At 70.4% G+C, this 224,021-nt stretch carries 202 protein-coding genes, 1 tRNA gene, 3 pseudogenes and 1 riboswitch (2 of these 207 running past the window's edge); of the genes and pseudogenes, 83 read left to right on the top strand and 123 right to left on the bottom strand.

Annotated features, from left to right (window positions below; translation table 11 throughout):
• Positions 1 to 734, top strand: the 3' portion of a protein-coding gene (locus NGK70_RS20690; RefSeq protein WP_251970362.1) for an AEC family transporter. 265 nt of this gene lie to the left of the window's left edge; 734 of the gene's 999 nt are visible here — the last part of the coding sequence; its start codon lies off the left edge, out of view; it ends in the stop codon at positions 732 to 734.
• 299 nt (positions 735 to 1,033) lie between these two features.
• On the opposite strand, the gene NGK70_RS20685 is transcribed toward NGK70_RS20690, so the two are convergent.
• From NGK70_RS20685 to petA, 21 genes are all read right to left on the bottom strand, one after another.
• Positions 1,034 to 1,603, bottom strand: coding sequence for a hypothetical protein (locus NGK70_RS20685; RefSeq protein ID WP_251970361.1), 570 nt, complete (start codon positions 1,601 to 1,603; stop codon positions 1,034 to 1,036).
• A gap of 64 nt (positions 1,604 to 1,667) precedes the next feature.
• Positions 1,668 to 2,393: a hypothetical protein gene (locus tag NGK70_RS20680; protein WP_251970360.1), complete on the bottom strand. Its 726-nt coding sequence runs from the start codon at positions 2,391 to 2,393 to the stop codon at positions 1,668 to 1,670.
• A 153-nt stretch (positions 2,394 to 2,546) separates the two neighbouring features.
• Positions 2,547 to 2,831, bottom strand: coding sequence for a hypothetical protein (locus tag NGK70_RS20675; protein WP_251970359.1), 285 nt, complete (start codon positions 2,829 to 2,831; stop codon positions 2,547 to 2,549).
• On the bottom strand, positions 2,828 to 3,100 hold the full coding sequence (locus NGK70_RS20670) for a hypothetical protein (protein ID WP_251970358.1): 273 nt from the start codon (positions 3,098 to 3,100) through the stop codon (positions 2,828 to 2,830). Before NGK70_RS20670 ends, NGK70_RS20675 begins: the two co-directional genes overlap by 4 nt.
• 2 nt (positions 3,101 to 3,102) lie before the next feature.
• Positions 3,103 to 3,501: a hypothetical protein gene (locus NGK70_RS20665; RefSeq protein WP_251970357.1), complete on the bottom strand. Its 399-nt coding sequence runs from the start codon at positions 3,499 to 3,501 to the stop codon at positions 3,103 to 3,105.
• 264 nt (positions 3,502 to 3,765) lie between these two features.
• On the bottom strand, positions 3,766 to 5,634 hold the full coding sequence (locus tag NGK70_RS20660; RefSeq protein ID WP_251970356.1) for a DUF927 domain-containing protein: 1,869 nt from the start codon (positions 5,632 to 5,634) through the stop codon (positions 3,766 to 3,768).
• Positions 5,627 to 6,616, bottom strand: a complete 990-nt coding sequence (locus NGK70_RS20655; protein WP_251970355.1) for a DUF7146 domain-containing protein — start codon at positions 6,614 to 6,616, stop codon at positions 5,627 to 5,629. The genes NGK70_RS20660 and NGK70_RS20655 overlap by 8 nt, the downstream gene beginning before the upstream one ends.
• Positions 6,613 to 6,996, bottom strand: coding sequence for a hypothetical protein (locus NGK70_RS20650; protein WP_251970354.1), 384 nt, complete (start codon positions 6,994 to 6,996; stop codon positions 6,613 to 6,615). Before NGK70_RS20650 ends, NGK70_RS20655 begins: the two co-directional genes overlap by 4 nt.
• Before the next feature lie 2 nt (positions 6,997 to 6,998).
• On the bottom strand, positions 6,999 to 7,325 hold the full coding sequence (locus NGK70_RS20645; RefSeq protein ID WP_251970353.1) for a hypothetical protein: 327 nt from the start codon (positions 7,323 to 7,325) through the stop codon (positions 6,999 to 7,001).
• Entirely contained in the window at positions 7,322 to 7,675 is a 354-nt protein-coding gene (locus NGK70_RS20640) for a hypothetical protein (protein WP_251970352.1), read from the bottom strand. Before NGK70_RS20640 ends, NGK70_RS20645 begins: the two co-directional genes overlap by 4 nt.
• Complete coding sequence (locus tag NGK70_RS20635; RefSeq protein WP_251970351.1) at positions 7,672 to 7,869, bottom strand: hypothetical protein; 198 nt, start codon at positions 7,867 to 7,869, stop codon at positions 7,672 to 7,674. The genes NGK70_RS20640 and NGK70_RS20635 overlap by 4 nt, the downstream gene beginning before the upstream one ends.
• 248 nt (positions 7,870 to 8,117) lie before the next feature.
• The gene (locus tag NGK70_RS20630) at positions 8,118 to 8,495 is read right to left on the bottom strand and encodes a hypothetical protein (protein WP_251970350.1); all 378 of its coding nucleotides are present in this window, start codon (positions 8,493 to 8,495) and stop codon (positions 8,118 to 8,120) included.
• 10 nt (positions 8,496 to 8,505) lie between these two features.
• Positions 8,506 to 8,760 carry a helix-turn-helix transcriptional regulator gene (locus NGK70_RS20625; protein ID WP_251970349.1) on the bottom strand — a complete coding sequence of 85 codons (255 nt, stop codon included), beginning with the start codon at positions 8,758 to 8,760 and terminating at the stop codon, positions 8,506 to 8,508.
• 27 nt (positions 8,761 to 8,787) lie between these two features.
• Positions 8,788 to 9,327 (bottom strand): hypothetical protein, encoded by a 540-nt coding sequence (locus NGK70_RS20620; RefSeq protein ID WP_251970348.1) that lies wholly within the window; start codon positions 9,325 to 9,327, stop codon positions 8,788 to 8,790.
• Between the two features lie 102 nt (positions 9,328 to 9,429).
• On the bottom strand, positions 9,430 to 10,671 hold the full coding sequence (locus NGK70_RS20615) for a tyrosine-type recombinase/integrase (protein ID WP_251970347.1): 1,242 nt from the start codon (positions 10,669 to 10,671) through the stop codon (positions 9,430 to 9,432).
• Between the two features lie 206 nt (positions 10,672 to 10,877).
• Positions 10,878 to 10,953, bottom strand: a tRNA-Thr gene (locus NGK70_RS20610).
• Between the two features lie 112 nt (positions 10,954 to 11,065).
• A complete protein-coding gene (locus NGK70_RS20605) occupies positions 11,066 to 11,599 on the bottom strand; it encodes a ClpXP protease specificity-enhancing factor (protein ID WP_251970346.1) in 534 nt (177 codons plus the stop codon).
• A gap of 45 nt (positions 11,600 to 11,644) precedes the next feature.
• Positions 11,645 to 12,259 (bottom strand): glutathione S-transferase N-terminal domain-containing protein, encoded by a 615-nt coding sequence (locus NGK70_RS20600; RefSeq protein WP_251970345.1) that lies wholly within the window; start codon positions 12,257 to 12,259, stop codon positions 11,645 to 11,647.
• Between the two features lie 121 nt (positions 12,260 to 12,380).
• Entirely contained in the window at positions 12,381 to 13,139 is a 759-nt protein-coding gene (locus tag NGK70_RS20595; RefSeq protein WP_251970344.1) for a cytochrome c1, read from the bottom strand.
• 32 nt (positions 13,140 to 13,171) lie between these two features.
• Positions 13,172 to 14,596: a cytochrome b gene (locus NGK70_RS20590; RefSeq protein ID WP_251970343.1), complete on the bottom strand. Its 1,425-nt coding sequence runs from the start codon at positions 14,594 to 14,596 to the stop codon at positions 13,172 to 13,174.
• 20 nt (positions 14,597 to 14,616) lie between these two features.
• A complete protein-coding gene (petA, locus tag NGK70_RS20585; protein ID WP_251970342.1) occupies positions 14,617 to 15,213 on the bottom strand; it encodes a ubiquinol-cytochrome c reductase iron-sulfur subunit in 597 nt (198 codons plus the stop codon).
• 254 nt (positions 15,214 to 15,467) lie between these two features.
• On the opposite strand from petA, the gene mscL reads away from it, so the two are divergent.
• Positions 15,468 to 15,887, top strand: a complete 420-nt coding sequence (mscL, locus tag NGK70_RS20580) for a large conductance mechanosensitive channel protein MscL (protein WP_310742548.1) — start codon at positions 15,468 to 15,470, stop codon at positions 15,885 to 15,887.
• A 74-nt stretch (positions 15,888 to 15,961) separates the two neighbouring features.
• Here mscL and NGK70_RS20575 read toward each other — a convergent pair whose 3' ends face one another.
• The 6 genes from NGK70_RS20575 to NGK70_RS20550 form a co-directional block, all read right to left on the bottom strand.
• Positions 15,962 to 17,359, bottom strand: coding sequence for an amidase (locus NGK70_RS20575; protein WP_251970341.1), 1,398 nt, complete (start codon positions 17,357 to 17,359; stop codon positions 15,962 to 15,964).
• A 13-nt stretch (positions 17,360 to 17,372) separates the two neighbouring features.
• A complete protein-coding gene (locus NGK70_RS20570; protein WP_428985622.1) occupies positions 17,373 to 18,875 on the bottom strand; it encodes an ABC transporter substrate-binding protein in 1,503 nt (500 codons plus the stop codon).
• Between the two features lie 129 nt (positions 18,876 to 19,004).
• The gene (locus tag NGK70_RS20565) at positions 19,005 to 19,820 is read right to left on the bottom strand and encodes an ATP-binding cassette domain-containing protein (protein WP_251970339.1); all 816 of its coding nucleotides are present in this window, start codon (positions 19,818 to 19,820) and stop codon (positions 19,005 to 19,007) included.
• A complete protein-coding gene (locus NGK70_RS20560; RefSeq protein ID WP_251970338.1) occupies positions 19,813 to 20,895 on the bottom strand; it encodes an ABC transporter ATP-binding protein in 1,083 nt (360 codons plus the stop codon). The genes NGK70_RS20565 and NGK70_RS20560 overlap by 8 nt, the downstream gene beginning before the upstream one ends.
• A complete protein-coding gene (locus NGK70_RS20555; RefSeq protein ID WP_251970337.1) occupies positions 20,892 to 21,764 on the bottom strand; it encodes an ABC transporter permease in 873 nt (290 codons plus the stop codon). The genes NGK70_RS20560 and NGK70_RS20555 overlap by 4 nt, the downstream gene beginning before the upstream one ends.
• Positions 21,761 to 22,726, bottom strand: a complete 966-nt coding sequence (locus NGK70_RS20550; RefSeq protein WP_251973847.1) for an ABC transporter permease — start codon at positions 22,724 to 22,726, stop codon at positions 21,761 to 21,763. Before NGK70_RS20550 ends, NGK70_RS20555 begins: the two co-directional genes overlap by 4 nt.
• A 176-nt stretch (positions 22,727 to 22,902) precedes the next feature.
• Here NGK70_RS20550 and NGK70_RS20545 point away from each other — a divergent pair, with 176 nt between their 5' ends.
• On the top strand, positions 22,903 to 23,649 hold the full coding sequence (locus NGK70_RS20545) for a glucose 1-dehydrogenase (RefSeq protein WP_251970336.1): 747 nt from the start codon (positions 22,903 to 22,905) through the stop codon (positions 23,647 to 23,649).
• A gap of 21 nt (positions 23,650 to 23,670) precedes the next feature.
• Here the strand turns inward: NGK70_RS20545 and NGK70_RS20540 are convergent, their stop codons facing one another.
• Positions 23,671 to 24,558, bottom strand: a complete 888-nt coding sequence (locus NGK70_RS20540) for a LysR family transcriptional regulator (protein ID WP_251970335.1) — start codon at positions 24,556 to 24,558, stop codon at positions 23,671 to 23,673.
• A gap of 216 nt (positions 24,559 to 24,774) precedes the next feature.
• Here NGK70_RS20540 and NGK70_RS20535 point away from each other — a divergent pair, with 216 nt between their 5' ends.
• From NGK70_RS20535 to NGK70_RS20520, 4 genes are all read left to right on the top strand, one after another.
• Entirely contained in the window at positions 24,775 to 25,761 is a 987-nt protein-coding gene (locus tag NGK70_RS20535; RefSeq protein WP_251970334.1) for a tripartite tricarboxylate transporter substrate binding protein, read from the top strand.
• A gap of 13 nt (positions 25,762 to 25,774) precedes the next feature.
• A complete protein-coding gene (locus tag NGK70_RS20530) occupies positions 25,775 to 26,974 on the top strand; it encodes a M20 aminoacylase family protein (RefSeq protein WP_251973846.1) in 1,200 nt (399 codons plus the stop codon).
• 14 nt (positions 26,975 to 26,988) lie between these two features.
• Positions 26,989 to 28,404: an amidase gene (locus NGK70_RS20525; RefSeq protein ID WP_251970333.1), complete on the top strand. Its 1,416-nt coding sequence runs from the start codon at positions 26,989 to 26,991 to the stop codon at positions 28,402 to 28,404.
• A 67-nt stretch (positions 28,405 to 28,471) separates the two neighbouring features.
• Complete coding sequence (locus tag NGK70_RS20520; protein ID WP_251970332.1) at positions 28,472 to 28,897, top strand: Lrp/AsnC family transcriptional regulator; 426 nt, start codon at positions 28,472 to 28,474, stop codon at positions 28,895 to 28,897.
• A 19-nt stretch (positions 28,898 to 28,916) separates the two neighbouring features.
• Here the strand turns inward: NGK70_RS20520 and NGK70_RS20515 are convergent, their stop codons facing one another.
• Both NGK70_RS20515 and NGK70_RS20510 read right to left on the bottom strand, forming a co-directional pair.
• A complete protein-coding gene (locus NGK70_RS20515) occupies positions 28,917 to 30,002 on the bottom strand; it encodes an ornithine cyclodeaminase (protein ID WP_251970331.1) in 1,086 nt (361 codons plus the stop codon).
• Between the two features lie 163 nt (positions 30,003 to 30,165).
• A complete protein-coding gene (locus NGK70_RS20510) occupies positions 30,166 to 31,362 on the bottom strand; it encodes an amino acid aminotransferase (RefSeq protein ID WP_251970330.1) in 1,197 nt (398 codons plus the stop codon).
• A gap of 352 nt (positions 31,363 to 31,714) precedes the next feature.
• On the opposite strand from NGK70_RS20510, the gene NGK70_RS20505 reads away from it, so the two are divergent.
• Positions 31,715 to 32,620, top strand: a complete 906-nt coding sequence (locus tag NGK70_RS20505; RefSeq protein ID WP_251970329.1) for a response regulator — start codon at positions 31,715 to 31,717, stop codon at positions 32,618 to 32,620.
• 34 nt (positions 32,621 to 32,654) lie between these two features.
• Here the strand turns inward: NGK70_RS20505 and NGK70_RS20500 are convergent, their stop codons facing one another.
• Positions 32,655 to 33,596 carry a DMT family transporter gene (locus tag NGK70_RS20500; protein ID WP_251970328.1) on the bottom strand — a complete coding sequence of 314 codons (942 nt, stop codon included), beginning with the start codon at positions 33,594 to 33,596 and terminating at the stop codon, positions 32,655 to 32,657.
• A 2-nt stretch (positions 33,597 to 33,598) separates the two neighbouring features.
• The gene (gene lplT, locus NGK70_RS20495) at positions 33,599 to 34,876 is read right to left on the bottom strand and encodes a lysophospholipid transporter LplT (protein WP_251970327.1); all 1,278 of its coding nucleotides are present in this window, start codon (positions 34,874 to 34,876) and stop codon (positions 33,599 to 33,601) included.
• Between the two features lie 174 nt (positions 34,877 to 35,050).
• Between lplT and alr the strand changes: the two genes are divergently transcribed.
• From alr to ileS, 3 genes are all read left to right on the top strand, one after another.
• Positions 35,051 to 36,220 (top strand): alanine racemase, encoded by a 1,170-nt coding sequence (gene alr / locus NGK70_RS20490; protein ID WP_251970326.1) that lies wholly within the window; start codon positions 35,051 to 35,053, stop codon positions 36,218 to 36,220.
• Positions 36,213 to 37,250 (top strand): chorismate transformation FkbO/Hyg5 family protein, encoded by a 1,038-nt coding sequence (locus NGK70_RS20485; RefSeq protein WP_251970325.1) that lies wholly within the window; start codon positions 36,213 to 36,215, stop codon positions 37,248 to 37,250. Before alr ends, NGK70_RS20485 begins: the two co-directional genes overlap by 8 nt.
• A gap of 282 nt (positions 37,251 to 37,532) precedes the next feature.
• Complete coding sequence (ileS, locus tag NGK70_RS20480) at positions 37,533 to 40,442, top strand: isoleucine--tRNA ligase (RefSeq protein ID WP_251970324.1); 2,910 nt, start codon at positions 37,533 to 37,535, stop codon at positions 40,440 to 40,442.
• 36 nt (positions 40,443 to 40,478) lie between these two features.
• Here the strand turns inward: ileS and NGK70_RS20475 are convergent, their stop codons facing one another.
• Positions 40,479 to 42,212 (bottom strand): BamA/TamA family outer membrane protein, encoded by a 1,734-nt coding sequence (locus NGK70_RS20475; RefSeq protein ID WP_251970323.1) that lies wholly within the window; start codon positions 42,210 to 42,212, stop codon positions 40,479 to 40,481.
• Positions 42,213 to 42,392: 180 nt separating this feature from the next.
• Between NGK70_RS20475 and NGK70_RS20470 the strand changes: the two genes are divergently transcribed.
• Together NGK70_RS20470 and NGK70_RS20465 are read left to right on the top strand one after the other, a co-directional pair.
• Positions 42,393 to 43,022 carry a cytochrome c oxidase subunit 3 gene (locus tag NGK70_RS20470; RefSeq protein ID WP_251970322.1) on the top strand — a complete coding sequence of 210 codons (630 nt, stop codon included), beginning with the start codon at positions 42,393 to 42,395 and terminating at the stop codon, positions 43,020 to 43,022.
• Between the two features lie 18 nt (positions 43,023 to 43,040).
• Positions 43,041 to 43,328, top strand: a complete 288-nt coding sequence (locus NGK70_RS20465) for a cytochrome C oxidase subunit IV family protein (RefSeq protein ID WP_251970321.1) — start codon at positions 43,041 to 43,043, stop codon at positions 43,326 to 43,328.
• A gap of 21 nt (positions 43,329 to 43,349) precedes the next feature.
• On the opposite strand, the gene NGK70_RS20460 is transcribed toward NGK70_RS20465, so the two are convergent.
• From NGK70_RS20460 to ureA, 8 genes are read right to left on the bottom strand one after another with little or no spacing between them, the layout of a single operon-like run.
• Positions 43,350 to 44,186: an urease accessory protein UreD gene (locus tag NGK70_RS20460; RefSeq protein WP_251970320.1), complete on the bottom strand. Its 837-nt coding sequence runs from the start codon at positions 44,184 to 44,186 to the stop codon at positions 43,350 to 43,352.
• A 12-nt stretch (positions 44,187 to 44,198) separates the two neighbouring features.
• Positions 44,199 to 44,864 (bottom strand): urease accessory protein UreG, encoded by a 666-nt coding sequence (ureG, locus tag NGK70_RS20455; RefSeq protein WP_251970319.1) that lies wholly within the window; start codon positions 44,862 to 44,864, stop codon positions 44,199 to 44,201.
• Between the two features lie 10 nt (positions 44,865 to 44,874).
• Positions 44,875 to 45,330, bottom strand: a complete 456-nt coding sequence (locus NGK70_RS20450; RefSeq protein ID WP_251970318.1) for a GNAT family N-acetyltransferase — start codon at positions 45,328 to 45,330, stop codon at positions 44,875 to 44,877.
• Between the two features lie 21 nt (positions 45,331 to 45,351).
• Entirely contained in the window at positions 45,352 to 46,077 is a 726-nt protein-coding gene (locus NGK70_RS20445; protein ID WP_251970317.1) for an urease accessory protein UreF, read from the bottom strand.
• A gap of 6 nt (positions 46,078 to 46,083) precedes the next feature.
• Positions 46,084 to 46,614, bottom strand: coding sequence for an urease accessory protein UreE (gene ureE, locus NGK70_RS20440; RefSeq protein WP_251970316.1), 531 nt, complete (start codon positions 46,612 to 46,614; stop codon positions 46,084 to 46,086).
• Between the two features lie 5 nt (positions 46,615 to 46,619).
• Positions 46,620 to 48,347: an urease subunit alpha gene (gene ureC / locus NGK70_RS20435; RefSeq protein WP_251970315.1), complete on the bottom strand. Its 1,728-nt coding sequence runs from the start codon at positions 48,345 to 48,347 to the stop codon at positions 46,620 to 46,622.
• A 1-nt stretch (position 48,348) separates the two neighbouring features.
• A complete protein-coding gene (locus NGK70_RS20430; protein WP_251970314.1) occupies positions 48,349 to 48,684 on the bottom strand; it encodes an urease subunit beta in 336 nt (111 codons plus the stop codon).
• Positions 48,685 to 48,718: 34 nt separating this feature from the next.
• A complete protein-coding gene (gene ureA, locus NGK70_RS20425; RefSeq protein ID WP_251970313.1) occupies positions 48,719 to 49,021 on the bottom strand; it encodes an urease subunit gamma in 303 nt (100 codons plus the stop codon).
• 149 nt (positions 49,022 to 49,170) lie between these two features.
• On the opposite strand from ureA, the gene NGK70_RS20420 reads away from it, so the two are divergent.
• Both NGK70_RS20420 and NGK70_RS20415 read left to right on the top strand, forming a co-directional pair.
• Positions 49,171 to 52,845 (top strand): hybrid sensor histidine kinase/response regulator, encoded by a 3,675-nt coding sequence (locus tag NGK70_RS20420; protein WP_428985621.1) that lies wholly within the window; start codon positions 49,171 to 49,173, stop codon positions 52,843 to 52,845.
• 64 nt (positions 52,846 to 52,909) lie between these two features.
• Positions 52,910 to 53,893, top strand: coding sequence for a response regulator transcription factor (locus tag NGK70_RS20415; protein WP_251970311.1), 984 nt, complete (start codon positions 52,910 to 52,912; stop codon positions 53,891 to 53,893).
• A gap of 181 nt (positions 53,894 to 54,074) precedes the next feature.
• On the opposite strand, the gene NGK70_RS20410 is transcribed toward NGK70_RS20415, so the two are convergent.
• The 4 genes from NGK70_RS20410 to NGK70_RS20395 form a co-directional block, all read right to left on the bottom strand.
• Positions 54,075 to 57,347, bottom strand: a complete 3,273-nt coding sequence (locus tag NGK70_RS20410) for a type I restriction endonuclease subunit R (protein ID WP_251970310.1) — start codon at positions 57,345 to 57,347, stop codon at positions 54,075 to 54,077.
• Between the two features lie 250 nt (positions 57,348 to 57,597).
• The gene (locus NGK70_RS20405; RefSeq protein WP_251970309.1) at positions 57,598 to 59,007 is read right to left on the bottom strand and encodes an ATP-binding protein; all 1,410 of its coding nucleotides are present in this window, start codon (positions 59,005 to 59,007) and stop codon (positions 57,598 to 57,600) included.
• On the bottom strand, positions 59,004 to 60,182 hold the full coding sequence (locus NGK70_RS20400) for a restriction endonuclease subunit S (protein ID WP_251970308.1): 1,179 nt from the start codon (positions 60,180 to 60,182) through the stop codon (positions 59,004 to 59,006). Before NGK70_RS20400 ends, NGK70_RS20405 begins: the two co-directional genes overlap by 4 nt.
• 178 nt (positions 60,183 to 60,360) lie before the next feature.
• The gene (locus tag NGK70_RS20395; RefSeq protein ID WP_251970307.1) at positions 60,361 to 61,923 is read right to left on the bottom strand and encodes a class I SAM-dependent DNA methyltransferase; all 1,563 of its coding nucleotides are present in this window, start codon (positions 61,921 to 61,923) and stop codon (positions 60,361 to 60,363) included.
• 205 nt (positions 61,924 to 62,128) lie between these two features.
• Between NGK70_RS20395 and urtA the strand changes: the two genes are divergently transcribed.
• From urtA to NGK70_RS20355, 8 genes are all read left to right on the top strand, one after another.
• Positions 62,129 to 63,406, top strand: a complete 1,278-nt coding sequence (urtA, locus tag NGK70_RS20390) for an urea ABC transporter substrate-binding protein (protein ID WP_251970306.1) — start codon at positions 62,129 to 62,131, stop codon at positions 63,404 to 63,406.
• A 141-nt stretch (positions 63,407 to 63,547) separates the two neighbouring features.
• Positions 63,548 to 65,137 (top strand): urea ABC transporter permease subunit UrtB, encoded by a 1,590-nt coding sequence (gene urtB / locus NGK70_RS20385; protein WP_251970305.1) that lies wholly within the window; start codon positions 63,548 to 63,550, stop codon positions 65,135 to 65,137.
• Positions 65,138 to 65,140: 3 nt separating this feature from the next.
• The gene (gene urtC / locus NGK70_RS20380; RefSeq protein WP_251970304.1) at positions 65,141 to 66,292 is read left to right on the top strand and encodes an urea ABC transporter permease subunit UrtC; all 1,152 of its coding nucleotides are present in this window, start codon (positions 65,141 to 65,143) and stop codon (positions 66,290 to 66,292) included.
• Positions 66,289 to 67,179: an urea ABC transporter ATP-binding protein UrtD gene (gene urtD, locus NGK70_RS20375; RefSeq protein ID WP_251970303.1), complete on the top strand. Its 891-nt coding sequence runs from the start codon at positions 66,289 to 66,291 to the stop codon at positions 67,177 to 67,179. Before urtC ends, urtD begins: the two co-directional genes overlap by 4 nt.
• Before the next feature lie 167 nt (positions 67,180 to 67,346).
• Entirely contained in the window at positions 67,347 to 68,039 is a 693-nt protein-coding gene (urtE, locus tag NGK70_RS20370; protein WP_251970302.1) for an urea ABC transporter ATP-binding subunit UrtE, read from the top strand.
• Between the two features lie 155 nt (positions 68,040 to 68,194).
• Positions 68,195 to 68,458 carry a hypothetical protein gene (locus NGK70_RS20365; protein WP_251970301.1) on the top strand — a complete coding sequence of 88 codons (264 nt, stop codon included), beginning with the start codon at positions 68,195 to 68,197 and terminating at the stop codon, positions 68,456 to 68,458.
• 161 nt (positions 68,459 to 68,619) lie between these two features.
• Positions 68,620 to 69,420 carry a Rho GTPase-activating protein gene (locus tag NGK70_RS20360; RefSeq protein WP_251970300.1) on the top strand — a complete coding sequence of 267 codons (801 nt, stop codon included), beginning with the start codon at positions 68,620 to 68,622 and terminating at the stop codon, positions 69,418 to 69,420.
• Positions 69,421 to 69,549: 129 nt separating this feature from the next.
• On the top strand, positions 69,550 to 70,557 hold the full coding sequence (locus NGK70_RS20355; protein WP_251970299.1) for a helix-turn-helix domain-containing protein: 1,008 nt from the start codon (positions 69,550 to 69,552) through the stop codon (positions 70,555 to 70,557).
• Positions 70,558 to 70,747: 190 nt separating this feature from the next.
• Here the strand turns inward: NGK70_RS20355 and NGK70_RS20350 are convergent, their stop codons facing one another.
• On the bottom strand, positions 70,748 to 73,171 hold the full coding sequence (locus NGK70_RS20350) for an AsmA family protein (protein ID WP_251970298.1): 2,424 nt from the start codon (positions 73,169 to 73,171) through the stop codon (positions 70,748 to 70,750).
• A 182-nt stretch (positions 73,172 to 73,353) separates the two neighbouring features.
• Between NGK70_RS20350 and NGK70_RS20345 the strand changes: the two genes are divergently transcribed.
• A complete protein-coding gene (locus NGK70_RS20345; RefSeq protein WP_251970297.1) occupies positions 73,354 to 74,688 on the top strand; it encodes a TIGR03862 family flavoprotein in 1,335 nt (444 codons plus the stop codon).
• Between the two features lie 67 nt (positions 74,689 to 74,755).
• The gene (locus tag NGK70_RS20340; protein ID WP_251970296.1) at positions 74,756 to 75,871 is read left to right on the top strand and encodes a S1C family serine protease; all 1,116 of its coding nucleotides are present in this window, start codon (positions 74,756 to 74,758) and stop codon (positions 75,869 to 75,871) included.
• Positions 75,872 to 75,898: 27 nt separating this feature from the next.
• Here NGK70_RS20340 and NGK70_RS20335 read toward each other — a convergent pair whose 3' ends face one another.
• The 21 genes from NGK70_RS20335 to NGK70_RS20235 all read right to left on the bottom strand — a co-directional run bounded on the left by NGK70_RS20335 (position 75,899) and on the right by NGK70_RS20235 (position 96,566).
• Positions 75,899 to 76,219: a GNAT family N-acetyltransferase gene (locus NGK70_RS20335; protein ID WP_251970295.1), complete on the bottom strand. Its 321-nt coding sequence runs from the start codon at positions 76,217 to 76,219 to the stop codon at positions 75,899 to 75,901.
• A complete protein-coding gene (locus tag NGK70_RS20330) occupies positions 76,216 to 78,720 on the bottom strand; it encodes a sensor domain-containing protein (protein ID WP_251970294.1) in 2,505 nt (834 codons plus the stop codon). Before NGK70_RS20330 ends, NGK70_RS20335 begins: the two co-directional genes overlap by 4 nt.
• A gap of 40 nt (positions 78,721 to 78,760) precedes the next feature.
• Entirely contained in the window at positions 78,761 to 80,143 is a 1,383-nt protein-coding gene (locus NGK70_RS20325; protein WP_251970293.1) for an HD-GYP domain-containing protein, read from the bottom strand.
• 159 nt (positions 80,144 to 80,302) lie between these two features.
• Positions 80,303 to 81,412, bottom strand: a complete 1,110-nt coding sequence (gene tolA, locus NGK70_RS20320) for a cell envelope integrity protein TolA (RefSeq protein ID WP_251970292.1) — start codon at positions 81,410 to 81,412, stop codon at positions 80,303 to 80,305.
• 16 nt (positions 81,413 to 81,428) lie between these two features.
• A complete protein-coding gene (locus NGK70_RS20315; RefSeq protein ID WP_251970291.1) occupies positions 81,429 to 81,893 on the bottom strand; it encodes a biopolymer transporter ExbD in 465 nt (154 codons plus the stop codon).
• 27 nt (positions 81,894 to 81,920) lie between these two features.
• Positions 81,921 to 82,619: a protein TolQ gene (gene tolQ, locus NGK70_RS20310; protein WP_251970290.1), complete on the bottom strand. Its 699-nt coding sequence runs from the start codon at positions 82,617 to 82,619 to the stop codon at positions 81,921 to 81,923.
• Complete coding sequence (gene ybgC / locus NGK70_RS20305) at positions 82,616 to 83,026, bottom strand: tol-pal system-associated acyl-CoA thioesterase (RefSeq protein ID WP_251970289.1); 411 nt, start codon at positions 83,024 to 83,026, stop codon at positions 82,616 to 82,618. Before ybgC ends, tolQ begins: the two co-directional genes overlap by 4 nt.
• 2 nt (positions 83,027 to 83,028) lie before the next feature.
• Positions 83,029 to 84,444 carry a serine/threonine-protein kinase gene (locus NGK70_RS20300; protein ID WP_251970288.1) on the bottom strand — a complete coding sequence of 472 codons (1,416 nt, stop codon included), beginning with the start codon at positions 84,442 to 84,444 and terminating at the stop codon, positions 83,029 to 83,031.
• A gap of 54 nt (positions 84,445 to 84,498) precedes the next feature.
• On the bottom strand, positions 84,499 to 85,743 hold the full coding sequence (locus NGK70_RS20295) for a pyridoxal phosphate-dependent aminotransferase (RefSeq protein WP_251970287.1): 1,245 nt from the start codon (positions 85,741 to 85,743) through the stop codon (positions 84,499 to 84,501).
• The gene (gene nusB / locus NGK70_RS20290; protein ID WP_251970286.1) at positions 85,740 to 86,264 is read right to left on the bottom strand and encodes a transcription antitermination factor NusB; all 525 of its coding nucleotides are present in this window, start codon (positions 86,262 to 86,264) and stop codon (positions 85,740 to 85,742) included. The genes NGK70_RS20295 and nusB overlap by 4 nt, the downstream gene beginning before the upstream one ends.
• The gene (gene ribH, locus NGK70_RS20285; protein ID WP_251970285.1) at positions 86,261 to 86,725 is read right to left on the bottom strand and encodes a 6,7-dimethyl-8-ribityllumazine synthase; all 465 of its coding nucleotides are present in this window, start codon (positions 86,723 to 86,725) and stop codon (positions 86,261 to 86,263) included. The genes nusB and ribH overlap by 4 nt, the downstream gene beginning before the upstream one ends.
• Before the next feature lie 89 nt (positions 86,726 to 86,814).
• On the bottom strand, positions 86,815 to 87,915 hold the full coding sequence (ribBA, locus tag NGK70_RS20280; RefSeq protein ID WP_251970284.1) for a bifunctional 3,4-dihydroxy-2-butanone-4-phosphate synthase/GTP cyclohydrolase II: 1,101 nt from the start codon (positions 87,913 to 87,915) through the stop codon (positions 86,815 to 86,817).
• A gap of 80 nt (positions 87,916 to 87,995) precedes the next feature.
• Positions 87,996 to 89,126: a bifunctional diaminohydroxyphosphoribosylaminopyrimidine deaminase/5-amino-6-(5-phosphoribosylamino)uracil reductase RibD gene (ribD, locus tag NGK70_RS20275; protein WP_251973845.1), complete on the bottom strand. Its 1,131-nt coding sequence runs from the start codon at positions 89,124 to 89,126 to the stop codon at positions 87,996 to 87,998.
• 128 nt (positions 89,127 to 89,254) lie between these two features.
• Complete coding sequence (locus NGK70_RS20270; RefSeq protein ID WP_251970283.1) at positions 89,255 to 90,505, bottom strand: type IV pilus modification PilV family protein; 1,251 nt, start codon at positions 90,503 to 90,505, stop codon at positions 89,255 to 89,257.
• 14 nt (positions 90,506 to 90,519) lie between these two features.
• Positions 90,520 to 91,803: a hypothetical protein gene (locus NGK70_RS20265; protein WP_251973911.1), complete on the bottom strand. Its 1,284-nt coding sequence runs from the start codon at positions 91,801 to 91,803 to the stop codon at positions 90,520 to 90,522.
• On the bottom strand, positions 91,784 to 92,533 hold the full coding sequence (locus NGK70_RS20260) for a prepilin-type N-terminal cleavage/methylation domain-containing protein (RefSeq protein ID WP_251970282.1): 750 nt from the start codon (positions 92,531 to 92,533) through the stop codon (positions 91,784 to 91,786). The genes NGK70_RS20265 and NGK70_RS20260 overlap by 20 nt, the downstream gene beginning before the upstream one ends.
• Positions 92,534 to 92,541: 8 nt before the next feature.
• A complete protein-coding gene (locus NGK70_RS20255) occupies positions 92,542 to 92,994 on the bottom strand; it encodes a type IV pilin protein (protein ID WP_251970281.1) in 453 nt (150 codons plus the stop codon).
• Positions 92,988 to 93,536, bottom strand: a complete 549-nt coding sequence (locus NGK70_RS20250; protein WP_251970280.1) for a pilus assembly FimT family protein — start codon at positions 93,534 to 93,536, stop codon at positions 92,988 to 92,990. Before NGK70_RS20250 ends, NGK70_RS20255 begins: the two co-directional genes overlap by 7 nt.
• Positions 93,537 to 93,625: 89 nt before the next feature.
• Positions 93,626 to 94,069, bottom strand: coding sequence for a transcriptional regulator NrdR (gene nrdR, locus NGK70_RS20245; protein WP_251970279.1), 444 nt, complete (start codon positions 94,067 to 94,069; stop codon positions 93,626 to 93,628).
• A gap of 49 nt (positions 94,070 to 94,118) precedes the next feature.
• A complete protein-coding gene (gene glyA, locus NGK70_RS20240; protein ID WP_251970278.1) occupies positions 94,119 to 95,369 on the bottom strand; it encodes a serine hydroxymethyltransferase in 1,251 nt (416 codons plus the stop codon).
• Between the two features lie 80 nt (positions 95,370 to 95,449).
• Positions 95,450 to 95,580: riboswitch (ZMP/ZTP riboswitch) on the bottom strand.
• Between the two features lie 50 nt (positions 95,581 to 95,630).
• Positions 95,631 to 96,566 (bottom strand): lytic transglycosylase domain-containing protein, encoded by a 936-nt coding sequence (locus tag NGK70_RS20235; RefSeq protein ID WP_251970277.1) that lies wholly within the window; start codon positions 96,564 to 96,566, stop codon positions 95,631 to 95,633.
• A gap of 270 nt (positions 96,567 to 96,836) precedes the next feature.
• Between NGK70_RS20235 and NGK70_RS20230 the strand changes: the two genes are divergently transcribed.
• A complete protein-coding gene (locus NGK70_RS20230; protein WP_251970276.1) occupies positions 96,837 to 98,435 on the top strand; it encodes a UbiD family decarboxylase domain-containing protein in 1,599 nt (532 codons plus the stop codon).
• 329 nt (positions 98,436 to 98,764) lie between these two features.
• Here the strand turns inward: NGK70_RS20230 and NGK70_RS20225 are convergent, their stop codons facing one another.
• Together NGK70_RS20225 and pdxH are read right to left on the bottom strand one after the other, a co-directional pair.
• Positions 98,765 to 99,583 (bottom strand): YdcF family protein, encoded by an 819-nt coding sequence (locus NGK70_RS20225; RefSeq protein WP_251970275.1) that lies wholly within the window; start codon positions 99,581 to 99,583, stop codon positions 98,765 to 98,767.
• A 13-nt stretch (positions 99,584 to 99,596) separates the two neighbouring features.
• Positions 99,597 to 100,232, bottom strand: coding sequence for a pyridoxamine 5'-phosphate oxidase (gene pdxH, locus NGK70_RS20220; RefSeq protein ID WP_251970274.1), 636 nt, complete (start codon positions 100,230 to 100,232; stop codon positions 99,597 to 99,599).
• A gap of 326 nt (positions 100,233 to 100,558) precedes the next feature.
• On the opposite strand from pdxH, the gene NGK70_RS20215 reads away from it, so the two are divergent.
• The 4 genes from NGK70_RS20215 (at position 100,559) to eda (ending at position 104,664) form a co-directional block, all read left to right on the top strand.
• Positions 100,559 to 101,266: a nucleotidyltransferase family protein gene (locus NGK70_RS20215; protein ID WP_310742547.1), complete on the top strand. Its 708-nt coding sequence runs from the start codon at positions 100,559 to 100,561 to the stop codon at positions 101,264 to 101,266.
• 133 nt (positions 101,267 to 101,399) lie between these two features.
• Positions 101,400 to 101,963, top strand: a complete 564-nt coding sequence (locus NGK70_RS20210) for an OmpA family protein (RefSeq protein WP_251970273.1) — start codon at positions 101,400 to 101,402, stop codon at positions 101,961 to 101,963.
• A gap of 150 nt (positions 101,964 to 102,113) precedes the next feature.
• Complete coding sequence (gene edd, locus NGK70_RS20205; RefSeq protein WP_251970272.1) at positions 102,114 to 103,934, top strand: phosphogluconate dehydratase; 1,821 nt, start codon at positions 102,114 to 102,116, stop codon at positions 103,932 to 103,934.
• A gap of 94 nt (positions 103,935 to 104,028) precedes the next feature.
• Complete coding sequence (gene eda / locus NGK70_RS20200) at positions 104,029 to 104,664, top strand: bifunctional 4-hydroxy-2-oxoglutarate aldolase/2-dehydro-3-deoxy-phosphogluconate aldolase (protein WP_251970271.1); 636 nt, start codon at positions 104,029 to 104,031, stop codon at positions 104,662 to 104,664.
• A 42-nt stretch (positions 104,665 to 104,706) separates the two neighbouring features.
• Here the strand turns inward: eda and NGK70_RS20195 are convergent, their stop codons facing one another.
• The 3 genes from NGK70_RS20195 to NGK70_RS20185 form a co-directional block, all read right to left on the bottom strand.
• Positions 104,707 to 106,236 carry a helix-turn-helix transcriptional regulator gene (locus NGK70_RS20195; protein ID WP_251970270.1) on the bottom strand — a complete coding sequence of 510 codons (1,530 nt, stop codon included), beginning with the start codon at positions 106,234 to 106,236 and terminating at the stop codon, positions 104,707 to 104,709.
• A gap of 28 nt (positions 106,237 to 106,264) precedes the next feature.
• Positions 106,265 to 107,122, bottom strand: a complete 858-nt coding sequence (locus NGK70_RS20190) for a 23S rRNA (adenine(2030)-N(6))-methyltransferase RlmJ (RefSeq protein WP_251970269.1) — start codon at positions 107,120 to 107,122, stop codon at positions 106,265 to 106,267.
• A gap of 67 nt (positions 107,123 to 107,189) precedes the next feature.
• Entirely contained in the window at positions 107,190 to 108,296 is a 1,107-nt protein-coding gene (locus tag NGK70_RS20185) for an EAL domain-containing protein (protein ID WP_251970268.1), read from the bottom strand.
• Positions 108,297 to 108,615: 319 nt separating this feature from the next.
• Here NGK70_RS20185 and NGK70_RS20180 point away from each other — a divergent pair, with 319 nt between their 5' ends.
• A complete protein-coding gene (locus NGK70_RS20180; protein WP_251970267.1) occupies positions 108,616 to 109,515 on the top strand; it encodes a hypothetical protein in 900 nt (299 codons plus the stop codon).
• 133 nt (positions 109,516 to 109,648) lie between these two features.
• Here the strand turns inward: NGK70_RS20180 and NGK70_RS20175 are convergent, their stop codons facing one another.
• From NGK70_RS20175 to NGK70_RS20130, 11 genes and pseudogenes are all read right to left on the bottom strand, one after another.
• Entirely contained in the window at positions 109,649 to 113,947 is a 4,299-nt protein-coding gene (locus tag NGK70_RS20175; RefSeq protein WP_251970266.1) for a DEAD/DEAH box helicase, read from the bottom strand.
• Positions 113,948 to 114,048: 101 nt separating this feature from the next.
• Positions 114,049 to 114,372, bottom strand: a complete 324-nt coding sequence (locus NGK70_RS20170) for a ferredoxin family protein (RefSeq protein WP_251970265.1) — start codon at positions 114,370 to 114,372, stop codon at positions 114,049 to 114,051.
• Positions 114,373 to 114,385: 13 nt separating this feature from the next.
• Entirely contained in the window at positions 114,386 to 114,760 is a 375-nt protein-coding gene (locus tag NGK70_RS20165) for a phosphotriesterase family protein (RefSeq protein ID WP_251970264.1), read from the bottom strand.
• Positions 114,732 to 114,872 (bottom strand): hypothetical protein, encoded by a 141-nt coding sequence (locus tag NGK70_RS20160; RefSeq protein WP_251970263.1) that lies wholly within the window; start codon positions 114,870 to 114,872, stop codon positions 114,732 to 114,734. The genes NGK70_RS20165 and NGK70_RS20160 overlap by 29 nt, the downstream gene beginning before the upstream one ends.
• Positions 114,873 to 114,900: 28 nt before the next feature.
• Positions 114,901 to 115,044: pseudogene (locus NGK70_RS26690) on the bottom strand (UTRA domain-containing protein); the annotation flags it as partial.
• A 22-nt stretch (positions 115,045 to 115,066) separates the two neighbouring features.
• Complete coding sequence (locus NGK70_RS20155; protein WP_251970262.1) at positions 115,067 to 115,354, bottom strand: GntR family transcriptional regulator; 288 nt, start codon at positions 115,352 to 115,354, stop codon at positions 115,067 to 115,069.
• Positions 115,355 to 115,455: 101 nt separating this feature from the next.
• Entirely contained in the window at positions 115,456 to 116,127 is a 672-nt protein-coding gene (locus NGK70_RS20150; RefSeq protein ID WP_251970261.1) for a 3-oxoacid CoA-transferase subunit B, read from the bottom strand.
• A gap of 14 nt (positions 116,128 to 116,141) precedes the next feature.
• A complete protein-coding gene (locus tag NGK70_RS20145; RefSeq protein ID WP_251970260.1) occupies positions 116,142 to 116,837 on the bottom strand; it encodes a 3-oxoacid CoA-transferase subunit A in 696 nt (231 codons plus the stop codon).
• Between the two features lie 206 nt (positions 116,838 to 117,043).
• Entirely contained in the window at positions 117,044 to 118,285 is a 1,242-nt protein-coding gene (locus tag NGK70_RS20140; protein WP_251970259.1) for a polyhydroxyalkanoate depolymerase, read from the bottom strand.
• 253 nt (positions 118,286 to 118,538) lie between these two features.
• On the bottom strand, positions 118,539 to 119,402 hold the full coding sequence (locus NGK70_RS20135; RefSeq protein ID WP_251970258.1) for an HDOD domain-containing protein: 864 nt from the start codon (positions 119,400 to 119,402) through the stop codon (positions 118,539 to 118,541).
• Between the two features lie 199 nt (positions 119,403 to 119,601).
• Positions 119,602 to 122,049 (bottom strand): sodium-translocating pyrophosphatase, encoded by a 2,448-nt coding sequence (locus NGK70_RS20130; RefSeq protein ID WP_251970257.1) that lies wholly within the window; start codon positions 122,047 to 122,049, stop codon positions 119,602 to 119,604.
• Between the two features lie 312 nt (positions 122,050 to 122,361).
• On the opposite strand from NGK70_RS20130, the gene ppa reads away from it, so the two are divergent.
• The gene (gene ppa, locus NGK70_RS20125) at positions 122,362 to 122,904 is read left to right on the top strand and encodes an inorganic diphosphatase (protein ID WP_251970256.1); all 543 of its coding nucleotides are present in this window, start codon (positions 122,362 to 122,364) and stop codon (positions 122,902 to 122,904) included.
• 85 nt (positions 122,905 to 122,989) lie between these two features.
• On the opposite strand, the gene NGK70_RS20120 is transcribed toward ppa, so the two are convergent.
• A complete protein-coding gene (locus NGK70_RS20120; protein WP_251970255.1) occupies positions 122,990 to 124,252 on the bottom strand; it encodes a GNAT family N-acetyltransferase in 1,263 nt (420 codons plus the stop codon).
• Between the two features lie 7 nt (positions 124,253 to 124,259).
• On the opposite strand from NGK70_RS20120, the gene NGK70_RS20115 reads away from it, so the two are divergent.
• The 3 genes from NGK70_RS20115 to NGK70_RS20105 all read left to right on the top strand — a co-directional run bounded on the left by NGK70_RS20115 (position 124,260) and on the right by NGK70_RS20105 (position 131,011).
• Entirely contained in the window at positions 124,260 to 125,981 is a 1,722-nt protein-coding gene (locus tag NGK70_RS20115; protein ID WP_251970254.1) for an NAD+ synthase, read from the top strand.
• 82 nt (positions 125,982 to 126,063) lie between these two features.
• Complete coding sequence (locus NGK70_RS20110; protein WP_251970253.1) at positions 126,064 to 128,940, top strand: zinc-dependent metalloprotease; 2,877 nt, start codon at positions 126,064 to 126,066, stop codon at positions 128,938 to 128,940.
• A gap of 181 nt (positions 128,941 to 129,121) precedes the next feature.
• Complete coding sequence (locus tag NGK70_RS20105; RefSeq protein ID WP_251970252.1) at positions 129,122 to 131,011, top strand: methyl-accepting chemotaxis protein; 1,890 nt, start codon at positions 129,122 to 129,124, stop codon at positions 131,009 to 131,011.
• Positions 131,012 to 131,048: 37 nt separating this feature from the next.
• Here NGK70_RS20105 and NGK70_RS20100 read toward each other — a convergent pair whose 3' ends face one another.
• Together NGK70_RS20100 and NGK70_RS20095 are read right to left on the bottom strand one after the other, a co-directional pair.
• Positions 131,049 to 132,377, bottom strand: a complete 1,329-nt coding sequence (locus NGK70_RS20100) for a DUF4397 domain-containing protein (protein WP_251970251.1) — start codon at positions 132,375 to 132,377, stop codon at positions 131,049 to 131,051.
• Between the two features lie 132 nt (positions 132,378 to 132,509).
• Positions 132,510 to 134,330 (bottom strand): aminopeptidase P family protein, encoded by a 1,821-nt coding sequence (locus NGK70_RS20095; protein ID WP_251970250.1) that lies wholly within the window; start codon positions 134,328 to 134,330, stop codon positions 132,510 to 132,512.
• Between the two features lie 12 nt (positions 134,331 to 134,342).
• On the opposite strand from NGK70_RS20095, the gene NGK70_RS20090 reads away from it, so the two are divergent.
• Positions 134,343 to 135,272, top strand: coding sequence for a DNA/RNA non-specific endonuclease (locus NGK70_RS20090; RefSeq protein ID WP_251970249.1), 930 nt, complete (start codon positions 134,343 to 134,345; stop codon positions 135,270 to 135,272).
• A 37-nt stretch (positions 135,273 to 135,309) separates the two neighbouring features.
• Here NGK70_RS20090 and NGK70_RS20085 read toward each other — a convergent pair whose 3' ends face one another.
• The 3 genes from NGK70_RS20085 to NGK70_RS26395 form a co-directional block, all read right to left on the bottom strand.
• Positions 135,310 to 136,695: a TAXI family TRAP transporter solute-binding subunit gene (locus tag NGK70_RS20085; RefSeq protein WP_251970248.1), complete on the bottom strand. Its 1,386-nt coding sequence runs from the start codon at positions 136,693 to 136,695 to the stop codon at positions 135,310 to 135,312.
• Between the two features lie 82 nt (positions 136,696 to 136,777).
• Complete coding sequence (gene rarD, locus NGK70_RS20080) at positions 136,778 to 137,677, bottom strand: EamA family transporter RarD (protein ID WP_251970247.1); 900 nt, start codon at positions 137,675 to 137,677, stop codon at positions 136,778 to 136,780.
• A 557-nt stretch (positions 137,678 to 138,234) separates the two neighbouring features.
• Positions 138,235 to 138,357, bottom strand: a complete 123-nt coding sequence (locus tag NGK70_RS26395) for a hypothetical protein (protein ID WP_256490697.1) — start codon at positions 138,355 to 138,357, stop codon at positions 138,235 to 138,237.
• 97 nt (positions 138,358 to 138,454) lie between these two features.
• Here NGK70_RS26395 and NGK70_RS20075 point away from each other — a divergent pair, with 97 nt between their 5' ends.
• Genes NGK70_RS20075 through NGK70_RS20065 form a run of 3 tightly spaced genes read left to right on the top strand, consistent with a single transcriptional unit; the run spans position 138,455 to position 141,386 of the window.
• Entirely contained in the window at positions 138,455 to 139,984 is a 1,530-nt protein-coding gene (locus NGK70_RS20075; protein ID WP_251970246.1) for an AlkA N-terminal domain-containing protein, read from the top strand.
• On the top strand, positions 139,981 to 140,511 hold the full coding sequence (locus tag NGK70_RS20070) for a methylated-DNA--[protein]-cysteine S-methyltransferase (protein ID WP_251970245.1): 531 nt from the start codon (positions 139,981 to 139,983) through the stop codon (positions 140,509 to 140,511). The genes NGK70_RS20075 and NGK70_RS20070 overlap by 4 nt, the downstream gene beginning before the upstream one ends.
• Complete coding sequence (locus NGK70_RS20065; protein WP_251970244.1) at positions 140,508 to 141,386, top strand: DMT family transporter; 879 nt, start codon at positions 140,508 to 140,510, stop codon at positions 141,384 to 141,386. Before NGK70_RS20070 ends, NGK70_RS20065 begins: the two co-directional genes overlap by 4 nt.
• Before the next feature lie 7 nt (positions 141,387 to 141,393).
• On the opposite strand, the gene hppD is transcribed toward NGK70_RS20065, so the two are convergent.
• The 3 genes from hppD to NGK70_RS20050 form a co-directional block, all read right to left on the bottom strand.
• Positions 141,394 to 142,482 carry a 4-hydroxyphenylpyruvate dioxygenase gene (hppD, locus tag NGK70_RS20060; RefSeq protein WP_251970243.1) on the bottom strand — a complete coding sequence of 363 codons (1,089 nt, stop codon included), beginning with the start codon at positions 142,480 to 142,482 and terminating at the stop codon, positions 141,394 to 141,396.
• 396 nt (positions 142,483 to 142,878) lie between these two features.
• A complete protein-coding gene (gene asd / locus NGK70_RS20055) occupies positions 142,879 to 143,754 on the bottom strand; it encodes an archaetidylserine decarboxylase (RefSeq protein ID WP_251970242.1) in 876 nt (291 codons plus the stop codon).
• Between the two features lie 106 nt (positions 143,755 to 143,860).
• Positions 143,861 to 144,991, bottom strand: coding sequence for an ABC transporter ATP-binding protein (locus NGK70_RS20050; RefSeq protein WP_251970241.1), 1,131 nt, complete (start codon positions 144,989 to 144,991; stop codon positions 143,861 to 143,863).
• A 22-nt stretch (positions 144,992 to 145,013) separates the two neighbouring features.
• Here NGK70_RS20050 and NGK70_RS20045 point away from each other — a divergent pair, with 22 nt between their 5' ends.
• Positions 145,014 to 146,711 (top strand): ABC transporter permease, encoded by a 1,698-nt coding sequence (locus tag NGK70_RS20045; protein ID WP_251970240.1) that lies wholly within the window; start codon positions 145,014 to 145,016, stop codon positions 146,709 to 146,711.
• A 25-nt stretch (positions 146,712 to 146,736) separates the two neighbouring features.
• Here the strand turns inward: NGK70_RS20045 and NGK70_RS26515 are convergent, their stop codons facing one another.
• Positions 146,737 to 148,269, bottom strand: coding sequence for a methyl-accepting chemotaxis protein (locus NGK70_RS26515; RefSeq protein ID WP_310742546.1), 1,533 nt, complete (start codon positions 148,267 to 148,269; stop codon positions 146,737 to 146,739).
• Positions 148,270 to 148,567: 298 nt separating this feature from the next.
• On the opposite strand from NGK70_RS26515, the gene NGK70_RS20035 reads away from it, so the two are divergent.
• Complete coding sequence (locus tag NGK70_RS20035; protein ID WP_251970239.1) at positions 148,568 to 149,560, top strand: ABC transporter substrate-binding protein; 993 nt, start codon at positions 148,568 to 148,570, stop codon at positions 149,558 to 149,560.
• A gap of 61 nt (positions 149,561 to 149,621) precedes the next feature.
• A complete protein-coding gene (locus tag NGK70_RS20030; protein WP_251970238.1) occupies positions 149,622 to 152,918 on the top strand; it encodes a putative bifunctional diguanylate cyclase/phosphodiesterase in 3,297 nt (1,098 codons plus the stop codon).
• Between the two features lie 37 nt (positions 152,919 to 152,955).
• On the opposite strand, the gene NGK70_RS20025 is transcribed toward NGK70_RS20030, so the two are convergent.
• The 3 genes from NGK70_RS20025 to NGK70_RS20015 all read right to left on the bottom strand — a co-directional run bounded on the left by NGK70_RS20025 (position 152,956) and on the right by NGK70_RS20015 (position 156,565).
• Positions 152,956 to 153,999, bottom strand: coding sequence for an extracellular solute-binding protein (locus tag NGK70_RS20025; RefSeq protein WP_251970237.1), 1,044 nt, complete (start codon positions 153,997 to 153,999; stop codon positions 152,956 to 152,958).
• Positions 154,000 to 154,147: 148 nt separating this feature from the next.
• Complete coding sequence (gene tgt / locus NGK70_RS20020) at positions 154,148 to 155,287, bottom strand: tRNA guanosine(34) transglycosylase Tgt (RefSeq protein ID WP_251970236.1); 1,140 nt, start codon at positions 155,285 to 155,287, stop codon at positions 154,148 to 154,150.
• Positions 155,288 to 155,329: 42 nt separating this feature from the next.
• Entirely contained in the window at positions 155,330 to 156,565 is a 1,236-nt protein-coding gene (locus NGK70_RS20015) for a tetratricopeptide repeat protein (RefSeq protein WP_251970235.1), read from the bottom strand.
• 226 nt (positions 156,566 to 156,791) lie between these two features.
• Between NGK70_RS20015 and bfr the strand changes: the two genes are divergently transcribed.
• Together bfr and NGK70_RS20005 are read left to right on the top strand one after the other, a co-directional pair.
• Positions 156,792 to 157,268 (top strand): bacterioferritin, encoded by a 477-nt coding sequence (gene bfr / locus NGK70_RS20010; protein ID WP_251970234.1) that lies wholly within the window; start codon positions 156,792 to 156,794, stop codon positions 157,266 to 157,268.
• A gap of 146 nt (positions 157,269 to 157,414) precedes the next feature.
• A complete protein-coding gene (locus NGK70_RS20005; protein WP_251970233.1) occupies positions 157,415 to 157,651 on the top strand; it encodes a (2Fe-2S)-binding protein in 237 nt (78 codons plus the stop codon).
• A 94-nt stretch (positions 157,652 to 157,745) separates the two neighbouring features.
• Here NGK70_RS20005 and ahpF read toward each other — a convergent pair whose 3' ends face one another.
• Both ahpF and ahpC read right to left on the bottom strand, forming a co-directional pair.
• Entirely contained in the window at positions 157,746 to 159,311 is a 1,566-nt protein-coding gene (gene ahpF, locus NGK70_RS20000; protein WP_251970232.1) for an alkyl hydroperoxide reductase subunit F, read from the bottom strand.
• A 230-nt stretch (positions 159,312 to 159,541) separates the two neighbouring features.
• Entirely contained in the window at positions 159,542 to 160,117 is a 576-nt protein-coding gene (gene ahpC / locus NGK70_RS19995) for an alkyl hydroperoxide reductase subunit C (protein ID WP_251970231.1), read from the bottom strand.
• Positions 160,118 to 160,393: 276 nt separating this feature from the next.
• On the opposite strand from ahpC, the gene hemP reads away from it, so the two are divergent.
• The 6 genes from hemP (at position 160,394) to NGK70_RS19965 (ending at position 166,211) form a co-directional block, all read left to right on the top strand.
• Positions 160,394 to 160,654 (top strand): hemin uptake protein HemP, encoded by a 261-nt coding sequence (gene hemP / locus NGK70_RS19990; RefSeq protein WP_251970230.1) that lies wholly within the window; start codon positions 160,394 to 160,396, stop codon positions 160,652 to 160,654.
• Between the two features lie 205 nt (positions 160,655 to 160,859).
• A complete protein-coding gene (locus NGK70_RS19985; RefSeq protein WP_251970229.1) occupies positions 160,860 to 163,205 on the top strand; it encodes a TonB-dependent receptor in 2,346 nt (781 codons plus the stop codon).
• A 19-nt stretch (positions 163,206 to 163,224) separates the two neighbouring features.
• Positions 163,225 to 163,956: an energy transducer TonB gene (locus tag NGK70_RS19980; protein ID WP_251970228.1), complete on the top strand. Its 732-nt coding sequence runs from the start codon at positions 163,225 to 163,227 to the stop codon at positions 163,954 to 163,956.
• 39 nt (positions 163,957 to 163,995) lie between these two features.
• A complete protein-coding gene (locus NGK70_RS19975) occupies positions 163,996 to 164,793 on the top strand; it encodes a MotA/TolQ/ExbB proton channel family protein (RefSeq protein WP_251970227.1) in 798 nt (265 codons plus the stop codon).
• 24 nt (positions 164,794 to 164,817) lie between these two features.
• Complete coding sequence (locus tag NGK70_RS19970) at positions 164,818 to 165,237, top strand: ExbD/TolR family protein (protein ID WP_251970226.1); 420 nt, start codon at positions 164,818 to 164,820, stop codon at positions 165,235 to 165,237.
• 182 nt (positions 165,238 to 165,419) lie between these two features.
• Positions 165,420 to 166,211, top strand: a complete 792-nt coding sequence (locus NGK70_RS19965; RefSeq protein ID WP_251970225.1) for a LuxR C-terminal-related transcriptional regulator — start codon at positions 165,420 to 165,422, stop codon at positions 166,209 to 166,211.
• Between the two features lie 62 nt (positions 166,212 to 166,273).
• Here the strand turns inward: NGK70_RS19965 and NGK70_RS19960 are convergent, their stop codons facing one another.
• Together NGK70_RS19960 and queA are read right to left on the bottom strand one after the other, a co-directional pair.
• Positions 166,274 to 166,666 (bottom strand): c-type cytochrome, encoded by a 393-nt coding sequence (locus NGK70_RS19960; protein WP_251970224.1) that lies wholly within the window; start codon positions 166,664 to 166,666, stop codon positions 166,274 to 166,276.
• A gap of 76 nt (positions 166,667 to 166,742) precedes the next feature.
• Positions 166,743 to 167,966 carry a tRNA preQ1(34) S-adenosylmethionine ribosyltransferase-isomerase QueA gene (queA, locus tag NGK70_RS19955; protein ID WP_251970223.1) on the bottom strand — a complete coding sequence of 408 codons (1,224 nt, stop codon included), beginning with the start codon at positions 167,964 to 167,966 and terminating at the stop codon, positions 166,743 to 166,745.
• Between the two features lie 96 nt (positions 167,967 to 168,062).
• On the opposite strand from queA, the gene NGK70_RS19950 reads away from it, so the two are divergent.
• The 3 genes from NGK70_RS19950 to recG are packed head-to-tail and all read left to right on the top strand — an operon-like array spanning position 168,063 to position 170,891.
• A complete protein-coding gene (locus NGK70_RS19950; protein ID WP_251970222.1) occupies positions 168,063 to 168,287 on the top strand; it encodes an AbrB/MazE/SpoVT family DNA-binding domain-containing protein in 225 nt (74 codons plus the stop codon).
• A 19-nt stretch (positions 168,288 to 168,306) separates the two neighbouring features.
• Positions 168,307 to 168,711, top strand: coding sequence for a type II toxin-antitoxin system death-on-curing family toxin (locus tag NGK70_RS19945; RefSeq protein ID WP_251973843.1), 405 nt, complete (start codon positions 168,307 to 168,309; stop codon positions 168,709 to 168,711).
• Between the two features lie 14 nt (positions 168,712 to 168,725).
• On the top strand, positions 168,726 to 170,891 hold the full coding sequence (gene recG / locus NGK70_RS19940) for an ATP-dependent DNA helicase RecG (RefSeq protein WP_428985540.1): 2,166 nt from the start codon (positions 168,726 to 168,728) through the stop codon (positions 170,889 to 170,891).
• 23 nt (positions 170,892 to 170,914) lie between these two features.
• On the opposite strand, the gene NGK70_RS19935 is transcribed toward recG, so the two are convergent.
• Positions 170,915 to 171,652 (bottom strand): TetR/AcrR family transcriptional regulator, encoded by a 738-nt coding sequence (locus tag NGK70_RS19935; protein WP_251970220.1) that lies wholly within the window; start codon positions 171,650 to 171,652, stop codon positions 170,915 to 170,917.
• A gap of 117 nt (positions 171,653 to 171,769) precedes the next feature.
• Between NGK70_RS19935 and NGK70_RS19930 the strand changes: the two genes are divergently transcribed.
• Positions 171,770 to 172,723 (top strand): ABC transporter ATP-binding protein, encoded by a 954-nt coding sequence (locus NGK70_RS19930; RefSeq protein ID WP_251970219.1) that lies wholly within the window; start codon positions 171,770 to 171,772, stop codon positions 172,721 to 172,723.
• Positions 172,723 to 173,481, top strand: a complete 759-nt coding sequence (locus NGK70_RS19925; protein WP_251970218.1) for an ABC transporter permease — start codon at positions 172,723 to 172,725, stop codon at positions 173,479 to 173,481. Before NGK70_RS19930 ends, NGK70_RS19925 begins: the two co-directional genes overlap by 1 nt.
• Positions 173,482 to 173,506: 25 nt before the next feature.
• On the opposite strand, the gene NGK70_RS19920 is transcribed toward NGK70_RS19925, so the two are convergent.
• The gene (locus NGK70_RS19920; RefSeq protein ID WP_251970217.1) at positions 173,507 to 173,902 is read right to left on the bottom strand and encodes a type II toxin-antitoxin system VapC family toxin; all 396 of its coding nucleotides are present in this window, start codon (positions 173,900 to 173,902) and stop codon (positions 173,507 to 173,509) included.
• Entirely contained in the window at positions 173,889 to 174,173 is a 285-nt protein-coding gene (locus tag NGK70_RS19915) for an AbrB/MazE/SpoVT family DNA-binding domain-containing protein (protein WP_251970216.1), read from the bottom strand. The genes NGK70_RS19920 and NGK70_RS19915 overlap by 14 nt, the downstream gene beginning before the upstream one ends.
• Before the next feature lie 81 nt (positions 174,174 to 174,254).
• Here NGK70_RS19915 and NGK70_RS19910 point away from each other — a divergent pair, with 81 nt between their 5' ends.
• The 9 genes from NGK70_RS19910 to hisF are packed head-to-tail and all read left to right on the top strand — an operon-like array spanning position 174,255 to position 181,863.
• Positions 174,255 to 174,542, top strand: coding sequence for a BolA family protein (locus NGK70_RS19910; protein ID WP_251970215.1), 288 nt, complete (start codon positions 174,255 to 174,257; stop codon positions 174,540 to 174,542).
• Positions 174,543 to 174,600: 58 nt separating this feature from the next.
• Positions 174,601 to 175,890: a UDP-N-acetylglucosamine 1-carboxyvinyltransferase gene (gene murA / locus NGK70_RS19905; protein WP_251970214.1), complete on the top strand. Its 1,290-nt coding sequence runs from the start codon at positions 174,601 to 174,603 to the stop codon at positions 175,888 to 175,890.
• Positions 175,891 to 175,898: 8 nt separating this feature from the next.
• A complete protein-coding gene (gene hisG, locus NGK70_RS19900; RefSeq protein WP_251973842.1) occupies positions 175,899 to 176,540 on the top strand; it encodes an ATP phosphoribosyltransferase in 642 nt (213 codons plus the stop codon).
• Positions 176,541 to 176,563: 23 nt separating this feature from the next.
• Positions 176,564 to 177,889, top strand: a complete 1,326-nt coding sequence (gene hisD / locus NGK70_RS19895) for a histidinol dehydrogenase (protein WP_251970213.1) — start codon at positions 176,564 to 176,566, stop codon at positions 177,887 to 177,889.
• The gene (gene hisC, locus NGK70_RS19890) at positions 177,886 to 178,998 is read left to right on the top strand and encodes a histidinol-phosphate transaminase (RefSeq protein ID WP_251970212.1); all 1,113 of its coding nucleotides are present in this window, start codon (positions 177,886 to 177,888) and stop codon (positions 178,996 to 178,998) included. The genes hisD and hisC overlap by 4 nt, the downstream gene beginning before the upstream one ends.
• 9 nt (positions 178,999 to 179,007) lie before the next feature.
• Positions 179,008 to 179,613 (top strand): imidazoleglycerol-phosphate dehydratase HisB, encoded by a 606-nt coding sequence (gene hisB / locus NGK70_RS19885; RefSeq protein WP_251970211.1) that lies wholly within the window; start codon positions 179,008 to 179,010, stop codon positions 179,611 to 179,613.
• A 1-nt stretch (position 179,614) separates the two neighbouring features.
• The gene (gene hisH / locus NGK70_RS19880) at positions 179,615 to 180,283 is read left to right on the top strand and encodes an imidazole glycerol phosphate synthase subunit HisH (protein ID WP_251970210.1); all 669 of its coding nucleotides are present in this window, start codon (positions 179,615 to 179,617) and stop codon (positions 180,281 to 180,283) included.
• A gap of 42 nt (positions 180,284 to 180,325) precedes the next feature.
• Positions 180,326 to 181,069: a 1-(5-phosphoribosyl)-5-[(5-phosphoribosylamino)methylideneamino]imidazole-4-carboxamide isomerase gene (gene hisA, locus NGK70_RS19875; RefSeq protein ID WP_251970209.1), complete on the top strand. Its 744-nt coding sequence runs from the start codon at positions 180,326 to 180,328 to the stop codon at positions 181,067 to 181,069.
• Between the two features lie 14 nt (positions 181,070 to 181,083).
• The gene (gene hisF, locus NGK70_RS19870; protein WP_251970208.1) at positions 181,084 to 181,863 is read left to right on the top strand and encodes an imidazole glycerol phosphate synthase subunit HisF; all 780 of its coding nucleotides are present in this window, start codon (positions 181,084 to 181,086) and stop codon (positions 181,861 to 181,863) included.
• A gap of 7 nt (positions 181,864 to 181,870) precedes the next feature.
• On the opposite strand, the gene NGK70_RS19865 is transcribed toward hisF, so the two are convergent.
• Both NGK70_RS19865 and NGK70_RS19860 read right to left on the bottom strand, forming a co-directional pair.
• Entirely contained in the window at positions 181,871 to 182,506 is a 636-nt protein-coding gene (locus tag NGK70_RS19865; protein ID WP_251970207.1) for a response regulator, read from the bottom strand.
• Entirely contained in the window at positions 182,503 to 183,660 is a 1,158-nt protein-coding gene (locus NGK70_RS19860; RefSeq protein ID WP_251970206.1) for a hybrid sensor histidine kinase/response regulator, read from the bottom strand. Before NGK70_RS19860 ends, NGK70_RS19865 begins: the two co-directional genes overlap by 4 nt.
• A 269-nt stretch (positions 183,661 to 183,929) precedes the next feature.
• Between NGK70_RS19860 and NGK70_RS19855 the strand changes: the two genes are divergently transcribed.
• The 5 genes from NGK70_RS19855 to NGK70_RS19835 all read left to right on the top strand — a co-directional run bounded on the left by NGK70_RS19855 (position 183,930) and on the right by NGK70_RS19835 (position 189,672).
• Complete coding sequence (locus NGK70_RS19855) at positions 183,930 to 184,391, top strand: hypothetical protein (RefSeq protein WP_251970205.1); 462 nt, start codon at positions 183,930 to 183,932, stop codon at positions 184,389 to 184,391.
• A 70-nt stretch (positions 184,392 to 184,461) separates the two neighbouring features.
• Entirely contained in the window at positions 184,462 to 184,824 is a 363-nt protein-coding gene (locus NGK70_RS19850; RefSeq protein ID WP_251970204.1) for a response regulator, read from the top strand.
• Between the two features lie 139 nt (positions 184,825 to 184,963).
• Positions 184,964 to 187,192, top strand: a complete 2,229-nt coding sequence (locus NGK70_RS19845) for a chemotaxis protein CheW (protein ID WP_428985539.1) — start codon at positions 184,964 to 184,966, stop codon at positions 187,190 to 187,192.
• A gap of 51 nt (positions 187,193 to 187,243) precedes the next feature.
• Positions 187,244 to 188,965 (top strand): methyl-accepting chemotaxis protein, encoded by a 1,722-nt coding sequence (locus tag NGK70_RS19840; RefSeq protein ID WP_428985538.1) that lies wholly within the window; start codon positions 187,244 to 187,246, stop codon positions 188,963 to 188,965.
• Between the two features lie 158 nt (positions 188,966 to 189,123).
• Positions 189,124 to 189,672, top strand: coding sequence for a chemotaxis protein CheW (locus tag NGK70_RS19835; protein WP_251970202.1), 549 nt, complete (start codon positions 189,124 to 189,126; stop codon positions 189,670 to 189,672).
• Positions 189,673 to 189,691: 19 nt separating this feature from the next.
• Here the strand turns inward: NGK70_RS19835 and NGK70_RS19830 are convergent, their stop codons facing one another.
• On the bottom strand, positions 189,692 to 192,322 hold the full coding sequence (locus NGK70_RS19830) for an ABC transporter permease (protein WP_251970201.1): 2,631 nt from the start codon (positions 192,320 to 192,322) through the stop codon (positions 189,692 to 189,694).
• 98 nt (positions 192,323 to 192,420) lie between these two features.
• On the opposite strand from NGK70_RS19830, the gene NGK70_RS19825 reads away from it, so the two are divergent.
• Positions 192,421 to 193,245, top strand: coding sequence for a dioxygenase family protein (locus NGK70_RS19825; protein ID WP_251970200.1), 825 nt, complete (start codon positions 192,421 to 192,423; stop codon positions 193,243 to 193,245).
• Positions 193,246 to 193,309: 64 nt separating this feature from the next.
• On the opposite strand, the gene NGK70_RS19820 is transcribed toward NGK70_RS19825, so the two are convergent.
• Positions 193,310 to 194,065, bottom strand: coding sequence for a Nif3-like dinuclear metal center hexameric protein (locus NGK70_RS19820; RefSeq protein ID WP_428985537.1), 756 nt, complete (start codon positions 194,063 to 194,065; stop codon positions 193,310 to 193,312).
• A 25-nt stretch (positions 194,066 to 194,090) separates the two neighbouring features.
• Between NGK70_RS19820 and NGK70_RS19815 the strand changes: the two genes are divergently transcribed.
• Positions 194,091 to 195,254, top strand: a complete 1,164-nt coding sequence (locus tag NGK70_RS19815) for a S1C family serine protease (RefSeq protein ID WP_251970198.1) — start codon at positions 194,091 to 194,093, stop codon at positions 195,252 to 195,254.
• Positions 195,255 to 195,284: 30 nt separating this feature from the next.
• On the opposite strand, the gene tatC is transcribed toward NGK70_RS19815, so the two are convergent.
• The 7 genes and pseudogenes from tatC to hisI all read right to left on the bottom strand — a co-directional run bounded on the left by tatC (position 195,285) and on the right by hisI (position 198,238).
• Positions 195,285 to 196,103 carry a twin-arginine translocase subunit TatC gene (gene tatC / locus NGK70_RS19810; protein ID WP_251970197.1) on the bottom strand — a complete coding sequence of 273 codons (819 nt, stop codon included), beginning with the start codon at positions 196,101 to 196,103 and terminating at the stop codon, positions 195,285 to 195,287.
• Positions 196,104 to 196,194: 91 nt separating this feature from the next.
• Positions 196,195 to 196,335: pseudogene (tatB, locus tag NGK70_RS26685) on the bottom strand (Sec-independent protein translocase protein TatB); the annotation flags it as partial.
• Positions 196,336 to 196,463: 128 nt separating this feature from the next.
• A pseudogene (tatB, locus tag NGK70_RS26680) lies at positions 196,464 to 196,686 on the bottom strand (Sec-independent protein translocase protein TatB); the annotation flags it as partial.
• Between the two features lie 42 nt (positions 196,687 to 196,728).
• Positions 196,729 to 196,977 carry a Sec-independent protein translocase subunit TatA gene (tatA, locus tag NGK70_RS19800; protein ID WP_251970195.1) on the bottom strand — a complete coding sequence of 83 codons (249 nt, stop codon included), beginning with the start codon at positions 196,975 to 196,977 and terminating at the stop codon, positions 196,729 to 196,731.
• A gap of 82 nt (positions 196,978 to 197,059) precedes the next feature.
• Positions 197,060 to 197,407 carry a histidine triad nucleotide-binding protein gene (locus tag NGK70_RS19795; protein ID WP_251970194.1) on the bottom strand — a complete coding sequence of 116 codons (348 nt, stop codon included), beginning with the start codon at positions 197,405 to 197,407 and terminating at the stop codon, positions 197,060 to 197,062.
• A 53-nt stretch (positions 197,408 to 197,460) separates the two neighbouring features.
• Positions 197,461 to 197,841: a phosphoribosyl-ATP diphosphatase gene (locus NGK70_RS19790; protein WP_251970193.1), complete on the bottom strand. Its 381-nt coding sequence runs from the start codon at positions 197,839 to 197,841 to the stop codon at positions 197,461 to 197,463.
• Positions 197,842 to 197,848: 7 nt separating this feature from the next.
• A complete protein-coding gene (gene hisI, locus NGK70_RS19785) occupies positions 197,849 to 198,238 on the bottom strand; it encodes a phosphoribosyl-AMP cyclohydrolase (RefSeq protein ID WP_251970192.1) in 390 nt (129 codons plus the stop codon).
• Positions 198,239 to 198,424: 186 nt separating this feature from the next.
• Between hisI and pdxA the strand changes: the two genes are divergently transcribed.
• Complete coding sequence (pdxA, locus tag NGK70_RS19780) at positions 198,425 to 199,450, top strand: 4-hydroxythreonine-4-phosphate dehydrogenase PdxA (protein ID WP_251973840.1); 1,026 nt, start codon at positions 198,425 to 198,427, stop codon at positions 199,448 to 199,450.
• Between the two features lie 17 nt (positions 199,451 to 199,467).
• On the opposite strand, the gene ubiA is transcribed toward pdxA, so the two are convergent.
• From ubiA to NGK70_RS19765, 3 genes are all read right to left on the bottom strand, one after another.
• Complete coding sequence (gene ubiA / locus NGK70_RS19775; RefSeq protein ID WP_251970191.1) at positions 199,468 to 200,346, bottom strand: 4-hydroxybenzoate octaprenyltransferase; 879 nt, start codon at positions 200,344 to 200,346, stop codon at positions 199,468 to 199,470.
• A gap of 35 nt (positions 200,347 to 200,381) precedes the next feature.
• Positions 200,382 to 202,862, bottom strand: a complete 2,481-nt coding sequence (locus NGK70_RS19770; protein ID WP_251970190.1) for a putative bifunctional diguanylate cyclase/phosphodiesterase — start codon at positions 202,860 to 202,862, stop codon at positions 200,382 to 200,384.
• A gap of 173 nt (positions 202,863 to 203,035) precedes the next feature.
• Entirely contained in the window at positions 203,036 to 203,971 is a 936-nt protein-coding gene (locus NGK70_RS19765; RefSeq protein WP_251970189.1) for a LysR substrate-binding domain-containing protein, read from the bottom strand.
• A 231-nt stretch (positions 203,972 to 204,202) separates the two neighbouring features.
• Here NGK70_RS19765 and NGK70_RS19760 point away from each other — a divergent pair, with 231 nt between their 5' ends.
• The gene (locus NGK70_RS19760) at positions 204,203 to 205,426 is read left to right on the top strand and encodes an HD-GYP domain-containing protein (RefSeq protein ID WP_251970188.1); all 1,224 of its coding nucleotides are present in this window, start codon (positions 204,203 to 204,205) and stop codon (positions 205,424 to 205,426) included.
• A gap of 28 nt (positions 205,427 to 205,454) precedes the next feature.
• Here the strand turns inward: NGK70_RS19760 and NGK70_RS19755 are convergent, their stop codons facing one another.
• Positions 205,455 to 208,031: a heavy metal translocating P-type ATPase gene (locus NGK70_RS19755; protein ID WP_256490868.1), complete on the bottom strand. Its 2,577-nt coding sequence runs from the start codon at positions 208,029 to 208,031 to the stop codon at positions 205,455 to 205,457.
• 195 nt (positions 208,032 to 208,226) lie between these two features.
• On the opposite strand from NGK70_RS19755, the gene NGK70_RS19750 reads away from it, so the two are divergent.
• The 7 genes from NGK70_RS19750 to NGK70_RS19720 all read left to right on the top strand — a co-directional run bounded on the left by NGK70_RS19750 (position 208,227) and on the right by NGK70_RS19720 (position 216,965).
• Entirely contained in the window at positions 208,227 to 208,421 is a 195-nt protein-coding gene (locus NGK70_RS19750; protein WP_251970187.1) for a heavy-metal-associated domain-containing protein, read from the top strand.
• Between the two features lie 191 nt (positions 208,422 to 208,612).
• The gene (gene flhB, locus NGK70_RS19745; protein ID WP_251970186.1) at positions 208,613 to 209,776 is read left to right on the top strand and encodes a flagellar biosynthesis protein FlhB; all 1,164 of its coding nucleotides are present in this window, start codon (positions 208,613 to 208,615) and stop codon (positions 209,774 to 209,776) included.
• Positions 209,773 to 211,878, top strand: a complete 2,106-nt coding sequence (gene flhA, locus NGK70_RS19740) for a flagellar biosynthesis protein FlhA (protein WP_251970185.1) — start codon at positions 209,773 to 209,775, stop codon at positions 211,876 to 211,878. The genes flhB and flhA overlap by 4 nt, the downstream gene beginning before the upstream one ends.
• Positions 211,879 to 211,936: 58 nt before the next feature.
• On the top strand, positions 211,937 to 213,868 hold the full coding sequence (flhF, locus tag NGK70_RS19735) for a flagellar biosynthesis GTPase FlhF (protein ID WP_251970184.1): 1,932 nt from the start codon (positions 211,937 to 211,939) through the stop codon (positions 213,866 to 213,868).
• A 34-nt stretch (positions 213,869 to 213,902) separates the two neighbouring features.
• Positions 213,903 to 214,718 (top strand): flagellar biosynthesis protein, encoded by an 816-nt coding sequence (locus NGK70_RS19730; RefSeq protein ID WP_251970183.1) that lies wholly within the window; start codon positions 213,903 to 213,905, stop codon positions 214,716 to 214,718.
• 19 nt (positions 214,719 to 214,737) lie between these two features.
• A complete protein-coding gene (locus NGK70_RS19725) occupies positions 214,738 to 215,451 on the top strand; it encodes an RNA polymerase sigma factor FliA (RefSeq protein WP_251970182.1) in 714 nt (237 codons plus the stop codon).
• Positions 215,452 to 215,603: 152 nt separating this feature from the next.
• Positions 215,604 to 216,965, top strand: a complete 1,362-nt coding sequence (locus tag NGK70_RS19720; RefSeq protein WP_251970181.1) for a methyl-accepting chemotaxis protein — start codon at positions 215,604 to 215,606, stop codon at positions 216,963 to 216,965.
• Positions 216,966 to 217,007: 42 nt separating this feature from the next.
• Here NGK70_RS19720 and NGK70_RS19715 read toward each other — a convergent pair whose 3' ends face one another.
• Positions 217,008 to 217,487, bottom strand: coding sequence for a hemerythrin domain-containing protein (locus NGK70_RS19715; RefSeq protein ID WP_251970180.1), 480 nt, complete (start codon positions 217,485 to 217,487; stop codon positions 217,008 to 217,010).
• Positions 217,488 to 217,619: 132 nt separating this feature from the next.
• Positions 217,620 to 218,945, bottom strand: a complete 1,326-nt coding sequence (locus NGK70_RS19710) for a Glu/Leu/Phe/Val family dehydrogenase (RefSeq protein ID WP_251970179.1) — start codon at positions 218,943 to 218,945, stop codon at positions 217,620 to 217,622.
• 378 nt (positions 218,946 to 219,323) lie between these two features.
• Here NGK70_RS19710 and NGK70_RS19705 point away from each other — a divergent pair, with 378 nt between their 5' ends.
• Positions 219,324 to 220,637 carry an IS1182 family transposase gene (locus tag NGK70_RS19705; protein WP_251973838.1) on the top strand — a complete coding sequence of 438 codons (1,314 nt, stop codon included), beginning with the start codon at positions 219,324 to 219,326 and terminating at the stop codon, positions 220,635 to 220,637.
• 165 nt (positions 220,638 to 220,802) lie between these two features.
• On the opposite strand, the gene NGK70_RS19700 is transcribed toward NGK70_RS19705, so the two are convergent.
• The 3 genes from NGK70_RS19700 to NGK70_RS19690 all read right to left on the bottom strand — a co-directional run bounded on the left by NGK70_RS19700 (position 220,803) and on the right by NGK70_RS19690 (position 222,673).
• A complete protein-coding gene (locus tag NGK70_RS19700; RefSeq protein ID WP_251970178.1) occupies positions 220,803 to 221,021 on the bottom strand; it encodes a hypothetical protein in 219 nt (72 codons plus the stop codon).
• A 109-nt stretch (positions 221,022 to 221,130) separates the two neighbouring features.
• Positions 221,131 to 221,952, bottom strand: a complete 822-nt coding sequence (proC, locus tag NGK70_RS19695) for a pyrroline-5-carboxylate reductase (protein WP_251970177.1) — start codon at positions 221,950 to 221,952, stop codon at positions 221,131 to 221,133.
• Positions 221,953 to 221,983: 31 nt separating this feature from the next.
• Positions 221,984 to 222,673 carry a YggS family pyridoxal phosphate-dependent enzyme gene (locus tag NGK70_RS19690; protein ID WP_251970176.1) on the bottom strand — a complete coding sequence of 230 codons (690 nt, stop codon included), beginning with the start codon at positions 222,671 to 222,673 and terminating at the stop codon, positions 221,984 to 221,986.
• A gap of 163 nt (positions 222,674 to 222,836) precedes the next feature.
• Here NGK70_RS19690 and NGK70_RS19685 point away from each other — a divergent pair, with 163 nt between their 5' ends.
• Both NGK70_RS19685 and NGK70_RS19680 read left to right on the top strand, forming a co-directional pair.
• A complete protein-coding gene (locus NGK70_RS19685) occupies positions 222,837 to 223,880 on the top strand; it encodes a type IV pilus twitching motility protein PilT (RefSeq protein WP_251970175.1) in 1,044 nt (347 codons plus the stop codon).
• 75 nt (positions 223,881 to 223,955) lie between these two features.
• Positions 223,956 to 224,021, top strand: partial view of a PilT/PilU family type 4a pilus ATPase gene (locus NGK70_RS19680; RefSeq protein WP_251970174.1) — the 5' portion only. It continues 1,071 nt past the right edge of the window; the window shows 66 of its 1,137 coding nt (coding positions 1-66); it begins with the start codon at positions 223,956 to 223,958; the stop codon falls past the right edge of the window.

Genomic DNA, 224,021 nt, shown 5'->3' with positions numbered 1-224,021 from the left:
GGAACGATGGTGCCTTCGGCGCGCTGGTGGCCGTGTTCCCGAACTCCGGCTTCATGGGCGTACCGCTGCTGGCCGGCCTGCTGGGGCCGCAGGCCGCTGCGCCGGTGATCGTGGCACTGGTGGTGGACATGGTGGTCACCACGTCGTTGTGTATTGCCCTCTCGCGCCTGGGCAGCGCGCAGGACCATGGGGTGCGCCGGGCACTGGCCGGTGCGCTCAAGGGCATGGCGGTGAACCCTCTGCCCTGGGCCGTGGCACTGGGCTGCGCAGTGTCCGCTGGGGGCTGGGCACTGCCGAACGTGCTGATGAAACCCGTTTCGATGCTGGCCGATGCGGCCACGCCGGTGGCGCTGTTCACACTGGGGGCCGTCCTGGCGCGCGCGCAGCGCCAGTCTGCGCTTCAGCGGGGCAGTGCTGGGGGTGCTGGCGCCAGTGCCGGGATGCGGCGCCGCAGCGATGTCCCGTTGGTGGCCGTCTGCAAGCTGTTCCTGCACCCGTTGCTGGTGCTGGCAATGGGCCACCTGGCCATGGGGCAGGGCTTGGCGATCGATGCGTTCACGGTGAACGTGCTCGCCCTGCTGGCCGCCCTGCCCAGCGCGAGCAACGTGACGATGCTGGCCGAGCGCTATGGGGCCGATGCGGGCCGCATCGCGCGCATCGTGCTGGTCACCACGGGCTTTGCGTTCCTCACCTTCTCGGGCGCCGTGGCGCTGCTGGCGCCAGCGGTGAAGTGAGTCCGCGATTTGGGGTCTGCACAGGGCCTGTTCCCCCGGTCCGGGTGCGCTGTCCAGCGTGGACGTGACTGGACGTGACATGAAAAAAGCCCCTAGAGCGTTGATTTCTCTAGGGGCTTGCGCGGTCGTGGGTCTTTGTGACGCTTGTCCGAACCACACTTCGACCTGCAACCCGCATGGATGCTTGGTCCGTGCCGTGTGGATTTCGGTTTGTTCCCCCATTTGTTCCCCCGGTCTGCCTTCGGTACCCCCGCTTTCGAGGCTCGCCGGCCCTACTCGTGGCGCTGGGCGGCGCAGCCTCAGACGATCCCGAACTTCTCCGCGATCCCAGCCATGCACCGCTGCGCGTGGGCATCGTGTTCGAGCCGCAGACGCCAGTACGTGCGCCAGTGCATGCCCTTCGGCTTGGTGCCGCTGCCGTTCAGGATTCCGGGATGCCATCCCAGCCGGGCGCGCAGTGTGTCGGCCCGCCGGCCTGCGCGGTCGCTGTGGGTCTCGCGCTGGCACCGGTAGGCCAGGCGGTAGCAGTGCCGGCACGCGGGGCCAGATCCGCCGATGTACAGCACGGCCACGCGCCTACCGCAGCACGGGCACAGCCACCACGCGCGCCCCCCGCCGAAGTTGCACGCCGTCCGGTCGAGTTGCACGGGGAAGCTCATCGGCCGCCACTCGCCGCCACGCTCGCTCATCCGGTAGCCCAGGGTCACGCGGTCGGCACCCGCCGTCAGGTTGACCGTCGCCACGGTCTGCCCCCGGCGGGACCAGTTCAGCGCCCCGGTGTAGCCGGGCGTCAGCATCCCGTCGCGCTGTAGCTGGCGCACGTCGAGCGCCAGCAGGTCCTCCGTGCAGTCTTTGCTGAAGCGAGCCATGCACTACTCCCGTGAGTGAGCATCCGAAATCATCAGGCAACTTATGAAACCTGCGGACGCTCGATCATTGCGATGCCGGCCCGATGGTGAACTGAACCCTCCCTCCGCCTGCGTCCACGCCCGACCCGGTCGAGCCCTTCCCGGCCCCCAGCGCCTGGAACGTGCCCGCCGCGGTGGCTCCGTTCGAGCAAGCGACCGACCACACGCCGCGGCCATCCGCTTGCATCTCGTGCGCCCCGGTGCAGCTACCGCGACCTTCTGGCAGGTCCACCTGAACCGTTCCGCGGCGCCCCTGTTCCACCAAGCGAACCGTGCCCGAGAGCAGGCCGCCCTGGGCGTCCCACTGCACCGCTAGCGGGCGGATTGTGGCAATGGCGACGCTGGCGGGCCGCGCGGCGCCTGCTGGCCTGACCTCGGTGAAGACGACACCGGCATTCGAGGTGTTGGCCTGCCACAGCGCGTCGCCGCAGGCGATTCGGTCGCTTGCCTCGTGGTAGTACACGTTCGACCACACCCCATCGCCAAAGAACTCCGCTTTCGCCCAGCCGGTCAGGGAGGTGAACAGGCGCCGGATCTGCGGCGGTGCGCTGAACTTCAGGTCTCCGCTCGTCTTCTGCAGTGTTGCCCCCTCCGCATACCGGTAATGGATGCACTTTCGCTGCACCGCTTCGGCCACACGGCCGGCGATGCGGGTGTCTTCAGGGCTCAAGGTGCCCGATGTGCGCAGGTCGGTGGCGCACCCCGCGATGGCGGCTGCGAGCACGGGCAGCACCAGATTGATGGTCTTCATGGGACCTCCTTGCCTTGAGGATCCTGCGCGAACTGGAATGACTCTATCCCCCAGAAGTGGGGGCCCTGCAACCTTTTCCACGCACTCGGGCCGTTCACTGCAGCTGCGGGGGCGCTTGTCGGCGATCACCGAAACGCAGCCAGCGCCGACGGGTCAAGCGTCTTCGTGCAGAAACACCATCGGCATCAGGACCGTGGCGCCAGCGGTGGCGGCGGCCTTCGCCTCCGCGTGCCGCCGTCGGGCCTCGGCGCAGGCACGGGCCTCGAAGTCTGCTCGTGCCTCGCCGGGCTGTCGGTGCAGTGCCACGCCCTCAACGCTCGCGCGCTGGGGCTCGGCGTGGTACTTGGCCAGCATGACCACGAAGGGATCCGCCAGCGGCGTTTCTGTCGCGCGCAAGACGGTTTCCAGGGCTTCCAGCCGCTTCATCAAAGTGCTCATGGGCGGTTCTCCAGTGCCTTCAAGCGTTGGTCAATGACCTGGGTCTCGTAGGCCTTGCGCAGCTCGCCAAGGATGTACACCAGCCGGCTGGCTTCCTGGGTATCGAGCGTGCCAGACCGGGCCTCGCGGTACACGCGGGCCATCTCAAGGCGCATTTCGTCAGGCGTCCCCAGCTTGATCGGGTGGTTCCTCACCACCGGCTGGCGCTGGGGGGCAGGGTCCAGCACTTCCACAGCCTGGGCGCGGGGCGTGCGATGTTTCGTCGCCATGCTCAGCCCTCCAGAATCAACGCCTTCGACAGCGTGCGGACGGTGCGGGCGAACAGCGCTTCGCGTTCGGCGCCATCAGCTGGCAGGCTGGGCGAGACCCACACGGCATGCCCGGTTGCCTCATGTCGGGCCAGCAGGCCCGCCGCGGCGTACTCATCCCGCGGCAGGCGCTCCACTGCGTCGCCGATGGCCCGGGACAGCAGCGCCAGCGTCTCGCCCTCGCTGGCTTCCTCGCCGCGGTATCCCTTGGACCGATAGCCTCGGGTGCTCGGGCAGGTTGTTGGGAACCCCAGCCGTGCCCCCTCGTTGTTCTGCTCGAAGCGCCACCACAGGGCCAGCAGTTCGGCCAGGTCTTCGGGCACGTCGGGCGCTGGGCTTGGAAGGCTTTTCAGCTCGTTCATCTCAGCCCCTCCAATCTTTCGGTGTTGCGGGTGTTGCAGGTGTTGCGACAGGGCCCCCCCATAGGGAAACCGGGCCCCGGATGGCTGCAACACCGGGCAAAGGGGCTGGTGTTGCAGGTGTTGCGCTCTGGCGGGCTGCAACACCCGCAACACCTGGGGTCGCATCCGGTGTTGCAGGCTTCGCCGGGCGGTTCTCCCTCTGGGAAAGGGCCTCTGCAACACCCGCAACACCAGCAACACCGGCAGAGTGCGTGATCTCGGTTTTCATGCCTCGGTGCCCTCCCACAGCCGGCCGGTGAAGACGTAGACCCGGGCCGCAGGAATCCCCGGCAGGCGGGTGGATCGGCTCGCCTTGCCGTCCTTGCCCGGCAGGATCACGCCAGCGTCCACCAACATCTTTGCCGCGGCCTTCGCATCGAACCCGGCGCAGACCTCGCGCTTGAACACCTCGGGCAACACCAGGAACTGCCGCCCGCCGTCCTCCCCATCGCGCCAGAAGCCGGCCCGGTTCGGAATGCGCTGCTCTGCCGTGGCGGCGATGTCCTCAAAGCGGCTGGCGCCGTGCGACTCGAAGAAGGCGCGCACCTGGTCGAGAAGGGCGCGGTCTTCCCTTGCGCTCGATCCCCCGAAGCCATCCAGCCAGGACGCGAAGCACTTGCCCACCGCCTCGAAGGCCTCGCCGCCCTGCCAGCCCGTCAGGCCGTAGCCGGTGGCGAGCTCACCAGCAGCCGCCACCAGGCCGAAGCGGCGCGCCACGCGGATCACCTGCCCCGGGGCGTCGGCTCGGGTGTGCGCGGCGACGAACTCGCGCACCAGCTCGCCGGCCTGTTCCGCCAAGATCACTCGGTCGGCCACCACGCGGCGCAGCCACTCGACGCCGACGGCGCCATGCGCTGCGCCCGCCGCGTCCTTCAGCGCCAGCGACAGGGCCGCACCGGTGGGGTGCTGGTGCAGCGTCTCGAAGGCGCCCAGCCCCGCCCCTGCATCGGCTTCGATGTCGGCCAGGCGCACCTCCTGCCCCGCGTTGGAGCGCTTGCCGGCCCGGCTCATCATGGCGCTCAGGGACTCTTCACCCGCGCTCAGAAACAGCAGCCGCCAGCGCGCCGGCTGTCGCGCCATGCCAGCCCGGCTTGCCCGGGTCTTGCCCTGCCCGTTGGCCAGCAGGTAAGCCGCGTCGCCGGCCTCCCGCGGGTCGCACTGGCTCAGCTCGTCGAGGATCAGCAGGCAGTCGCTGTGCACCGCGGCCAGCCCTTCCAGGCCGTTGGCGGTAGTGCGCCACAGGCGCGGGAAGGTCGCCGGGCTGCCCCACACCGACGCAGCCAGCGCCAGCGCGGTGGACTTGCCAGATGACGACTTGCCCCGCAGGTGGAAGCCGCCCGAGTCCTCCCCGATCAGCTGGGCCAGCACCGGGGCGAAGGCGCAGGCGATGGCGAACACCATGCGGCTGTTGCCCTGCGCCAGCGCGGCCACACCATCGCGCCACTGGCTCACCGTGCCGGCCTGGGCGTAGGCGGGTTCCACCGCCGCGGCGCTCTGGAACACCACGGCTTCGGCTTCGGCGCCGATGGCCTCATCGGGCAACACGAACACCGCGCCCATCCAGCCCAGCCGCTCCACACAGCGCGCACGCTCGGCCACCGGCCACACCTGAAGGTAGGTGCTCAGCAGGTCGCGGGCTCGCTTCGATGGCGCCACCTCCAGACCCATGCGCATCAGCTCGCGGCGCACTTCCAGGCCGTCGCCGGCCAGCAGTTCGGCGGGCACCGCCCAGCGGTGCGGGTGGCCGTCGGCGTCGCGCCAATCCAGCAGCCGGCCCCAGTCGGCCGACTTGGCGCCGCGGGTCTTGGCGACGATGCGCAGCGGCGCGCAGATCCACAGCGGGGCCTTCGCGTTGCCGTCCTGGTCGAAGCCGGTGAAGTAGACCCCGGCCGATTCGCCGGCCTGGGGTTGGTCGATCAGCTCGAAGGAGCCGCCGTCGTGGCGGGCCTGGGGTGGTCGGGTGCTCGGCTTGCCGCGGGTCTTGCCGATGGCGTTGGCAGCGTCTGGCGGTGCATCCAGGACCGCCGCGAAGGCACCACCAGCATGGATGCCGGCCAGGGCGTTCAGGTCGGCGGTGACGACGTTCTCATGCATAGGCACTGCCCTCCGTGGTCAGCGGGTCGGGGCACCGGTCGCGGCTGGCCCAGATGTCGCACCAGTCCAGCCCAGGCTGCGACGGGATGGCGCGATGCACGCGCAGGCCGGCCAGCAAGGCGCGTTCGGCCAGGCGTTCCGCCGCTTCCAGGCCGGCCGGGTCGTTGTCGCCACAGATGGCGATGTGACGGGCTTGCAGCGGCCAGCGCCACGCAGCCAGGGCGCCAGCCGAATAGGCGGCCACCACGGGCAGGCCACCGGCCAGCGACGCGGCCAGGGCGGTTTCGATGCCTTCGGCCACGCCGATCAGTCCGTCGGCGGTGGGCTCGCTCAGCCGGATGGAGCCGCCCAGCAGCAGGCCCGCGGCGCGGGTCAGCTTCTTGACCGGTGCGCCATCGGGCAGGCTCGCTTTGCGCCCGCTCGGGTCCAGGTAGGTGCGATGCAGCGCCAGCACATCGCTGGCCGGGCCGGTGAGGCTCGCCACCAGGGCGGGGAAGGTGCCCAGCTTCTGGCCGTCGTGCCAGTAGTCCAGCGCGGGGTGAAAGCGCAGGCAGGCCGGCAGCCGCTCGGGCAGCGCATGCAGCCGGGCGCGCAGGTAGCTGCCCGCCACGTCCTGCGCGGTGATCGGCTGGCAGGCGTCCCACAGCCGGACGTTGCGCTCGGCGTTCTCGGCCCACTGCTGGCGCTGCTGCTCAGCGTGGCGGGCTTCGGCGGCGTGGCGCTCGTGGGCTCGCTGCAGCCGGTCGGCCGGGCTCAGGTAGCCGGGGCGGCCCGCCTGCCAGGTGGTGCTGATGCCTTGGCGCTTGCAGCCGTAGCAGCCGCCGTAGCCGTCGGCGAACCACTTCAGCCAGCCGTCACGGTTGCTGCGCTTGCCGTTGGTCGAGAAGCGGACGAACTCGCCCGGCTGCACCCGGTCGGCGTCGGGGGCCTCGCCCAGTTCGGCGCGCACCGCGGCCAGGAATGCGTGAAGGTGGTCGTTCATCGATGCGCCCCCCGCTTCTTGTTGGCCCATTCAATGGTTTCATCTGCTCTGCCTTGCAGGACGCCACAGATACCGATGCACATGCGCAGCAGTTCGGCCCGGTCGGGCTCGCTGAACATGGGGGCGACGGGGCTGCCGTCTTCTTCCTGGAAGCCACGGTCTATCGCCTCGCGTTCGAACATCCCGAGGATGACGGACACACCGCCGATCAGGTTGCGGGTTGTCTCCACATCGGCGAGGAGTGGATGCAACGGCAGGCTCTCGCCGGGGCGGATGGGGTTCATCCAGCGGAAGGCCTGGAACTGGGGTGCCGGCTCAGCATTCGGCAATGCAGCGGCTTCACCAGCACCCGCGGTGCCGGTCTTCTTGGTGTTGGCCATGGTCAGGCCTCCTTGTGTTCGGTAGGGCTTGCGGCTTGCAGCGTGCTGGCGCTGTGAGGCATCCAGGCGCCACCGGGTCCGCTCCACAGTCCGTGCTGCAGCAGCGTCTTCCAGTGGTGGTCACCGGGCTGGTGGGCGTGCAGCTCAGGCGCGGTGTCGCTCAGCCAGCGGCGGATGATCTCGAAGCCAACGGCCCCGGCCAGCTCGCCGGCCTCACGGTCGCCATGCGCTGCCGGGTTCGCCTGCCCGATGTGCCAGAGCGCGGCCAGGTGGCTGTCGGTGAAGCTGGCCAAGCCTGCCGGGTCAATGTCGAAGGTGACTCGGATCATGCGGCACCTCCCTTCGCCATGTTGAGGGCTTCCAGGACCAGAACTCGGGCGGTCTGCGCGACGCCCAAAAGGCGCGCGCGCGTGCGCAATGCCTGCGGGTGCTCTTCGGGTCGATTGCGGCCACGGGTGGGCAGCGTCACCGGCTCGCGGCAAAGTGCTTCAGCGGTGTCCAGCTTCTGCAAGGCCCCGGGCAGGTCGTCGGCACACAGGCAGGCATGCGCCAGATCCAGCGCGCCGGGGTCGTCATCGGTGCCGACCAGCCCGTCAGATCCAGCATCAAGCCAGCTCGTGTCGTCTAGGTAGTCGCGCAGCAGGTCGCGGGCAAGCCCTCCGTAGTTGATTGCGTTCATGCTGCACCTCCACGGCTCAGGCGGTCGGCGGCGACCAGCTCGAAGGCTCGGGCGCGCAGTTCAGCGCGGCGCAGGGCGCTGGCCACGGCACGGCGGGCCAGGATGCGCGCCAAGCGGGTGCGGAAGGCGTGGGGGAGGCGGTGCGCCTGGGGGGCGCATGCGGCGGCGTGACTGCCGGCTTTGCGGGTCGTCATGGTCTCGGGCTCCTGCAAGAGCACTTGAAGACCACCCGCGCGCCTTACGACGGGCACCGGGTGGGCGGGATGTTCGTAACACGATTGCAGCCGTGCAGCCGTCCTTGCGGATAGGCTCATCCCGCCCGAAACCTGCACAGAATTCGGACGTGACAAAGCCGCACTGTCGGGGCGGCTGACCGCTGCAATCAAGGTGTTACGAGCACCTGCGGCCAGTGTATCGCGCGGTTTTGCGCGGTCAAGCGTGGTCATGCGTGAACCCCCTTCAACAAGGCGTTCACCTTGGCGCGGTCACTCTCTCGCAGCGAGTACACGCCCGGCCGGCAGGGCTCGCCGTCTCGGTCGGTCGCCTTGATGTGCTCGCAGTCGATCACCAGGCCGAAATCGCGGCGCAGAATCATCACCACGTCGGGCGAGTTGCTGGTGCCCGCGGCGCGGTCGAGTTGCTCGCGGGTTTTCGGCCCGTCCAGCAGCGCGGCCAGCAGCCGAGCGCGGCGGGGAGTCAGGCGGCGCGTGGGGGCTGGAATATCAGCGGCGGCGCATGCACAATCGGCGCCGGTCTGCATGTGGGTCGGGTCGCCGTGGTGGGCGTCCCGGCCCTTCTCGTTTCTGGGGTCGGTCTGCATGGCCGGCACCTCAGCCCAGCGAGGTCAAGAAGCGGCGCAGCTCGCCAGCGCGGACGCGGGTGCAGCGGGCCGACAGTCGAAGCAACTTCAGTCGGCCATCTTTGGCGGCGCGGTAGAGGCTCGATTCGCTCAGGCCCGACCAAGCCGACGCGGTGCGCAGGTTCAGCAGCGCGTCGGGGTCGGCGAAGGCCTCAACGGGTTGGACATGAAGGCGCCGGGTCGGAGCCTTCGTGGCGGTTTGTGCGGCTTGGTGCGTCGTGTTCATGGCCCGGATGTTTCCGGGCCGCTCTCACTACGTCACTGACAGGAAGTCGCGGACTTCCTGCGAGTACAAGCCGTTTGCGCGCGTGGCTTCTGCTGCCACCCGGGACAGCACGGGGGCCGCGGTCTGGCGTGTCACACCTTCTGCGACGCCCGACCAGTCGAGCCCGCTGCACTTACGCCAGACTGTCTTAGGGTCACACGGCACCGCGCCCGCCACAATCTCAACGGCGGCGCTCTTGTTGCCGGCTGGTTTTGACAGCAGGTGGACGGCGGCAGATAGCGCCATCGACTCGGTTTCGCGTTCCGGGTTCGGCTTGCGATGTGGTGGGTTGCGTTCGCCACCGAAGAACGCCAACGCATCGTCTGGAGTGAGTCGTTCACCGGGGCCGGTGTCGACGACAGCCATCAAAGCGGTGAGGCCGTCGACCAAGAACGCGCGCAATGCGCCCGACGGCAGTACGCCTCGCGCGAGGGCGTCGGCACCCAGCGCCAGCGCTACGCGCCGGGCGGCCATGTCGCCAGTAGCGGCACGGCGCAGTGTCACGCGCTCGAATTCGTCGATGTCCATGCATGCCCCCATGCATCCCCATCGATGAGTGCCGCGCCGGCCAGGTGGGGCGCCTGGTGTTCGGGGATCAGCCTAGGCGCGGCGGGGTGATTGTCGGCCAGGTCAGGCGGCCTTGAACGGCAACACCTGGGCGCCCGCGCGCAATCGGTCGAGGTAGTCGGCCCATGCCTGCATCATCTGGCGGCGCTGTTCCATGTACTCCGCGCGGTCATAGGCCATGCCCAGCGGGCCGGCTTTGCCGTGCGCCAACTGCGCTTCGATCACGTCTTGATGGATGCCGGGCAGCCGCTCGCCGATCAAAGTGCGCGCCATGGCCCGGAAGCCGTGGGCGGTCATCTCGTCATTGGTGTAGCCCATGCGGCGCAGCGCGGCGCGGATGGTGTTCTCGCTCATGCACTCGCCATCCCCCAGCAGCGAAGGGAACACGAACCGGCCACGCCCGGACAGCGGGCGCAGCTCTTCAAGGATGGCCAGGGCCTGCGGCGCCAGAGGCACCAGATGTGGCCGGCCGTTCACCTTGCCGTGCACGGTGCGCTTCATCTTGGCGGCGGGGATGGTCCAGAGTGCCGCGTCGGTGTCCAGCTCGCCCCATTCCATGGCGCGGATGTTCCCGGGGCGTTGGAACAGCAGGGCCGACAGCGCCAGCGCGGCCCGGGTGAGCGGATGCCCCGCGTACCCGCTGATGTTGCGCAGCAGGGCGCCCACACCGGCCGGGTCGAGCACGGCGGCCATGTGCTTGACCTGCAAGGGCTTCAGGGCGCCGGCCAGGTCGGCGGTGGGGTTGCGCTCACACCGGCCCGTTGCCACGCCGTAGCGGAACACCTGCCCGGCGTACTGGCGCAGCTCGTGGGCGGTGTTGTGGGCGCCCCGGGCTTCGGTGCGGCGCAGGGCGGCCAGCAGCACGGGTGCCGACACGTCGGCCAGCGGCAGCGTCCCCAGCCAGGGGAACAGGTCTTTCTCGACCAGGCGCAGCCACTTCTCTGCATAGGACGTGCTCCACCCTCCCGCCTTGGTGTGGTGGAACTCCCGTGCCACGGCCTCGAAGGTGGTGGCGCTGTTGGTGCTGGCGGTGGCTCGCTCAATCTGGCGGGCCTGCACAGGGTCGGCGCCGCGCTCCCGTGTCTTGCGCGCCTCGTCACGGGCCTTGCGGGCGTCCTTGAGTGACACGCCGGGGTAGTTGCCCACGGCCAGGCGCTTTTCCTTGCCGCCAAAGCGGTACTTCACGAACCAGCGCCGCGCCCCGTTCGGCGTCACCTCCAAGTACAGCCCGCCAGCGTCCGCCAGGCGGGCGCGCGGCTTGCCTTCCGGGCAGATGGCATTGCGGCAATCGGCATCGGTCAGCATGGGGTGTCCTCGCACTGGGGGAACGGCCTGCACAGGGTCTGTTCCCCCGGTCTGAAGCGTTCCCCTGCTTCTGTTCCCCCACATGTTCCCCCGGTCGGGGTGCGCTGTCCAGCGTGGACGTGACTGGACGTGACATGAAAAAAGCCCCTAGAGCGTTGATTTCTCTAGGGGCTTGCGCGGTCGTGGGTCTTTGTGACCGGCTAGATTGGTGCCGCTTGTCCGAATCGAACGGACGACCTACGGTTTACAAGACCGTTGCTCTACCAACTGAGCTAAAGCGGCGATGTCTGATGACTTTCGCTCACGCAACTCGTGAACGACAGAGCAGAATTGTAGACATCCCTGCGGGCCCGCTCAAAGGAGCGGGCCACCGCGGGTTGCCAAGGACGACGCATCACTTCACACGTTTGAGCGTCGGGCGCAGCGGGGTGGCACCGGGGCCGGGCGGGGGCGTGTCATCGTCGTCTCCCGATTCGGACGCGCTTGGCGTGGCCAGCCGCAGGCCGGTTGGGGCGGCCGATTCCGACACCGGATTCGCTGTGGCATGGCTGACGGTCTCTTCGCCCTCCGTGCCTGCTCCGGCGACGGAAGGCACGGGGAAGGCCATGCCCTGGCCGTTCTCGCGGGCGTAGATCGCGATGACGTGGTCCACCGGGACCATGATGTCGCGGGCCGAGCCACCGAAGCGGGCTTTGAAATCGATGGTCTCGTTGCCCAGGCGCAGCCCGCTGGTGGCCTCGAAACCGACGTTGAGGACGATCTCGTGGTTCTTCACGTACTCCATCGGGACCCGCACGCTGCTGTCGACGTACACCGCCAGGTACGGCGTGAAGCCGTTGTCGGTGCACCAGTCATGCAGTGCGCGGATCAGGTAGGGCCGCGTCGAGGGGCTGGGCTGGTCTGAGGAGGTGTCGTCGAGTGGCGGCATGTCGATCGGTGCCCGTACTGGCCTGGCTGGCTGTGCGCTGTGCGCTTACTTGCGCATCACCTTTTCGGAAGGCGTGAGCGCTTCGATGTAGGCCGGGCGCGAGAAGATGCGCTCAGCGTACTTCAGCAGCGGCGCGGCGTTCTTCGACAGGTCGATGCCGTAGTAGTCCAGGCGCCACAGCAGCGGGGCGATGGCCACGTCGAGCATCGAGAAGTCGTCGCCCAGCATGAACTTGTTCTTCTGGAAGATCGGCGCGAGCTGGGTCAGCCGGTCGCGGATCTGCGAACGGGCCTTTTCCAGCTGCTTGTCGTTGGGCTTGACGCCACCACGGCCTTCGAGCGCATTCACGTGGGTGAACAGCTCCTTCTCGAAGTTGAACAGGAACAGCCGCACACGCGCACGAGCCACCGGGTCCCCGGGCATGAGCTGCGGGTGGGGGAAGCGCTCATCGATGTACTCGTTGATGATGTGCGATTCGTACAGGATCAACTCGCGCTCGACGAGGATGGGCACCTCGTTGTACGGGTTCATCAGCGCGATCTCGTCGGGCTTGGCGTAGAGATCGACGTCGCGGATCTCGAAGTCCATGCCTTTCTCGAACAGCACGAAACGGCAGCGATGCGAGTAGGGGCAGGTCGTCCCGGAGTAAAGCACCATCATGGCGGGAGCGCTCCTTAGGGCTGGAAGGGAATCGGAAAAAGAAAATCGCGCAGCGACAGGTAACTGCCGCTGCGCGCGACGCGGGCCAACGGTCGAGGACCGGACCCGCCGTCATCCAGGTTTACTTGATGTCTTTCCAGAACGCGGCGTTCAGGCGCCAGGCGATCACGAAGAAGACAGCCAGGAAGGCGAGCACGAACAAACCCAGCTTGGTGCGCAGGCCCTGGGCCGGCTCGGCCATCCAGGTCATGAAGGCGACCAAATCACCGACGGCACCGTCGTACTCGGCAGTGGACATCTTGCCGGGCTTGAGCTGCTCGTACTTGCCGGTGAACTCGTGGGTCTTCTCGTCGAAGATCGCGCGGCGCTCACCCTGCAGTTCCCACAGCACGTGCGGCATGCCCACGCTCGGGAAGGCCAGGTTGTTCCAACCGGTGGCCTTGGTCTCGTCGCGGTAGTAGGTGCGCAGGTAGGTGTAGAGGTAGTCTGCACCCGTGCCGTTGTGGCCGGCACGCGAGCGCGCCACCAGGGTCAGGTCAGGCGGGGTGGCTCCCAGCCATTCCTTGGCCTGACGCGAGTCCATCGAGATCTTCATCAGATCGCCGACCTTCTCGCCCGTGAACAGCAGGTTGTCCTTGATCTGCAGGTCGGTCAGGCCGATGTCGCGCAGCTTGTTGAAGCGCACGAAGGCGGCACTGTGGCAATTCAGGCAGTAGTTGACGAACAGCTTGGCGCCGCGCTGCAGCGCGGCCTGGTCGTTCATCTTCTCGACGGGGAACTTGTCCCAGGCGAGGCCGCCACCAGCAGCCTGGGCCGCCGGCAGGAAGGCCGTCAGGCTGGTGGCTGCCGCGACGAGCAGGGACGCAATGAACTTTTTCATGGTGGTCTGAGCTCCTGTTTCGTCCGCTGGCATCAGTGGGGCTTGAAGGTGACGCGCTCGGGCACCTTCTTGAAGGTCCCTAGCTGACTCCACCAGGGCATCAGGAGGAAGAAGCCGAAGTAGAACAGGGTGCCCACCTGGGCGATGATCGTGCCGATGTCAGACGGCGGCTGGATGCCGAGGTAGCCCAGCACCAGGAAGAGCACGACGAACACGAGGTACAGACCCGTGTGCCAGCTCGGCCGGTAGCGCAGCGACTTCGCCGGGCTCTTGTCGAACCAGGGCAGGAAGAACAGGATGACGACCGCACCGCCCATCACCACCACGCCCCAGAACTTGGCGTCGAAGGTCTTGAGCAGGCCGGCGGCCACCACGGCGGCAACCAGGATGCCCAGCTTGACCTTGCTGTTGAAGCCGCCCTTGAGCACCGACAGCACCGCGGCCAGGCCGATCACCACGACCAGCACGTTGACCATCACGTCGGTGGTGGCGCGCAGCATCGAGTAGAACGGCGTGAAGTACCACACCGGTGCGATGTGCAGCGGGGTCTTCAGCGGATCGGCCGGGATGAAGTTGTTGTACTCCAGGAAGTAGCCGCCCAGTTCCGGCGCGAAGAACACGATCGCGGTGAAGACGATCAGGAAGCCTGCGACGCCGACGATGTCGTGCACCGTGTAGTACGGGTGGAAGGGGATGCCATCCAACGGGATCCCGCGCTCGTCCTTCTTGGCCTTGATCTCGACGCCGTCGGGGTTGTTCGAACCCACGTCATGCAGCGACAGCAGGTGAGCCACGACCAGACCGATCAGCACCAGCGGCACGGCGATGACGTGGAAGCTGAAGAAGCGGTTCAGGGTGGCGTCCGAGACGACGTAGTCACCGCGGATCAGCAGCGACAGGTCCGGACCGACGAAAGGCACGGCGGCAAACAGGTTCACGATGACCTGGGCGCCCCAGTACGACATCTGGCCCCAGGGCAGCAGGTAGCCCATGAAGGCCTCGGCCATCAGCGCCAGGAAGATGGCGCAGCCGAAGATCCACACCAGTTCGCGCGGCTTGCGGTACGAGCCGTACATCATCCCGCGGAACATGTGCAGGTAGACGACGACGAAGAACGCCGATGCGCCGGTGGAGTGCATGTAGCGGATCAGCCAGCCCCAGGGGACTTCGCGCATGATGTACTCGACCGAGGCGAACGCCACCGGGATGCCGGCGTTGTTCAGCGACGCGTCCGGCTTGTAGTGCATCACCAGGAAGATGCCGGTGACGATCTGGATGACCAGCACCAGCAGGGCGAGCGAGCCGAAGAAGTACCAAAAGTTGAAGTTCTTCGGAGCGTAGTACTCCGACATGTGCACCTTGTAGGCGTCGAACGCGGTGGGGAACCGGTTCTGCAGCCAGACGGTGGCCTTCGTGGCCATTGGTGCGTCGGCGGAAACTTCCTTGAAATCAGCCATGTTGACCTCGATGTTCCTTGTCAAGCCTTCTTGTCTTCACCGATGACCAACTTGGTGTCCGACAGGTACATGTGGGGCGGGACTTCGAGGTTGTCCGGCGCGGGCTTGTTCTTGAACACGCGGCCTGCCAGGTCGAAGGTGGAGCCGTGGCAGGGGCAGAGGAACCCGCCCTTCCAGTCGTCCGGCAGCGAGGGCTGCGGGCCGGCCTGGAGTTTGTCCGACGGCGAGCAGCCCAGGTGGGTGCAGATGCCGATCACGACCAGGTACTCCGGCTTGACCGAGCGGGTCAGGTTCTTGGCGTAGTCCGGGGTCGGATAGGCGTTGCGATCCGAGTTCGGATCGGCCATCTCGGCGCTGAGCTTCTCCAGGTCCTTGAGCTGTTCCGGGGTGCGGCGCACGACCCACACCGGTTTGCCCCGCCACTCGGCGGTCATCTTCTCGCCTGGCTTCAGGGCCGAGACGTCGACTTCCACCGCGGCACCGGCCGCCTTGGCGCGCTCAGACGGCGCAAAGGTGCTGACAAAGGGGACCGCCGCGGCGACACCGCCGATCGCGCCGGCGCAGCCTGACGCGATCAGCCATGTCCGCTTGGCCTGGTCGACTTGCTGGTCACTCATGTGATTCCTCGGGGAAAAGAAAATCCGGATCCGACTTGGGGGCAACCCCTGATTCTAGCCCGGCGTGTGCACTGTTTCGCGTGGTCACGGCGTGTGGCGCCCTCTGTCGCAGCCGCTTCATGCCTCGGATCGCGGGGCGAATACAACAGGCCCCATTTTCGCGCGCCCGCTTGACTCGTAACAAAAGGTGTGAATACTTCACGCTTGGACGGCTTCGCCGACACTAGCTAACCCACCAAAGGAGAGACCACACCATGGGCATGATGACCGAGTTCAAGGAGTTCGCACTGAAGGGCAACGTCATGGATCTCGCCGTCGGCGTGATCATCGGCGGGGCGTTCGGCAAGATCGTCGATTCACTGGTTGGTGACATCGTGATGCCGATCGTCGGCAAGATCTTCGGTGGGCTGGACTTCAGCAACCACTTCATTCCATTGGCGGGGCAGACGGCCACCACGCTGGCCGAGGCCAAGAAGGCCGGCGCGGTCCTGGCCTACGGCAACTTCATCACCATCGCATTGAATTTCGTCATCCTGGCCTTCATCATCTTCCAGATGGTGAAGGTGATGAACCGGCTCAAGCGCGAGGAGCCGGCGCCCGCTCCGGCCGCACCGGCGCCCACGCCGGAAGATGTGGTGCTGCTGCGCGAGATCCGCGATTCGCTGAAGCGCTGATCAGAGGCATCGCGAGAGGAATGAAGGCCACCCGCAGCGGGTGGCCTTTTCGGTTCCGGTCCCCCTGCGGGCGGTCAGCCGGGCGGCTGCGGCCACGCCCGCTGTGGCCCGCGCAGCTGCTCCCAGGCACGGGCCAGTCGCAGCACGCCCAGGTCGTCGTGCCGATGGCCTGCGATCTGAAGGCCAATGGGCAGCCCCGCGGCCGTGAAGCCGCCGTTGATCGAGGCGGCCGGCTGTTCGCTCATGTTGTAGGGCAGCGTGAAGGCGATGTGCTCGAAGGGGCGCTCGGGGTCGTTGATCGGGCTGGCCCATTCGGCCGGGAAGGCCACGTTGGGCGCCGTCGGGCTGAGCACGAAGTCGAAGCGTTGGGTACTGGCCACGGCGGCGTCGCGCATTGCCGCCATCTGGCTGTGGCCGTGGAAGACCTCGGCGGCGCTCAGGCGCGCGCCGCTGGCCACCCACTGGCGGATATAGGGCAGCACCTTCTGCTGGCGCGCCATCGGCAGGGCCGAGATGTCCAGCCAGGAGCGCATGCGCCAGAAGCGGTCCATGCCGTCGGCCATCTCGCGGGTCATGAAGGGCGCCAGCGGCTCGACGATCGCGCCCTCGGCCTCGAAGCGTCGGGCCGCGGCGACCACCGCGTCGCGCACCTCGGGGTCGACGCGCATGCCCCAGCCGGCATCGAGTTGCAGGCCCAGGCGCAGGCCCTTCAGGTCCAACCTGTCCAGGTCGGTCCAGGCGATCGTCGGGTCGTGGGGCAGGCGGGTGGCGTCGCGGTCGTCAGGCTGGCTGAGCACACCCATCATCAGCGCGGCGTCTTCCACGCTGCGCGTCATCGGCCCGGCCACGCGCCCGGCGTAGGGCGGGTAGATGGGGATGCGGCCCAGGCTGGGCTTGAGGGTGAAGATGCCGCACCAGCTGGCCGGCAGCCGCACCGAGCCGCCGATGTCGGTGCCCAGGTGCAGGGGACCATAGCCGGCCGCAGCCCCGGCACCAGCGCCGGAGCTGGAGCCGCCCGGGTTGAGGCGCAGGTCCCAGGGGTTGCGCGCGAGTCGGTGGAAGCTCGACAGGCCCGAGGACAGCATGCCGTAGTCCGGCATCGTGGTCTTGCCGAGGAAGACGGCGCCGGCCTCGCGCAGCCGGGCGGCGGGCGGGGCGTCCGCCGCGGCCGGGACCAGCTCGATGGCGGCGGTGCCCAGCGGCACCGGCACGCCCTGGGTGGCGATGTTCTCCTTGAGCATCGTCGGCACGCCGTCCACCGACCCGGCGGGCTCGCCGCGCCGCCAGCGGGCTTCGGACGCCCGCGCCATCGCCAGCGCCCCGTCCGGGTCCATCGCCCAGGTGGCGCCCAGGTGAGGCTCCCAGTGGTCGATGTGCGCCAGCACAGCTTGCGCCACCTCCACCGGCGACAGCTCGCGCCGGGCATAGGCGGCCACCAGTTCGGTCGCGCTCAGGTCGTGCAGGGCGCTCATCGAAGCAGACCCGTCACTGCCAGGCCGTCGCGGCCAGGTCGTTGGCGAAGATCGGCGAGCTGGCCCAGATGCCCTTGAGTCCCTTCTTGTACACCGCCGCCTGGGTGGGGTTGAAGATATAGACGTTCACCGAATCCGTGGCCAGCTGGCGCTGGATGTCGCCAAAGAGCTTGGTCCGCTCCTTGGCGTTGGTGGTCGCGGCGTGCTTGCTCACCAGGTCGCGGAAGGCCTTGTTGTCGTAGCCCCAGTAGTAGGCCGTGTTGGCGTACTGCACATAGTCCAGCGGCTCGACGTGGTTGATCACCGTCAGGTCGAAGTTGCCCTTGAAGGTGCCCGACAGCCACTGCGCCCACTCGACGTTCTCGATCTTGGCGATGACGCCCACCTTGGCCAGCTGCGCGGCCAGCACCTCGCCACCCTTGCGGGCGTAGGGCGGGGGCGGCAGCGTGAGCGTCACGTTCAGCGGCGTGGCCACGCCGGCCTCCTTCAGCAGCGCCTTGGCTTTCTCCGGGTCGTAGGGGTACATCCCGGTCAAGTCGACGTAGCCGGCGTCGCTGGGCGCGAAGTGGCTGCCGATGGGCTTGCCCAGGCCGTCGAGCACGCCGTCGATGAAGGCTTTGCGGTCCACCGCGTGGGCCAGGGCGCGGCGCACGCGCACATCATCAAACGGCTTGCGTTTGTTGTTGATGGTCATGATGCCCTTGCCGGCCTGGTTGCCCAGTTCGACCACGAAGCGCGCGTCCTGCTTGAACTGCGGCAGGGACTGGTTGGCGATGCCACGCGGGAAGGCATCGATGTCGCCGGCCAGCAGTGCGGCGGACTGCGCCGCCGCGTCGGGGATGAAGCGGAAGGTGGCCTTCTTGAGTTTGACGGCGCCGGCGTTGCGGAAACCGTCCCACTTCACCAGCGTGACGGCGCTGCCCTTGGCCCAGTTCTCCAACTTGTAGGGGCCGGTACCGACCGGCTTGGTGGCGGCGGTGGCGGCGCTCTTGGCGTCCAGGATCACCGCAGTGTTCTCGCCCATGCGGAACAGGAAGTTGCCGTCCGCGTTGTTGAGCGTGACGATGACGGTGTGCGCATCCGGCGTGGCGACGGACGAGATGTTGTCGAACACCGCCTTCTTGGCCTTGTTGGTGCTGCCCTCGGCCTTGGCGCGCTCGAAGCTGAACTTCACGTCGGCACTGTCAAAGGCCTCGCCGTCCTGGAACTTCACGCCCTTCTTGAGCTTGAAGGTGTAGAGCTTGCCGTCCGGGTCCATCGTCCAGCTCTCGGCCAGCAGCGGGGTGACGCTGCCGTCCACGTTGATCTTCGTGAGGCCCTCGAAGATGTTGTAGTGCGCGATCTCGCCGATGGCGGCCGAGGGCGCCACCGTCGGGTCCAGGCCCGGCGGCTCCAGCACCATGCCGATCACGACGCTGTCACGGCGGGATTGCGCCAGCGCCTCGGTGGCGGCGAGTGAGCCGGCCAGCGCCAGCACCGCGAGGGACACGGCGGCAACGCGGCGATCCGGCCGCATCGAGGGGGTGTTCAGAGCGTCGTGGTTCATCGAAATTTTCCTCTCAGAGGGAAGGGGCATGGTGCCTGACCGCGCGGGCTCGGGCCATCCGGCAAAACGGCAGGCCGACCCATGACGAGCGAGGGCCGTTCATGGTTGACTGGCCGGGGCCGGCATCACCTTCGGCACCGCGTCGATCAGCCGCTGCGTGTAGGGGTGCTGCGGGGAACGGAACAAGGTATCCGGGTCGCCGCGCTCGACGATGCGCCCGGCCTGCAGCACGATCACCTCGTCGCAGACCAGATCCACCACCGCCAGGTCGTGGCTGATGAAGAGGTAGCTCAGGCCGAACTGGTCCTGCAGGTCCTGCATCAGGTTGAGCACCTGGGCCTGCACCGACACGTCCAGCGCGCTGACCGGCTCATCGGCCACGATCAGCGCCGGGCGCGTCACCAGGGCTCGGGCAATGGCGATGCGCTGGCGCTGGCCGCCGCTGAACTCGTGCGGGTACTTGCTGCCATCGGCGGCGCGCAGGCCCACAGCGTCCAGCGATTCGCCGATGCGCCGGCGCCGCTCGGCCGGGCTCAGCTGCGGCTGCATCTCCAGCGGCTCGCCGACGGTGCGCTCCACCGTCAGCCGCGGATCGAGCGAGCCGTAGGGGTCCTGGAACACCATCTGGAACTGCGCGCGCGCGGCGCGCAGCTCGGCCGCGCCGAGCCGGTGCAGGTCCTGGCCGAGCAGCTGCACCGAGCCGGCGCTGGGTGACTCCAGCGCCATCACCAGCCGCGCCAGGGTCGACTTGCCGCAGCCCGACTCGCCCACCACGCCCAGGCTGCGCCCGCGCGCCAGCGTGAAACTCACGCCGTCCAGCGCCTGCAGGTGCGGCGCCGGCCCGAACAGGCGCTCGCGCGGCAGCCGGTAGCGCTTGGCGAGGTCGCGCACCTCCAGCAGCCAGGGCTCAGCCATGCGCGACTCCAGTGGCGGTGGGCCCTGCGGCGGTGGTCCCTGCGGCGGTAACCCCCGCGGCGGACACGGCATCGAGCGGCGCCCCCACCTCGGCCAGCCGGGCGCAGCGCGCGTCGTGCCCCGGGCCCACCGGCTGCAGCGGTGGCGATGCGGCGCGGCAGACCTCGGCGGCCCAGGGGCAGCGTTCGGCAAAGGCACAGCCGTCGCCCAGGTCGGCCAGCTCCGGCACCCGCCCGGGGATCGTCGCCAGCCGGGTGCCGCGCGGCAGACCCAGGCGCGGCCGGGCAGCAAAAAGCCCACGGGTGTAGGGGTGGCTCATGCGGCGGAAGACCTCCGCCGTCGGCCCGCTCTCCACCCCCTGGCCGCCGTACATCACCAGCATGCGCTGCACCTGCTGCGCCATCACGCCCAGGTCATGGCTGATGAGCAGCAGCGCCATGCCGTCCTCGGCCACCAGCTCGGCGATCAGCGCCAGCACCTCGCGCTGGATGGTCACGTCCAGCGCGGTGGTCGGCTCGTCGGCGATCAGCAGGTCCGGCCGGCAGGCCAGTGCGATGGCGATCACCACCCGCTGGCGCTGCCCGCCGCTGAGCTGGTGCGGGTAGGCGTCCAGCCGGCGCGCGGCCTGCGGCAGCTGTACCCGCTCCAGCAGGCGCAGAGCCTCGGCCCGTGCTTCGCTGCGGCCCAGGGCGCGGTGCAGCCGCAGCGGCTCGGCGATCTGCGCACCGATCGGGTGCAGCGGGTTCAGCGCCGTCATCGGCTCCTGGAACACCATCGCGACGCGGTCACCGCGCAGCGCACACCATTCGCGCTCCGGCAGGCCCACCAGTTCGCGGCCCTCGAAGCGCATCGAGCCGCTGACCTGCGCGCCTTCGGGAAGCAACCCCATCAGCGCCAGCGCGGTGAGCGACTTGCCGCAGCCGGATTCGCCGATCAGCCCCAGCGTCTCGCCCCGCGCCAGCGCAAAAGAAACGCCCCGCAGCGCCTCCACCGTGCCGCGGTGGGTGCGCAGGCGCACGCGCAGGTCGCGCACGTCGAGCAGAGGCGCTGTAGTGGCCGCGGTCGCGTCGCTCATCGCTGCCGCGCCAGCTTCGGGTCGAGCAGGTCGCGCAGCCCGTCGCCCATCAGGTTCAGGCCCAGCACCGCCGCGGCAATCGCCAGGCCGGGGTAGATCGCCAGCTCGGGGGCCTGGAAGATCTGCGTCTGTGCCTCGTTGAGCATGCGGCCCCAGCTCGGCTGTGGCGGCTGGGTGCCCAGGCCGAGGTAGCTCAGCGCCGCTTCGGCCAGGATGGCGGTGCCGAACTGGATGGTGGCCTGCACGATCAGCACACTGGCGATGTTGGGCAGCACGTGGTCGAGCGTGATGCGCCAGCGGTTCTTGCCGGCGGCGCGGGCGGCCAGGACGTAGTCGCGCACCCAGATCGCGTTGGCCGCGCCGCGGGTGATGCGGGCAAACCAGGGCACGTAGGCCAGCCCGATCGCCACCATGCTGGTCAGCAGGCCGGGGCCGTAGATGGCGGTCAGCAGGATGGCGGTGAGCAGCGCGGGAAAGGCGATGCTGAAGTCGGTGGTGCGCATGATCACCTCCTCCACCCAGCCGCGCCGCGCCGCCGCCAGGCATCCCAGCGCCACGCCCGCCACCAGGCCGATGCCCACGGCGATCACGCCCACCAGGATGCTGGCTCGCGCGCCCACCAGCAGCTGTGAGGCCACGTCGCGCCCCAGGCTGTCGGTGCCCAGCCAGTGCGCCGCGCTGGGGGCCGCGAGCTTGTTGGGGATGTCGATCTCCGCGGGCGGGTAGGGCGACCAGGCCAGCGACAGCAGCGCCGCCAGTAGCACCGCCGCGCTCAGCAGCGCGCCGATCAGGAAGCTCGGGTGGCGCAGCGCGCGCTGGCCGAAGCCGGGGAGCGGGGCGGCATGGGGGCGCGTTCGACCCGCCGTCATGCCGCCTCCGCCGGGGCCAGACGCGGGTCGATCAGCGCATAGACCAGGTCCACCAGGAAGTTGATGAGCACCACCGCCGCGGCCAGCAGCATGACGGTGTCGCGCACCACCACCAGGTCGCGGTTGGAAATGGCCTGGAACACCAGCCGGCCCACGCCGGGCAGCACGAAGACGTTCTCCACCACGATCGCGCTGGTCACCAGGTTGGCGAACTGCAGGCCCATCAGCGTGACCACCGGGATCAGCGCATTGCGCAGCACATGGCGCCAGAGCACGGCGCGGCGGCTCAGCCCCTTGGCGCGGGCGGTGCGCACGTAGTCCTCGCGCATCACCTCCAGCACGGCCGAGCGCGTCACGCGCGCCAGCATCGCGGCCTGGATCACCGCCAGCGACAGCGCCGGCAGCAGCAGCGCCTTCAGCCCCAGCCACAGGCCGCCGCCTTCGTCTTCCACCCAGCCCGGAAACCCGCCGGCGGCGAACCAGCGCAGCTTCACCGCGAACAGCAGGATCAGCAGGATGGCGAACCAGAAGTTGGGGATCGCCATGCCCACCTGGCTGGCGGCCATCACGCCGACGTCGCCGAGGCGGCGGTGGTGCGCCGCCGCATACACGCCCAGGCCGAGGGCCGCCAGCGTGGTCAGCGCCATCGCCAGCAGCGCCAGCGGCAGGGTGACCTGCAGGCGCTGCGCGATCAGCTCGGCGGTGGGGGTGTCGTAGGAGATGCTCTGCGCCGTCTGCCCGCTCAGCAGGCCGCCCACCCAGTGCGTGTAGCGCGCCAGCGGCGGGCGGTCCAGCCCGAGCCGGGCCTCCAGGGCGGCGACGGCCTCCGGCGTGGCGGTGTCGCCCAGCACCACCTCGGCCGCGTTGCCGGGCAGCAACTCCAGCACGGCAAAGATCACCACCGAGGCCACGGCCAGGGTGATCAGCAGCGTCGCCAGGCGCTTCAGCAGGAACCAGCTCAGCAAGACGTCAGCAGGTGCCGGGCACCCTCGTTCGTGATGGATTGGGCTATTGTGCGGTGTCCCAGGCTGGCACAGGCCGCCGGGCTGCCCGGATTGACGTGGGCGGCGCGACGTGCTGCGCCGCAACAACAAGGAGCGATGCAGTGAGCGATGCGAGAGGCGATGCAGTGGGCGCCATGAGACTGCCAGGCAAGGTGGCGGTGGTGACGGGCGGCGGTTCCGGCTTCGGCGCAGGGATCGTGCGCAAGTTCGTCGCCGAAGGCGCGAAGGTGATCGTGGCCGACCGCAATGGCGAGGCGGCGCAGGCGGTGGCCGCGGAACTCGGTGAAGCCGCGCTGGCGGTGACCGCCGACGTCACCCGTGCCGACGACGTGCGCGCCATGCTGGACGCAGCCGAGCATCACTTCGGCGGCCTGGACATCCTGGTCAACAACGCCGGCATGGGCCACCTGCCGCAGCCGATGGAAGAGCTGGACGAGGCGACCTTCGACCGCCTCGTCGCGCTCAACATGAAGGCGATCTACCTGGCCGCGCGCGAGGCGGTGCCGCGCTTCAAGGCGAGGAAGGCCGGCGTCATTCTCAACATCGCCAGCACGGCGGGCGTCAGCCCGCGCCCGCGGCTGACCTGGTACAACGCCAGCAAGGGCTGGGTGATCACCGCGACCCGCTCGATGGCGGTGGAGCTGGCGCCCTTCGGCATCCGCGTTGTGGCGCTCAACCCGGTGGCCGGCGAGACGCCGATGCTCGCCACCTTCATGGGTGAGGACACGCCCGAGGTGCGCGCCAAGTTCCTCTCCACCATCCCGATCGGCCGCTTCTCGACACCCGAGGACCTGGGCAACGCCGCGGGCTTCCTGTGCAGCGACGAGGCCAGCATGATCACCGGCGTGGCGATGGAGGTGGATGGGGGGCGGTGCATCTGAGCCCTGCGGTCCGGTGGCGCGTCAACATACCTGCATCAGGCAGTGCGCGAGGTAGGCTGCGGCGGGCGTGAGCGGCACATCTGGCCGCGTGAGCAGCAGCAATTCCACGTCGCAGGGCCGAATGGGGCAGGGGTCGATCGCGACGATCCCACGTGACTCCGGGTGGCCCAGCAGCGGGGCGGGAAACAGGCTCACCGCGTCCGAGTGGCGCAGCAGCGTCATGGCGGCCAGGGTTTCGCACAGCACGACGCGCCTGGGCGGGGCGACACCGGCAAGTGCGAACATGGCGTCGATGCGTGGCTGCTGCCCGCCGGCAATCGACTGCGTGAAGATCCACTCCTGCGCCACCAGCGCGTGCGCATCGGGGGCGGTCAGCACCGGGTGACCTTCGCGCACCACGATCCGCTGTGGCGCCTGGAGGATCCGCTGGCGCTGGAATTCATCCCCCTCCAGCTCGCCGACATCCGCCGCGACCACCGCGATGTCGAGCGTGCCGGCACGCAGGCCCGGCAGCACGCGGGCCATCAGGCCTTCGATGAGCTGCACCTGCACATGCTGGTAGCGCTGCCGGAACCAGCGGAAGGCCTCGCCCAGGCCGCTCAGGGTGACGAAGGGCGTGACCCCCAGGCGCACGCTGCCGGCGTCCTCCCCCGCGGCCTGGCGCAGGTCGTCGCGTGCCAGCGCCATCTGGCGGGTGACCACCCGGGCCCTCGCCAACAGGCGCGTTCCCGCCTCGGTCAGGTCCACGCCGCGGGAGCGGCGCAGGAGCAGCGGCACACCGGCCTCTTCCTCCAGCAGCCGCATCGACTTGGTCACCGCCGCCTGCGACAGGTGCAGGGCACGTGCGGCCGCGCGGATGCCGCCATGTTCGACGACGGCAACCAGGATCTGCAATTGCTGGAGTTTCATGCGGATCGGATGACGGTGAAGCGGGACTGGGGGACGACCGGGCCGCTCGGTGTTTTCCCGTGGGGGGCTCGAACCCCGGCCATTGTGGCCCTCGACGCCAATCCTATGTGACAACCATCAGTTGTCATGAACCCGATTGGGAGTCTATCTGTTGTCCTGCTGTCTGCCTACGATGGCGCCATCCTGCTCGTTGCCATGAACCGTTTTGGAGACGCCATGTACCTCGCGATCACCCGCCGCCTGTTCAACCTGAGCTGCCTGGCCGGCGGCCTGTCCCACACTGGTGGCGCTGGGGCGCAGGAGGCGCGCGTGACCACGCTGGTGGTGCCCTACCCGGCCGGGGCCCTGTCGGACGCGATCGCGCGGGCGGTGCAGGAGCCGCTGCGCGGGCATCTGCAACAGACCATCTTGATCGACAACGTCAGCGGCGTCAGCGGCACCGTGGGCGCACAGAAGGTGCTCAGCGCGCCCGCCGATGGCCAGATGCTGTTTCAGGGCTCGCCCAACGAGCTGATCCTGCCGCCGCTGGCGCTGAAGTCGGTCAAACTGCGGGCGGAGGACTTCCGCGTCGTGCACCCGATCGGCGAGTCGCCCTTTGTGCTGATCGCCCGCGCCGGTCTGCCGGTCAAGACCGCCGACGAGCTGATCGCGCTGGCCCGGTCGCAGCCGGACCGGCCGCTGACCTATGGCAGCACCGGCATCGGCTCGGCCTACCACCTGCTGACCGAGCAGCTGGCGAACCAGAACGGCGTCAAGTTCACCCACGTGCCCTACCGCGGCGGCGCGCCGATGGTGCAGGACCTGATCGGCGGGCGGCTCGATTTCGTCATCACGCTCTACAACAGCGTCATCGTCGGCATGACCGAGAAGGGGCAGCTCAACCCGCTGGCCGTGTTCGGCAGCCAGCGCCATGAGCAGATGAAGTCGATGCCCGCGGCCAGCGAGACCCAGGCGCTCAAGGGCATGCCCACCAGCCTGTGGAGCGCCTACATGGTGCCCGCCAAGACGCCCGAGGCCATGGTGCAGAAGCTGCATCTGGCGCTGCTGAAGGTGGCGTCGGACACGCAGGTGCGTGCGCTGCTCGAGAAGCTCGGCATGCGCGCGGCCCAGCCGATGTCGTTGGCCGACTCGGCGAAGTTCTACACCGCCGAGATCGCGCGCTACCGCGCCCTGGCGGCATCGATCCACCTGCAGGCGGAGTGAGCCGGCCGTGCCGATGACCGCGCACCCGCTGATCGGCCGGCTGCAGGCGCAGGCCGAGGCCTTCGTCGCGCTGCGGCGCGACCTGCACCAGCACCCGGAATTGGGCCTGGCCGAGATGCGGACTTCGCAGCTGGTGGCCGAGGGCCTGGCCGCCTGGGGCTACGAGGTCCACCGCGGCCTGGCGACCACCGGCGTGGTGGGCACGCTGCGCCGCGGCACGGGCGGGAAGCGGCTGGGCCTGCGCGCCGACATGGACGCGCTGCCGATCCACGAATGCAGCGGCAAGCCCTGGGCCAGCCGGCACGCAGGCGTGATGCACGCCTGCGGCCACGATGGCCACACCGCGATGCTGCTGGCCGCGGCCCGCCACCTGGCCGAACAGAGCCACTTCGACGGCACGCTGCACCTGATCTTCCAGCCCGCCGAGGAGCACCCCGGCGGCGCGAAGCTGATGATCGAGCAGGGCCTGTTCGAGCGCTTTCCCTGCGACGCGGTGTTCGCGATGCACAACATGCCGGGCACGCCGCAGGGCCACTTCGTGCTGCGCGACGGGCCGGCGATGGCCTCCTCGGACGACGTCACCATCACGCTGCACGGCGTGGGCGGCCACGGCGCGATGCCCCACCGCGCCACCGACCCGGTGGTGGCCGCGGCCAGCATCGTGATGGCGCTGCAGACCATCGTCTCGCGCAACGTCGACCCGCGGCAGACGGCGGTGGTCACCGTCGGCGCCCTGCAGGCCGGCCGCGCCAACAACGTGATTCCGGCGGCCGCGACGCTGGCGCTCAGCGTGCGCGCGCTCGACCCCGCGGTGCGCGACCTGCTGCAGCAGCGCATCACCGCGCTGGTGACGGCGCAGGCCGAGAGCTACGGCGTGCGCGCCGAGGTGGTCTACCAGCGCGACTACCCGGTGCTGGTCAACCACCGCGCCGAGACGGACCTGGCGCGCGAGGTGGCGCTGGAACTGGTCGGCCCCGACCGGGTGACGCTGCAGGGCCCCGCGCTCGTCGGCAGCGAGGACTTCGCGGTGATGCTCGAGCACTGCCCCGGCAGCTACCTGCTGATCGGCAATGGCGCCGAGGGCCACCCCGGCCAGAGCCCCTGCATGGTGCACCACCCCGGCTATGACTTCGACGACCGCAACCTGCCCATCGGCGCCGCCTTCTGGGTGCGGCTGGCCGAGCGCTTCCTGGCCAGCGATGCAGCCGGCTGAATGAGGAGAACCGCATGAACACCGAACCCTGGCGCCTCGGCGCCGCCGAACTCGCCGGCGCGATCCGCGACCGCCAGATCAGCGCCCGCGAGGCCACCGACAGCGTGCTGGCGCGCATCGAGGCGGTCAACCCTCAGCTCAACGCACTGGCCACCGTGCTGGCGGATGAGGCCCACGCCGCCGCCGATGCCGCCGACGCCGCCCAGGCCCGCGGCGAGTCGCTCGGCCCGCTGCACGGCGTGCCGGTGACGATCAAGGTCAACGTCGACGTGGCCGGGCAACCGACCACCGACGGCGTGGCCGCGTTGAAGGACAACGTGGCCGCCGAGGACTCGCCGCTGGTGCGCTCGCTGCGCGAGGCCGGGGCGATCATCGTGGGCCGCAACAACGCGCCGGCCTTCTCGCTGCGCTGGTTCACCGACAACAGCTTCCACGGCCGCACGCACAACCCTTTCGATGCGCGGGTCACGCCCGGCGGCTCCAGCGGTGGCGCTGCAGCGGCGGTGGCCACCGGCCTGGGCGCGATCGCGCATGGCAACGACTACGGCGGCTCCATCCGTTACCCGGCCTGGGCCTGCGGCGTGGTGGGCCTGCGGACCTCGGTGGGTCGCGTCCCTTCCTACAAGGCCAGTGCGCCGAACCGCATCGTCACCAACCAGCTGATGTCGGTGCAGGGCCCGCTGACGCGCAGCGTGCGCGACGCCCGCCTGGCGCTGCAGGTGATGGCGCAGGGCACGCCGCTGGACCCGCAGTGGGTGCCCGCGCCGCTCGAGCAGCCCGACGCCGCCCGGCCCGGACGGGTGGCGCTGTTCACCGGCTGGCAGGGCTCGCCCGTCGATCGCAGCGTCGTCGAAGCCTGCGAGCAGGCCGCGCGCTGGCTGGAGGCCGCCGGCTACACGGTGGAGGAGGCCGAGCCGCCGCACTTTGCCGAGGTGTCGGCGATGCAGTTCGCGCTGGTGATGAACGACATGCGCCGCGGTGGCGCCGCCTTCATGCGCGAGCACGGCGATGACGCGCTGCGCCGCGCGCTGGAGCTGTACCTGGCGGTGACGCCGGACTGGGGTCGCGACCAGGTGCTGGAGGCGCTGGCGCGGCGCTTCAACATCGCGCGCGACTGGGCGGTGTTCCTGGAGCGCTACCCGGTGCTGCTGATGCCCAACTCCTGGGAGCGCCAACTGCCGATCGACGACGACCAGCACAGCCCCGAGCGGGTGCAGCAGATCCTGCTGGCCCAGTCGCCGTTGCTGTCAACCGCGGTGCTCGGCCTGCCGGGGCTGTCGATACCCACCGGTCGTTCCGAGGGCCTGCCGACCGGTGTGCAGCTGGTGGCCAACAAGTTCCGCGAGGACCGCCTCCTGGCCGCCGGTGAGGTGATCGAACGTGCTGCTGGCTGGGACGTGCTGGCGCAGTTGCCGGCGCGCTGGGCCTGAGCGTTTCAGGGGGCAGCCGCGCGATACTGATGGAGCCGAGGCCCGCCTGAGCGGGCCGGCCCCCGACATGAAACTCGATGACACCGACCGCGAACTGCTGACGCTGCTGCGCCGCGACGCCCGCCTGAGCGTGCAGGCGCTGGCCAGCAAGCTCGGTGTGTCGAGAGGCACCGTCACCAATCGCATGCGGCGGCTGGAGGACGAGGGCGTGATCGCCGGCTACACCCTGCAAGTGCGACCCGAGGACGAGCCCACCTGGATCCGTGCCTGGATGGGCGTGCTGGTGGAAGGCAACCAGACCCGCGCGGTGGTCGCTGCCCTGCTGGGTGAGCCCGGTGTGTGCGGCCTGCACGACACCAACGGCCGTTGGGATCTGATGGCCGAACTGCGCGCCGAGAACATGGCCGAGCTGTCGCGCGTGCTGGAACGTGTGCGGCTGATCAAGGGCATCGCCAACACCGAAACCAGCATCCTGCTGACGTCGTTTCTCTGAGGGCCGGCCCGACTGGCGTTCAGGCCGTGGCCGAGGTCAGCGCTTGGGTCGCGATCATGTGGGCGGCGGGTTCGCGATGCAGCAGTCCGAACAGATTCTTTGGGTCGGTGGGCGTTGCCACCAGGTCGATCTCCCGGCCCAGGCCCAACCGCTGCGCGGCTTCGTGCAGAACGGTCAGTGCGCTGAAATCCTCCAGCGCAAAACCCACCGAATCGAACACCGTCACCTCGTCGGCGCTGCGCCGCCCGGTGGCCGAGCCCGCCAGTACCCTCCACAGTTCTGTGACCGGGAAGTCGGCTGGCATCTGCTGCAGGTCGCCCTCGATGCGGGTCTGCGGCTCGTACTCGACGAACACCCGGCTGCGCTGCAGCACCTGCGGATGCAGCTCGGTCTTGCCCGGGCAGTCCCCGCCCACGGCGTTCAGGTGCATGCCGGGCTCCAGCATCTGCGGCGTCACGATGGTGGCGCGCTGCTTGTCGGCGGTGACGGTGGTGACGATGTCGGCGCCGCGCAGCGCCTCGGCGGTGCTGCGGCAGACGGTGATCGCCAGCCCCTGGCCGGCCAGGTTGGCCGCCAGCTTGGCGGTGGCGGCGGGGTCGACGTCGAACAGGCGCAGGGCGCGGATATCCAGCGTGTCCCGCATCGCCAGCGCCTGGAACTCGCTTTGCGCACCATTGCCGATCAGCGCCATCGTGCGGCTGCCCGGCCGTGCCAGCGCCCGGGCGGCCACGGCCGACATGGCCGCGGTGCGGATCGCGGTGACCAGCGTCAGCTCGCTGATCAACCTTGGCACGCCGGTGGCCACGTCGGCCAGCACGCCGAAGGCCATCACCGTCGGCAGCCCCGCACGGGTGTTGACCGGGTGGCCGTTGACGTACTTGAAGGCGAAACGCTCGGCATCGGCGATCGGCATCAGCTCGATCACGCCGTCGCTGGAATGGCAGGCCACCCGGGCGCTCTTGTCGAAGTCGGGCCAGCGCAGGAAGTCGAACTCGATGCGTTCGGCCACCTGCGCGATGCAGCGGCCGAGTCCGACGCGGCGGATCCAGTCGACGACATCGTCGGTGCCGAGGTGGCGGGTGGGGCGGCTGGTGGGGCGGACCATGGACTGTCTCCTTCCATCGTTGAGTTTGTCGATGGAAGGAGTCTCTGGCGGGTCCGTCTCAAAAGGCAGTGGGCAGACTGCCGAAGCGATGCGGGCCGATGCAGCAGATTGTCAGGGGCGACTGGCGAAGTGCTCGATGCGCCGCCCGCAGCCGCTGCTCAGTTCAACCCGCCAGCACCTTTGCCATCGCCTGCGCCGTGGCGTCCACGTTCGACGAGTTCAGCCCCGCCACGCACATGCGCCCTGAGCGCACCAGGTAGACGCCGTGCTGCTCGCGCAGCACATCCACCTGGGCGGCGCTCAGGCCGGTGTAGCTGAACATGCCGCGCTGGGTGAGGAAGTAGCTGAAGTCACGCCCGGGCAGCTTGGCCACCAGCACGTCGTGCAGGCGCTGGCGCATGGTCTTGATGCGGCTGCGCATGCCGCCGAGCTCGGCGTCCCAGTTGGCGCGCAGCTCGGGCGTGCCGAGCACCCGCGCAACGATCTGGCCGCCGTGGGTCGGCGGGCTGGAGTAGTTCTTGCGCACGGCCACCTGCAGCTGGCCGAGCACCAGCTGGGTCTCGGCGGCGCTGGGGCAGATCACGCTCAGGCCGCCGACGCGCTCGCCGTACAGCGAGAAGCTCTTCGAAAAGCTGTTGGCGATGAAGCAGGGCAGGCCGGCGTCGGCGATGGCGCGGATCGCGAAGGCGTCTTCCTCCACCCCGTCACCGAAGCCCTGGTAGGCGATGTCCACGTAGGGCAGCAGCTCGCGCTCGGCCAGCACCGGGATCAGCGTCGACCACTGCGCGCGGGTCAGGTCCACGCCGGTGGGGTTGTGGCAGCAGGCGTGCAGCAGCACGATGCTGCGCTTGGGCAGGCCGCGCAGCGCGTCGAGCATGGCGTCGAAGCGCAGGCCGCCGGTGGCCGCGTCGTAATAGGGGTAGGTGTTCACGGTGAACCCGGCACCCTCGAACATCGCGCGGTGGTTGTCCCAGGTGGGGTCACTGACCCAGACCTGCGATTGTGGGAACCAGCGCTTGAGGAAGTCGCCGCCCACCTTCAGGCCGCCGGAGCCGCCCAGCGTCTGGATGGTCGCCACGCGGCCAGCGGCCAGCAGCGGGTGACCGGCGCCGAACAGCAGCGCCTGGACCTGCTCGCGGTAGTTGGCGGCACCGACCATCGGCTGGTAGGGCTTGGCGCCGATGCTGCCCAGCATGGCGGTCTCGGCCGTGCGCACTGCCTCCATCACCGGCAGGCGGCCGGCGTCGTCGAAGTAGATGCCGATGGACAGGTTGATCTTGCCCGGCCGGGGATCCTTCTGGAAGTTCTCGTTGAGGGTCAGGATCGGGTCGCCGGCATAGGGCTCGACATGTTCGAACATCGTGGGGCTCCAGGTCGCGGCCGGAAGTCGGGCGCAGGGGTGGAAGGGGGGAACGGTCTTGGGCGGAAGGCGTGAATTATCCCGCCGCAGGGTCCGGCGCCCCGAATTGAACAAGCCGCGACCGCTGAGTGGGGCGGGCAGGTCGTGCGACAGGCGACGGCGTGGCGTTGCGTGACCTTCCGTGACGTTGTGCGCGTGGCGTGGGACGACCGGCGCCACCGAGGCCGGGACGCCCGGATCCGTGCCACCGAAGCGGGGGAACAGCACCGCATCGGGGGGTCTCATCGCCTTGACTCGTCTCGTTACAGAAATGAAGAATCCGGGCAATGCCTCCAGCCAGGAAACCACCCCCATGACCACCGTGCCACGGGTTGCCATCGTCGGATTCAGTGCCTTCGAGCGCAGCACGCTCGAAAGCTTCTTCCGGCTGTGCTCGCCGGGGATGCAGGTGGTCTACGACATGGCCGCGGTGGCGCTGTGTGATCTCGTCGTGGCCGATGCCGACCAGCCGGCGGCGATCTACGCGGTGGGCCGGGCCGGGCGGGTGCGCGATGCGGTGTTCGTCGGCGGCCCGTCGGCGCCGGTGAGTGCTGGTGCCCACCTGGCGCGGCCGGTGGATGCGCTGCAGATCAAGCGGGCGCTCGACGCACTGGCCGCGCAGCGCGTGCGGCGCCCGGCCGGTGTGCAGGGCCTGTCTGGCGCAACGGGCGGCGGGGCCGCGGCGGCCCGGCCACATCGCCCGAGCGGACGTGCGCGCCAGGCCGCGGCGGACGCGCTGGAGGTGGTGCAGGATTTCCGTGGCAGCTCGGGCTTCAGCAACTCGGTGCTGGTGGAGGGCGAGATGCGCCTGGACGAGGTGCTGGTGGTCAGCGCCAGCCCGGCCGAGCGCCGCCTGCTGCGTGACCTGCTGACGCGCTACGGCTACCGCGTGGGGCTGGCGCCGAACGCCGAGGCGGCGGTGGAGTCCTGCGAGATGAAGACCTTCGGCTTCGTCTTCCTCGGCCTGGGGCAGGACGGGCTGGACAGCTTCCTGGCCTGCCGGCGCATCAAGCGCCGCCCGATGCTCAACGGCGTTGCGCCGGTGGTGGTGGCGCTGGCGCACCGCCATGGCGCGATCGACCGCATCCGCGCCACCTTCGCCGGCTGCGATGCCTACCTGGCCGCGCCGCTGGACGAGGATGACCTGCTGCGTGTGCTGGCGCGGCACGACCCGACCTTCGAGCGCGTGTTCGAGCCGACGGCGCCGCTGCCGGTCTGACCCGCCGCGGTGGGCCTCCTGGGCGGTGAAGCGCTCAGCGCCGCTCGCCAAAGGCCGCCAGCAGCGTGGCGCCCAGGATCAGTGCCCCGCCCAGCCAGACCGCCGGCTGCACCGCCTCGCCGCCCAGCCACATGGCCGTTAGCGTCGCGATGGGCACCTCGGTGGGCATCACCACCGCAGCCACATTGGCCGGCAGGCGTGCCGCCCCGTACTGCAGCGCCAGGTTGGCGACCAGGAAGGCCAGCGCGAGCGCCAGGGTGGGCAGCCACCACTGGCCCACATCCCCGGCGGGCCAGCCGATGCCGGCCAGGCCGAACACGCCGATGCGTGCCGAGCACAGCACCGCCACGAGCCCCGCCACCAGCGCACCGCCCGCGAACATGGCCAGCGCGCGGGCCTCCTCGGGCTGGGCGGCTTCGCGGCGCAGCATCACGTTGTTCAGCGCAAAGCACAGCCCGCCGAGCACGCCCAGGGCGTCGGCCATGTGGCCGAGCCCGGCCGGAGAGGCGCTGCTGCTGCTGCTCCCGCCCGATCCGCTGGAGCCGGCCGTGATGACCAACACCGCGCCGCCCAGTGCCAGCGCCAGGCGGCCGAGTACCGCGCGCGTGGGCCGCTCGCCCAGCAGGCCCCAGGCCAGCAGCACCGTCCACAGCGGCGTCAGGTAGAACAGCAGCACCACGCGGGTGACCTCGCCGACCGTCACCGCCCAGTTGAAGGCGGCATTGGTGCCGCCCGAGGCCAGCACGATGACCCACAGCGCTGGCGAGCCGGCCAGCTGCCGCCAGGCCGCCGGCCGCCAGAGCGTGATGGCCAGTGCCGAGACCATGTAGACCAGGCAGGTGACCCACAGCGGGTGCAGGCCCTGCCCATGCAGGTGGCGAAACGGCCACCACGACAGTCCCCAGGTGGTCGCGTTGAGCAGCAGGGCGACGACGGCCAGCAGGCGAGGCTGCGCCTGCAGGTGTGCAGCGCTCACGCTCAGTGCCCGTCGCAGCGCGCGATCGCCAGCAGGCGCTCAACCTCCTCGCGGTGGCGGATGCAGTTGCGGCGGTGCCAGTGGCCGATGGCCCACATCGTCGCCGCGACCAGCAGGCCGAAGATGGTGATCGCACCGAATGCGGACATGCCCACCTTGGTCAGACCGGAATAGAACGCGCCCAGCGCCAGGATGCAGGCCTGCTCGTTGAAGTTCTGCACCGCGATCGAGCGGCCGGCGCCCATCAGGTTATGGCCCCGGTGCTGGAGCAGCGCATTCATCGGCACGACCAGGAAGCCGCCAAAGCCACCCAGCAGGATCAGGAAGGGCGCGGCCACCCAGACGTTGTCGATGAAGACCATGCCCACCAGCAGCAGGCCCATGCCGATGCCCAGCGGGATGGTCTTGGGTGCCTTGTCCAGCTTCATCGCCGCCGACGCGACCACTGCGCCCACCGCCGTGCCGATGGTCACCACACCGACCAGCGAGGTGGCCTGCGTGACGCCGTAGTTCAGCGCCGCGGCGGCCCAGGCCAGCACGATGTAGCGCAGGTTGCCGCCCACGCCCCAGAACAGCGTGGTGGTGGCCAGGGAAATCTGGCCGAGCTTGTCGTTCCACAGCCGGGCGTTGCAGTCGGCAAAGTCGCGCACCAGCACCATCGGCTGCGACGGCATGGGCTCCAGCTCGGTGTCGGTGCGAGGGATGCGCAGGTTGAACAGCGCGGCAATGATGTACGGAATGATCAGCGCCGTCACCGCCGCCTCGGCCGGGGTGTCGACGCTCGTGTCGATCAGCGGCAGGTCGAAGCCCAGCAGGATCGGTGCGATGTGGATGCCCACCAACTGGCCGCCCAGCAGCACGCCCATGATGATCGAGGCGATCGTCAGCCCCTCGATCCAGCCATTGGCTTTGACCAGCTGGGACGGGGGTAACAGCTCGGTGAGGATGCCGTACTTGGCTGGCGAGTAGGCTGCGGCGCCGAGCCCGACCACTGCGTAGGACAGCAACGGGTGCGATCCGAACAGCATCATCAGGCAACCGACCACCTTGATGCTGTTCGAGATGAACATCACCCGGCCCTTTGGAATGGCGTCGGCGAAGGCCCCCACGAACGGTGCCAGGATCACGTAGAACAGCGCGAACATGGGGACCAGCGCGGCGCGCTGCCACTCCCCGGCGCCCGAGGCGCGAAGCAGTTCGACCGCCGCGACAAACAACGCGTTGTCTGCCAGCGAGCTGAAGAACTGCGCTGACATGATGGTGTGAAAGCCTTTTTTCATCCGGCGCGGGTGGGGGCCGCCAGACCGCGCATCGCGATGCCCGCGCGATCCCCCGGAAATCCGGCGGTGGGCACGCACCTACCTGCGGTCTTTGAACGCGGCGGGGTTATAGCACGCCCCCGCAGGTGCCCCGGCCCCGCCGGCCCCAGGAATACCCGCTGGCACAATCCCCGCATGCCCCGGCCCATCGTCGCCCAGATCCATCCCGAAGCCATTGCCCACAACCTCGCCGAGGCCCGCCGCCATGCGCCGGACGCGCGCCTGTGGGCGGTCATCAAGGCCAATGCCTATGGGCACGGCATCGAGCGCGTCTGGCCCGGCCTGCTCGGCGCCGACGGACTGGCGCTGCTCGACCTGGCCGAGGCCGAGCGTGTGCGCGCGCTGGGCTGGCGTGGCCCGGTGCTGCTGCTAGAAGGCGCTTTCGAGCCGCGCGACCTGGAGCTGTGCTCGCGGCTGAACCTCTGGCACGTGGTGCACTGCGACGAACAGATCGCCTGGCTGGCAGCCCACAAGACGCACCAGCCGCACCGCGTCTTCCTGAAGATGAACAGCGGCATGAACCGCCTGGGCTTTCGCGGTCCGGCGCTGCGCAGCGCCTGGGCACGGCTGAACGCGCTGCCGCAGGTCGACGAGATCTCGCTGGTCACGCACTTCTCCGATGCCGACGCCACCCGCGACGGCGAGGACGGCATCGCCTACCAGCTGCGCGCCTTTGTCGAGGCCACGCAGGACCTGCCCGGCGAGCGCAGCCTGAGCAACAGCGCGGCCATCCTGCGCCACGGCGAGCGGCTCGACGTGCGTGCCGACTGGGTGCGCGCGGGCATCCTCACCTACGGCAGCGCACCCGACTTCCCCGAGCACGATGCCGCGCATTGGCGGCTGCGCCCGGCCATGACGCTGAAGTCGCGCCTCATCGCCACGCAGGACCTGCAGACCGGCGACTCGGTGGGTTACGGCAGCGCCTACCGCGCGCCGCGGCCGATGCGCATCGGCATCGTCGCCTGCGGCTACGCCGACGGCTACCCGCGCCATGCCCCCGGCGGGCATGACGGCCCGGGCACGCCGGTGCTGGTCGATGGCAACCGCACCCGCACCGTCGGCCGCGTGTCGATGGACATGCTGGCGGTGGACCTCACGCCGGTGCCGGCGGCGGGCATCGGCAGCGAGGTGACGCTCTGGGGCCGCGGCCCCCATGGCACTCCAGGCAGCCTGCTGCCGATCGACGAGGTGGCTCGCGCGGCGGGCACCATCGCCTACGAGCTGATGTGCGCGCTGGCCGCCCGGGTGCCGGTGCAGGTCGAGGCCACCGAGGCGGTCGAGGGGACCGGAGCGTCGGGTGGCTGAGCCGCGGCGCGTGCTGCACGTCGGCCGGGGCGCGGCGGGTTTCCAGGCCCCCGGCGAGGGGGCCGTGGTGCTGGGGCATTGCGACTACGAACCACCGCTGCGCCTGCTCGCCAGTGGCGCGGACGCCGCCGGCCCGCAGGACCATTGGTGGACCACCGGAGCGCCGCCAGCGGCGATCGAGGCGTTCGACGACGGCCAGGGCCTGGGCTGGCGCAGCGACAGCGAGTGGACCTTCGGCCGCCTGCAGCTGCCCGAATCCGCCGCCAGCGCAGGCAACGATCTGGAGGCGCTGTCGCACGCGGCCTACACCCGGCTGTTTGCGGCGCTGGCCCAGGCCGGCACGCCCCAGCTGCTGCGGCTGTGGAACTACCTGCCGCGCATCAACCAGGAGCAGGCCGGGCTGGAGCGCTACCGCCGCTTCAACCTGGGGCGCCAGGCGGCCTTCCAGCAGGCCGGGCGCAGCGCCTTCGACGGCGCACCCGCGGCCTGTGCGCTGGGCTGCCCGGGGCCGGCCGATGGGGCGGATGGGCCCGGGGCCTCTGGTTGCAGCGGGCTCACCCTGTACTTCCTGGCCGGGCGCCAGCCGGTCACGCCGGTCGAGAACCCGCGCCAGGTCAGCGCCTACCGCTACCCCAGCCGCTACGGGCCGTCGGCGCCCACCTTCTCGCGCGCCGCACTGGCCGACCTGGGCAGCGGTCGCACGGGCCTGTTCATCTCGGGCACCGCCAGCATCGTCGGCCACGAGACGGTGCACCTCGGCGACGTGCGGGCGCAGACGCGCGAGACCGTCACCAACCTGCGCACGGTCTGCGAGGTGGCGTCGCAGCGTGCCGGGCGCTGCTTCGCAGCCGAGCAACTGGAGCTGGTCGTCTACCTGCGCCACCCCGCGGACCTGGACGCGGTGCGCGAGGACCTGGCCGCCGCCCTCGGCGCCGACAGCCCGGCGCTGCGCGGGGCGATCTTCGTGCAGGCCGATGTCTGCCGCGCCGACCTGCTGGTCGAGATCGAGGCGCACGGTCTGCCTCGTTAGAATCTGCACACCATGCTGCCGCCTGCGCCGACCCTGCACCCCCACCGCCTGCGCGCGTGCGGTGGCGCGGCCTGCCCCAACGCGACACGGCGCCAGACCACCCGCGACCGAATTCGCTGACCCGGCTGACCGGTCAGCCGGCGGCGCGCTGCCCTTGCGCGCCCCGCTCACCGCCCGCCCGTGCCCACTCCTCGCCCCCGGATGGCCGACCCTGCGCCGCCCCGGGCGCCCCGATTTCCGCGTACCCCGCGATGAGCGCAGCCTCTGTGCTGCGAAGCCCTCATGAACGACAAGACCTCCCCCAAGCGTGACGCCGACGCCAGCGCCGACAGCAAGTACCGCGGCACCCTGAACATGCCCGACACCCCCTTTCCGATGCGCGGCGACCTGCCCAAGCGCGAGCCGGGCTGGGTGAAGGACTGGAACGACGGCGGCCTCTACATGCGCCTGCGCGAGGCGCGCAAGGGCGCGCCGCTGTTCGTACTGCACGACGGCCCGCCCTACGCCAACGGCCAGATCCACATGGGCCACGCGGTCAACAAGGTCCTCAAGGACATGATCGTCAAGAGCCGCCAGCTCGCCGGCTTCGACGCGCAGTACATCCCCGGCTGGGATTGCCACGGCCTGCCGATCGAGAACGCGATCGAGAAGAAGCACGGCCGCAACCTGAGCCGCGACGAGATGCAGGCGAAAAGCCGCGCCTACGCCACCGAGCAGATCGAGCTGCAACGCGGCGACTTCAAGCGCCTGGGCGTGCTGGGCGACTGGGAGCGCCCCTACCGCACGATGGACCCGGCCAACGAGGCCGGCCAGATCCGCGCCTTCAAGCGCGTGATCGAGCGCGGCTTCGTCTACCGCGGCTTGAAGCCCGTCTGCTGGTGCTTCGACTGCGGCTCCTCGCTGGCCGAGTTCGAGATCGAATACGCCGACAAGAAGAGCGACACGCTGGACGTGGCCTTCGAGTCGAACGATGCGGCCGGCCTGGCCAAGGCCTTCGGCCTGGACGCGCTGCCGGCGGGCAAGACCGCCTTCGCCATCATCTGGACCACCACCGCCTGGACCCTCCCCGCCAACCAGGCGCTCAACGCCCACCCCGAGCTGGAGTACGCACTGGTCGACACGCCCAAGGGCGTGCTGCTGCTGGGCGCCAGCCTGGTCGAGAAGTGCCTGGAGCGATTCGGCCTGGAAGGCCACGTGCTGGCCACCGCCAAGGGCGAGGCCCTGCGCGGCCAGGTCTTCCGCCATCCGCTGTACGACTTGCCTGACAGCGGCAACGAGTACAGCTACAGGCGCCTGTCACCGCTCTACCTGGCCGACTACGTCAGCGATGCCGACGGCACCGGCGTCGTGCACTCGGCGCCCGCCTATGGCGTGGACGACTTCAATTCCTGCGTCGCCCACGGCCTGAAGTACGACCAGATCCTCAACCCGGTGCTGGGCAACGGCGTCTACGCCGCCGAGCTGCCGCTCTTCGGCGGCCAGCACATCTGGAAGGCCTGCCCGGTCATCATCGAGACGCTGCGCGCGCACGGCCGCCTGATGGCTACCCAGGCGATCACCCACAGCTACCCGCACTGCTGGCGCCACAAGACGCCGGTGATCTACCGCGCCGCGGCGCAGTGGTTCGTGCGCATGGACGAGGGCGAGGGCGTCTTCACCAAGGACAAGGCACCGCAGACGCTGCGCCAGATGGCACTGGCCGCCATCGACCACACCGGCTTCTACCCCGAGAACGGCCAGGCCCGCCTGCGCGACATGATCGCCAACCGGCCCGACTGGTGCATCTCGCGCCAGCGCTCCTGGGGCGTGCCGCTGCCCTTCTTCCTGCACAAGGATTCGGGCGAGCTGCATCCACGCACGATGGAGATCCTCGACCAGGCCGCCGACATCGTGCAGCAAGGCGGCATCGAGGCCTGGAGCCGCGTGACGGTCGAAGAGATCCTGGGCAGCGCGGACGCCCCGCACTACACCAAGAGCAGCGACATCCTGGAAGTCTGGTTCGACTCCGGCTCGACCTTCCAGCACGTGCTGCGCGGCAGCCACGCCCATGCCTACCCCAACGGCGCCTTCCACGCCCAGGGCCCGGAGGCCGACCTCTACCTCGAAGGCCACGACCAGCACCGCGGCTGGTTCCACTCCTCGCTGCTGCTGGGCTGCGCGCTGTACGGCCGCGCACCCTACAAGGGCCTGCTGACCCACGGCTTCACCGTGGACAGCCAGGGTCGCAAGATGAGCAAGAGCCTGGGCAACGGCATCGACCCGCAGGACGTCTCCAAGAAGCTCGGCGCCGAGATCATCCGCCTGTGGGTGGCCGCGAGCGACTACTCCGGCGACATCGCCGGCGACGACAAGATCCTCGCCCGCGTGATCGACGCCTACCGCCGCATCCGCAACACCCTGCGCTTCCTGCTGGCCAACACCTCGGACTTCAACCCTGACACCGACGCGGTGCCCGCCACACAGCTGCTGGAGATCGACCGTTACGCCCTGGCACGAGCCGCCGAGCTGCAGGCCGAGATCCTGAAGCACTTCGACGCCTACGAGTTCCACCCGGTGGTGAGCAGGCTGCAGGTCTACTGCTCGGAAGACCTCGGCGCCTTCTACCTCGACGTGCTCAAGGACCGCCTCTACACGACTGCCCCCAAGAGCCTGGCGCGCCGCAGCGCCCAGACCGCGCTGTGGCAGATCACGCACGCCATGCTGCGCTGGATGGCGCCCTTCCTCAGCTTCACCGCCGAGGAGGCCTGGGCCACCTTTGCACGTGAGAAGTCCAGCGGCTCGATCTTCACCGAGACCTACTGGCCCTTCGCCACCCCCAACGAGGCCCTGCTGGCCAAGTGGGCGCGCATCCGCGCGATCCGCGACACGGCCAACAAGGAGATCGAGGCGTTGCGCGGCACCGGTGCGGTGGGCGCGTCCCTGCAGGCCACGCTGACCATCACCGCCGGCGCCGACGACGCCGCACTGCTGCGCAGCCTGGGCGACGACCTCAAGTTCGTCACCATCACCTCCGCGGTGACCGTGGTGGACGGCGACGAGCTGAAGGTCACGGTGTCGCCCTCCACCGCGGTCAAGTGCGAGCGCTGCTGGCACTACCGCGATGACGTGGGCGCCGATACCGCGCACCCGACGATCTGCGGGCGGTGTGTGAGCAATCTGCAGGGCAGCGGCGAGTTGCGCACGGTGGCCTGACGGCCTGACCAGCGGGCGAGTTCCGACGCTCCCGCGTCAGAAACTCGCCCGCGACTTGATCAGGAATTGCACCTTCTTCACGTCCGGGCCGGCGTTGACGGGGAAGGCCAGGTCCACGTGCAGCACGTTGCTGAAGGCGGTGCGGGTGCTGACGATGCGCAGGCCGGCGCCGAGGTTGCCGAGCCAGCCGGTGCTCGATGAGCTGGACGAGGTGGAGGCGCCGGCATCGGCGCCACCCCAGGCGCGCCCGACGTCCAGGAAGGCGGCTCCACCGAAGCGGAACAGCTCCCAGAGGTACAGGTCGGTGTAGAAGCGCTCCTCCACGGTGAAGAGCGCGCGCCGGTGGCCGTTCTGGTAGCGCAGCGGGTAGCCGCGCAGGCCGTTGTCGCCGCCCAGCTGGAGGGTGTCGGTGCCGTCCGGACGGGTCAGCTGGTCGTAGGCTGCCGAGGCGTAGAACAGGCGGTGTGTGCTGCGTGGCAGGTAGTACTGGGCCTGCAGCCGCAGGTGCTGGCGCTGCAGGCCCGCCGAGGAGGCTTCGCCGTCCAGCGAGGCCGAGGCCATCAGCGTCTGCCGGGGCGCCGGCTCGAAGCCGTCGGCGATGCGGCCCGAGTAGAGCAGGGCGTTGCGCGTGGAGCCGAAGCGCTCCGAGGCCCAGCCCAGCTGCAGCGTGGCGGTCTGCCCGAGCGCGAAGAACTCCGGGCGGCCGATCAGGTTGCGGTTGACTTGGCGGCTGTAGGCGTCCTCGATCCACTGCCAGCGCAGGAAGGGCGCCACGACCTTCTGGTCGGCAGGCAGGCCCTGCGGCGCGAGCAGGCCGTCGGCGCTCTCGTAGGCGTCGCGCTGGTAGGTCAGCCCGACGCTGGTGCGCAGCACCCAGCCCTGCACCCAGCCGTCGGACCAGCCACCGAAGACCTCGCCCTGCCGGGTGCGGTGGCGGTACTGGCTGACGATGCGCCCGCCGTCGTACTGGGCGTCGATGCGGTCGTCACGCACCGCGGACAGGCCCGTGGCCCAGCGGGTGTCGAGCGCGTAGAAGGGCCGGGCAATCGAGGCGGCGTCGCGGCGGCCGTCGCTGTTGGTGGCGTGGCGCAGGTCCACGGACGCCCAGGTGCCGAAGGCGCGCTCGTTGGAGAACTGGATCTCGGTGCCGGAGCGGTCGACGTTGGTGGTCCGGCTGATGCCCAGCGTGGTGCCGGTGCCGAAGACGTTGTAGTCCTTCAGGTGCAGCCCGCTGGAGTTGGCGCCGCCGCTGCGCCCGGCACTGGCGCCGACGTCCAGCGACCAGGTGTCGCGGGTGACCACCAGGATGTCCACCTCGCCGTCGCGCACCGCCAGGGGCCGGAACTCTGCATCGTAGAAGTACTGGCTGGAGCGCAGCAGGCGCTCGCTTTCCTCGATCAGCCGGGCGGACACGACCTCGCCCGGCTTGAACAGCAGCGCCCGCTCGACCACGTGGGCGCGGGTGCGGATGTGCAGGGTGTTCGCCAGGTTGAACAGCCAATTGCGCTCACGCGGGTTGGTGGGGTCGAAGATGTCCTGGTTCCGGACCTGGATCCGCCCGATGCGCACGCCGGTGGTCTCCAGTTCAACCCAGGACGGCAGCGGTGCCGCCCCCGCGGCCGCTGTTGCCGTTGCTGGCTCAGTCGCCTGTCCTGCCGCTTCCTGTTGTGCCGCAGCCGGGCACAACCAGGTCAGCCACAGCAGCGCAACGGCGTGGCCCAGCCAGGGGTGGCCCCGGGGTCGGTGCTTCAGGGGGACGGGGGCGGGCACGGCGGCAGTGTGCCGGGGGTGGCTGATCAAGGGCTGAAGACGGGTTGTGCGGCGGCGGGAGGCTCCCAGGGCCCATCTTGAGTGGGGCCTTGCGCTGCATCATGTCGCAAGTTCGCACTTCGGCCTGCGGCTTGCAGGGGCTTCGGGGTGTGGATAGCGCCGCCGCGGGACACTCGTCGCATGGAGCAAACGGTCCCCGCCGCCCTCACGCCCGCCGCCCTCACGCCCGCCGCCCTCATGCCCGCCGACAGTGCGCCCCGTCTGCATGGTGACCTGGCCGTCTGGCTGGTGATCCTGATCGAGCTGGCCACCTTCGCGCTGCTGTTTGCCAGCTTTGCCTTTGCGCGCGTCTGGGAGCCGCAGGTGTTCGCGCAGTCGCAGGCGACGCTGGACCTGCGCTTCGGCGCGGTCAACACCATGCTGCTGGTCAGCGGCAGTGCCGGCGTGGCGCGGGCGGTGCAGGCGCTGCGCGCCGGCGCGGCGCCGGCCCGTGCGGGGCGCTGGTGGCTGTTCGCCCTGGCCTGCGGGGTCGCCTTCCTGGCCTTGAAGGGGGTTGAGTACGCCGACAAGTTCGAGGCGGGCGTGGGCCTGACCACCAACACCTTCTACATGTTCTACATCCTGCTGACGGGCTTCCACTTCCTGCATGTGCTGGTGGGCGTGGTGTTCATCGCGGTGCTGTGGTTCCATACCCGCCGCGGTGCCTACGGGCCCGGGCGCACCCATGTGCCGGAAACCGGCGCGGCGTTCTGGCACATGGTCGACCTGCTGTGGATCGTGCTGTTCCCGCTGGTCTACGTCATGAAGTGAGGCAGGGGGAACAGGGCGATGTCGTTGTTGAAGAACCCGGTCGACCGCATCTGGCTGGCGCTGATGGTGGCCACGGCCATCACCTTCTGGCTCGGCGAGAGCGGCCTGGCGAGCAGCGCGGGCGCCGTGTCGGTGGGGCTGATGTTCGGGCTGTCGCTGCTCAAGGGCGTGCTGGTCATCCTCGACTTCATGGAGCTGCGCCAGGCGCCGGCGCTGTGGCGGCGGGTGATGCTGGGCTGGCTGACGGTGGTGATCGCGCTGATCCTGCTGGCCTGGACGATCGCCCGCTGGCGCGCGGGGGCTTGAACGGGCCTGTCGGGTTCGTTCTCAGGTGCGCCAGACGCGCGGCTCGGCGGCCGGCAGGTCCCAGGCGGCCGAGCGCCAGGCAGCGCGCACCGCACGCAGCAGGTGGAACAGCGGCTCGGTGCGCCCGGCCAGGGCGCGCAGCACGATCAGGCGCGGCTGGGCGCGGGTGACCCCGGCGAATGTCCCTTCAAAGGCGCCGCCGGGCTCGATCAGCGCGCGTGCGCCCTCGATGGCCTGGGTGACGCGCGCTTCGGCCGGGTCGCTGCCCCAGGCCAGCCAGGCGGTGGCGAGGGTGCGCTGGCCGGCCAGGCCCAGGGGCGAATCGAGCAACAACCGGTCGCTGGCGTCGATGCGGGCCTGCTCCAGCCAGAGGCCGTCGATGGCGATGCGCTGGTCGAAGTGGCCGGTCGCAAACGGCGCGTCGGCGGCCGGCAGGCCCAGCGCGAGCAGGTCCCAGCCGATCATCGCGGCGCCGCTCGCCAGGGTCACCTGCAAGTCGTTGACGGCGCGCGCACCGTCGTAGGCCAGCGTCTCCAGCGGCAGCCACTCCAGTCGGGCGCCTTCGCCCAGGTGCAGGCGCACCTGCTGGGTGGCCTCGTCGCCCTGGCTGCGGTACCAGCGGGTGGCGCCGGGCGTGGTCAGCAGCGCGTGGCTGCCGGCGCCCAGGCGGGCCTCCACCTCCAGTCGGTCGCCGCCCACCAGCCCTGCGGGTGGGTGCACCAGCACGTGGTGGCAGATGGCCTCGCCCTCCGGGTACAGCGCCTTGAGCACCCGCAGCGGGCCGGTATGCGCCGAACGGGCGCGGGTGCACTCTGCGTCGCAGGTGTAATCCAGCCGCAGTGCGGCGTGCCAGCCCATGCGCCCGGGGCCTCAGACGGGTGCGGTGAGCAGGCCGCGCGCCTCGATGAAGCGCACCACCTCGGCCAGGCCTGCGCGCGTCTTCAGGTTGGTCATCACGTAGGGGCGGCGCCCGGTGTGGTCCGGCCGCATGCGGCGCGTGTCGGCCTCCATCACCGCCAGATCGGCGCCCACGTGGGGCGCGAGGTCGGTCTTGTTGATCACGAAGAGGTCGCTCTTCGTGATGCCCGGCCCGCCCTTGCGCGGGATCTTCTCGCCCGCGGCCACGTCGATCACGTAGATCGTCAGGTCACTCAGCTCGGGGCTGAAGGTGGCGGCCAGGTTGTCGCCGCCGGACTCGATGAAGACGATGTCCGCGTCCGGGAACTTCTCCAGCATGCGGTCCACCGCCTCCAGGTTGATCGAGGCGTCCTCGCGGATCGCGGTGTGCGGGCAGCCGCCGGTCTCCACGCCCATGATCCGCTCGGGCGCCAGCGCGCCGGCCACGGTGAGCAGGCGCTGATCCTCCTTGGTGTAGATGTCGTTGGTGACCACGACCAGGTCCCAGCGCTCGCGCATGGTCTTGCAGAGCATCTCGACCAGGGTGGTCTTGCCGGAACCGACGGGGCCGCCCACGCCCACGCGCAGCGGCGGGAGCGTCTTGGTGCGGTGGGGGATGGCGTGCAGGGCGGAGGTCATGCGCAGGGCTTCAGAGGGTGCGGGTCATGAAGACGCTGAAGGGGTCTTCTGCGTAGTCGGCAAAGGGGCCGCACTCGGCAAAGCCGAAGCGGGCGTAGAGGCGGCGCGCCGGGTCGAAACCGGGCACGCTGCCGGTTTCCAGGCTCAGCCGGTCCAGGCCACGCTGGCGCGCTGCGTCGAGGATGTGCGCCAGCAGCGCCGCGCCCACGCCGCGGCGCAGGTGGGGGCGGGCGGTGCGCATGGACTTGAGCTCGCCGTGGTGGGCATCGAGCTGCTTGAGCGCGCCGCAGCCGAGCAGCGCGTTGCCCTCCCAGGCGGTCCAGAAGGTGATGTCCGGTGCGCGCAGGCGGTCGAGGTCGAGCGCGTGCACGCTCTCCGGCGGCGACAGCTCGAACATGCCAGCGAGGTGCTCGCCCAGCAGGGCCTGCACGGCGGGGTGGCTCAGGTCATCGAGGCGGATGTCCATGCGGCGCTCCTGCGGGCGGGTTCAGGACCGGAACAGGCGCGAGTACTGCGCCTCGTGCCGCGCGGCCAGGATGGCCAGCACCGGCGCGAAGTTCTGGCGCCTTGCGGGATCGTTCAGCAAGGCCTGTTCCACCCAGCCGGGCAGGGCGTCGGCGAGCTGGCCGAGCAGCCGCTGGCCGGCGCTCTGGCCCAGCGGGACGGTTTTCACCGCGGCCTGCACCATGTTCTCGGCCCAGCCGAAGCCGAAGGCGATCAGCGCCTCACGCAGGGGGGCGCCGCTGCGTGCGGCCGCCAGGGCAAAAGCAATCGGCCAGGTGGGGGCGGGCTGCAGCGCGGCCAGCCGCTGCAGGTCGGCGTCGGCCTCACGCTGGCGCAGCCAGTCGGTCAGCGAGCGGCCCATCTGCAGCGTCTGCTGGCGCGCCTCGGCACCGTCGCGGGTGTGGACCACCCAGTCGTTGAGCGCCTCGATGCCCTCGCTGTCCGCTCCATCCGCTCCATCCGCACCGTCTGCGCCGCCCCGCCAGGCCCGCACAGCGGCGGCCAGCAGGGGCAGTTCGGCGCGCGCGAGCACCAGCGCCTGCTGGTCCAGCAGCCAGGCGGTGGCGCTGGCCTCGTCGTGGACACGGCCGCTGTCCACCGCCGCCTCCAGCCCCTCGGAGTAGCTGAAGCTGCCCACCGGCAACGCGGGCGAGGCCAGCCAGAGCAGGCGGATCAGCGAGGCGGCGCTCAGCGAGGTCGTTGGCGTCATCGGCGGTCAATGCCCGTGGGCGTGAGGAGGATGCGCGTGGCCATGTCCATGGTCATGGTCACGGCCGTGCGTGTGCCCATGCCCGCCACCGTAGGCGCCGCCCTCCGGCTCGAAGGCCTCGGCTGCTTCGCTGACAACCAGGTGCTGGCTGCGCAGCATCTCGGCCAGCACGTGGTCAGGCTCCAGTTTCAGGTGGTCGGGTTGCAGTTCCAGAGGCACGTGGCGGTTGCCCAGGTGGTAGGCGGCGCGCAGCAGGTCGAAGGGCGTGCCGTGCTCGACGCAGGCGCGCACCACCAGCACCGGCTGCGGGGCGGCGCGCACCAGAACCAACGAGCCATCCTCGGCCACCAGCACATCGCCGCCGCGCACCTGGCTGCCGCGCGGCAGGAACACGCCCAGGCGCCGGCCGCTGGAATCGATGGCCTCGAAGCGGCTCTTCTGCCGCAGGTCCCAGTCCAGCTCGACGCTGGGTGCGCGCTGCAGCAGCACCCGCGCGAGGCCGCGGCCCTGCGGGATCAGCTTGTGGACGGTGAGCATGCGGGTCAGAACAGGAAGTAGCGCTGCGCCATCGGCAGCACGCTGGCCGGCTCGCAGGTGAGCAGCTGGCCGTCGGCACGCACCTCGTAGGTCTGCGCGTCGATGTCCATCACCGGCGTGTAGGCGTTGTGGACCATGTCGGCCTTCCTGACGCTGCGGCAGCCGCGCACCGCCACGACGGGGCGCTGCAGGCCGAGCCGCTCGGGCAGGCCGGCGGCCTGCGCCGCCTGGCTGACGAACGTGAGCGAGCCGCGCGGCAGCGCCCGGCCGTAGCTGCCGAACATCGGCCGGTAGTGCACTGGTTGGGGCGTCGGGATGCTGGCGTTGGCGTCGCCCATCGCGGCGGCGGCGATGAAGCCGCCCTTCATCACCAGCGCCGGCTTGACGCCGAAGAAGGCCGGCTTCCAGAACACCAGGTCGGCCCACTTGCCCACCTCGATCGAGCCGACCTCGTGCGCGATGCCGTGCGACAGCGCCGGGTTGATCGCCAGCTTGGCGACGTAGCGCTTGACGCGCGCGTTGTCGTGGCGCGCGCCGTCACCCGGCAGGCCGCCGCGCTGCAGCTTCATCTTGTGCGCCGTCTGCCAGCAGCGGATCAGCACCTCGCCAACGCGGCCCATCGCCTGCGAGTCCGACGAAAACATGCTGATCGCGCCCAGGTCATGCAGGATGTCCTCGGCCGCGATGGTCTCGCGGCGGATGCGGCTCTCGGCAAAGGCCAGGTCCTCGGCGATGCCGGCGTCCAGGTGATGGCACACCATCAGCATGTCGAGGTGCTCGTCCAGCGTGTTGACGGTGTACGGGCGCGTCGGGTTGGTGGAGGAGGGCAGCACGTTGGCCTCGCCCACCACCTTCATGATGTCCGGCGCGTGGCCGCCGCCAGCGCCCTCGGTGTGGAAGCTGTGGATCGTGCGGCCCTTGAAGGCGGCGATGGTGTCCTCGACGAAGCCGCTCTCGTTGAGCGTGTCGCTGTGGATGGCCACCTGCACGTCGGTGGTCTCGGCCACGCTCAGGCAGCAGTCGATCGCCGCGGGCGTGGTGCCCCAGTCCTCGTGCAGCTTCAGGCCGATCGCGCCGGCCTCCACCTGCTGCTGCAGCGCCTCGGGCCGGCTGGCGTTGCCCTTGCCGAAGAAGCCCAGATTCATCGGGAAGGCCTCGGCCGCCTGCAGCATGCGCGCCAGGTTCTCCGGCCCCGGCGTGCAGGTGGTGGCGAAGGTGCCCGTGGCCGGGCCGGTGCCACCGCCGATCATCGTGGTGACGCCCGACATCAGCGCCTCCTCGATCTGCTGTGGGCAGATGAAGTGGATGTGTGTGTCGATGCCCCCGGCGGTGACGATCATCCCCTCGGCGGCGATGACCTCGGTGCCCGGGCCGATGACGATGTCCACGCCCGGCATCACGTCCGGGTTGCCGGCCTTGCCGATGGCGGCGATGCGCGAGCCGCGCAGGCCGATGTCGGCCTTGACGATGCCCCAGTGGTCGACGATCAGCGCGTTGGTGATGACGCAATCCACCGCGTCGCCCGCGCCCGGGCCGTTGGGCCGCTGGCCCTGGCCCATGCCGTCCCGGATGGTCTTGCCACCGCCGAACTTGACTTCTTCCCCATAGCCACCCGCGCGCAGCGTCAGGTCCTGCTCGACCTCGATGACCAGCGCCGTGTCCGCCAGGCGCACCCGGTCGCCGACGGTGGGGCCGAACATCTCCGCATACGCCCGCTTTCCGATTCTTGCCATGTCAGAGCTTTCCTTGAACGAGGCCGCGGAAGCCGTAGACCGCACGGTCCCCGGCGTAGTCGACCAGCTCGACAGTGCGCTGCTGGCCGGGCTCGAAGCGCACCGCAGTGCCGCTGGCGATGTTCAGGCGCATGCCCTGCGCGGCGGCGCGATCGAAGCGCAGCGCGCCGTTCGTTTCGGCGAAGTGGTAATGCGAGCCGACCTGGATCGGCCGGTCGCCGCTGTTCTCGACCACCAGGGCGAGCGTGCGGCGCCCGGGGTTGAGGGTGTGCTCGCCGTCGTCAACGAGCAGTTCGCCGGGCACCGCGCCGGCAGGCAGGGACTGGGTGAGAGACATGGGCTGGCCTTGTGTCGATGAGCCGCGCAGCGGCTCAGGCGATGGGTTGGTGCACGGTCACCAGCTTGGTGCCGTCGGGGAAGTTGGCCTCCACCTGGATCTCCGGGATCATCTCGGCCACGCCCTCCATCACGTCGGCGCGCGTCAGCACGTGCTGGCCCTCGCCCATCAGCTCGGCCACGCTGCGGCCGTCGCGGGCGCCCTCCATGATCGCGGCGCTGATCAGCGCCACCGCCTCGGGGTAGTTGAGCTTCAGCCCGCGGGCGCGCCGGCGTTCGGCCAGCAGCGCAGCGGTGAAGATCAGCAGCTTGTCCTTTTCTCGGGGAGTCAGTTCCATCTCGCTACGCTCGACGCATGTTGGTCAGCCCGAGCAGCCTGCGGCTGACCTCGGGGAGTGAGTTCCATGGGCCAGCGGGTGTGCAGGAACAGTGCCAGACCCTGCCGGACCTGGCCGGTTGGCGCGCATCGTGCGTGCGGCCCGGCGCGATGCACCAGGCACCCGAATCACGCACCATTCCGATCCATGACGCGGGCACCGCATCGGTGCGCCAGCGCGTCGTGAAGGTGCGCCGCGACTACAACCGCTGGGTGGCCAGCGAGACGATGGAGGACGACGCGCTGCGCTTCGCCGCGCGCGCGCACCGCCGCTGGAGCGCCTGGCGGGTGGCCAACACGGCGTTTGGGGCCTCCTCCTTCCTGGTGCTGGAGGCGGTGGGGGCGACGCTGCTGCTGCAGTTCGGCTTCGTCAACGCGGCCTGGGCCATCCTCGCCACCGGGCTGGTGATCGCCCTGGCCGGCCTGCCGATCAGCGTCTACGCGGCCCGCCACGGGCTGGACATGGACCTGCTGACGCGCGGTGCGGGCTTCGGCTACATCGGCTCGACCATCACCTCGCTGATCTACGCGAGCTTCACCTTCATCTTCTTCGCCCTCGAAGCCGCGGTGATGGCCTACGCGCTGGAGCTGGCCTTCGACATCCCGCCGGCCTGGGGCTACCTGGCGTGCGCGCTGGTGGTCATCCCGATGGTCACGCACGGCGTCACGGTGATCAGCCGGCTGCAGGTCTGGACCCAGCCGCTGTGGCTGGCCATGCTGCTGCTGCCCTACGTCGTGGTGTTCCAGAAGAACCCCGGGCTGCTGGGCGAGCTGGCCCAGTACGGCGGCCAGCCCGGGTTGACCCGGTTCGACTGGAAGGCCTTTGGCGCGGCGATGACGGTGGGCATCGCGCTGATCACGCAGATGGGCGAGCAGGCCGACTACCTGCGCTTCATGCCCGAGCCCGGGCCGGACCGGCGCAGCCGCTGGCGCTGGTGGCTGGGCACGCTGGTGGGCGGGCCGGGCTGGGTGATCCCCGGCGTGCTGAAGATGCTCGGCGGTGCGCTGCTGGCCTTCCTGGCGCTGGGGCTGATGGTGCCGCCCGAGCGGGCGGTGGACCCCAACCAGATGTACCTGGCCGCCTGGGAGCACGTCTTCCCGCGCTACGGCTGGGCGGTCGCCGCGACGGCGCTGTTCGTGGTGGTGTCGCAGCTCAAGATCAACGTCACCAACGCCTACGCCGGCTCGCTGGCCTGGAGCAACTTCTTCTCCCGCGTGGCGCACAGCCACCCCGGGCGGGTGGTGTGGGTGGTGTTCAACACCGGCATCGCGCTGGTGCTGATGGAGCTGGACGTCTTCCAGGCCATGGGCGGCGTGCTGGGGCTGTACTCCAACATCGCGATCGCCTGGATGATGGCGGTGGTGGCCGACCTGGTGATCAACAAGCCGCTGGGCCTGTCGCCGCCGGGCATCGAGTTCAAGCGCGCCCACCTGTACGACATCAACCCGGTGGGCGTGGGGGCGATGGGCATCGCCTCGGCGCTGTCGGTGGCCGCCTACCTGGGCCTGTTCGGGACGATGGCGCAGGCCTGGTCGGCGGCCATCGCGCTGGTCGCCGCGCTGGTGGCGGCGCCGCTGATCGCCTGGGCCACGCGCGGGCGCTGGTACCTGGCGCGCGGGCCGCAGGCCGAGGCGGCGCGCGAGGCGCTGGCGCTCGGGGTGCGTCGGCCCTGGGCGGGGCGCCCCGTCGAGGGTTCGTACCGCCGGCTCGCCCCCTTGCAGCGCTGCGTGGTCTGCGAGCGCGACTACGAGGGCGAGGACGTGGCGCAGTGCCCCGCCTACGGCGGGCCGATCTGCTCGCTGTGCTGCACGCTGGACGCGCGCTGCCACGACCTGTGCAAGCCCGACGCGCGGCTGGCGGTGCAGTGGGCCGCGCTGCTGCGGCGCGTGCTGCCGCGCCGCGCCTGGCCCTACCTCGACAAGGGCCTGGGCCACTACCTGATGCTGATGCTGCTGCTGGGGCCGGCGCTGGCGCTGCTGTTCACCCTGCTGTTCGAGCAGGAGATGCGCCTGCTCGGCCTGCACGAGGACCTGCCGGCGGGCATATTGCTCGGCGTGGTCGGCCCGGCGCTGCAGGCCGGCTTCGTCAAGGCCTGCGCGGCCCTGCTGCTGGTGGGCGGCGTCTTCGCCTGGTGGCTGGTGCTGGCGCACCAGAGCCGCGAGGTGGCGCAGGAGGAGGCCAACCGCCAGACCCAGGCGCTCAACGAGCAGGCCGAGGTGCTGCGCGCCGAGATCGAGAGCCACCGCCGCACCGACGCCCAGCTGCAGGAGGCCCGCCGCGTGGCCGAGCTGGCGCGCAGCCAGGCCGAGGCCGCCAGCGGCGCCAAGACGCGCTACATCACCACCATCAGCCACGAGCTGCGCACGCCGCTCAACGCCATCCTCGGCTACGCCCAGCTGCTGGAGGAGGACGAGGCCATGCCCGCCCACCGCCGCCAGGCCGTGGGCGTGATCCGTCGCGGCGGCGACCACCTGCTCTCGCTCATCGAGGGCACGCTGGACCTGGCGCGCATCGAAAGCGGCAAGCTCAAGCTGGATGTGCGGCCGATGCGCTTTTCCGATTGCATGAGCGAGATCGCCGGGCTGTTCGAGTTGCAGGCCCGGGCCAAGGGCATCCGCTTCCGGCACGAGTTCTCCGCCCACCTGCCTGAGGTGGTGCGCGCCGACGAGCGGCGGCTGCGCCAGATCCTCATCAACCTGCTGGGCAACGCCGTCAAGTTCACGCCCGCGGGTGGCGTGGGGGGCGCTCCGGCTGGCGAGGTGCGCCTCGGCATCCAGTACAGCGGCCAGATGGCGCGCATCGAGATCAGCGACACCGGCCCGGGCATGAGCGCGGCCGAGCTGGCGCGCGTGTTCGAGCCCTTCGAGCGTGGCGGGGCAGGGGGTGGTGCGTCCGGTGCTGCCGCCGTGGCGGGTGGCACCGGGCTGGGCCTGACCATCAGCAAGATGCTCACCGACCTGATGGGCGGCGAGATGACCGTGCGCAGCACCCCCGGCGAGGGCACCCGCTTCTTCCTGCGCCTGTTCCTGCCGGCCGTGGCGGCCAGCGAGCTGCCCGCCGCCGGGCCACTGGCTCCAGCGCGCCAGCGCCGCGGCTACCTTGGGGCGCGCCGGCGCATCCTGGTGGTCGACAACGAGGAGGCTGACCGCGGCCTGCTGGTCTCGCTGATGCAGCCGCTGGGCTTCACCATCGACCAGGCCGCCTCGGGCGACGCTGCCCTGGTGCGGCTGGCCGCCGCGGCGCCGGCCGACTGGCCCGACGCGGTGTTCATGGACCTGGCCATGCCCGGCATCGACGGCTGGGAGACGCTGCGTCGCCTGCGGCTGATGCGCACCGACGCCGGCCTGCCCGAGCTGCCGGCGGCCATCGTCTCGGCCAACGCCTTCGACCGCGCGCTGGACAACGACGTGGGCATCGCCCCGGCGGACTTCATCGTCAAGCCGGTGCGCCTCGGCGAGCTGCTCGACTGGCTGGAGCGCCGCCTCAGCCTGGTGTGGACCGATGCGGCCGAGGTGCCGGCGGCACCGGCAGGCACGGCGTGCCACGCGCGGCCCGATGCGCTGCTGGTCTTCCCTCCTGCGGACCAGCTGCAGGCGCTGGGCGAGCAGGTCGGCCTGGGCTACCTGCGCGGTGCGCTGCGCTGCCTGGACGACATCGCCGCCACCGACCCGGCGCACGCCCCCTTCGTCGAGCGCATGCGCGGCTTTGCCCGCGCCTTCCAGCTCGACGCGATGGCCGCGCTGCTCCAGCAGGGGCTGAGCCCGTCACCGCCTGACACCGCCTGACACCGCCTGACACCGCCTGACACCGTCTGACACCGCCTGACACCGACACTGCGACCAAGACCCCATGAACGACTCCGCGAGCGCCGCTGTGAACGCCCCGCCGACCCTGGACCGCAGCGCGGGCGAGGTCGTGCTGATCGTCGACGACGTGCCCGACAACCTCGCCGTGCTGCACGACGCCCTCGACGAGGCCGGCTACACCGTGCTGGTGGCGCTGGACGGCCCGACCGCGCTGGCCCGCGCCGTGCAGGCCCACCCCGACATCGTGCTGCTCGACGCCGTGATGCCCGGCATGGACGGCTTCGAGGTGGCGCGCCACCTCAAGGCCGAGCCGGCCACCGCCGCCATCCCGATCGTCTTCATGACCGGGCTGACCGACACCGAGCACGTCGTCGCCGCCTTTGCCGCCGGTGGCTGCGACTACGTCACCAAGCCCATCCGCGTGCCCGAGGTGCTGGCGCGCATCGCCGCGCACACCCACACCGCGCGCGAGCAGCGCCAGGCCCGCAACGCGCTGGACGCCTTCGGCCATGCCACGCTGGTGGTGCGGCTGATCGACGGCCGGCTGGTCTGGCAGACCGCGCTGGCGCGCCAGCTGCTGGCCCGCCACTTCGACAGCGACGGCCGGCGTGCCCCCGTGGCGCTGCTGGCCTGGCTGCAGCGCGAGGCCGGCCGGCTCGGCAACGTGGACGGCCCGGTCGCACCGGCTCCGTCGGTGGAACTCGACGCCGCCGGGCGCCGCCTGCGCTTCACCCTGCACGAGGCCACCGGCGAGGGCGAATGGCTGCTGGTGATGCGCGAGGCCGACGACGGCGCCGTGACCGAGGCGCTGATGCTCGCCTTCGCCCTCACCACCCGAGAGGCCGAGGTGCTCTACTGGGTGTGCAAGGGCAAGACCAACCGCGACATCGGCGACATCCTCGGCTCCAGCCCCGCGACGGTGAAGAAGCACCTGGAGCACGTCCACGCCAAACTGGGCGTCGAGACGCGCACGGCGGCGGCGTCGCTGGCGATCAGCCGGGTCAGGGAGCTGGCGCCGGGGCGGTGACCGCCGGTACCAGCGTCCCCCTGCCCCCTCGACACCTGGTGCGCCGCCCGGTGCAGGCAGGCGATGAAGCGCCGCACCGCCGGCTTGAGCAGGGTGCCGGGCTTCGAGATGGCGCTCAGGGGCAGGTCCAGCGGGCCGGTGTACCCCCTCTTCGCCGCTTCAGTCGAAGCGCGGTCCACGCTCAGGCCCAGGCCTCGCCCAGCGTCTCCACCTGCTGCAACACCAGCTCGACGGCCTCTTCAGCCAGGTCGGGCGGGTACTTGTACTTGCGCAGGATGCGCTTGACCATCAAGCGCAGCGTGGCGCGCACGCTTTCGCGCTGGGCCCAGTCCACGCTGATGTTCTTGCGCAGGTTTTCGGTCAGCTCGTGGGCAATCTTCTTGAGCGTCTCGTCGCTCAGTTCGCGCACGGCCGACTCGTTGTTGGCCAGGGCGTCGTAGAACTTCACCTCGTCGTCTGACAGGCCCAGCTGCTCGCCCCGGTTGGCAGCGGCCCTGAACTTGCGCGCCATCTCCACCAGCTCTTCCATCACCTGCGCGGTCTCGATGCTGCGGTTCTGGTAGCGGGTGATGACGCTGGCCAGCAGGTCGGAGAATTTCTTCTGCTGCACCACGTTGGTGGCGAACTTGGCTCTGATTTCGCCTTCGAGCAGGCGTTCCAGCAGCTCCACCGCCAGGTTCTTCTCGGGCAGGTTCTTCACCTGCGACAGGAACTCCTCGTCGAGCAGGCCGATGTCGGGCTTGTCGAGCCCCACGGCATCGAAGATGTCCACCACCGCCTCACTCACCACCGCTTGATTGATGATCTGCCGGATGGCAGCGTCGCGGGCCTCGTCGGTCTTCTTCTGCTGGCTGAGGTCGCGCTTGGTCAGGACGACCTTCACCGCCTGCATGAAGGCCACCTCATCGCGGACCGCCCGGGCCTCGTCGAGCGTGCAGCACAGGCTGAAGGCCTTGCCCAGGGCCAGCGTGCTGTCGGCGAAGCGCCTCTTGCCGTCGCGCTGTCCCTTTCCACTCGGGTCCTTGCCGTCGGCCCTCACGCCCGAGTCCAGGCCCAGGACGTGATTCGCTGCACCGGCCAGTGTCCGGTGCCCCCCGGTCTTGAAACCGCTGTAGTCGCAGCCGTGCAGCATGGCCCGCAGCACGTCGAGCTTTTCGAGCAGCACCGACAGCGCCTCGTGCGCGTCCACCGTCGGCCGGCCACGGCCCTGGCTGGCGGTGTACTCCTTCATGGCGGCCTTCAGCTCGTTGCCGATGCCGATGTAGTCCACCACCAGGCCGCCCTGCTTGTCCTTGAACACCCGGTTGACGCGGGCGATGGCCTGCATCAGGTTGTGGCCCCTCATGGGCTTGTCGACGTACATGGTGTGCACGCAGGGGGCGTCGAAGCCGGTCAGCCACATGTCGCGCACGATGACCAGCTTGAGCGGGTCGGCGGGGTCCTTGAAGCGCTTCTCCAGCCGCTTCTTGACCTGGCTGCTGTAGATGTGCGGCCGCAGCAGCGCCCGGTCACTGGCGCTGCCGGTCATGATGATCTTGAGGGCCCCTTGCTCGGGGTCGTCGCTGTGCCAGTCGGGGCGCAGCTTGATGATTTCGTTGTAGAGGTGGACGCAGATGTCGCGGCTCATGGTCACGACCATGGCCTTGCCGTCCTGCGCCCGGTTGCGTTCTTCGAAATGGGCCACCAGGTCGGCCGCCACGCTGGCCACGCGCGGTTCGGCGCCGACCACCTTCTCCAAGGCCGCCCAGCGCGACTTGAGCCTGGCCTGCGTGCCTTCCTCTTCGTCCTCGGCCAGCTCGTCCACCTCGTCGTCGATGAGGGGCAGGTCCTCCTCCTTCAGCTTCAGCTTGGCCAGGCGGGACTCGTAGTAAATGGCGACCGTGGCCCGATCCTCCTTGGCCTGCTGCATGTCGTAGACATGGATGTAGTCGCCAAACACCGCGCGGGTGTCTCGGTCGGTGCTGCTGACCGGCGTGCCGGTGAAGGCCACGAAGGTGGCGTTGGGCAGGGCGTCGCGCAGGTGCTGGGCATAACCGGCCACATACGCGACCTGGTCGCTGGTCTTGTACTCGGCCGGCACCAGTTCAGCGGTCAAGGTCTGAGCGCCACCGCCTGTGCTCAGCGCCGCTGGGGGAGCGGCCTTCCCCACGGCCTTCCCCACGGACTTCACCTTGCGGGTCTTGAGCCTGGCCTCGAAGCCGTATTGCGTGCGGTGCGCCTCGTCGGCGATGACGACGATGTTGTGCCGCTGGCTGAGCACCGGGAACAGGTCCTCGTCCTCGCCGGGCATGAACTTCTGGATGGTGGCGAACACGATGCCGCCCGAGGGCCGGTTGCCCAGCAGGCGCCGCAGCTCCTGCCGGGTGGTGGCCTGCACCGGCTGTTCGCGCAGCAGGTCCTGCGCCAGGCTGAACACACCGAAGAGCTGGCCGTCCAGGTCATTGCGGTCGGTGATGACGACGAGGGTCGGGTTGGCCATCGCCGGCTCCTGCATCACGCGCGCCGCGAAGCAGGTCATCGTGATGCTCTTGCCGCTGCCCTGTGTGTGCCAGACCACGCCACCCTTGCCGCGCAGGTTGGCGGCACTGTCGGGACGTGAGGCAGCCACCACATGCCCGATGGCCGCGCGCACCGCGTGGAACTGGTGGTAGCCCGCCACCTTCTTGACCAGGTTGCCGTCGTCCTCGAACAGGACGAAGAAGCGCAGGTAGTCCAGCAGCACCTTCGGGTCGAGCACACCACGCACCAGGGTCTGCAACTCGTCGAACGTGCCCAGCGGGTCCAGGTTCACGCCGTCGATGGTGCGCCACTGCTGGAAGCGCTCGGCGTTGGCCGAGAGCGACCCCATGCGCGCGTCGGTGCCGTCCGAGATGACCAGCAACTCGTTGTACTGGAACACGTCCGGCACCTGCGCCTTGTAGGTCTGAATCTGGTCGTAGGCCTTCCAGATGTCGGCGTTGAGGTCGGCCGGGTTCTTCAGCTCGATGAGCACCAGCGGCAGGCCGTTGACGAACAAAACGATGTCCGGCCGGCGCGTGTGGTGCGGCCCTTTGATGGTGAACTGGTTGACCGCCCAGAACTCGTTGCCACCTTGCCCAGGTACGGGCGCCGCCCAGTCCACCAGGCGCACGAAGTCGCCCACCGTTTCGCCGCCCCGTTGGTACTGCACCGGCACGCCGCCCACCAGCAGCTTGTGAAGCGCCCGATTGGCCGACAGCAAGGCCGGGATGCCAAGGTCTTGCACCCGCTGCAGCGCGTCTTCGCGGGCGGCAGTTGGGATGTCGTGGTTCAAGCGCTGGATGGCCTCGCGCAGGCGCAAGGGCAGCACCACCTGCCGATAGCTGGCCCGCTGCGGGTTGCTGCCGTCGTGGGCGATGTCCGGGCCCGCGTGCACCGCGTAGCCCAGCTCGGCCATCCAGCCCAGCGCTTCTTGTTCGAGTTGGTCTTCGGTCATGGACTCCCTGCCCTGTGCTTTTTCTGTTTGCTCCCCTTCCAGCTTGACTACACTGGTGGGCTAAGTGGATTGGGGGTTCCCGGTCGGCGCTACAGCCTCGGTGGGGTCATCGGGGCTTTTCGCTTTCTGGTCCCGGGCTGCACCGCGGCCGCCTGCCGATGCCTAGCGATAAAGCACCTAAGTGCTTGATTTTAAAAGGTTTCCATGGAATTTGGTAGCCCCTGAAGGTTTGCGTTTAAGCACTGCTTACCTACGCCCAGAAGGGCAAGTAGCGGGCGTAACGCGTGGATGTGGTGTCGGATTCGTCGGCCTTGATGAGGCCGGCATCCTTGGTCGCGCCTATCACCTGCGACGCGGTGGCAGTCTTCGACTCGGGCAACCTGAAGCGCTCACGCAGGCTCTGGTTGGACATGCGCTCGTTGCTGACGTACTTGAGCGCACAGTGCTGGTAACAGGCACGAATGCGGTCGGGCTTGCTCATGTCGGCGAAGTCCTGATGGGCGAACAGCACGGCCGTCGTGCGTGTCTCGCTGACGCGGAAGTCAGGCGCAGGCAGCTGATACACCTCGGCCAAGTGAACCACCTTGTCGATGCCGCTGCCCTTCTCCTCGCACAGGCCCATGCGCCGCATCAGTTCGGCCAGGCGCTCGTTGCGTGAGCGGAACTCGTCAATGAACCGCTCCACCTTGATGGGCGGCTGGCCAGGATTGGAAACTTCCAGGCGGTCGGTATACATCTCGACCATGACCGACTGCCCACTGGCCTCGAAATCCTGGTGCACCAAGGCGTTGGCCACCAGCTCACGGATGGCCTGGCGGGGGAACATCTTGACCTCCTCGCGCACCACCTGCTCCACAAAGCGGTTGAGCGGCGCCGATGAATGCACGAAGTCCACCAGGCTCTCGAAGCCCACCGCATAGCCTCGCACGCCGGGCTTGTCCTCACGGGTGGTCAGCTTGTTGATGCCTTCGTAGATGACGACTCTGGGCGCCTTGCGGGCCAGCTCAGACGAGAAGGCATCCAGGCGCTTGGCCAGCAGGATGGCCGCCAGGCGGGTGATGCACCAGCCGTCCGCCTGGTCAAGCACCAGCCGCTCCTGCGCCAAGCGGGCCAACACGCCGTCACGATGGGTGGGATAGGGCAGCCCCAGCAGCTCGAAGAACGACTGTGTATCGAGCAGCGCCACCACCTCATCGGGGCTGGCACCACTGCGGGCGGGCTGCTCGAACCAGTCGGGCCCGCCTTCGGCCAAGATGCGCCGGAGCTGGTCTGGCGACATCGGCACCAGTTCCTCGCCCGCACGCATCAGGTAGGCGCCTTCATGGTGCAGTGGGGTACCCGCCGGGCGCGGCGGAATGGAAAACACCAGCACGCGGCCATCCGGGTGCATAAGCTCCTGCACCTCTACGCGCATGCGCAGCGCTTCCAGGATGCGTGCAGTGATCTCCCCTCGGTTCTGGAACGCCTGGGTGCCCACCACCCGCCGGGGGCGCTTGTCCGTCACCCCCAGCACCAGATGCCCGCCGCCCTCGTTGGCCAGCGCCACGCAGTAGCGCAGCAGCTTGGTGGTGTCGTACTGCTGCTTGGCCTCCTTGAACTCCAGGTGCTCATCCTCCGGCGCATCGGTCAGCCAGCGGTTCAGGGTGTCGAGGGTCATCATGCGGTGGCCGCCTCCACTGTTTCGATGGCCTCAGGCAGGCGCAGTTGGCCGGAAATCAGGCGGGGGAGCAGGGTATCGCGTAGGGCTGCCAAGTTCCTGGCGCTGTTCTCATTCAGCGCCACACGGGCCTTCAGAGGTTCAACTACCGCGTCAAACGCGGCCAGCACATCCCGGGGCGGAACCAAAATCGACATCACGCCTAACTTGGTTCTCGAAAGCTCAGTCTGACCCGTCGAGCCTTCTCCCATGGCCTCAATTTCCGGCTGCGCCCTTGCCAGCCATTGACCGAGATAGGGCCAGCTCAGCCGATTTCCGGCGCGAACGACGGTGACGTGGGAGTCAACAATGGCCGGCTCAGGCAGTTCGAGAACCTGCGCGACGCGGCCCAGCGTGCCCACCCCGGTGGAATTCACCAACACATCGCCTATGACCAGCTCACGCCCGTCAATCTTGCGTTGCGACGTGTCATGGCGGCGGCCTTTGGTGTAGTCCACCGAAAAGTCTCGGATGCACTTCTGGTTGAGCACCAGTACGCCGCCTTCTTCAAGGTATTTGGGCGACAGCCCGCGATTGAGGTAGGCGCAAACTTCCGCAAGACTAGAGCGCGTCCAGCCTCTCGGGAGGCTCCCCAGGGCCGACTCGTCGAACCCATCCGGAAACTGCGCCGCCGTGGCTTCGTCCATGCCTTCGGGAGTGCGGCCTTCCATCTTGGCGCGCACGGGGTCGAAATCGACGAACCACGACTTGAACAGCGCCTGGGCGATGGCTTCGAGCGTGGCGTTGGTTTCGCGCAGGAGGGTGATGCGGTCGTCGAGAGCGGATAGCGTTTTTGCGACTTCACGTTGCTCAGGTAGTGACGGGCAGGCTACCGCCAAACCGCGTATGACTGGCAAATTCAATCGTTCAGCCACCGTGCCATCGCGAAAGCCGTGGATGTGTCCAAAAACTTGGGGAGAATTGAGCCAGTAGCGAAGAAAAGCATGATCAATTCTTGAGCTGTCTGGTCTGATCAACACCATGCGCTGCCCAAGGCAAACCTTTATTCCTTTTGGAACTTCTGCAGCAATACCAAAGTAGGTGCCTTCCCGGCTGTAAACCAAATCCCCGAAGCGTGGTTCAACGCGCTTAATCCGCTCCGCGTAAGTATCGGCAGAAACATGAGCTGCATCGTTCATCAGAAACGTGCCAGACCGTACGTCTTGTGAACGCACAACGAACGGTGCTGTAAGGTCGTCGACCAGTTTCGGGGTCGAATGTGGGCAGTCATAAACATCCGAAATCGCATCTAGGCGTTCCCATGACCAATTCGGGGTTATTGAAGAGGCGAACAACGGTAAGAGCAACGGCTTTGCTTCAGAACTCATACCCCAGCCCCCCCAGCTTCTGCCGAATCAGCGCATCCAACTCCGCGCCTCTGGCCATTTGCTCGCCCAGCTTCTCGGTGAGCTTCTGCATCTTGTCGGCAAAGGCTTCGTCGTCGTCCTCGACCTCTGCGGCGCCCACATAGCGCCCCGGCGTCAGAACGTGGCCGTGCTGGGCCATCTCGGCCAGCGGGACGCTGCGGCAGAAGCCGGGCATGTCAGCGTATTCGGTGACGGTGGCACCGGCTTCCACCTCGCCGCGCCAGGCGGCCACGGTGTCGGCAATACGCGCAATCGCGGCGTCATCCAGCTCGGCCTGCACGCGGGAAATCATCTTGCCCAGCTTGCGCGCGTCAATGAACAGCACCTCGCCCTTGCGCTTCTTCTGCTTGGCCAGGAACCAGAGGCATGCCGGAATCTGGGTGTTGAAGAACAACTGGCCCGGCAGCGCCACCATGACTTCCACCACGTCGGCATCGACCATCGCGGCGCGGATGACGCCCTCGTTGTTCTGGCTGGAACTCATCGAGCCGTTGGCCAGCACGATGCCCGCCCGGCCGGTGGGCTTGAGGTGGTGCAGCATGTGCTGCAGCCAGGCGTAGTTGGCGTTGCCCTGCGGCGGGTCACCATAGTGCCAGCGCGGGTCGCCTTCCAGGCTGCCGTGCCACCAGTCGCTGATGTTGAAGGGCGGGTTGGCCAGCACGAAGTCGGCGCGCAGGTCCGGGTGCTGGTTGCGGGTGAAGGTGTCGCCCGGCTCGCGGCCCAGGTTGAAGTCGATGCCCCGGATGGCCAGGTTCATCGCAGCCAGCCTCCAGGTGGTGGGGTTGGCTTCTTGTCCATAAATGGATACGTCGCCCAGCTTGCCGCCGTGCGCCTCGATGAACTTCTCGGACTGCACGAACATGCCGCCCGAGCCGCAGCAGGGGTCGTAGACCTTGCCGTGGTGCGGGCTGAGCACGGCCACCAGCGTCTTGACGATGGAAGCCGGCGTGTAGAACTGGCCGCCGCGCTTGCCTTCGGCGCTGGCAAACATGCCCAGGAAGTACTCGTAGACCTGGCCGAGCACGTCGCGCGCCTGCGCCGCGTTGGTGCCGAAGCCGATGGTGGAAATCAGGTCCACCAGCTCGCCGAGCTTGCCGTCGGGCAGTTGGGCGCGGGCGTAGCGCTTGTCGAGGATGCCCTTGAGCTTGGGGTTTTCGCCCTCGATGACCGTGAGCGCGTCGTCGATGCGCTTGCCGATGTCGGGCTGTTTGGCCGCCGCGCGCAGGGCCTCCCAGCGGGCCGCTTCGGGCACCCAGAAGACGTTGGCGGTGGTGTAGTAGTCGCGGTCCTGCAGCTCGGCGGCGATGTCTTCATCGTTGGCGTTGCCGTAGAAGTAGTCGTCTTCCGGGTCGCGCAGGCGCGCGGCCAGCTCGGCGGTGCGGGCGGTGAAGGTGTCGGAGATGTACTTGACGAAGATGAGCCCGAGCACCAGATGCTTGTACTCGGCGGCGTCCATGTTGGCGCGCAGCTTGTCGGCGGTGGCCCAGAGGGTCTTCTTGATGTCGTCGAGCATGGTTGCGTGGTTGCGTGGGTGCGTGACAGCGCCTGTGATTGTGATGTCTGAGCCGGCGCCCGGCGGGCCGGAGCGCCCCCGCACCTACGCCACTCGGCGTATTTGCGCAGCGCAGCATGGCTCGGACACTGGCAGCCATGCCGGGAGCGGCACTTGAACAAGAAGGCGCTCCCGGCTCCGGTCACCAACCCAGGAGCCCCCGTCCATGCAAAGCACCCGTCGTTCCTTCGCTGCCAAGGTGAGCGCCGTCGCCGTTGGCGTCGCCGCTCTGAGCCTGCCGCTGTTCGCCCAGGCCGCCGACACCATCAAGGTCGGCATCCTGCACTCGCTGTCGGGCACGATGGCCATCTCCGAGACGGTCCTGAAGGACGTCGCGCTGATGACCATCGACGAGATCAACGCCAAGGGCGGCGTGCTCGGCAAGAAGCTGGAGCCGGTCGTCGTCGACCCCGCCTCCAACTGGCCGCTGTTCGCCGAGAAGGCCAAGCAGCTGATCGACCAGGACAAGGTGGCCGCCGTGTTCGGCTGCTGGACCTCGGTGAGCCGCAAGTCGGTGCTGCCGGTCTTTGAAGAGAAGAACTCGCTGCTGTTCTACCCCGTGCAATACGAAGGTGAAGAGCTCAGCAAGAACGTGTTCTACACCGGTGCGGCGCCCAACCAGCAAGCGATTCCGGCCGTCGAATACCTGATGAGCAAGGACGGCGGCAGCGCCAAGCGCTTCGTGCTGCTGGGCACCGACTACGTCTACCCGCGCACGACCAACAAGATCCTGCGCGCCTTCCTGAAGGCCAAGGGCGTGGCCGAGTCGGACATCATGGAGGAGTACACCCCCTTCGGTCACTCCGACTACCAGAGCATCATTGCCAAGATCAAGAAGTTCGCTTCCGAGGGCAAGAAGACCGCCGTGGTCTCGACCATCAACGGCGACTCCAACGTGCCCTTCTACAAGGAACTGGGCAACCAGGGCCTGAAGGCGACCGACGTGCCGGTGGTGGCCTTCTCGGTGGGTGAAGAAGAGCTGCGCGGCGTGGACACCAAGCCGCTGGTGGGCCACCTGGCGGCGTGGAACTACTTCATGTCGATCAAGAACCCGACCAACGCGGCCTTCATCAAGCAGTGGAGCGACTACGCCAAGGCCAAGGGCATTGCCGGCCACAAGGACAAGCCCCTGACCAATGACCCGATGGAGGCCACCTACATCGGCCTGCACATGTGGGCCAAGGCGGTCGAGAAGGCCAAGTCCACCGACACCGACAAGGTCATCGCGGCCATGGCCGGCCAGACCATTCCGGCTCCCGGCGGCTTCACCTCCACGATGGACAAGGAAAACCACCACCTGCACAAGCCGGTGTTTATCGGCGAGATCAAGGCCGACGGCCAGTTCAACGTGGTGTGGAAGACCAAGGGCCCGGTCGTGGCCGACCCGTGGAGCGACTACATCGCCGAGAACAAGGGCAAGAAGAACGTTCCCGCGAAGAAGTGACCACCCCCCGTTGCGGCTGACGCCGCTCCCCCCTCAAGGGGGGCGACGCGAGTGGACCGGCGAAGCCGGATCCACCGCGCCTGCTGGAGGGCGCGGGCGGCGTTGCCGGCCCGCGTTTTTTGTTGATCGAAGGCACTGCCGATGCGACGGATCCTCTTGCTTCTGCTGCTGACTTTGGGCGTGCTGGCCACGCCTGTGGTCCGAGCCCTGACACCCGAGGAAGCGACGGCGATCGCTTCCGGTGAGACTGACGACCGCATCGCGGCGCTCAACAAGGCCACCGCGCAGGCCGACCCCGCCCTGGCGGTGCTGGTGCAGGCGCTGCTGGACGACGCCGTGAAGGTGGCCGGTGGCAAGGCCTATGTCACGCTGGACGGCAAGACGGTGCTGGCCGGCACCTCGACCGCAGCGACCGCGCCGGCCGATGCCGAGGACGTGGTCAACAACAACCGCATGCGCGGCGCGCTGGAAGCCGCGCTGGGCTCGCTGAGGCTGGTGTCGCCGCAGGTGGAGACCCGCCGCGCTGCACTGGTCGAGCTGGCCAAGCAGCAGCTGGAGGAAGCCCAGCTGCCTCTGATCGACAAGGCCTGGGGTGCCGAGACCGATGCCACCCTGAAGGCGCAGCTGGAGCGCATGCGCGCCACCATCCTGGTCAGCGCCAGCGACAAGGGCAAGCGCCTGGCCGCGGCACAGTCGCTGCTGTCCAGCGGCGAGTCCGGCGTCAAGAGCCTGCTGCAGGAGCGCCTGGCGGCGGGCGCCGAGGCCGACCCGGAAGTGCGTGCCGCGCTGCAGGCCGCGCTGACGGCGGTGGAAGGCCGGCTGGCCTGTGGCGAGCGCCTGGGCGTGCTCTTCACCGGCGTGAGCCTGGGCAGCATCCTGCTGCTGGCCGCGCTGGGCCTGGCCATCACCTACGGCCTGATGGGCGTGATCAACATGGCCCATGGCGAGCTGATGATGATCGGCGCCTACGCCACCTACGTGGTGCAGAACCTGTTCCGCCAGTACCTGCCGGGCGCCTTCGACGCCTACCTGCTGGCGGCCATCCCCATGTCCTTCCTGGCCTCGGCGCTGGTGGGCGCGGCGCTGGAGCGCAGCGTCATCCGCTGGCTCTACGGGCGCCCGCTGGAAACACTGCTGGCCACCTGGGGCATCAGCCTGGTGCTGATGCAGGGCGTGCGCAGCCTGTTCGGCGCGCAGAACGTGGCGGTGGAGAACCCGGCCTGGCTGTCCGGCGGCGTGGCGGTGTTCAGCAACCTGACGCTGCCCTACAACCGCCTGGCCATCCTGGTGTTTGCCGCGGCGGTGCTGATCGGCGTGGCGCTGCTGATCGCCAGGACCCGCCTGGGCCTGTTCGTGCGCGGGGTGACGCAGAACCGCCGCATGGCCGCCTGCATGGGCGTCAACACCGCCCGCGTGGACACCTACGCCTTCAGCCTGGGTGCGGGCATCGCCGGCCTGGCCGGCTGCGCGCTCAGCCAGGTGGGCAACGTCGGCCCCGACCTGGGCCAGAGCTACATCGTCGACAGCTTCATGGTCGTGGTGCTGGGCGGCGTGGGCCAGCTGGCCGGCACCGTCTACGCCGCGCTCGGCCTGGGGCTGATCAACAAGTTCCTGGAAGGGTATGCCGGTGCGGTGCTGGCCAAGATCATGGTGCTGGTGTTCATCGTCATCTTCATCCAGAAGCGTCCGCAAGGCATGTTCGCGATGAAGGGCCGCTCTCCGGAGGCTTGAACCATGGGTGCCGTCTTGAACTCCTCTTCCGACTTCTCGCTGCAGCCGCGCCGCGGCCTGCTGCTGGGCCTCAAGGGCTGGACTGGCGTGGTCGCCGCGCTGATCACCGTGGCGGTGCTGGTGCCGGTGCTGAACCTGCTGGTGCCCGCGGGCTCCGCGCTGCACCTGGGCGACTACTACGTCGCGCTGGTCGGCAAGATCATGTGCTACGCCATCTGCGCGCTGGCGATGGACCTGATCTGGGGCTACACCGGCATCCTCAGCCTGGGCCACGGCCTGTTCTTCGCGCTGGGCGGGTACGGCATGGGCATGTACCTGATGCGCCAGATCGGCACCGACGGCCAGTACCGCTCGCAGCTGCCGGACTTCATGGTCTTCCTGAACTGGAAGGAACTGCCCTGGACCTGGACGCTGTCCGACAGCTTCATCGCCCAGATGCTGCTGGTGATCCTGGTGCCCGGCCTGCTGGCCTTCGTGTTCGGCTACTTTGCCTTCCGTTCGCGCATCAAGGGCGTGTACTTCTCCATCATCACCCAGGCGTTGACCTATGCAGCGATGCTGCTGTTCTTCCGCAACGAGACCGGCTTTGGCGGCAACAACGGCTTCACCGACTTCAAGCGCATCCTCAGCATCCCGATCGCCCAGCCCTCCACCCGCATGGTGTTGTTCGTGCTGACCGGGTTGACGCTGATCGGCTTCTTCCTGATGGCGCGCGCGATCGTCAACAGCAAGTACGGCCGCGTTCTCCAGGCCATCCGCGACGCCGAGAGCCGCGTGATGTTCACCGGCTACGACCCCATCGCCTACAAGCTCAGTATCTGGACGCTCAGCGCGGTGATGTGCGCCATCGCCGGGGCTCTGTACGTGCCGCAGGTGGGCATCATCAACCCGGGTGAGATGAGCCCGGCCGCCAGCATCGAGATCGCCATCTGGGCGGCGGTGGGCGGGCGCGGCACACTGATCGGGCCGATCGTCGGCGCCTTCTTCGTCAACGGTGCCAAGAGCTGGTTCACCCAGGTGTTCCCGGAGTTCTGGCTGTACTTCCTGGGCGCGCTGTTCATCGCCGTCACGCTGTTCCTGCCGAACGGCATCGTCGGCCTGGTCGGCAAACTCACCGGCCGCAGCAAGAAGGATGTGAAGGAGGTGCGCGCATGACACCCGAACTGATGCAGGCCGGCACCCGGCTGAAGATCGAGCACGAGGCCCGCCTCGCAGCCTCCACCGGCAAGACCGAATCGGGCGGGCGCTCGGCCTCCTATGGCCGGCTGGTCCAGCACGGCGAGCCGGATTTCACCCAGGGCGTGGCGCTGTACCTGGACGACATCACCGTCAGCTTCGACGGCTTCAAGGCCCTCAACGCGCTGAGCCTGACCATCAACGTGGGTGAGCTGCGCTGCATCATCGGCCCCAACGGTGCGGGCAAGACCACGATGATGGACGTCATCACCGGCAAGACCCGTCCGGACGCCGGACGCGCCAGCTTCGGCTCCACCATCGACCTGCTGCGCCTGCGCGAAAACGAGATCGCCACCATCGGCATCGGCCGCAAGTTCCAGAAGCCCACGGTCTATGAGGAGCTCAGCGTCTTCGAAAACCTGGAGCTGGCCCTGGCCGCCGACCGGCGCGCGCGCGCCAGCCTGTTCCACCGCCTGAGCGGGCAGCAGCTGGACCGCATCGGCGAGATCCTCACCCTCATCCACCTCAAGCCCTCGGCCCAGCGCACCGCCGGCCTGCTCAGCCACGGCCAGAAGCAGTGGCTGGAGATCGGCATGCTGCTGATGCAGGACCCCAAGCTGCTGCTGCTCGACGAGCCCGTGGCCGGCATGACCGACGAGGAGACCGAGCGCACCGCCGAGCTCTTCCTGAGCCTGGAAGGCCGTCACTCGCTGGTGGTGGTCGAGCACGACATGAAGTTCGTCGACCAGCTCACCGAAGGCCGCAAGACCGTCACCGTGCTGCACGAGGGCAGCGTGCTGGCCGAAGGCAAGCTCAGCGAGGTGCAGGCCAACGACAAGGTGGTTGAGGTCTACCTTGGTCGATGAATCCGACCCCGCTGTGACGGACCGCTGCCGCCGGGTACCCGCCCGCCTCCGTGTCCTCCGCCTTCGCCCCTGCGGGCCGAAGGCTCCCCCTTTACCTGCGGCGGACGGGCACCCGACGTCATCGGCCCCGGCCCCGTGGTGTTCCTTGTCGATCTCCCGAGGTCCCCATGCTCAAAGTTGACGGACTCAACCAGTACTACGGCGGCAGCCACATCCTGCGCGGCCTGGGCTTCGAGGCCCAGCTCGGTGAGGTCACCGTCGTGCTCGGCCGCAACGGCGTGGGCAAGACCACCCTGCTCAAGAGCCTGATGGGCGTGGTGCCCATCAAGACCGGCAGCATCGCGCTGGATGGGCAGGACATCAGCCGCGATGTTCCCTACGAGCGCGTGCGCAAGGGCGTGGGCTACGTGCCGCAGGGCCGTGAGATCTTCGGCCGCCTGACGGTGGAAGAAAACCTGCGCATGGGCCTGGCCTACAAGAGCGGCTCCACGCCCATCCCGGCCGAGCTGTTCGAGCTCTTCCCCATCCTCAAGCAGTTCCTGCACCGCCGCGGCGGCGACCTGTCCGGTGGCCAGCAGCAGCAGCTGGCCATCGCGCGGGCACTGGCCGCCGGCCCCAAGCTGCTGATCCTGGACGAGCCCACCGAGGGCATCCAGCCCAGCATCATCAAGGACATCGGCCGGGTGATCCGCATGCTGGCGGACCGCAAGACGATGGCCATCGTGCTGGTCGAGCAGTACTACGACTTCGCCGCCGAACTGGCCGACCAGTACCTCGTGATGGAGCGCGGCGAGATCATCGCCCGTGGGCGCGGCCACGAGATGGAGGCCAATGGGGTGCGGGGGTTGATGTCGATTTGAGGGGAATGGCCCGGACCTCGGTCATGGGGTGAGCAATACTGCACAGCATTCGGCCGCAGTCACGCCCATCCGAAGCATTGACAGGGGTCAACCTGACCGGGCTTCCCCCGGGCGCAGACTTCCAGGGACGAGGTTCAAAAACGAAAGGAACGGTCATGACCGACACCCGAGAGCAATGGCAAGTCATGGTGGATCGTCTGCGTCAGGAGCGCGATGAACTGCGCTTGAAGCTGCACCTGGCCACCGCCGAGGCCCGCGACGAGTGGGACAAGGTGGAGGCGAAATGGGCGGACGTGGAAGCCCGCATGCCCCGCGTCAAGGCCGAGTTGAAGGACGGTGGACAGAACCTCCGGGCCGCGCTGGACATGGTGACCGAGGAAATCTCCAGCCGCTACGAGCGCATCCGCAAGCTGTTCTGAACGCACCCGGCAGGAATTTCCGGCGCGGTGCTTCGCCGGCCTCTGCGCAGCCCGGGAGTCGAGTGCCGCGAGGGCCGGTGTCGGGTGTCAGGGTTCGGGTTGAGCGGGGCCTGCAGGCAGGCCTGCCATGCAGAGTTTCTGCACCGCCATGGAGTTTTGCCATGCCCGCCATCGCTGTCCTCCTTGACCGACTGCAGTCGATTGCCCGCTCGCTCGACGTCTCCGGCCATGCCCTGGCGCTGCTGGGGCTGGGCTCGGTGGGTCAGGAGATCGAACGGCTGGATGAGTGGTCGGACCTGGACTTCTTTGCCATCGTCGAGCCGGGCCACAAGGCGCGCTACCTGGACGACCTGGGTTGGCTGGCTGCGGCCGGACCGCTGGTGTGGCACTACCGCAATACGCCGGACGGGCACAAGCTGCTCTATGCCGATGGGGTGTTTGGCGAGTGTGCGGTGTTCGAGCCGCAGGAGCTGGCCGGCATCCCCTATGCGCCCGGGCGGCTGGTCTGGCGTCGCGCAGGGGTGGGAGATGCATGGGCGCAGCCAGTACGCGCCCCCGAGGAACGGCCGCGCTCTGGTACGGATTGGTTGGTTGGCGAGGCGCTGGGCAACCTGCATGTGGGCCTGCAGCGCTGGCGGCGCGGTGAGCGGCTGGCCGGGCTGCGGCTGGTGGAGGTGCATGCGTTGGGCCGGTTGGTCGAGTTGCTGCCGCTGGTGGAGCCGCCGGTGCCAGGTGTGGCATGCGATCCCTACAACGCCGAACGGCGGCTGGAGCTGCGTCACCCCGGCTTTGCGCAGATGCTTCCTGCGATGGTGCAGGGCCTGTCGAGGGTGCCGGGCTCCGCACTGGCGCAGCTGGATTGGCTGGCGAGCCACTTTGGCGTGGCGCCTGCGATGAGCAAGGCGATCCGGGCCCTGGCGGCGCAGCCGGCGGAGGGGCCTCCCGCCGAGCATGGAAAATGAACAAGTTCAGGTGAAGTGCGGACAGACGCGCTCCAATGGCCACTCACCCTGGTGGGAAGCTTGCCGAAGGGGCCTGGGTGTGTACCGCACTGTTCACAATCGAGGGTAGATCCACCGTGCAGTGCCACCATGCAGTTCCGTCTGGCGACCGAAGATGACTTCGATGCCTGCCTCCAGCTCCTGAGGGCCAATGGCCGGGTCAGCCCGAGCGAGGCCACGCTTCAGGCCTTGCCGGCGCTCTGGTCCGCCTATCTGGCGCAGGACCGTCGGCGGCCCAAGCCGTTCGCGGTCTGGGAGGATGCGGCTGCGGACGGGACGATGGTGCTGCACGCCTTTGGCGTGGCGGTGTTCGTGTCCGACGCGGTGTATGCCGACCTCCTGCAGTCGGCGGGGCCCTCGATTGCCGATGCCTACTACGGCCTGGTGCTGGACGGCGCCCCCGGTATCGCGCTCGACACCCAGGCCATCGCCCGCGCCAATGCCGGCCAGGGCCTGAACCTGATCTCGCCGATGTACGTGCAGCGGTACTGGGACTTCCAGCACCCGGACACGCAGCGCCTGCTGCCGCTCACGGCGGCGGCCTGGTACCTGAACATCACCGGCTTCAATGTGCGCCGCATGCTCAGCGAGTACCACGGCGAGCGGGCGGCACAGTACATCTGCGCCAGCGGTGCCCAGCGGGTGCGCAGCTTTGCACCGCCCGAGGGCCGGCCGGCCGAGTCGCACGCGCCGATCTGGTTCGAGCACCACCGCGAGCGCATGCCGCCTGCGGGGGTGTTCGACAGCATGAGCCACTGGATCAAGCCCCCGCCGCCCCCGCGCATGCGGCTGACCCCGGCCCAGCAGAGCATTGCCTTCCTGGCCCTGCAGGGGGACACCGACCAGCGCATTGCCGCGCGGCTGCAGATCACCACCGACGCGGTGAAGAAGGCCTGGCGCGCCATCATCGCCCACGCGTCGCTGAGCATCCCGGCGCTGCGCTCCGGCGCGCTGGTGCGGGACGGGCTCGTGGAAGGCGAGGCAGCGGTGCGCGGCACGGAGCGGCGCCGCATCGTCATCGAGTTTCTCCGCCAGCACCTGGAGGAACTGCGCCCCTGGCCGCGATCCAGGGCGGGGGCCTCCAACGCGGGCCTGTGACCCGAGGGGCGGCCGTTTGGGGCCTGTGCAGACTGGCCCCGGAGGCCCCTCAGTCGGCCGCGGACCCGTGAGTCCGCGGCCGCATAGGGTCCCTGAGCGATGCACAAACAGCGTCAGAGTGGACCGGCTTTCGCGCGTCGCGTGAAGTCCCCAAAAAGCGGAGTGAGCGCCGATGCCGGCCGGCCCGGGATCAGTGCCCCAGCAGTCCCTTCAGCCGCTCCTTCACCGCCTCGCGCGCCCGGTCCTTGGCGGCTTCGCGCACCTGCGCCTTCAGCGGGGTGGAGGCCGCGTCGCTGGCGCGCAGGCCGAGTTTGTCGGCCGCCTTGGCTTCCAGCTTTTGCTGCAGCTGGTCCTTGACCAGGTTGCCGGCCGCGCCCACCGCCACTTCGGACCAGCGGATGTGCCAGGCCGGCGCGTCGAAGGGGCCGGTCAGGCGCACCGGCACGGTCAGGCCCTTGAGCGCGTCCAACTCGGCGCCGCCCTGGCCCTTGCTGGTGCTGGCGAGGGTGGTGCGGGCGGTGTAGTCGAGCCGGCTGCCGGGCAGGTCGATGCGGCCCTCGCCGCCCAGGCGCAGGAAGGGGCTTTTCAGGCTCAGGTCGCGGTTCTCGGCCACGCCGTCGTGGATCTGGAAGCTGGCCGACAGCTCGGAGAAGTCGGTCTTCTCGCTGCGCTGTGCCGCCTCCACTGCGTCCTGCTTGCGGCTCAGGGCCGCCTTCACCTCGCGCAGGCGCTGGGCGAGGTTGATGCCCTTGATGGCGCCATCGCGCAGCTGCAGCGCGGCGCTGCCGTCCAGCGCACGCTTGAAGGCGTCGACGCTGGCGCCGCCGGTGGCCAGGTCCAGCGTCAGCCGCCCGCGGCCTTCGAGCAGGTCCTTCTGGGCCACGTCCTGCAGCAGCGCCTGGATCAGGATGTCCTGCGCTGCGGCCTGCACGGTGACGCGCTGCTGCGCAGGTGCGGCCCCGGCGTGGGTGGTCACGCGGGCGTCCAGCGTGCCGTCCCAGGTGCGCAGGCGCAGCGGGGCGATCTGCAGCCGGCCGTTGTCCAGCTCGGCAGTGGCGCTGAGGTCCTTCAGCACATAGGGCCGGTAACGCAGCGTGCCGGCCTGCAGCTTCACCTGCGCGTCGAGGGCGCGCAGGCCGGAGAGGTCGATCGGCGTGTCGGCCGTGGCGGCGGCAGGCCCGCCGGCCCCTGCAGAGGATGAGGCCGAGCCCGCCGGGCGGGGCGGCAGCAGCGCGTCCAGGTCCAGCTCGCCGAAGCGGGCCTGGGCCTGCAGGCGCGGCCGCGGGCCACCGACGGCGAGCTGGCCGTCGGTGTCGAAGGCCTGGGCGTTCATCTGCCCGCCGAGCTGCCACTGCACGCGGGTGGGGGCCGCGCTCACCTGCCCGCGGGCGCTGACCTTCAGCGGCTGCAGGGCCGGGTTCTGCACCGTGGCGTCAATGGCCAGGTGGGCCAGCGTGAACTCGCTGGCCGGCAGGCGGGCGGTGAGGTCGGCCCGCACCGTGCCCCTCACCCGCGAGGCGCCCGCGCCCTGGGTGGCGGCGCCGAGCGCGAGCTGGAGGGCGGGTACCTGCAGGGCCTCGAAGCTGCCGCTGGGGGCGCCGGAGCTGAGCGTGCCCTCCAGCGCGGCCGGGCCCTGCAGCGAGAAGCTGCCGTTGAGCGGCGAGCCTTGCAGCTGCTGGCCCTGCACCGCGAGGTTCGGCCAGTTGAGCGCCAGCTTCAGCGGCTGCGGCGCCTGGCCGGGCGAGTGGAGGGCCCCCTGCAGCTGCACGGCCAGCTGGTCGAGCGTGAGGCGCTGGCTGGCGGGCTGGAAATCGAAGCGCTGCAACCCCAGCCTGCTGTCCTGCAGCTGCAGGGCGCCGGCGCGCAGGCTGAAGGTGATCACCGGCGCCTCGGCCAGCACCTGCAGCGTGGGCTGCGCGGCATCGCCAAAGTCGAGCCGCAGCCGCATGGCCGCCTCCACCTGCGCCTGCACCGCCGGCTCGCTGAACTGCGCCTGGGCGACGAGGTTCACCGGCGTGGGCTGGCCGGGGGCGAGCCGGCCGGTGGTCAGCCGCTCCAGCCGGGCCTGGCCGCGCAGCCGGGCTTGGCGGTCATCGAGGTCCACGCTCACCTGTTCGAGCCGGATCGCGCCGATGTCGAAGCGCAGCGCCCGCCCGCCCGGCGGCTCGGCGGGCTGCGGTGGGGCCGCCGGGCGCAGCAGGTCGTCGAGGTTGCTGCGGCCCTGCGCGTCGCGGGCGTAGCGCATCGACAGGCCCTGCGCCTGCACCTCGTCGACCACCAGTTGCTGCCTCAGCAGCGGCAGCCACTGCACCGCCAGCCGGGCCGAGGCCAGCGTGGCAAAGCGCTGCGGGGGCTGCTGCGGCTGCTGAGGTTGCTGAGGAGGGGGCATCACCTCGGACAGGCTCACGTCGCGCAGCTCCACCTGCAGGCGGGGGAAGACGCGCAGCTGCACGTCGCCGATCGCCAGCGTGCGCTGGTGGTGCGCGAGCATCCAGTCGACCGCCACGCCCTTGTAGCGGTTGGCGTCGAAGGTGGCGACCAGCCAAGCTAGCGCGGCGACGAGCACCAGCAGCAGGGCGGCGAGGGCTAGGAGGAGCTTGCGGGTCAGGGTCATGGGGTCACGGTCAGGTCGGCTGGGCAGGTCGGCCGGTCAGGATTCGAGCACGCCGAGGGGGCGGCCAGCGTGTGATCGTGTGAAGTTCACGCAGTTCCGTATCCGGGCCGCGGCCCTGCGATGGCGGCTCCCGGCGCAACCGTGGCAACAGGGCCTTTGCCCACTGCGCCTAGACTGGCGTGATGAATGCTGTTCCTGAAGTTTCCCGGGCCTCGATGGGCCTGCGGGTCGTGATCGTGGGGGCCGGGCCAGCCGGCCTGATGGCTGCCGAGGCGCTGCTGGCCGCGGGTGCCCACGTCGATGTCTACGACGCCATGCCGTCGGCGGGGCGCAAGTTCCTGCTCGCGGGCAAGGGCGGGCTGAACCTGACGCACTCGGAGCCGGCCGAGTCGTTCCGTGCCCGCTACGGTGTGCGGGCCGACGCGGTGGGCCGCTGGCTGGCTGGGCTCGATGCCCAGGGCCTGCGCGACTGGGCGGCCGGGCTGGGTGTCGACACCTTCGTCGGCAGCTCGGGCAAGGTCTTTCCGGCCGGCATGAAGGCCGCGCCGCTGCTGCGTGGCTGGCTGCACCGGCTGCGCGCGGGCGGGGTGAAGCTGCACATGCGGCACCGCTGGAACGGCCGGCTGGAGCGCAGCGCCGATGACGCGCGTGGCCCGGGCTGGCGCCTGGGCTTCGACGGCCCGGTGGGCGCGACGAGCGTGGCGGCCGACGCTGTTGTGCTGGCGCTGGGCGGTGCGAGCTGGCCGCGGCTGGGCTCGGACGGCGCCTGGCAGCCCTGGCTGTGCGCGGCGGGCGTGGAGGTGGCACCGCTGGTCAGCGCCAACTGCGGCTTCGAGGTGGCCTGGAGCGAGCACCTGCGCAGCAAGTTCGCCGGCGAGCCGCTCAAGGGCATCCGGCTGGCGCACGTCGACCGGCAGGGGCGGCGCTTTGACCGAGCCGGCGAGGCGGTGGTCAGCGCCTACGGCCTGGAAGGGGTGCTGGTCTACGCCGCCAGCGCACAGCTGCGCGACGACATCGCCGCGGGTGGCCCGACCACGGTGCACCTGGACCTGCAGCCGCAGCGCAGCGAGGACGAGTTGCGCCAGGCCCTGGCGCGTGGGCGCGGGGCGCGCTCCTGGACCAACCACCTGCGCGAGCACGCCGGCCTGCACGGCGTGAAGGCGGCGCTGCTGCGCGAGGGGCTGGACGCCGCCGCCTGGGCCGCGCTGCTGGCCGACCCGGCCGCGCAGGCGGCGCGCATCAAGGCGCTGCCGATCGTGCTGAACGCGCCGCGGCCGGTCGAGGAAGCGATCAGCAGCGCGGGCGGCGTGCGGCTGGAGGGCCCGCAGGGCCTGGACGAGCGGCTGATGCTGCGCGCCCTGCCGGGCGTGTTCTGCGCCGGCGAGATGCTCGACTGGGAGGCGCCCACCGGCGGCTACCTGCTCACGGCCTGCTTCGCCAGCGGGCGGGTGGCGGGTACAGGGCTGGCCGACTGGTGGGTGCAGCAGCGGCAGGCCGGAGCCACGGCGGCACCTTGAAGCTCGCCTGCCGACCCTCATTTCCCGTCTCATTGCCCGTCCACCTCGCCCCAGCACCCCGCTTGCCATGACCCTTGCGCCTCTTTCTCCCCTTGCCCGCCGCGCCGGCCTGCTGTTCACCGCGGTGGCCTCCCTGGTCGCTGCCTCCGGCCTGCTGCTGTCCGGCATCTCGACCGCCCGTGAGCCGCGCGATGCGGCGCCGCGCAGCGTCAGCCCGCGCGGCGCGCTGCTGGGCGACGAGCAGGCGGTGATCAACCTGTTCGAGCAGGCCGCGCCGTCGGTGGCCTACATCACCACGGAGAGCGAGCAGCGCAACCTCTTCGGTGGGGCCGAGGTCAGCCAGGGCGCGGGCAGCGGCTTCGTCTGGGACACGCAGGGCCACATCGTCACCAACTTCCACGTCGTGCAGGGTGCGCGCCGGGTGTTCGTGCAGCTCGACGCGGGCAAGCCGATCGCCGCCGAGCCGGTGGGCGTGGCGCCGGAGTACGACCTGGCGGTGATCCGCTTGGTCAAGCCGCCGCGCGAGCTGCGGCCCATCCCGCTGGGCAGCTCGCGCGACCTGAAGATCGGCCAGTCGGTCTACGCCATCGGCAACCCCTTCGGCCTGCAGCGCACGCTCACCAAGGGGCTGGTCAGCGCGCTGGACCGGGAGCTGCCGACCGCCAACTTCCGCGAAGTCGTTGGCGTGATCCAGACCGACGCCGCCATCAATCCCGGCAACTCGGGCGGCCCGCTGATGGACAGCGCCGGGCGGCTGATCGGCGTGAACTCGGCGATCCGCTCGGCCAGCGGCAGCTCCTCGGGCATTGGCTTCGCGATCCCCGCCGACCTGGTCAACCGCGTGGTGCCGGCGCTGATCAGCAAGGGCCGCGCGCCGCTACCGGGCATCGGCGTGACGCCGGTGCGCCCGGACCTGGTGGCGCGTGCCGGCGTGAGCGGCGTGGTGCTGGCCGAGGTGGGCCGCGGCACACCGGCTGCCGCCGCCGGGCTGCAGCCCTACAACCGCCGCACGGGCGAGCTGGGCGACGTGATCGTTGGCGTCAATGGCCGGCCGGTGGAGACGCTCTCCACCTTCGTCAGCGAGCTGGAGAAGGCGGGCGTGAACAACAGCGTCGAGCTGACCGTCCTGCGCAATGAGCGGGAGCGCAAGGTCAAGGTGAAGGTGATCGACCTGCGCGATTGAGGCCGGCCGCTGCGCGGCTCGGGCCGTTCAGCCGCGCGGTTCGAGCAGCGGGTGGGTTTCCGGGTGGCGGCGCATGTACACCGCCACGTAGGAGCAGCGCGGCACCACCTGCAGGCGCTCGGCCTCGGCCCAGGCCAGCGCGCTGCGCACCAGCTCGGCAGCAATGCCGCGGCCCTGCAGTACGGCGGGCACGCCGGTGTGGTCGAACACCACGCGGCGGCGCTCGGCGTCGAGCTGGTAGGTGGCGATGCTGAGGTGGCCGTCGGTCTCGACCTCGAAGCGCGCGGCTTCGGGGCGGTGGGTGACGACGATCGGTGCTGACGGGGAGGTCGGGTCGGGCTGGCTCATGCCGCCAGTGTCGCCCAAGCCGGGGCGCCCGGTGCCGCCGGGGCCCAGCCCAGGCGCTCCTGCAGCGCCGCAACGGGCAGGGCCGGGGCGTAGAGCCAGCCCTGGAACTCGTCGCAGCCCAGGCTGGCGAGGTGTTCGCGCTGGGCCTCGGTCTCGACGCCCTCGGCGATCACGCGCAGGTGCAGGGCGCGGCCCAGCTCGACGATGGTGCGGGTGATGGCCGCGTCGCTGGCGTCCTCGGGCAGGCGCTGGATGAAGCTGCGGTCGATCTTGAGCCGGTGGATCGGCAGGCGCTTGAGGTAGCCCAGGCTGGAGTAGCCGGTGCCGAAGTCGTCGATCGCCAGGCGCACACCCAGCGCGGCCAGGGCGCGCAGCTGCAGCAGCACGGCGTCGATGTCGCCGACCAGGATGCTTTCGGTCAGCTCCAGTTCGAGCAGCTCGGGCGGCAGGCGGCTGTCCTGCAGCACGCGGGCCACGCGGTGGACGAAGGCCGGCTGCTGGAACTGCAGGCTCGACACGTTCACCGACACCGGCAGCGGGTGGCCCGCGGCCCGCCAGCGTGCGGCCTGCGCGACCGCCTCGTCCAGCACCCAGTTGCCCAGCTCGGTGATGAAGCCGGTGTCCTCGGCCACCGGGATGAAGCGGGTGGGTGAAATGGCGCCCAGGTCGGGGTCGGTCCAGCGGCACAGCGCCTCCACGCCGACCACCGCGCCGCTGGGCAGGTCGACCTGGGGCTGGTAGGCGAGGTGGAAGTCGCCCTGGGCCAGGCCGCGGCGCATCGCGTGGTCGAGGCGGATGTGGTCGAGCCGGTCGACGTTCATCTGCGGCTGGTAGAAGCGCAGGTCGCCGCCGTGGCCCTCCTTGACGCGGTGCATCGCGCGGTCGGCGTGGGCGAGCAGCTCGGCGGCGTCGCGGGCGTCATGCGGATACAGCGCGATGCCCACGCTGGCCGACAGGGCCAGGCTCAGGTCGTCAACGACGAGGTCCTGCCGCAGCGACTGCAGCAGGCGGCGCGCGACCGCCTCGGCAGTGCCGGCGTCGCTGCCGGGCAGCAGCACGCCGAAGAGGTCGCCGCCGAGCCGGGCCACCTGGTCGCCCAGGCGCAGGCCCTGGCTGAGGCGCCGGCCGGTTTCGCACAGCACCTCGTCGCCTTGGCGGTGGCCCACCGAGTCGTTGACGTGCTTGAAGCGGTCCAGCCCGATCAGCAGCAGCGCGCAGGGAGTGGCCGCCGTGGCCGGGGCGCCGGACGTGGCGAGGGCGAGCTGCTCCATCAGGCCGATGCGGTTGGGCAGGCCGGTGAGGGGGTCGGTGTGGGCTGCCTCGGCGATCTGCCGCTCGGCGGCCTTGCGCTCGCGCTGGTCGCGCAGCACGGCGATGCAGCCGGCGCTGTTCGGCCCGTCGCCGCCGCTGCGCACCAGCGTGGCCTGCACCGGCGCCGCACCCTGCGGCGTGGCCAGCAGCAGCTCGCCAAACCAGCGCGGCGCGGCCGTGCCCAGCATGAACCGGTGGGCGGCGAGGGCGCTGCCGTCGGCCTCGCCCAGCAGCTCGGCCAGCGGGGTGCCCCGCAGTGCGGCGTCGGAGCGGCCGCACAGGCGCTCGGCGGCCGGGTTGGCGCTGAGGATCGCGCCCTGCGGGTCGGTGATCAGCACGGCGTCCAGGATCGAGTCGAACACCTGGCCGGCCAGCTCCAGCCGGGTCTGGTCGAGCAGCTGGGCGGTCAGGTCGCGCCAGACTTGCACCCAGCCGACCACCTGGCCCTGGCCGTATTGCGGCAGCAGGCGGCGCTCCAGGGTGCGCCCGTCGCTCAGCTCGATCCGGTCGGTGGCCAGGGGTCCGGTGGCGTCGCGGTCGCTTTGCGGGTCATCGAGGCAGGGCGCCTGGCGGGCCTGCAGCAGCAGGGCCTGCTGCTGCACCAGGCGCCGGGCGTAGGCCGGGCCGTCGGGCAGTGCTGCTGCCAGGGTGCGGGCGATGCGGCCGGACTCGCGGCGTGCATCCAGCCCGCGCGGCAGCTGCCACAGGCGGGCAAAGGCGGGGTTCCAGGAGCGCACCTGGCCGGCCAGGTCGGTGACCAGGATGGCGTCGCGCGAGGAACTCAGCGTGGCGCCCAGCTCGCCCATCAGCCGCTCCACCTCGTGCTCGGCGCGGCGGCGCTCGGTCTGGTCGACCAGCGTGAGCAGCCAGCCCTCGCGGCCGTCGGGCAGCGCCAGGGTGCTGATGCGGCGCTCCACGTCGCGGCTGCTGCCGTCGGCGCGCACGATCAGGCTGTCGGAGTGCAGCGGCGCGCTGCGCGGCCAGCTCGCCAGCTGCATCCAGAACAGCTGGTCTTCCGGTGTCGTGGCCAGGTCCTCCACCGGCAGGCCGACGAGCTCGCCGACCGGACAGCCCCAGAGCTCGGCGGCGCTGCGGTTGGCCGCCAGCACGCGCAGGCTGCTGCCATCGATCAGGCAGGCGGCCTCCAGCAGGGCGTCCAGCAGGGGCTGCAGAACGAGGGGTGTGGACATGGCCGTGGTAGCCAGGGTCGGGCCGGGCGCGCGGCGGGCGTCAGGCCGCCACGGGTTGCGCCGGCAGCGGTTCGAGGCCGTGGGCGAAGTAGTAGCTGACGCGCTCGCGCGGCGACAGGTAGTCCAGCATCGCGCGCGGCAGGTGCTGCGGGTGCAGGCTGCGGCGCACGCTCAGGTCGGTCTCCTGCACCAGGTGCAGCAGCAGGGCATCGTCCGGGGCGACGCGCGGCTCGTAGACCAACACGCTCGGGCGCAGCGGGTGCATCGGGTGGACCGAGACGACCATCGCCATGCGCTCGTCGCTGAGCTGCACCACCGAGCCCGGCGGGTAGACGCCCAGCAGCTTGACGAAGGCGGTGAGCACCTCCGTGTCGAGCTGGTTGCGCCGCTGGGCGTACAGCAGCGCCTGGGCCTCGTGCGGGGTGCGCAGCGGCACGCCCTTGTGGCGCGGATTGCACAGGCGGTCGTAGAGGTTGACGAGGGTGACGATGCGCGCCGGCCGGGCGATCTCGTCGCCGCGCAGGCCCTGCGGCAGGCCACTGCCGTCGCGCAGCTCGTGGTGCTGGCCGATCACCTGCAGGGTGGCGGCGTCCAGCCCCATCGACATGCCCAGGCGCAGGCCCTGCGACACGTGTTCGCGCTGTTCGCGCCCGGCCAGCGCGCTGCTGTCCGAGTCGAGGTGGCGCAGGTGGTCGGGCAGCAGCAGCTTGCCGATGTCGTGCAGCAGCGCGCCCAGTGCGACGCTGTGCAGCTGGGCCTCGTCCAGGCCGAGGCTGCGCGCCAGCATCAGCGACAGCACGGTGACGTTGATCGCGTGCTGGGAGCTGGTGGTGCCCGCCGCTTCGCTGAGCATGCGGATGGTGGTGCTGTCGTCCTCGCAGAGCTGGGTGACCATCGCCGAGGCCAGGCCGGTGGCGGTGTCGCGCGCCAGGGTGGGGTGCTGCAGCACGTCGCGGGTGATGCCCTGCCAGGCCCGGCTGGCCTGGGCGTGCAGGCGTTCGCTGCGCGCCAGGCTCTCGTGCTGGGCGCGCAGGCGTTCGCGCCGCAGCACGGCCGCATCGGCCGCCGGGCGTACCGCCAGCGTGAGCGCTGCCTGTGCCACCTCGACGGCCGCCACGGCCGCTGCCGTGGGCGCGGCGGCGTCGATCGCGTGGGCGGCATCGGCGGTATCGGTGGTATCGGCAGCATGGGGCGCTTCAGTCGCTGCCTCGGCCGGCACGTCGAAGGCGCGTGGGTCGCTCAGGTCGGCGCGCACCTTCACGCGGCGCAGGCCCAGCTCGCGCAGCGCGTCGATCTGCTGGTCGTCGGCCAGGCGGAAGCGGCTGCGCGGGAAGGGGTGTTCCATCCAGCCCAGGTCCAGCTGGATGAACATGCCGGGGCGCAGGCGGTCGACGTCGACGAGCAGGTTGGCAGTGGCGGTCATGGCAGGCGATGCGGCGAAGCAGGTGGGGCCTGGCGAAACCAGGCATCTGCAAGCCATATCGGTGACCGACTCTGCCGACTTGAGCGCTCGCCCCCGTCGGGCTGGGCGCGAGTTGCAAGCAGGCGTGACGGGCCTCCCCAAAAAGGGGGGCACGCGGCCTCAGCGGCTGCCGGGGTCCAGGCTGATCGTCATGACCGGCGGGATGCGGCCGTCGGTGTCGCGCGGCAGCATCTCGGTCTTCTCGATCGCGCGCAGCACCGCCTCGTCCCAGTCGGGCACGCCGCTGGACTTGGTCAGGCGCTTGCCGATGATCGTGCCGTCGTTGGCGACGCGGATCTCCACATCGGCCACGATCGAGCGGCTGACCCGCCCGGTGTAGACGATGTTGGGCAGGATGCGGGCCCGGATGCGCCCCTCGTAGCCGGCCGACGGGGCGGCGCTGCGGGCAGCGGTGCCCGTGGAGCCGGGGGCGCCAGTGCCCGCTGCGGTGCTGCCCGTGGTGGCCGGGCTGTTGCCGCTGCCACTGCTGCCTGCACCGCCGCCGGTGCCACCCAACTGGTTCTGCATGCGCTTGAGGGCGTCCTCGCGCAGCCGGGCCACCTGCTCGGCACGGGCCTTCTCGGTCCGGGCCTCTTCCGCGGCACGCCGCTCGGCTTCCTTGCGATCGGCGAGCTTGCGTTCCGCTTCCAGCTTTTCGGCGGTCTTCTTCTCGGCCGCCTTCTTGTCGGCGGCCAGCTTGTCTGCCGCGAGCTTGTCGGCCTGCTTCTGCGCGGCGAGCCGCTCGGCCTCGGCCCTTTCGGCTTTCTCGGCCGCCTTCTTGCGTGCCAGCTCGCGCTTGGCTTCCTTCTCGGCACGCTCCTGCTCGGCCTGGCGCTTGTCCTCGGCTTCGCGCTGGCGCCGGGCACGCTCGGTGGCGATGTCGGCCTCGGCGCGGGCGGCTGCCTGCTGTGCCGGTGTGGGTGCGGGCGGGGGTGAGGGCGGAGCAGGGGCTGGGCGGGGGGCGGGAGCTGGCACCGGTGGCGGCAGGGGAGGCGACGCGACGCTGGGCGCCTCGGCCGGCGTGCCGGCGGGGGCGGGCGGGGCGGCCACCTGGGGCACCGCTGCCCAGAGCTCGGCACTGACTGGCTGCACGCTGTGGCGCCGCCAGCTCACGCTCACCGCCAGGGCGGCCACCAGCCCCAGGTGCACCGCCAGGGACAGCACACTGCCCAGCCCGAGGCCGTCGGCCGACGGGGGGCGGTGCAGGATGGTGGCCGTGCCGGTGTTCAAGCCCGTGTGTTCCAAGTCAGGCGCCGGTGGTGCGCACCGCCAGGCCCACGCGCACGATGCCGGCGCGCTGCAGAGTGTCCATCACCTTGACCACGGCCTCGTACTTGACGCCCTTGTCGGCCGAGATCACCACGGGCACCTGCTGCGAGCCGGCCTGCAGCGCCTTGACCCGCGCGGTCAGTTGCTTGAGGGTGATGCGCTCGCCCTCGCTGTTCACCGCCGTGCCCTCGGCCTGCACCGGTGCGCCGCTGACCTTCAGGCGCAGCGCCTCGGTGCTGTCGAGGATCACCTCGACGACCCGGTCGGGCTGGCGCTGGGCCTGGCCGACGCTGGGCAGGTCGATCACCCCCGGCGTCATCAGCGGGGCGCTGACCATGAAGATGATCAGCAGCACCAGCATCACGTCGATGAAGGGCACCATGTTGATTTCCGAGATCGTGCGGCGGCGCGATCCGGTTCGGCGGGAGGCGACGGCGGCCATGCGCGGTGGTCCTGCGGCGGCGACCGGTCAGCGGGCGTTGCCGCCGCTGGGCGCCTGGGCGACGTTGCGCGCCAGGATGTTGGAGAACTCCTCCATGAAGGTCTCCAACTGGATCGCGATGCGGTCGATGTCGCGGGCGAAGCGGTTGTAGGCGATCACCGCGGGGATGGCGGCAAACAGGCCGATCGCGGTGGCCACCAGCGCCTCGGCGATGCCCGGGGCGACCGTGGCCAGCGTGACCTGCTGCAGGTTCGACAGACCCGAAAAGGCGTGCATGATCCCCCACACCGTGCCGAACAGGCCGACGTAGGGCGACACCGAGCCGACCGTGGCGAGGAAGGAGAGGTTGGACTCGACCGTGTCCAGCTCGCGCTGGAAGCTGGCGCGCATCGCGCGGCGGGCACCGTCGAGCAGCGCACCGCTGTCGGCCACGCGGCGTTCGCGCAGCTTCATGAACTCGCGCATGCCGGCGGTGAAGATGCGTTCCATCGGCGCGCCCTGCTCGGCGCGCCGCTCGCTTTGCGCAAACAGCTCGTTCACCGGCCGGCCGGACCAGAACTCGCGCTCGAATTCATCGTTGTCGCCACGCACCCGGCGCAGGCCGACGAGCTTGCCGAAGATCACCGTCCAGCTGGCCAGCGACACCATCAGCAGGATGGCCATCACGAGTTGCACCACCAGGCTGGCCTGGGTGACGAGGTGCAGGATGTTGAGGTCCTGATTCATGCAGGGTTGATCCGTTCCAGGATGGCGTTGGGGATGCGGCGCGGCCGGAAGTTCCCGGCATCGACGCAGCCGATGCGGATGCGGCCCTCGGCCAGCAGCGTGTCGCCGCGCAGCGCCTGCTGCTGCAGCGCCAGGCTGGCGCGGCCGGCCTCGACGAGCTGCACCGTGATGCGCAGCTCGTCGTCGAGCCGCGCCGGCTGGCGGTACTGCACCGCCGTGTCGGTGACGACGAAGATGGCGGCGTCCGTGTCGCGCATGGCCTGCTGCGAGAAGCCCAGGTCGCGCAGCCACTCGGTGCGGGCGCGCTCGAAGAACTTCAGGTAGTTGGCGTAGAAGACCACGCCGCCAGCGTCGGTGTCCTCCCAGTAGATGCGCACCGGCCAGTGGTACGTCGCTGCCGTACCCATCGTCAGCGGGCCTTCCACAGCAGCCAGGCAGCGAGCACCGCGATGGCCGTGCCCGCCACGGCCCAGATCAGGCTGCGCAGCGGGTGGCTGCTGCTGGGGGCGTCGTCGTCGGGGCCGTGCAGCGCCGGCACCGCAGGAGGGGGGTAGCTAGGCAGGGCACCCAGGCCGCCCAGACCGGTGCTGGGCAGGGGCACGGGGCGGGGCGCCTCGGCGGCGCCCGAGGGCGTTTCCGTGGGGGCCAGGCCGGCCAGCCAGGCGCGCAGCTCGCGCGCCAGCGCACCGGCCGAGCGCTGGCGCTGCGCCGGGTCGCGGGAGATGGCCCGCATCGCAATGGCTTCCAGCGCCGCGGGGACGCCCGCCCGGTACTGGCTGGGCGGCGGCGCATTGCCGGCGCGCACCGCCGCGCGGATCTCCTGCAGCCGGCTGCCCTGGTAGGGCCGCAGGCCGCACAGCAGCTCGTAGAGCACCACGCCGAGCGAGTAGACGTCGCTGCGCTGGTCGCACTCGCGCCCGTCGAACTGCTCGGGCGCGGCGTAGTAGGGCGAGCCCAGTGCCGGGCCGTTGTCGCCATCCTGATGGATCAGCCGGGCGATGCCGAAGTCCAGCACCACCGGGCGGGTGCGCCCGACCATGAAGATGTTGGCCGGCTTGATGTCGCGGTGGATCACGCCCTTGCTGTGCGCGTAGCCCAGCGCGTCGGCGACGCGCCGCACGATCAGCGCAGCCTGCTCGGGCGTGGGCTGCCAGCCGCTGCGCAGCAGCTCGGCCAGGTCCTTGCCGCGCAGCAGCTCCATCGCCAGGTAGGCGCCCTCGCCGGCGATGCCGGCGTCGTGCACCGTGACGATGTGCGGGTGGCTCAGGCGGGCGGCGGCGCGGGCCTCGTCGAGCACGCGCTCGGCGATCGCCTCGCGTTCGGCCGCGGGCATGTGCAGCGGCAGCGTCTTGATGGCCACCTGGCGCGCCAGCACGGTGTCATAGGCCGACCAGACCGTGCCCAGTCCGCCGGAGCCGAGCCGGTGTTCCAGGGTGTAGCGGCCGATCTGGCCCGACAGCGGCATCACGCTGCTGCTCACCGGCGGCGCCTGGGGGCCCGGAGGCGGGTGCAGGCGCTGGGTATCGACGGCGTCCAGGCCGGTATCGCCCAGCGGCAGCGGCGCGCGCGCCAGGGCACGGCGCTCGGCCTCGTCGTCGCTGGGCAGGCGCATCCATTCGCTGTCGAGCGGGCCGGTGAGTTCGGGGCCCAGCTCCCCGGGCATGGTCAATGGCGCCGGCTCGGTGATGGGGCCGGTGGTGTCGCCCAGCGAGGGGTCGGGAGCCAGGGTGGCCACCTCGTCGGTCCAGCTCAGGCCAGGCGCGGTCTCGGTGGTCGCGCGCCGGTCTTCGGCCGCGAGGGCGCGCTCTCGTTCTGGACGGTTCATGGGCGCTGGTGGTTGGGCCGCATCGAAATGCGAAATCGAGACGATACCCCGGATTCAGCCTGCCAGGACACGCTCCAGGCGGCCCAGCGCGCTGCGCAGTTGGGGCAGGGCGCTGGCGAAGGACAGCCGGGCGTAGCGTCCCGTGTCGGCCAGGCCGAAGTCGCGTCCCGGGGTCAGCGCGACGTGGGCACGCTCCATCATGTCGAAGCAGAAGGTCCAGCTGTCGGCGGCGTGGCGGCTCGTGTCGAACCAGACGTAGAAGGCGCCGTCGGGCTGCACCGGCACCGGCAGGCCGAGCGCTTCGAGTGCGGGCACGACGAAGTCGCGGCGCGCGCGCATCTCGTCGCGGCGGCGCTCGCATTCGGCCAGGCTGTCGGGGTGGAAGCACTCCACCGCCGCGTGCTGGGCCACCGACGAGGCGCAGATGTAGAGGTTCTGCGCCAGCTTCTCGATGGGGGCGACCAGCGCGGGTGGCAGCACCAGCCAGCCCAGGCGCCAGCCGGTCATGCCGAAGTACTTCGAGAAGCTGTTGACCACCAGCACATCATCGCCGAGTTCCAGCGCGCTGCGTGCCGCACCGAGCGCCGGGTCGTCGTAGCTCAGGCCGAGGTAGATCTCGTCGACGATCGTCAGTCCGCCGCGCTGGCGCACCGCGGCGACGATGCGCTCCAGCTCGTCGAAGGCGATGCGCGTGCCGGTGGGGTTGGACGGCGAGGCCAGCATCACGCCGCGCGTGGCCGGGCCCCAGGCGGCGTCCACCGAGGCGGCGTCGAGCTGGAAGCGCTGCGCCGGCCCGGCCGGCAACAGCCGCGCGCTGCCCCCGGCCGCCGTCATGAAGTGGCGGTTGCAGGGGTAGCAGGGGTCGGGCATCAGGAATTCATCGCCCGGTTCGACCAGTGCGAGCGTGAGCAGCTGCAGCGCCGCGGAGGCACCGGCGGTGACCACGATGCGTGCCGGGTCGACGGGCACGTTCCAGCGCGTGGCGTACCACTGCGCGATGGCCTCGCGCAGCGCCGGCGCGCCGGTGGCGGGGGTGTACTGCGTGCGGCCGGATTCGATGCAGCGCTGCGCCGCGGCCTGTACGCGCGGCGGTGCGGTGAAGTCGGGCTCGCCGATGTTCAGGTAGATCATCGGCTCGCCGCCGAGCAACGGGTCGCAGGCGGGGCTGCGGGCGATCACGTCGGCCGCCTTGGCGCACTCCATCACCCAGAAGGGCTCGATGACCTCGACGCGCCGGGCCAGGCGCGGCGCGGCCACCGTCGGCATGACCGACATGGTCGACGCGAGGGCGCTCGTCATCCCTTGCGCGGGGCGGGCCGGTAGGCGGCCACCTCGGCGGCGCGCAGGTCCTTGGCGGTGCGGTCGAGCACGCCGTTGACGAACTTGTGGCCGTCGGTGCCGCCGTAGACCTTGGCCAGCTCGACCGCCTCGTTGATGACGACGCGATAGGGCACGTCCAGGCAGTGCTGCAGCTCGTAGGTGCCAATCAGCAGCACGCCGTGCTCGACCGGCGACAGTTCGGTGACCTTGCGGTCCAGGTGCGGCGCAAACTCGGCGTCCAGCATGGCGACCTGCTCGATGCAGCCGCTCAGCAGGGCGTCGAAGTGGGTGCTGTCACAGAGGTTGTACTCGTCCTGCTCGCGGATGTGGGCATGCACCACGCGGGCCTCGGCACGGTTGACCTGCCACTCGTACAGACCCTGCAGAGCCAGCTCGCGAGAGCGGCGGCGGGCCGACTTGGGCCGCGGCGGCTTCTGGGCGGATGGGCTCGGGCCCGCAGGGGCGCCGCGGGTGCCGGGGGTTTCCGAAGGGGCGTTCACGTCAGGTCTCCCAGCAGGTTGGCCATCTCGACCACCACGCGGGCGGCGTCGCGGCCCTTCTCTTCGGCGCGGGCCCAGGCCTGGGCCTCGTTCTCGACGGTGAGGATGGCGTTGGCGACTGGCAGGCCGTGGTCCAGCGACACGCGGGTCACGCCCGCGCCACTCTCGTTGGCGACCAGTTCGAAGTGGTAGGTCTCGCCGCGGATGATGCAGCCCAGGGCGATCAGCGCGTCGTGGTCCTTGGTCTCGGCCAGGGTCTGCAGTGCGATGGGGATCTCCAGCGCGCCCGGCACGGTGACGTGACGGATGTGCTTGCGCGCCACGCCCAGCGCCAGCAACTCGGCGATGCAGCTCTCGGCCAGCTGCTCGGTGATGGCGGCGTTGAAGCGGGCCTGCACGATGGCCACGTGCAGGTCTTCGCCGTTGAGTTCGGCGGTAACGCCCTTGTCTGCACCCTGCATGGGTCGGTCCTCGTTGGTTTGGCGCGACGGCCTCGCCACGGCACCGGCCCGCGCGGGCCGCACCGCGGCGGGAACCTGCCGCCGGGGTTTCAGTCCTGCGTGGAGAGGAAGCCGGTGACTTCCAGCCCGTAGCCCGTCATGCTGGGCATGCGACGGCGGTTGCTCAGCAGCTTCATGCGGCGCACGCCCTGCTGCAGCAGGATCTGCACGCCCACGCCGTAGGTGCGCAGGTCGGCCGCGCTGGGCCGGGCGGTCGCCCCCGACGCGGTGGTCGCGGGGGCGATCAGGCCGAGCAGGGCCTCGGCGTCGTGTCCGGCATTGAGCAGCACGGCGACACCGCGCCCAGCCGCTTGCAGCGCCGTCAACGCCTTGGGCAGGGCCCAGGAGTGGCGGTTGCTGGCGTCCAGCAGGTCCAGCACCGAGAGCGGCTCGTGCACGCGCACCAGCACCTCGTCCTCGGGCTGCCACTGGCCCACGGCCAGCGCCAGGTGGACCTGGCCGGTGCGGTCGCGGTAGGTGCTGCAGCGGAAATCGCCCCAGGGCGTGGTCAGTGCCTGCTCACCCAGGCGCTCGATCAGCGATTCGTTGCGGCTGCGGTAGGCGATCAGGTCGGCGATGGTGCCGATCTTGATGCCGTGCTCCCTGGCGAACACCTCCAGCTCGGGCAGGCGGGCCATGGTGCCGTCATCGTTCATGATCTCGCAGATCATCGACGCGGGGGCCAGCCCGGCCATGCGGGCCAGGTCGCAGCCGGCCTCGGTGTGGCCGGCGCGCATGAGCACGCCGCCGTCCTGCGCCTGCAGCGGGAAGATGTGGCCGGGCTGCACCAGGTCGCGCGGCTGCGTCTCGCGGGCCACCGCCACCTGCACGGTGCGGGCCCGGTCGGCCGCCGAGATGCCGGTGGAGATGCCCTCGGCCGCCTCGATCGACACGGTGAACGCGGTGCCGTGCTTGGTGCCGTTGCGCGGCGCCATCGGCGGCAGCTGCAGGAACTCGCAGCGCTCGCGCGTGAGCGTCAGGCAGATCAGTCCACGGCCGTACTTGGCCATGAAGTTGACCGCCTCGGGGGTCACGAGGTCGGCGGCCATGACCAGGTCGCCTTCGTTCTCGCGGTCTTCCTCGTCAACGAGGATGACCATGCGGCCGGCCGCCATTTCAGCCACCAGCTCAGGAATCGGTGATATCGCCATCCTGGGATTGTAGGCGCCGCGTCAGCCGCCGCGCGCCGCAGGGCCGACGGCCGGGCGCGTGGCGGCGCTTGCGGGGGCCGTCAGGCCGCGTCAGTGAGCCAGCCGGCGAGCCGCCCGCGCGGGCGGGCGAGCACACGCAGGTCGTCGCCGATGCGATCGATGCGTTGAAAGTCGAGCTGCGGCGCGCCGTCGAGCGTGACCAGCGGCCCGAAGGACGCCAGCCCGCGGCCCTGGCCGAGCAGCTTGGGGGCGAGGTAGAGCAGCAGCTCGTCGACCAGGTCGGCGGCGATGAAGGCGCCGTTGAGCGTGTACCCGGCCTCGACGTGCAGTTCATTGACGCCGCGCTGCGCCAGGTCGGCCAGCACGCTGTCCAGGTGCACGCGGGTGCGGGCCTGGTCGTCGGCCACGGAGTCCGGCGGCGGGGCGGGGATGACCTGGATGCGGGCAGGGTCGAAGCCGGGGTCGCAGGCCGGCGCCGCCGCGGTGTAGACCAGCACGTCACCGGGCGGCTGCAGCAGCCGGGCGCTGGCGTCGACGGCCAGGCCGCTGTCGAGCAGCACGCGCAGCGGCTGGCGCGGGCTGGGCACCAGGCGCACGTCCAGGCGCGGGTCGTCGTCGCGCACGGTGCCGATGCCGGTGAGCACCGCGCCGGCGCGCTGGCGCCAGGCGTGGCCGTCGCGCCGCGCATCCGGGCCGGTGATCCACTGGCTGCGGCCGTTGGGCAGGGCGGTCAGCCCATCCAGGCTGGCGGCGATCTTCAGCCGCACCCAGGGCCGGCCACGCAGCACGCGCGAGAAGAAGCCCAGGTTCTGCTCCTGCGCGCGAGCGGCGCCCAGGCCCAGCTCCACCCGCACGCCCGCAGCGGCCAGCCGGACCAGCCCCTGGCCGGCCACCTGGGGAAAGGGGTCACGCAGGCTGGCCACCACGCGGGCGATGCCGGCGGCGAGGAGCGCATCGGCGCAGGGCGGCGTGCGGCCGTGATGGGCGCAGGGCTCCAGCGTGACATAGGCGGTGGCGCCACGCAGGGCCGCATCCCCAGCGGACTCGCGCGCGGCGCGCAGCGCCATCACCTCGGCGTGCGGCCCGCCGGCCTGCTGGGTGTGGCCGCTGCCGAGCACCTGCCCCTGCGGCGTGGCGATGACGCAGCCCACGCGCGGGTTGGGCTCGGTCAGGCCGATGGCCTGTTCGGCCAGGTCCAGCGCGAGCTGCATGTGGGCCTGGTCGGCGGCGCTGTACGCGGTGGGGTCGGTCTGGGTGGGGAAGCTCGGTACAGGGGTCACGGAGATGCAGAGGGACAAGGGGGCGGTGCGCCCCGGAGGCGCACCGCGATGGCGCATTGTCAGGGCTGATGCGCGACCGTGCTGTCATCCACCCAGTTGGCCGGCACGCCCATGCTGGCAGGGGCGTCGCGCGGGCAGCCGGCCGCCGCGCGCACGACGAGGAAGTTCTGGTCCCCCAGCGGTTCGCCGACCCCCGCGTAGCGCAGGGGGTGCTCGCGGTTGTCGATGCGTCCGTTGCCATCGTGGTCGGCGCTGTAGCGGCAGATGCGCAGGGCGCCGTCGCCCCCATCGGCGATGGCCCAGCCCCGCGGCACGACGTCGAGCCGGCCCGACCACTGGGGCGGGTTGCCAGCGGGCTGCACGACGCAGGCGTAGTGCACCACGGTCTGGGCGGTGGCGGCCGGCGGGGCCCCGTCGGGGGCGTCGTCCTCGCATTCCCAGGCCGGGTCGGGGTGGCCGGTGCTGCTCAGGCTCAGGCGCAGGTCGAGGTCCATCGCGCTGCCCAGCGGGTTCTCGGCATCGGTGGCCCTGAGCGTGTCACCCTGAGTGGCAAAGCGCAGCACGCCGGCCAGCAGCAGGCCGCTGATCGCCCGGCAGCCGCTGATCTGCGCCGCGGTGAGGTCGGCGCTGGCGAGCCCGGCGGGGCTCTGGCAGCGCGCCGTCACCTGCGCGGTGGCCGCATCGAAGACCCAGGTCAGGGTGCCGCTGGCGCGCGGCTTGTAGGCGATGCGGCCGTCGCTGAGTTCGCGCGCCGTCACCGGGATGAGCGGGTGCCGGCCGAGTGCACCGAGTCCGCGTTCGTCGCCGCGGCGCAGCAGCAGGGCGCCGATCAGGGCCGGGTCGAGGCCGGCGACCAGCGTGGGCAGCCTGAGCTGCCGGGCTTCGCCGTGGCGGTCGGTCCAGGCGAGTGTCGCCGTGACGGACTTCAGCGCCGGGGCGGCGGCGGGGCTGACCGAGCGCGACCGGGTGTACACGGTGGGCCCGCCCAGGTCGGTGACTTCCTGGGCGGCGAGGTTGCCGATCGCCGACCAGGCCGCACCGCTGCCACCTCCACCACTGCCCCCGCCGCTGTCCAGCCGGGTGTAGGCGCGCAGGGTCTCCAGGTCCTCCTCCGCCAGCCGCAGGGCCTCGGCGCGCTGCCGGGCAACCTCACTGCCATGGCGCAGGTGGAGGTGCAGCCGCATCAGTGCGGCGCTGCCCAGGCCGAGCAGCGCGGTGGCGATCAGCACCTCGATCAGCGCCAGGCCGCCGCGGCGTCGCAGCGTGCAGGCGCGTCGAGCGATGGCGCGGAGAGACGTGGTGGTGGCCATGGCGCTGGCGGCGTTCAGCGGTTGTCGAAGTCCTGCCAGCTGCCCGGCACCGGCAGGTAGGCGCCGGGCAGCTCGCGCAGGCGCTGCAGGATGGCGGCGTCGCGCACCAGTTCCACCGGGCCGGACAGGCTGCTGCTGCCCAGGCTGACCACGGCGCCCTGCAGGCGCGCGCTGCCGCTGGCGGACTGCTGCCACTGGACGCTGGTGGCGATCAGCAGGCCGCGCAGGCGCATCGGTCCGTTGAGCTGCACCGCGCCGCGCACCACCAAGAGCACGGGCCGTGCATCGCTGCCCCAGGTCACCTCGCTGCTGACCTGCAGCGCACCGTCCAGCCAGAGGGCGCGGTGGCCGGCGTCAAGGGCCGCGCTGACCTGGTCAGCGCTGCAGGAGCCAGGGCAGCCCAGGCGCTGCCAGGTCGGCAGGGCCCGCAGTGCACTTTCGGAGAGGCCGAACCAGTGTCGCCACGGGGCATCGCCGCTGCCACCGAGGCTGGCGTCGCCTGCCACGATGCTGTCGGCAGGCGCGCGGCCCGCGGGTGGCAGCAGGCGTGCCAGTGGATCCACGGTCACCCCGGCGCCGCCCTGCACGGTCAGGCCGCCGCTGGACGGGTCGCCGTTGACCAGCGTGGTGCTGGCGCCCACCGCCACCGGGCCGGCGCTGACCAGCGCGGCCGACGGCAGCCGCCGCAGGGCGCCCTGCGCCTGCAGCAGCTGGCGCAGGTCGACGCGGGCATCGACGGCGGCCGTGCCGCCGCAGGCGCTGCCACCGGCGCTGCCGATGCCGCTGCAGCCGGTGACGGCCAGCCGCAGGCTGCCGGGCTGGGGCCCGCGGCTGAAGGCAACGGCAAAGGCCGGCTGGTCGCCCGGCAGCGTGGCCGGGTCGGCGGCGCTCAGCGCGGCATCGCCGCTGGCGGGGCAGCTGCAGGTCCAGCGGGTGCCGCCGGCGTGCACGCAGCCAGGCCGGGCCGCCACGGCCGGGCCGGTCAGGCCGGTGGCGGGGTCGGTGGCCAGGTAGCGCTCGCGCAGGCCGCTGGCCGGGGCGCCTGGGCTGCTGGGGCTGGCGTTGGCCGGCGCGCAGCTGGCATCGATGGCACCGGGGTGGTTGAGCAGGGCGATGGCCCAGTCGCGGCCTGCCTCGGCCGCGTGCAGGGCCAGCGTGGCGCGCACCTGCTGGGCGCTGCTGCGCTGCTCGAAGATCAGTGCGCCGTGGCTGTACAGCAGTGCCAGGCCGAGCCCCATCAGCAGGACCAGCACCAGCGCCAGGGCGCTGCCGCCGCGTTCAGAGCGCCGGGCAGACACCCTGCAACTCCTCGTTGCGCAACCGCAGCGTGTTGCGCAGGCGCCGGCGCACGGCGGGGTCACGCACGTCGCTGGCCTCGATCGTCAGCGTGACGCGGTGGATCAGCAGCCGGGGTGGGCAGTCGGGGTCGGCCGGATCAGGGCAGTGGTCGCTGGGGCACTGGGCCAGCAGGTCGACGCGGTCGGCTTCGTGGCGGATCTCCAGCTCGGTGACGCGCAGCAGCGCCGGGTCGGTGAGGGCCTGCCACTGGTCGCCGCTGCCGGGGGCCAGCGCAGCGCCCGAGACGCGCCACTCCAGCGCGGCGGTGTTGCCGTTCAGGCGCAGGCCGAAGCGCTCGTTGGCGTCGACCACGCCGTTCTCCTCGGCATCGCGGCTGTAGGCGTGGCCCAGGGCTGCCGCCGTGGCCCCTGCGGCCGGGTGCAGGCCGGTGTACGGGTTGGGCTCGGGTTGCCGGCCTGGCTCGGCGGGTGCGCCGCGCTCGGCCTGGCCCCAGTGGCCGGCGCGGCGCAGGTCGCGGCTGGCCAGGTCCATCACCGCGCGCAGGTCCTGGCTCAGCCTGGCCTGGGCCAGCAGCCGGCGCTGCTCGCCGATGTGGGCGATCACCCCGCTCACCAGGCTGCCCACCAGCAGCAGGCCGAGGGCCAGCGCCAGCAGGACCTCGATCAGGGTGAAGCCGGTCGCGCGGGGTGGCGCGCCTAGCCGCAGGCCGGGTAGCGGACCGGGCCGCACGGCGGGTCTCACTGGTTCCAGCAGCGGCGGTTGGCCGCGGCGTCGTTGTCGAGCAGGCTGCTGCCGCCGGAGCGGTAGGTGATCGTGCCGGCGCTGACGTCCACTCGCAGGTGGGTGCAGGGCAGGTCCGCGCCCTGGGCGCCCTGGGCCGTGGCACTCACGCTGTAGCTGCTGGCTTCGCTGCCCGTGGTGCTGGCGGTGGCGAGGGTGTACAGGCCGCTCGGGGCGGTGCTGGCCATCCCCAGACCGCCGCTGCCGAGGCTGCCGGCATAGGTGGGTTGTTCGGCGCGACGGCGCTCCTGGGCCTGCTGGATCAGCGCCACGGCGGTGAGGGCCTCGCTGCGCCGCAGGCGACGCAGGTGCTGCTGGTAGGACGGCAGCGCCAGTGCGGCCAGGATGGCCAGCACCACCAGGCCGATCATCAGCTCGATGGTCGTGAAGCCAGCGGTGCGCCTCAGCATGCCGCCACCCCGGCCACCGGCGAGGCCGGGGTGCAGACCCGCGCCCGGCCAAGCAGGTTGACGACATGGCGCAGGCGGACGCCGTCCGGCGTGGCCAGCTCCCAGCTTCCGGTGGGGGTGACCGTGCCCTGGCGCGGATCGACGCGCATCGAGGCCACATTGGCCTGCACCGCCACCCGCGAGCCGGCCGGCAGCCAGGCACTGCGCAGCAACGCGGCGCCACCCGTGCAGCGGATGGGTTGGGCGGCGTCGCCATCGGCCCGGCAGGCATCGGCATCGCCGCTGTGGATCGCCCAGCCGCTGCCCCCGCTGCCACGCAGCCAGCTCAGCCGCAGCGGCTCATTGCGGCCGATGGCGCTGGCGCGCAGGTACTGCAGGTCGGCCAGCCACTGGGCGGATTGCCCCTGCAGGTGGCGGCGCAGCAGGTAGGCCTGCAGCGAGGGGATGCCGCTCGCCAGCAACCCGCCGAACAGGGCGATGACGAGCAACGCCTCGGTCAGCGTGTGACCTCGGGTGGCGGGGCGTGGGTGGCACTTGGGCATCGCGGCAGGCGGCTGGCTGGGCAATGGAGCCAGTCTAGGCAGCGCGAAGCGTGACTTCCTTCCCCATAAAGGGGGTGTCGGTGGGGGGCCTAGATCTCGCGGATCAGCTGGCTGAAGGCATCGATGTCCTCGAACTCGCGGTAGACCGAGGCAAAGCGCACGTAGGCCACCTTGTCCAGGCGCTTGAGCTCGTGCATCACCAGCTCGCCGATGCGGGTGGTGGACACCTCGCTGACGCCGCTGGTGTAGACGCGGTCCTCGATGCGCGCCAGCGCGGCGTCGATCAGGTCGACGCTCACGTTGCGCTTGCGCAGCGCCAGCGACATCGACGCACGCAGCTTGTCGCGGCTGAACTCGACGCGCTCGCCGTTCTTCTTCACCACCATGGGCATGCTCAGCTCGGCACGCTCGTAGGTGGTGAAGCGCTTGTCGCAGGCGCTGCAGCGCCGCCGCCGCCGCATGGCATCCCCCTCATCGGACGTGCGCGTCTCGACGACGGTGGTCTCGGCGTTTCCGCAGTAGGGGCAGCGCATGGCGTGTCAGGGGCGGCGCAGCAGCAGGGGTCTGTCGCGCCGGGGCCGATCAGCGGTAAACCGGGAAGTCGCGCGTCAGCGCGGCAACCTGGGCCTTGACGCGCTCGATCACGGCCTCGTCGTTCGGCGCGTCCAGCACGTCGGCGATCAGGTTGGCCACCTGGCGGGCCTGCTCTTCCTTGAAGCCGCGCGTGGTGAAGGCAGGGCTGCCCAAGCGGATGCCGCTGGTCACGAAGGGCTTCTGCGGGTCGTTGGGGATGCCGTTCTTGTTGCAGGTCATGTGGGCACGGCCCAGCAGCGCCTCGGCTTCCTTGCCGGTCAGGCCCTTGGGACGCAGGTCGACCAGCATCACGTGGCTTTCGGTGCGGCCGCTGACGATGCGCAGGCCGCGCTGGATCAGCGTTTCGGCCATCACCGCAGCGTTCTTGACCACCTGCTGCTGGTAGGCCTTGAACTCGGGGCTGAGCGCTTCCTTGAAGGCCACCGCCTTGCCGGCGATGACGTGCATCAGCGGGCCGCCCTGGATGCCGGGGAAGATGGCCGAGTTGATCTTCTTGGCGATCTCCTCGCCGCGCATCAGGATCAGGCCGCCGCGTGGGCCGCGCAGGGTCTTGTGCGTGGTGGTGGTCACCACGTCGGCATGCGGCACCGGGTTGGGGTAGACGCCCGCGGCCACCAGGCCGGCGTAGTGGGCCATGTCGACCATGAAGTAGGCGCCGACGTCCTTGGCTACCTTGGCGAAGCGCTCGAAGTCGATGCGCAGCGCAAACGCCGACGCACCGGCGATGATGAGCTTGGGACGGTGCTCGTGGGCCAGACGCTCCATGGCGTCGTAGTCGATGTCCTCGTTGGCATCGAGGCCGTAGGAGACGACCTTGAACCACTTGCCGGACATGTTCAGCGGCATGCCGTGCGTCAGGTGGCCGCCTTCGGCCAGGCTCAGGCCCATGATGGTGTCGCCGGGCTGCAGCAGGCCGAAGAACACGGCCTGGTTGGCCTGCGAGCCGCTGTTGGGCTGCACGTTGGCGTACTCGGCGCCGAAGAGCTGCTTGGCGCGGTCGATGGCCAGCTGCTCGGCCACGTCGACATGCTCGCAGCCGCCGTAGTAGCGCTTGCCCGGGTAGCCTTCGGCGTACTTGTTGGTGAGCTGGCTGCCCTGGGCTGCCATGACAGCCGGCGAGGTGTAGTTCTCGCTGGCGATCAGCTCGATGTGGTCTTCCTGGCGGCGGTTCTCGGCGTCGATCACCGCAGCGATCTCGGGGTCGATGGCGGCCAGGGTGTGGGTGGCGCGGTCAAACATGGGTGGATTCCTGTCGGGGGTAGCTGGACCCAGGTCTGTCCCGAGGCGGCACGCGCGGCCCGACATCAGGGAGGGAAGACCGGGGCGGCCCAGGCGCACGGCAACGAATCGACCGGGGACCGACACCGTCCCCGGCGGTCGCGCTCCACGGTGGTCCCCCACCTCAGGCAGCCGTTACGGCCACCCTTGAACGCCAGTTGCGCGACGGCTGCGAGTTTACCCGTTCCCGTCTTCCGCGGTCTTCCGCGCGATGCGCGCGGATCAGCGCGCGAGCAGGGCGACGCGCTCGGTCTTGCGCGTGCTGCGCTCGGTGGGTGCCGACGGGGCGGTCGGGCGCGCGGGTGCCGGCGCCTCGGTGGCTGCACCTGGGGTCGTGGACGCGTCGGTGGCAACATTGCCGACCGGCGGCACGGGCAGGCGGGCGGTCACCGGCACCGAGCGGCCCTTGAGCAGTTGCTGCATGAAGCCCTGCTCGGCCAGCACCTTGAAGGCGTAGCCGCCGTCGTCGTTCAGGTTGGCCGCGCCGACGTAGTGGCGCAGGCCACCCTCCAGCGAGCCGGCCTTGGCGATGCAGTCCTTGAGCACCTGCACGCCCACGCGCAGGTTGGTCAGCGGATCAAAGGCGGCGTGGTTGCCGCCAAAGGCCTCGTACTTGTCGTCATGCACCTTGGTCATGACCTGCATGAGGCCCTGTGCGCCGACCGCGCTTTGCGCGAAGGGGTTGAAGCTCGACTCGATCGCGACGATCGCCAGGATCAGCGTGGGCTCGAGGCCGACGCGCTGGCCCAGCGCCCAGGACTCCTGCACCAGGCGGGCCACCGGCTCGGGTGCGACACGGTAGCGGCGCGCCAGCCATTGGGCCACGGTGGCCTGCTGGCGATTCAGTTCGCTTGGATCGACCGCGGTGGCGCGGTCGCCGGCCGAGATGTCGCCGGGGGCCAGCAGGTCGGCTTCCTCTTCGCCGGCCAGTCGCTCATCCTGGCGCTCCTGCAGCCAGCCGAGCGTCTTCTCTTCCAGGGTGGCGCGCACGTCGGCACGCCCACCGAGCAGGAAGGCGGCGCTGAGCACCGCCAGGCCCAGCACGGCCAGCGAGTTGTGGCCGACGGCCAGCAGGCCATGGCCAAGGTCCGTCACGAAGACACGCAGGGAAGTCCAGACAGCCGACTTCGCTCGTGCCCAGGCTCGGAATGCAGGCATGACACTCCTTTCCAGGTCATGGGAGGCCGCCGCAGTCCGCCCCATACGGGCGGAAACGCTGCCTCGATAATCCCCGCCATCACACGGCACCGTCTTGCGCGGTGGCACCGGAACAACGCCGGCGGTGTGGCGGGATCGAAGGGGACGCATTGTGCAACAAATTGCTGCACTGCAACATAGGCCCCGCAGATCGCAAATTCGGGCGGATTCTAGGAGTCGCCAAAATAACCGGTCAACCATGAGCCCTTCGGCTCTTATGCCTGAACAGTGATGAAATACCGCGATCTGCGTGACTTCGTGGCCTCGTTGGAGGCCCGCGGCGAGCTTGTCCGCATTGACGAACCCGTCTCGACGCACCTGGAAATGACCGCCCTGTCCGACCAGGTACTGCGTCGCGGCGGGCCAGCGTTGTTGTTTCAGGCGCCTTGCGACAGACACAAACGTTTTCACGGGCTGTCGGTACTGACCAACTTGTTCGGTACCCCCCAGAGGGTGGCCCTTGGAATGGGGGTTGACAGCATCGTGGCACTCAGGGAGGTCGGCGAGCTGCTGGCCAGTCTGAAGGAGCCCGAACCGCCGCGTGGCCTGAAGGACGCTGGCCGGCTGCTGCAGATAGCGCGCACGCTCTGGGACATGAAGCCCGCGCTGGTGCGGCGTCCCCCCTGCCAGGAGGAGGTGCTCACCGGTGCCGAGGTGGACCTGGCCCGGCTGCCGGTGCAGCACTGCTGGCCGGGCGACGTGGCGCCGCTGATCACCTGGGGCCTGGTCGTGACCCGCGGGCCGCAGTCGGTGCCGCGCCCGCGTGCACGCCAGAACCTGGGCATCTACCGCCAGCAGGTCATCGGGCCGCGCCAGACCATCATGCGCTGGCTGGCGCACCGCGGCGGGGCGCTGGATTTCCGCGAGTTCGCGCTGGCCAACCCGGGCCAGCCCTTCCCGATCGCGGTGGCGCTGGGGGCCGACCCGGCGACGATCCTGGGCGCGGTCACGCCGGTGCCTGACAGCCTGTCCGAGTACCAGTTCGCCGGCCTGCTGCGCGGCGGGCGCACCGAACTGGCTGACAGCGGCGTTGGCGAGGGTCGCCCGCTGCAGGTGCCCGCCAGCGCCGAGTTCGTGCTCGAAGGGCACATCCCGACCGCGCCCGCTGGCTGGGAGGGGCGCAGCGAGCACGGTGTGCCGCTGAAGGAGAAGGGCGGCTACCTGCATGCGCTGGAGGGGCCCTACGGCGACCACACCGGCTACTACAACGAGCAGGACTGGTTCCCGGTGTTCGAGGTCGCGCGCCTCACGCACCGGCGTGACCCGATCTACCACTCCACCTACACCGGCAAGCCGCCCGACGAACCGGCCGTGCTGGGCGTGGCGCTCAACGAAGTGTTCGTGCCGATCCTGCGCAAGCAGTTTCCGGAGATCGTCGACTTCTACCTGCCGCCCGAGGGCTGCAGCTACCGCATGGCGGTGATCAGCATGAAGAAGGCCTACCCGGGCCACGCCAAGCGCCTGATGTTCGGCCTGTGGAGCTACCTGCGCCAGTTCATGTACACCAAGTTCATCGTCGTGGTGGACGACGATGTTGACATCCGCTCCTGGCAGGAAGTGATCTGGGCCATCACCACCCGCATGGACCCGGTGCGCGACACCACGCTGGCGGAGCACACGCCGATCGACTACCTCGACTTCGCCTCGCCGGTGTCCGGCCTGGGCGGCAAGATGGGGCTGGATGCGACCAACAAGTGGCCGGGGGAAACCAACCGTGAGTGGGGGCGCACGATCACGATGGACCGCGAGGTCAGCGAGCGCATGGAGGCGCTGTGGGCGCGCGTGACGGCGCCGTTCGTGACATCTGGCACGCCGCCGGCGCGCGGCTGACGGGTCGCGGGGCGGTTGGCGCAGGTGGAGCAGCGCAGCTCGGCGCCGTCAAGCCAAACGCGTGAATGAGGCCGCGCGAGGCCATAGCCGCGCGCCCCTTGCGGAGCCGGTCAAGCCGGCCTAAGCTGGCCTTGCCTGTGATTGATACAGGTACTCAACTCCCTGCAGTCGCTGCGGGGAAGGGTTGCCGGACTTGAATCCTCCGTCGGCCCGAATGGCCACCGCTCAGGGGCCACCCCCGCCCGTGAACTTCGGTTCCGGGCGGGTTTCTGCTTTCTGGGGCCGGTCTTTTCTGGGGCCGGCCATGCCGGTGGGCGACGGCCCGCGGGCTAGTGTGCCGGGGTCAGCCAGAGCCCGACCCATTCATGCCAGGCCGTATGCACCGCCAATGCACCCCGCCCGGAGGGCAGCCAGGCCAGCGCTCCGGCATCGTCATCGCCGATGTAGCCGGTGGGCGCTGGCACCAGTTCGATGGGTTCCTTGGGTTCCTTGGGTGAGCCGCCCGCCGCCGCGGCCTTGAACCAGCGCAGTGCACGCGGCATGTGCGAGGCACTGGTGACCAGCACGATGCGCCGCACGCCATCGGCCTGCAACAGCGGGACGATGTTCTCGGCGTTCTCTCGGGTGTCCCGGGAGCGGGTGTCGAGCCAACGCAGCGCCGGCTGGCCCGGCTGTTCGCGGGCGATCGACGCGGCCGTTTCGGCCTCGGAGGCCGTGCCGTCCTCGCCCCAGCCCACGCCGCCCGCATAGGCCAGCGGCAGGCCGGTCTGGCGCGCCAGCCACAGCGCGTAGACCAGGCGCTGCAGGCCGACCGGCGACAGCATGCCGCGGCCGTACTCCGGCGCCAGCGTCTCGCGGCCGGACCCCAGCACCACGATGGCCGTGGGCTGCTGGCCGGCGGAGGCGGCCAGGGCCTGGCGCTGCGTCGACGTGAGCGCGGGGGGCGGTTGCAGTAGGGCGTCCTGCAGCCAGCGCGCCGTGCCGGTGCACATCGACAGCCACAGCCCGGCCAGTGCCAGCGCAGCCAGCGGTGCGGCCGCGCGTCGCCGACGCAACAGCCACGCCGCCGCCAGCGGGATGATCCAGCCGCCCGGGGGCAGCAGCAGCGCGCCGACGAGCGGCTTCAGCGCCGCCAGTTCGATGGCCATGAATCGCCCCGCGTCAGGGGGCGAGGCGCTCGCGCAGCCACTGGCCGTCGACCAGGCGGTAGCTCAGCCGGTCGTGCAGGCGCGATTTGCGGCCCTGCCAGAACTCCCAGCGGTCCGGCACCAGGCGGAAGCCGCCCCAGTGCGGTGGGCGCGGCGGGTGCAGGCCGTGCTCGGCCGCGGCCCGGGCGGCGTTGGCCACCAGCACGGCGCGCGAGCTGATCACCTCGCTCTGCGGCGAGGCCCAGGCGCCCAGGCGCGAATCCAGCGGCCGGCTGGCGTAGTAGGCGTCGGACTCAGCGGCGTCGGTGCGCTCCACCCGGCCCTCGATGCGCACCACCCGTTCCATCTCCACCCAGTGGAACTGCAGCGCCGCATGCGGATGGCCGGCCAGCTCGCGGCCCTTGCGGCTGGCGTAGTTGGTGTACCAGACGATGCCGCGCTCGTCGAAGCCCTTGATCAGCACCACCCGGGTCGACGGGCGGCCGTCCGCACTTACGGTGGCCAGCGTCATCGCGTTCGGCTCGGGGACCCCCGCGCGCAGCGCCTCCTGCATCCAGGCGTCGAACTGGCGCAGCGGTTCGTTGGCGGCCCGGACCTCGTCGAGTTCCCCGGCTTCGTAGCTCTTGCGCAGTTGGGAGAGATTGGTCATGACCCCAGTATAGGAAGGCGCGCAGCGCTCGCTCCCACCCGGTGAACACCCCTAAGTGAAGGCACCAGTTCCGGTGGACAGCGATGTGCGATCCGATCGGGACTGTGCAGAGGGCGCCGACCAGGGCAGTGCGAGGGGCTGGCCGGTCAGCGCCACGCCAGCCTGCTGCCCCAACATGGCGGACGGTTGCTGCAGTGCAGCAAGAACAACATCGACCCGAATCCCATGAACCTTCCATCCTGGCAGTTCCTGATCCGGTCCGTTGCGGCGGTGCCGGCACGGTCGCGCCGACCCGGCCTGCAGCCAGCGGAAGGACATGAAGCGGCTTGGTCGGGCTGCCCGGGGCGCCCGGTGTGCGCGTGGCCGTCGAGGGGCTCGCGGTGAGTGCCTTGAAGGCCAGTGGCCCGGTGGTGGTGGTCCCGGCGGCGGGGCGTGGGTCGCGCTTCCAGGGGGCCGGGCACAAGCTGGGGCAGTCGCTCGGCGATGCGCCCGTGCTCGCCCGCACGCTGGAGAACGTGATTGCCAGCGGCCTGCCGCTGGTGGTGGTCACCACTGCCGAGCTGGTGCCGATCGCCCGGGCGGTCGTCGCTGCGCGCGACATCGTGTTGCTACCCCCGGTGGGTTCGGCCTCGCGCGAGCCGCTGGGCATGGGCTACACCATCGCCTGTGGGGTGCATGCGCGTGCCAACGCGCCGGGCTGGTTGATCCTGCCGGGTGACATGCCGCTGGTGCGGCCCGAGACGCTGACGGCGGTGGCCCGTACGCTGAGCCAGTACCCGGTGGTCTACCCGCAGTTCCGGGGCCGGCGCGGCCACCCGGTGGGCTTTTCCGTCGAGCTCTACACCGAGCTGATCAAGCTGCAGGGAGACGAGGGCGCGCGCCGCCTGCTGGCGCGCTACCCGTCGCAGGCCCTCGACCTGGATGACCCGGGCGTGCTGATCGACGTGGACACCGACGGCGATCTCGAACGGGCGCGGCGCCTGCACGCGGGTGCCGAGCTGGAAGAGGCGCCGTCCCTCGGCCGCTCCGCCTGAGCGCGGGCAGCGCGGCCTGCATGGCCGAGCCGGCGAGACAGGGCGCCAGCGAGCCGGTTCCTGTCGCGTCAGATTCGCTGTCAGGTAAGTTGCGTACACTTCGAGCATCTTTTCACGTTTCGGAGTGTGTTGGATGAGCAGTCAGGACGAGGACCAAGGCAGCAAGGCCGGTCTGGTGGTGGCTTTCGGTGCGGTGGCCCTGGCGGTCGTCGTGGCCCTGAGCATGGCGGTGCGCCATTCCTTCAAGTCGGCCGCGGCGCCGCTGGTGGCGCAGTCCGCCTCGGCAGCGGTCCCGGCGGCAGTGGCGGCCAGCCCGGCGGCCTCGGCCGATGCGGGCGCAGGCGCCGACCAGCTGGTCGACCTGACCCCGACCGGTGCGGCGCTGTCGACCGTGTTCTTCGGCTCCGGCCAGGCGGCGCTCGACGCCGCTGCCGATGCGGCCCTGGCCAAGGTGGTCGAGGCGCTGGCGGGCAGCACGAGCAAGAAGGTGCTGCTGTCGGGCTACCACGACACCACCGGCGATCCGGCCCGCAACGCCGAACTCGCCAAGGAGCGCGCCAAGGCCGTGCGTGCCGCGCTGGTCGCCAAGGGCGTGCCGCTGGCACAGGTGCTGCTGCGCAAGCCGGAAGTCACCGCCGGTGGTGGCAGTGACCAGGAAGCCCGCCGCGTCGAGATCCGCGTGATCGACGCCCCCTGACCTGCTGACTCTTCCCTGTGCGGGGCTGACCGGCCCTGCCCGCCGCGGCCCACCCTTGCGCAAGCAGGGTGGGCCGCGGCTTTTGTTTTGACGATGTAACCAGGTTACGGTTAAATCGGTGATTCAGTTTCATCGTTCCGCCGCACCGCCATGAAGACCCAGATCGCCGAAATCACCCAGCGCATCCGTGAGCGCAGCGCGCCGCTGCGGCAGGACTACCTGCGGCGCCTGCGTGCCACCGCGGCACGCCCGCGCGGGGCCGACCGCATGGGCTGCGCCAACGTGGCACACGCCTTCGCGGCGCTGCCGGGGGCGGACAAGTTCCGCGTCGTGGCCGAGAAGGCGCCCAACATCGGCGTCATCACCGCCTACAACGACATGCTCTCGGCGCACCAGCCGTACGAGGGCTTTCCGGCCGTGATCCGCGACGAGGCGCACAAGCACGGCGCCATCGTGCAGGTCGCCGGCGGCGTGCCGGCGATGTGCGACGGTGTCACGCAAGGCCTGCCCGGCATGGAGCTGAGCCTGTTCTCGCGCGACACGATCGCGATGGCCGCTGCGGTGGGGCTGACGCACGACGTGTTCGACGCCGCGCTGCTGCTGGGCGTGTGCGACAAGATCGTGCCAGGCCTCCTGATCGGTGCGCTGCACTTCGGCCACCTGCCCTGCGTCTTCGTGCCCGCCGGGCCGATGAGCACGGGCCTGTCCAACAGCGACAAGTCCAAGGTGCGCGAGCAGTTTGCGCAGGGCCTGGTCGGGCGCGACCAGCTGCTGGCGGCCGAGTCCGCCGCCTACCACGGCGCGGGCACCTGCACCTTCTACGGCACCGCCAACTCCAACCAGATGCTGCTGGAGGCCATGGGCCTGCACGTGCCCGGTGCCGCCTTCATCCACCCGCACGCCGGCCTGCGCGAGCAGCTCACCCGCGAGGCGGTGCGCCAGGTGCTGGCGATCCGCCGCGGCGGCGCGCGCTACACGCCCATCGGCGAGCTGGTCGACGAGCGCTGCATCGTCAACGCCATGGTCGCCCTGCTGGCCACCGGCGGTTCCACCAACCACCTGATCCACTGGGTGGCGGTGGCGCGCTCGGCCGGCATCCTGATCGACTGGACCGACTTCTCCGAGCTGTCCGCCGCCACGCCGCTGCTGGCGCGGGTCTACCCCAACGGGAAGGCGGACGTGAACCAGTTCCAGGCCGCCGGCGGCCCGGGCTTCGTGCTGCGCGAGCTGCTCGACGCCGGCTGCCTGCATGGCGACGTGCTGACGGTGGCCGAGGGTGGCATCGCTGCCTACGGCCGCGTCCCGGCTCAGGCCGCTGACGGCACGCTGGCCTGGCACGACCTGCCCGCCACGCCGATCGACGACGCCATCGTGCGCACGGCCGCCGCCCCCTTCGGCGAGACCGGCGGCCTGAAGCTGCTGGCCGGCAACCTCGGCCGGGGCGTGATGAAGGTCAGCGCCGTGCCTGAGGACCGCCACGTCATCGAGGCACCAGCCCTCGTCTTCGACAGCCAGGAGGCGCTGCACGCCGCCTTCAAGGCCGGCGATCTGGAGCGCGACTTCGTCGCCGTCGTGCGCTTCCAGGGCCCGCGCGCCAACGGCATGCCCGAGCTGCACAAGCTCACCCCGCCGCTGGCGGTGCTGCAGGACCGGGGCTTCCGCGTCGCGCTGGTCACCGATGGCCGCATGAGCGGTGCATCCGGCAAGGTGCCGGCGGCGATCCACGTCAGCCCCGAGGTGCTCGGCGGCGGCCCGCTCGGCAAGGTCCGCAGCGGCGACCTGCTGCGCGTCGACGCCGTGTCCGGCACGCTCGATGCCCTGGTGCCGCCCGAGGACTGGACGGCCCGCACGATCGAGGAGCGCCCCGCCGACCTGGCCGACGACGCCGCCCACGGCCTGGGCCGCGAACTCTTCGGCGGCCTGCGCCGCAACGTGCGCAGTGCCGAGGAAGGCGCCATCACGTGGCTGTGACCTGCTGGCCGCGACCCGCGGGCTGTGCTGTGATGCCCCGGTGGTGAGTCCCAAGCCCCTTCCGCCCTTGCCCGATCTTCAGGAGCCCACGCCCATGACCCTGCCCATGAACACGCTCGACCTGGCCGCCTACGGCCCCGTCATCCCCGTCATCGTCATCGACCGTGTCGAGGACGCCGCGCCGCTGGCCCGCGCGCTGGTCGCCGGTGGCGTCAAGGTGCTGGAGGTGACGCTGCGCACCCCGGTGGCGCTGGACTGCATCCGCGCCATGATCGCCGAGGTGCCCGAGGCCATCGTCGGCGCCGGCACCGTGCGCTCCATCGCCGATGCCCGCGCCGCGCTCGCCGCCGGCTGCCGCTTTGCCGTCAGCCCCGGCTACACCACGGTGGTGGGCCGCGCCTGCACCGACATCGGCCTGCCGCTGCTGCCCGGTGTCGCCACCGCCAGCGAGGTGATGACCGCCAACGCCGACGGCTACCGCTTCCTCAAGCTCTTCCCCGCCACCGCGGTGGGCGGCCTCAACCTCCTGAAGGCCTTCGCCAGCCCCTTCCACGACGTCGCCTTCTGCCCCACTGGCGGCATCACCGCCGAAACCGCCCCGCAGTTCCTGGCGCTCCCCAACGTCAAGGTCTGCGGCGGCTCCTGGCTGACCCCGGCCGATGCGGTGCGCGACGGGGACTGGGACCGCATCACCCGCCTGGCGCGGGCGGCGCAGGGGTTGAGGGGTTGAGGGGGTGATGGCCTGAGGGTTGTTGGCGAGGGGTGTTGCCGCTCAGTCTGATGCGGCGGCAGGTTCGCCAACCCCCTGACCGGCAGGCCCGGCCAACCCGCGCCGCCGGTGCATGCTCGGCGACACACCAAACTCCCGCCGGAAGGCGTGGCTGAAGGAGGCTGCGTCGGGGAAGCCGGCCGTGGCGGCGATGTCGCGGATCGGGAGTTCGGTCAGCCGCAGTTGCTCGCTGGCGCGCTGCAGGGCGATGCGGCGTTGCATGGCCACCAGGGTGCTGCCGCGGTAGCGCTGCAGCGCGGCCTGGAGGGTGCGCAGGCTGACGCCCAGTTCGCTGGCCAGTTCGGCGGGGCGGCGGCGCTCGCCGGTGCGCTCGTGCAGCAGGCGGTCCAGGCGGGCCAGGTAAGGGGGCTCGCTTTGGTGCAGGGTGACGGGATCGATGCGGGTGCTGCCGACCTGGAGCTGCCTCGGCGGCGTGAATCCACCCAGGGGGGCATCCAGCTGCGCGGACAGGTCCTGCAGCCGGCCCAGGGTGGCGGAGTCGGCGGCGGCCATCTCGCTGCGCAGGCGCAGGAAGTGGCGCAGCTCGCGCAGCGCGGCGGTGGGGTCGCCCAGGGCCTCGTAGGTGCACGACAGGTCGTAGGGCAGGCGGCTCACGAGTTTGCTCATGCCGACCGTGTCGAGGTGGCTGCGCACGGCCAGCAGGCAGGGCAGGGCCTGCTCGGGGCGGCCGAGCACGCGCAGGCTCCAGCCGAGGTTGTACAGCCGGCTGAGCTGGCCGTGCGTGGGGCGGGTCTGCTCGGGCGGACCGCACAGGGAGGTGAGGTGGGCCTGCATGCGGTCCGCGTCGCCGCGCAGCGCGGCGACCATGCCGAGCAGGTCGCCCAGGCGCTGCGGGTCGGGCAGGGCGCTGCCGGCGTGGCGGCTGGCGTGGACCTGCCGCTCCACCTCGGCGAGCTGCGCGGTGAAGCGCGCGTGGTCGGGCGGGCCGGCGTCCAGGTCCAGCGTGTAGACGGTGGCCACGCGCCGTGCCTGTAGCGCCTCGAAGAAGTGCAGCGAGGCGAGGGTGCCGTGCACCTCGCGCAGCAGCCGGGCGTCGCTGCAGCGGGCGTGCTCGGCGCGGAAGTCGCGCTCCCAGGCCTGCCAGGCGTCACCCAGGCGCAGCTGGTGGGCGTAGGCCATGGCCACGGGGGTGAAGAGTGCCAGCCGGTCCTCGGGCGGCAGGCCGGGGTGGCGCATGGCCCGGTGGGCCACAGCCAGCGCGCTGACCTCGTGGCCCATCAGGTTGTACCAGTAGGCCAGCTGGGCCTGGCACTGCAGTTGCTGGCGCTCGCGCTGGTTGGCGGCGAAGGTCAGCAGCGCCAGTTCGAGGTCGGCTGCCATCTCGGCCACCGGCCGGCGGGTCTCGTGCAGGCGGGCGCGCAGCAGCACGAACTCGGCGTGCAGCAGGGGCGAGCGCGCGCCTTCGACGGCGCTGCGCAGGGCCTCCAGCTCGTCCAGGCGCAGGGCATCTGGAGTGTCGCTGTGCAGGGCCCCCAGCTGGACGAGCTGGCGGCGCAGGGCGGCGTCGTCCATCGGGGTTCCCGCGCGGCGTCCCCGGGGTTCAGCCGCCGTGCTTTTCCAGCAGGAAGGTGGCGCCCTCGTGGCGGCCGAGCGCCTCCACCAGCACCGGCATCTCCGCGCGCAGCATGCCGTGCAGCACATGCGGCGGGTTGATGACCAGCATGCCGCTGCCCATCAGGCCGAAGCCGCTGGCGTCGGGGGGCACCACGCTCAGGCGCACGTGCAGCCAGCCCTTCTTGGCCTGGCTCAGCGCGGTGGCCTTCAGGCGGTCGACCAGGTCGCGCGGCTCCAGGCGTTGCAGCTGCGGGTACCAGACCATGATGACGGCCTCGGGGAAGCGCTTGAGCCCCTCGCGCACGGCAGCGAGCACCTGGCCGTAGTCGGTCTTGAGTTCGTAGCTGGGGTCGATCAGCACCACGGCGCGGCGCGAGGGCGGTGGCAGCTCGGCGCGCAGTGCGGTGAAGCCGTCGATCTGCATCACGCCGGTCTCGCGCCGGCCGGCCACCAGCTCGGCCAGCAGCGGCACGTCGCTGCCGTGCAGCTCGTACAGGCGCAGGCGGTCGTCGGCGCGCAGCAGCTGCATCGCCAGCACGGGCGAGCCAGGGTAGGCCTGCAGCTTGGTGCTGCCTTCGTTGAACTGGCGCACCTGGGCGACGTAGTCGCTCAGCGCCGGTGGCAGGTCACGGCGGCCCCAGAGCCGGCCGATGCCGTCGACGTACTCGGCGTTCTTGCGCGCTTCCTTGCTATCCAGGCTGTAAGCGCCGGCACCCGCGTGGGTGTCCACCAGGGTGAAGGGTTTGTCCTTGAGCGCCATGTAGCGCAGCACCTGCGTGAAGACGAGGTGCTTGAGGACATCGGCGTGATTGCCGGCGTGGAAGGCGTGGCGGTAGGCGAGCATGGCCCGATTGTCGGGGCACGGGCAGCCCGCCGCTGCCCGTTGCTCGCGATCGCCCCGGCCGGCGCCGTCAGGCGTGGGTCTGCTGCACCTGGCGGGTCAGCGCGTCGGCGCTCAGCGCGGGGGTCGCGTGGTGGCCCTGGTAGGCGTCGCAGCGCGCCTCGTCGAGCAGCACCAGCTGCTGGGCCTGTTCGACGCCCTCGGCCACCACGGCCAGGCCGAGCTGGTGGCCCAGCGCGACCATCGAGCGCACGATGGCCTGGGCGCCGCGGTCGATGCACAAGTTGCGGATGAAGCTGGGGTCGAGCTTGAGCTTGTCCAGCGGCAGGCGGTGCAGGCGGGCAAGGTTGGTCTGGCCGGTGCCGAAGTCGTCCAGCGCGATGTGCACGCCCAGGCGGCGGCAGGCGGCGAGGTTCTGGCGCACGGCCTCGGATTCCTGCAGCAGCGTGGTCTCGGTGAGCTCCAACTCCAGCGCCTGAGCGGGCACGCCGGCCGCGGTGAGGGCCTGTTCGACCTGGGCGACGAAGTCCGGCGCCTGCAGCTGCACGGCCGAAACGTTGACCGCGATCGGCACCTGCAGCACGCCCAGGTCGCGCCAGCGGCGCGCCTGGCGGCAGGCCTGCTGCAGCACCCAGCGGCCAAGCTCGATGATCAGGCCGCATTCCTCGGCCCAGGGCACAAAGGCGCGCGGCGCGACCTGCCCGAGCTGCGGGTGGTGCCAGCGCAGCAGGGCTTCGACCGCACGCACGCTGCCGCCGGCCACATCCAGCTGGGGCTGGTAGAGCAGCTCCAGCTCCTGGCGTGCCGCGGCGCCCGCCAGGCGGGTCACCACGCTCAGGCGCTGCGGGTCGGCCTCCACCGCTGGTGCGGCGGCGGCGGGGGCCAGCACGGTGGCCGGCTCCTCGGCCGGTGCCGGCGTGGTCAAGGCCGAGGCCAGGGCCAGGCAGTGCCACTGCGGCTGGCCGTCGGGGTCGAGCGCCGGCTCGCCGCGCAGCTGCAGGGGGCCGGTTGTGCCGCCGCTCGGCGAGAGGGTGAGGGTCCAGGCCGCGGCGTCGGCGGCCGGCCGGGCGAACAGGGCTTGCTCCAGCGCAGCGCGGTCGGCAGCGGCAAAGCGGCCGAGCAGGTCGTTCCAGTCGGGCGCCGCAGCCGCGGCTGGCCAGGCGAGCAGGCGGCGCATCGCCGCGTTCAGGCTCAGCCGCCGGGTGGTCGGCGAGACCGTCAGCGTGCCGATGTCGGCGAGGGCCGGGGGGGGCCGCTGCCGCGGCAGCGGGCGCGATGGCGACCAGGGGCGGCGTTGGCACCGCGGGTGCGGCGGCGGTCACCAGGGCAACGGCGGCCTCGGTGGCTGCAACGGCGGGCGCCACGGCAGGCGTTGGTGCGGCCGGCGGCGCAAGCGTTACAAACGGTGCAGGAGGTGAAGAGGGGATCGACGCTGCCACCGATCCCACGGTGCCCACCGGTACCGGCAGCGCGGGCGGCAGGAGGCTGGACGCTTCGTGGCCTGCCATGTCCGCGCGGCGGGCGCCTCCGGGCGCTTCCCCGGCGGCGCGGCTGCGTTGCAGCCAGTGCAGGCCATCCACATGCACCGCGCGCAGGCCACGGGGGGCGCGCCACAGGGCCTTGGGGCGGCCGAGCAGCAGCAGGCCGCCACTGCGCAGCGCGCCGGCCAGCCGGCCGAGCCACTGCCGCTGCAGGTCGGGGCGCCAGCAGGTGAACAGGTCGGTGGCGAGGATCAGGTCGGCCACGGGCCGGGCGCTGTCCGGCCCCTCGTCGGGCAGGTGGTGGGCCAGCCAGTTCAGGGTCTGGCGCACGTCGCCCAGCGGGGCCTCGGGGCGGGTTGCTGCGGCCTGGTTGGGCGCGCTGCCGTGCAGGGCGCAGAGGGCCGCTGGCCCGTGCAGCCGCAGCGGCGGCATTGCCGGACCGGCCAGGGCGATGTGCTCGCGCAGGTGGGTGAGCAGGGCCGAGCCCTCGGGCACCAGCACCCAGACGTCGAGCGGGCCCTCGGTGCTGCGCGTGCGCGCCACGCTGTCGAGCAGGGCGCGTGTGCCGGCCCGCAGGTCCCCCGGATCGGGCTCCTCCGTGGCCGGGGGCGGCTGCAGGGCCATGGCCAGCAGCTCTTCGGCGCAGCTGCGCTGGCGCTGCAGGGCGGCCACATGCTCGGCGAGGTCCCGGCAGCCGAGCCGCGCGGCGTGCTGGGCGGCGCAGGCCTCCAGCCAGCCGGGCTGCAGCTGGCGCAGGTTGAAGCGGGTGTGGCGCAGCACGGCCTGAATCACGTCGCCCAGGTCTCCACGGGCCTCGGTGGTGAGGGCGGGTGGCTGGATCGTGGCGGAGCGGGGTTGCATGGGGTGTGCGGTCCCGGGCGGTCGCGGCGCGTCGCCCAGTGTTGCCAACGTTGATCAATGCGTCGGATTACACCTTGTTGCGGATCGGGTCAGTTGACGTGCAGCGCAGCTCCTTGTCGTTATGCGAAGTGCAAGTGGGAATGTCGCCCACTTTCATATCGAGATTTCAAATCGGGTTCCCCGGTCGTCAGCCCTCGCCCTGCAGCAGCGCCAGCAGCGCGTCCGCCGGCAGCGCGCTGCCGCGGTCCTGGCCTTCAAGCACGGAGTCGGCCAGCTCGCGTTTGTCGGCATGCAGCTCGACGATCTTTTCCTCCAGCGTGCCCTGGTGTACCAGCCGGTAGACCGTGACGGGGCGCTGCTGGCCGATGCGGTGGGCACGCCCGCTGGCCTGCTCTTCCACGGCGGGGTTCCACCAGGGGTCGGCGATCACGACGTAGTCGGCCACCGTGAGGTTCAGGCCAAAGCCGCCGGCCTTCAGGCTGATCAGGAAGAGCTCACCCTCGCCGGCCTGGAAGGCCGCCACGCGGGCGGTGCGCTCGGCCGCCGGCGTGCTGCCGTCCAGGTACTGGTAACGGATGCCGGCAGCCTCCAGCGGTGCCTTGAGCAGCGCCAGGAAATCGACGAACTGGCTGAACACCAGGGCCTTGTGGCCGTTGGCCACCAACTCGGCGGCCAGCTCGCCGAAGGCCTGCACCTTGGCCCCCGGCTGGGCGAGGTCGGGCGTGACCAGGCGCGGGTCGCAGGCGGCGCGCCTCAGCCGGGTGAGCTGGGCGAGGATGTTCAGGTGCGCCTGGCCGGGGTTGCCGCCGGAGAGCGCTTCCTGGGCCTCGATCAGCGCCTGGCGGCGCAGCGCCTCGTAGTGCGCCTGCTCGGTGGCGTCGCCCTGCACCAGCAGCGTCAGCTCGGTGCGCGGCGGCAGGTCGTCCAGCACCTCGGCCTTGGTGCGGCGCAGGATGAAGGGGCCGATCAGCTTACGCAGGGTGCGCTGGGCGCCGCGGTGGCGGTCGCGCTCGATGGGCACCGCGAAGCGCAGGTTGAAGCGCGGCAGGCTGCCCAGCAGGCCGGGGTTGCACACCCGCATGATCGACCACAGCTCGGCCAGCCGGTTCTCGATCGGCGTGCCCGACAGCGCCAGGCGGAAGTCTGCATTCAGCTCGAAGGCCGCCTGGCTGCGCTTGGCGGCGGCGTTCTTGATCGCCTGCGCTTCGTCGAGCACCAGGGTGTGCCAGCCGCGCGCGGCAAAGGCCGCGGCGTTGAACAGCTGCAGCTGGTAGGACACCAGCAGCACATCGCCCGGGCCGGCCTGGGTGATCAGCGCGTCGCGGTCGCCGGTGTCGTCGCCCTCGGCGTAGACCTGCACGCGCAGGCTGGGGGCAAAGCGGCGCGCCTCGGCCTGCCAGTTGCCGATCAGCGAGGTGGGCGCGATCACCAGTGCCGGCCCGCCAGCGGCCCGCGCCAGCAGCACGGCCAGCGCCTGCAGCGTCTTGCCCAGGCCCATGTCGTCGGCCAGGCAGGCGCCGAAGCCCGATTCGGCCAGGCGCATGGCCCACTCGTAGCCCTCCTCCTGATAGGGCCGCAAACTGGCCTGCAGGGTGCCGGGCAGGTGGTAGCGGTCGGCCTGCGCGGCGGCCAGGCGCTCGATGCGCGCGCGGAAGGCGTCGTCCGCCGCCACGTCGGCGCCGGCCAGCGCCCGCTCCAGCCAGGCGGCGGCCAGCGGCGTGACGCGGGCGCCCTCGCCATCGCTGCGCTCGCGTTCGGCCACCGTGGCCAGCTCGTCCAGCCGGGCCTTGAGCTCCTCGGTCAGCGCGAGGTAGCGGCCTTCGCCCAGTGGGACGAAGCGGCTCTTCTGCGTCGCGGCCCAGTCGAGCAGGCGGCCCAGGTGGGCCACCAGCTGCTCGTTGACGGTCACGCCGCCGGCCAGCGCCAGCCACTCGTGGCCGGATTCGACGCGTACCTGCAGCGCGCCCAGCCCGGCCGAATCGACGCGGATCGGTTTGCCCTGCGGCCAGTCCAGCGCCGTCACCGCGTTGAGCGTGTGCAGCCGCTCCAGCAGCGCCAGCGTGGCGTCTGGCGTTTCGACGTCCCAGGCGGCGGGGGCGTTCTCGGGCGGCTCGGCCAGCATCGGGCAGGCGTCCAGCACGGCCTCCAGGTGCTCGCGCTCGGCGGCGAGGTCGCGCTGGGCGCCGATGATCTCACCGCCCACGCGGGCGATCAGGTGGGTGCGGCCCTGGCCGGGCGTCAGGCGCGGGCCCTCGGCGCCGACCGGTGCCACCACCAGGCGCAGGTGCACGCCGTCGCCCTGCGGGCTGAGTTCGGCGCGCAGGCGGGCATCGGCCGCCACCTCGCGGCTGGCCTGCAACTCGTCGGCGTGGACCTGGAAGTGCGCGCCCAGGCTGCGCAGCACCGGCTCCAGCTGCTCGGCCGCGGCCTTCGGCAGGCTCAGGCCGGCGCCGATGAGCTGGGCGGCGCGCTTCTGCGCCGGGTTCAGGCGCAGCAGCCGGGCGCGCTGCGGCGCGTCGCGCAGGAGGGTGAGGTCGGCCAGGGCCTCCTGCTCTTTGAGGTCGGCGGCGCTGCTGCCGCTCCAGCGGCGCGGCTCGGCGGCCGAGGCGAGCGGGTCGGCCCAGCGCGGCGGGGGCTGCAGGCGCAGGCGCAGCTGCTCGCCCAGGTCGGCCACCTCCAGCGTCGGGGCGCCCTCGGTCAGCGTCACCGGTACGCCAGGGGTGTCGGCAAACTCGATGCCCGGGTGGCCGAGTAACGCGACGGCCGCCGCAGCCAGATCGAGCTGCCAGCTGCGATCCTGGCTGTGCTGGCGGATGCAGCGCGCCACCGCGGCGTCGTGCGCGGGCAGGCCGTCGGCCTTGGCGAGCCGGCTCAGCGGCACGTCGCGCGGTTTGCCCCAGCCGCGCGAGCCCTGCTTCTGCTCCCAGACGGTGATGCTGCGCAGGGCGCCGAAGTCATTGACGTCCAACACCCAGATCAGCCGCGTGGCCTGCACGCTGACCTGGGCACTGCTGGGGGCGGCGGCTTCCGGTGCGGCGACGGCGGCCAGCGCCGCCAGGGTGTCGCGCCAGCCGTCAGCGCGGGGCGCGGCGAAGAAGAGATCGGGCGCCGGGCGGCCCTCGGCCACGGCCAGTGCCGCGTCGAGCTGGCGGGCCAGGTCGAGCAGGCCGGCGTCGACACAGCTGGCGTGCAGTGCCTGCCAGGCGGCCGGGACGCTGGTCGTGCCCGGCCTGGCGGTGCCGGCCTCGCTCAGCCAGGCGCGCATCAGCCAGCGCCAGTAGTCGGTCTGGTCAAGGTAGGGCGCGCGGCTGACGGGGGCAAAGCGCTGCAGGTCGCGCCGGGCCTCGCCCAGGCGCATCTGCAGCGCCAGCGCCATCAGGCCCCAGGGGCTGTCGGGGCTGGGCTGGCGCTTGCCGCCCTCGGCCAGGCAGAACTTCAGCGCCGTGCGCAGCCCGGCCGGGTCGCCCTGGGCCATCAGCGCCTGCACGTAGGGCGTGGCCAGCAGCAGTGGCAGCAACCCCTTCTTCTGGCCCGTGAGGGCACGGCGCTCGGCCAGCGCCTGCTCGTACAACGCCACGCTGGCGGGCCACTGGCCGAGGCGGCTGAGCCGGAAGGCCTCCAGCGCGTTGGCCAGGCTGTCCCAGTGGGCCGCCTCCGCCTCGCTGCGCCCGGCGCCGGGCTGGGTGAGCGGGGCAATCACAGGCTCGGCCTCGTCGCCGCGCCCGGCCAGGACCAGCCAGACGGCCCAGTACCAGCGCAGGTCGCTGGCGTCGATGGCCTCGGCCAGGTCGGGGCGGGTGGGCGCCGCGGCGAAGCAGCCCTCGGCCAACGCCACCAGCGGCAGCGTGCCGTTGCGGCGCCATTGGCTGCTGCGGCGCTCCAGGCCCTCGCCGAGCAGGTGCACCTGCACGCTGGGGTGCAGACGGGCGAAGAGGGCCTCGTCGAGGTCGAACTGCAGCGCCTGCCAGAGCACCTCGGTCCACTCGAAGCCCCAGCCGCAGTGGGGCTCGTAGCGCTGCAGCTCCGCCAGCGGCGTGCCGGTGCAGGCCAGCAGGCGCACCAGGGCCACCGCGTCCATCTCGCTGTGGAAGTGCCAGCGCCCGTCCGGGGCCAGCGGGTGGCCGTAGCCGTCGCAGCGGACCAGCGCCTCGGCCAGGGCGGCGCCCGGGTGACGGTCGAGGGCGCGGGCCAGCGCGGCGGGCATCTGCGCCGGCGCCAGGGCCCAGGTGGCCCGCCGCAGCGGGTCTTCGCTGACGTGGCCCTGGCGGGCGAGTTCGCTCAGTGCCGCGGCCACGTCGGAGCCGCTGAAGCGCTTGCCCTGGGCGGTGGGCTCGCCCAGCGCCGGCAGGTAGCTCAGCAGCCAGGTGCGCGTGCGTGCGCCGCCGCCCACGGCGAGCGCCAGCAGCAGGGCCTCGGTGTCCGGCAGCGGCAGGTGGAGCGGGGTGATACCGGGTGGGGGCGGGGCGTCGAACAGGGGCGGTTGCATGGGCCGGATTGTCGCCGTGGGGGGCGTTCACGGTGCGCACCCGCGTTGGCCGGAAGGCCGGTCCAATGCCCACGCGGCTCGGTCTTCCGCCCGCGAGGGGCTCACGGCGCCTGTGTCAGGCGCAGGGCGGCCACCGGGCAGATGCGCACCGCGGCCTCGGCCTGTGGCAGGGCCTCGCCGGTTGTCAGCCCCTCCACATCGATCACCACTTCGGCGTTCTTGTCGTGGAGCAGAACCTGCGGCGCAGCCTGCAGGTACAGGCCATGACCCTCGCAGCGCAGGGCATCGACCTCGAGTTGCTCGGGGTATCGACCGAACAGCGCGACGACGTTGCCGATGGACGCGACCGTCGTGTCCACGCCCGCGCCCAGGTACTGGTCGATGGCGATGAAGCCGAGTTCGGCGGCCGAGATGGTGCCCAGCACCGTGTCACACGCGTCATGCTTGTTCTCCACCGATGCTGAGCAGTTGGGCCGCGTTGGTGATCAGCATTTGTTCGATCTGGGCCTGGCTCACGCCCGCGGCCCGCAGCTGGAGCACGAAGTGGGTCAGCACCTGGCGGTAGGGCAGGTCGTTGCCTGGCACGCCGAAGGCCACGCCGGTGGCGCTGGCCGACAGCAGGATCCGGTCGGCGTGGCCGGCGTGGTCGGCGTCGATCAGCGCGACGATCAGCGCCACGCGCTCGGCGTCGTTGAAGTCGGCCGGGTTGGCGCTGCCGATGTGGTCGATGGCCACCCGGGCGCCCCGGGCTGCGACGAGCATCGGCCAGCCCTTGGCCACCGCGTCACGGCGGTCCAGGCGCGGCACCACCATGCCTTCGTTGACCGCGCAGGTCGCGGCCCTCGAACATGCCAGTGGCGTCGACGATGGTGCCTGCGCCCGCCGTCTTGAACTCGCTGAGCTTGGCCGCCAGGGTGTCGAACACCTCGGCGCGGTCGACACAGGTAGGTTTGCGTCCACACCAGAGGCAGCCCCTTGACGGAGATGATGCGCTGGATGTGCAGCAACTCTTTCTGTGCCTCCTGGCCGAGCGCCTTCTGCAACTCCTCGGGCGCCTCGGCACGCTCCAGCGCGGTGACGCGCGAGCTCGGCTGCAGGCCCGCTCGGTGAGGTAACGGGTCAACCCCCCCCCAACTCCATGGCCGGCGGCAGATGCACGTTCAGGCCCTGCACCGGGAAGGTGCCCTTCGCCCGGTGGCGAACGACGTAGCCACTTTCGACCAGCTCCGCCAAGGCCTGGCGCACCGGCGCACGGCTGACGTGGAACCGCTTGATCAGGCCTGCCTCGGTGAGGACCGGGGCATCCGAGCCATTGGCGTTGCGCAGCTCGCCAACCAGGATCTGCTTGATCTGGCTGTACAAGCGCACCGTGGAGTTGCGGTCGATCGTCTGGCGGATTTGATCCATGGGATGCGTTTTTGTAACCATGTGCCTTTGGCGCACCCGGGGTTTTCACAGCTTTGCGCCGCTGCGCCGCTGCGCTGCTGTGGGCCATTGGAGTGCATGCCTCACGCCTTCGGCAGCAAGGTGACGCCCGGTGTCATGGCCTGGAGGTCAGCCAGTGACAGGCCTTCGGCCAGCGCGACCACCCGTGCCTGGCCCTGCGCCAGGTCGATGACGGCCAGATCGGTGTACAGGCGGCTGACGCAGCCCAGGCCGGTCAAGGGGTAGCTGCAGGCCTCCACCAGCTTGGCGCGACCGTCCTTGGTGAGGTAGTCCATCATCACCCAAGTCTGCTTGGCGCCAATGGCCAGGTCCATCGCACCGCCGACGGCGGGGATGGCATCGGGTGCCCCGGTGTGCCAGTTGGCCAGGTCACCGGTGACGGCGACCTGGAAGGCGCCGAGCACACACACGTCCAGGTGACCGCCTCGCATCATGGCGAAGCTGTCGGCGTGGTGGAAGAAGCAACCGCCGGGAAGCAGGGTGACCGGCTGCTTGCCGGCGTTGATGAGGTCGAAGTCTTCCTGTCCGGGGGTGGGTGCGGGCCCCATGCCGATGACGCCATTCTCCGAGTGCAGCATCACCTCCTTGCCGGCACCAAAGTGGTTGGCGACCGCGGTGGGCAGGCCGATGCCGAGGTTGACGACCGCTCCGTCGGGGATGTCGGCCGCCACGCGTGCGGCCAGTTCGTCTCGGCTCCAGCGCTTGACGCGTGCCAGGGTGGCTTGAATGTCCATCGTGATCGCTCCCCTCACTGCTTGAAGCCGCCGGCCGTGGTGGCCGCCCGCTCGATCTGAACCACACGCTGCACGAAGACCCCAGGGGTCACCACCGCCTCCGGATCCAGCAGGCCCACCGGGACGATCTCGTGCACCGTCGCGACCGTGGTCCTGGCCGCCATCGCCATCACTGGCCCGAAGTTGCGCGCCGTCATGCGGTAGGTGAGGTTGCCCCAGCGGTCCCCGCGCTCGGCCTTCACCAGGGCGAAGTCGGCGTGGATCGGGTGCTCCAGCACGTACATCCGGCCGCCGATCTCACGCACTTCCTTGCCCCGGGCCAGTTCGGTGCCGTAGCCGGTCGGCGTGAAGAAGCCGCCGATGCCGGCCCCTGCGGCGCGGATGCGCTCGGCCAGGTTGCCCTGCGGCACCAGCTCCAGCTCGATGTCGCCGGCGCGGTAGGCCGCGTCGAAGTGGTGGCTGTCCGCCTGGCGCGGGAACGAGCAGATGATTTTGCGCACCCGCTTCAGCGCGATCAGCCGGGCCAGGCCGGTGTCGCCGTTGCCCGCGTTGTTGTTGACGATGACCAGGTTGCGCGCGCCGGTGTCGATCAGGGCGTCGGTCAGGGCATTGGGCAGACCGGCCGTGCCGAAGCCGCCGATCATGACGGTGGCACCGTCCGGAACATCCGCCAAGGCTTGTTCGGCACTGGCAACGGTCTTGTCGATCATGGGGCGATGGAGCGAGGGGGTGGGGCGGCAGTGGGAGGCCAGTGCGAATAAATGTTCTATATGCGAACATTGATTCGCTAATCGAACGACAAGCGTACGAGCTGGCGCTGCTGCCTGTCAAGGTGGCGATGGCAGTCGCATCCAGAAACGACAAAGGCCGCCCGAAGGCGGCCTCGCAGGCGTCCCAACCGCTGATGCGGCGGGGATCAGCCCTGGTGGCTGGCGATGAAGTCGCGCACTTCCGGGTAGGCCATCTCGCGCCAGCGACGGCCCGAGAAGATGCCGTAGTGGCCCGCGCCCTGCACCGTGTAGTGGCGCTTGCGCTCGGCGGGGATGCCGGCGCACAGGCCCTGTGCGGCCTGGGTCTGGCCGATGCCAGCGATGTCGTCGAGCTCGCCCTCGACCGTCATCAGCGCGGTGCTCCGGATGTCCTGCGGGCGTACCAGCTGGCCGCTGACGTTCCAGGTGCCGTAGACCAGGGCGAAGTCCTGGAACACCGTCTTGATGGTTTCCAGGTAGTACTCGGCCGGCATGTCCAGCACGGCGTTGTACTCGTCGTAGAAGGTGCGGTGGGCGTCGGCGCTTTCCTCGTCACCGCGCACCAGGTCCAGGAAGTAGTCCCAGTGCGAGTTGACGTGGCGGTCCGGGTTCATCGCGACGAAGCCGGTGTACTGCATGAAGCCGGGGTAGACGCGCCGGCCGGCGCCCGGGAAGTTGGGCGGCACGCGGTAGATCACGTTGTTCTCGAACCACTCGTGCGAACGGTTGATCGCCAGGTCGTTCACCGCGGTCGGGCTCTTGCGGGCGTCGATCGGGCCGCCCATCATCACCATGGCCTTCGGCGTCGGCTCGCCATTGCTGGCCATCAGCGACACGGCAGCGAGCACCGGCACGGTGGGTTGGCACACCGAGATGACGTTGACGTCCGGGCCGATCAGGCGCAGGAAGTCCTGCACGTAGTGCACGTAGTCATGCAGGTGGAAGGCGCCATCGGTCATCGGCACCATGCGGGCGTCGACCCAGTCGGTGATGTAGACCTTGTGGTCCTGCAGCAGGGTGCGCACGGTGTCGCGCAGCAGCGTGGCGTGGTGGCCCGACAGCGGGGCGACGACCAGCACCGCGGGCTGCGAGCGCATCCTCTCCAGCGCCTGCGCGTTGTCGGTGTAGCGCTTGAAGCGCAGCAGGCGGCAGAAGGGGCGCGCCTGCACCACCTGTTCCTGCACTGCGACCTCGACCCCACCCACATTGGCAGCGGTGATGCCGAAGGGCGGCTTCTCGTATTCCTTGGTCAGGCGGTGCAGCAGGTCGAAGCCGGCGGCCATGCGCTGCGAGCCGACCGCGTGGGCAAAGGGCGACAGCGGGTGGCTGTACAGCTTCGACGACGCGCTGGCGAACTCCGCGAACGGGCTCAGCATCGCGCGCTGGGTTTCATAGAGCTGGTAGAGCATCACGGATCCTCGGGCAGGGGGTGGGCGTCGGACGCTGGGATGCCGAAGCCAGCAACGATGTTGCAGTGCAGCATTGTAAGCGCAAGGCCTTCACCAATGAGAGGATGCAATGTGACTTGTGCAGGATCAAGTGGGGCCTGCACCGACGCCGGGGGCGATTTCGGTCGTTGTACCGGGGATCCGCGGTGGTTTTTGCTCCGAAACGGGACAATCCACGGACCGACGCCCCCCGCATCGGTGTGGGGTGTTGGCGTCAGCGCACGTGATGGAGCGCCGGGTTCAGGTCGTCCAGCCATAGCGTGAGCTCGTCCTCGCGGATCTGCAGATGGGCCAGGCAGGCGTCGCCGCGCTGCTGCCATTCCTGGCCGTCGGGCTGGCCCTCGTGTTGCGCGACGAGGTGGTCGGCCACGACCACCGCCGCCAGCAGGTTGCGCACGCCGGGGTCGATCTGCGTGTCGGTCAGCGCCTCCACCTCATGGTGCAGCCGGATGGCCAGCTTGAGCGGCTCGGGCAGGCGCCAGGCGCGGGCCACCAGGGCACCGACGATGGTGTGGTCGGTGCGGTGGTTGGCCTGTTCGGTGCCGGTGAAGCTGCGGTCGCGGCGGGCCTGGGCCTCGGCGAGGGTGCCGCCATAGCCACGCAGGCCCTGCAGGAGCACGGGGATGCCCACGTCGCAGAACAGGCCGAAGGTGTGCGCCAGATCCGGCGGTGTGCCGTAGAGCTGCCGGGCGACGTAGCCCATCACCAGCGCACGGCGGCTGGAACCCTGCCAGAAGTTCTGCAGCGCCGGGTGGTTGACCGGCAGCGCGCGGACGGTGAGGAACTGCGTCAGCAGTGTCGAGGTGGCTTTCAGCCCGAGCAGCGACATGGCCTGGTTGACGCTGCTGACCGGGGAGCGGCGGGCATAGACCGGGCTGTTGGCGGCCCGGACCAGGGAGGCCGCCATCGCGACGTCGCTGCTGGCGATCGAGCAGACCACGTCCCAGTCGGGGTCGGCCTCGCGCATCACCGACTGCAGCCGGGTCAGCAGGTCCGGGCAGGGCGGGATGGTGATGGTGCCGGCCGGCCCCGCGGTGAGGGCCTGGTCGAGTTCTTGATCGATGTTGCGCGTCAGCATCTGAGTCGCCCTGTGTGCTCTTGACCAGGCACTCTAGCCAGATGGACGCGCGCTGAAGGGTGGAACTGCGTGGTTCGGCCGGGCGTTTTGAGCACATCGACCTGCGGTCCGGCAGGGCCCGGGGCAGCCGGGCAGGGGCTACAACGAAAAACCGCCGGCAAGCCGGCGGTTCGCGTTCAGCCACGGGCCGGGGCCAGGCTCACTGCACGGCCACCTCGACGCGGCGGGCCTGGGCGGCATCGCCGCTGCCGGTCAGCTGCTCGGGCTTCTTCAGCTCGACCTTGTCTTCGGCCACGCCAGCGGCCTTGAGGGCGTCGCGCACCGCAAAGGCGCGCTGCTTGGCGAGTTCCTCGTTCTTGGCCGGGTCGCCACTGGCATCGGTGTAGCCACTGACCACGGCCTTCTTGCCGTCTGCCACGCCCTTGACCACCTCGGCCAGCGCGGTGGCCGCGCCGTCGGCGACGGCCGCCGAGCCGGAGGCGAAGTAGAACTTCACCACGCCGTTCTCGACCTTGATCGAGGCGCCAGTGTCGGCCGCCGCGGGTGCGGAGACCGCCACCGGAGCGTGGACAGCCGCGGCCGGTGCCTTGGCGGCGCCCACCGGCAGCAGCGGCACGATCAGCAGCGCGACGATGTTGATGATCTTGATCAGCGGGTTGACGGCCGGGCCGGCGGTGTCCTTGTAGGGGTCGCCCACCGTGTCACCGGTCACTGCGGCCTTGTGGGCTTCGCTGCCCTTGCCGCCGTGGTGGCCGTCTTCGATGTACTTCTTGGCGTTGTCCCAGGCACCGCCGCCGGTGCACATGGAGATCGCGACGAACAGGCCGGTCACGATCGTGCCCATCAGCAGGCCGCCGAGCGCGGCCGGTCCGAGCAGCAGGCCCACCAGCACCGGCACGACCACCGGCAGCAGGGACGGCACGACCATTTCCTTGATCGCCGCGGTGGTCAGCATGTCGACCGCCTTGCCGTATTCCGGCTTGGCGGTGCCTTCCATGATGCCCTTGATCTCCTTGAACTGGCGGCGCACTTCCACCACCACCGAGCCGGCGGCGCGGCCCACGGCCTCCATCGCCATGGCACCGAACAGGTAGGGGATCAGGCCGCCGATGAACAGGCCGACGATCACCTTCGGGTCGCTGAGGTCGAAGCTGACGCTCATGCCCCGCCCTTCGAGCGAGTGCGTGTAGTCGGCAAACAGCACCAGTGCCGCCAGGCCGGCTGAGCCGATGGCGTAACCCTTGGTCACCGCCTTGGTGGTGTTGCCCACCGCGTCCAGCGGGTCGGTGATGTCGCGCACGCTGGCGGGCAGCTCGGACATCTCGGCGATACCGCCGGCGTTGTCGGTGATCGGGCCGTAGGCGTCCAGCGCGACGACGATGCCGGCCATGCTCAGCATGGAGGTGGCTGCGATCGCGATGCCGTACAGGCCGGCCAAGCCGTACGAGGCCATGATGGCCAGGCAGACGAAGATCACCGGCCAGGCGGTGGAACGCATCGACACGCCCAAGCCGGCGATGATGTTGGTGCCGTGCCCGGTGGTGGAGGCCTGTGCGATGTGCTGCACTGGCGAGTACTGCGTGCCGGTGTAGAACTCGGTGATCCACACCAGCGCGGCGGTGAGCACGAGGCCCACGGCGCAGGAGGCCCACAGCGCCATGGCGCTGGCGGTGGCACCGCCGGTGAGCTTCAGCGGCTCGGGGAACAGCGCGGTGGTCACGAAGTAGAAGGCCGCCAGCGAGAGCACGCCCGCGATCGCCAGGCCCTTGTACAGGGCCGGCATCACGTTCTTCATGCCGGGGCTGGCCTTGACGAAGCTGCAGCCGATGATCGACGCGATGATCGACACGCCGCCCAGCAGCAGCGGGTACACCACCGCAGCGCCCGGCGCGGACACCACCACCAGCGCGCCCAGCGCCATGGTGGCGATCAGCGTGACGGCGTAGGTCTCGAACAGGTCGGCCGCCATGCCGGCGCAGTCGCCGACGTTGTCGCCCACGTTGTCGGCGATCACCGCCGGGTTGCGCGGGTCATCCTCGGGGATGCCGGCTTCCACCTTGCCCACCAGGTCGGCACCGACGTCCGCACCCTTGGTGAAGATGCCGCCGCCCAGACGCGCGAAGATGGAGATCAGCGACGAGCCGAACGCCAGGCCGAGCAGCGGCTTGAGCGTGGCGGCATCGGGCGAGGCCACGCCACCGATGAACATGAAGAAGGCACCCACGCCCAGCAGGCCCAGGCCCACCACCAGCATGCCGGTGATGGCGCCGCCGCGGAAGGCCACGTCCAGCGCCGGACCGATGCCCTTGGTGGCGGCCTGCGCGGTGCGCACATTGGCCCGCACCGACACGTTCATGCCGATGAAGCCGCAGGCCCCCGACAGCACCGCGCCGAGCACGAAGCCCGCGGCGGTCTTGCCGTCCAGGAACAAGAAGATCAGCACCGCCAGCACCACGCCGACGATGCCGATGGTCTTGTACTGGCGCGCCAGGTAGGCCGCGGCGCCCTGCTGGATCGCGCCGGCGATCTCCTGCATTCGCGCGTTGCCGGCATCCTGTTTCAGGATCCAGCTTCGCGACACGAAGCCGTAGAGCACGGCCGCGAGGCCGCAGAGCAGCGCTACCCAGAGCGCTGTAGACGTGGACATGAGGGGTCTCCTTCCTCTAGCAAAAGCCCAAACACGGAACTTGGAACTTCACTCTCCGACGCGCCGCCGCGTTTTCGGTCGGCGCGACCACAGTCACCCATAGCCGCCCAGCGGGGTCGCTGAACCCATGCTAGGCGATGGATTGTGTGAACACAATCACGGGGCAACCCTGTGTAACGAGCTGTACCGTCTGGTGTGCGGGTGCCAGTGGAGCGCGCCAGCAAGGCAGAAGCAAGGCCGCCCCGTAGAATCCCGCGCAGTCCTTGACCCGTCTCAAGCCCCCTCTGTCGAACTACAGCAAGCGAGCAACGCATGAGCCTGCACAACGTCACCCCCGGCGCCAAAGCCCCGGACGAGTTCAACGTCATCATCGAGATCCCGATGAACGGCGATCCGATCAAGTACGAGGTCGACCATGAGTCGGGCGCGCTGTTCGTGGACCGCTTCATGTCCACCGCGATGCACTACCCGACCAACTACGGCTACGTGCCCGACACGCTGGCCGCCGATGGCGACCCGGTGGACGTGCTCGTGATCACCCCGGTGCCGCTGATCCCCGGCGTGGTGGTGACCTGCCGCCCGATCGGCATGCTGCGCATGGACGACGAGGCCGGCGGCGACAACAAGCTGATCGCGGTGCCCATCCAGAAGATCCTGCCGCTGTACAGCTCCTGGAACAAGCCCGAGGACATGAACCCGATGCGCCTGAAGAGCATCCAGCACTTCTTCGAGCACTACAAGGACCTGGAGCCGGGCAAGTGGGTCAAGGTCACGGGCTGGGAAGGCCCGGAAGCCGCCAAGAAGGAAGTCGTCGACGGCATGGCGGCCTACCTGGCCGACAAGAACAAGCAGTGATGCCAGAGGCCGGGCGGGCTGCCCGGCCCGGTCTCACGGTCAAGGGGCTGCTGCGGCAGCCCTTTTCCATTTCTTGGCGGGCGGGTCAGGTGGGCCGGAAGGGCGTGTGCTCGTTCAGCTCATCGACGTAGGCCGCGATGCCCTCGCCTTCGCGGTCGAGGAAACGCGCCACCGCATCGTTGAAAGCCGGGTGCGCCAGCCGGTGCGCCGACCAGGTGGTCACCGGCAGCAGGCCGCGCGCCATCTTGTGCTCGCCCTGCGCGCCCCCCTCGAAGCGCCGCCAGCCCTGCTCGATGCACCACTGCAGCGGCTGGTAGTAGCAGGCCTCGAAATGCAGGCAGTTCACCGACGCCACCGCGCCCCAGTAGCGGCCCCAGGCCACCTGGCGCTCGGCGTCGATGGCCAGCAGCGACGCGGCGATCGGTTGCCCGTCCCGCTCGGCAATGAACATCAGCCAGTGCTCGCCCAGGTCGCGGGCGCTGAGGCGGAAGAACGCCCTTGTCAGATAGGGCGTGCTGCGGTGAGCGCGGTAGGTCAGACCGTAGCAGTGGTGAAAGAAGTCCCAGTCGGCCTCGGTGATCTGCGCGCCACGCCGGACGTGGAAGGTCACGCCGGCCTCGCGCACGTAGCGGCGTTCCTGGGCGATCTTCTTGCGCTTGACGCGCTGCAGGCTCGCCAGGAAGTCGTCGACGTCGCGGTAGGGCGCCGCGGCCGGGTCGTCGACCTGGCGGTTCGACCAGTGGAACTGCACCGTGCGGCGCAGCAGCCAGCCCGCCGCCTCCGCGCTGGCGCGATCGGCCTCGGCCAGGAACAGCAGGTGTGCCGATGAGAGTGACCGCTCACGCATCAGCTCGCCGATCGCCTCCAGCAAGGCCTGGCGGCCGGACTCATCGCGCGCCAGCAGGCGGCTGCCCGGCACCGGCGTGAAGGGCACTGCGCCAAGCAGCTTGGGGTAGTAGGCCAGGCCGTGGCGCTGGTAGGCGTCGGCCCAGGCCCAGTCGAACACGTACTCGCCGTAGGAGTGCGCCTTCAGGTACAGCGCGGTGGCCGCGACCAGCCGGCCATCGGCGGCCTCGATGGTCAGGAAGAGGGGCTGCCAGCCGGTGTCGGCGCAGGCGCTGCCGGAGCGGTGCAGCGCGGCCAGCCAGGCGTGCCGCAGGAAGGGCGTGGGCTCGGGGCTCGCGTCCAGCAGCGCATCCCAGGCGATGGGGTCGAGCGTGTCCGGGCGGTCGTGCAGCCGCACACGCCAGGGCAAGGCGGCAGCGGGCAGCGCTGCGGCCTCGCAGGTACCATCCGTGCCCACCCCGCCGGTTGTGGCCGGCGCCCTGTTGAATCCGTTGCGATCCATCCTGCCCATGTCCTTCGCAAACCCCGTGCGGGTGGCCCTGCTGCAAATCAATCCCACCGTCGGCGACCTGGCCGGCAACGCCCGCCGGCTGATCGACGCGGCCCGGCGTGCCCATGCACAGGGCGCCTGCCTGGCGGTCGCGCCCGAACTGGCGCTGACCGGCTATCCGCCCGAGGACCTGCTGCTGCGCCCGGCCTTCCTGGCGGCCTGTGAGCGCACACTCGCGGACTGTGCCGCGCAGCTGGCCGATCTGTCTGGCTTCCAGCTCGTCGTCGGGCATCCACAGGCGCTGCCCGGGTCGATACCCCCGGGCGATGTTCGCACGCGCTCCTGGTCCGTGCCGGCGTGCGTGAATGCCGCCTCCCTGCTCGGTGGCGGCCGCGTGATCGGCACCTACGCCAAGCGCGAGCTGCCGAACTACCAGGTCTTCGACGAGCGGCGCTACTTCGTCTCCGGCCGCGATGCGTCGGTCGGCGCCTCGTTCGGCCCGCTGGTCTTCGAGGCCGGCGGCCTGCGCTTTGGCCTCAACATCTGTGAGGACGCCTGGTTCGACGAGCCTGGCGATGCCGCCAAGGCGGCCGGCGCGCAGGTGCTGCTGGTGCTGAACGCCTCGCCCTTTCACCTCGGCAAGGCGGTGGAGCGCGAGCAGCGCATGGCCGAGCGCGCCCGCCACCTCGGCCTGCCGCTGCTGTATTCGCACCTGGTCGGCGGCCAGGATGAGATCGTCTTCGACGGCGCCTCCTTTGCCGTCGATGCCACCGGCGAGGTGCGCACGCGTGCAGTCACCTTTGCCGAGACCGAGGCCATCATCGAGTTGCAGCCCACGGCGAGCGGCGTCGATGTGGCCGGCGAGCTGCTGCCGCACCCCTCGCAGGAGGCGCAGGCCTGGGCCGCGCTGGTCACCGGCGTGCGGGACTACCTGGGCAAGAACGGCTTCCCGGGCGCCATCATCGGCCTGTCCGGTGGGGTGGATTCGGCGCTGGTGCTGGCCATCGCGGTCGACGCGCTGGGCGCCGACAAGGTGCGCTGCGTGATGATGCCCAGCCCCTACACGGCCGAGATCTCCTGGGTCGATGCGCGCGAGATGGCGCAGCGCCTGGGCGTGCGCTACGACGAGATGAGCATCGTGCCGATGTTCGACGACTTCCGCGCCACGCTGGCCGCGGACTTCGCCGGCCGGGCCGAGGACGCCACCGAGGAGAACATCCAGGCGCGCATCCGCGGCACGTTGCTGATGGCGCTGTCCAACAAGTTCGGCGCCATCGTGCTGACCACCGGCAACAAGAGCGAGATGGCCACCGGCTACTGCACGCTCTACGGCGACATGGCCGGTGGCTTCGCGGTCATCAAGGACGTGGCCAAGACCCTGGTCTGGCGCCTGGCCAACTGGCGCAATGCGCAGGCGGTGGCCGCGGGCCAGGCGCCGGTCATCCCCGAGCGCATCATCACCCGGCCGCCCTCGGCCGAGCTGCGCCCCGACCAGTGCGACCAGGACAGCCTGCCGCCCTACGAGGTGTTGGACGCCATCCTGTCGATGTACATGGAGCAGGACCGCAGCATCGAGGAGATCGTCGTCGCCGGGTTTGCCCCGGCCGATGTCGAGCGCGTCACCCGGCTGATCAAGCTCAACGAGTACAAGCGCCGCCAGGCGCCGGTGGGCATCCGCATCACGCACCGTGCCTTCGGGCGCGATTGGCGCTACCCGATCACGTCGCGTTTTCGCGCCTGATGCGTGGCCGGTGCTGGCCTCCCCGTCCCAGCCTTCCTCCGTTACTGTTTCCTTCCGCTGCTCCTCCGCGAGGTTCCGCCCCATGTCCCTGTCTGCGATGTCCTCGATGCCCGCCATGTCCACCGCCCACCCGCCTGCCCGCCTGCGCCCTGCCGTCGCAGCCGTTCTGACCCTGGCCGCCTTGCTGAGTGCCTGCGCCACGGTGCCCGGTGGCGGCGTGGAGGCCTCGGCCAGCCCGGCGGCAGCGCCTGGCGCGGCGGCGTCGGCCCCGGCCGGCAAGCCCGCTGCCGTGGCCCAGGCCGGCAACGGCAGTGCCAGGCCAGCTACCGCACCTGGTGCCCCTGCGGCGGCGCCCGCGCCGGGCCAGCCACCCGCCTTCGCGGTGCTGACCAAGGACGCGAAGAAGATCGACGGCCTGCTGGGCGTCTGGCAGAAGGACGAGAAGTTCTGGATCGAGCTGAGCGAGCAGGACTTCGGCGTGCCGCTGTTCCTGTCGCCCAAGATCGCCAGCGGCATCGGCGAGGGCAGCGTGCTCGGTGGCCTGATGGCCAGCCGCTGGGGCGTCTACGGCGGGCCGCAGCTGGTGGAGTTTCGCCGCATCCACAACCAGGTGCAGCTGATCGCGCGCAACACCGACTTCATCGCTCGGCCCGGCACGCCCGAGGCCCGCGCGGTGAGCGCCGGCTTCTCGCCCAGCCTGCTGGCCAGCGCACCGGTCGCCAGCCTGGCGCACCCGGAGCGCCGGACCGTGCTGGTGGAGGCCAACGCGCTGTTCCAGGGCGACCTTCTCGGACTGGGCATGGCGCTGCAGCAGAAGTACCGCCAGGGCTACGCGCTGGATGGGCGCAACACGGCCATCACCACCGTGCGCGGCAAGCGCGATGAGGTGGTGCTGGAGGTGCTGAGCCACTACGCCACGGCGACGATTGCGGTGCCACAGCCGGGCACGCCTGCGGGCGCGCCGCTGCCGACCACGCCGCTGACGCTGCCGGATGCGCGCAGCCTGTTCGTGCGGGTGAACTACTCGCTCACGCGCCTGCCCGACCAGCCGATGGCGGCGCGCGCGGCGGACGGCCGCATCGGCCACTTCGTCGCCACCACCAGCGACTTCAGCGACGACCTGCTGCGCAGCCCGCGTCTGCGCCACATCACGCGCTGGCGGCTGGAGAAGAAGGACCCGGCGGCCGCGTTGTCCGAGCCGGTCAAGCCCATCACCTACTGGATCGACCGCAACGTGCCGCTGAAGTACCGCGACGCGATGCGCGCCGGCATCCTGGAATGGAACAAGGCCTTCGAGGCGGTCGGCTTCAAGAACGCCATCGTGGTGCGCCAGCAGCTCGACGAGGCCAACTTCGACACGCTCGACACCGGCACCGCCTCGGTGCGCTGGATGGTCAACGCCTCGCCGAGCTTCGGCGCGATCGGCCCCAGCCACGTCGACCCGCGCAGCGGCGAGATCCTGGATGCGGACATCGCCTTTGAGAGCCTGTCCTCGCGCGCCCTGCGCAACATCCGCAGCCAGCTGCTGACTCGAACGGCGGCGGACTGGCTGCCGCTGCTGCAGGCCGCCGACGCCCGGCGCGAGGCCGCGGCCCGTGAACCGGCTTCAGCGCATGCCCACGCGGCGGGCGAGGCCTGCCAGCACGCCGACCTGGCCGCCGAGGAGCTGGGCTACGCCCTGGACCTGCTGCAGCTGCGCGACGGACTGGACCCGGCCGGCCCCGAGGCGCAGGCCTTCGTGATGGCCTACATGAAGGACGTGACGATGCACGAGGTGGGCCACACCCTGGGCCTGCGGCACAACTTCCGCGCCTCGCGTGTCTATGGCGAGCGGCAGATCGCCGACCCCGAGTTCGGCAAGTCCCACGCGCTCACCGGCTCGGTGATGGAGTACGCGCCGATCAACCTCGCCCGCCCGGGCGAACGCGAGGCGGCGCCCTTCCAGACCACGCTGGGTCCCTACGACTACTGGGCCATCGAGTACGCCTACCGGCCGATCGCGCCGGCCCAGGAGGCCGCCGAGCTGGCGCGCATCGCCGCGCGCAGTGCCGAGCCCGAACTGGCCTACGGCACCGACGAGGACAACTACCTCGGCATCGACCCCGAGGCGCTGCACTTCGACCTGGGCGACGACCCGGTGGCCTACGCCGCCAAGCGGCTGGAGATCGTGCGGGACCTGTTGGCGCGGCTGGAGCAGCGCTCGCTGGCCAGCGAGCGCGACTATGGCGTGCTGCGCCGGGTGGTGAGCTATGCGCTGCGCGATGTGGGCCGCTCTGCTGGCGTGCTGGCCCGCCAGATCGGCGGCCTGCGCACACTGCGCGACGCCCCGGGCACCGGGCGCGACCCGCTGCAGCCGGTGCCGGCCGAGCGCCAGCGCGCCGCGCTGGACCTGCTGGCGCGCGGCGTCTTCGCGGCCGACGGCCTGAGCCTGTCGCCGGCGCTGCAGCGCCGCCTCGCGCCCGACTTTCTGGAGCGCCGCGACGCACTGGAGGAGGGGGCCGGTTCGGTGGGTACCGACTTCGTACCGCAACAGGTCCTCATCGAGCTGCAGCGCGCCCTGCTGGCGCAGCTGATGAGCGACGGCCTGGCCCAGCGCCTGCTGGACGCGGAATCCAAGGTCAGCGCCCCCGGGCAGAGCCTGCGCCTGGGTGAGCTCTACGGCCGGCTCGACCGCGAGATCTGGGCCGAACTCAGCGGCAAGGGCGACATCGTCGCTGCGCGCCGCGAGCTGCAGCGCGAGCACGTCAACCGCCTCGCCGGGCTGCTGCTGAACCCGCGTGGCCTGACGCGGGCTGACGCACGCAGCTTCGTGCGTGTGCAGGCGCAGGAGCTGCTGGCCCGGCTGCAGGCCGCGGGCAAGCGCACCGGGCTGTCCAGCGAAGCGCGTGCGCACCTGCAGGACAGTGCCGACAGCCTGCGTGAGGCCCTGCAGGCCAAGCTGCTGCGCACTGGCGCCTGACGCGACCACCGGGGCGGGGTGTCGGAAAGGGCGGAGGCAGGTCGCCGGGCGCTGGATCTGCAGCAGCGGGCGCCGCTCTTGCAGATTTCGCCTGCCAGGGGTCGCGCGTTCGCGGGCTTGGGCAACTGGGCGACAGTCGACACAATCGGTTGCATTCCGTTTGCGCAGGAGCGCGTCCCCGATGACCACCCGCCTGTTCACCTCTGCCCGCGCCGTGCCGTCCGAGCCGGCCCGCCTGGGCCGGGGCTTTGCGTTGCTGCTCCTGCTGCTGGCCTTTGTGGCTGGGCTGGGCCTGTACGAACTGCATGCGCTGGGCAGCCGCCAGCAGGCGCAGGCGTCGCTCGACGCTGCGCGCATGCGCCAGGCGCAGGAGCTGCGTGTGGCGATCGGCCAGGCGAGCCTGCTGGTGCGCCAGGCCCTGCTGCCGGCCGACAGCGGCGCCGCCACGGCGCTGCAGCTGCGCCTGGCCGAGGCCCGGGACCGCACGGCGGCACTGGAGCTGGCCCTGCGCAGCCACGCTGGCCAGGCCACCCCCGCCTGGCTTGCCAACCAGCTTGACGAGCTGGGCAGCGCGCGCAGCCAGACCGTTCAGCTCTACGCCGAGGCCCTGCAGCAGTCCCGCGACGGCCGCCAGCCGGAGGCGCTGCGCACCCTGGCCACCCGGGCCGAGTTGGCCGAGGCCCGTTGGCAGGGCCAGGCCGACGAGCTGCTGCGCCAGCTGGACCTGCAGGCCCAGGCTGCTCAGGTGCAGGCCCAGGAAGCCCGCCAGCGCCAGCTGCTGCAGTTCTTTGCCTGGAGCCTGTCGGCCCTGCTGCTGGGGGCGGTGCTGGCCTGGTCGGCCGTGCAACGCCTGCGCGAGCTGCTGGAGCGTGGCCTGCGTACCGTCGCCAGCGAGGCGCCCACGACGGCGGCGGTGCCGCGCAGCGCGGCGGCAGCGGTTGCCGATACGCCGCCGGCTTCCGCTCCAGGTCGCGGGGCGCGTGCCGGTGCTGGTGTGCCGTTGAACCCGGTGCAGCCGCGTGCCGACCGCATCCAGGGCACGCTGCAGGCATCGCGCCGTGGGGCTGCCGAGACCACGGGTGACGGCGCGGCCTTCGACCGCCTGGCCGGCTCGCTGACGCGGGCGGGCAGCGAGGCCATGGCCCCTGCGCCGCGCCCGAAGGCCTCGCCTGTTGCCGCGGCGGCTGCCGATCCGGCAACCCCACCCCTGGCGGGTGTGGGCTCGGGCCTGCCGACGTCGCTCTCCAGCGGTGACCTGCCGCCGGCTGCCGTGCCGGATCGCCCGCGCGAGGAGGTGGTGCGCGACGCGGTGGCCGCGGCCACCCGCGGCGGCCTGGTGGTCTCGCAGGTGGTGGCCAACATCGAGGACATCGGCGCCACCGGCCGGCGCATCGCCGAGACCGTCGCGCTGATCGACAGCATCGCCTTCCAGACCAACCTGCTGGCGCTCAATGCGGTGGTCGAGGCCGCGCACAGCGAGGCGCGCAGCGGGGCGGTGCTGCCGGGCGCCATCCCGGGAGCGGCCCGCGTGCCGAGCGCCACCGCGGGAGCCGCGGCCGACGTGCGCAGCCTGGCCCAGCGGGCCACCCAGGCGGCGCGCGAGATCAAGGCGCTGATCACCGCCGGAGCCTCCGCCAGTGGCAGCTCGCCCACGGCCAGCGGCCTCACCGCGGCGCTGCAACAGGACGCCAGCCAGACCATGGATGCGCTGCTGACCTCGGTGCAGCAGGCGGCCGAGCTGGTCACGCAGGTGCGCCGGGCGGCCGAGTCGCAGGCCCCTGCAGCGGCCGTCGCGGAGTCGATGGAGCAGCTCGACCGCATGCAGCGCAACCACACGGCGCTGGTCGAGCAGAGCGCCGCCTCGGCCGAGTCCCTGCGCCTGCAGGCCGAGCGGCTGCAGAAGGTGCTGGGCGCCTTCAAGCTGCTGCAGCAGACCCAGCAGGCCGCCTGGGGCGCGCACACCGCGATCCGCAGTGCGAGCGAGCGCTCGCGGCAGCCCGACAGCGGCTTCGGCGGCCTGGTCAAGCCAGGCGACGAGCCGCCCGCGGGCGGCGGCTGGACGTCGTTCTGAGCTTTGCCCGCCTGGTGCGGGCGCAAGAGCGGGCCGCTCAGCGGTCCTTCTTCAGCGCGCAAGTCGGCACGCTGGCGTCGCCGAGCACGTACAGCGTCAGCACGCTCTTGGCGGCGATCGTGAGGCTGTCGGTCCAGTGGCGGCTGTTGCACAGCTGCGTGCTGCCGGCATCGGCGGTCATCAACGAGCCGGTGCTGGCCGCGACCAGCGCGTAGCTGGAGGCGCCGCCGGCGGTGATGCCGCTGGCGATATCGAGGTAGTCCAGCGTCAGCGAGAGGCCGGTGCCGAGGTTGTAGACCCCGTTGACCAGCCGGACCTTGGCCTGCGAACTGCTCGTGGGCAGGCGGTTGTTGTCGCTGATCACCGCCAGCGCCGGTGCGGCGGACGAGCCGTGCACCAGCAGGGTCACGTCGGCGCCGGCTGCCAGTGACAGGGTGGTGGTGGCCAGGCGGCTGCCGTTCACGCGCACATCCAGGGCCTGCGCACTGCCGGCGCTCACCTGTACGTAGGCGCCCACCGAGGGTGAGGCCGTCGCGCTGGTCAGCGTGCTGCTGCCGACCACCGCGCTGTGGCTGGCCTTGTCGGTCGTGCCGGCGACCAGGCGCACGCGGGCCTGCGTGTTGGTCAGCACCGTGGTCGAGCCGCCCTGCGCCACCAGCAGCGCATGCACCAGCACGCCGCCGTCGCTGGGCGTGACCAGCAGCGTGACCACCTGGGCGCTGCCCAGCGACAGGCCGGACAGGTCCAGCCTCACGTCGGTGCTGTCGCCTGCCCCGGTCACGCGCAGCCGCCAACTGCTGCCCGAGCTGAGCTCGACATAGTCGCTGATGCCCGAGGCCGCCACGCTGGAGGCCACCGGGCTGGTGTCGGTCAGCACCGTGCCGGCATCGGTCAGGTAGACGTCCAGGCTGCCCGCATCGGTGGCGGTGTTGAACACGCGCACCTTGGTCACGCCGCTGGAGGGGGCCTCCTCGTCGTCGGTCAGCAGGGCGGTCTTCAGGCTGCCCTCCCAGCCATAGGCCACCAGGGTGTAGTCGGTGTCCTTGGCCAGCGTGCGGTCCGTCGACACCAGGTTGGTGGCCGTGCCACTGCGCCGCACGGCCACGGTGTGGCTGTCCGTGTCCAGGCTGACGTAGCCGCCCGCGCTGCCCGTGGCCACGTCCGAGCTGGACTCGCTGCTGTCGACGTACAGGTCCAGCGAGGCATAGCCCGGGCTCGCGTTGAGCAGCCGCAGGTGGGCGTTGCCGGACTCATCGGCGGTGCCGCAGGCGCCGAGCAGCAGCGCGCAGCCGGCCAGCAGGGCGCCGCCAGCGCGGCGCAAGAGCGCACGCCGCCAGGTCGACAGGGGGGAAGTGGCAAGGGGCACGGACTCTCTCCATTCGGTTCGTCAATGGCCGTGCATCGTCCGCCAACGGTGTGGCGCCCTGCTTGCTGGCCCGTGCCCGAAAGTGTAGGAGCTGTGTCGGGGACGTTGCTCAGGGGCGTTGCACGGGGCGCCTCAGATCGCCTGGGTGCGCTGCTCCAGCCAGGCCAGGGCATCGCCGTTCACATGGGGTGCGATGCGCCGGCGCACCTCGGCGTGATAGCCGTTGAGCCACTGCCGCTCGTCCTCGTGCAGCAGCGCGGGCTCGATGCAGCGGGTGTCGATCGGGCAGAGCGTGAGCGTCTCGAAGGCCAGGTACTCGCCGAATTCGTCGGGGCAGCCGACCGAGACGTTGTGCACCAGGTTCTCGATGCGCACGCCCCAGCGCCCGGGCCGGTACAGGCCGGGCTCGATCGAGGTGATCATGCCGGGCTGCATCGCCATCGCCGGGTCCGGGATGGCCCGGGCGATGGTCTGCGGCCCCTCGTGCACGTTCAGGAAGTAGCCGACCCCGTGGCCGGTGCCGTGGCCGTAGTCCAGCCCGGCCTCCCACAGCGGCGCACGGGCAATGGCGTCCAGGTGAGGCGCCAGCGTGCCCGCCGGGAAGCGCGTGCGGCTGAGCGCAATGGTGCCGCGCAGCACGCGGGTGTAGTCGGCCTTCTGGGCCGCCGTGGGCGTGCCGATCGGCCAGACGCGCGTGATGTCGGTGGTGCCGCCCAGGTACTGCGCGCCGGAGTCGATCAACAGCAGGCCCTCGGCCACCAGGCCCTCGGGCGTGGAGATCTGCGCGTGCGACTCGGGCAGGGCGCGGTAGTGCGGCATCGCGCCGTTGGCGTTGAAGCCGGCGATGGTGGAGAAGCTCAGCGAGACGAAGCCGGGCTGCTTCGCGCGCTCGGCACTCAGGCGCTCGTCGATGGTCAGCTCGCTGATCGCCGCGTGCCCCAGCGCAGTCTCCAGCCAGGCGTAGAAACGGCACATCGCTGCCCCATCGAGTGCCATCGCCTCGCGCACGAAGGCGATTTCCGTCGGCGTCTTGCGGCTCTTGGCTGGCACGCTGGGGTTGAGCGCCTCGATCACCTTCACGCCCGCCGGCACCGCCTGGCGCAGGCCGAGTGTGACGCGCCGGGGGTCGAGCAGCAGCACCGCGCCCGCCGGCAACGCCGCCAGGGCCGCGCGGGCCTGGGCGTAGGGCGCGAGCACCAGGCCGTCGGCGTGCAGGCGCGCGGCGAGGTCGGCGCTGATCTTGCCCTCGCCGACGAACAGCGTGCCGCCCTGGGCATCGAGCAGCAGGTGGGCCAGGAAGACGGGGTTGTACTCGACGTCCGAGCCGCGCAGGTTGGTGATCCAGGCGATGTCGTCCACCGTCGAAACCAGGTGGTGGCTGACACCGCGCTCGGCCATCGCGGCACGCAACTGCGCCAGCTTGGCCGGGCGGGCGACTGCGGCCTGCGGCGGCAGGTGCTCATAGACCGGCGCTGCGGGCAGTCCCGGGCGGTCAGGCCAGGCCTCGTCGAGCAGGTCGAGGTCGGTGCGCAGCGCCACGCCGCGGGCGCTCAGCGCGTCACGCAGCTGCTGGGCGGCGGCCAGGCCGAGCACGGCGCCATCCGCCGCGACCGTGGCGCCCGGTGCGACCTGCGAGGCCAGCCAGTCGATGTGATGGGTCGCCACTGCCGTGGGGATGCGCACCAGCGCCGCGCCCGTGCCGGCCAGCTCGGCCTCGGCCTGCGACCAGTAGCGGCTGTCGGCAAAGACCAGCGCCGCATCGGGCGTGACCACCAGCGTGCCCATCGAGCCCGTGAAGCCGGAAAAGCGCTGCCGCCCCTGCCAGCGCTCGGGCAGGTACTCGGACAGGTGCGGATCGGCCGAAGGCACGAGCAGCGCCGCCACGCCGTGGCGGTGCATCACGAGGCGCAGGTCGGTCAGGCGCTGGCGGATGGGGGCGGTGCGGGTGTCCATGGCGCGGGAGGAGTGGGCGGCGAAGCGCGAATTCTGACAAGCAACGGTGCTCATCCGGCCGGTGTCGCGTGCATGCCCTTAGAGTTTCTGGCTGAGATCCATCAACAGGGAGTCGAAGTCATGAGCGTATCCAGATACTTGACCATCGGGGTGGCTAGCCTGCGACGGCAGGTGCCCGTGTGGTCAATGGGTGTGGTCCTTGCACTGACCGGTTGCGGTGGTAGCGGGGCCGACCCGGCGGCTGCGCCGGTCGAGCTCGCGACCGTCGTGACGCTGGACCACGGTGGCTTCCGCTTGCGCTACGACTGCGCCGCGAATACCACTCTGCGATTCGAGTACCTGCTGGGCACCGACACCGGGCAGGCTGCGCGCACCGATCTGTTCACGTTGAATGACCCTGCTCTTCCGGCAGGTTGTGGCCAGCAGCTCAGCGCGGGAAGCTACTGGAGCGTGCAGCCCGGCTGGGACCGGGGCCACCTGGTGACGGCCAACCACATGGACGCCACGGATGAGCTGATGGCGGCCACGTTCCACATGACCAACATCGTGCCGCAGCGGTCCCTGCTCAACCAGGGCATCTGGCAGCAGACGGAAGAGATCGCCGAGTGCCATCGCGACCTGGCACCGGTGCAGGTGGTGGGGGGCGTGGTGTACGACGATGTGGCCAACGATCATTTCGTCGCCTCGCACGGCATCCGCACGCCCGACTGGTTCTGGAAGGTGCTGGTGACCACCGATGCCGCCGGTGCCGTCCAGGTGATCGCCTGGCTGATCCCGAACCGGGACGACTTGGCCGGGTTGGACGCCTACCTGGTCAGCGTGGCGGAACTCGAAGCCCGGGTGGGTGCCGGGCAGGTCGATCTGCCCGGCATGAGTGCTGCGGTGAAGTCAGGCCGGCCAGCCGTTTCGTGGCCGCTGCCCACGGGCTGCGGGCTGGGCTGAGCGGGTGGCGCCGCCCTGATGGAATCAGGGCCCGCCTTCAGCTGCCGCCGAGGCGCCGCTGCACCAGCCGGATGTGGCCGCGCAGCGCGTAGAGCTCCTCGGCGTGCGACAGCGGCACCGGCAGGCGCTCGACGCGGGCGTCCAGGTCATTCAGCTCCGCCAGCAGCTGGGCGGTGTCGTCTGCGCTGCGGTTGGGGGCGCCAGCGCGCTCCTCGATGTCGCGCAGGCTGCCGTACCAGCGGAAGATGCGCGAGCGGATGCGGAAGGTGTACAGCGGCGGCACGATGCGTGACAGCGGGATCAGCAGCGCGGCGATCGACACCAGCACCACCCACATCCGGTCCACCAGGTTGGCCACCCAGAAGGGCAGGTAGCGCTGCAGCAGCGGCGCGCCCGACTCGTAGAAGCGCTGCGCCTCGGGCGCCAGGGCGTAGTCGCTCGCGCCCATCTGCGGGAACTCGTTCTTGTGCTGGAACCAGTTGGCCTCGCTGTGGATGCGCCGCGCGGCCTGCACCAGCAGCTGCTGCAGCGCCGGGTGGGTGGCTTCGCGCACGACCAGTGTCGCGGTGGGTGCGACCAGGCGCACGTCCTGCGCTGGCAGGTCCTGCGCCAGGTCGACCACGCCGCGCGGCAGGCTGATCGGCTGCACCTGCGGCACGCGGCGGGCGTAGGCCTCGGCCTGGGCGAAGTCGAGCAGGCGGATGCCGGGGGTGATCAGCAGCATGCGCACCAGCGGGGATTCGGGCGCCGACACCAGCGCCATCGCGTCGATGCTGCCTTCCAGCAGCGCCACCACCGCGGGTGTCGGCTCCAGCCGGCCGAGCTGCATGCGGCGCGTGTCCAGGCCGTTGGCTTCGAGCAGGCGGCGCATCAGGTTGGTGACGCCGCTGCCCTCGTGCCCGATGTTCAAGCGCCAGTCGGCCAGCTGCGAGAGGCTGTCCAGCGTGGTGCGGCCCAGCGCCGCCTGCGCGGCGGCCTCGCGGTAGAACACCCACACCGGTTCGCGGAACAGGCTGCCCAGGCTGAGCAGGCCCTCCGGCGCCTCTTCCTCGTCCAGCCCGCGCAGGGCCTCGGCACCACCTTGCACGAAGGCCGCGTCCACCTTGCCCTCGCGCAGCAGGCGCAGGTTCTCCAGCGAGCCGCGGCTGGGCAGCAGCTGCACCTCGATGCCGTCCTTCTTCAGCGTGTCGCGGTAGCGCTTGCCGAACTCGGCGTAGGCGCCCTGCTCGGGGCCGGTGGCCAGCAGCATGCGTCGCGGCGGGGTGGGGTCGAGCAGCCAGTAGGCGGCCACGATGGCGGCCAGCGCCAGCAACAGCACCGGCCCGCCGGTGACGAGCAGGTCGCGCACCGACAGCAGGGTGGATCTCAGCTGGTGGATGGCGGCGCGGGGGGCACGCGCGGCGCGGCGGGGCAGGGCAGACATGCCCAGAGCTTAAGCCAGTCGTGTGTTGCAGTGCAGCGAAGTGTGTCCGGCGGGTGCCAGCGCCATCGAACGGCTGCAGCGCTCAGGCCGGCCCGCCCGCCGCCGCGGCCGGCACGGGTTGCCGGCTGCGCCACCACAGCTCGGCGCTGAACACCGCGCAAGCGCACCAGATCAGCGCGAAGCCCTGCAGCCGCGCACCGGCGAAGGGCTCATGGAACAGCCACACCGCCAGCAGCCACTGGATCGTCGGGCCGATGTACTGCAGCATGCCCAGCACGCTCAGCGGGATGCGCCGCGCTCCCGCAGCGAAGAGCAGCAGCGGCACGGCGGTGACCGGCCCGGAGGCGATCAGCAGGGCCTTCAGGTCCAGGTCGGCGCCCGGGAAGGCCGCCAGCCCCTGGCCGGCGGCCCAGAGCAGGCCGGCCAGCGCCAGCGGGCCGAGCAGCAGCGTCTCCAGCGTCAGTCCCTCCAGCGCGCCCAGCGGGGCGGTCTTGCGCACCAGGCCGTAGCTGGCGAAGCTGGCGGCCAGCACCAGCGACACCCAGGGCAGGCTGCCCAGCTGCCAGGTCATCCACAGCACGCCGGCGGCGGCCAGCGCGACGGCGGCCCACTGCGCCGGGCGCAGCCGCTCGCCCAGCACGAGCCGGCCGGTCAGCACGTTGGCCAGCGGCGTGATGAAGTAGCCCAGGCTGGCCTCCAGCACCCGGCCGTGGTTGATCGCCCAGATGTAGACGAACCAGTTGACCGACAGCAGCAGCGCCGACAGCGCGAACAGCCCCAGCACCCGCGGCGCGGTGACCGCCGGCCGCAGCCAGGCCCAGCGGCGCAGCCCGGCCAGCAGCAGGAGCAGGAAGCCCACCGACCAGACGAAGCGGTGCGCCAGCACCTCCAGCGGGTCCACCGCCGCGAGCAGGCGGAAGTACAGCGGGAACAGGCCCCAGAGGAAGTAGGCCAGGGCGGCGTAGGCGATGCCGGATTGCACGGGGGAGGGGCGCCCATTTGATGGGCGGCCGAGGTCGGCGGGTGCGCACTGTAACCGGGAAGCCGGCAGGGCCCCTGCTTGACGAACTTGTCCACCGACTTGTGCAGCGGCCTTGCCTGTCAAGCACTGGGGATAACTTTGTGCCGTTGTGGATGGCTGCGTGAGGCCGTCCTCGGGCCGAATGGCTCCACATCCGCCGTGCACAAACCTGTGGAAAGCCGCGGGACGCTGCTCGCCAGCCCGCGCCAGCGTTGATCCCGCCTTGGAGTGCCCCAGGATGAGGCAGGTGCCCCTGCCATGGGGCGGCCTGGGGTGAAAGGGGTGGTTGTCAACGCCGGATGCGTTGTTTTTGCACTGCACAAAACCCCTGGCGTGCGACTTCGCACGGTGGAAAACCACGCTGTCATCGGCGTTCCACATTTCAGGGGGATAAGGTTGTGGAAAACCCTAGGATGCTCCTGCCAACACCGCGCCCCGCCTCGGTGCGGGGTTGGTTGCTGCATCCTGAGGCAAAGCGCAGGCGGGCCCCGCTTCGGTGCAGAGGCGGTCCGCAGGGGTCACGGTTTTTCGTCTTCGGGCGCGAGGCAGCCCTTGCTGTGTTCGCCCCAGTGGTTCCAGGGCAGGCCGGCCTTCTTCCAGCCGTTCACGTCGCGTTGGGGCGCCCTGGTGACCCTTTTCATAGGCAGTCTGCGCGCCTGCGTTGCGGCTTCAGCGCCACCTGACATCGGGTCCGGAAACGGCGAGCGCGGCTGTGCGGGTGTCGCCACAATCGCTGCCGTGTCCCAGCCGCACCCGCCTTCCACTCCCTACGCCGCCCTGTGCAGTCACGATGCCCGCTTCGATGGCCGGCTGTTCGTGGGCGTCACCTCCACCGGCATCTACTGCCGGCCGGTGTGCAGGGTGCGGCTGCCCCGGGAGGTGAACTGCCGCTTCTTCAGCCACGCGGCGGCGGCGGAGGCGGGCGGCTTCCGGCCCTGCCTGCGTTGCCGGCCCGAGCTGGCACCGGGGCTGGCGCCGATCGACATGCCTTCGCGCCTGGCCTGGGCGGCGGCGCAGCGCATCGAGGCGGGCGAACTGGACGAGGCCGGCCTGGAGGGGCTGGCACGTCGGCTGGGCATCAGCGACCGGCACCTGCGGCGCGTCTTCGGTGAGGCCTTCGGCGTCACGCCGGTGGCCTACGCCCAGACCCAGCGCCTGCTGCTGGCCAAGCGGCTGTTGGCCGACACGGCGCTGCCGGTCACCGAGGTGGCGCTGGCGGCGGGCTTCGGCAGCCTGCGGCGGCTGAACGCGCTGTTCCGCTCCCGCTATGGCCTGGCGCCGGGTGACCTGCGCCGCGGCCGTGAGGTGGCCTCCGGTGGGGCGGAGGAGGTCCTGTCGGTGGAACTGGCCTTTCGTCCGCCCTTCGACTGGCCGCGGCTGCTGGCCTTTCTGGCGGCACGCTGCGTGCCCGGCGTGGAGACAGTCGAGATGGGGGTCGAGGCGCCGGGTGCCGAGGCGGGTACAGGCCTCTATCGGCGCACGCTCGCGTTGCGGGATGGCTCTGGGCGGGAGCTGCGCGGCGGGCTGGCGGTGAGCCTGGCACCCCGCGGTGACGCGCTGCGGGTGCAGGTCAGCACCGGCCTGCTGCCCGCCCTGCCGGCGGTGCTGGCGGGTGTGCGGCGCCTGTGCGACCTGGGTGCCGATCCCGCCGCGGTGGCCCAGGTGCTCGGCCCACTGGCGGCCGATGCGCCCGGGCTGCGTGTGCCGGGCTGCTTTGATGGCTTCGAGATGGCGGTGCGCGCGGTGCTGGGCCAGCAGGTGACGGTGCGGGCGGCGCACACGCTGGCGGGCCGGCTGGTGGCGGCGCTGGGCGAGCCGGTGCACGCAATTCGGCCGAACTTGCCGGGGCTGACGCATGTCTTCCCGTCCGCGGCCCGCGTGGCGGACGCCTCCGCGGACGAACTGGGTCGCCTGGGCATCGTGCGCCAGCGCGTCGTGGCCCTTCAGGCGCTGGCGCGCTCGGTGGCCGACGACCAGCTGGACCTGGGGCCGGCGGCGGACGTGGGCGCGACGATCGAACGTCTCAAGGCCCTGCCGGGCATCGGACCCTGGACGGCCCAGTACATTGCGCTGCGCGCGCTGGCCTGGCCCGACGCCTGGCCCAGCGGCGACGTGGCGCTGATCAAGGCGCTGGACGCCCGCGATGCCCGCCACGCCGATGCGCTCGCCGAGGCCTGGCGGCCCTGGCGCGGCTACGCCACGCTGCACCTGTGGCGCCGGGTGGCCGAAGGCGCTGCCCCCTGGATTGCCTGGAAGGAGGTGACATGACCGCTGCAACGACTGTCTGGACCCGCTGCGCCACGCCGCTCGGCCCGATGGTGCTGGCCGCGGACGCCGAGGGTGTGATCGGCGCCTGGTTCGATGGCCAGAAACATTTCGACGGGCCCGAGCCCGATTGGGGGCGCGACGATGCCCACCCGCTGCTGTGCGAGACGGCGCGGCAGCTGGAAGCCTGGTTCGCCGGCCGCCGCACCGGCTTCGACCTGCCGCTGGCGCCGCGCGGCACGCCCTTCCAGCTCGCCGTCTGGCACGAGATCGCCCGGGTCGGCCAGGGCCGTACCCGCAGCTACGGCGAGGTGGCGCAGGCGGTGGGCCGGCCCACCGCGTTCCGGGCCGTGGGCGCGGCCACCGGGCTCAACCCGATCAGCCTGATCATCCCCTGCCACCGCCTGGTGGGGCGCAACGGCGCGCTGACCGGCTACGCCGGCGGGCTGGACCGCAAGCGCGCGCTGCTGGCCTTCGAGGCCGGACAGCCGGCGCTGTGGGCGGACGCTACTGCGGGGGTGGCCGCTTGAAGCCGCGTGACCTGACCGACCTGCTGCTGCTGGCCGCGCTGTGGGGCGGCTCCTTCCTGTTCATGCGCTACGCGGCACCGGCCTTTGGTGCCGCGCCGCTGATGTGGCTGCGCGTGGCGATCGCCAGTGCCTGCCTGCTGCCGCTGCTGATCTACAAGGGGCAGGGGCGCGAGCTGACGTCGCGGGCCGCGGTGATGACGGTGATGGGCGTGACCAACTCGGCGCTGCCCTTCGTGCTGATCGCCTGGGCAACGCTGTCGATCACCGCCGGGCTGGCGGCGATCCTGAACGCGACGACGCCGATCTTCACCGCCATCGTGGCAGCGCTCTGGCTGCGCGAGCGGCTCACCGTCGTGCGCCTGGTCGGCCTGCTGCTGGGACTGGCCGGTGTGGCGGTGCTGGCCGCCGACAAGGCCGATTTCAAGCCCGGCGGCAGTGGCTGGGCGCTGCTGGCCAGCCTGGCCGCCGCGGTGAGCTACGGCTTTGCGGCCAACTACGCGCGGCGCCACGTCACCGGCGTGCCGGCCCTGGTCAACGCCACCGGCTCGCAGGTGGCGTCGGCGCTGGTGCTGGCACCCTTCGCCTGGTGGCTGTGGCCGGCTCAGCTGCCCGGCCCGCTGGCCTGGGGCGCCGCGCTGGCGCTCGGCGTGGGCTGCACCGCACTGGCCTACCTGCTGTACTTCCGCCTGCTGGCCCGTGTGGGCCCGGCCCGGGCGGTGACGGTGACCTACCTGGTGCCGCTGTTCGCCACCGTCTGGGGTGCGCTGCTGCTGGACGAGGCCTTCACGCTGCGCATGGCGGTGGGCGGCGCCATCGTGCTGACGGGCACCGCCCTGGCCACCGGGCTGTGGCAGCCGGGGCGGCGAGCAGGCTAGCGACTGCTCATTCGCCCGAGATCACGCCGCGGCGGAGTTGGTCGCGCTCCATGCTCTCGAACAGCGCCTTGAAGTTGCCTTCGCCGAAGCCCTCGTCGGCCTTGCGCTGGATGAACTCGAAGAACACCGGGCCGAGCAGCGTCTGGCTGAAGATCTGCAGCAGCAGGCGTTTTCCACCGTTCGCCGTCGAGCCGTCGAGCAGGATGCCGCGGGCCTGCAGCTCGCTGACCGGCTCGCCGTGGCCGGGCAGGCGCTCGGCCAGCATCTCGTAGTACACGTCGTTGGGTGCGGTCATCAGCGGGATGCCGGCCATCTGCAGCGCATCCACGCTGGCCAGCAGGTCGTCGGTGAGCAGCGCGACGTGCTGGATGCCTTCGCCGTTGAACTGCATCAGGAACTCCTCGATCTGCCCGGTGCCCTTGCCGGACTCCTCGTTCAGCGGGATGCGGATCAGGCCATCGGGCGCCGTCATCGCCCGGCTGGTCAGGCCGGTGTACTCGCCCTGGATGTTGAAGTAGCGGATCTCGCGGAAGCCGAAGATGCGCTCGTAGAACGAACCCCAGAACGCCATGCGGCCGCGGTAGACGTTGTGCGTCAGGTGATCGACCATCCGGAAACCGTGGCCCTTGGGGCGCCGGCTGGCTGGGTCGGCAAACTCGGGCAGGAACTCGAAGTCGATGTCGTAGATCGAGGCGCCGTCCTCGAAGCGGTCGATCAGGTACAGCGGCGCGCCGCCGATGCCCTTGATGGCCGGCAGCTTCAGCTCCATCGGTCCGGCGGGGATGTCCACCGGCTGCGCGCCCAGCTCCAGCGCGCGGAAGTAGGCGTGGTGCGAGTCGCGCACCCGGAAGGCCAGCCCGCAGGCACTGGGCCCGTGCTCGGCGGCAAAGTAGCCGGCCACGCTGCGGGGCTCGCGGTTGACGATGAAGTTGATGCCGCCCTGGCGGTAGAGCAGCACGTCCTTCGAGCGGTGCTTGGCCACCAGGGTGAAGCCGAGCTGCTCGAACAGCGGCTCCAGCACGTTGGGGGTGGGCGAGGCGAACTCGACGAACTCGAAGCCCATCAGGCCCATGGGGTTGTCGAACAGATCGGCCATGGTGATCTCCTGGCGACCGCGTGGGTCGCGTTGGGGGTGCGCGGGCTGCAGCGATGTGAGCGGCCAGCACACCCGCCCGGCCTGCCAGGGGGCAGCGCCGGGTTGCGATGTCAATGAAGCGAGGGAGAGGGGGCAGGGCGGCCGGCTCGCATCGAGGCGGCGCCCGGCGTTCAGCGGCCGGCCTGGGGCGGCGCGCCGGGCACGCCGCGCACGCTGCGGGCGAGGTGGTCGCCGAAGACGAGTTGGTAGCCGAGGACGCCGATGCTGGTCATGGTCGGAGGTGTGCCCGGCCGGGAGCGGCCAGGACAGGCGCGACTGTAAGGCCGAATCGGCAGCGGCGGGAGCGGGTCCACCCGCAGTTGTCGGGGCGGCGGGGCGGCGGGGCGGTACCGCAGGTCAGTCCGCCATCTTCTCGCCCATGCGGATCGAGCCGCCCGGTGTCCACTGCGGGTTGAAGCGCAGGCCCTTCTTGCCCGCCTTCGGGGTCTTCGGGAAGAGCATCACCACGGTGGAGCCGAGCAGGAAGCGGCCCATCTCGTCACCCTGGCGCAGGTCGATCGGCTCGGCCTCACCGCGGTAGTCCCAGTCGCGCACCGTGCCCGGGCGCGGCGGGTTGACGATGCCGTGCCAGGCCGTGGCCATGCTGCCGACGATGGTGGCGCCCACCAGCACCATCACAAAGGGGCCCACGAAGGGGCCGTCCTTGCCCTCGAAGACGCAGACCACCCGTTCATTGCGGGCGAACAGCCCCGGCACGCCGCGCGCCGTGGTCGGGTTGACCGAGAAGAGCTCGCCCGGCACGTGGATCATGCGCAGCAGCCGGCCGTCGCAGGGCATGTGGATGCGGTGGTAGTCGCGCGGGCTGAGGTAGAGGGTGGCGAAGGAGCCGTTCTCGAAGCGTGCCGCCAGCTCGGCGTCGCCGCCCACCAGGGCGCGGGTCGAGTAGCTGTGGCCCTTGGCCTGGAAGATCTGGTCGCGTTCGATGGCGCCGAACTGGCTGATCGCGCCGTCCACCGGGCAGATCAGCCGTCCCTTCGCCAGCGGGCGGGCGCCGGGCTTGAGCGCGCGGGTGAAGAAGTCGTTGAAGCTGAGGTAGCGGGCGATGTCCGGCTCGGCCGCCTCGGCCATGTCCACGCCATAGCGGCCGACGAACCAGCGGATCACTGCGGTGGTCAACCCGCCGGCCTGGGCTCGTGCGAGTGAACCGGCCAAGCGGGTGAGGGCCAGCTTGGGCAGCAGGTACTGGGGTAGGACGGCAAGGCGATCGGACACGGATTCTCCACAACGTGCACGGCAGGTGCATCAGGCTGAGTGTATCGGCGCATGACCTTGCGCACTGGAGGGTTCTCTCGGTCCCGCGCTGCCGCGGGGCGCACGCTCAGCCGCAGCGCAACGGCGGTGCCCCCTCGCGCTTGTAGGCCACCACGTGGTCGAGTTCGACGCGGATGCCGATCGCCTCGCCAAGGGCGTGGTTGTGGTGCGAGGGCACCAGCGACAGCACCGTTGCGCCGCTGGCCAGCTCCAGCGTGTAGAGGAACTCCGCACCGCGGAAGGCCTTGTGCAGCACCTTGGCGCGGGTCGGGGCGTCGTCGTCGTGCACCACGTCGTCGGGGCGCAGCAGCACGTCCACCGCGCAGCCGCGGGGGCAGAGGTCGCCGTGCTCGGTGCAGCGGATCGGGTGGTCGCTGCGGGCGGTGCCCAGCTCCATGCGCACATGCAGGCCATCCGTCACCTCGCCAGGCAGGAAGGCGCCCTGGCCGACGAAGTCCGCCACGAAGCGGTTGGCCGGCTGGTGGTACAGCTGGTAGGCGCTGGCCCACTGCTGGATGCGACCGTCGCGCATCACGCCGATCTCGTCGGCGATCGCAAAGGCCTCGTGCTGGTCGTGCGTCACCAGCAGTGCGGTGGTGCCGGCGGCCTTGAGCAGCGCGCGCAGTTCACTGCCCAGGCGCTCGCGCAGCTCCACGTCCAGGCTGGAGAAGGGCTCGTCGAGCAGCATCAGCCGCGGCGAGGGCGCCAGCGCCCGGGCCAGCGCGACACGCTGCTGCTGCCCACCCGACAGCTCGTGCGGGTAGCGCTGGGCGGCGTGCGCCAGGCCGACGGTTTCCAGCATCTCGCGCACCCGCCCCTGTGCGTCCGGATGACCGCGCAGGCCAAAGGCGACGTTGGCGGCCACCGTCAGGTGCGGGAAGAGGGCGTGGTCCTGGAACACCATGCCAATGCGGCGCTGCTCCGGCGCGACGTGCCGGCCCACGGTACTGACCACCTGGCCATCGAGCCGGATCTCGCCGCCCAGCACGCCCTCGAAGCCGGCCACCGCGCGCAGCACCGTGGTCTTGCCGCAGCCCGACGGCCCCAGCAGGCAGCCGATCGTGCCGCGCGGCAGGCGCAGGCTGAGCTGCTCGACGACGGTCTTGCGGCCATAGCCGAGCGTGACGGCGTCGAGGTCCAGCCAGGGCTGGGCGAAGGCAGGGGGGGAGGCGATGGTGGTCGGGGCCAGGGCGGACATGAAACGATGATAATCATTCTCAATGAGCACGCCCTCCGTTCCCTTGCCCCAGGCCGTGTCGGGCCGGCTCCTGCCGATGCGTCGGCGCTGGCCCGTCCTGTCCTGGGTGGCGCTGCTGGCGGCCGCCCTGGTGGCGGCGCCGCTGCTGTCGGTGGCCTCCAACGTGTTTTCCGGCGGCACTGGCGGCACCTGGGCGCACCTGGCGTCCACGGTGCTGCCCGACTACATCGCCAGCACGCTCTGGCTCTGCCTGGGCGTGGGCGCGGGTGTGGCGGCACTGGGCGTGGGCTCGGCCTGGCTGGTGACGCGCCACGAGTTCGCCGGCCGCGCCACCTTCGAGTGGCTGCTGGTGCTGCCGCTGGCGATGCCGGCCTATGTCATCGCCTACGCCTACACCGACCTGCTGCAGTTCGTCGGCCCGGTACAGAGCTGGCTGCGCGCCACCTTCGGCTGGACCCGGGCCGACTACTGGTTTCCGGACGTGCGCAGCCTGGGCGGCGCGGTGCTGATGTTCACGCTGGTGCTCTACCCCTACGTCTACATGCTGGCGCGCACCGCCTTCATCGAGCGTGCCGGCGGGATGATCGAGGTGGGCCGCTCACTGGGGCTGTCACCCTGGCGGGCCTTCCTGCGCCTGTCCCTGCCGATGGCCCGGCCGGCGATTGCCGGCGGCGTGGCGCTGGCGCTGATGGAGACGCTGGCCGACTACGGCACGGTGTCCTACTTCGCGGTGCAGACCTTCACCACCGGCATCTACCGCGCCTGGTTCTCGCTGGGCGACCGGGTGGCGGCGGCGCAGCTCGCGATGCTGCTGCTGGCCTTCGTGGTCGCGGTGCTGGCGCTGGAGCGCGTCAGCCGCGGCGCTCGGCGTTACCACGACACCACCTTGCGTCAGCGCGGCGCCCAGCGCCTGCCGCTGGCCGGCGCCAAGGCGGCGCTGGCGCAGCTGGCCTGCCTGGCGCCGCTGGTGGCCGGCTTCCTGCTGCCCGGCGGCGTGCTGCTGCACATGGCCATCACCGAGGGCGATGCCCAGTTCGGAGAGCGCTTCTTCACCCTGGCGCGCAACAGCATGCTGGTGGCGGGCCTGACGGCGCTGCTGGCGGTGGCGCTGGCGCTGCTGATCGGCTATGCCGCGCGCGTGCACCCGGGCGCCGCCACCCGCTGGGCGCACCGCGTGGTCGGGCTCGGCTACGCGCTGCCCGGCTCGGTGATCGCGGTGGGCGTGCTGATCCCGGTGACGCAACTCGACCACCTGCTGGCCGGCTTGCTGTTCGACCTCACCGGGCAGCGCCCCGGCCTGCTGCTGACTGGCAGCATCGCCGCGCTGGTCTATGCCTGCCTGGTGCGCTACCTCACGGCCGCGGTGCAGGCGGTGGACGAGGGCCTGGGGCGCATCACCCCCAGCATGGACCACGCCGCGCGCAGCCTGGGCCTGAGCGCTGTCCAGACCCTGCGCCGTGTGCACGTGCCGATGCTGCGCGGCAGCGCGCTCACGGCGGCACTGCTGGTGTTCATCGACGTCATGAAGGAGCTGCCCGCCACGCTGGTGATGCGCCCCTTCAACTTCGACACCCTGGCCACGCAGACCTACACCCTGGCCTCCGACGAGCGCCTGGCCGAGGCCTCCACCTCCGCGCTGGCCATCGTGGTGGTCGGGCTGCTGCCGATGGTGCTGCTGTGCCGCAGCATCGCCCGGGGGCGTTCGGGCCAGGCCGGCTGATCGGCAGTGGCAGCGCTTCAGCGTGTCACGCCGGCGTGCGCAGGTGGAACACACTCACCACCTTGGCGAGGCGGCTGGCCTGGTCGCGCAGGGATTCGGCGGCGGCGGCCGACTGTTCGACCAGGGCGGCGTTCTGCTGCGTCATCCGGTCCAGCTCGGTGACCGTGGTGTTGATGCGGCCGATGTCACCCGACTGCTCGGCGGTGGCGGACGTGATTTCGTTGATGATCTGCGACACACGCTGTACCGAGGCGACGATCTCGGCCATCGTCCCGCCGGCATCGGACACCAGCTTAGAGCCACCCTCGACCTTCTCGACCGAGCTGCCGATCAGCGACTTGATCTCGCGCGCGGCCTCCGCACTGCGCTGCGCGAGCGAGCGGACCTCGCCAGCCACCACCGCGAAGCCGCGGCCCTGTTCTCCGGCGCGCGCGGCTTCCACCGCCGCGTTGAGCGCCAGGATGTTGGTCTGGAAGGCGATGCCGTCGATCACCGCGATGATGTCGCCGATCTTGCGTGAGCTGGCGGTGATGTCATCCATCGTCGACACCACCTGGGCGACCACCGAGCCGCCGCGTTGGGCCACTTCGGCCGCCGCGGCCGCGAGCTGGTTGGCCTGGCGGGCCGCGTCGGCACTTTGCCGCACCGTGGCCGTGAGCTGACCCATCGACGAGGCGGCCTGCTGCAGGCTTCCTGCGGTCTGCTCGGTGCGGTTCGACAGGTCCAGGTTGCCACTGGCGATCTCCGCGCTGGCGGTGTTGATCCCGTCGGCGCTGGTCTGCACCAGCGTGACCAGTTCGCGCAGGCGCTGCTGGGTCCGGTGCATCTCGCCCATCAGGCCTTCATCGCTGCCCGCCAGCGCCGCATCCGGGCAGAGGTCACCGTCGGCGATGCGGCGCAGCGCCTCCTGGGCTTCGGAAGGGTCGCAGCCGAGGGTGTGGATCACCGTGCGGCGCATCAACCAGAACAGCAGCCCCGCGGCGACCAGCGCCACCAGTGCCACAGCCACCGAAAGGGTCAGCACCTGGCGCGCGTGGGTCCGGGCGGTCGCCTGTGCGGTGGCGGCGGAGCGGCGGCTGGCATCGATCAGCTCCAGCAGGCGGGCCTTGAGTTGGCGCCAGGCCGGGGTTTCCTGGGTATTGAGCGTGTTCGTCGCGGCCGCGGTGTCGTTGCTGGCCAGCGCCACCACCTGCTTCTGGTGCACAGCCTGGGTCTCGCGCAAGGCACTCAGCGCCCTCAGCCTGGGCTCGAACTCGGTCGCGTGGGCAGCGCTCAGGGCGTCGGCGTGCGCCTTCTGGAAGGCCACCTTGGCGGTCTCCAGGTTGTCGAAGGCCTTCCGGTTGGACGGATCGAGCACGATGTTGCGCAGGGCCTGGCCCATCTGGAGGCCCTGCGCGTACATCTCCGACACCCCGCTGGCGATGGCCTGCTCCGTATCGATGCTGCGGTCGAACTCCTTCTGGGTGCGCAGCAGTCCCCACAGGCTGATGGACAGGGCGCAGACGAACAGCACAGCAGGGATGCCCGCGCACAGCATCAAGCGGGTGTTGAATTTCATGACCGATCCTTGAGGTCGTCGAGCTGGCAGGAGACCCGGACGCTGCAGGGCAGGCGGGCGAGGCTGGCGGATCTATCGACTCGGGCGCCCGCCGCTTGACCTGGGCCGCCTGCCGCTTTTGCAATCTGGAGCGGCGATCGGTTGAATTTCGCTGTCGTGCCGCGGGGTCGTTGGTGCGCCCGTTGTTTCCGGGTTCCCCATTCAAGCGCTGCCGATGGGCGCCGAAATCATCGCTGCGCGGTCGGTGTCGGCCGGGTGGTTGGGCCTGCCGTCACGGCCGCAGAGTATCGAGGTGTTCATGTCGTTCAAGTCCTGTCTCGCGCCGGTCCTTGCTGCGGTGCTGGGGTTGGGGGCTGCCAGCACGCAGGCCGCGGAGTTCAGGGTGCTCGTCGTCATGAGCTACGAGGAAGACAACCCCTGGGTCAGGGAGATCCGCCAGGGCATCGACGCGGTGCTGGGCGCGTCCAGCGAGATCACCTACGTCCACATGGACACCAAGCGCGACCCGGCCGGGGGGGCGAAGAAGGCCGAGGAGGCCCACGCGATCTACCAGCGCCTGCAGCCACATGGGGTGATCGCTGCGGATGACGATGCCCAGCGCCTGTTCGTGCTGCCTTACCTGAAGGAGCGGGGGGGTGTTCCCGTGATGTTCAATGGGGTCAATGCCGAACCCGGCCAGTATGGCTATCCGGCCGCCAATGTGTCGGGTGTGCTCGAGCGTGCCCATGTGCACGAGTCGCTCGCCTTCATCAAGCAGGTGGTGCCCACGGTCGAGACGGCGTGCTTCCTGACCAACAACGTGCCTGCCGGTGCAGCGCTGAAGGCCCAGGTGGACCGGGAGAAGGACGGCTACCCGCTGAAGGTTCGCGGCTTCCACCTCGTGGCGAGCCTCGCGGAGTGGGAGAGCATGGCAAGGACCCTGAATGCCGGCTGCGACACACTCTTCGTCGACAGCCTCGAGGGCATCCTCGACGCTGCATCCCGGCCCATGACCAACCGTGAGGTGCTGAGCGTGCTGCGCAAGGGCTATCGGGGCCCCATCCTGGGTGGCAACCGCTATCAGGTCGAACAGGGTGCCTGGGCAGCGGTGGTCAAGACCGGCCAGGAACAGGGTGAGCTGTCGGGCGACATGCTGCTGAAAGCCATGCGCGGGACGGCGGTGGCCCAGCTCCCGGTGACCAAGAACGTCAAGGGGCAGCGGGTGATCAACGTGAGTGCGGTCGAGTCGCACAAGATCGCCTTGCGCCCCGTGGTGATCCGGGGTGCCAGCCTCGTGCGCCAGCAGGACTGAGGGCGACTGCCCAGCACCTACGCCGAACCGCTTGCAGAGACATCCCGCAAAGACATCCTCCATGCCGCGTTTCCCCTCCGGCATCAGCGCCCAGTTGGTGCGCCTGGCCCTGCTCAACGGAGTTGCGCTCGCACTGGTCACGCTGCTCGTCAGCGTCGTGCTGGGCCGGGTGGAGGGCCTCTTTGCGAAGATCGTCGGCGACGAGATGACCAGCGTCATCGAGAACGCCTCGATCGGACGCCGGCTTTCGGGCGTGTTCTCCGAGATCGATCTGGTCAGCCGCAGTTGCCGGGGGGACTCGACCTTCGATGCCGGCGCACGCCAGTTGAGTGCTTCCATCCGTGACATCAGCGGCTCGGTGTCGGACGCCGAACTGGCCGGCACGATGGCGGTGCTGTCGACGTCGACGCGGCAGTTGCTGGAAGACTGTGCGACGGTCGATCGAGTCATCGTCGACGTCAAGCAGCTCGACCGTGCGCTCTTCGCCGAGCTGGCCCGTCTTGAACAGGTGATCGGCCGGCTGATGATCGAGGAGACACTTGCCGGGCGTGGCACCGATCACCTGGATCAGGTCATGGGACTGACCACCGGTCTGCGCGAGACACTGCTGGTGCTCGGCAAGCGCATCGCGGAGCGCGGCCCTGCCGAGGCCGATCCGCGGGCGCCGCGCGACTCGGCGGCTTCACGGGTCGATGACCTGATCCTGCAGACGCAGACGCTGTCGGCCTCTCCCCCGGAGATCGCGCTGATCGGCCGGCGCATGACCGAGGCCGCCAAGCGCTACCGTGGCAAGGTCCAGCAGCTGAACGCTGCCACGACCCGCTTCGACACGGCGCTGCGGCAGAGCCACCAGGCCAAGGACCAGGTGCTCGCCAGCATGAAGCGGCTGGACAAGGGCGCATCGGCCCGGGCGGACAGCGTGCGGGAGGAGCTCAACCGCATCGTGCGCGGGGCGAGCCTCCAGGTCACGCTGCTGTCGTTGGTCGTGGCCGCCCTGTCGGTGCTTGCCATCGTCAGGATCATCCGGCGCCACATCAAGGGGCCGCTGGCCAACGTGCTGCGGCTCATCACGGAAATCCGCAGCGGGGTCGTGTCGTCGCCCGTCGATCGCACCCGGATCGACGAATGGGGCACGATCCAGACCGCGTTGCACGATCTCTCGACCGGGCTCGCGCAGTCGGACACCGACCTTCGCATCAGCCGCGAGCGCCTGGAACTGGCCCTGCAGGGGGCCAACGACGGACTGTGGGACTGGAACCTCGAGACCGGCGCGGTGCACTACTCCACACGTTGGAAGTCCATGCTGGGCTACGCCGACCACGAACTGGCCGACACGCTGGAAACCTGGCGCGAACTCATCGCCGTCGAGGACCGTGATCGCGTCTGGGGGGCCATCGACGACTGCTGTGCGGGCCGGCAGCCCTCCTGCGAGATCGAATTCCGCATGCGCCATGCGGCTGGGCATTGGGTGGACATCCTGTCGCGCAGCACGCTGGCGCGTGACGCCCAGGGACAGCGGCTGACCCCTCTGCGCCTGGTGGGCACCCACGTCGACATCTCGGAGCGCAAGCGGGCCGAGGATCAGCTCCGCCGGGCGGCCAGCGTGTTCACGCATGCCCGGGAAGGCATCATGATCACGACGGCGCAGGGCAAGATCGTCGATGTCAACAATGCCTTCACCCGCATCACGGGCTACGAGGGCGACGAGGTCCTGGGCGCAACGCCGAGCCTGCTGAGCTCCGGGCTCCACGCACCTGAATTCTTTGCCGCGATGTGGCAGGACTTGCTGAGCAAGGGCCACTGGCATGGCGAGGTCTGGAACCGGCGCAAGGACGGCGAAACCTATGCCGCGCTGCAGACCATCAGCGCGGTGCGTGATGCCCAGGGTGAAACGCGCCAGTATGTCTCGCTGTTCTCCGACATCACCGCGCTCAAGACGCATGAGAAGCAGCTCGAGACCCTGGCCAACTTCGACGCGCTGACCTCGTTGCCCAACCGCATGCTCCTCGCCGACCGATTGCAGCAGGCGATGGTCCAGGCGCGGCGCAGCGCACAGCAGGTGGCGGTGCTGTACCTGGATCTGGATGGATTCAAGGAGGTCAATGATCAACATGGACATGAGACCGGCGACCGTCTGCTGATGGCCGTGGCCGGGCGCATGCGTCAAGTGCTGCGTGCGGGCGACACGCTTGCGCGGCTGGGTGGTGACGAATTCGTGGCCGTCCTGCTCGATGTGGCCGATGTGGCCACGGCAGCGCCCATGGTGTCGCGATTGCTGGCGGCCTGCTCCCAGCCGACGCACCTCGGCGCGCAGTGCGTGCAGGTCTCCGCGAGCATCGGGGTGACTTTCTACCCGCAGGCCGACGATGTGGACGCCGACCAATTGCTGCGCCAGGCCGACCATGCGATGTACCAGGCCAAACTGGCCGGCAAGAACCGCTTTCACGTGTTCGATACCGAGCAGGACCGCCACGTGCGTGGACACCACGACAGCCTCAAGCGCATCCGCAAGGCGCTGGAGGCGCGGGAGTTCGTGCTGCACTACCAGCCCAAGGTGAACATGCGCAGCGGTGAGGTGGTCGGCGCCGAGGCGCTCATCCGCTGGCAGCACCCGCAGCGGGGCCTGCTGGCCCCGGCCGAGTTCCTTCCCGCCATCGAGGACGACCCCATGTCGGTGGACCTCGGCGAGTGGGTCATCGACACCGCGCTCGCGCAGCTTGGCGCCTGGCACGCCGAGGGGCTTCGTATCGGTGTGAGCGTCAATGTCGGTGCCCTGCAGCTGCAGCAGCCGGATTTTGTCGAGCGTCTGCGCACGCTGCTGGAGCAGCACCCGGCGGTCAACCCGAGCCATCTGACGCTGGAGGTGCTCGAGACCAGCGCCCTGGTCGACCTGCAGCGTGTTTCCGAGGTCATCGAGGCCTGCCGGGCGATTGGCGTCATGTTCGCCCTGGACGACTTCGGGACAGGCTATTCGTCCTTGACCTACCTGAAGCGCCTGCCGGTCACCCAGATCAAGGTCGACCGCAGTTTCGTGCGAGACATGCTCGACGATCCTTTCGATCTGGCAATCCTGGAAGGTGTGCTCGGATTCGCCAGCGCCTTCCGCCTCGAGGTCGTGGCCGAGGGCGTCGAGACCGAAGCCCATGGCAGCCGGCTGCTGCAGCTGGGTTGCGAACTCGCCCAGGGATTTGGCATCGCCCGCCCGATGCCGGCCGAGCGGCTGCCGACCTGGGCGACGACCTGGCGATCCTGCCCCGCCTGGAGTGCCGCTGCGCAGCGGGCGCCAGTTCCTGCGGGCGATGGCGCGCTGGCTGAGCGGCGGCAGTCGGTGCCGCGTATCCCGGCAACCGCCAGCTGAGCTGTCCCACCCTGCGCAGCAGGTCGCCCTCTGCGGGTCACTTCCAGCCGGCGCGGTCGAAGGCCTTCTGGGCGGCGGAGGTGAACCTGGCGATGTCGCCGATCGGCATCGCGTCGGCCTTGAACGTGCCCAGCGACTCCAGCTCGCGGTTGGCCGCCACGGCGCCCTTGACCACCGGCCATTCGTTGTTGCCGTTGGCGAAGTAGCCCTGCGCCTCGTTGCTGGCCAGGTACTCCAGGAACTGGACGGCAGCGGCACGGTTGGGCGCGTGCTTCAGCACCCCGGCACCGGAGACGTTGACGTGCGTGCCCCAGCTGGCCTGGTTGGGCCACACGATGCCGACGGCGCGCATCGCGGCCTGCTCGTCCGGCTTGGTGGAACGCATCATGCGCACTACGTAGTAGGTGTTGGAGATGGTCACGCCGCATTCACCAGCGGCCACGGCCTTGATCTGGTCGGTGTCACCGCCCTTGGGCGCGCGGGCGAAGTTGGCCACCAGGCCCTTCGCCCAGGCCTCGGTCTTCGCCTCGCCGTCGTGGGCGATGAGCGCGCCGCCCAGCGACAGGTTGTAGGGGTGCGAGCCCGAGCGCATGCAGACCTGGCCCTTGAGCGCCGGGCCGGCCAGGTCCTCGTAGCTCTGCACCTGCTCGCGTTTGACGGCCACCTTGTTGTAGACGATCACCCGGGCGCGGGTCGAGAACGAGTACCAGGTCGGCGTGCGCAGGTTGGCCGGCACACGCTCCTCCAGCAGCCTGGAGGACACCGGCTGGAACAACCCCATCTGGTCGGCCACCTGCAGACGGGATGCATCGACGGTGATCAGGATGTCGGCCGGGCTGGCGGCGCCTTCGTTGCGGATGCGCTCGACCAGCTCGTCCTCCTTGCCGTCGATGCGGTTGAGCTTGATGCCGGTGGCCTTGGTGAAATTGGCGTACAGAGCCTCGTCGGTCTGGTAGTGGCGGGCAGAGTAGATGTTGAGCACCTTCTCCTGGGCCACGGCGGCCGGAGCAGCAACCGCCGCGATCAGCGCGGTGACCAGGGCAGCGGGGGCCGCGAGGGTGAAGAGCGAACGACGGGGCATGGCAGGGATCCGGGGCAAGGGAGGATGGCGCATGGCGATGCGAACGATTCGCGCATATTAACAAGAATCGTTCGCATTGTTTCACCGGAACGCACCGGATTGACCTGCCGCAAGTTGGCTGGGTCTGCCTCTATTCGGAGGGGCGAGGTCAGATGCCCCGGGCGCGATCGGCCTTGAACTGCGCCTGGAAGGCCGCGAAGCCGCCAGCGTCCAGCGCCTCGCGCACTTCCTTCATCAGGTTCAGGTAGTAGTGCAGGTTGTGGATGCTGGTGAGCATGGGCCCGAGCATCTCGCCGCAGCGGTCCAGGTGGTGCAGGTAGGCGCGGCTGAAGTTCTGGCAGCAGTGGCAGGCGCAGGTCTCGTCCACCGGCCGCTCGTCGTTCTTGTAGCGGCTGTTGCGCAGGCGCAGGTCGCCAAAGCGGGTGAAGAGGTGGCCGTTGCGCGCGTTGCGGGTAGGCATCACGCAGTCGAACATGTCCACGCCCGCGGCCACGCCGTCGACCAGGTCCTCCGGCGTGCCCACGCCCATCAGGTAGCGCGGCTTGTGCGCCGGCAGGCGGTGCGGGGTGTGCGCCATGATGCGCAGCATCTCGTCCTTGGGCTCGCCCACCGAGACGCCGCCCACTGCGTAACCGGGGAAATCCAGTTCGACCAGCGCGTCGAGCGACTCCTGGCGCAGGTGCTCGAACATGCCGCCCTGCACGATGCCGAACAGCGCATTCGGGTTGGCCAGCCGCGCGAACTCGGCCTGCGAGCGTTTGGCCCAGCGCAGGCTCAGCTCCATCGAGCTGCGCGCTTCCTTCTCGGTGGTGATGTGGCCGGAGCCCTTGCCACCTTGCCAGTACGGCGTGCACTCGTCGAACTGCATGACGATGTCGGCGTTCAGCACCGTCTGGATCTGCATGCTCACCTCGGGGGTGAGGAAGAGCTTGTCGCCGTTGACGGGTGACGCGAACTTCACGCCCTCCTCGCTGATCTTGCGCATGTCGCCGAGCGACCAGACCTGGAAGCCGCCACTGTCGGTGAGGATGGGCTTGCTCCAGCTCTCGAAGCGGTGCAGGCCGCCGAACTGCGCCATCACGTCCAACCCGGGGCGCATCCAGAGGTGGAAGGTGTTGCCCAGGATGATCTGCGCGCCCATGGCCTCCAGGTCGCGTGGCATCACGCCCTTGACGGTGCCGTAGGTGCCCACGGGCATGAAGATCGGCGTCTCGACGACGCCGTGATTGAGCGTGAGCCGGCCGCGCCGGGCGTGGCCTTCGGTGGCCAGGAGGTCGAATGTCAGCATGGCGCGATTGTCGCCGCCGGGCGGGCCTCAGGTCCGGCCTGGTCAGGGCAGTTGGCGCAGCCACTCCAGCTTGGCGGCGTAGCGCCGGCGCGCCTCGGGGCTGGTGCCGAGCTGCTCGGCTTCGGCCAAGTGGCGGCGTGAGGCCTCGCGCTCTCCCAGCCGGAACAGCGCGATGGCCAGCGCATGGTGTACCTCGGGCTGGTCGGGGTTGCGCTGCAGCTCCCGTTCAAAGTGGTTCACGGCGGCAGCGGCGTTGCCTTCGCCCAGGGCGGCCAGGCCGCGCTCGTAGGCGGCCAGGGGCGGATCGGGCTCCAGGCGGGCCAGTTCCGCGGCCATGGCGTCGGCCCGGGCGAGGTCGCCCTGGCGGCGCAGCGCGACGACCAGGTTGGACAGGGTGGCGAGATCCGCAGGCGCCAGCCGCCGGGCCGCCTCCAGGGTGGCCACCGCCTCGGCCCGGGCACCGCGCCGCCCGTAGGTAACGCCCAGCGTGCGGTAGGCCGGGATGTGGCCGGGGTCGGCGCGCAGGGCGGCGCGGGCGTGGGCATAGGCGTCGTCCAGCCGGCCGTCGGCCAGGTGCTCGGCGGCGCGGTTGTTGAGGTACATCGCCAGCACCCGTGCCTCGTCGATGGGCTGGACCCGCCGGCGCTGCAGGTCCTCGGGTGGCAGGAAGTCGACGATCAGCTCGTGCTGCACCAGCAGGCGCCGGTCGGCGGAGGCCGCCGCGCCCAGCCGCAGGTTTACGTGCTGACTGCCCAGCAGCAGCGCGCCGCGGCGGCTCCATTGGAGATCGGCCTCGACGAGCTGGAAGGTCACCTGCAGGTTCATTTCCCGCGCCAGCGCCGCCGTCATCAGCACCAGCGACAGGCAGTTGCCGGCGCGGGCCTCGAAGGCCTGCGCAGCCGTGCGGGTGCGGCTGCCGTCGTACTCCAGGCGCAGCTTGCCGTCGCGCTGCAGGGCTTCGAGCAGTGCGCGCTCGCGCTGGGCGGCACGGGGCTGCAGGCCGCTCTCGCTACGCAGGAAGTGGCGCATCGGCTCGCTCAGCGCCAGCAGCGCGGCCGTGTCCGGCACCGGCGCGCGGGCCTCGAACCAGGCGTCGTGGAACAGGGACTCGGGCCTGGGGGGCGGTGCCTGGGCGCAGCCGGCCCAGCCGCCGCAGGCCAGGGCCAGCGCCGTGCTGGCCAGCAGCCGCAACAGGCGGCTCGAGCCGTCGCTCGGGCAGCTTGCTGCTGCCGCCGCTGCTGTGGTTGGACTGCCGCAAATTCCCAGGATGCCGCGCATGACCCACCTCCAGGTGGCAGCCCGCGCCCCCCGGGCTGTCCGCAGCCGCCAGCGTAGGGCGCCGCCGCGCCGTTGACAAGATCAGCAGCCGATGTCGATGCTGGTGGCGATGCCGCGGCGCGCCTGCAGGCCTGGCCAAGCTGGACCACAATGCGATGTCGAGTACACCTGCCCCGCGCAGGATCTCGGCAGTGCTGCCCCGCAACTTCCAGCCAGGAGCGCGTCCATGCAAGGCGACCCCAAAGTCATCGAGCACCTGAACCGGCAGCTCAAGAACGAGCTCACCGCCATCAACCAGTACTTCCTGCACTACCGCATGCTGAAGAACTGGGGTTTCAACCGTCTGGCCAAGCACGAGCACGACGAGTCCATCGAAGAGATGAAGCATGCCGACCTGCTGATGGACCGCATCCTGATGCTCGACGGCCTGCCCAACCTGCAGGACCTGGGCAAGCTGCTCATCGGCGAGACCGCCGTCGAGATGCTGCACTGCAACCTGAAGATCGAGCAGGGCGCGCAGGCCGACCTCAAGGAAGGCATCGCTTATTGCGAAAGCGTGCGCGACTTCGTCTCGCGCGGCGTGCTGCAGCACATCCTCGATGACACCGAGGAGCACATCGACTGGTTGGAGACCCAGATCGGCCTGGTGGACAAGGTCGGCGAGGCCAACTGGCTGCAGTCGCAGATGGGCGAGGCGAGCTGACCGGCCAGTTCCGGTGCCGGCAGATGCGGACGCCTTTCCCCATCCCGGGGAGGGACATCGGTGTTCGACTTGTTGATGAGAATAATTCTTATTAAAGTCGATCCCATTGTGCGGCTTGGTCCCGCCCCCAACCGAGTGATGGAACCATGATCGTCTGCGTCTGCCACCGAGTCTCCGACCGCGACATCGCCCGCGAGGTGCGCAGCGGCTGCGATTCGTTCGAGGATCTGCAGCGGGTGCTGCATGTGGGCACGCGCTGCGGGCAATGCCTGTCGCATGCCCGGGCGGCCTTCGAGACCGCCGCAGGCGCTTGTGGGGGCACCTGCCCCTGCGATGGCGCCGCCCGGCCCGCGTCGGCGTTGCTGATGGCCTGCGTGGCCTGACCCAGGGCCGGGGCCAGCAGCGGGCCCCAACCGCTGTCGACAAGCCCCGCCAGCACTGCGACCGGTTGGGGAGCCGGCTGCAGCGCCGCTGGGTTCAGACCGCCGGGTTTCGGATCAGGTAGTCGAAGGCGCTCAGCGCCGCCTTCGCACCCTCGCCGGTGGCGATGATGATCTGCTTGTAGGGCACGGTGGTCGCGTCGCCGGCGCCGAAGATGCCGTGGGCGCTGGTGTGGCACTTGGCGTCGACGATGATCTCGCCGAAGCGGCTCAGCTCCAGCGTGCCCTTGAGGAACTCGGTGTTGGGCACCAGGCCGATCTGCACGAACACCCCCGCCAGGGCGGCGTGCTGCTCCTCGCCGGTCACGCGGTCCTTCCACTTCAGGCCGGTCATCTTCTGGCCGTCGCCGACCACCTCGGTGGTCTGCGCGTTCAGGTGCACGGTCACGTTGGGCAGGCTCTTGAGCTTGTCCACCAGCACCTGGTCGGCCTTGAGCTGGTCCATGAATTCCAGCACCGTGACGCTCCTGACGACGCCGGCCAGGTCGATGGCCGCCTCGATGCCGGAGTTGCCGCCGCCGATCACCGCCACGTCACGGCCCTTGAACAGCGGGCCGTCGCAGTGCGGGCAGTAGGCCACGCCCTTGGTGCGGTACTCGGCCTCGCCGGGCACGTTCATGTTGCGCCAGCGCGCACCGGTGGCCAGGATGACGCTGCGGCCCAAGAGCCGCGCGCCGTTGTCCAGCGTCACCGTGGCGTAGCCGCCGGCCTGGGCCGCGGGCTCCAGCTTGGCCACACGCTGCAGCGTGGTGATGTCCACGCCGTAGTGGCGCACGTGGGCTTCCAGCGCGGCGGAGAACTTGGGCCCTTCGGTCTCGAGCACGGAGATGAAGTTCTCGATGGCCAGCGTGTCCATGGTCTGGCCGCCAAAGCGCTCGGCCACGATGCCGGTGCGGATGCCCTTGCGTGCGGCGTAGACCGCCGCGGCGGCGCCGGCCGGGCCGCCACCGATGATCAGCACCTCGTAGGGGGCCTTCTGGCTGAGCTTGGCGGCTTCGCGCTGGGCGGCACCGGTGTCGATCTTGGCCAGGATCTCGCCCAGCTCGATGCGGCCGCTGGCGAAGTCGGCGCCGTTCAGTTCGGTCTTGGGCACGGCCATGATCTGGCGGCGTTCGACCTCGTCCTGGAACAGCCCGCCGTCGATGGCGACGTGGCGCACGCGGGGGTTGAGCACCGCCATCAGGTTCAGCGCCTGGACCACGTCCGGGCAGTTGTGGCAGGTCAGGCTCATCCAGGTGTCGAAGGCGAAGTTGCCTTCCAGTGCCTTGATCTGCTCGATGACCTCCGGCTCCACCTTGGGCGGGTGGCCGCCGGCCCACAGCAGCGCCAGCAGCAGCGAGGTGAACTCGTGGCCCATCGGCAGGGCGGCGAAGTGCACACCCATGTCGTGACCGACGCGGGTGATCTGGAAGCTGGGTCGGCGCTCGAACTGGCCGTCGAAGCGGACGGCGATCTTGGCCGGGGCGATCGCGGCAATTTCGGTGATCAGCTCGCGGATGTCGGCGCCGCCGGGCGAGTCGTCGAGGCTGGCGATCAGCTCGACGGGCTGGGTGATGCGTTCAAAGTAAGCGGCCAATTGGCCCTTGGTGCTGTCGTCCAACATGGTGCGGTCCTTTGCAGCGGAGATGCTTTCAATCGGGCGTGGTCGTTCCGACCCCATTGAAAGCCCCCGGCGGCGGGCCGCGGGACGCTTTCAGCGGGGCCTGATCACGATGTCAGGCCAGGGCAGAACGGCGTGGCCCCGCCCAGCAACCGCCGCGGAACCGGCTTTGCCGGGCCGCTGGCGGTGCCCCCTTGAGGGGGCGCGCGAAGCGCGTAGGGGGGGGGTCAAGTTCAGATCTTGCCGACCAGGTCCAGCGACGGAGCCAGGGTTTTGGCGCCTTCCTTCCACTTGGCCGGGCAGACCTGGCCAGGGTGGGCGGCGGTGTACTGGGCGGCCTTCAGCTTGCGCAGGGTCTCCGACACGTCGCGGGCGATTTCGTTGCTGTGCACTTCCATCGTCTTGATCACGCCATCCGGATTGATCACGAACGTGCCGCGCAGGGCCAGGCCTTCTTCCGGGATGTGCACGCCGAAGGCGTTGGTCAGGGCGTGCGTCGGGTCGCCCACCAGCGGGAACTTGGCCTTGCCGACGGCCGGGGAGGTTTCGTGCCACACCTTGTGCGAGAAATGCGTGTCGGTGGTGACGATGTAGACCTCGGTACCGGCGGCCTGGAAGGCGGCGTAGTTGTCGGCGGCGTCTTCGATCTCGGTCGGGCAATTGAAGGTGAAGGCGGCCGGCATGAAGATCAGCACGGACCACTTGCCCTTCAGGCTCTCGTCGGTGACTTCGATGAACTCGCCCTTGCCGGCACGGTTGACGAAGGCGGTGGTCTTGAACGGCTGGACTTGGGTGTTGATCAGGCTCATCAGTGCTCCTAGGGTGGAAAAATTGCTCGGTTGAGCGTTGCGATGGATGAATCTTAGGGGGTCGCTGACCACCGCGCCAATTGGCATTGCGATCTTCATCAATAGCCGTTTGCTATCAAAGTCGTTCGATCAATACGTCGGCTGATCCTCGCAACGGGGCTCTTGACCCCAGGGGGTAGGTCACATGGGGCGCGATGCGCGGGGAGGGGGGGCGGTGGTGTCACCGGCCCAGTGCCAATTAACGAAATACGAATCAATCGCATTACAATGGTTGACATGACTGCTCACCTACAAGCCGGGCTGGTGTCGGGCGATCGACCTGCCGAGTTGCAGCGCGATGCTGCTGGCCAACGCCCTGCGTCCCTGTCTCTGCCTGCTTCCTCGCTTGCCTCCCCGCTGCCACTGCCAGCGTCGGGCGCGCGCCGCTGGTCCAGCCGTGAGTTGCTTGGTATGGCGAAGGAGGTCGAGATTGAGCACGAGGGCATGGTCTACCGCCTGCGTCAGACCGCGCTGGGCAAACTGATCCTCACCAAGTGAAACCGGTCAATCGAGCTGACGTTGTGGCGTTGCCACGGATCCACTTCAATTGCCATAAATCGTAATAAGAATGGTTATCATTAGCTAACGCGGCCGAGCCATCAGCCAGGTCAAGTGCAGGTTCTGCTCCTGCCCCGCAATGATCCAGAGCCCCGGGCGCCCGATGCCGGGGTTGGGTTCCTGACAGTTTCCAGATGGCTCCAACATGGCTCGACTCCAACTTCGCTGCGCGTTCCCGCGTCCCACGACCCTGGCTGCGCTGGTGGCCGGCATCGGTCTGACCGGCTCGGTGTCGGCTCAGACTGCCGCGTTCGCCGCACCGGCCCCGACGCCGACGGTGGCGGCTTCGTCGCCTGAACCGGCATCGGACCCTGCTTCGGTGGTATCCCCTGGCGACACCACGCTGCGCAAGATCACGGTCAAGGGCCGTGGCGAGGCGGCGGGCAAGGACACGCTCAAGGCCGAAACCACCCGCATCGGCAAGGGCCGGCAGGAGCTGCGCGACGTGCCGCAGTCCGTCACCGTGGTGACCGAGAAGCTGATCCTCGACCGGCACCTGGACACGATGAAGGACACGCTGAAGAACACCGGCGGCGTGGCCTTCCAGGCCGCCGAGGGGGGCGAGGAGGACATCCGCCTGCGCGGCTTCTCGCTCCAGTCCAGTGGTGACGTCTTCATCGACGGCATGCGCGATCCGGCCTTCTACGAGCGCGACAGCTTCAACTGGGACCGCCTGGAACTGCTGCGCGGCTCGGCGTCGATGCTGTTCGGCCGCGGTTCCACGGGCGGCGCGGCCAACCAGGTCAGCAAGCAGCCGCAGCTGGTCAATCGCAATCAGGTTGACGTGACGATGGGCTCGCACAGCTACCTGCGCGGGGTGGCGGACTTCAACGTGGTGACCGGCGAGGATGCCGCGCTGCGCGTGGCCGCCATGTCGAACCTGGCCGACAACGACGGCGCCGGCAACACCATCGACAAGGAGGGCCTGGCCGCCACCTACGCCTGGGGCATCGGCACGGCCAATGAGTTCCAGGTCGGCCTGTACCACCTGAAGAACCGCAACGGCATCAACTACGGCCTGCCTTGGCTGGAGTCGGGCAGCGCCACCGCCAACCACCTCTGGACCACCGACCCGAAGAACTACTACGGCGCCGCGAGTGACCGCAACCACGGCGGGGTGGACTACCTGTCCCTGCTGCACGTGCACCGCTTCCGCGACGGCGGCGAGCTGCGCACCCAGGCGCGCGTCTCCGAGTACGAGCGCGACCTGCGTGCCAGCGCGATCCGCTTTGCCGACACCAATCCGGACCTGGCGGGCAACCAGCCGCCGACGAACGCGACCTTCAGCGACGCCGCCGTGCTCACCCGCGGCAACAACGTGAAGATCCAGGACATGCGCACCAAGTATGTCCAGAGCGACTACAGCGGCAAGTTCGACGCGCTGGGCATGAAGCATGCGGTGCAGTCCGGGGTGGATGCGGCGCACGAGCGCTTCAACAACTACGGCGCGGTCGCGCTCACCAAGGCAGCCACCACGGTGGGTACGCCCAGCGACGGCGCCGGGGTGGACGAGAGCACCCGCGTCATCACCAGGAGCCGCGAGTTCACCGCCAAGGGCGTGGGCGTGTACGCCCAGGACCTGGTGCAGGTGGCGCCGATGTGGAAGGTGCTGGCCGGGCTGCGCTGGGACAAGTTCCAGGGCGACTACCTGGCCACCGTCGCGTCGGGCAACCCGACTCAGACCGTCAACGGCCAGGTGGTGGCCAACCCCTGCTACGTGCCGGCCAACACGCGCTTCAAGCGCGACGATTCGCTGTGGAGCAAGCGCGCCGGCCTGCTGTTCCAGCCCACGCCGTACAGCTCCTACCACCTGTCCTACGCGACCTCGTTCAACACCTCGGGAGATGCCTACCAGTACGACCCGGGCACGTCCCGGACGGCGCCCGAGTCCAGCCGCAACATCGAGCTGGGCGCCAAGCTGGATGCGGCAGACGGCCAGGCCACCATGCGCGTGGCGCTGTTCCACTCCACCAAGTACAACGAGCGCAACCGGGATGCCGACACCGTCAGCGGCTGCAACTACGTGCTCTCCGGCGAGCGCCACGCGGCCGGCGTCGAACTGGACCTGACTGGGCGCATCAACCCGGCCTGGGAGGTCTACGGCTCGCTGGCCTGGATCCCGGTGGCCGAGGTGGATTCGTCCTCCGGGGCCACCGGCACCGAAGCGGTGGGCTCGCGCCCGGGTCTGACGCCAAAGGTCTCCGGCACGATCTGGACCACCTACCGAGTCGACCCGAAGCTGCGCGTGGGCGGCGGCGTGAACGTGCGCGCCGCCGATGCGCCGGTGGGCCTGGCGGCCGGCTCGACCCTGAAGGCGCCCGCCTTCGCCACGGTGGACCTGATGAGCGAGTACCAGCTGACGGCCGACCTGGCCTTCAAGCTCAATGTCACCAACGTGGCCGACAAGCACCATGCCGACTACCTCTACCGCGGCCACTACGTGCCCGGCAAGGGTCGCATGGTGCTGCTGACGGGGACCTACAAGTTCTGAACACCGAGGGGAGGGGTTGATGTCCACCATCGTGACGCCCACGCCGCTGCCCGGCCTGTCGACGGTCCCGCCGCACAGCGCAGATCCCCTGGGGCCGGGCGCCAAGCGCGCCCTGGTCGCGGGGATGCTGGGGGCCCACCTGCTGGGTGGCTGGGCGTTGCTGCAGGTCCCCGCCGTGCGCCAGGCGGCGGGCCAGTTCGCGCCCATGATGGTGGACCTCATCGCGCCGACCCCCGAGGCCCCGAAGCCACCGCCCCCGCCGCCACCGAAGGTGGCGCCGAAGACCCCACCGCCGCCCGCGCCGGTGATCGCCGCGGCGGCGCCGCCCCTGCCGGTGCCGGCGCCGACCTTCATGGCGCCCCCACCACCGCCCGAGCCGCCGGTCTTGCCCGCGCCCACGGCTCCGCCTGCGCCGCCGGCGCCCCCGGCGCCCGCCGTGCCGCCCGCCCCGGCGCCGGCCGCGCCCCGCCAGGTGGTGCTGACCGACACCGACTGGATCCGCGTGCCGCAGCTGGACTACCCGCTGGCCTCCAAGCGCCTGCGCGAGCAGGGCGTGGTGCTGGTGCGCGCGCTGATCGACACCCGCGGCGTGCCGCGCCAGGTCCAGCTGCAGAAATCCTCCGGCTTCGCCCGCCTGGACCAGGAGGCGCTGGGCAAGGCGGCGACCGCCCGAGTGAAACCGCGCACCGAAAACGGCGTGCCCTGCGAGTTCTGGATCGTCATGCCGCTGGCTTTCGAACTTGAAGACTGATGCGGCCGACCCCCGTTGCTTCTTCTCTGGACATTCATCATGACCCCTGCTGCACCTGACCTGGCCGCTTCGGCCGCCACCCTCATCGAGGCCGTTCCCGCGATGGGCTTCGGGCACTTCATCGCCCAGTCCGACGTGGTCGGCAAGTCGCTGCTGGCCATCCTGATCGTGATGTCGGTGCTGTCCTGGGCGCTCATCCTGATCAAGGGCCTCACGCAGCTGCTGCGCCGCCAGCGCAGCGAGCAGTTCCTGGGTTTCTTCTGGAATGCGCGCTCGCTCGACGAGGTGGCCGCCGAGATCGGTGCACACGGTGTGCGCGACCCCTTCGGCCACCTGGCGGCGCACGCCATCCACGCCCGCCAGCACCACGCCAAGTACGGCGCGGCCAAGCTGGAGGAGGCCGGCAGCGCGCAGGACTTCGTCACCCGCACCATCAAGAAGGTGCTCGACGAGGAGACCACGCGGCTGGAAAACGGCCTGACGACGCTGGCCACCATCGGCGCCACCGCGCCCTTCGTCGGCCTGTTCGGCACCGTCTGGGGCGTCTACCACGCGCTGGTGGCCATCGGCATGAGCGGCGCGGGCACGCTGGACAAGGTGGCCGGCCCGGTGGGCGAGGCGCTGATCATGACCGGCATCGGCCTGGCCGTCGCGATCCCCGCCGTGGTGGCCTACAACGCCATCACCCGCAGCAACCGGGTGCTGGGCGCCAGGCTGGACGCCTTCGCCTTCGAGCTGCTGACCTTCCTGTCGATGGGCAGCCCGTTGGCGGAGAACGGCCGCACGGCAACGCCGGTCGCCCCCGCGTTGCAGCCGCTGCGCCCGGCCGCGGCCTGATCACGCGAGCCCAGGAGAGTCCCCATGGCCTTCGCCAGTTTCGACCGCAAGACCACCGGCGCCCCGCTCGCCGAGATCAACATGGTGCCGCTCATCGACGTGATGCTGGTGCTGCTGGTGATCTTCATCGTCACCGCGCCGCTGCTCACGCACGCCGTCAAGCTGGAGCTGCCGCGCGCGACCTCGCGGGAGCACCCGCCGGTGCCGGTGAAGATCGACTTCGTCATCGACGCCCAGGGCCTGCGCTACTGGAACGGCGAGCGGGTCGGCCGCGAGGAGGCCGCACAGCGCTTCCAGGCGGCCGGGCACCAGCCGGTGCAGCCCGAGGTGCACCTGCGTGCCGACCAGGACGCCACCTACCGGCACGTGGCCGAGACCCTGGCCGACGCCTCCCGCGCCGGGCTCAGCAAGGTCGGCTTCGTCAGCCAGCCCGAGGCCCGCTGAAGACTCGCTGAACGCCCGCTGAAGGCCCTGGGGTCCGCACGCGACGGTCGTTTCTGCCGACTGCGGGCGGCGGACCTCCCCGGCTCGGGGGTGTTCTCGGGGATATGGCCTTGATACCACAAGGGCTTGGAAGGCGCTTGTCCCTATAGTGGGATGTTCATGAGTTGCCTGCCGAGCCCGCCTTGCGTCCCCAGACCGCGCTGCTGATCGATCCCCACACGCTGTGGCGCGTGGGGCTTGGCCTGCTGCTGCGCGAGCACTTTGCCGACGTTGAATGGCGTGAGGCGCCCGACGTCGATGGCGCGCTGCTGCAGGCCGGTGCTGCGAACCTCGTCCTGGTCGATCCCGAGGCCCACGGCCTGACGCCGCAGGCACCCGAGGTCATTGGCGCCCTGCTGCGGCGCTGCCGGGCGCGCTGGCCGGGTGCCGCGGTGGTGGCGTTGATCGACCGCGGCACGGCGGACCAGCTGCCAGCCCTCCTCGCCGAGGGGGTCGACGGCCTGATCGCCAAGACGGCCAAGCCGGAGGCCATCGTCTGTTTGCTCCAGGAACTGCTGGGGACCGCGCCCCGGCGCAGCGGGCTGCCGACGGCTGGGGTGATCCCCGGCTTCGATGGTGTGGGGGGGCAGGCCATCAGCGTGCCGCGATCCGCGGGTGACCTGGCAGCCGAGGCCGAACCGCCGTCCAGCGACGCCGAATGGGGCCGGCTGGGACTGTCGGGGCGGCAGCTGGATGTGCTGCGCCTGCTCTCGGTCGGCCTGACCAACAAGGCGATCAGCCAGTCGCTGGGCCTGGCGGAGTCGACCGTCAAGACCCATGTGCTGGGCCTGTTCCACAAGCTGGGCTTGGCCAGCCGGACCGAGGCCGCACTCTGGGCGGCAACGCGCGGGCTGAGCCAAGCGGAGCCCCCACCGGCATGGTCGCGTTCGGCGACCGTGGCCTCATCACTGTCGCCGGCATCGCAGCCGTCCTGAGCGCGCCGTGAGCGCGCGCGGCGCGCGGCACAGGCGTCAGGCTGGCACCACGCGACGGTGACTCACTTGCTTTCGAGCTGCAGGATCCAGCCAACCAGCTGCTTGGCGTCGGCCTCCTTGATCGCCACTGCGTTGGGCGGCATCGCCAGGCCGGAGGCCTTGCCCTTCCAGTGGCTTTCGTAGGGGTTCGATCCCTTCAGCACAGTCTGGGTGAGCTTGGACAGGGCGGTCTTGTCGCCCTTGTACTTGGCGGCCACGTCCTTCCAGGCCGGGCCGATCGGCGGCAGGCCCTCGGGGCCCTTGCCACCCGGTTCGATGTGGTGGCAGGTCATGCAGCCGCTGGTGGTGGCCAGCTTGAGCATCGCGTCGTCGTTCGGCTTGCCGGCCGCCAGGGCCAGGGCCGGGGCCAGCAGGGCGATCCCGGCCAGGGCGGTCATCTTCACAGTCGTTTTCATCGTGCTACTCCGCAGTCGTCAGAAAGGTTGGATGGCCCGAAGTTAGGCCGGCGCCATCCGTAGACGTTGAGCAAAGTCAAGGCCATGGGGGGTTTTGCCGTGCTGGAGCAACCCCTGTGCCACCTCGGCCCGCTGCTGCTTCGGGCTGGAACAGTCCGCTGTGGGGCGCACGCGTCAGCAGCATGGCATCCCCGTAGCTGAAGAAGCGGTAGTGCTGCGCAATCGCATGGTCGTACAGCGTGCGGATGCGCTCGTAGCCGGCAAAGGCGCTCACCAGCATCATCAGCGTGCTTTTCGGCAGGTGGAAGTTGGTGACCAGCCGGTCCACCACCCGGAAGGGGAAGCCGGGGGTGATGAAGATGTCGGTCTCGCGCGCACCTGCCAGCAGCGGGGTGGAGGAGGCGTCCAGCCCGGCCTGCGCAGCGGCGCGGCCGGCCGACTCCAGTGCGCGCAGGCTGGTGGTGCCCACCGCGACGATGCGACCGCCCGCTGCCCGGGTGGCCTCGATGGCAGCGACGGTGGCGGGGGGCACCTCGAACCACTCGCTGTGCATCTGGTGGTCTTCCAGCCGCTCGGCGCGCACCGGCTGGAAGGTGCCGGCCCCCACGTGCAGCGTCACCGCGGCGCGCTGCACGCCGCGGTCGTCGAGCGCGGAGAGCAGCGCCTCGTCGAAGTGCAGCGCAGCGGTCGGCGCGGCCACGGCGCCAGGGTGGCGGGCGAACACGGTCTGGTAGCGGCGTGCGTCCTCGGCGGTGTCGGCGTGGGTGATGTAGGGCGGCAGCGGCACGTGGCCGAAGCGTTCCAGCAGCACGAAAGCGTCGCTCGGAAAGCGCAGGTGGAACAGCCCATTCTCCGGTCCGCAGCGGCCCAGCACCTCGGCGCGGAAGGATTCACCCGCGTCGTTGCGGAAGTGCACCGCCTGCCCAGCGCGCGGCGACTTGCTGGCGCGCAGGTGCGCCCAGACTTCCTGGGTGCCCGCAGGGTCGGCCGCCCGCAGCACGCGCTCGACCAGCGCCTCCACCGCGCCGCCGCTGTCCTTGGCGCCGTACAGACGCGCGCGGATCACCTGGGTGTCGTTGAACACCAGCAGATCACCGGGTTCGAGCAAGTCGGGCAGCTCGCGGAAGACGCGGTCCACCGGCGGGGCGTCGCTGCCGGCCGGGCCGGCATCGAGCAGCCGCGAGGCGCTGCGCTCGGCGGCCGGCGCCTGGGCGATCAGCTCGGGCGGCAGCTCGAAATCGAAGTCGGCCACGGTCCAGGTGCGCGGGGCGGCGGCGAGGGAAGAAAGCGGTTCGGACACGGCAGACGGCTTGCAGGGCAGGGGAGGGAGGGAGCAGAATATAACGAATGTTATAACGTCCTCCGGGGCATTCCCCGTCAACTCATGGAGTCCACCATGCACACCCTCAAGCTCACCCAGATCGGCAACTCGGTCGGCGTCATCCTGCCCAAGGAGGTGCTGGCGCGGCTGAAGCTGGAGAAGGGCGACTCGATCTACGTCACCGACACCCCGGACGGGGTCGCGCTGACCGCCTTCGACCCGGCCTTCGAGGAGCAGCTGGAGCTGGGCCGCGAGTTCATGCGCGAGTACCGCGACACCTTCCGCGCCCTGGCCAAGTGACGCGGCGGAGGTCGCCATGATGGAAACGGTGAACCAGACCTGGCGCTGGGTCGACAAGCGCATGCTGATGCTGCTGCACGACGAGAGCCTGGCGTTGCATGGTGGTGCATCCGGTTTGCGCGATGAGGGGCTGCTGGACTCGGCCCTGGCGCGGCCACAGAACGTCGCGGTGTACGGCGATCCGGATCTGGCTGACCTGGCGGCGGCCTATGCCTACGGGCTGGCGAAGAACCATCCCTTTGTCGACGGCAACAAGCGGGCGGCCTTCCTGGCGATCGGCCTGTGCCTGGCGCTGAACGGCTGGCGTCTCACCGCCAGCCAGGCCGATGCCACCGTGGCCGTGATGACACTGGCCGCCGGCGACCTCGAAGAGAGCGCCTTCGCTGCCTGGCTGCGCGGTCACATCGCGCCGCGCGTGCGCTGAGCCTGTCGTCGCCCATGGCTTCACCGGGTTCTGACGTTCTGGTCGACGCGGCGACTGCCGCCAAGGCGCCCGCCCCGCCGCCCGCGAAATCCGTCCCGCAGCGGGCGATGGAAAAACTCGGCCTCGTGCGCGACATCGACCTCGCGCTGCACCTGCCGCTGCGCTATGAGGATGAGACGAAGCTCACCCCGATTGCGGAGGCCCGCCCTGGCGACACGGTGCAGGTCGAAGGCGTCGTGCGCGAAGCCAAGGTGGAGCTGCGCCCGCGCCGGCAGTTCATCGTCCACCTCGCCGAATCGCTGGAGCCGGGCGGGAACGCTGCACCCGGGCGGCGCCGCGCCGAGCTGGTGCTGCGCTTCGTCAACTTCTACCCCTCGCACCAGAAGACCCTGGCCGCGGGCGCGCGGGTGCGGGTGCGCGGCGAGCTGCGCGGCGGCTTCTTCGGCCCGGAGATGGTGCACCCCACCTTCAAGGCGGTGGACGCCGCCACACCGCTGGCCGCGGCGCTGACGCCGGTCTACCCGACCAGCGCCCAGCTGCCGCAGGCCTACCTGCGCAAGGCGGTGGCTTCGGGCCTGGTGCGCGCGCCGCTGGACGAGCTGCTGCCGGCGCGCGTGCTGCCGCCCGGCCTGCCCAGCCTGCGCGAGGCGCTGGGCTTCCTGCACCACCCGCCGCCCTCGGCCAGCCTGGCGGCGCTGGAGGACCACAGCCACCCGGCCTGGCAGCGGCTGAAGTTCGAGGAGCTGCTGGCCCAGCAGATCGCCCAGCTGCAGGCGCAGCGCGAGCGCCGCAAGCTGCGTGCGCCGGCGCTGCACGCGTCGGTCGGTGGCCTGCATGAGCGGCTGCTCGCTGTGCTGCCCTTCCAGCTCACCCGCGCACAGCGCCGCGTGGCCGAGGAGATCGCCGCCGACCTGGGCCGCGAGCAGCCGATGCACCGCCTGCTGCAGGGCGACGTCGGCTCTGGCAAGACGGTGGTGGCCGCGCTGGCGGCTGCGGTGGCCATCGAGGCCGGCTGGCAGTGCGCGCTGATGGCGCCCACCGAGATCCTGGCCGAGCAGCACTTCCGCAAGCTGGTGCAGTGGCTGGACCCGCTGCTGGCCGAGCGCGGGCAGGGCATCGCCTGGTTGACCGGCAGCCGCAAGGGGAAGGAGCGCCGCCAGATGGTCGAGCGCGTGGCCAGCGGCGAGGCCGCGCTGGTGGTGGGGACCCACGCGGTGATCCAGGACGACGTGCGCTTCGCCAAACTGGGCCTGGCCATCGTCGATGAGCAGCACCGCTTCGGCGTCGCGCAGCGGCTGGAGCTGCGCCGCAAGCTGGCGGGCGCCGAAGGAGACGATGGTCGCCCGGGCTCGCTGGAGCCGCACCTATTGATGATGAGCGCCACGCCGATCCCGCGCACGCTGGCGATGACCTACTTCGCCGACCTGGACGTTTCCACGCTCGATGAGTTGCCGCCGGGGCGCAGCCCGGTGGTCACCAAGGTCTTCGCCGACAACCGCCGCGAGGACGTCATCGCCCGCATCCGCGACGAGGTGGAGGAGCACGCCCGGCAGGTCTACTGGGTCTGCCCGCTGGTGGAGGAGAGCGAGAACCTCGACCTGCAGAACGCCACCGAGACCCACCAGCACCTCAGCGCGGCGCTGCCCGGGCGCATGGTCGGGCTGATCCACGGCCGCATGCCGTCGGCGGAGAAGGCCGCCGTGATGTCGCTGTTCTCCAGCGGCGACATGGCGGTGCTGGTGGCCACCACGGTGATCGAGGTGGGCGTGGACGTGCCCAACGCCAGCCTGATGGTGATCGAGCACGCCGAGCGCTTCGGCCTTTCCCAGCTGCACCAGCTGCGCGGCCGGGTGGGCCGCGGCGCGGTGGCGAGTGTGTGCGTGCTGCTCTACACCGGCCCGCTCTCGCAGACCGGCAAGGCGCGGCTGAAGGCGATGGTGGAGACGACCGACGGCTTCGAGATCGCCCGCCGCGACCTGGAGATCCGCGGCCCCGGCGAGTTCATGGGCTCACGCCAGAGCGGCGACGCCCTGCTGCGCTTCGCCGACCTGGCCGAGGACGCCCCGCTGCTGCAGCGCGCCCGCGCCGCCGCGCCGGAGCTGCTGGACCGTCACCCCGCTGCGGCCCGCGCGCATGTGACGCGCTGGCTGGGGGGGAAGATGGAGTATCTGAAGGCCTGAGGGTCCCGAGCCTGGCGGGTCGATCAGCCCCGCACCGCCACATTGCCCCGCTTGAGCGCGTCCTCGCTCAGCGTCGGCCGCATCCGCTGGCGCAGCTCGGCGCTCAGGTAGGGCCAGATCAGGGCCTGGACCTGGCGGGCGCCGCGGCGCATCGCGGCTTCGGCGTTCTCGGGCTCCAGGGCGCGGCGCGGGTCGCGCACGTACTCGAAGCTCAGCCAGTAGTTCAGCAGCACCACGATGGAGGTGGCCAGCGCGTCGGCTTCTTCGTCGTTCAGCGCCGTGCCGTCCACTGCGCACAGGCGCACCACGCGCTGGCGCACCGCGGCGGTCTGCTGGGTGAGCGCGACCTGGCAGCGGGTTTCGAGCTGGCGGTTGCGCGTGAGCAGGTCGTTGAGGTCGCGGAACAGGAAGCGGTAGTCCCAGCACAGGCGGAACAGCCGCGGCACCAGGAGCCAGGCGCCTTCGGCATCGTCGGCCGGGCCGGCGGCCGTCAGCGCTTCCTGCAGGGCCCGCTCGTAGCGCTCGACCAGCGCGTTGACCAGCGCTTCCTTGGCCGGGTAGTGGTAGTAGAGGTTGCCGGGGCTGATGCTCAGCTCGGCCGAGATCAGCGTGGTCGACACGTTGGGCTCGCCGTAGCGGTTGAACAGCTCCAGCGTGTGGTCGAGGATGCGCTCGGCAGTGCGGCGCGGCGGCTTGCGCGTGGAGGGACCGGCGGCGGGGCTGGCGGTCCGGTCGTTGGCGGCGGCAGCGGCGTGACTCATCGGGGGAATCTAGCATCGCCATGTCACCGCCGTGCTGCGGGTTTTCAGCGGTCATGGGACAACGAGGATGCCCCGTTGGCGCGCTGCTGCCGGCCGGCTCCCTACAATCCGGCCCCGATGAACCCGGCCATCCACTTCCAGCACGTCAGCAAGACCTACCGCGGCGCGCGCGGTACCTTCCAGGCGCTCACCGACGTGAGCTTCGACATCCAGCCAGGCGAGTTCTTCGGCCTGCTGGGCCCCAATGGAGCCGGCAAGACGACGCTGATCAGCATCCTCGCCGGCCTGGCGCGCGCCACGGAGGGCCGCGTCACCGTGATGGGCCACGACGTGGTGGCCGACTACGCCGCGGCGCGCAAGTCGCTGGGCATCGTGCCGCAGGAGCTGGTGTTCGACCCGTTCTTCTCGGTGCGCGAGTCGCTGCGCATTCAAAGTGGCTACTTCGGCGTCAAGGGCAACGACGCCTGGATCGACGAGCTGCTCGCCGGCCTGGGCCTGGCCGACAAGGCCGGCGCCAACATGCGCCAGCTCTCCGGCGGCATGAAGCGCCGGGTGCTGGTGGCGCAGGCGCTGGTGCACCGCCCGCCGGTGATCGTGCTGGACGAGCCCACCGCCGGCGTGGACGTGGAGCTGCGCCAGACGCTGTGGTCCTTCATCGCCCGGCTGAACAAGGAAGGGCACACCGTGCTGCTGACCACCCATTACCTGGAAGAGGCTGAGGCGCTGTGCGGGCGCATCGCCATGCTCAAGCAGGGTCGGGTGGTGGCACTGGAGCGCACCTCGGCGCTGCTGGCGGGGACGGCCAGCACGATGCTGCGCTTCAAGACCGACGACGCGCTGCCGGCCGAGCTGGCCGCCCAGGCCCGGGTGACCGGGCGCATCGCGCAGATCAAGGCGCACGATGCCGCGGAGGTGGAATCCGTGCTGGCACGACTGCGTGCCGCTGGCGTGCGGGTGGAGGACCTGGAGATCGGCCGCGCCGACCTGGAGGATGTCTTCCTGGACATCATGCAGGGGCGCTCGACGTCGGTGGTGTCCACTGAGTCGGCGGCGGCCGTGGAGGTGGCGTGATGCTCGCCGGTGCCCGTACCCTGTACTACAAGGAAGTGCTGCGCTTCTGGAAGGTGAGCTTCCAGACCGTGGGTGCGCCCGTGCTCACCGCGGTGCTCTACCTGCTGATCTTCGGCCACGTGCTGGAGGACCACGTCAAGGTCTACGACCAGGTCGGCTACACCAGCTTCCTGATCCCCGGGCTGGTGATGATGAGCGTGCTGCAGAACAGCTTTGCCAACAGCTCCTCCAGCCTCATCCAGAGCAAGATCACCGGCAACCTGGTGTTCCTGCTGGTGGCGCCGCTGTCGCACTGGGCCTGGTTCGTGGCCTATGTGGGCGCTTCGGTCACGCGGGGCCTGGTGGTGGGCACCGGCGTGCTGGCGGTGACGGTGTGGTTCGCGCCGCCCGGCATGGCGCAGCCGCTGTGGGCGCTGGTGTTTGCGGTGCTGGGCGCGGCGCTGATGGGCTCGCTGGGGTTGATCGCCGGCCTGTGGGCCGAGAAGTTCGACCAGATGGCCGCGTTCCAGAACTTCATCGTCATGCCCATGACCTTCCTGGCCGGGGTGTTCTACTCGATCCACTCGCTGCCGGCGTTCTGGCAGAAGGCCAGCCACCTGAACCCCTTCTTCTACATGATCGACGGCTTCCGCCACGGCTTCTTCGGCGTCAGCGATGTCTCGCCCTGGATCAGCCTGGCGGTGGTGGGTTCGAGCCTGATCGTGGTGAGCGCGATCACGCTGCGACTGCTGGCGTCGGGGTACAAGCTGCGGTCTTGAATCCCATCTGCGATGGGCGGGGCGCTTACCGAGGTGCTTCGACTTGGCAGGTTCCCAATGCCGCCGCGCGCTGGATGAACTTGCGATCGAAAGTCTTCAGCACGGACAGGTGTTGACTTTGGGCCAGATGGAGTGCGTCGGCGAAGTCCAACTGCTGCTCTTCATGCCAGCGCAGGGCCTGAGCCACCGGGGCGGCCTGCGCCAGATGCATGTTCGGCAGACCGAACAGCCCGCGCAGGCCGCGCACCACCTGGGCCGGCTCGAAGCGATAGGCGAAGCGCAGCACCCACTCGGTTTCCAGCACCACGGTGTCCGGTACGAACACGTCGTGCTCTTTCAGCAGGCGGGCGCTGGCGGCATGCTGGGCCGGGTCGTCGGCCACGAGCAGGCGCACAACGACGTTGGTGTCAATCGCGATCACGCCACTGCTCCTGGATGCCAGCGGCCAGGGCGGCCGCGATGTCCTCGTCGGTCAGTGCCGGGCCGCTGTGTGGCAGGCAGCCCGCCACGTCCTCCAGGCGCGTGGCGGGGAAGGTGACGCGTGGGCGCAGCAACAGGCCATCGCCCACGTCGATCACCTCCAGCTCGGTCCCGGCCGTCCAGTGGTGCATCGTCCGCAGCGGCTTCGGAATGATGATCTGGCCCTTGCTGGACATGCGGGTGGTGGCCGGTGGGACCGACAGGGGGGTCATGGGATGCCCTTGGGTAAGACGACGGTAAGATTATGCCGCCGACCTGGGTGGAAATCCGATCCCGGTACAATTCACGCCATCATGGCCGATCCCACTCCCGACCAAGTCCGTGCGCTGATTGCCGCGGGCCTTTCCTGCGATCACCTCGAGGTCGAGGGCGACGGCCGGCATTTCTTTGCCACCATCGTCACGCCGGCCTTCGAGGGCCAGAGCCGCATCAAGCGCCACCAGCAGGTCTACGCCGTGCTGGGCGAGCGCATGCGCGCCGAGATCCACGCGCTGTCGATGAAGACGCTCACGCCCGCCGAATGGCAGGCGCAGCCGGTGCAGCACGGCGCGGCTGCGGCCGGCATCAACCCCCACCACTGAGGACTGGGCTCGACCGGTCTGGCGCCCGCACGCCGTGCCGGTGCCCTGAACGCATTCCATGGACAAACTCCTCATCCGCGGCGGTCAGCGCCTTTCCGGCGAGATCGCCATCTCCGGGGCCAAGAACGCCGCGCTGCCCGAACTGTGCGCGGCACTGCTCTGCGCCGAGCCGGTCACCTTCGCCAACGTGCCGAAGCTGCAGGACGTCTCGACCACGCTGAAGGTGCTGCGCCACCTGGGTGCCACGGCCGAGCGCCGTGCGGAGCGCGATGACGAGGTCACCATCGACGCCGGCCGCCTAGTCACCCGCGAGGCGCCGTACGACCTGGTGAAGACGATGCGTGCGTCGATCCTGGTGCTGGGCCCGCTGCTGGCGCGCTTTGGTGAGGCGCGCGTGTCGCTGCCCGGCGGCTGCGCCATCGGCTCGCGCCCGGTGGACCAGCACATCAAGGGCCTGCAGGCCATGGGTGCGGACATTGTGGTGCAGCACGGCTACATCGTGGCCAAGGCCCCATCGGGGAAGGGCGCGCGCCCGGAGCGCTTGCGCGGAGCCAAGATCACGACCGACATGGTCACCGTCACCGGCACCGAGAACCTGCTGATGGCCGCCACCTTGGCCGAGGGCGAGACGGTCCTGGAGAACGCTGCGCAGGAACCCGAGGTCACCGACCTGGCGGTGCTGCTCAACGCGATGGGCGCGCGCATCGACGGCCTGGGCACCAGCCGGCTGCGCATCCAGGGTGTCGAGGCGCTGCATGCGCCGGCCGTGGCGCACCCGATCATCCCGGACCGCATCGAGTGCGGTACCTTCCTCTGCGCCGTGGCCGCCGCCGGCGGTGACGTGACGCTGCGCCGCACCCGCGCCGACCACCTCGACACCGTGCTGGACAAGCTGCGCGAAGCCGGCGTCCAGCTGGAGTGCGGCGCCGACTGGATCCGCGTGCGCGCCGAGGGTCGCCCGAAGGCGGTGAGTTTCCGCACCAGCGAGTACCCGGCCTTCCCGACCGACATGCAGGCGCAGTTCATGGCGGTGAATTGCATCGCCGAGGGCGTCTCGCGTGTGACCGAGACGATCTTCGAGAACCGCTACATGCACGTCAACGAGCTGGTGCGCCTGGGCGCGCACATCGCCGTGGACGGCCACACCGCCATCGTCGAGGGCATCCCCAAGCTGTCCGGCGCCACCGTGATGGCCACCGACTTGCGCGCCTCCGCGAGCCTGGTGATCGCCGGCCTGGTGGCCGAAGGCGAAACGCGCGTGGACCGCATCTACCACCTCGACCGCGGCTACGACCGCATGGAAGTCAAGCTCCGGGCCCTGGGTGCGGACATCGAGAGGATCAAGTGAGCGCCGACATGATCACGATGGCCCTGTCGAAGGGCCGCATCTTCGAGGAAACCCTGCCGCTGCTGGCCGCCGCCGGCATCGAGGTGACCGACGACCCGGAGAAGACGCGCAAGCTCATCCTGGCCACCAACCAGCCCGGCATCCAGGTGGTGCTGGTGCGCGCCACCGACGTGCCCACCTACGTGCAGCACGGCGGTGCCGACCTGGGCGTGGCGGGCAAGGACGTGCTGCTGGAGCACGGCGGTGAAGGCCTGTACCAGCCACTGGACCTGAAGATTGCCCGCTGCCGCATGAGCGTGGCCGCGCGCGAGGACTTCGACTACGCCGCGGCGGTGAAGCAGGGCTCGCGCATCCGCGTGGCCACCAAGTACACCCAGATCGCGCGCCAGCACTTTGCCGACAAGGGTGTGCACGTCGACCTGATCAAGCTCTACGGCTCGATGGAGCTGGCGCCGCTGACCGGCCTGGCCGATGCCATCGTCGACCTGGTGTCCACCGGCAAGACGCTGCTGGCCAACCGGCTGCGCGAGGTCGAGCCCTTCATGGACATCTCCTCGCGCCTGGTGGTGAACCAGGCGGCGCTGAAGCTCAAGCGCGACCGCCTGCGCCCGCTGATCGACGCGATCGGCGCTGCGGTGGCCAAAGACTGATTCCCATCCCCCGCACCGACACCATGACCGCCGTCGCCGTCCGCCACCTCGATACCTCCGCTGCCGATTTCGAAGCCGAGTTCCAGCGCGTGCTGCACTGGTCGGCCGAGACGGACCATGCGATCGAGGAGCGGGTCGCGGCGATCCTGGCCGACGTCCAGGCCCGGGGCGACGCCGCGGTGCTGGAGTACACCCAGCGCTTCGACGGTGTGGCGGCCGATTCGATGGCCGCGCTGGAGTTGACCCGCGACGAACTGAAGGCGGCCTTCGACGCCATCACCCCGGCGCAGCGCAGCGCGCTGGAGGCGGCGGCCAAGCGGGTGCGCGCCTACCACGAGCGCCAGCTGCAGGCCTGTGGCCTGAGCTGGAGCTACCGCGACGAGGACGGCACGCTGCTGGGCCAGAAGGTGACGCCGCTGGACCGCGTGGGCATCTACGTGCCCGGTGGCAAGGCGGCCTACCCGTCCTCGGTGCTGATGAACGCCATCCCGGCGCATGTGGCCGGCGTGGGCGAGATCATCATGGTCGTTCCGACGCCCAAAGGCGAGAAGAACGCCCTGGTGCTGGCCGCCGCCTATGTGGCCGGCGTGAGCCGCGCCTTCACCATCGGTGGCGCGCAGGCCGTGGGCGCGCTGGCCTGCGGCACCGCCACCGTGCCGCGGGTGGACAAGATCACCGGTCCGGGCAACGCCTACGTGGCCAGCGCCAAGCGGCGCGTCTTCGGCCAGGTGGGCATCGACATGATCGCCGGCCCGTCGGAAATCCTGGTGCTGGCCGATGGCACGACGCCGCCGGACTGGGTGGCGATGGACCTGTTCAGCCAGGCCGAGCACGACGAGCTGGCCCAGAGCATCCTGCTCTGCCCGGACGCCGGCTACATCGCCCAGGTGCAGGCACAGATCGACCGCCTGATCGACGGCATGCCGCGCCGCGACGTGATCCGCGCCTCGCTGGAAGGCCGCGGCGCGCTGATCCTCACGAAGGACATGGACGAGGCCTGCGCGATCAGCAACCGCATCGCGCCGGAGCACCTGGAAGTCAGCTCGCGCGACGCCCACCGCTGGGAGCCGCTGCTGCGCCACGCCGGGGCGATCTTCCTGGGCGCCTTCACCAGCGAGAGCCTGGGCGACTACTGCGCCGGCCCGAACCACGTGCTGCCCACCTCGGGCACCGCGCGCTTCTCCTCGCCGCTGGGCGTGTACGACTTCCAGAAGCGCAGCAGCCTGATCGAGGTGAGCGAAGCAGGGGCCCAGCAGCTGGGCGTCATTGCCGCCGAGCTGGCCTACGGCGAGGGCCTGCAGGCGCACGCCCAGGCGGCCGAGTTCCGCCTCCAGGACCGGCGGCCATGAACACGCCGACGGGGGCGCTGCCCGAGCGCCTGCGCGCCACGCTGCGTGCCGACATCCAGGGCATGCACGCCTACGCGGTGCAGCCCAGCGCCGGGCTGATCAAGCTCGACGCGATGGAGAACCCCTTCGCCCTGCCGAGCGAGCTGCAGGCCGAGCTGGGCCAGCGCCTCGGCGCGGTGGCGATCCATCGCTACCCCGGTGCGCGCATCGACGACCTGAAGGCCGCGCTGGCGCAGCACATTCACCTGCCGGCGGGCTGCGCGCTGATGCTGGGCAACGGCTCGGACGAGCTGATCTCCCTGCTGGCCATGGCCTGCGATCTTCCGGGCGCGAAGATCCTGGCGCCGCTGCCGGGCTTCGTGATGTACGAGATGTCGGCGAAGCTGCAGGGCCTGGGCTTCGTCGGCGTGCCGCTGACGGCGGACTTCGAGCTCGACGGTGCCGCGATGCTGGCCGCCATCCGCATGCACCGCCCGGCCCTCACCTACCTCGCCTACCCGAACAACCCGACCGCCAACCTCTTCGACGACGCGGTAATCGACCAGCTGGTCGATGCGGTGGGCGAGCAGGGCGGGCTGGTCGTGTTCGACGAGGCCTACCAGCCTTTTGCGTCACGCAGCCGGTTGGCTCAGGCGGGGCAGGCGGGTCAGCGCGACCACGTGCTGGTGATGCGCACGCTCAGCAAGTTCGGCCTGGCCGGCATCCGCCTGGGCTACCTCGTCGGGCCGGCGGCGCTGATTGCCGAACTGGACAAGGTGCGTCCGCCCTACAACGTCAGTGTGCTGAACGCCGAGGCGGCGCTCTTCGCGCTGGAGCACGCCGACGAGTACGCCCGCCAGGCCGCGCTGCTGCGCGCCGAGCGCGAGCGCCTGCTCGTCACGCTGGCGGCGTTGCCCGGCGTGCAGCGCGCGTGGCGCAGCGAGGCCAACATGATCCTGATCCGCGTCGCCGATGCCGCGAGCACCTTCGCCGGCATGAAACAGCGCGGCGTGCTGATCAAGAACGTCTCGGCGCTGCACCCGCTGCTGGCCAACTGCCTGCGCCTGACGGTCGGCACGCCCGAGGAAAATGCCTGCATGATCGAGGCCCTGGCGGCAGCCGCGGCCTGAACCATAGCCATGACCGACACCACGCCTTCCCGCTGCGCCGAGGTCCGGCGCGACACCAACGAAACCAAGATCCGCGTGCGCGTGGACCTGGACGGTACGGGCCGCGCCCAACTCGCCAGCGGCATCGGCTTCCTCGACCACATGCTCGACCAGGTGGCCCGCCACGGCCTGATCGACCTGGAGGTCGAGTGCCAGGGTGACCTGCACATCGACGGCCACCACACCGTGGAAGACATCGGCATCACCCTGGGCCAGGCGATGGCCCGCGCCGTGGGCGACAAGAAGGGCATCACCCGCTACGGCCACAGCTACGTGCCGCTGGACGAGGCCCTCTCGCGCGTGGTGGTGGACTTCTCCGGCCGGCCCGGCCTGGCGATGGACGTGAAGTTCACCGCCGGCATGATCGGTGCGCTCGACACCCAGCTGGTGTTCGAGTTCTTCCAGGGCTTCGTCAACCATGCGCTGGTCAGCCTGCACGTCGACAACCTCAAGGGCGTCAACGCGCACCACCAGTGCGAGACGATCTTCAAGGCCTTCGGCCGTGCGCTGCGCATGGCGCTCACGCCCGATCCGCGCAGCGCCGGCGTGATTCCTTCGACCAAAGGGAGTCTCTGACATGGCTCGCACAGTCGCGGTTGTTGACTACGGCATGGGCAACCTGCGCTCGGTGTCGCAGGCGGTGTTGCACGTCGCCCAGGGCAGCGGCCTGGAGGTGGTGATCACCCACCGCCCCGAGGAAGTGCGCGCCGCTGAGCGCGTGGTGCTGCCCGGCCAGGGCGCGATGCGCGACTGCATGGCCGAGCTGGCCGCCTCCGGCATGAAGGAGGCGGTGCTCGAAGCGGCCGCCAGCAAGCCGCTGATGGGCGTGTGCGTGGGCATGCAGATGCTGCTGGACCACAGCGAGGAGCAGGACACGCCCGGCCTCGGCCTGATCGCCGGGCAGGTGCGGCGCTTCCGCCTGGAAGGCCAGGTCCAGCCCGATGGCAGCCGCTACAAGGTGCCGCAGATGGGCTGGAACCGCGTGCGCCAGCAGGCCCACGTGCGGCACGGTGGCGGCGTCCACCCGATCTGGGCCGGCGTGCCCGACGGTGCCTGGTTTTACTTCGTGCACAGCTACTACGCTGCACCCGAATCGGCGGCCCACGCTGCCGGTGAAACCGACTATGGCGCCGCCTTTACCAGCGCCGTGGCGCGGGATAACATTTTTGCCACCCAGTTCCACCCCGAGAAGAGCGCGGACCACGGCTTGGCGCTGTACCGCAATTTCCTGAGCTGGAACCCCTGAGTTCCCACTCTCCCTTCCTTCAACCCTGCCTCGACACCAGCCATGTTGCTGATCCCCGCCATCGACCTGAAAGACGGCAAGTGCGTGCGCCTCAAGCAAGGCGACATGAATGACTCCACCACCTTTGGCGAGGACCCGGCAGCGATGGCACGCCGCTGGCTCGACGCCGGGGCACGGCGCCTGCATCTGGTGGATCTTAACGGGGCCTTTGCCGGCAAGCCCGTCAACGAGGGCGCCATCAAGGCCATCATCGCCGAGGTGGGCAGCGAGATCCCAGTGCAGCTGGGCGGCGGTATCCGTGACCTGGACACCATCGAGCGCTACCTCGACGATGGCCTGAGCTACGTCATCATCGGCACCGCAGCGGTCAAGAACCCCGGCTTCCTGCGCGATGCCTGCACGGCGTTTGGCGGCCACATCATCGTCGGCCTCGATGCCAAGGACGGCAAGGTCGCCACGGATGGCTGGAGCAAGCTCACCGGCCACGAGGTGGTGGACCTGGCCAAGAAGTTCGAGGACTACGGCGTCGAGGGCGTGATCTACACCGACATCGGCCGCGACGGCATGCTCTCGGGCATCAACATCGACGCCACTGTGCGTCTCGCTCAGGCGCTCACCATCCCCGTGATCGCCTCTGGCGGCCTGAGCAACCTGGCCGACATCGAGGCGCTGTGTGCGGTGGAGAGCGAAGGCGTGCAGGGCGTGATCTGCGGCCGCGCCATCTACACCGGCGACCTCGACTTCGCCGCCGGCCAGCGCCGTGCGGACGAACTCAACGGCGCCTGAACCCAGGGCTGCCCATGCTCGCCAAACGCATCATCCCCTGCCTCGACGTCACCGGCGGCCGGGTCGTCAAGGGCGTCAATTTCGTCGAACTGCGTGACGCGGGCGATCCGGTCGAGATCGCGGCGCGCTACAACGAGCAGGGTGCCGACGAGCTGACCTTCCTGGACATCACCGCCACCAGCGACGGCCGTGACCTGATCCTGCACATCATCGAGGACGTGGCCTCGCAGGTCTTCATCCCGCTGACGGTGGGCGGCGGCGTGCGCACGGTGGAAGACGTGCGGCGCCTGCTCAACGCCGGGGCCGACAAGGTCAGCTTCAACTCCGCTGCGGTGGCCAACCCGCAGGTGATCCGCGACGCGTCGGACAAATACGGCGCCCAGTGCATCGTCGTGGCCATCGACGCCAAGCGCCGCGTCGGCGAGGATCTGGCGACCAAGGGACCGGGCTGGGACGTCTACACCCACGGCGGGCGCAAGAACATGCACCTGGACGCGGTGGCCTGGGCCACGCAGATGGCCCAGATGGGCGCCGGCGAAATCCTGCTCACCAGCATGGACCGTGACGGCACCCGCATCGGCTTCGACCTCGCACTCACCCGTGCCGTGGCCGATGCCGTGCCGGTACCGGTGATTGCGTCAGGCGGCGTCGGCACCCTCGATCACCTGGCCGACGGCGTTCAGCAGGGTGGCGCGGATGCGGTGCTGGCTGCCAGCATCTTCCACTACGGCGAGCACACCGTGCTCGAAGCCAAGCAGGTGATGGCCGCGCGCGGGATCCCGGTACGGCTGTGACCGCAGGCTAGCTCACCAAGCCATTGCGGATCGCGTAGACGGTGAGCTCGGAGTTGTTCGCCAGCCCGAGCTTCTCCAGCACGCGGGCGCGGTAGACGCTCACGGTCTTGGGGCTGAGGCTGAGTTCCTCGGCGATGTCGGCCAGGCGCTTGCCCGAGGCGATCATCGTCAGGGTCTGCAACTCGCGGTCGGAGAGCTTGTCGTGCGCGGCCTCGGCGGTGGGCGCGGTGAGGTTCTCGACCAGCATCTGCGCCATCTCGGCGGTGATGTACTTGCGGCCCTGAGCCACCATGCGCACCGCGGCGACGATCTGCGCCGGGTCGCCCCCCTTGTTGACGTAGCCGAAGGCGCCAGCACGCAGCGCGCGCAGGGCGTACTGGTCCTCGGGGTACATGGAGACGACCAGCACGCGGATGGGCGAGCCCTCCTCCTTGAGGGTGTGCAGCACGTCCAGGCCGCTGCGCCCGGGCAGGTTGATGTCGAGCACCAGCACGTCGCAGCCCTGCCGGCGCAGCAGGGCGCGCAGCTCGCCGTACTCTCCGGCCTCGCCCACCACTTCGAGATCGGGCTGTTCGGCCAGGGTGTCGCGGATGCCGCGCCGGATCAGGGCGTGGTCGTCGCAGAGGATCACGCGTGTGGTCATAGTTCCCCCCAGGTCGATGGATCGTGCTCGCTGGTCAGCGCAGCGGTCGGTTCGGCGTCGAGCGTGCCGGCGCGGGTCGCAGGGCCGGCCAGCGGTACCGACAGGATCAGCGTCGTGCCCGTGGGCGTGCTCGACAGGTCGATCCAGCCGCCCACCGTGTCGGCCCGCTCGTGCAGTCCGCGGATGCCGAAGGAGCGCTCCTTGCCCAGGTCGCCGCGGCCCAGCCCGCGGCCGTTGTCGCTGATCTCCATCGAGAGCACGCCTGCGGCCACGGTGAGGTCCACCTCCACCCGGCTGGCGTTGGCGTGCTTGGAGATGTTGGTGAGGGCCTCCTGCGCGGTGCGGTAGGCCACCAGCGGCACGCCCGGCGGCAGGCGCAGGTGCTCGTGGCTGGAGCGGAAGACGCAGGCGATGCCGCTGCGGCGCTCGAAGCGCGAGGTCATCCACTGCAGGGCCGCCACCAATCCCTGCTCCAGGATCGCCGGGCGCAGGTTGTGCATGATGCGCTGGCTGGCCTCGATGGCATGGCGGATGGTTTCCAGCGCCTGTAGCGCTCGCTCGCGGGCGGCGGGCGTTTCGGCGTGGCGGGCCAGCCAGGCGAGGTCGAACTTCACCGCGGTGAGCGAGCCGCCGACGTCGTCGTGGATCTCGCGGGCGATGGCGGCGCGCTCCATCTCGATGCTGGTCTGCAGGTGCTGGGCCAGCTCGGACAGGCGCTTGCGCGAGACCGCCAGCTCCTGGTCGGCGCGCTGGCGCGCGCGCTGGCTTTCGCAGGCATCCACCGCGTGCAGCAGCGCCGGGACCAGCCGGGCGAGGTTGCTCTTGAGCAGGTAGTCGGAGGCGCCATTGCGCATCGCCTCCACGGCGGTGTCCTCGCCGATTTCGCCCGACACGAGGATGAAGGGCAGCAGGGCATCGCGCTCGCGCAGCAGCTCCAGCGCGATCAGGCCGGAGAAGCCTGGCAGGTTGTAGTCGGAGATCACCGCGTCCCAGCCGCGGCCCAGTTGTGCCAGGAATTCCCCCTCCTTGTCGACCCGCAGCATGGTGGGCTCCACACCGCCTCGCCGCAGGTGGGCGAGCACCAGCTGGTGGTCGAGCTCGGAGTCTTCGAGGTGGAGGATGCGCAGGCGGCGCAGCGGCTGGGTTCGGGGCATGGGGCGCGGGAGGTGTCGGGCATCGGGCACCGGAGTGCGGCTCCGAAGAGGCCGAGCGATTGTCAGCCAGGTTCCGGGCGCCGACGCGCTGCCGCCGATCCATGGACCGGAATTGAACGGCGAATCACCGGATCTTTCGCTCACCACGACCCGGCCACATTGCGAAAAATTCTATCAATCGCCAAACGCCTCCAATCACCGGGGCGAGAGGCTCTTTCAGACACGGGAACGGACGATGCGCAGGCATCGGCGCTCCCCTTGGAGCCAGCATGCAGATGAACGATGAGCCGCAGGAAGGACCGACGGGGCCGCTGCCGCTGCTCGTGGCGGCGGATCTGCAGGACCACCTGCTCACCGCCACCAATGACCTCGACCGCTTGCAGCGCCTGCTGGCCGATGCCAGCGAGGCCCTGATGGGGCATTTCTACACGGCCAACGGCCACCTGGGCCGTCTGCTGCACCAGGGTGCGGTCTTGCCGCATCTGGACACCGGCGCATTGCACGAGGCGATGCAGAGCATGGCCGGCGCGGTGACGGCGCTGCAGTTCCAGGACATGGCCTCGCAGCTGATTGCGCACACCCACCGTCGCCTGCGCGCCTGCGCCGACCAGATCGCCTGCGAGGCGATGGGTCAGGACCCCGAAGGCGAGGCGGTGATCGAGCAGGCCCCGCTGCGTCCCAACCCGGTGACGCAGGACGAGATGGACGCCGGCTCGATCGAGCTTTTCTAGTTCCGCCTCAAGCAACCGACCCACGCCGCCGATATTCCCCCGGCAAATCAGAATCCCCCCGGAGAGCGCAATGCATTCAATTCTTGCTGTCGACGACTCGGCCTCCATGCGTCAGATGGTTTCCTTCACTCTCAAGAGCGCCGGCTACAACGTCGTTGAGGCGGTGGATGGCCAGGACGCCTGGGAGAAGGCCGGTGGCCGCACCTTCGACCTGGTGCTGACCGACCAGAACATGCCTCGCATGGACGGCATCAGCCTGACCAAGAAGCTGCGCGAGACCTCGCAGTTCAAGGCCACCCCGATCCTGATCCTGACCACGGAGTCCAGCGACCAGATGAAGCAGGCGGGGCGCTCTGCCGGAGCCACCGGCTGGCTGGTCAAGCCCTTCGACCCGACCAAGCTGCTCGAAGTCATCAAGAAAGTGATCCGCTGAGCCGGCTGCTCGCGCTGCCCCGCTGCAGTGCGCCCGCAGGGCTGCACGCCAGGGGCCGTGTCGCGAGCGTTTCAGCCGCCTGCTGGTTGCATGCCACCTGCTCACCCGCCGCTCACCAGGATTCCAAGGGGTCTTTGCCATGGCCGACATGATGTCCGACAGTTCCGCCTCCTCCGGGGCGGGTATCGATCTGAGCCAGTTCTACCAGGTCTTCTTCGAAGAAGCCGGCGAGAACCTGCAGCGCATGGAGCAGCTGCTGCTGGAGCTGAACGTCGCGGCGGCGGATGACGAGGAGCTCAACGCCATCTTCCGCTGTGCCCACTCGATCAAGGGCGGCGCCGCCACCTTCGGCTTTGCCGACGTGGCCGAGCTGACCCACGAGATGGAGACCCTGCTGGACAAGCTGCGCCGCCACGAGCTGCAGCCGCACGTGCGCATGGTCGACGTGCTGCTGGGTGCGGGCGATGCGCTGCGCGCCCAGCTGGAGCGCCACCAGGGCTCGGGCCGCGAGCTGGTTGATACCACCGAGCTGCTGATCCACATCCGTTCGCTGGCCAGCGGCGAGGTGCCAGCTGCAGCGGATGTGTCCACCGTCGCTGCGGCGCCGTCGGCGGCCTCGCAGACTGCGGTGGTGCCTGCACAAGCGGTGCCCGGCCGGCGTGAGCTCGAACTGCGGGTCGGTCCGCTCAAGGACGTCTCGCTGGCCGACAACCTGCAGGAGCTGTTCAAGGAGATCCCGGACCTGGGCAGCATCGAGCCGCTCGACATGGGGCGCCCCATCGACGGCATGCGCCGCTTCAAGGTGGTCACCACCAGCAGCGATGCCGAGCTGATCGACCTGTTCACCTTCCACGTCGCCCGCGAGCAGGTGCAGCTGCAGCCGCTCGGCCCGGGCTACGGGTTCTATCCCGGCAATCCGGGGGTGCCGCCCGAGGAGGTTGGCCAGGCTGCGGGCGTGCCCACCCCGGCCGTGCCGGCCAAGGCCGCGGCCGATCCGGGCTATGGCTTCTTCGACGACGCGCCGGGCGCACCGGCCACGGCCATGACGTCCGACGGGGTTGCAGCGGCGCTGCCGCCGGCACCGGCGGCGGCCCCCGTGCCAGCCGTGGCGCCGGCAGCGCCCGTCGCCGCGCCAGCGCCACGTGCCGAGGCGGCCCGCTCCGCCCCAGCCGTGCGCAATGACAAGGCCAGCACCGGCGGCCTCGACTCCACCACCATCCGCGTGGCGGTGGAAAAGGTCGACCAGCTGATCAACCTGGTGGGCGAGCTGGTGATCACCCAGGCCATGCTGGCGCAAAACAGCCGCGACCTCGACCCGGTGGTCTACCAGCAGCTGGTGGCCGGGCTGAACGACCTCGACCGCAACACCCGCGACCTGCAGGAAGCGGTGATGTCGATCCGCATGATCCCGATGTCGACGGTGTTCAACCGCTTTCCCCGCATGCTGCGCGACCTGGCCAGCAAGCTGGGCAAGAAGGTGGAGCTGGTCACTCAGGGCGAGGCCACCGAGCTGGACAAGGGCCTGATCGAGAAGATCACCGACCCGCTGACGCACCTGGTGCGCAATTCCTGCGACCACGGCGTCGAGATGCCCGACGAACGCCTCGCCAAGGGCAAGCCGGACGTGGGCACGATCACGCTGTCGGCCTCGCACCAGGGCGGCTCGATCGTCATCGAGGTGCGCGACGACGGCAAGGGTCTGTCGCGCGAGAAGCTCCTGAACAAGGCGCGCGAACGCGGCCTGGACGCCCCCGATTCGATGAGTGACCAGGACGTCTGGGGGCTCATCTTCGCGCCCGGCTTCTCCACCGCGGAGGTGGTGACCGACGTGTCCGGCCGGGGCGTGGGCATGGACGTGGTGAAGAAGAACATCACCTCGCTGGGCGGCTCGGTGGAGATCGACTCCGCCGAAGGCTACGGCATGAGTGTCAAGGTGCGGCTGCCGCTGACGCTGGCGATCATGGACGGCATGAGCGTGGGCGTGGGCGACGAGGTCTACATCCTGCCGCTGGCCTCGGTGGTCGAGAGCTTCCAGGTCACCGACAAGACCATCAAGACCATCGGCGGCACGGGCCGCGTGGTGCAGGTGCGCGAGGAGTACATGCCGGTGATCGAGCTGGAGCGGGTGTTCGACGTGCCGCGCTTCGACTTCGAGCGGGTCTCCTCGATCATGGTCGTGGTGGAGGCCGAGGGCGGGCGCGTGGCTCTGCTGGTCGATGAGCTGCTCGGCCAGCAGCAGGTGGTGGTCAAGAACCTCGAAGCCAACTACCGCAAGGTGACGGATGTGTCCGGCGCCACCATCATGGGCGATGGCCGCGTCGCGCTGATCCTGGACACCGGCTCGCTGGTGCGCCGCTCGCGTCACTGACGCTGACTTCGCAGGCGGCGCCCTGTCGCCGTCCTGCGCCGGGGAGACGCCATGAGCCCGATGAACCTGCTGCGGTCGTTCACGATCCGCTTGCGCATGCTGGGCGCCATCGCGATGGTGCTCTGTCTTCTCGCCCTGGTCGGCGGAACGGCTCTGTGGGGACTGAATGAGGTCACGGCCGGCGCGTCCCGTCACATGGAGTCGACCCACGGCAGCACGGTGATCTTGGCGGGCCTGCGTACCGCCTTGGGAAATGTGCGCCGGTATGAGAAGGATTTGCTGATCAACTACGACAGTGCCGAGCAGCAACGAGCCTATCGCCCGAAGTGGCAGGCTGCGGTCGCGCAGGTCCTGGACAGTGCGCATCGATTGGAAGGTGCCGAGGCGGCCGGCAGGGGTGATCCGGCGCGCAAGATCAGCAGCTTGATGACCCAGTATGCCGACAAGGCGAAGCCGGTTTTTCAGGCGGTCGAGATCGGTGGCTTCAACGACGCGCCGGCGGCAAACCAGGCGATGGCTTCTGCCAAGGATCTGGTCCGTGACGTGGACGCGCAGGTCGAGATCCTGGCGTCGGCTCTCGATGCGGAGACGCTTGCGGCGGTCCGCGTGCAGGAGCGGACGGTGCAAATGGCCTGGTGGTCGCTCGCCGCGGCACTCGCGGTGGCGTTCATCCTGGTGGCCCCACTCACGCTGATGAACTCGCGCAGCATCGTCGAGCCGGTCAGGCGGGCCGAGGCCACCGCGCTGGCGATTGCGCGGGGCGATCTGACCCGCCAGATCGTCGTCACCGGCCGCGACGAGTGCTCTCACCTGCTGGCGGCGCTGGCAGAGATGCAGGGGGCGCTGGCGGGCATGGTCGGCAACATCCGCCAGACCACCGAGGCCATCGGCACCGCCAGCAGCGAGATCGCCAGTGGCAACCAGGACCTGTCCAGCCGTACCGAGCAGACGGCCGGCTCGCTGCAGCAAACCGCCAGCTCCATGGAGCAGCTCACCACCACCGTGCGGCAGACGGCGGATTCCGCCCGCGCGGCCAACCAGCTCGCCAGCGCCGCGGCCGAGGCCGCCCAGCGGGGCGGGCAGGTGATGGCCCAGGTGGTTGACAACATGGAGCAGATCAGCGGCTCCAGCCGCAAGATCGGCGAGATCATCGGCGTGATCGACAGCATCGCCTTCCAGACCAACATCCTGGCGCTCAACGCGGCGGTGGAAGCCGCGCGTGCTGGCGAGCAGGGCCGTGGCTTTGCGGTGGTGGCTGGCGAGGTGCGCAGCCTGGCGCAGCGCAGCGCCGATGCGGCGCGCGAGATCAAGGGCCTGATCGCTGCCAGCGTCGAGACCGTGGACAGTGGCGGGCGGCTGGTCCACGCTGCCGGGACCACCATCGGTGCCTTGGTTGCCGATGTGCAGCGGGTCAATCACATCATCGGCGAGATCACCTCGGCGGCGAGCGAGCAGAGCGTCGAGCTGGGCCACGTCAACGGCGCGGTCACCCAGCTCGACCAGATGACGCAGCAGAACGCGGCGCTGGTCGAGCAGAGTGCCGCCGCGGCAGAGAGCCTGCGCGAGCAGTCCCGGCGCCTGACCGAGGTCGTGGCGGCCTTCCACGTGGCCGGTGGTCACGCGGAGCCAGCCCGTGCGCAGCCGGCCCCTGCACAGGCAGCGCGTGCGGCGGCGGCCCCCGCGCCGAAGCCTCCCCGCGCCCAGCCTGCCGTGCCAACCCAGGCCGCCGCAACCCAGGTCGCGACGGCAGGCGACGACTGGACCACCTTCTGAATCCTGCCGCCTACTGAATCCCCGGTGCCTGCCGATAACCCTCCTGCGGGGCTCGGCCAGCGCACCGGCTGCCAGCGGCCGAACCTGCCCGTTCTGCCTTCCCCGCGTCCACCGCGTTCCCAGCGTTCACTGCCTTCCCTGTTCGACAGGAGTCCCCCATGAGCATCGTCCAGGACCGGCCGCGCAGCGCGCTCGCCGAACAATCCCTCGCGTCCTACGGTCGTCAGTCGGCCAACGCCGCCCGCGGTGCCGCTGCCAGTGCGGGTGAGTTCCTCACCTTCCGCCTGGGCGGCGAGGAGTACGGGGTCGACATCCTCAAGGTGCAGGAGATCCGCTCCTACGAGGCACCCACGCGCATTGCCAACTCACCGGCCTTCCTGAAGGGGGTGGTGGACCTGCGCGGCGTGATCGTGCCGATCATCGACCTGCGCCTGAAGCTGGGCTGCGACAGCGCCGAGCTGAACGCCATGACCGTGGTCATCGTGCTGAACATGCGTGGGCGGGTCATCGGCGCGGTGGTTGATGCCGTGTCGGACGTGATCCAGCTCGACGCGGCGCTGGTGCAGCCTGCCCCGGCGATGAATGCCCTGGTCGACACCCGCTACATCCGCGGCATCGCCAACGTCGCCGAGCGCATGCTGATCCTGGTGGACATCGAGTCGGTGCTGACCGGCGACGAGCTCGGCGCGCTCGACGCCAGCTTCTGATCCGCCCCTGCCCGCGGCGCTAGTCCGCCGCGCGGCGCAGCGTTTCGACCACCGGGCGCTGCAGCAGCTCGCGCAGGCTCCACCAGCCGGCCCCCAGCGCCAGCAGCGCACCGGCGGCCGTGCCGGCCAGCGGCACCCACAGCGGCGCGTTCCAGTCGAAGTTGAACACCTGGCGCGCCAGTGCCCAGCCCACGCCCATCGCGGCAGCGCTGGCCAGCAGGCCGGCCAGGGCCCCCACCGACAGCAGCTCCGCGCGCTGCACCTGCGCCAGCAGTCGGCTGCCCGCGCCCATCGCCCGCAGCAGCGCGAATTCGCGCGCGCGCGCCTCACGGCTGGCGCTCACCGCCGCGAACAGCACCAGCAGACCGGCCGCCAGCGTGAAGGCAAACAGAAACTCCACCGCCTGCACCACCTGGTCCAGTACCCGCTGCACCTGGGCGATCTGCGCGGACACGTCCACGCTGGTGATGTTCGGGTACTGCCGCGCCAGCGTGGCGTCGAAGCCGCGTTGGCCCGCACCGTCGGGCGCGCGGAAGGCCGCGATGTAGGTCACCGGCAGGTCCGTCATCCGGGCGCGCGGGAACAGCACGAAGAAGTTGACCCGCATCGAGGCCCAGTCCACCTTGCGCAGGCTGCTGATACGGCCCTCCACCGGGCTGCCGGCGATGTCGAAGCGCAGCCGGTCGCCCAGCTTCAGCCCCAGGGTCTGCGCCAGGCCCTCCTCGACGCTGAGGGCGTCCGCCTCGTCGGCCTGCCAGCGCCCCGCCACCACCTGGTTGTGCGCCGGCAGCGCGGCATCGTGGCTGAGGTTGAACTCGCGGTCGACCAGCCGTTTGGCGCGGTCGGCGGCGTAGTCCTCCAGCTTCACCTCGCGGCCGTTCACCGCCACCAGCCGGCCGCGGATCATCGGGTACCAGTCGTAGCGAGCCACGCCCGCGTCGCGCAGCGTGGCGCGGAAGGCCTCGCCCTGCTCGGGCAGCACGTTGATGACGAAGCGGTCCGGTGCGTCCGGCGGCGTCGCCGCCCGCCAGCTGCGGACCAGATCGGTGCGCAGCATCACCAGCAGGACGAGCGCCATCATGCCCACCGCCAGGGCGCTGACCTGCAGCACGACCAGCCCCGGGCGTGCCGCCAGCTGGCGCTTGGCCAGCGTCAGCCAGCGTGGCGCGCCCACCTCGGGCACCAGGCGGCGCAGCAGGTGCACGGCCAGCCAGCCACTGCCGGCAAAGAACAGCCAGGCGGCGGCAAAGCCGCCCACGGCGATGCCGCCCAGCTTCAGGTCGGCAGCGGCCAGCATCAGCAGTCCGGCAAAGCCGGCGATGCCGGTGGCCAGCACCAGCAGCGAGGCGGCGCGGGGCTCGCCCAGGTCGCGCCGGATCACCCGCAGCGCCGGCACGCTGGCGAGCTGCAGCACCGGCGGCAGACCGAAGGCGGCCAGCAGGATCAGCCCGACGCCACCACCCAGCGCCGCCGGCCACGCAGTCGGCGCCGGCAGCTGGGCGTCGATCAACCCGGCCAGCAGCCAGACGAAGCCCTGGTGCACCACCAGGCCCAGCAGCACCCCCAGGGCGCTGGCGAGCAGCCCGACCCAGAGCAGCTCCAGCGCATAGGTGGCAGCGATGCGCCGCTGCGGCTGGCCGAGCACGCGCAGCATGGCGCAGGCGTCCAGGTGGCGCAGCGCAAAGCCGCGCGCGGCAATGCCCACGGCCACGGCGGCCAGCAGCGCAGCCAGCACGGCCACCAGCTGCAGGAACTGGCCGGCGCGGTCCAGCGTCTGGCGCATTTCCGGGCGGGCACTGTCGAGCGATTCGACGCGCGCGCCGCGTACCCGCTCGCGCTGCAGCGCCTCCTCGGCCCAGCTGACGTAGCCCTTCACCGCGGTGCTGGCGCCACGCCCGTCGTACGCTGCCACCGCCAGACGCCAGGTCACGCGGCTGGCCGGCTGGATCAGCCGGGTGGCGTCCAGGTCGGCGGTGTGCATCAGCACCCGCGGGGCAAAGTTCATGAAGCCGGCGCCCCGGTCGGGCTCCACCCGCAGCACGGCGGCCACGCGCAGCCCCGCCTCGCCCAGCATCAGCGTGTCGCCCAGGCGCAGTTGCAGCGCATCGAGCACCGCGGCATCGACCCAGACGCTGCCGGGTGCCGGGCCCTGGGCAACCTCGCGGTGGGCCGAGGCGGCCCCACTTGGTGTGGCACCTTGCGCAGTGGCCGGCGCATCGCTGATGCGCAGCGCGCCGCGCAGCGGATAGCCGGCGCTGGCCGCCTTGACCGCCACCAGCAGGGTGCGCTCGCCACGTTCCTCGGGCGCGCGCGCCATGCTCGGGAAGCTCGCCGTGACCGCCTGCTTCAGCCCCATCTGCGCAGCGGTGCGCGCAAAGTCAGGCGGCAGAGGCTGGTCGCTCGCCACCACCGCGTCGCCGCCGAGCAGCGAGCGTGCGTCGCGGGCCAGGCCACCCTGCAGGCGGTCGGAGAAAAAACCCACCGAGCTGAGCGCGGCGACCGCCAGGATCACCGCCAGTCCGATCAGGCGCAGCTCGCCGGCGCGGAAGTCGCGCAGCAGCTGGCGCCAGGCCAGGCGGAGGACGGAAGGGGGGCGATCGGCGCGGGTGGCGGGGCGCGGCAGGGCCGGGCTCAGGGGCGTGGCAGACATGGCCGCCAAGGTACACCATGCGCGGTGACAGCGCCGAATGGAGCGTGCAAAGCCGCCGAATGTCGCCTCAGGGTCGGCGTGTTGCAATGTCAATCATCATGAACGTCCTGCCCACCCTCTACCTCTCCCACGGCTCGCCGATGATCGCGATCGAGCGTTCGCCGGCCAGTGACTTCCTCGACGGGCTCGGTGCGCGCATCGAGCGCGAGTTTGGCCGTCCGCGCGCTGCGCTGGTCGTCTCGCCGCACACCGCGACGCGCCGCCCGGTGGTGCTGGCCGAGCGCAAGCACGGGGCGATCCACGACTTCGGCGGCTTCCCGGCCGAGCTCTACGAACAGCAGTACGACGCCCAGGGCGACCCGCAGCTGGCGGTCGATGTGGCGCGGCGGCTGACCGAGGCGGGCATCGCCACCGAAGCGGTGGCCGCTGGCGGCCTGGACCATGGCATCTGGACGCTGCTCAAGCGCATGTGGCCCGCCGCCGAGGTGCCGGTGGTGCCGCTGTCGCTGGTGCCGAACTGGACGCCGCGCCAGCAGTGGGCCATCGGCGCGGCCCTGGCCCCGCTGGCCGCCGAGGGCGTGCTGATCATCGGCAGCGGCGCGATGACGCACAACCTGCGGCGCTTCTTTGGCCACCGCGGGGCCGTGGAGCGGTCGGTCGAGCCCGATGTGGCGGCCTTCCGCGACTGGGTGGTCGAGCGCGGCGCGGCGCGCGACTGGGAGGCGCTGTGGGACTACCGCCGCCAGGCGCCCCACGCGGCCGAGCAGCACCCCACCGACGAGCACTGGCTGCCCTTCTACGTGGCGGCCGGAGCGGGCGGTGCCGACCACGCCGCGCTGCGCATCCATGACAGCGTCGACGCCGGCCTGCTGGCGATGGACGGCTTTGCCTTCGGCCCGGCCGCGACGCAGCTCGCTGCCTGATCGACCGGCCTGATCGACCCGCCTGATCGACCCGCCTGATCGACCCGCCGCGTCGGCACCCTGCTCAGGCCGGGTTGTCGATGTCGATGTGCTGGTGCGCCAGCCCGAAGTGCTGCGCCAGATGGGCGCCGAGCGCCTCGGCGCCGTAGCGCTCGGTGGCGTGGTGGCCGCAGGCCAGGTAGGCCACGCCGGTCTCGCGGGCGTAGTGCGCCTGCGGTTCGGAGATCTCGCCGGTCAGGTAGACGTCCGCCCCCGCCGCGATGGCCGACTCGAACCAGCCCTGCGCGCCGCCGGTGCACCAGGCCACCCGCTGCAGCGGCCGGCCGTCGCCGGGCAGCAGTACGGGGGTGCGCCCCAGCCGCTCGCCGACGTGGCGGGCCAGCTGGGCAGCGTCGCCGATGCCCGCCGGCGGGCTACCCAGCCAGCCCAGCTGCTGCTCGCCAAAGCGGCCCTGCGCCGTGAAGCCCAGCCGCTGGCCGAGCTGTGCGTTGTTGCCCAGCTCGGCATGCGCGTCCAGCGGCAGGTGGTAGGCGTAGAGGTTGATGTCATGCTGCAGCAGCCGGGCCAGGCGCTGCTTCATCCAGCCAGTGACGCGCCCGTCCTGGCCGCGCCAGAACAGGCCGTGGTGGACCAGGAGAGCGTCTGCCCCGGCCGCGATGGCCGCGTCGATCAGGGCCACGCTGGCGGTCACCCCGGTGACGAGGCGGCGGATCGTCTCCCGCCCCTCCACCTGCAGGCCGTTCGGCCCATAATCGCTGAAGCGAGGCACCTCCAGCAGTTGGTCCAGGTGGGCAGTGAGTGCGTCGCGACGGGTTTCCACGGCGGTAGATCCTTCATTTCCTGACATGCGCAGGCTCTGGCTCGTATTCTCGCAAGCCGTCACCGTGGCGGTGGCGGTGGTCTTCGTGCTGGCCACGTTGCAGCCGCAGTGGCTGGCCGGGCGCAGCAGCGCGGCGGGCGTGCAGGTGATGGTGCACAGCGCGCCAGCGGGCGCACGGGGCGCCTCGGCCGACGCGCCGGTGACGGGGCATGCCCTGGCGGCGCGCCAGGCGGCACCGTCGGTGGTCAGCGTGCTGACGCAGGGCGCGCAGACCCGGTCGCCGCACGCCGCGGAGCCCTGGTTCAAGCGCTACTTCGGCGAGCCCGAGTCGGGCATGGGCTCGGCGGTGATCGTCAGTGCGGATGGCTACCTGCTGACCAACAACCACGTGGTCGAAGATACCCAGCGCATCGAGGTGGTGCTGGCGGATGGACGCCGCACACCGGCCAAGGTGGTGGGCACCGACCCGGAGAGCGACCTCGCGGTGCTGAAGATCGAGGCACAGGGCCTGCCGGCCATCACCTTCGGCGATGCCGAGGCGCTGCAGGTGGGCGACGTTGTGCTGGCCATCGGCAACCCCTTCAACGTCGGGCAGACGGTGACGGCAGGCATCGTCAGTGCGCTGGGCCGCAACGGGCTGGGGCTGAACACCTTCGAGAATTTCATCCAGACCGATGCCGCCATCAACCCGGGCAACTCGGGTGGCGCGCTGGTGGACACCGGCGGACACCTGATGGGCATCAACACCGCGATCTACTCGCGCTCGGGCGGCAGCATGGGCATCGGCTTCGCGATCCCCGTGACCACCGCGCGCCAGGTCATGGACGGCCTGATCCGCGATGGCGTGGTCACGCGTGGCTGGATCGGCGTGCAGCCCAGCGACCTCAGCGCCGAGCGCGCGGCGGCGCTCAAGCTCGGCACCGAGCAGGGCGTGTTGATCAGTGGGGTGCTCAACGACGGCCCGGCCAGCGCCGCAGGCGTGCGTCCGGGCGACGTGGTGGTGCGCGTGGCCGGCCGGCCGGTGGCCAACACAGGCCAGCTGCTGAACGCGGTGGCGGCGCTCAAGCCGAAGCAACCCGCCAAGCTCTCGGTCGTGCGCGAAGGTCGTTCGATCGAGTTGACTGTGCAGATCGCGCAGCGGCCGAAGGCCGTCGCCTCCAACCGGCGCGCCGACGACGAGGGCCAGTGACGCAGCAGTGGTGGCGCAGCGCGCGGCTGCCTAGCTTGATTGCGCCTTGTCGGCGGCAGCCTCGTCGTCCGGCGCCTTCGTGTGGCGGATGAAGAACTGCGCGCCAATGATGCCGAACTCGTAAAGCAGGCCCATCGGGATTAGCAGGGCCACCATCGACACGGCATCGGGCGGTGTCACCAAGCCGGCTGCGGCAGCCGCCGCGACCCAGAAGTAGCGCCGCCACTCGCGCAACTGCTCGACGGTGACGATGCCCAGGCGCGCCAGGATGATGACTGCTACAGGCACCTCGAAGGCCACGCCGAAGGCCAGGAACATCGTGATGACGAAGTCGAGGTAGGCCTCGATGTCCGGGCTCACGGCCACCGAGGTGGGCGCCATCGACTGGATGGCTGGGAAGGCCTGGCCGAAGACGAAGAAGTAGCAGAACGCCACGCCGGTGTAGAACAGCAGCGTGCTGGTCACCACCAGCGGCATCACCAGGCGCTTCTCGTGCTTGTACAGGCCGGGCGCGACGAAGGCCCAGACCTGGTAGAGCACCCAGGGCAGCGCGGCACCGAAGCCGGCCAGCAGCGTGACCTTGATGGGAATCAGGAAGGGCGAGACGACGCCGACGGCGATCATCTTCGACCCGGAGGGCAGCGCGGCCACCAGCGGGCGGGCCAGCAGGTCGTACATGCCCGAGGGGCCGGGATAGAGGCACAGCAGTGCGAAGACCGCCGCCACGCCATAGACCGCCTTGAGCAGGCGATCGCGCAGCTCGATCAGGTGGCTGACGAAGGGCTGTTCGGTGCCGGCCAGTTCGTCATCATGCTTGCCGGGATCTTGGGAAGAGGGGCTCGAACTCACGGCAGGCGCCCGGCGGCGGGCTCAGGGGTGGGGGATGGGCGGCGCACCGGCTCGCAACCGGCGAGCGGCACGGGTCGCTGGTGCTCGTGCATCAGCCGGGGCTGCGCCGCGGCCGGTGACGTGCAACCCGCGCTGCGCCGGATTGCACGTGCTGGCGCACACCCTGGCGCTGCTTGTACCAGCGCGGCATGGCACCGCGCTTGACGCGCCAGTGCTTGTTCGGGCGCTGGTACACCGGCGGTGGGTCTTCCCAGCGGAAGGTGTCGTCGTCCGTGCTGGCCGACGGTGAGGGCGGCTCCAGGCTGCCCACGGCGTCGTTCACGTCCTGGGTCGCCTGGTTCAGCCCCTGGTTGACCGAGTCACCCACGTCGCGCGCAGCGGTCTCGAACTCGCGCTTGACGCGGTTGAGTTCGTCGAGCTCCATCGAGCGGTTGACCTCGGCCTTCACGTCGGACACGTAGCGCTGGGCACGCCCGAGCATCGTGCCAGCCATGCGGGCCACGCGCGGCAGCCGCTCCGGGCCGATCACGACCAAGGCAATGCCGCCGATCAGCAACAGCTTGGAAACGCCGATGTCGAGCATGCGCTCAGGTCCTCAGGCCAAGGGGGCGACGGCGACGTGAAGTCAGGACTTCGTCTTGGCTTCGACGTCGATGGTCTGGCCATCGGCACGCCGTTCGGCGGTGACCTGCTGGGCAGGGGCTGCCGCAGCGGAGGATTCGGCCGCGGCCTTGTCGCCGTCCTTCATGCCGTCCTTGAAACCCTTGACGGCGCCGCCGAGGTCGGAGCCGATGTTCTTGAGCTTCTTCGTACCGAAGATCAGCACGATGATGACGAGGAAGATGATCAGGTGGGTGGTCGAGAAAGCGCCCATGAGACTGCTCCGGTATGGGAAACGCCACCGGCCATACCGGCCGGAGAGCGGGAGATTCTAGGTCAGGCGGTTCTGCCTCGTGTCAGCCGTGTTTCCAGGGCCGCGGGCCGCCCATCACGTGCAGGTGCAGGTGGTAGACCTCCTGCCCGCCGTCGCGGCCGGTGTTGATGACGGTGCGGAACCCGTTGTCCGCGCCCTGCTCGCGTGCCAGCTTCGGCGCCAGCGTCAGCATGCGGCCCAGCAGGGCATGGTGTGAGGCATCCGCCTCGTCCAGGCTGGGCAGGTGCAGCTTGGGGATGATCAGCAGGTGCACCGGGGCCGCCGGGCGGATGTCCTTGAAGGCGAGCAGCTCGTCGTCCTCGTAGACCTTCTGGCAGGGGATCTCTCCGGCAGCGATCTTGCAGAAGATGCAGTCAGGGTCGCGGTTCATGGTCATTCGTTCGCTTCAAACGGGAAGGGAAGAAAGGGGCGTTGAGGTTCCTGTCACGTGGCGGGTTTCGCGCTGCGCTGGGCAAACTCCTGCAGGCCCGACAGGCCCTCGCGGCGCGCCAGCTCGGCCACCACGTCGGCGGGCGTCAGGCCGAAGTGCGCCAGGGCCACCATCGAGTGGAACCACAGGTCGGCCACCTCATAGACGATCTTGGCGGCGTCGCCGTCCTTGCCGGCCAGCACCACCTCGGTGGCTTCTTCGCCGACCTTCTTCAGGATGGTGTCGGTGCCCTTGTGGAACAGGCGGGCGACATAGCTCTTCTCGGGGTCGCCGCCGCGGCGCGAGGCGATCACTTCGGCCACGCGGGCCAGCACGTCGGCCGAGTCGAGGGGGCCCAGGGTGCCGAGGGCGGGCAGCGTCGGGGTGTCGCTCATCGATCAATCATCGGTAGATGCTCTTCGGGTCTTTCAGCACCGGCTCGACGCTGTGCCACTCGTCGCCCTCCAGGCGCTGGAAGAAGCAGGAGTGCCGGCCGGTGTGGCAGGCGATGCCGGGCTCGTGGCCGCGCTGCTCGACGGTCAGCAGGATCACGTCCTCGTCGCAGTCCAGGCGGATGTCGTGCACCTTCTGCACATGGCCGGATTCCTCGCCCTTGTGCCAGAGCCGCGCGCGCGAGCGGCTGAAGTACACGGCCTCGCCGAGTTCGACGGTCCGTGCCAGTGCCTCGCGGTTCATCCACGCGAACATCAGCACGTCCTTGCTGCCGAGTTCCTGAGCGATCACCGGCACCAGGCCGTCGGCCGTCCAGGCCACCTTGTCGAGCCAATCCATGGCGGCGAGTGTATCCGGCGGGATGTGACAGGCGCCACGCCGGGCCTGCCCGTCGGGCCGTTTCGCGACAATGCGGCCATGACCTCGATTGCCGCTCCCGCCGCCGCAGCAGCTTCCACCGCGTCCGTCGCCTCGGCCCTGTCCGACGGCCTGCGTCGGACAGGCTCCTCTCCCCTGCTCGTCACGATGGGCGATGCCCTGGGCATCGGGCCGGAGATCATCGTGCGGGCTGCGCTGCAAGGGGCCTTTGCGCCGGATGCCCAGGGTCCGGTGGCGGTGCTGGGCTCGTCGGCGGTGCTGCAGCGCGCCGCGGCCGTGCTGCGCCAACGTGCCGATGTGCCCGGGCTGGTGATCGCGCGCATCGATCACCCGGCGGACCTGCCCGACGTGCCGGCGGGGGCCTTGGCCGTGCTGGAGCCCGAAGCGAGACCCGAGGGCTGGGACGGGCTGGCCGGGCTGCCCTGGGGCCAGGTCGATGCCCGTGCGGGGCGCGCGGCGGCGGCCTGCATCCGCCAGGCGGTGGCCTGGACGATGGCCGGCGCGGCGGCCGGTGTGGTGACCGCACCGATCCACAAGGAGGCGCTGGCCGCAGCCGGTGAGCCCTACCCCGGCCACACCGAGATGCTGGCGGCCGAGAGCGGCTGGCATGGCCAGCCGGCCGATGTGCGCATGATGCTGGCCAACCAGGAGCTGAAAACGGTGCTGGTGACGGTGCACTGCGCGCTGCGTGAGGCGATCGAGCGCATCGACGTGGAGGCCGTGCTGTCGACCCTGCGCATTTCGCATGCCGCGGCGCGGACCTGGGGCCAGGCCGCCGCGCGCATCGCGGTGGCGGGGTTGAACCCGCATGCAGGCGAGGGCGGGCTGTTCGGCCGCGAGGAGATCGAGGTGATCGCGCCGGCCATCGCGGCAGCGCGGGCCGAGGGCATCGACGCGCGCGGGCCCTTTGCGCCCGACACGGTGTTCATGCGGGCCCGGCGCGGCGAGTTCGACCTGGTGATCGCGATGTACCACGACCAGGGGCTGATCCCGGTGAAGTACCTGGGCGTGGAGGAGGGCGTCAACGTGACGCTGGGCCTGCCCTTTGTGCGCACCAGCCCCGACCACGGCACGGCCTTCGACCTGGCCGGTACGGGCCGCGCTGATGCATCGAGCCTGGTGGCCGCGCTGCGCATGGCGCGCCGCCTGGTGCAGGGGCGTGTGGCAGCCTGATCGGGCGGATCAGGTTCTCAGCGCAGCAGGAAGAAGTCCGCCGCAGTGCCGGCGAAGACCGCGAAGCCGACCCAGTGGTTGAGGCGGAAGGCGCGGAAGCAGCCGTCGCGGCTGCGGTCGCGGATCAGGCCGTAGTGCCACACCACCTGGCCCGCGGCCACACCCAGCCCGAGCGCGTAGGGCCAGCCCAACCCGGCGCTTGCGCCCAGCCAGGCCCAGGCGAGCAGGTAGATGGCGTAGAAGGCCATCACCCCGATCACGTCGAAGCGGCCCAGCGTCAGCGCGGAGGTCTGGATGCCGATGTGCAGGTCGTCGTCACGGTCGACCATCGCGTACTCAGTGTCGTAGGCCAGCACCCAGAACAGGTTGCCGGCGAGCAGCCACCAGGCCTCGGCGGGCACCTCGTTGCGGGTGGCGGCGTAGGCCATCGGGATGCCGAAGCTGAAGGCCACCCCCAGCACCGCCTGCGGCATCGCGACCAGCCGCTTGGCGTAGGGGTAGGCCAGGGCGATGCCCAGCGCCGCAAAGGACCAGGCGATGGTCAGCGCGTTGGTGGTGAGCACCAGCACGAAGGCCAGCGCCGCCAGCACGGCGCCGACGGCCAGCGCCTCGCTGGGGGCCAGCGCGCCGCTCGTGACCGGGCGCTGGGCGGTGCGCTTGACGTGGCGGTCGAACTCGCGGTCGGCCACGTCGTTGATGCAGCAGCCGGCACTGCGCATCAGGATGGTGCCCAGCGTGAAGACGATCACCAGGTGCCAACCCGGGAAGCCGCGGGCAGCGAGCCAGAGCGCCGCCAGCGTCGGCCACAGCAGCAGCAGCCAGCCGGCCGGGCGGTTCCAGCGGATCAGGTCGAGGTACAGCGCAAGACGGGGGGGGCGCAGGGCGGTGGCATCCATCGGCCGGCATTATCCGGCCGATGGGGGCTGGCCGGTCAGATGATCGTGGCCGGCATCATCGTCGCGAGGTCGGCGGTCTGGGTGTGGCCGAGCGAGAAGTCGCGCGGCAGCGTCGGGCGGTCACGGCCGGTCCAGGTCATCGCGAAATGCAGTACCTGGTCGGCCGGCAGCGGCTTGGCCACGTAGTAGCCCTGCACGATGTCGCAGCCCTCGGCCTCCAGCACCTTGACCTGGGCCGGCTCCTCCACGCCCTCGGCGACGGTGGACATGCGCAGCGCCTTGGCCAGCGCCAGGATGTTGCGCACGATGGCGCGGGCATCCCGGCTGACGAGCAGCTCGCGCACGAAGGCACGGTCGATCTTGAGCGTGTCGAAGGGGAAGCGCCGCAGGCAGGCCAGCGACGAGTAACCGGTGCCGAAGTCGTCCAGCGCGATGGCCACGCCCAGGCGGCGCAGCGCATGCAGGCGCCCCACCGTGCCGCGCGTCTCGTTGATGAAGACCGACTCGGTGATCTCCAGCTCCAGCCGGTGCGCCGCGAGGCCGGACACGCGCAGGGCGTTCTGGACCGCGTCGGGCAGGTTCTGCGCCATCACCTGGACGGGCGAGATGTTCACCGCCACCTGCAGCTCCTCCGGCCAACGCGCAGCGTGCACGCAGGCCTCCAGCATGGCCCATTCGCCGATGGCCAGGATCAGGCCGGCCTCCTCGGCCACCGGGATGAACTCGGCCGGCGGGATGTCGCCGTGCTCGGGGTGGTTCCAGCGCAGCAGGGCCTCGAAGCCCAGCACGCGCCAGGTGTTGAGGTCCACCTTGGGCTGGAAGTGCAGGTGCAGCTGCTTGCGCTCCAGCGCCTCGCGCAGGTCGCGCTCCAGGATCAGGCGGCGGCGCACCTGCTCGCCCATGCGCTGCGCGAAGAAGCGCATCGAGCCGGTGGCGTTGGCCTTGGCGTCGTACAGCGCCAGGTCGGCGTGCTGCATCATCTCGTCGACGCTCAGGCCGTCTTCCGGGAAGCGCGCGATGCCGATGCTCGCGCGCACGGGGATCTCGGCCCCCTGCGTGACGCAGGGCGGCTTCATCGCATCGAGGATCTGCTGGGCGATGCCTGCGACGTCGGCCTCGGTGGTGGCGGTGCGCAGCAGCACGGCAAACTCGTCGCCGCCCAGGCGGGCCACCACGTCGCTGCGGCCGTTGCCCACCGCATCGCGCAGGCGCTTGCCCACTTCGGTGAGCAGGACGTCGCCGGTGGCGTGCCCCAGCGTGTCGTTGACGTTCTTGAAGCCGTCCAGGTCCAGGCACATCACCGCGCCGCCGCCGCCGTAGCGCCGGGTGTGCTGCAGCGCCTTCTCCAGCAGCACGCGGAAATGGGCGCGGTTGGTCAGGCCGGTGAGGGTGTCGAAGTGCGCCAGCCAGGCCAGCTTGCGGTCAGCCATGCGCGCCTGCGTCACGTCGCGGGCCACGCCGCGCCAGCCCAGCGGGCGGCCCCGCTCGTCCACCAGTGGCTTGGCGGTGAGGGACCACCAGCGCTGCTTGCCGTCCAGCAGCAGGCTGACCTGGACGTCACGGAAAGGGTGGCCCTCGGTGAGCTTCTCGTGCAGCGCCAGCGTGGACTCGCGGTCGCTGTCGCTCATGCCCTTCTGCATCTCGCCGAGGATGCTCATCAGCCCCTTGCCCTCCAGGGCGGCCGTGTCGCGGCCCATGGCAAAGGCAAACTGCTTGGTGACGTGGCGTAGGCGCCCGCCGCCGTCGATCTCCCAGATCACGTCGCTGCCCTGCTCGGAGAAGTCGCGCAGCAGCAGTCCGATCAGCTGGTTCTGGTGCTCGCCCTTGACCTCAGCGCTCACGCTCGCGTGCAGGGCCTTGGTCACCGTGCCGCCCAGCACCACCGCCACGCCCGCGAGGGTGGCCCACTGCAGGGCCCCGATGCCGTAGACCAGCTGCGGGCTGATGGCCAGGGAGATCAGGCTGCCCAGGCTGAGGGTGCCCATGTAGGCCCAAGCGGCCCGCGGCAGCGTCGCCAGCCCCAGCGCACCGATGCACAGCATGCTGGCCAGGCTCATCATCACCAGCGTCTGCTGCGGGTGCGCCACGTGGTTGAGCAGCAGCACCGGTACCGCGCCCCACATCGCGCCCAGTGCGGCGGCCTGCGCCACCTGCAGGTTCAGGTCCTTGGTCGAGACGTCGACGCCGGTCTTGCTCTTGGCGCTCTTCTTGTTCCAGCGGTTCCAGCGCTCCAGCTGCACGCCATTGAGCATCAGCACGGCCACCATCCAGCCCAGCAGCAGCAGGTTGGACAGGGTCTGTGGCGAGGTCAGCCCCACCACCAGCATGTTGAGCAGGCTGGCCCCGGCGGCGTAGGGCTGGGCGCGCATCAGCGCCGCGTACTGCCGTCCCCGCACGCGCGCGGCGATGGACTCGTCCGTGGCCTGTACCGAGCGGCGCCGATCGGTGCTCCGACGCTGGGAGACGCGACGGGCCGGCGCAGAGGATGGGGCGGTGAGTGGGCGTGAGGCGGTCATGGCAGCGGGGTAAACGCCAGGACGCGTCCTTCCCGGCTCCGCTTGTTTCGGCGCCGGCCCGGCGACCTTGAGCGCCGCCAGGGGCCGCCTCGCCGTCCATCCCCTGTCCACGGGGGGCGTGGCTGCCTGTCGCGCCATCCCGGCGCCATCCCAGCGCCGCAGCCGCACCAAACTCAGGCGGTGAGCCGCTTCACGCCACTGAGCCGGCAGGCGTAGATCGCGTTGCGCAGGGCGGCAATCGCTTCGTAGCGCGTGAAGCTGCGCCGCCAGGCCAGCACCACCCGGCGCGTGGGCACCGGATCGGTGAAGGGGATGTAGCCCACCAGCGGTGCACCCTGGCTGGCTTCGGGCCGTGGAATCGACAGCTGCGGCACCACGGTGATACCCATGCCCGAGGCGACCATGTGCTTGATGGTCTCCAGCGAGGAGCCCTCGAAGCTCTTGCGGATGCCCTCCGCGTCGCTGGCAAAGCGGGCGAATTCCGGGCAGACCTCCAGCACGTGGTCGCGGAAGCAGTGGCCATTGCCCAGCAGCAGCATGGTCTCCTGCTTCAGCTCGGCCGACGAGATGCCCGATCGGGTCGCGAGCGGGTGTTTCACCGGCACGGCCACCATGAAGGGCTCGTCGTACAGCGGTGCGATCGCCAGGCCGGTGTCGGGAAAGGGCTCGGCCAGGATGGCGCAGTCCAGCTCGCCGGTGCGCAGCATCTCCAGCAGCCGCACGGTGAAGTTCTCCTGCAGCAGCAGCGGCATCTGCGGGACGCGCTCGATGGTGTGGCGGACCAGCTCGGGCAGCAGGTAGGGGCCGATGGTGTAGATCACCCCCAGGCGCAGCGGGCCAGCCAGCGGGTCCTTGCCGCGCCGGGCGATCTCCTTGATCGAGGCGGCGCTTTCCAGCGTCGCCTGGGCCTGGCGCACGATCTCGTCGCCCAGCGGGGTGACGCTCACCTCGCTGCCACCGCGCTCGAAGAGCTTGATTTCCAGCTCCTCCTCCAGCTTCTTGATGGCCACCGACAGCGTCGGCTGGGAGACGAAGCAGGCCTCGGCGGCTCGGCCGAAGTGTCGTTCACGGGCTACCGCCACGATGTATCGCAACTCGGTGAGGGTCATGTCGTTCTCCTGCCGTCGCGGCGTGGGCGCGCTGGGAGCATCGATTGTGGGCACAAATTCACGGGGTGGGATGGAGCGCTTTTCATGGCTTTTACCCGTATAGCCCGGAAGTACCATGCTGTACATCCCACTGAGGAGGGCGATATATGCAAAATCCACCCTCCGGGTGTCGGTGATACTGCGCCTGTATCGCTCACCGCTGCTACGCCTTGCTCGCCCGCTTCCTGTCCGATGCTCAAACGTATTCCCACTGAACAGCTGCGCCTGGGCATGCACATCCACGAGTTGTGCGGGTCCTGGATGGACCATCCGTTCTGGCGCAGCCGTTTCCTGCTCGACGACGCCCAGGACCTCAAGCGGCTGTGCAATTGCGGCATCCGCGAAGTCTGGATCGACACCGCCCGCGGGCTGGATGTGGTTGGCGGCGTCAGCGAGGCCGAGGCGGTCGAGGCGGTGGAGCGCGAACTGGTGGCGGTGGTCGAGGCCCCCATGCCCGAGATGCCGGTGAGCGCACGCGAGGAGTACGCGCGCGCCGCCCAGCTGTGCCGCCAGGCCAAGCAGCAAGTGCAGTCCCTGTACCAGGAGGCCCGGCTGGGGCGGGTGATCGAGCCCGACGGCTGCCTGCCACTGGTTGACGAGATCATCGGCTCGGTGGCGCGCAACCAGGGCGCGCTGGCCAGCCTGGTGCGGCTCAAGACACAGGACGAGTACACCTACCTCCATTCGGTGGCGGTGTGCACGCTGATGGTGGCGCTGGGGCGCACCCTGGGCCTTGGGCCGGACCAGCTGCGCGAGGTCGGCCTGGCCGGCCTGCTGCACGACATGGGCAAGGCACGCGTGCCGCTGGAGGTGCTGAACAAGCCGGGCCGGCTCACCGATGCCGAGTGGCAGCTGATGAAGCTGCACCCGGACTGGGGCCACGAGATGCTGACCGCCAGCGACGGCGTGTCGACCTTGATGCTCGACGTCTGCCTGCGCCACCACGAGAAGTTCGACGGCAGCGGCTATCCCGGCGGGCTGGCTGCTGACGCCATCCCGCTGCATGCGCGCATGGGGGCGGTCTGCGATGTTTACGACGCCATCACCTCTGCGCGGCCGTACAAGGCACCCTGGGATGCGGGCGACGCCGTGCGCCAGATGGCGCAGTGGAAGGGGCATTTCGACCCGAAGCTGTTCCAGGCCTTCGTCAAGACGGTGGGCATCTACCCGATCGGCACGCTGGTGCGGCTGCAGTCCGGCCGCCTGGGCGTGGTGATCGAGCAGCACGGGGGCTCGCTGCTGACGCCGCAGGTCAAGGTCTTCTTCTCGACGCTGGCCATGACGCGTTTCCCGCCCGAGCTGGTCGACCTGGCCCAGCCCGGCTGCAGTGACCGCATCGTCGGGGTGGAACTGGCCGAGCGCTGGGGCTTCCAGGACCTCAACTCGCTGTGGTTGGGGACGGCGGCGCCAGCTTGAGGCATGCTGGCGCAATGGCGTGCCAAAGTCAGGCCCGGCGGGCTGACTGGCCACGCGGCCGCCAGCGTGCCAGCATCAGCGCGTTGGTCAGCACGCTGATGCTGCTGGCCGCCATCGCGGCCCCGGCGATGACCGGGCTCAGGAAGCCCAGCGCCGCCAGCGGGATGCCGATCACGTTGTAGAAGAAGGCCCAGAACAGGTTCTGGCGGATCTTGCGCGTCGTGCGGCGCGAGATGTCGATGGCGTCGGCCACCGCGCGCGGGTCGCCGCGCATCAGCGTGATGCCGGCGGCCTGCATCGCCACGTCGGTGCCACTGCCGTCGGTGTGCGTGATCGCCAGTCCCACATCGGCGGCTGCCAGCGCCGGGGCGTCGTTCAGGCCGTCGCCCACCATGGCGACGCGTTCGCCCGGCGTTGCAGCGGCCTTCAGTGCATTGATGACGCCGGCCTTGTCGCCTGGCAGCACCTCGGCGCGCACCTCGTCGATGCCGATCTCGCGTGCCACCGCCTGCACCGCGTCGTGGTTGTCGCCGCTGAGCAGCAGGGTGCGCACCCCCAGCGCGTGCAGCTGTGCGATGGCATCGCGCGCCGTCGGCTTGACCGTGTCGCCAAAGGCCAGCGCCGCGAGCAGGCGCGGCGCTGCGGCATCGCTCACGTCGGCCAGCCACGCCAGCGTGTGCCCGGCGGCCTGCCAGGCCTGGGCGGATCCGGCCAGCGGCGCGAAGGCCGCCTCGCTCCGCCCTTGGCCCAGCCCAAGCCCTACCCCCAGCTCCTCCATCCAGCGCCGACTGCCCAGGCGCAGCGCGTGCTGCTCGACGCTCCCGGCCACGCCGCGGCCCGCCTGCGCACGCAGCTCGGTGGCCGTGCCGGTGGACAGGCCCTGCGTCCGCGCGGCGGCCAGCACTGCACGCGCCAGCGGGTGCTCGCTGCCGGCCTGCAGGGTGGCGCACCAGGTGAGCGCCTCGCGTTCGTCGACGCCGGGTGCAGCGGCAAAGCCCACCAGTGCCGGCCGGCCGGCGGTGAGCGTGCCGGTCTTGTCGAAGGCCACTGTGCGCACCGCGTGGGCCAGTTCCAACGCCTGGGCGTCCTTGATGAGGATGCCGTGGCGGGCCGCCACGCCGGTGCCTACCATGATCGCAGCCGGCGTCGCCAGGCCCAGCGCGCAGGGGCAGGCGATCACCAGCACCGCCACCGCGCGCAGCAGCGCCTCGGTCCAGTCACCCAGCAGCCAGCCGCTGCCCAGCAGCGTGAGCGCAGCGATGCCGACCACCACCGGCACGAACACCGCGGCCACCTGGTCCACCAGGCGCTGGATCGGCGCCTTCTTCGCCTGCGCCGATTCCACCAGCCGCACGATGCGCGCCAGCGTGGTTTCCGCGCCCACCGCGCGGGTGCGCACGATCAGCCGGCCTTCGCCGTTGACGGCACCGCCGGTGACGCGCTGGCCTACCTCGCGGGCCACGGGCAGGCTCTCACCGGTGAGCAGCGATTCGTCGACGTGGCTGGCGCCCTCGATCACCTCGCCGTCCACCGGGACGCGCTCGCCGGGGCGCACCACCACCACGTCGCCCACACGCAGCGCAGCGAGCGGCCGGTCTTCCTCCTGGCCGTCGGGCCGGCGCACATGGGCCGTTTCCGGGGCGAGGGCGCGCAGCGCATGGATGGCGTCCACAGTGCGGTGGCGCGCGCGCGCCTCCAGCCACTTGCCCAGCATCACCAGGGTGATCACCACCGCGGCGCTCTCAAAGTAGAGGTGCGGCATCCCACCCGGCTCGGCGCGCAGCAGCAGCCAGGCCGACAGCCCATAGGCCGCGCTGGTGCCGATGGCCACCAGCAGGTCCATGTTGCCGGTGCCGGCGCGCAGCGCATGCCAGCCGGCCCGGTAGAAGCGCGCGCCGAGCCAGAACTGCACGGGGGTGGCGAGCAGCCACTGCAGCCAACCGGGCAGCATCCAGTGCGCGCCGAGCAGGTCGCCGGCCATCGGCAACGCCAGCGGTGCGGCGAGCAGCGCGGCGATGACCACGCGCGGCCCCTCGCCCAGGCGGGCGGCGAGGCCGAGGCGGTCTGCGAGGTTTGCGCCGGCCGGCGCGGTACCTCCAGCCGTGCCGGGCGCAGCGTCTCCGAGCAGGCGGGCCTCGTAGCCCGCCTTCCCGATGGCGGCCAGCACGCCCGCCGCATCCTGGCTGCCCGCCGCGAGTCGCACGTGGGCCTGCTCGGTGGCGAGGTTGACCTCGGCGTCCAGCACGCCGGGCAGCTTGCGCAGCGCCCGCTCGACCCGCCCGACGCAGGAGGCGCAGGTCATGCCGCCCACCGCCACATCCAGCTCCAGCTGCGGCACCTGGTAGCCCGCCGCCTCGATGGCGCTCGCCAAGCGGGCGGGTGCCAGGCCGCGCGTGGCCTGCACGGTGACGCTGTCGGTGGCCAGGTTGACGGCCGCCGCCTCGACACCGTCCAGCTTGAGCAGTGCCCGCTCGATGCGGGTGGCGCAGGTGGCGCAGCTCATGCCCTGGACGGGGAGCTGCCAGGTCTGCACGGCCGCCGCAGCGGTGCGTGCCACGGGCGTCGTGGCCGCAGGGGCGGGAGTCTGGGGCGGCGGGGAGGGCATCATGGCCATTCAGTCTTGTCCTGCATCAAGTTGGTGGCATCCGATTCTGCGAAGATAGTTGCCTTCGGTACCGGTGGGGGTGTGTGCAGGGCCGTGCAATGATGCACGCTGGTGCGCATCCTGACTGGGCGAGAGGGTTGCCGCCGCGGTGTCGCGCGGCCAGATCGTGATCTTGCTCAAGTTTGTGGAGCTGCCATGTTTGAACTCACCCTGCCCGACATGACCTGTGGTCACTGCGTGGCGAATGTCCAGCGCACCGTGCAGGCGCTCGATCCGCAGGCGCGCGTGGATGTGGACCTGAGCGCCCACCGCGTGAAGTTCGACACCAGCGCCAGCGAGGAGCAGGTGCGTCTGGCGCTGGAGGAAGAAGGCTACCCGGCCGCGACCTGACGCGGAAGCCTGACCGAAGAAGACCCAGAAGATCAAGAAGAGCGGCCCATCGGCCGCTTTTTCCATTTTCGGCCGAGTCGGAAACGGCGTTGGTCGACCAGGGCGGAATACCGCCCGATTCACGGCGCTTATCGCGCTCAAGTCTGGCAGGGGGCTCGGAAGAATGACGAGCCACCCCTCATCCCCCTGCCATGGCCGACAGCGCTCAAGACAAGCACCTGCCACCGACCGCGCGACGACTCCAGAAAGCGCGGGAGGAAGGCCAGGTTGCGCGCTCACGCGACCTGGGCCACTTCGCGGTGGTTGCGGCGGGCCTCGCGCTGTTGATGGCGGCAGCGCCGTCGCTGGCGCAGTGGCTGCGTGACCTGCTGGGCGCCGGCCTGCGCTTCGACGTGCGCACAGTGGCCACGCCCGCGGCGATGCTCGATCGGCTCGGCCAGCTCTTCATGCCGGCGCTGCTGCTGTCGCTGGGGCTGGGCAGCGCGATGGCGGTGGTGGCACTGGCCACGGCCATCCTGTCCGGCGGTTGGGTGTTCACGCTCAAGCCGGTGATGCCCAACTTCGGCAAGCTCAATCCGCTCGCCGGACTGGGCCGCATCGTCTCCAAGGCGCAGATTGGCGAGATGCTCAAGGCGGTGCTGCTGGCGCTGTTGCTGGGCAGCGTCGGGGCGGCCTACCTCTGGGCGCACCTGCAGGATTTCGCGCTGACGCAGTCGGTGGGGTTGCCGGCGGCCTTCGTGGCGGCGAGTGACCGCATCGTTTCCGGCCTGTGGCTGCTGGTGCTGGTGCTGGCGGCCTTTGCGCTGGTCGACGTGCCGCTGCAGCGCTTCCTGCACACCTCGCGCCTGAAGATGAGCGTGCAGGAGGTCAAGGAAGAGCACAAGCAGCAGGAGGGCAGCCCCGAGGTCAAGGGCCGCATCCGCCAGCGCATGCGTGAAGTGGCCCGCCGGCGCATGCTGGCCGCGGTGCCCGGCGCTGATCTGGTGGTGATGAACCCGACCCACTACGCCGTGGCGCTGAAGTACGACGACGGCCGCGACGGCGCCCCCCGCCTGGTGGCCAAGGGCGCCGACCTGCTGGCGCTGAAGATCCGCGACATCGCCCGCGAATCCAAGGTGCCCGTGCTGCAGGCGCCGCCGCTGGCGCGGGCGCTGTATGCCCACGGCGAGCTCGACCGCGAGATTCCCTATGCGCTGTACAGCGCGGTGGCGCAGGTGCTGGCGCATGTGTTCCAGCTGCGCGCCGCGTTGGCCGGGCGCGCGCCCTGGCCGGCCGACCTGCCCGTGATCCCGGTGCCACCCGAGCTTGACCCGCACAACCCGAAGGCACAGCCAGCGACGGCTGAACCGGCATGAACCCGCTGATCCAATCCTTCCAGCAGCAGCTGCAGGCCCGCCTGGGCCCGCATGCCGGGGCCGCCAAGGCGCTGGCCGCGCCGATCCTGATCCTCATGGTCCTGGCCATGATGGTGCTGCCGCTGCCGGCCTTCGCGCTCGACCTGTTCTTCACCTTCAACATCGCCACGGCGCTGATGGTGATGCTGGTGGCGTCCTACATGGTCCGGCCGCTGGACTTCGCCGCCTTCCCGACCGTGCTGCTGCTGACCACGCTGCTGCGCCTGTCGCTGAACGTGGCCTCCAGCCGCGTGGTGCTGATGGACGGCCACACCGGCCCGGGGGCCGCGGGCGCGGTGATCGAGGCCTTCGGCCACTTCCTGATCGGCGGCAACTTCGCCGTCGGCCTGATCGTCTTCGCCATCCTGGTGGTCATCAACTTCGTGGTGATCACCAAGGGCGCCGAGCGCATTGCCGAGGTCGGTGCGCGCTTCACCCTGGACGCGATGCCCGGCAAGCAGATGGCGATCGACGCCGACCTGAACGCCGGCCTGATCGACGAGAAGGAGGCCAAGCGCCGCCGCGCCGAGGTGGGCAACGAGGCGGAGTTCTTCGGCTCCATGGACGGTGCCAGCAAGTTCGTGCGCGGCGACGCCATTGCCGGCATCCTGATCCTGTTCATCAACATCGTTGGCGGCTTCATCATCGGCGTGGCCCAGCACGGCCTGGGGGCCAGCGAGGCGGCCAACTCCTACATCGTGCTGGCGGTGGGCGATGCGCTGGTGGCGCAGATCCCGGCGCTGCTGATCTCGGTGGCCGCGGCGCTGGTGGTCTCGCGCGTGGGCAAGGAGCAGGACGTCGGCACCCAGATCCTGGGCCAGATGTTCAAGTCGCCGCAGTCGGTGGGCATCGCCGCCACGCTGGTGGCCCTGCTGGGCATGGTGCCGGGCATGCCGCACTTCGTCTTCCTGCTGATCGCGGGTGGCCTGGCGGCGCTGGCGCGCTGGATGCACCGGCAGGCGCAGGCACCCAAGCCCGCCGAGCCGGCCGCCGACGCGCCCGATGCCCCCAACCCCAACGCCGAGGCCAGCTGGGACGACCTGCAGCCGGTGGACACGCTGGGCCTGGAGGTGGGCTACCGCCTGATTGCGCTGGTGGACAAGGACCGTGGCGGCGACCTGCTCAACCGCATCAAGGGCGTACGCAAGAAGTTTGCCCAGGAAGTCGGCTTCCTGCCGCCAGCGGTGCACATCCGCGACAACCTGGAACTCAAGCCCAGCATGTACCGCCTGACGCTGCGCGGTGCGGTGGTGGGCGAGGGTGAGGCCTTCCCGGGCATGCACCTGGCGATCAACCCCGGCCATGTGAAGACGCCGCTGCAGGGGCAGGCGACCACCGACCCGGCCTTCGGCCTGCCGGCGATCTGGATCGACGATAGACAAAAAGAAACAGCTCAAATGGCTGGATACACCGTGGTTGATTCCTCGACCGTCGTGGCCACCCATCTCTCACACTTGATGCAGACCCATGCAGCCCGCCTGCTGGGCCGCACCGAGACCCAGGCACTGGTCGAGCACGTGACCAAGCTGGCCCCCAAGTTGATCGAAGACGTGGTTCCCAAGATGGTTGGCATTCCCACCCTGCAGAAGGTCCTCCAGCTGTTGCTGGAAGAGGGCGTGCACATCCGCGACATGCGCTCGATCGTCGAGGCGCTGGCCGAGCACGCCGGCTCCGGCCTCAACGACCCGCAGGAGCTGTCGCGGCGCCTGCGCATCGCGCTGGCCCCGGCCATCGTGCAGCAGATCTACGGCAGCCAGCGCGAGCTGGATGTCATCGCCATCGCCCCCGAGCTGGAGCGCCTGCTCGGCCAGGCGCTGAACTCGGCCAACGGCGCGGTGCTCGACCCGGGCGTGGCGGATCACCTCAGCCGCGGCGCGGCCGATGCCGCGCGGCGCCAGGAGGACCTCGGCCTGCCAGCCTGCCTGCTGGTGCCCGATGCCATCCGCAGCCCGGTGGCGCGCCTGCTCAAGCGCGCCTCGCCGCGCCTGCGCGTGCTCGGCCACAGCGAGATCCCGGACACCCATTCGATCCGCATCGGGTCCCTCATCGGAGGCAACGCATGAAGTCAACCGCCCCATCCGCCGTGCGGAATCCCGCTGAGCCGACCCGCCAGGAGGCCCCATGAACGTCAAACGCTTCGTCGGTCGCAACTCGCGCGAGGCCATGCAGAAGGTGCGCCTGGCCTTCGGCGACAACGCCGTGGTGCTGTCCACCAAGCCCTGCAGCGACGGCATCGAGGTGCTGGCCATGCCCCCCGAGACGCTGGCGGCGATCGAGCGCTTTGGCGAACAGGCCCCGGCCGCTGCCGCCGCGGCCCGTGCCGAGCCGGCACCCGAGCGCCGCCCGTCGCGCCCTGCTGCCCCGTCCGAGGCGCCTGCGGCCCGGTCCGCATCGTCGGGGGAAGGTCGTTCCGGCTCCCTGCGTGCGCGGGTGGCCGAGCAGGAGGCCCGCAGCAGCCTGAAGCCGCCCCCCGATCCGATCCAGGAGGACGTGGGCACGCTGGCGATGAGCACGCTGTCCTTCCAGGACTATGTGCGCGAGCGCATGCTCAAGAAGCGCCAGGCCGAGTTGCGCGAGCAGGCCACGAAGCCGGTGCCCGTGTCGCCCCAGGCCATCGAGCAGCGCCTGGCCCAGCGTGAGGCGGTGTCGATGCCGAGCTACCCCGAGCTGATCGCGGCCGCCCAGGCCGATGGCCTCCCGCTGGACAGGCCCGCCCCCGCTGCGTCGCAGGCTGCCACGCCGGTGATGCATGAGGCCCTGCTGGGCAGCGGCCGCAGCTCGGCACGTTCTGCCGCCACGGCCCCTGCGCCCGCACCGCAGGCCCGCCAGGAGCCCCGTCAAGAGCTGCGCCACGAGCCGCGCCACGAGCCGCGCCCGGAGCCGCGCCGCGAACACCGCCAGGACAGCCGTCAAGACGGCCGCCACGAGAGCCACCATGCCGCGCCGCCCGACTATGGCGACACCGACTTTGCCCTGGCCGATGCGGCCGCGCCGCACGAGCCGGCCCCGCGGGCCCGGCCTGCCGCACGCAAGGTGCTGCCGCCCGTGCCACAGCCCGTGGAGGCCGCGCCGGACAGCCGCCAGCAGTCGGACATGATGAACGAGATCCGCGCGATGAAGGGCCTGATCGAGGAGCGCTTCGGTGCCCTGGCCTTCATGGAGCGGCTGCAGAAGAGCCCCAAGCAGGCCCAGCTGACCACCCGGTTGCTGGGCTGCGGCTTCTCGCCCGCGCTGATCCGCAAGCTGGTCGACAGCCTGGGTGACGAGGTCGTCGACGAGCTGGCCTGGGCCGGCGAGGTGCTGCAGCGCAACCTGCTCACCGGCGAGTCCGACGCGGCGCTGGAAGACCAGGGCGGCGTGTTCGCGCTGGTGGGCTCCACCGGCGTGGGCAAGACCACGTCCACGGCCAAGCTGGCGGCGGCCTTCGCGACCCGCCACGGCGCGGCCAACCTGGGCCTGATCACGCTGGATGCCTACCGGCTCGGTGCGCACGAGCAGCTGCGCGCCTACGGCCGCATCCTGGGCGTGCCGGTGCACACCGCGCATGACCGCGTGGCGCTGGAGGACCTGCTGGACCTGCTCTCGGCCAAGAAGATGGTGCTGATCGACACGGCCGGCCTGGCGCAGCGCGACACGCGCACGCGCGAGCTGCTGGAGATGCTCTCGCACGCCAGCATCCAGCGCCTGCTGGTGGTCAATGCCGCCCAGCAGGGCGAGACCATCGAGGACGTGCTGGTGGCCTACAAGGGGGCGCAGGCCAAGGGCATCGTGCTGTCCAAGCTCGACGAGGCCGTCAAGCTCGGCCCGGCGCTGGACGCGCTGATCCGCCACCGCCTCAAGGTGGTCGCGGTGGCCAATGGCCAGCGCGTGCCGGAGGACTGGCACCGCCTGACCGCCCAGGCCCTGATGCACCGTGCGCTGCGCACGGCCGGTGCCCAGGCCTGGCGCATGGATGCCAACGACGTGAACCTGCTGTTCTCGGCGCCGCCGTCGCCGGCGTCAGGCGCACGCCGCTCGCGTTCCGCGTCGCCCGCCCCCGGATCCGGCCAGTGATGCCGACACTCATCAGCGCCCAGGGAGCCTGAAGATGTCCTACCCGCCTCGCTTTCGTCGCACCATGCCGGCCGACCAGGCCGACGGACTGCGCCGTCTGTTCTCCACCCGCGCGGCCCGCTTCGTGCCGGTGGTTTCCAACCCCTTCATCGCCCACGGCGGCGTGCTGATCGAGCGCCTGTGCAGCGTGCTGGAGGAGATGGACCTCGATACCCTGCTGGTGGACGCCTCCGAGCGTGGCGGCCCGCCACGCGAGCTGGCCAGCTTCGACCTCTCCGAGGGGATCGAACCGCTGTCGCAGCGGGTGTCCTACCTCGCTGCGCGCGGCCTGCCGGTGCGCTGGGTGGACAGCCGGGGCTCGACCCGGGCCTTCCTCGATGCGGTGGTGGACGCCGCACCCTCCAGTCAGGTCGTGCTGGTGCTTGGCACCGCGGTGGACCTGGTGCGCCTGTTCGGTCGCGGTGACGAGGGCCTGTCGCGCCCGCGCCCGGTGGTGCTCTGCGACGAGCGGCCCGAGTCGATGAAGCATGCCTACGCCGCCATGAAGCTGTTCGCCCAGCGGGCCGACTGGCTGTCCCACGACCTGCTGATGTGCTCGCCGCCGGAATTCCCGCAAGGGGAGATGGTGGCTTCGCGCCTTGCTTATTGCGCCGATCATTTCCTGGGCGGGGTGCAACATGCCGCTGTGCAGGTTGATCCGGCTGAGCCGCCCACCGCCGCGCCCTCGCGGTCGCTGGTGCGCCTCGTCGAAGGCCTGCTGGAAAGTGCCGCGGCCTGCACCGCGAGCGACGACATGGTCTGCGGCAGCCAGCGTGCCGCCCTGCCTTCGCCGCGCCAGGCCTACCTCTGAATTTCCCCGGAGCCTCGGTATGTACACCGCCAAGGGTCGTCTCGACGCCAACGCCATGCTCAAGCAGTACAGCCCGCTGGTGCGGCGGCTGGCGCACCAGATGATCGCCAAGCTGCCGGCCAATGTGGAGCTGGATGACCTGATCCAGGTCGGCATGATCGGTCTGACCGATGCGCTGACCCGCTTCGACACCGGCCAGGGGGTGCAGTTCGAGACCTTCGCCACCCAGCGCATCCGCGGCGCGATGCTCGACGAGCTGCGCGGCGCCGACTGGATGAGCCGCGGCAACCGCAAGCACCAGCGCGACATCGAGGGGGCCGTGCACCGCCTGGAGCAGCGCCTGGGCCGCGCGCCCCACGAAAGCGAGATCGCCAAGGAAATGGGCATCACGCTGACCGACTACCAGGACCTGCTCAACAAGGTGCGCGGCACCCAGCTGATCTACCTGGAGGACATGGGCGGCGACGAGGGCGACAACGACTTCCTGGACCGCCACGTGGCCGAGGAGGGCGCCGACCCGCTGGCGCGCCTGAACGACTACCGCATGCGCGAGGCCCTGGTCGAGGCGATCAAGAACCTGCCCGAGCGCGAGCAGTTCGTGATGAGCATGTACTACGAGCAGGACATGAACCTCAAGGAAATCGCGGCGGTGCTGGGCGTGACCGAGTCGCGCGTGTGCCAGCTGCACAGCCAGTCGATTGCCCGGCTGCGCTCGAAGCTGCGCGCCTGGTGAGCCTGCAGCCGCGCAGGAGGTGACGGATCCCGCGGCAGGCTGCACCCAGACACAAGACAGCAAGACCACCAGACAACACGACAACAAGACGACGAGCCGATGGCGAGGCAGTGCCACTCCCGCAAGACCGTCACGATTTGGAGACCCCGATCATGCTGAGCCTGCTGCGCCCCCGCCGTCCCGCGCCCACCGCCGATGCACCGCTGGCCGCCGCGCCGGCGGTCGATGGTGGGGCCATCGTACGCAGACTCGCCGGCAAGGTGTCGACCATCGGTCGCGATGCCGCCGAGGCGCGCGGCGTGATCGAGGACACCCAGCGCGTGGTGGTCTCCCAGGTCGAGGCGATGCACGCGCTGACCGATCAGCTTGCGCAGGTGCAGACCGCGCAGGACGCCATCGGCCAGGCCACGAGTGCCAGCCTGGAGGCCGTGACCCGCGCCCGCGCCGTGGTGGCCGAGGTGGCCAGCGAGGTGGCCGGCATCGTGCATGTGCTGCACGAGGTGTCGGCCGCGGCCGGCGACATCACCCAGATCGCGCTGCAGACCCGCCTGGTGGCCTTCAATGCCTCGGTGGAGGCCAAGCGCGCTGGCGAGGCAGGCCGTGGCTTTGGCGTGGTGGCCGATGCGGTGAAGGACCTGGCCGGGCGTGTGGAGGTGTCCTCCAAGACCATCATGGGCACGCTGGCCCAGTTGGACCAGCGCATCGAGGCCTTCTCGCGCGAGATCCGCATCGACACCGGCCCGGCGGTCAGGTCGGGTGCCTCCCAGGGGTCCATCCACCGGGCCTTTGCCGATGTCGAGACCGACGTCCAGCGCATCAATGTCGCAGCCCAGGGCAGCCGCGACATCTGCCTGCGCGTGAGCGAGCGCACCGAAGGGCTCGGCCAGGACATGCAGGCCGCGATGATCGGGCTGGACACCGCGATGTCCTGCAGCGACCGCTTCCTGCGGGTGTCCGAGCAGCTCATCGACGAGCTGGCCGCCAGTGACGTGGCCACCGACGACACGCCCTACATCGAGGCCGTGCAGCGCGTGGCCGCCCAGGTGGGCGCGGCGCTGGAACAGGCGCTGGCACGTGGCGACATCTCGGCGGCCGATCTGTTCGACGAGGCCTACCGGCCGATCCCGAACACCCGCCCGGCGCAGCACCTGACCCGCTTCGCCCAGCTGACCGACCGGTTGCTGCCGCCGATCCAGGAAGCGATGCTGGCCTTCAGCCCCAAGGTCGCGTTCTGCATCGCCGCCGACCGCAACGGCTACATCGCCACGCACAACCGCAAGTACTGCCAGCCGCAGCGTGGTGACCTGGCCTGGGACACCGCCAACAGCCGCTACCGACGCATCTTCGACGACCGCACCGGGCTGGCGTCGGCGCGCAACCAGAGGCCCTTCCTGCTGCAGACCTACCGCCGCGACATGGGCGGTGGCAAGCATGTGCTGATGAAGGAAGCCGCCGCCCCGATCACCGTGGCCGGCCGCCACTGGGGCGGCATGCGGCTGGCCTACCAGTTCTGACCCGCGTCCTGGCGAACGCCAGGCGCAGGATCAGGTCCGGCTTCAGGCGCAGGTGCTGCCGCCGCAGCCGGAGATGGCCGCCTCGGGCTGGACCGGGCGGTCGATGCGGCCGCTGGCCGCGTCATAGCCCACCTCGCCCATGTGGAACACCAGGGCGGCATCCATCATCTGGGCATGCTGCTCGAACCACTGTGCCAACTCGGGCAGCAGGCGCGGGATCAGCTCCTCCTGGCCCTCTTCGACCACCCGGCGGCGCACCTCGCGCAGCAGATCGAGCACCTGCTTGTGCTGGTTGCTGTGGCAGTTCTCCGGTGTGAAACCGGTGGCGGCCATCCAGCGATCCTCCTGTGCAAAGTGCTCGACGGTGTGCTCCACCAACGCGTCATAGCGCGCCAGCACATCCGGCGCACCATCCAGCCGGGCCGCTTCCAGCTCGTTGAGCAGCACGACGAACTCCTGGTGCGTCTGGTCCATCTGCGGATGGTTGTTGGCGATTTGGTCGTTCCAGGCGAGGAGGGTCATGGCGCGTCGAGGCAAGGAAACACCGGCCCGCGGCCGGCGATATGGAACCGCGAGCCTAGCAAATCAGGGTCCATCCTGGCTTGCTCGGCATCAAGCTGGGCGGAGCGGGAACGCGGTTCGGCCAGGACCGGCTCAGGGGTAGAGGCCCCGCATTTCGCGCGCCATCAGGATGCGCTCGCAGGCCACGGCGAAGGCCGCGGTGCGCAGCGGGATGCGGTGCTGGTCGGCCATGTCCCAGATGCGACGCAGGGCCTCGACCATGATCTTGTCCAGCCGCACGTTGATCTCGTCCTCGGTCCAGAAGAAGCTGGAGAAGTCCTGCACCCACTCGAAGTAGGACACCGTGACACCGCCGGCATTGCAGATCACGTCGGGCACCACGAGGATGCCGCGCTCGGCCAGCACGTCGTCGGCGTCGGGCAGGGTCGGGCCGTTGGCGCCCTCCAGCACGAGGCGGGCGCGCAGCCGGTTGGCCCGCAGCACGTCGATCTGGCCTTCCAGGGCCGCGGGGATCAGGATGTCGCAGTCGATGCCCCAGAAATCCTCGTCGGCGATGCGCTCGCAGCCCGCGAAGCCGCCGACGCCGCCCTCCCGGCGCACCTGCGGCATCAGCTCGGCCATGTCCAGGCCGCCCGGGTTGGCGATGGTGCCGGTGTGGTCCTGCACGGCGACGATCTTCGCCCCCGCGCCGGCAAACAGCTCTGCCGCGGCCGAGCCGACGTTGCCGAAGCCCTGCACCGCGACGCGCGCGCCATCCAGGTTCAGCCCGGCGCGGCGGGCCGCCTCCCGCCCGGTGACGAACACGCCGCGGCCGGTGGCCTTGACCCGTCCGAGCGAGCCGCCCAGGTCGATGGGCTTGCCGGTCACCACGCCGCTCGCGGTGGCGCCAATGTTCATCGAGTAGGTGTCCATCATCCAGGCCATGACCTGGGCGTTGGTGTTGACGTCGGGCGCCGGGATGTCCTGCTGCGGGCCGATGATGATGCCGATCTCGCTGGTGTAGCGCCGCGTCAGGCGCTCCAGTTCCTTGAGGGAAAGCTGCTTCGGGTCGACGCGGATGCCACCCTTTGCGCCGCCGTAGGGCAGGTTGACGGCGGCGTTCTTGATCGTCATCCAACCGGCCAGGGCCATCACCTCGCCGAGCGTGACGTCCGGGTGGTAGCGCACTCCCCCCTTGCCGGGACCGCGGCTGAGGCTGTGCTGCACGCGGTAGCCCTCGAAGTGGCGCACCGTGCCGTCGTCCATCTCGATGGGCACATCGACGATCAGGCTGCGTTTGGGCCGGCGCAGCGATTCGGCCCAGCGTGCCAGCCGGCCCAGGTAGGGCTCGACGCGGTCGATCTGCGCCAGGTAGGTGCCCCAGGGCGAGTGGGGTTCCGACGACACATAGGACAGCGGCGTGCTGGCCGTGGTGCGAGTGGCCGTGGAGGAGGGCAGGGGGGGGTGGGGGGTGTTCATGCGGGCGGGCCTCGGTGGTGGGAGCGGACACACGTCGGTGCGCTCACCAGCCAGATCGACCCGTGCGCACACTGTGCAAGCGGCGCACTCTAGGGGCTTTGCGGCGGCCTGGGTCGCCCGCTTCATGCAGGCTTTGCATCGAATCTGCGCCCGCACCGCACCAGGTTGGTGCTGTGAGCAGTGATGCACGGCCCAGCCGGGCCGGGGGGCTCAGAAGGTGTGAACGAACGTTGGGTCTGAATCGTTAAGCGGGGCATGAGCGCAGCGACGACAAGACCGGAAGAAGAACAACAGGCCCAAACGGGGCTGTTCGGCGAAGGGGAGCTGCTCGAGGTGGCTGCGCAGCAGCCCAGGCAAGAGGCACCGCGCGCCGCGCGGGTGATGTCGGCACAGCGCGATCAGGTCGAATTGCGAGCGTGCGATCTGGATTCGGTACTGGCAGATGACCATGCGGCGCGCACCGTGTGGGCCTTCGTGCAGTCGCTGGACCTGGCGCCGCTGTATGCGCGCATCAAGTCGGTGGACGGGCGCGGGGGCGCGCCGGCCATCGATCCGGCGATCCTGGTGGCACTGTGGCTATGGGCCACCATCGACGGGGTGGGCTCGGCGCGCGAAGTCGACCGGCTGTGCGAGCGCGACGATGCCTACCGCTGGATCTGCGGCGGCGTGGGGGTGAACTACCACTCGCTGGCGGACTTTCGGACCCAGCACGAGGCGTGGCTGGATGCGCAGCTCACGCGCTCGATTGCCGCACTGCTCGATCGCCGGCTGGTCACGCTCAACGTGGTGGCGCAGGACGGACTGCGCGTGCGTGCCTCGGCCAAGGCGTCGAGCTTTCGTCGGCGCGACAAGCTCGCGCAACTGCATGCCCAGGCCCAGGCGCAGGTCCAGGCCCTCAAGCGCGAACTGGCCGAGGACGCCGGGGCCAGTTCGCGGCGCAAGCAGGCCGCCCAGGAACGCGCGGCACGTGAGCGCGAGCAGCGCCTGGCTGCCGCGCTGGCGACGATGGAGCGGATCAAGCCGGCGGCCGAGCCCAAGAAGGCCAAGCCCTCCAAACGACGCGGGCGCGACCACGACGGCGATCCTCCCGCGCCGCCCGCCCCCGAACCCAAGGTGCCGCCCGAGCCGCGCGTGAGCAGCACCGACGTCGATGCGCGCGTCATGAAGATGGCCGACGGGGGCTTCCGCCCGGCCTTCAACGCCCAACTGGCTGTCGATGCGGCAACGCAGCTCATTGCCGCCGTGGACTTGGTCAACAGCGGCTCGGACATGGGGCAGATGGACCCCCTGCATCAGGCCGTGCAGCAGCGCTACGGCCTCACGCCCGACCATTGGCTGGCCGATGGCGGCTACACCAAGCTGGCCGCCATTGATGCGCTCACCGAGCGCGGCACGCAGCCCGTGCTGCCCGCTGCGCGCAGCCGCAACCCCGATATCAATGCACTGGCGCCCAAGCCCTCGGATTCCCCGGCGCAAGCCCAGTGGCGCAGCCTCATGGCCAGCCACTGGGGCAAGGACCTGTACGTCTGGCGCGGTGCCAGCGTGGAGTGCGCCAACGCGCAGCTGCGACGGCGCGGCTTCACGCGCCTGAACGTGTGCGGCCTGGTCAAGGCGCGTGCGGTGCTGCTCTGGCACGCCCTGGCGCACAACCTGATGCGCATGCGAAGCCTGAATTTCGCCTTCATGGCCTGATCTGGCCGCCCAGCAGCACCTGCGCGGCGCGCCAGCCCTGGCTGCCGCGCGCACCCACACGCCCAGCGCGCGCTGCCCACCGCCGTCCGCGCCGCACCGCCCATCTCGCGAAGGCCACGTCTTGCCTGCGTCGGGCTTGCCTCTCTGTGGTTCGTTCACGGCTTCTCAGCGCAGCGCGCGAAGCTCCCGAAGTTCGCGCTTGGCCAGTACCGAGGGGCGCCGGCTCACGAGATCGGCCAAGTCTTCCGCGAAGGCCTCGCTGCGGCGCAGCAGATCCAGAACGTCTTCTGCCGGTGGGCTGCTCGACACGGGCTTGCTGGCGCCGGCGCGCAGGGACGGACGGCGGCGCAGGGCGGAGGCGAGGGTGTGTGCGATGCGTTTCATGTGGGGCTCCCGTGTGACTCGTGGGGGTCATTTCGACCACCACGGTCTCACTGTGAAGCCCAAATGTTTCAACTCTGCGACAGGCCGGGCCTGAATGTGACAAGAGTTGTCAGCGGCCGAACTCGTCCCCCAATTCGCGGGCCCGTTGGCAGGCGGCGTCGAGTGCCGCGATGAAGGCGGTGGCGACGCCGCTGGCCTCCAGCGAGCACAGTGCGGCGTAGGTGGTACCGCCCTTGCTTGTGACGCGTTCACGCAGGGTGGCCGGACTGTCCGGCGAGCGGCGGGCCAGTTCGGCCGCGCCGGTGAAGGTGGCCAGCGCCAGCTGCTTGCCCTGTTCGGCGCTGAGCCCCATGCGCTCGGCCGCGGCCACCATCGCTTCAACAAAATAAAACACATAGGCCGGGCCAGAGCCCGACAGCGCGGTCACCGCGTCGAGGTCGGCCTCGCGCTCCACCCACAGCACGCTGCCCGTCGGCGCCAGCAGCGCCTGGATGCGCTCGCGCTCGGCGGGGGTGACGTCCACCCGGGCGTACAGGCCGGTGATGCCCTGGCCGATCAGCGCGGGCGTATTGGGCATGGCGCGCACGACGCGCTCGCTGCCGGTGGCCCGGGCGATCGCATCGCTGCGGATGCCGGCCATCACCGACAGGTGCAGCGCGGCGCCGACATGGCCCGCGCAGGGCGCGGCGGCCTCGGCAAAGCTCTGCGGCTTGACCGCCCAGACGACGGTACCGGCGCGAGCCAGGCGCTCGTCGGCGGCCGGCAGGGCCTCGATGCCGAACTCGGCGCGCAGCTTGTCGCGCTGCACGTCCCAGGGCTCGATCACCAGCAGTTGGTCGGTGGGCGTGCCGCTGCGGATCAGCCCGCCGATGATGGCACTGGCCATGTTGCCACCACCGATGAAGGCCAGGAGGGAGGAAGAGGTGTTCATGGGGCTGCAGTGTAGGCAGGGCGTGCGGGGATCAGGCGCGTTCCCCGAAGATGGCGGTGCCCACCCGCACGAGGGTGGCACCTTCGAGCACGGCGGCCTCCAGGTCGGCGCTCATGCCCGTCGACAGGGTGTCGAGCGCCAGGCCTTGCTGGCGCAGGGCCTCCAGCAGCTCCCGCAGCGCGCGGTGGGGTTGGCGCTGCGCCGCTTCGTCGCCGGCAGGCTCGGGAATCGCCATCAGGCCGCGCAGGCGCAGACGGGGCAGGGCCGCCACCGCCTGCGCGAGCGCCGGCAATCCGGCGGGCGCGACACCGCTCTTGCTGCCCTCGCCGCTGACGTTGACCTGCAGGCAGACCTGCAGCGGCGCGGCCCAGGCGGGGCGCTGCTCGCTCAGGCGCTGGGCGATCTTCAGGCGATCGATGCTGTGCACCCAGTCAAAGGCCTCGGCCACCACCCGGGTCTTGTTGCTCTGCAGCGGGCCGATCAGGTGCCATTCCAGCTCCGGCCGCAGGTCAGCCAGCGCCTCGATCTTGGCCAGGCCCTCCTGCACGTAGTTCTCGCCGAAGGCGCTCTGCCCGGCGGCATGGGCCGCGCGCACCGCCGCGGCCGGTTGCGTCTTGCTCACGGCCAGCAGCGTGACGCTGTCGGCACTTCGCCCCGCCCGGGTGCAAGCGTTCGTAAGCCGTTGGTGCACAGCTTGAAGCCGATTTGTGATCGTCGTCATAATCGACGAGCTTAGAGCAATCCGTCCGCGGCGCGTCCGTGGCTAGCCCGCCTTGGCCGAAGGTGGGAAGATGCAGCTGCAAGTTTCTCCGCTTCACCGGTTCCCTGTTTCCCCGTTTCCACCTGATCAGCGGCCACCCCCCCGGGGGCCGCCCCCTTCCAGCATGGACATCACTCAGTTGCTCGCGTTCTCGGTGCGCAACAAGGCCTCTGACCTCCACCTCTCGGCCGGCCTGCCGCCCATGATCCGCGTGCACGGCGACGTGCGGCGCATCAACGTCGACCCGCTGGACCACAAGAAGGTCCGGGAGATGATCTACGACGTGATGAACGACGCCCAGCGCAAGGTCTACGAGGAGACGCTGGAATGCGATTTCTCCTTCGAGATCCAGGGCCTGTCGCGCTTTCGCGTCAACGCCTTCAATCAGCAGCGGGGCGCCGGCGCGGTGTTCCGCACCATCCCGAGCAAGATCCAGAGCCTGGAGGAGCTGCGCACGCCCAAGGTCTTCGCCGACCTGTCGCTCAAGCCGCGCGGGCTGCTGCTGGTGACCGGGCCGACCGGCTCGGGCAAATCCACCACGCTGGCGGCCATGGTGGATCACCGCAACGACAACGAGCATGGGCACATCCTGACGGTCGAAGACCCGATCGAGTTCGTGCACGAGTCGAAGAAGTGCCTGATCAACCAGCGCGAGGTGGGGCCGCAGACGCTGTCGTTCTCCAATGCGCTGCGTGCCGCGCTGCGCGAGGATCCGGACGCCATCCTGGTGGGCGAGTTGCGCGACCTGGAGACCATCCGCCTCGCACTCACCGCGGCGGAGACCGGCCACCTCGTCTTTGCCACGCTGCACACCTCGAGCGCGGCCAAGACCGTCGACCGGATGGTGGACGTCTTCCCCGCGGCCGAAAAGGAGATGGTGCGCGCGATGCTCTCGGAGTCGCTGGTGGCGGTGATCTCGCAGACGCTGTGCAAGAACCGCGACGGCACCGGACGGGTGGCGGCGCACGAGATCATGCTGGGCTCGGCGGCCATCCGCAACCTGATCCGCGAGAACAAGGTGGCCCAGATGTACTCGATCATCCAGACCGGGCAGGCCCAGGGCATGCAGACGCTGGACCAGAACCTGACCGAGCTGGTGCGCAAAGGGGTGATCACGCCCGCCGAGGCCCGCAGCAAGGCCCGCAGCCCCGAGAACTTCCCGGGCTGATGGCAGCGGATCGACAGGCCGTGAGCGGGACAGGGCGCTTGCTGCGTCCGGGTAAGTCCTTCAAAGGATGTGCAGATGGAACGCGATCAGGCTTCGAAATTCATCAATGACTTGCTGCGGCTGCTGGTGTCGCGTGCCGGG

This window comes from Sphaerotilus microaerophilus (genome assembly GCF_023734135.1).
In the GTDB taxonomy this organism is placed as follows: Bacteria; Pseudomonadota; Gammaproteobacteria; order Burkholderiales; family Burkholderiaceae_C; genus Sphaerotilus; species Sphaerotilus microaerophilus.
This window is presented reverse-complemented; position numbering and strand designations above follow the sequence as displayed.

Excerpts from the sequence above, each read along its gene's own strand:
- NGK70_RS20685 (WP_251970361.1), bottom strand. The coding sequence starts at position 1,603 with ATGGCTCGCTTCAGCAAAGACTGCACGGAGGACCTGCTGGCGCTCGAC.
- NGK70_RS20680 (WP_251970360.1), bottom strand. The coding sequence starts at position 2,393 with ATGAAGACCATCAATCTGGTGCTGCCCGTGCTCGCAGCCGCCATCGCG.
- NGK70_RS20675 (WP_251970359.1), bottom strand. The coding sequence starts at position 2,831 with ATGAGCACTTTGATGAAGCGGCTGGAAGCCCTGGAAACCGTCTTGCGC.
- NGK70_RS20670 (WP_251970358.1), bottom strand. The coding sequence starts at position 3,100 with ATGGCGACGAAACATCGCACGCCCCGCGCCCAGGCTGTGGAAGTGCTG.
- NGK70_RS20665 (WP_251970357.1), bottom strand. The coding sequence starts at position 3,501 with ATGAACGAGCTGAAAAGCCTTCCAAGCCCAGCGCCCGACGTGCCCGAA.
- NGK70_RS20660 (WP_251970356.1), bottom strand. The coding sequence starts at position 5,634 with ATGCATGAGAACGTCGTCACCGCCGACCTGAACGCCCTGGCCGGCATC.
- NGK70_RS20655 (WP_251970355.1), bottom strand. The coding sequence starts at position 6,616 with ATGAACGACCACCTTCACGCATTCCTGGCCGCGGTGCGCGCCGAACTG.
- NGK70_RS20650 (WP_251970354.1), bottom strand. The coding sequence starts at position 6,996 with ATGGCCAACACCAAGAAGACCGGCACCGCGGGTGCTGGTGAAGCCGCT.
- NGK70_RS20645 (WP_251970353.1), bottom strand. The coding sequence starts at position 7,325 with ATGATCCGAGTCACCTTCGACATTGACCCGGCAGGCTTGGCCAGCTTC.
- NGK70_RS20640 (WP_251970352.1), bottom strand. The coding sequence starts at position 7,675 with ATGAACGCAATCAACTACGGAGGGCTTGCCCGCGACCTGCTGCGCGAC.
- NGK70_RS20635 (WP_251970351.1), bottom strand. The coding sequence starts at position 7,869 with ATGACGACCCGCAAAGCCGGCAGTCACGCCGCCGCATGCGCCCCCCAG.
- NGK70_RS20630 (WP_251970350.1), bottom strand. The coding sequence starts at position 8,495 with ATGCAGACCGACCCCAGAAACGAGAAGGGCCGGGACGCCCACCACGGC.
- NGK70_RS20625 (WP_251970349.1), bottom strand. The coding sequence starts at position 8,760 with ATGAACACGACGCACCAAGCCGCACAAACCGCCACGAAGGCTCCGACC.
- NGK70_RS20620 (WP_251970348.1), bottom strand. The coding sequence starts at position 9,327 with ATGGACATCGACGAATTCGAGCGCGTGACACTGCGCCGTGCCGCTACT.
- NGK70_RS20615 (WP_251970347.1), bottom strand. The coding sequence starts at position 10,671 with ATGCTGACCGATGCCGATTGCCGCAATGCCATCTGCCCGGAAGGCAAG.
- NGK70_RS20605 (WP_251970346.1), bottom strand. The coding sequence starts at position 11,599 with ATGCCGCCACTCGACGACACCTCCTCAGACCAGCCCAGCCCCTCGACG.
- NGK70_RS20600 (WP_251970345.1), bottom strand. The coding sequence starts at position 12,259 with ATGATGGTGCTTTACTCCGGGACGACCTGCCCCTACTCGCATCGCTGC.
- NGK70_RS20595 (WP_251970344.1), bottom strand. The coding sequence starts at position 13,139 with ATGAAAAAGTTCATTGCGTCCCTGCTCGTCGCGGCAGCCACCAGCCTG.
- NGK70_RS20590 (WP_251970343.1), bottom strand. The coding sequence starts at position 14,596 with ATGGCTGATTTCAAGGAAGTTTCCGCCGACGCACCAATGGCCACGAAG.
- petA (WP_251970342.1), bottom strand. The coding sequence starts at position 15,213 with ATGAGTGACCAGCAAGTCGACCAGGCCAAGCGGACATGGCTGATCGCG.
- mscL (WP_310742548.1), top strand. The coding sequence starts at position 15,468 with ATGGGCATGATGACCGAGTTCAAGGAGTTCGCACTGAAGGGCAACGTC.
- NGK70_RS20575 (WP_251970341.1), bottom strand. The coding sequence starts at position 17,359 with ATGAGCGCCCTGCACGACCTGAGCGCGACCGAACTGGTGGCCGCCTAT.
- NGK70_RS20570 (WP_428985622.1), bottom strand. The coding sequence starts at position 18,875 with ATGCGGCCGGATCGCCGCGTTGCCGCCGTGTCCCTCGCGGTGCTGGCG.
- NGK70_RS20565 (WP_251970339.1), bottom strand. The coding sequence starts at position 19,820 with ATGGCTGAGCCCTGGCTGCTGGAGGTGCGCGACCTCGCCAAGCGCTAC.
- NGK70_RS20560 (WP_251970338.1), bottom strand. The coding sequence starts at position 20,895 with ATGAGCGACGCGACCGCGGCCACTACAGCGCCTCTGCTCGACGTGCGC.
- NGK70_RS20555 (WP_251970337.1), bottom strand. The coding sequence starts at position 21,764 with ATGACGGCGGGTCGAACGCGCCCCCATGCCGCCCCGCTCCCCGGCTTC.
- NGK70_RS20545 (WP_251970336.1), top strand. The coding sequence starts at position 22,903 with ATGAGACTGCCAGGCAAGGTGGCGGTGGTGACGGGCGGCGGTTCCGGC.
- NGK70_RS20540 (WP_251970335.1), bottom strand. The coding sequence starts at position 24,558 with ATGAAACTCCAGCAATTGCAGATCCTGGTTGCCGTCGTCGAACATGGC.
- NGK70_RS20535 (WP_251970334.1), top strand. The coding sequence starts at position 24,775 with ATGTACCTCGCGATCACCCGCCGCCTGTTCAACCTGAGCTGCCTGGCC.
- NGK70_RS20530 (WP_251973846.1), top strand. The coding sequence starts at position 25,775 with ATGACCGCGCACCCGCTGATCGGCCGGCTGCAGGCGCAGGCCGAGGCC.
- NGK70_RS20525 (WP_251970333.1), top strand. The coding sequence starts at position 26,989 with ATGAACACCGAACCCTGGCGCCTCGGCGCCGCCGAACTCGCCGGCGCG.
- NGK70_RS20520 (WP_251970332.1), top strand. The coding sequence starts at position 28,472 with ATGAAACTCGATGACACCGACCGCGAACTGCTGACGCTGCTGCGCCGC.
- NGK70_RS20515 (WP_251970331.1), bottom strand. The coding sequence starts at position 30,002 with ATGGTCCGCCCCACCAGCCGCCCCACCCGCCACCTCGGCACCGACGAT.
- NGK70_RS20510 (WP_251970330.1), bottom strand. The coding sequence starts at position 31,362 with ATGTTCGAACATGTCGAGCCCTATGCCGGCGACCCGATCCTGACCCTC.
- NGK70_RS20505 (WP_251970329.1), top strand. The coding sequence starts at position 31,715 with ATGACCACCGTGCCACGGGTTGCCATCGTCGGATTCAGTGCCTTCGAG.
- lplT (WP_251970327.1), bottom strand. The coding sequence starts at position 34,876 with ATGAAAAAAGGCTTTCACACCATCATGTCAGCGCAGTTCTTCAGCTCG.
- alr (WP_251970326.1), top strand. The coding sequence starts at position 35,051 with ATGCCCCGGCCCATCGTCGCCCAGATCCATCCCGAAGCCATTGCCCAC.
- ileS (WP_251970324.1), top strand. The coding sequence starts at position 37,533 with ATGAACGACAAGACCTCCCCCAAGCGTGACGCCGACGCCAGCGCCGAC.
- NGK70_RS20470 (WP_251970322.1), top strand. The coding sequence starts at position 42,393 with ATGGAGCAAACGGTCCCCGCCGCCCTCACGCCCGCCGCCCTCACGCCC.
- NGK70_RS20465 (WP_251970321.1), top strand. The coding sequence starts at position 43,041 with ATGTCGTTGTTGAAGAACCCGGTCGACCGCATCTGGCTGGCGCTGATG.
- NGK70_RS20460 (WP_251970320.1), bottom strand. The coding sequence starts at position 44,186 with ATGGGCTGGCACGCCGCACTGCGGCTGGATTACACCTGCGACGCAGAG.
- ureG (WP_251970319.1), bottom strand. The coding sequence starts at position 44,864 with ATGACCTCCGCCCTGCACGCCATCCCCCACCGCACCAAGACGCTCCCG.
- NGK70_RS20450 (WP_251970318.1), bottom strand. The coding sequence starts at position 45,330 with ATGGACATCCGCCTCGATGACCTGAGCCACCCCGCCGTGCAGGCCCTG.
- NGK70_RS20445 (WP_251970317.1), bottom strand. The coding sequence starts at position 46,077 with ATGACGCCAACGACCTCGCTGAGCGCCGCCTCGCTGATCCGCCTGCTC.
- ureE (WP_251970316.1), bottom strand. The coding sequence starts at position 46,614 with ATGCTCACCGTCCACAAGCTGATCCCGCAGGGCCGCGGCCTCGCGCGG.
- ureC (WP_251970315.1), bottom strand. The coding sequence starts at position 48,347 with ATGGCAAGAATCGGAAAGCGGGCGTATGCGGAGATGTTCGGCCCCACC.
- NGK70_RS20430 (WP_251970314.1), bottom strand. The coding sequence starts at position 48,684 with ATGTCTCTCACCCAGTCCCTGCCTGCCGGCGCGGTGCCCGGCGAACTG.
- ureA (WP_251970313.1), bottom strand. The coding sequence starts at position 49,021 with ATGGAACTGACTCCCCGAGAAAAGGACAAGCTGCTGATCTTCACCGCT.
- NGK70_RS20420 (WP_428985621.1), top strand. The coding sequence starts at position 49,171 with ATGCACCAGGCACCCGAATCACGCACCATTCCGATCCATGACGCGGGC.
- NGK70_RS20415 (WP_251970311.1), top strand. The coding sequence starts at position 52,910 with ATGAACGACTCCGCGAGCGCCGCTGTGAACGCCCCGCCGACCCTGGAC.
- NGK70_RS20410 (WP_251970310.1), bottom strand. The coding sequence starts at position 57,347 with ATGACCGAAGACCAACTCGAACAAGAAGCGCTGGGCTGGATGGCCGAG.
- NGK70_RS20405 (WP_251970309.1), bottom strand. The coding sequence starts at position 59,007 with ATGATGACCCTCGACACCCTGAACCGCTGGCTGACCGATGCGCCGGAG.
- NGK70_RS20400 (WP_251970308.1), bottom strand. The coding sequence starts at position 60,182 with ATGAACGATGCAGCTCATGTTTCTGCCGATACTTACGCGGAGCGGATT.
- NGK70_RS20395 (WP_251970307.1), bottom strand. The coding sequence starts at position 61,923 with ATGCTCGACGACATCAAGAAGACCCTCTGGGCCACCGCCGACAAGCTG.
- urtA (WP_251970306.1), top strand. The coding sequence starts at position 62,129 with ATGCAAAGCACCCGTCGTTCCTTCGCTGCCAAGGTGAGCGCCGTCGCC.
- urtB (WP_251970305.1), top strand. The coding sequence starts at position 63,548 with ATGCGACGGATCCTCTTGCTTCTGCTGCTGACTTTGGGCGTGCTGGCC.
- urtC (WP_251970304.1), top strand. The coding sequence starts at position 65,141 with ATGGGTGCCGTCTTGAACTCCTCTTCCGACTTCTCGCTGCAGCCGCGC.
- urtD (WP_251970303.1), top strand. The coding sequence starts at position 66,289 with ATGACACCCGAACTGATGCAGGCCGGCACCCGGCTGAAGATCGAGCAC.
- urtE (WP_251970302.1), top strand. The coding sequence starts at position 67,347 with ATGCTCAAAGTTGACGGACTCAACCAGTACTACGGCGGCAGCCACATC.
- NGK70_RS20365 (WP_251970301.1), top strand. The coding sequence starts at position 68,195 with ATGACCGACACCCGAGAGCAATGGCAAGTCATGGTGGATCGTCTGCGT.
- NGK70_RS20360 (WP_251970300.1), top strand. The coding sequence starts at position 68,620 with ATGCCCGCCATCGCTGTCCTCCTTGACCGACTGCAGTCGATTGCCCGC.
- NGK70_RS20355 (WP_251970299.1), top strand. The coding sequence starts at position 69,550 with ATGCAGTTCCGTCTGGCGACCGAAGATGACTTCGATGCCTGCCTCCAG.
- NGK70_RS20350 (WP_251970298.1), bottom strand. The coding sequence starts at position 73,171 with ATGACCCTGACCCGCAAGCTCCTCCTAGCCCTCGCCGCCCTGCTGCTG.
- NGK70_RS20345 (WP_251970297.1), top strand. The coding sequence starts at position 73,354 with ATGAATGCTGTTCCTGAAGTTTCCCGGGCCTCGATGGGCCTGCGGGTC.
- NGK70_RS20340 (WP_251970296.1), top strand. The coding sequence starts at position 74,756 with ATGACCCTTGCGCCTCTTTCTCCCCTTGCCCGCCGCGCCGGCCTGCTG.
- NGK70_RS20335 (WP_251970295.1), bottom strand. The coding sequence starts at position 76,219 with ATGAGCCAGCCCGACCCGACCTCCCCGTCAGCACCGATCGTCGTCACC.
- NGK70_RS20330 (WP_251970294.1), bottom strand. The coding sequence starts at position 78,720 with ATGTCCACACCCCTCGTTCTGCAGCCCCTGCTGGACGCCCTGCTGGAG.
- NGK70_RS20325 (WP_251970293.1), bottom strand. The coding sequence starts at position 80,143 with ATGACCGCCACTGCCAACCTGCTCGTCGACGTCGACCGCCTGCGCCCC.
- NGK70_RS20315 (WP_251970291.1), bottom strand. The coding sequence starts at position 81,893 with ATGGCCGCCGTCGCCTCCCGCCGAACCGGATCGCGCCGCCGCACGATC.
- tolQ (WP_251970290.1), bottom strand. The coding sequence starts at position 82,619 with ATGAATCAGGACCTCAACATCCTGCACCTCGTCACCCAGGCCAGCCTG.
- ybgC (WP_251970289.1), bottom strand. The coding sequence starts at position 83,026 with ATGGGTACGGCAGCGACGTACCACTGGCCGGTGCGCATCTACTGGGAG.
- NGK70_RS20300 (WP_251970288.1), bottom strand. The coding sequence starts at position 84,444 with ATGAACCGTCCAGAACGAGAGCGCGCCCTCGCGGCCGAAGACCGGCGC.
- NGK70_RS20295 (WP_251970287.1), bottom strand. The coding sequence starts at position 85,743 with ATGACGAGCGCCCTCGCGTCGACCATGTCGGTCATGCCGACGGTGGCC.
- ribH (WP_251970285.1), bottom strand. The coding sequence starts at position 86,725 with ATGCAGGGTGCAGACAAGGGCGTTACCGCCGAACTCAACGGCGAAGAC.
- ribBA (WP_251970284.1), bottom strand. The coding sequence starts at position 87,915 with ATGGCGATATCACCGATTCCTGAGCTGGTGGCTGAAATGGCGGCCGGC.
- ribD (WP_251973845.1), bottom strand. The coding sequence starts at position 89,126 with ATGCAGCTCGCGCTGGACCTGGCCGAACAGGCCATCGGCCTGACCGAG.
- NGK70_RS20270 (WP_251970283.1), bottom strand. The coding sequence starts at position 90,505 with ATGGCCACCACCACGTCTCTCCGCGCCATCGCTCGACGCGCCTGCACG.
- NGK70_RS20255 (WP_251970281.1), bottom strand. The coding sequence starts at position 92,994 with ATGCTGAGGCGCACCGCTGGCTTCACGACCATCGAGCTGATGATCGGC.
- NGK70_RS20250 (WP_251970280.1), bottom strand. The coding sequence starts at position 93,536 with ATGCCCAAGTGCCACCCACGCCCCGCCACCCGAGGTCACACGCTGACC.
- nrdR (WP_251970279.1), bottom strand. The coding sequence starts at position 94,069 with ATGCGCTGCCCCTACTGCGGAAACGCCGAGACCACCGTCGTCGAGACG.
- glyA (WP_251970278.1), bottom strand. The coding sequence starts at position 95,369 with ATGTTTGACCGCGCCACCCACACCCTGGCCGCCATCGACCCCGAGATC.
- NGK70_RS20235 (WP_251970277.1), bottom strand. The coding sequence starts at position 96,566 with ATGCCTGCATTCCGAGCCTGGGCACGAGCGAAGTCGGCTGTCTGGACT.
- NGK70_RS20230 (WP_251970276.1), top strand. The coding sequence starts at position 96,837 with ATGAAATACCGCGATCTGCGTGACTTCGTGGCCTCGTTGGAGGCCCGC.
- NGK70_RS20225 (WP_251970275.1), bottom strand. The coding sequence starts at position 99,583 with ATGGCCATCGAACTGGCGGCGCTGAAGCCGCTCGTCGGCGCGCTGCTG.
- pdxH (WP_251970274.1), bottom strand. The coding sequence starts at position 100,232 with ATGACCAATCTCTCCCAACTGCGCAAGAGCTACGAAGCCGGGGAACTC.
- NGK70_RS20210 (WP_251970273.1), top strand. The coding sequence starts at position 101,400 with ATGAGCAGTCAGGACGAGGACCAAGGCAGCAAGGCCGGTCTGGTGGTG.
- edd (WP_251970272.1), top strand. The coding sequence starts at position 102,114 with ATGAAGACCCAGATCGCCGAAATCACCCAGCGCATCCGTGAGCGCAGC.
- eda (WP_251970271.1), top strand. The coding sequence starts at position 104,029 with ATGACCCTGCCCATGAACACGCTCGACCTGGCCGCCTACGGCCCCGTC.
- NGK70_RS20195 (WP_251970270.1), bottom strand. The coding sequence starts at position 106,236 with ATGGACGACGCCGCCCTGCGCCGCCAGCTCGTCCAGCTGGGGGCCCTG.
- NGK70_RS20190 (WP_251970269.1), bottom strand. The coding sequence starts at position 107,122 with ATGCTCGCCTACCGCCACGCCTTCCACGCCGGCAATCACGCCGATGTC.
- NGK70_RS20185 (WP_251970268.1), bottom strand. The coding sequence starts at position 108,296 with ATGCGCCGCCTGCTCGCCTGGCCAGCCGCGGCTGCGGCGCCCGACTGG.
- NGK70_RS20175 (WP_251970266.1), bottom strand. The coding sequence starts at position 113,947 with ATGCAACCGCCCCTGTTCGACGCCCCGCCCCCACCCGGTATCACCCCG.
- NGK70_RS20165 (WP_251970264.1), bottom strand. The coding sequence starts at position 114,760 with ATGGTGGTGCCGCGCCTGGACCGCCGTGACGCGGTGGCCAAGGGCTGG.
- NGK70_RS20155 (WP_251970262.1), bottom strand. The coding sequence starts at position 115,354 with ATGGATCAAATCCGCCAGACGATCGACCGCAACTCCACGGTGCGCTTG.
- NGK70_RS20150 (WP_251970261.1), bottom strand. The coding sequence starts at position 116,127 with ATGGACATTCAAGCCACCCTGGCACGCGTCAAGCGCTGGAGCCGAGAC.
- NGK70_RS20145 (WP_251970260.1), bottom strand. The coding sequence starts at position 116,837 with ATGATCGACAAGACCGTTGCCAGTGCCGAACAAGCCTTGGCGGATGTT.
- NGK70_RS20140 (WP_251970259.1), bottom strand. The coding sequence starts at position 118,285 with ATGCTCTACCAGCTCTATGAAACCCAGCGCGCGATGCTGAGCCCGTTC.
- NGK70_RS20135 (WP_251970258.1), bottom strand. The coding sequence starts at position 119,402 with ATGCTGACGCGCAACATCGATCAAGAACTCGACCAGGCCCTCACCGCG.
- NGK70_RS20130 (WP_251970257.1), bottom strand. The coding sequence starts at position 122,049 with ATGTCCACGTCTACAGCGCTCTGGGTAGCGCTGCTCTGCGGCCTCGCG.
- ppa (WP_251970256.1), top strand. The coding sequence starts at position 122,362 with ATGAGCCTGCACAACGTCACCCCCGGCGCCAAAGCCCCGGACGAGTTC.
- NGK70_RS20120 (WP_251970255.1), bottom strand. The coding sequence starts at position 124,252 with ATGGATCGCAACGGATTCAACAGGGCGCCGGCCACAACCGGCGGGGTG.
- NGK70_RS20115 (WP_251970254.1), top strand. The coding sequence starts at position 124,260 with ATGTCCTTCGCAAACCCCGTGCGGGTGGCCCTGCTGCAAATCAATCCC.
- NGK70_RS20110 (WP_251970253.1), top strand. The coding sequence starts at position 126,064 with ATGTCCCTGTCTGCGATGTCCTCGATGCCCGCCATGTCCACCGCCCAC.
- NGK70_RS20105 (WP_251970252.1), top strand. The coding sequence starts at position 129,122 with ATGACCACCCGCCTGTTCACCTCTGCCCGCGCCGTGCCGTCCGAGCCG.
- NGK70_RS20095 (WP_251970250.1), bottom strand. The coding sequence starts at position 134,330 with ATGGACACCCGCACCGCCCCCATCCGCCAGCGCCTGACCGACCTGCGC.
- NGK70_RS20085 (WP_251970248.1), bottom strand. The coding sequence starts at position 136,695 with ATGTCTGCCCTGCCCCGCCGCGCCGCGCGTGCCCCCCGCGCCGCCATC.
- NGK70_RS26395 (WP_256490697.1), bottom strand. The coding sequence starts at position 138,357 with ATGAAAAGGGTCACCAGGGCGCCCCAACGCGACGTGAACGGCTGGAAG.
- NGK70_RS20070 (WP_251970245.1), top strand. The coding sequence starts at position 139,981 with ATGACCGCTGCAACGACTGTCTGGACCCGCTGCGCCACGCCGCTCGGC.
- hppD (WP_251970243.1), bottom strand. The coding sequence starts at position 142,482 with ATGGCCGATCTGTTCGACAACCCCATGGGCCTGATGGGCTTCGAGTTC.
- NGK70_RS20050 (WP_251970241.1), bottom strand. The coding sequence starts at position 144,991 with ATGTCCGCCCTGGCCCCGACCACCATCGCCTCCCCCCCTGCCTTCGCC.
- NGK70_RS20045 (WP_251970240.1), top strand. The coding sequence starts at position 145,014 with ATGAGCACGCCCTCCGTTCCCTTGCCCCAGGCCGTGTCGGGCCGGCTC.
- NGK70_RS26515 (WP_310742546.1), bottom strand. The coding sequence starts at position 148,269 with ATGAAATTCAACACCCGCTTGATGCTGTGCGCGGGCATCCCTGCTGTG.
- NGK70_RS20035 (WP_251970239.1), top strand. The coding sequence starts at position 148,568 with ATGTCGTTCAAGTCCTGTCTCGCGCCGGTCCTTGCTGCGGTGCTGGGG.
- NGK70_RS20030 (WP_251970238.1), top strand. The coding sequence starts at position 149,622 with ATGCCGCGTTTCCCCTCCGGCATCAGCGCCCAGTTGGTGCGCCTGGCC.
- NGK70_RS20025 (WP_251970237.1), bottom strand. The coding sequence starts at position 153,999 with ATGCCCCGTCGTTCGCTCTTCACCCTCGCGGCCCCCGCTGCCCTGGTC.
- tgt (WP_251970236.1), bottom strand. The coding sequence starts at position 155,287 with ATGCTGACATTCGACCTCCTGGCCACCGAAGGCCACGCCCGGCGCGGC.
- NGK70_RS20015 (WP_251970235.1), bottom strand. The coding sequence starts at position 156,565 with ATGCGCGGCATCCTGGGAATTTGCGGCAGTCCAACCACAGCAGCGGCG.
- bfr (WP_251970234.1), top strand. The coding sequence starts at position 156,792 with ATGCAAGGCGACCCCAAAGTCATCGAGCACCTGAACCGGCAGCTCAAG.
- NGK70_RS20005 (WP_251970233.1), top strand. The coding sequence starts at position 157,415 with ATGATCGTCTGCGTCTGCCACCGAGTCTCCGACCGCGACATCGCCCGC.
- ahpF (WP_251970232.1), bottom strand. The coding sequence starts at position 159,311 with ATGTTGGACGACAGCACCAAGGGCCAATTGGCCGCTTACTTTGAACGC.
- ahpC (WP_251970231.1), bottom strand. The coding sequence starts at position 160,117 with ATGAGCCTGATCAACACCCAAGTCCAGCCGTTCAAGACCACCGCCTTC.
- hemP (WP_251970230.1), top strand. The coding sequence starts at position 160,394 with ATGACTGCTCACCTACAAGCCGGGCTGGTGTCGGGCGATCGACCTGCC.
- NGK70_RS19985 (WP_251970229.1), top strand. The coding sequence starts at position 160,860 with ATGGCTCGACTCCAACTTCGCTGCGCGTTCCCGCGTCCCACGACCCTG.
- NGK70_RS19980 (WP_251970228.1), top strand. The coding sequence starts at position 163,225 with ATGTCCACCATCGTGACGCCCACGCCGCTGCCCGGCCTGTCGACGGTC.
- NGK70_RS19975 (WP_251970227.1), top strand. The coding sequence starts at position 163,996 with ATGACCCCTGCTGCACCTGACCTGGCCGCTTCGGCCGCCACCCTCATC.
- NGK70_RS19970 (WP_251970226.1), top strand. The coding sequence starts at position 164,818 with ATGGCCTTCGCCAGTTTCGACCGCAAGACCACCGGCGCCCCGCTCGCC.
- NGK70_RS19960 (WP_251970224.1), bottom strand. The coding sequence starts at position 166,666 with ATGAAAACGACTGTGAAGATGACCGCCCTGGCCGGGATCGCCCTGCTG.
- NGK70_RS19950 (WP_251970222.1), top strand. The coding sequence starts at position 168,063 with ATGCACACCCTCAAGCTCACCCAGATCGGCAACTCGGTCGGCGTCATC.
- NGK70_RS19945 (WP_251973843.1), top strand. The coding sequence starts at position 168,307 with ATGGAAACGGTGAACCAGACCTGGCGCTGGGTCGACAAGCGCATGCTG.
- recG (WP_428985540.1), top strand. The coding sequence starts at position 168,726 with ATGGCTTCACCGGGTTCTGACGTTCTGGTCGACGCGGCGACTGCCGCC.
- NGK70_RS19935 (WP_251970220.1), bottom strand. The coding sequence starts at position 171,652 with ATGAGTCACGCCGCTGCCGCCGCCAACGACCGGACCGCCAGCCCCGCC.
- NGK70_RS19930 (WP_251970219.1), top strand. The coding sequence starts at position 171,770 with ATGAACCCGGCCATCCACTTCCAGCACGTCAGCAAGACCTACCGCGGC.
- NGK70_RS19925 (WP_251970218.1), top strand. The coding sequence starts at position 172,723 with ATGCTCGCCGGTGCCCGTACCCTGTACTACAAGGAAGTGCTGCGCTTC.
- NGK70_RS19915 (WP_251970216.1), bottom strand. The coding sequence starts at position 174,173 with ATGACCCCCCTGTCGGTCCCACCGGCCACCACCCGCATGTCCAGCAAG.
- NGK70_RS19910 (WP_251970215.1), top strand. The coding sequence starts at position 174,255 with ATGGCCGATCCCACTCCCGACCAAGTCCGTGCGCTGATTGCCGCGGGC.
- murA (WP_251970214.1), top strand. The coding sequence starts at position 174,601 with ATGGACAAACTCCTCATCCGCGGCGGTCAGCGCCTTTCCGGCGAGATC.
- hisG (WP_251973842.1), top strand. The coding sequence starts at position 175,899 with ATGATCACGATGGCCCTGTCGAAGGGCCGCATCTTCGAGGAAACCCTG.
- hisD (WP_251970213.1), top strand. The coding sequence starts at position 176,564 with ATGACCGCCGTCGCCGTCCGCCACCTCGATACCTCCGCTGCCGATTTC.
- hisC (WP_251970212.1), top strand. The coding sequence starts at position 177,886 with ATGAACACGCCGACGGGGGCGCTGCCCGAGCGCCTGCGCGCCACGCTG.
- hisB (WP_251970211.1), top strand. The coding sequence starts at position 179,008 with ATGACCGACACCACGCCTTCCCGCTGCGCCGAGGTCCGGCGCGACACC.
- hisH (WP_251970210.1), top strand. The coding sequence starts at position 179,615 with ATGGCTCGCACAGTCGCGGTTGTTGACTACGGCATGGGCAACCTGCGC.
- hisA (WP_251970209.1), top strand. The coding sequence starts at position 180,326 with ATGTTGCTGATCCCCGCCATCGACCTGAAAGACGGCAAGTGCGTGCGC.
- hisF (WP_251970208.1), top strand. The coding sequence starts at position 181,084 with ATGCTCGCCAAACGCATCATCCCCTGCCTCGACGTCACCGGCGGCCGG.
- NGK70_RS19865 (WP_251970207.1), bottom strand. The coding sequence starts at position 182,506 with ATGACCACACGCGTGATCCTCTGCGACGACCACGCCCTGATCCGGCGC.
- NGK70_RS19860 (WP_251970206.1), bottom strand. The coding sequence starts at position 183,660 with ATGCCCCGAACCCAGCCGCTGCGCCGCCTGCGCATCCTCCACCTCGAA.
- NGK70_RS19855 (WP_251970205.1), top strand. The coding sequence starts at position 183,930 with ATGCAGATGAACGATGAGCCGCAGGAAGGACCGACGGGGCCGCTGCCG.
- NGK70_RS19850 (WP_251970204.1), top strand. The coding sequence starts at position 184,462 with ATGCATTCAATTCTTGCTGTCGACGACTCGGCCTCCATGCGTCAGATG.
- NGK70_RS19845 (WP_428985539.1), top strand. The coding sequence starts at position 184,964 with ATGGCCGACATGATGTCCGACAGTTCCGCCTCCTCCGGGGCGGGTATC.
- NGK70_RS19840 (WP_428985538.1), top strand. The coding sequence starts at position 187,244 with ATGAGCCCGATGAACCTGCTGCGGTCGTTCACGATCCGCTTGCGCATG.
- NGK70_RS19835 (WP_251970202.1), top strand. The coding sequence starts at position 189,124 with ATGAGCATCGTCCAGGACCGGCCGCGCAGCGCGCTCGCCGAACAATCC.
- NGK70_RS19830 (WP_251970201.1), bottom strand. The coding sequence starts at position 192,322 with ATGTCTGCCACGCCCCTGAGCCCGGCCCTGCCGCGCCCCGCCACCCGC.
- NGK70_RS19825 (WP_251970200.1), top strand. The coding sequence starts at position 192,421 with ATGAACGTCCTGCCCACCCTCTACCTCTCCCACGGCTCGCCGATGATC.
- NGK70_RS19815 (WP_251970198.1), top strand. The coding sequence starts at position 194,091 with ATGCGCAGGCTCTGGCTCGTATTCTCGCAAGCCGTCACCGTGGCGGTG.
- tatA (WP_251970195.1), bottom strand. The coding sequence starts at position 196,977 with ATGGGCGCTTTCTCGACCACCCACCTGATCATCTTCCTCGTCATCATC.
- NGK70_RS19795 (WP_251970194.1), bottom strand. The coding sequence starts at position 197,407 with ATGAACCGCGACCCTGACTGCATCTTCTGCAAGATCGCTGCCGGAGAG.
- NGK70_RS19790 (WP_251970193.1), bottom strand. The coding sequence starts at position 197,841 with ATGAGCGACACCCCGACGCTGCCCGCCCTCGGCACCCTGGGCCCCCTC.
- hisI (WP_251970192.1), bottom strand. The coding sequence starts at position 198,238 with ATGGATTGGCTCGACAAGGTGGCCTGGACGGCCGACGGCCTGGTGCCG.
- pdxA (WP_251973840.1), top strand. The coding sequence starts at position 198,425 with ATGGGCGATGCCCTGGGCATCGGGCCGGAGATCATCGTGCGGGCTGCG.
- ubiA (WP_251970191.1), bottom strand. The coding sequence starts at position 200,346 with ATGGATGCCACCGCCCTGCGCCCCCCCCGTCTTGCGCTGTACCTCGAC.
- NGK70_RS19770 (WP_251970190.1), bottom strand. The coding sequence starts at position 202,862 with ATGACCGCCTCACGCCCACTCACCGCCCCATCCTCTGCGCCGGCCCGT.
- NGK70_RS19765 (WP_251970189.1), bottom strand. The coding sequence starts at position 203,971 with ATGACCCTCACCGAGTTGCGATACATCGTGGCGGTAGCCCGTGAACGA.
- NGK70_RS19760 (WP_251970188.1), top strand. The coding sequence starts at position 204,203 with ATGCTCAAACGTATTCCCACTGAACAGCTGCGCCTGGGCATGCACATC.
- NGK70_RS19755 (WP_256490868.1), bottom strand. The coding sequence starts at position 208,031 with ATGCCCTCCCCGCCGCCCCAGACTCCCGCCCCTGCGGCCACGACGCCC.
- NGK70_RS19750 (WP_251970187.1), top strand. The coding sequence starts at position 208,227 with ATGTTTGAACTCACCCTGCCCGACATGACCTGTGGTCACTGCGTGGCG.
- flhB (WP_251970186.1), top strand. The coding sequence starts at position 208,613 with ATGGCCGACAGCGCTCAAGACAAGCACCTGCCACCGACCGCGCGACGA.
- flhA (WP_251970185.1), top strand. The coding sequence starts at position 209,773 with ATGAACCCGCTGATCCAATCCTTCCAGCAGCAGCTGCAGGCCCGCCTG.
- flhF (WP_251970184.1), top strand. The coding sequence starts at position 211,937 with ATGAACGTCAAACGCTTCGTCGGTCGCAACTCGCGCGAGGCCATGCAG.
- NGK70_RS19730 (WP_251970183.1), top strand. The coding sequence starts at position 213,903 with ATGTCCTACCCGCCTCGCTTTCGTCGCACCATGCCGGCCGACCAGGCC.
- NGK70_RS19725 (WP_251970182.1), top strand. The coding sequence starts at position 214,738 with ATGTACACCGCCAAGGGTCGTCTCGACGCCAACGCCATGCTCAAGCAG.
- NGK70_RS19720 (WP_251970181.1), top strand. The coding sequence starts at position 215,604 with ATGCTGAGCCTGCTGCGCCCCCGCCGTCCCGCGCCCACCGCCGATGCA.
- NGK70_RS19715 (WP_251970180.1), bottom strand. The coding sequence starts at position 217,487 with ATGACCCTCCTCGCCTGGAACGACCAAATCGCCAACAACCATCCGCAG.
- NGK70_RS19710 (WP_251970179.1), bottom strand. The coding sequence starts at position 218,945 with ATGAACACCCCCCACCCCCCCCTGCCCTCCTCCACGGCCACTCGCACC.
- NGK70_RS19700 (WP_251970178.1), bottom strand. The coding sequence starts at position 221,021 with ATGAAACGCATCGCACACACCCTCGCCTCCGCCCTGCGCCGCCGTCCG.
- proC (WP_251970177.1), bottom strand. The coding sequence starts at position 221,952 with ATGAACACCTCTTCCTCCCTCCTGGCCTTCATCGGTGGTGGCAACATG.
- NGK70_RS19690 (WP_251970176.1), bottom strand. The coding sequence starts at position 222,673 with ATGACGACGATCACAAATCGGCTTCAAGCTGTGCACCAACGGCTTACG.
- NGK70_RS19685 (WP_251970175.1), top strand. The coding sequence starts at position 222,837 with ATGGACATCACTCAGTTGCTCGCGTTCTCGGTGCGCAACAAGGCCTCT.